Here is a 226,171-nt window from a genome sequence, read left to right on the forward strand (position 1 = left end):
ATTGTTCGCATATCAACCCCAGACTCGACAATGATGCGAGTCGATTGTTCCAGGCGGTCGCCTTCACTTGGCTATTCTCGATTGACATCAACTTGTTCGCAGTCGTTTCGCCCACGCGATTGACCAAATCGAAGGTCAATTGCTGCATCGGATCGAGCTTGCCGATATGCCGGCAGCGCAGGACCGTGCCGTCTTCCCCGAGGATGCAGGCCATGAGGACGTCGCCCCGCGGATGGAGGAGCTCGACTAACTCGTCGACCACGTCCGAATTGGCGTTCGCCACGGCTGGGTAGAAGTTGGACTTGCGCCCCCGAACGAAGGTGCGAAACGCTAGGACGGATTCCCTGAGATAGCTGGCTGTGGCGACCTGTATCCGGTCGAAATTGAGAAACAGAGGCTCGGGTGCCTCCGTCTCCGCGGGCATTGCCTCGACCAGCTTCGCATAGAGCTGCCGTCCGCTCGGCGCTCCCGAAAGAATGGTCGTCCCAGTCAGATCCGCCACTTCAAGAATCACAATCGTCTCTTCTCATCTAATCCACGTGAGATAGGTGATTCGCCGTCTGCAGTCAACCGGGTGTGCAATCCTCCGATGTCTTGACTGATCGTCTGACCGAAGTCGGGCTTGCCAGCAGCTGGATCGCCGGCGCCTGAGCGAACGTCTTGTTTTAGGCGTGAGATACAGGAAGCCGAATGGCCGAAATGAGGGCACATAGAGGCAATCATTAATGAGAGGGGAGGGAGCTTTGCTCTTCCTGAACCGGGATAATTCCGTCTCGGCGATCAGGAGAACTCCCATGAACAAGTCCCGTCGCGCTGCATCGACTTCGCCAGCCCAGCGCATCACCGCTGCCATCATCGAAAAACTCGAGGAAGGCACAAAGCCCTGGGTCAAGCCGTGGCGCGGTGTGCCTGTCTCGCGGCCCTTGCGCTCCTGCGGGACGCCCTATCGCGGCATGAACACCTTCTGGCTGTGGATGGTGGCCGATGGCTGTGGTTACGCCTCGCCTTACTGGATGACCTACCGCCAGTGCCAGGCGCTTGGCGGACAAGTCCGCAAGGGCGAGAAATCGACCATCGCGATTTTCTACAAGAGCTATACCAAGGAGGTCGAGAACGCCGAAGGCGAAGCCGACACCGAGAACCGGCGCGTGCTCAAGGCCTATGCCGTGTTCAACGCGGACCAATGCGATGGCCTCCCCGCATTCTATCATCCCAAGTCGCTGGTTGCCGCGCTAGAGCCCGAAGGACGCGAAGACCGGCTCGATGCCTTCTTCGGTCAAGTGGGCGCAGACCTGCGCCATCATGGTGCCCAGGCCTACTACGAACCGCTGCGCGACCGCGTCACGATGCCGCCTGCCGAACTGTTCGAAGCTTATGACCACTATTACGCGACGCTCGCGCACGAGCTGTCGCACTGGACGGGTCATTCTTCGCGGCTCGACCGCGATCTCAAGAATCGCTTCGGCAGCGACGCCTATGCTGCCGAGGAACTGATCGCCGAACTTTCCTCAGCCATTCTTGGGGCAGAACTGGGTCTTCCGGTCACCCACCTCGACCATCACGCCAGCTACATCGCGTCCTGGCTCAAGATCCTTAAATCGGACGAGCGCGCGATCCTGACCGCTGCGGCCAAGGCCGAGGAAGCGGCCAGCCTGCTGCTCGAACTGGGCGGACACCAATCCAGCGAAAGCGATCCCGACATTGATCTCGCTGATGCAGCCTGAGGAGCCGTGAAATGGGACGTTCCGTCAGCTATCCGACCGGCTCCGTGGTGGCCTTTCGTCTGCTTGATGACGGCGATGACGATGATGTCGATTGGGCCTACGAGTGCCTAGTCGACGAGATCATCGACACCACGAAGGCGGCCTTTCCTTCCTTCGAGCGCTTCGATGGATGGCGCGACCGCGAGGACCGTATCCTCCTACGCAACGCTTTCGCCGATTGCGGCATATCGACCTACTGTGGGCTCGCCGCGATCTGGCTCGCGGAGCGCGACGATGCCCGGTACTGGGAGGCCGATTTCTACAACCCACGAACGGCGAGAGCACGGCACTGGCTTGGCCAGGTCTCGGGTAGGTTCATCGACCTGTTTGGTGAGTTGCGTCTGGTCGGGCGGTTCTCAAATGGCGAAGCGATCTTCGAGCGCTCCCGATCCGCTTGTGCCACCGGATCCTGATCCTGCCTCGTCCCTGTCCGCCGGGAGAGGCCCTTGGGCCGGTCAGGTCGAGCCGCAACCTGCGGCCCGTCGGCCCGTGTTGCCCGCGCCAGCCTAGGGCCGCGGGTTTCCCGCTGCGCGGTGCGTCACGCCCCTTCTACCGGCCCTGATCGGGCTCCGGCGGACAGGACCGAGGCAGTGGTGCCTCCTCTCCTTGTCCCCGCGATCAGGAGACACCCAATGTACGACAGCTTCATCGACCAGTTGAGCGGCCTCGACCTCTCAGGCCTTAGCATCAGGCCAGCTCCCTTCAACGAAACCGACTTTCCCTGCGAGGACGCGATCGACCAGACGCTTGGCGCCGTATGGTCCGACCTTTTCGCGATGTTTTCCGATACGGCCCTGGAGGCCGATGCCGAGGATATTGCCTGGGGCATGGTCAATCTCTTTCACCGTGCCGCCAGCCGCAAGTCCGCTCAGCTCGACCGGGCCAGCGATGAGATCCGGGTCCTCCTCGCATCTGCCGATGGATCCGAGGTACATTCGAGCAATCTGGAAGAGCAGGTCGAGCGCGCGCAGGCCGCCGAGGCCAGCATGCTGGCCTTCGAGCAGATGCGGGAGGCTGCCGCAGCACTTTACCGTGACGAGACCGGTTCTTCGTGGAAGCCTGTTTCTGGCTCGCGTACGAGCCATTCACGCCACCTTACTTCGGCTGTGATCGATGCCCGCGATTTCCTCCGCGCACGTGCTGAGAACCGGCGTCACGCTCTGATTCCGGAAGGAACTCCGGTCGTTTTCGCCGGTGGTCGCCGGAGCTTCGGGAGCGCCGAGGATGCGCGTGTCTACGCCGACAATATCTGGGCGACGCTCGACAAGGTTCGCGATGTGGTTCCCGATCTCTTCCTGGTCCATGGCGGCGACGGCAAGGGAGCCGATCGCCTGGCCGCAAGTTGGGCTGAACGCCGCGAAGTGCAGCAACTGACCTACTCGCTCGATCGTCGGCTCGGTGCCCGCGCCGGGTTCAAGCGCAACGAGCAAATGCTTTCCCTCAATCCGCGTTATGTCGTCGCATTTCCGGGCAATGGCGTGACCGAACGGCTTGTGATCGATGCCAAGGCGCGCCGGATCACCGTGGTCGATCGTCGCGGCCTCTTGGGCACCTCTCCCGGGTCCTGACGGGCCCATCATCATCTGCATTTGCATTGCGTGGATGTGCATTGGGCGCCGACCCGATTATAGACCGGTCATACAACTTGACGATCTGCTGCAGCGCTACTTTGCCACCACGGACCTCACCGGGGTTGCCCCCGACACCTTTGCAGCCGGTATTGAACATTGCCGGGTCGATCTCGGCCTTGAGGAGGACCGGGGCAAGCGCTCTGCACTGTGGTCGTTCCAGCACATGTTCGGGTCCGCCCCCGATCTCGATGTGGCGTTCGAGAACGAGGAAGATCGGGAAGCAGCCCGCAACTTCATGGATCTCCTGGCGGCATCGGAGGGCGAAGGGGTAAACTGATTGCAGCTGGGTCTTGGCACCGTCAGACCCACACCCGACACCCATCCGGCTTTCTTCGCGAACAGTCCTGAATCAGGTCAGCTGAGGACAGCAACCCGTTCCTTTCCGGCCGTGTTGTCGCGCTTCGCGCGCCTGCCCGCACCACCCGTCATGAACAGGTTTCCCTTCGGCCCTTCAGGCCTCAGGTGCAGTCCTCCCATGCCCTGCTTCTTCTGGATGTTCGCAAGCCGGAGATGGTCTCCGGTTTGAGGAACTGAAGGAATATCATCATGACCAATATCGCAATCCTCACCGGCCGCATCGCCCGCGATCCCGACACCCGCGAGACCAAGGGCGGCACCAATGTCGCCGGGATCACCGTCGTCACCGATCGCCCTGCACGCGACAAGGACGGCAAGACCTACAAGGATGAGAACGGCTACACCGCCAAGGAAAGCGAGTTCCACCGGGTGACCTGCTTCAATGGCCTTGCGAAGACCGTCGGCCAGTACTGCTCAAAGGGCCAGCTGGTCAGCGTCCAGGGCCGCATCCACTACACCCAGTGGGAGGACAAGGACGGGGTCACGCGCTACGGCACCGAGATCCTCGCCGACAAGGTCGACTTCCTCTCCCGCGGCAACGGGTCGAGCGACGACAACGACAACACCGGCGCTCCCGATATCGACTGAGATCGATCCCGGTCGTGCCCCCTACGAAGAGGCTCTGCCGCAAGCGGCAGGGCCTCTTCTTCTGTGCTTACTGGGTTCCCGGCTCTGCATTCGAAGCACGGGTTGAACCGCGCCCCGTCAGTTTCTCGATCGCGGCATCCTCGCCGAGTTTCCCGAGTTCTTCGGCAACCTTCCTCAGGCCCTTCTTCGAGAAGCTTTCAAGGCCGCTTCCCAGGATGATTTCGCCGAGTTCCTTGGCCGCTTGTACTTCGAGCTCGCGCTGTTTGGCGTCGAGCGCCTCGCGGTCCGCTTCGAGCTTTTGCAGGGCTGCAATCGCGCTCCTGTTTCGGGGCATGTTACTTGTCCTTTTATCTCCCTCGGATCTGCTCCCCGGTTGATTCCATGCGCGCGTCACTGGGGTGTAGGAAAGACAATTCGCACCCAGCAGGCGTTCGATACTGTGGCAGAGGTGGAGGGTCCTGGCTCACGGTTCTCCCAGCATGATGGCCTTGCGCCTCCCGCCTCAAGGACGGCGGGGCCCCACCATTTTGCCCGCTACCGGATTGCATCCGGCAGCGAACAAAATCGTTACCCCCACCGCCGCTATCGCGGTCGCCCATTCGGGCGATCCCTGACCCGGGATGCACAAGACCATCGCGCACTCTTCCTGTCGTCTCACGACAGAAATCAGGAGGATTATCATGGCCTATTCAATGCATTGCGCCCTTCCGTCCCGGAGCTATTTCGAGGCTCTGGAAACAGCCGAGAAGAGAGCGTTGCACAGCTTCTTCGATCAGCACGTTATCGAGGATGACGAGCTCGGGTATTTTGCCCTCGACGAGGGTGACTACAACATATTGCCAGCACATCTCGCAGCGCGGGTGGTCCACACGGTCCACGGCGGCTTGCTCGACGAGTTCTGAGACTACCGACAGGGCGGGAACCGGGAACGGTTCCTGCCCTTTTTTCTCGTTCGCCGGCTAGTCCAATCAAGCACAAGAAACCGGTTTGGTCAGTTGCTCTGACGGCCGCCCACCGCAATGCGGCGGCGCCCGATAAATGGAGCGGGGCTGTGGACGCACTCTGTCCCGCGCATCTTTCGATGCGCTCCTGAGGGTGCGGCGTAATTTGTTCTTGGGCCCCGCGTGCACTTGCGAACCGGCATCGGGTCGGGCGGCGGGAAGCTAGGGCACGCGACATGCCCCGCTTGCCTTGCTTCCCACGCACCCTTGGCCGCTGCCTTCTTCGCAGGTGCTGTATTTGGATGGAGGCGTCGAAATGTTTTCTATCTGCATGCGATCAGCTGCCAGGCCTGGATGCTCGCGCTCCAACATGGAGGTCGGGAAAGGTCGTCCTTGATCAATCCCCTTACTGCCTGGACCACCTCGCGCGCCTGGGAACAAGGGAGCACACCCTACCCCGCGATTTCGGGATTTAGCTCTCTGTTATTGCTGAAGAATGTGGTTTTGGGCGAAATCAACCCGTCTGCGAGTAGAGCGGCTTTGCGCTGATCCGCAGACAACTCACATCTCTTTACCACACTGAAATATTGTCTGAATCTTTCGATTGACTGCGAGTTGTTCACGATTTATTCTCATCATAACCTTCCGCAAGGTGAGCCAGGTTCCGTCGGCCCGACAAGGAACCTGCTTCATGACCCGACAAGATCGGCTTCAGACATTCGTATCTCTCTCCGTTGGTAACTGGGTTCGCCAGTGTGCCGCGGACCAGGGCGTCAGTGTCAGCGTCTTTATTCGTGACCTCATCGTCGCAGCGTGGCAGCGCGATAACGAGGCGAAGGACCGGCCCGCAGGGCTCGATCCCGCGCGCCAGGCTATCTTCATTTCGGTAGCGCTCGATGCGCTTCTTGCCAGCCATTCCGACGCGAGTCTGCGCGACCGTACTCACGAGGCATACCGGCGACGCCTCGAGCGTCTTGGCCTCCCCGTCAACGCAAACATGGGAGGCCAGTCCCATGAAGCATAATCTCCTGAACTTCACCCGCGGGAGCCAGCTGCTCGGCCACTTCGGTTTCATGTTTGCAGCCGGCCTGAAGGGCCCTTTGATTATCACCGGCCTGGTTGCCGTCGGCACCTGCTATTGGGAAGTGCGGTCGGCTCTGAGTGATCACCAGATCTACCTGGTCTGGATGCATATCTACGCCAGTCTCTATGCCTTCATGGAGTTCGATCCGGCCAAACTGGTCAACCTTGAATTGCTTGACGGCGAAAGGGTCGGCCTCCCCTTTGCCATCGTTCGCGAGTTCCCGCCGATGCGCGAGGCGGTCGAGGCGTTTCGATCGGCAGTGAAGCAGGGATTGCTCGTCTCGGCGGTGCTGCTGATCCCGGCCTTCGTGTTCTTCTGGTGGTTTGCCGAGCGCTTTGGCGGTCGGTCGAAGGAGCGCAAGCACGAGCGCGGCGCAATGCTTGTTTCGCTCGACGAACTCGAAGAAGAAATCGAGCGTCACAACAAGGCATTCCGGGCCGAGGAACTTGGACGCAAATTCGGCTGGAAGTGGCGGCTTGCGAGCTCGTCAGCGCTTGCGGAAGCGGGCCACTACCAACCCGCACATCTCGCCGGTGTAAGCTGGCCGTGGCGGCTCGAGCAGAGCCACGCCATGCTCATCGGTACGACCGGAACCGGCAAGACCGTGGCGCTCACCGAACTTGTTGCCGAAGCGCGTGAACGCGGCCAGCGCGCGGTCATTTTCGACCTCACAGGGGCATTCATTGAAGCCTTCTACGATCCCGCGCGCGACATCATTCTCAATCCTGTCGATGTTCGGTGTCCGCTATGGAGCGTGTTCAACGACTGCACGACGGAAGCCGAGTTTCACGCCGCTGCCGAGGCGCTCGTGCCCCATGACGGGGGTGGTTCAGAACAATTCTGGGTGCTTGCGGCGCGCATGCTGTTTGTCGAGATGTGTCTCCATCTTGCCCGTGCCGGCATGGCAACCAACGAGGCTTTGGCTCGGCGGCTGATGACCGCTGACCTGTCCGAAGTGCATAAGCTGATGCGCGGTACCATGGCCGATCCGCTGACCGCTCCGGAGGCGGCCCGCATGGCGGAATCGATCCGCGCGGTGTTCAATGCGAATGCGAAAGTGCTCAAGCTCTTGCCCTCATCCGGACCGCGCTTTTCGGTCCGCGACTGGGTCAAAGGCGACTGCCAGGCGGGCTCGATCCTGTTCCTCTCTGCCCGCTATGTCGACATGAGCATCTCCTCGCAGTTGCTGACGCTGTGGCTCGACACGGCGATGAATACGCTGATGACGCTCGAGCGCACACAGAACCTGCGGATGTGGTTTCTGATCGACGAACTCGGCGCCCTTCACCGACTACCGGCCCTCGAGAAGGGCCTGCAAACCGCGCGCAACTTCGGCGGTGCGATCGTCACCGGGGTGCATGCGTTTGCCAAGCTCAAGGAAGTCTACGGCGAGAACATGGCCATGACACTGTCCTCGCTTGCGCGAACCAAGCTTATCCTGGCGACGGCTGATCGAGAGACAGCGACCTGGTGCTCTGATTTCATCGGCCACCGCCAGGTGCGCGACATGGAAGAAGGTTACAGCTACGGGTACAACAATGCGCGCGACGCAGTCAGCCTGACACCCCGGCGGCAGATCGAGCCGTTGCTCCTGCCCGACCAGTTCATGAACCTTCCGCGATTGTCGGCCTACATCAAGTTTCCTGACGGATTCCCCGCTGCGCCGGTTTCGCTCATTCCGCGTACGCGTGGCCGTATTGCCGAAGGTTTCATCGGCCGCGAGAAACCACTCATAAAGCCTGGCCAGGGTCCTGCGGCAACGACTCTCCGAGCAAAACCGGGTTCCAAACCGAATGACGAGCATCCCGCTTCGAACGATGACGGTGCTGGTAAGCCTGTCGATTCAAAGCAGCTCAAACTCGACCTGGAGGGGCAGCGCCGTGTCGCCGATGAACCGCAGGATCGACAGGAGCCTGTGCCGCTTGAAAAGCTGAACGCAGGGCGCGCTGCTGGTGATCTTGGTGCCGAAACCCGCTCCGATGCTCATCGGGATGCGGGGCCATCGCTACCTCTCGCCGCTGTGCAAACCGGCGAGGATGCACCAGCAATGGGCGCGGAAAAGCATCCGTCCGAACCAGGGGCCGCCGGCGATGAGGCGGGTGGAAAGGGCGGTTCGACGCCCCAAGCTCGCGCGGTGACCAGTGGGCACCAATCTCTCACGCCGGTCGAGAAAGACCTGCGTGAAGGTGCGGTCGCAGATCCTCCGGAAAAGGATTTCGGCGAGTTCGAGCCCGACATGTGAAGAACAAATGGGAAGGGATTACCCGGCCGCGAGGGGAGCCGTGACAAGGACCAGGCAGAATGCTTTCCGTCGCCAATGTGCGCTCCCCTTCGGCTGCTGCGAGCTATTTCGCGGCAGACAATTACTACACCGGCGCCGATGCCGATCGTTCCGGAACCTGGGTCGGGAAGGGAGCGGAACGACTTGGCCTTGAGGGGCGGGTCAGCGCTGAGCAGTTCGATGCCTTGCTGCGGGGAGAACTTCCCGGTGGTATCCGGGTCGGCAACGCGGGCCAGGCCCACAGGCCGGGAACCGACCTTACATTCTCACTCCCGAAAAGCTGGTCGCTGCTCGCGCTGGTGGGCGGCGACCAGCGGATTATCGATGCCTATCGCGAGGCCGCCATCGAGACCTTGCGCTGGGCAGAAAAGAACGCGGCGCAGACCCGGATGGGCAGTCAGGCTGGTTACGGGAAGGTCGCGACAGATAACCTGACGATTGGTCTTTTCCAGCACGACACCAACCGCAACCAGGAGCCGAACCTGCATTTTCACGCGGTCGTGGCGAATGTCACGCAAGGCAGCGACGGAAAGTGGCGCGCGCTTCGCAATGACAAACTTTGGTCGTTCAACACGCTGCTCAACTCGATGACCATGGCTCGCTTTCGTCTGGCGGTCGAGAAAATGGGCTACGAGGCCGGGCCGGTTGGAAAGCATGGCAACTTCGAAGCAGCGGGCATTGCCCGCCAGCAGGTGATGGCCTTTTCGACGCGGCGCGAAGAAGTCCTCGACGCGGTACGCCAGCTGGGGGAGAACACTCCGAAAACCCGCGACATTGCTGTCCTCGATACAAGGAAAAGCAAGGCGCCCGTCAGGGACCGGGAAGGCCTTCTCGATGGGTGGCGGCAGAAAGCCCGGGAAGTCGGAATTGACCTTGCCGGTCTGATCGATGCGTCGCAGATGCGGGCTGCAACGAAGGACATTCCCAGCTCGAAAGAAGGGAGCCTTCTGCAGCGCGGAATTGCGAAGCTGAGAGAGTTCGCGCAGCGGATCAAAGGCGATCCGGCCGATCCACTGATCCCTGCCCATGTCCTCAAGCAGGATGCACCGACCATCGCGGCCGCACAGGCCGTGGCCTCTGCGGTACGCCATCTCTCGCAGCGCGAGGCAGCCTTCCCGCGTGAGGGATTGCTGAAGGCTGCGCTCGATTTTGGGCTTCCGACGACGGTCGACCACATCGAAACCCGTGTGAACGCACTCGTCAGAAGCGGTGCACTCGAGCCCGGCAAAGGCGAGCACAAAGGCTGGCTGGCGAGCCGGGAGGCGCTAGACCTTGAAAGCACCATTCTCGCGAATGTCGACCAGGGACAAGGTGCGGTGTTGCCCATTCTGGATCGACCGGACGCCGCAGAACGGGTTCAGGCTGTTGCGGCGCTCAACCACGGAATTTCGCTCAACGAAGGGCAGGAGAATGCGGCGAGCCTTGTCCTTTCGTCGCGTGACAGGATCGTAGCGATCCAGGGCATAGCCGGGGCGGGCAAAAGCAGCGTGATGAAGCCGGTCGCCCAGCTGCTCCGCGAGGAAGGCAAGCAGGTGCTGGGGCTCGCCGTGCAGAACACGCTCGTCCAGATGCTCGAGCGCGACACCGGCATCCGTTCGATGACCATCGCCCGCTTTCTCGCCCAATGGGGCAGGCTTCTGCACGAGCCGGGAAATGCCTCCCTGCTTGGCGAGGCTCGGAGCGCGCTCGCAGACCATGTCCTGGTGCTCGACGAGGCGTCGATGGTGTCGAACGACGACAAGGCCAAGCTGGTACGGCTGGCGAACCTTGCCGAAGTCCACCGCCTTGTTCTCGTCGGCGACAAGCGACAGCTAGGCGCCGTCGATGCCGGTAAGCCCTTCGACCTCGTCCAGCAGGCCGGGATCGAGCGCGCCAACATGGATGTGAATTTGCGCGGCCGCGATCCCGTCCTGCGGCGAGCCCAGGCCGCCGCGCAGGAGGGACGCATCGACGATGCGCTCCGGGCTCTTGCTCCTTCAACCATCGAGGCACGCGGCGACAGTGCGATTGTTGCTGCCGAAAACTGGCTTTCGCTCAGCCCGGCGGATCGGGATCGGACGTCGATCTACGCGTCGGGACGGGCCTTACGTTCTGCGGTCAACGAGGCTGTCCAGCGCGGACTCAAGGCCAATGGCGAGCTCGGCCCACGATCGGGCCGGCTGACCGTTCATTCGCGGGTGAATGTGACACACGAGGAGCTACGATATCTTCGCACATACCAGCCGGGCATGGTCCTCAACTTTCGCTCGCGCGACAGCACCCAGAAACTCTCCAAGGGTGACTACACAGTCAAGACCATTGACGAGGCGCGCAGGCAGCTCGTGCTTGAGGACAGCAAGGGGCGGCTTCGCAAGTTCAATCCTGCGCGTTTACGCCCAGGCGCAGACGATAGCCGCCTGTCGCTCTTCGAACGCAAGCCGCTGTCCATCATCGAGGGTGACAAGATCCGTTGGACCGACAACGACCACAAGCGCGGGCTGTTCAACGCCGACCACGCCAGAATCGTGGCTATCGACACAAAGAGCGTCTTGGTGGAGACGTCCGGGGGCCAGGAGCTCCGCCTGGGCCGCGGCGACCCCATGCTCAAGCGCATGGACCTCGCCTATGCCCTCAATGCGCATATGGCGCAGGGACTGACCTCTGATCGCGGGATCGCGGTGATGGACAGCCGCGAACGCAATCTCGCCAATCGGCAGACCTTTCTGGTCACGGTCACACGGCTTAGGGACGGCCTTACGCTGATTGCAGATAATGCCGAGAAACTTGGCCGGGCCATCAAGTCCAACAGCGGCGAAAAAGCGTCGGCCCTTGAAGTAACGCAAAGGCTCGAGGCGGCAGCTGCCAAGGGCCTTTCACAAGACAAGGATGTTGGCAGCGCTTCGCCTGCAAGTGACAAGCCCGAACTCACAAAGGAAAGGGTAAAGCCTTTCGAAATCGGCATTTGATCACCGACAGCCTGGACGATTTCAGCGTTACCAGGCACGATGCCTGTTCGAACGAATTGCGGAGCGTTGCCGGTGAAGGGTGTTTTCGAGATCAGCGGCAATTCGCGCTACGACGACCTCATCACAGAGAGGTATCATTTCCCCTCGCAATATCTTCCTCAAGCCCGCCAGCTTGAAAACGACTGGATCCTTTACCGCGAAACCCGCGTATCGGGCGGCCGGATGGCCTACATCGCGACTGCCTTCGTTGAGCGGATCGATCCAGATGAGGCCGATCCAACCCATTACTACGCACGCGTCAGGGACTATCTACCCTTCGATGATGTGGTCTCCTACCGCGATAAGGACGGACGCTTTGCCGAACGCTTCCTGCGCGAGATGGCCCGTCCTGGCGATGCCGGAAGGACGCTGCGCGGCAATTCGGTGCGCACGCTCGATGACGATGATTTCGTCGCCATCGTCAATCAGGGCCTGAGCGAGACACTCGACCCGGACAACCGGATCAGGCTCGAGCTCGACGAGCGGTACATCGACGATGCAACCGCCGCGCTCCTTGCCGATGATTTTGGCGAACGCCGGATCGAGCAGATCCTGGTGAACAAGAAAATCCGTGCCGCCAGTTTCCGCAATCAGGTTCTCGACGCTTATGACAGCACCTGCGCCGTCACGGGATTGCGGATCATCAATGGTGGCGGGAAAGCGGAGGCACAGGCGGCCCATATCTGGTCTGTCGCCGATGGCGGACCCGACGTCGTACCCAACGGCGTGGCACTCTCGGCTACGGCCCATTGGCTGTTCGACCGACATCTCATCACATTCGACGATAACCTGTGCCTGCTCGTATCGCACAACAAGGTGCCGTCCGACCTGTTGAAGCTCTTCCCGCCTTCAGGACAGAAGATCAGGCTTCCGGTCGATCCGAGGGATCACCCCCGTCCGGACTTCGTTGCCAAGCATCGCGCGCGTTTTGCGGGGTTCTGATCCGGTAGGATCAGACCGCGCGCCCGAACCAGATGACACGGCCGACCACCTGAATCTCGGACCGGTCGACATCGTCCCAGCTGGGATAGGCCGAATTGTCGCTGCTAATCGTGATCTTGCGGCCACCTGGCTTGAGCGTCACGCGCTTGACCACCAGCGCATCGTCGGCGCGCAGGACGTAGATGCCGTCACGTAGCCGCGAACCCTGGTCCGACGCATCGACGAGCACTTCGTCGCCATCGCTGAGTGTCGGCTCCATGGAGTCGCCCAAGACGTGGATGATTGAAAGGCTGGCACTCTTTGCTCTGGTGAGCCGGGCAAGCCAGCGTTCGTCGAAACCAAAGCGGGTATGGGCGGTCTCGCTTTCGGCAATCGCTCCGAAGCCCGCCGATGCATCGACATTAAGTACGGGTATTTCGATCAACCCGTCGCGCATGGGCGCGGGCGGTCCGCCAAGAACTTGCTCATCGACCCCGAAGAAGCTGGCAAGCGTGCGCCGGTCATCATCGTCCAGCTTGCGCGGTGAGCCACGCTTGATGAATTGCTGAATATAGGACGAGTTTCGTCCGATCATCCGCGAGATCGAGGAATATCCGAGCCGACGCTGCTGGATCAGACGATCGAGCTCCTCTCTGACGTGTTCCATCGTGTCGTTCCTTCTGACGGTCTCAGGAGAGAAGGAAATCTCCTAGACTCGATGGAACCTTCCTACTAAGAACATAACAGGAACACAAGTGTTGAGTGAGTCGAGGAAGGCCATGAAATTGCTGGATCGCATTGAGCGTCATCTGAAAGAATCGCACATGTCAGCGACACGGTTCGGCCGCCGTGCTGTTGGCGATCCGCGCTTCGTGCTTGATCTGAGGGCTGGCCGGAGGCCGCGTAGAAGAACCGCCGAAAAGGTGGAACGCTACTTAGCAAATTGCGACAGCGTGCCTTGCCCCGCGCCCAAATTGGAAATAGAACATATCAAGAACATACAGTGATCCGCCGAAAACGTCACGGAAGGGGTTGTTCGAGCGGAACGAGTCAAGCAGAAGATCAGAAAGGGGATGGCGCGTGGACACTCAATCAAATCGGAAGGCACGCGGCGCGTTCTTCACGCCTGCCGAGATTTCCCGCTACCTAGCTCAATGGGCCATCCAGTCCGCCAATGATGTCGTGCTTGAGCCATCGTGCGGCGAAGCGAGCTTTCTGCTTGCCGCTGGCGAGCGGTTGCGCGCACTCGATGCTCGCCCGCTGATCTGGTCGAGCCAGCTTCACGGTGTCGAGATTCACGAGGACTCGGCGATCGCGGCTCAGGCGCTCTTGCGGGATGCTGGATTCGATGCGTCCGTCACGGTGTCCGACTTTTTCGACTTCGACGACCGCCAAAAGTTCGACGCCATAGTCGGCAATCCGCCATTCGTTCGATACCAGCAGTTTTCCGGTGCGGCGCGAACCAAGAGCCTCGAGGCTGCGCTAGCGCAAGGCGTTCGCCTGTCCGGCCTCGCAAGTTCCTGGGCCGGGTTCGTTGTCAAGGCGGCACAGCATCTTTCAGCAGACGGTAGGCTCGCACTCGTCTTGCCTGCTGAGCTGCTGTCGGTCAGCTATGCTGCCGAGGTCCGCAATTTCCTGCTGCGACGCTTCGCGCGCGTTCGGCTGATCATGTTTGAGCAGCGCGTCTTTCCCGAAGTTTTGGAAGAGGTCGTACTGCTGCTTGCTGAAGGCACTGGCGGCGCGCAGTGCTTTGAGGTCTATCAGACGCGCGATGCGCAATCGCTTAAGGCGGTCGATCTCGCGGACTGGACAGAGCATGAGCCAGCGGAAGGCGAGAAGTGGACACCCGCCCTTGTCGCCAAGAGCGCCTTCGCAACGTATCGCGAGGTTGCCGCCCGTTATTTCGAAGAGCTAGGCGTTTGGGGTCGCACCTACCTTGGCGCCGTGACCGGCAACAACAAGTACTTCACCCTCACGGCGGACGACGTGCGTAAGCATGGCCTGACTCAAGCCGACGTGACGGCAATCTCACCGCCGGGATCGCGACACATGCGCGGCCTGACGCTGACAGAGGCGGCATGGAAGAAACTGCTGCGCGACGGTTCGCGGGCGCTCCTGTTCTATCCGGGCGAGAAGCCGTCTGCTGCTGCATTGCGCTACATTCGCGCGGGCGAGAAGGCGAATGTGTCGGACGCATACAAGTGCCGCGTTCGCTCGCCGTGGTGGCGGGTGCCGCTGGTCGAGCAACCTGACCTGTTCCTGACTTACATGAACCATGATCGCCCGCGCCTCGTCACCAACACTGCGAAGGCGCAGATACTCAATTCGATCTATGGGGTGCGGCTCATGGACGGTCGCCGCAGCATCGGTCGCGATCTGCTGCCTGTGGCGAGCCTGAACAGCGTGACACTGCTCGGGGCAGAAATCGTCGGTCGTGCCTATGGCGGTGGCTTGCTCAAGATGGAGCCGCGCGAGGCTGACCTATTGCCAGTGCCGTCGCTCGATCACATCAAGTCGGTCGAGACGGAACTTCGCGCAATCAAGCCGCAACTCGCGAAGCATCTTCGGAATGGTGACGTAGAAGCAGCCGTGCAGTCTGTTGATGCCATACTATTGGCAGAAGTGGCGAACAGTGATCTAAAGGCCCTTCGTGCAGCGCGCGACGTGTTGTTTCAGCGTCGCCGCGCGAGGGGGAAAAATGGCGAGGATAGACGATCTTCTTAAGGCGGCATTGATCGAGGCTGGCGACAAGCCCGCCGACACGGCGAAGTCGGACGAGAAGAAGGCCTACAGCGAGAAGATTTCCGCCAACATCGCCCTCGCCGTGGCAGAAGAATTGCGACAGCGGGGCATGAGCGAGGCCCGTCCCGCACCTCCCGGAGAGCTGGGAGGCTCTGGCGCAGAACGTCGGATGGCTGGTGGTATCGGCGCCAAGAAGGTCGATGTGACGTGGTCGACGGAAGAAAGCGGGTTGATCCTCGGCATCTCGATCAAGTCGATCAACTTCAAGGACAACCGAACAAAGAACTATCAGAAGAATTTGACCAACCGGCGCGGCGATATGCTGATCGAGGCCGTCACGCTGCATCGCCGCTTTCCGTATGCCGTTCTCGGCGGCCTGTTCATCTTCGATGCCGGTGCGGCAACGGACAACACGCCCAAGCGGCGCTCGACGTTCGAGAACGCGCATTCGCGCTTCCGGTTATTCACCGGCCGCGACGATCCGGCTGGCCGAGATGAGCAGTACGAAGCCTTCTATTTCATGCTTCTCGATGCCTCGTCGCGGCATGCCAACTACACACTCTATCGTGTCGGCAAACATGATGAAAAGATCGAATTCCATGATATGATTTGCGAACTTGTTGAACGGGTGGCGGTGAGAAACCCCGATTTTTACGAGTACGACGATGGCAGTTTGAGAAGCGTCAATTCTTAGGAACGCAGCTACCGTTTCACAGTGCTTTACTGCAAAGGGATTAGATTATCTCGAAATCCATTGCGCGCCTTGACTGATATCCCTTGAGGTACTCCAGCCTCCAGCGCAAATTGCTCCCACTTGGATAGCGCCAAGCGGAAGTCGCCGATTATCGATTTTATTTCGCTTGCTTTCAGGTCGGCGAACTTTCCAAATTCCAGCAGATCGTCAAACTCAAAGCCGTCCGTTTTGCCGGCCAGAGACATCTGATGCTCGTTGGTCCAGTCCCCGTCAGGATTGTAGGCGTAGACGACATCGAAAGCGGGCGAGAGGCTCCAGCGACCAGAGCTATCCATGAGGAAGGCGATGTTCTTGGTGTGGTCGTCCTGGTTGCGAATGAAGACATTGAGCAGCGCGCGGCGCACCTGCTCCTTGATCGCTTCGCGTCCGAGGCCGAGCATGCGGATGGTTTCGATCGCCTGCTCGTAGCTATATGCCCGAGCGAGGTTGAAATCGAAATGGCGCATCGCGCAAAGCGACTGCATGTGGAGCTTCTTGCCGTCAGGGGTGCGATCGAAGCGCTGGGTCATGAAATGTGCCCGCCCGCCTTCTTCGTGCAGGCGAGAGCGAGCCATGTTGATGCCAGCCTCTCGGGCTAGCAGGTAGCAAGCGTATTCAAGGCGGCCGAAGCCCATCGGGTCGGCGAGTTCCTTGTCAGCATTGCCCGACACGCCGTCGAACTTGACCAGCCATTGCGTATAGCCGGGCCCTGCAGTCAGCTGCCCTGAATGGAATTCTCCGGTCGCCTCGTCCCAGGCGAGGACGGCCTTGGCCCGGGCACCTCCAGCAGAGGTTCCGACGCGCAGGATCTCCTGGAGTGCGCGGTGGTCATCCTCTCCCTTGAGCACACCGGCCAGTTCTTCGCGCGCGGCAATGACCCTGTTGGCGAGCTCGACAAGCGGCGCGATATCGACCGGCTGGCCCTGTTCGCGGCGCTCGCCGGTGGCAGGTTCGAATTCGAGCGCGCCCATGCCTCTGCGGCCGGTGTAACAAAGGCGCTCGACCGGATCGAAGCTGTCGGCTGTGCGGCCCTGCTCGGCAAGCCAACGGTTGATCAGGGCGTTACCAAACTTGTCGGGCAGGCTATCGGCCAGCATACCCGGAAGCCCTTTGAAGGTCTCGTAATTCAGCGCGGGAAAGTCGTAGACGCCCCTTCGCAGGGGCATTGTGAGCGGGGCGACTTCGATACCGCTGCGGCTGAATTCCGGAGTGTATTCGAAAACCCCGACATCGCGATCCTCGTCCCACAGGACGGCGCCGATCTGACGACCCCAGAGATTGACTACGGCACGCGTCATGGGGCCTCGTCACCCCAGCTCCATTCCTCGCCAGCCTCACCTTCAGAAGACTTGCGCACCCTTTGCCGCGCCTTGCCGGTGTCGGACCGGGGATCGAGCGGGCTCAGCTTGGCGTCCGGCATGACATCCAGCAGGCGGTCTTCAATTTCGAGCGCACGCATTATCCTTGCGAGGCTATCGATGGTCCCGCCATTACCGGCTTCCAGGCGGGCGAGCGTTGAACGCGAGATACCTGCCATTTCCGCAAGCTCGGCCTGCTTGAGATTGCGTGATATGCGATATGCTTCGATCTGCTTCCCGAGGTCGGATAGCAGCACCGAGAGCGGGCGCAGAGCTGGTGAATCATAATGTGGCATTATCGAGACATTATCTCAAATATGGAGCGTTGTGTAGCGATTTTGCGTCTTTACATGAAGTCACTTAATGTGTCAATATCAAGACGTAAATTGGCTTATCACCGATAATGCATCAAATTTGCTACTTTATATAGGTCGGAGTGATGGAAATGGATGACGAGAAGGAGCAAAGCGACCAGACGGACTGGAAGGGCATACGAGAGATCGACCGTGCCATCTCCGAAAATCGGCGCATGGAATACAGCTGGAAGAAGGCTCTAGCAGATCCTTGGGAACGACGTGGACTCTGGCTACTTGGGCTGGTCGTCGTCGCATTTGCGGTGTTCGTCATCCTGCAGGATTTCGTGCTGTAGCTATCTATTGCCCCATTCTTTGACGTCGTCTGCAGCTTCTTCACTTGCTCCCGTGGCGCCTTCCGTTTGGCGATCAAGATAAGTTCGCACGGTTCCGATCCTGCCACGACCCTGTCGGCGCACCTGCTCGACTTCATCCGTGATGCCAGACCTATCAGGAGCATCGGGCATTGAGGGACCACCCGCAGAGCCCACGGCTCCTCTTGCGCGTACCTGCCCAGCACTTCCGATCCCGGGGCGGCTGACAGGAGCGAAGTCCGGCGGCGAAAGGTCGGCTTCGATATCGTCCTGCAGCCGATCGGCATAGCTTTCGACAAACCGCGATTGCAGTTGTTGGCCGCGCGCGCTCATCTGGAACTCGATGTCGTCGAACCGAACCGGCCCGTAATAGTCGCGATTGGCTTCGATCTCGGCCATGCCCCATTCGCGATAAGCCTGGCTCAGGTTCAGCGTGCCTGCGGCACTGTTGGCCTCGTACCAGCTGGCCTGGTTCTCGAGGCGGCTGGCCATCTCTTCGGCCCGACGCGCCTCTCGCGTATAGCTCTCGGCTTCGGTTAGCGATCGGCTGAGACCCGACGAACTGGTTGACACCTGCGATACCGAGCTCGAGCTCGTCTCGCGCAGGAAGCCTTCACGTGTGTTCGACCAGTTGCGGCTATCCGAAAGCTGCCGCAGCGTTCCCATGATCCTGCCGCGATCTTCCGAGGCGATCCCGATATCGCTGTCGGTCCACGACTGATTTCGGCCACCGCGGACACCTGCCTGTGCGTTTAGTACTCCACCTTCGGCCTTTGCTCCGGCTCCAGCTTCGCCGTTGAGGAACCAAGAAATAGTAATGTCGTCAGACGCGCGCCGGGACAGGCCGAACTGCTGCTGGAGCGTCCTTGAGGCATTATCGACTTCGCTGAATGCCGTGCCGATGCTGTCGTTCGTGCCGACGCCGCTGACCGTATCGGAGCTCTGACCCTGGCTGTAGGCGTTGCGGATTTCGCTGAACCGGGTGAGCGCAGAGCTTGTCGATTGCTGGGCGAGATTGGCATAGGTCTCGCTCTGCGTCCGGCTCTGGCTCGCCATCTTTCCGAGGCGGCCAGTGAAGTCCTGCCCCAGTGTCGGCGTAAAGGGATAGCTCGAATTCGGGACAGCAGCGAACTCGCCGTCGGGAAAGCTGGTCGTCTGCGTGCCGCTGTCGCTGAAACCACGCGTCTGTGCCGCGCCATAGGCAATGTTGGGGGCAAGATTGCCCTGCGCAAACTGGCGGGAAAACACTGTCGAATTGTCGATGTTCGAATTGCCAAGCGAGACATTGCCGGTGCTCGCTTCGCGCGAGGCTTCCTCGGCCGCATTCTGACTCGGGTTGAGATAACTCGTTGCCTGGCCCGAAATTGCCAGCGCACCACGCGCCACCCCGCCGGCAAGGAAGGGGATCGAGGCGACAAGATAGCCGGCGAGAATGCCGATATCGCTGTTGACGTCGCTCATGCCGGCAAAGGTCGCGAGGCTGAGGCCCGAGCTGCCGCCAGCGGCGGCGACATCGCCCGCGCCTTTGAACATCAGGATCATGTGCAGGATGACGAAGAGCGGTCCCCACGCCGCAAGGTAGAAGAAGCCGGTGACGTAGCCTCTCAATGCAATGGGTCCGGTCCGCGGCATCAGGAACAGCGGAAACAGGACAGGGAACAGCGCGTAGAACACCACTGTCAGCACGACATTGAGGATCGGGACCCATTTCATCGCGTTGTGCGCGATCGAGGTATAGGTCCGCTCGGTCTGAATATCGGCCCGGGTCTGCGCGAAGACGTCGATACTGCCCGTTCCGCTCGCCCCTGCAAAGCCGTGCATGGCCTGGTTCATGGCATTGATCGTCAGCACCTGGCGGAAGATGTCGCTCGCGCTGCGCGAGATGCCGGTGAGATACTGATAGGCAATCGGGAGGTCGGCCATGAGCTTGGCCCTGGCGAGCGCTTCGGTCTGGCGCGGATAGAGCTGACGCCCCGCAACAAGCGTCATATCGTCAATGAGGCTCCCCCACTGACCCGACAGCGCGGTGTAGGCTTCACGGCAGGTGATGATCGAGGCCGTCACGCTGTCGTCGGCCTGCCGGGTCAGGAATTTCTGCGCGCGCGCCGCGCTGCCCGGTGCGATCGTCGCCCAGATGTCATCGCTCTCGGACAGCTCCTTCATCGAGTAGCGGCCGAGCAGCAGATCGTAGAACACGCACTGCCGGACATGCTCGTCGAAGTTCGCGGCAAACTCCGGATCGGAAATGCGCAAGCTGCGCGTCGATTCGAGCAGCCGCGCGCCATAGATCATGCCGTTCTTTGAGTAGTTGAGGTCGTCCGGCAGGCCGAATACGAGCTCCGCCGAGCGCGTCAGATAGTCCCCCGCCTGGCTGGTGAAGCTTGCCATCAGGGCGAGCCCGAGCGGGACATTGGCCACCGTTGCCGGTGCAAGGCTGGGATTGACCCGGTCGGTCACATGGACGTCCATGCGCGGCACCATCAGGCACATGTAGATGAGCGTCGCGCCGAGGAACCAGTTGAGCCAGGCACGCCAGTCCTGGTTGAACGCGACCACGATGACCGCGAGCACCATGCCCATCACCAGTGCGACCTGAATGAGGCTCTTGTAGCCGCCCGCGCCGGTCCAGGCGGCAACGGCGTTGAGGACATTGACGATGTACTCGCCCCCGCCGACCGTGAAAATCTCGACCATGCTGCCTGACCCTTATGGAACGATGGAGCGGGACTGCATCCCGCGCGACCAGTCGAGCGCGGCAGTCATCGAGGGCGACATCGAGGCAGCGAGCATATTCTCGATCATCGCCGTCTTCTCGATGATCTGCATGATCGCCGAGACCCGCGCCTGTCCGGTCGCTTGCCGCTGGGCGAGGCTCGATCGCACCTCGGCAACCTGAGTGCGCCAGATCGCGAGCTTGGCTTCGTCGGCCGCAATGAAACTCGCCATCGAGCGTCCAGCCTCTGCGGTGATGCGTTCGAGAATGGCATAGAGGAGATCGATGCTGGCGATCTCGGCCAGCGTGTCGCGGTCGTCGGTTGCCATCCCGCGACCATAGGCCGCCTGCACGGTGAGGATCTTGTAGAGCGGCACCGATGCCACCTGGAGCAGCTCCTTCTCCTCGTCGCCGATCGCTGTGTCGCTGCGGATGGCCTCGACCATGCTGCCGATGAGCCGGGCAACGCGCGGCCGGATGGCCTTTGCGCTCGAGAGGCTCATCTGCTGGAAGGTGGGGTTGAGGCACTGGTCGGGCTCGTCGCACTGGAACACCCGCACCGATTGGCCCTGTGTCCCGTCGAGCAGTGCGGTCACCAGCGTCGAGGAGGCGTCGCCTGCGAAAGGCACGAACTTGCCCGGCTCGTCGTCGCGGGGTGGCACGTAGATCACCGTGCCGATGAGGGTCATCGCATACTCGGCAAGATCGCGGTCGAAGGTGCCACCCGGGTTGAAGAAGGCGCTCTGCTTGAGGACGTGCCAGGTGTAATTGCGCGGCACACCGGGATTGACGTCGGCATAGTCGTCGCCGGCGCCCTCGTTGGTCGGGGCGCGCTGACCCCTGGTGCCGCAACCGTGTTTGGCGGCAGCATAGTCGGTGAAGATACCTTCGGAATTGCCGATCGCCTCGCAGATCGCCTTGTCGGCGAGATCGCCCTTTGGCCAGACGCCGCCGACCAGCCCCTGCGCCATCTCGCAGGAGTTGATCGAGAGATTGTTCATGAGCTGCGCCTTCTGGCTAAACTCCTGCATAATCTTCGAGCACTCGGGGCAGACGGTATCGATCGCCAGACTGAAGGCGAACCCCACCGCATTGTTGGCGACGGCCTTCAAGAGCGCGACCATCTCGCTCGCGTTGATGAAGGAGAAGGATCCGGCGAAGATATCGATACCGCCGCAACCAGCGCGTGCGCGGGGCAGCTGGAGGTTCGCGATATTGGTCGTCTTTTGCGGGAAGCGCGTCCAGACATTGCCGAGGCTGTAATAGCCCGCCGACTGTCCTTCGAACGCGCTCGGCCCGGTGACATTGGCCGCCGCGCCCATGTCGTCCATGAAGCGGTCCATGCTGTCGCCGACGTTCGCGGAAAGAGGGGACATGGCCATGCTGGCGGCAGCTATAGTGAGCGCCGCATTGCGGATGCTAGTAATCATGTCCGGCTTCCTTCGAGGTGAGGAGGTAGATGCGATCCTGCAGCTCGTCGGCCGAGAGCACGCCGTATCCGATCGGGATCGGGCGCCTGGCCACGCTGTCCCACAGCACGAGCGCCGGGGTGATGCCGGGCTCGAGCCCCATGCGCGGCCGCTGACCGCTTTCGACCTTGTAGTCGGGGAAGTGCCGGGACGGTCCGCCATCGGTCGAGATCGCCCGGACCGTGATATGCCAGCGGTCTGCCACCGAGCGCACGATCGGGCTCATCACTTCGCAGGCGCCGCAGGTCTGGGCGAAGAAGTAGAACAGGCCATAGCGCTCGGAGAGCCTCGCCATCACCGCGTCGCGGTCGGCAGCGCGCGCGTCCTGCCATTGCTTCTTGGCGAGCGCGCCGACCGGTCTCTCGAGCGTGTAGTCGAGCTCGGGATCCTGCCAGATCGCGCGCTGCCAGACATCGGAGAACAGCGAAGCCCGGTCGAGCTGCGCGCGCTGGAAGCGGATATAGGTGGTCACGTTTTCCGGCGTCGGATAGAGAATCGCGCGCGCCTTGAGCTCGCGCAGTTCTCCCGTGACCGCGTCGAGTTCTTGCGTGGCGGTTACCTGGGCCGGTGGCTGCGCCATCTGCGGCTCCTCTGCCGGCACCGGCTTTACGCAATAGAACCAGTAGCCGAGCCTGCGCTGCTCGCAGTAGAGGCTGTCTGCCGAGGCAGCTGGCTCTGCCTGCCGCGCTTCCTGGGCGACTGCCCGAGCGGGAAGCAGTACAGCGAGACACATAGCCAGTACTGGGAGGGCCAGCATCGGCAGTGATTGGCGGCGCGTCATTGGCCACTCCTTGCGTAATAGTCTTCGATTTTCTGCTGGATAAGGATGCTGGTCTCGAGCTCGTCGGGGAGCCGCGCAGCTTCGGTGAACTCGGCATAGACCTCGCTGAAATCCATCTGGCTGAGGTCGAGCCGGGCGAACTCGTCGAGAGTGAACCCCTCGCACTGCTCTTCCTTGGGCTTGTCCCACGGCTTGGGCAGCTGGCGGCGGCCCTGTTCCTGCAGGATCCGCGAGAGCTTGCTCTCGAAGCAGCAGTAGACCTTCTTCTTGGTCAGGCAGACGCCGAGGAACTTGTCCGAACAATAGGTCCCCACATAAGCGCACAGCCCCTGCGCATCGCGTTCATGGAGCAGCACTTCCTCCCGGCTGCAGCCGAGCGCGACGAGCAGGCTTATGCCGGGGATGAGCGGGAAGCCCTTGCCCTTGCAGCAGTTGAGCACGCCGAAGACCTTGGAGGAGCAGGTGTTACGCGTGCCGCGGAACAACGTCAGCGTCTCGGGATCGAACTGGCCGCGGGCCTCGTCCATCGCGTGCAGCGCGGTGACGGCATCCTTGAACTCGTCGTTCGCAGTGCGCTCGATCGTCTCGCAGCTGCCGTCGATGCAATAGACATCGCCGTCGCAGACATATTGCGTGCCCCCGCTATTGCCTGCCGGAAGCGGGCACTCGTAAACGCGCTCACTGGTCGAGCACGGTGTATCGTCGGTGAGGCAATCCTCGCGCAGGAAGCGGCAGCTCCCGTTCGCTTCGAGTTCGCTGCAGTCGCTCCCGGCTGTCCGACGCGCGCAGCTGTAGCTGCGCTGCCAGGCCCAGCAGCTTTGCGTGACCTCGACACCGTCAATGATACGGGTCTGCGGAGTGCTGTCGGTGCAGGTCTCGGCATCAAGCGTGCATTCGCCATTGTCGAGGAAGGACGAGCACTGGCTCTCGTTGCGCGTCGTGGTGACGACATTCTCGCTGGTCACGGTATATGGGGTGACACCCGGCACCGGCTCGCTGCAGCTGACCAGATCGACGCGCAGCGTTCCGTAGCAGCCCCAGTAATAGCCCGAATAATAGTCGTAGCCGCACGGGATATCCCAGGACTGGACCACGCGGCACTGCGGTCCCTGGTAGTGATCGCAGGCATAGGGGCTCGACGGATCGACCCCGGTTCCGGCGATGCAATAGTAGCCGTAGACATCACGGGCCTCGACCTGGATATCGAGCGTGACCTGGCAGGTGCCTGTCTCGCGCGTTGCGGTAAAGCCGGTGTTGCAGGTGGCTGTATAGGTGCCTGCACTTGCCGATCCCGGCGGCAGCGGCACGCAGGCCCCCTGGCTACCGGTGACCGACATGCCGCTGGTGTAGTCGAGCGGGGTCTCGTTGATGGTCCGGCTCCGCGCGAGCAAGTCCGCGATTTCGTCCGGGTCGAACTGCGCGCGCGAATCCATGCTGTCGCGGATCGTCCGCATCGGCGTGCTAGTCGTGGCGGCGCTGCGGGCGCGGGCCTCGATCTGGTCGGGATCGCGCGCAAGATCCTGCAGGTCGCGCGTCGCTTGCGGATCGAAATTGGGAACGCGCGCCGCGTCGGGATTGGTCGTTGCTGCATCGCGCGCCTCGCCCAGCAGCTCGGTGGCAAAGTCCTTGCCGTCGGCCCTTGCTGCATCGCGGGTCTGTGCGTGAATGGAAGCCGCGCCTGTGAGGGCGAAGATCGCGGCAAGGAGATGGGCGAGGGTTCTGCCGGTCATGGCCGTTCCTCCCTGGAGAGCTGGCGCAGATGGAGGCGGGCAAGCTCGGCGCCCGGACCCTTGCCCGAGGCAAAAGTCTCGAGGACTTCGCCCACGCTGATGTTGCCGGCGATACGGTCGTGTGGCGGCACCTCGCTGGTGCAATCGAACCCGTCGCAGGGACTGAACTCGGTGCTCAGCATGACGAAGCTTGGCGCGGCCTCGATGTTGAAGGCGCGAAACAGCCGCGGATCGATGCCGAGCGAACCGGCCGCGTCGCGGTTGCTCCAGATAGCGGCGAGCCGCTTCTTGAACGCCTCGCTGTTTCCTTGCGGGAAACCGCGCAGCACGGTGACGCCTCCCGCCCTGGTCATGTCATGGACCAGTGCTTTCAGCGCCTCGGGCGGCATCGACAGGCTGGCAAAGGCAATGAAGCGCGGGGTTCCCCCGAGCGATGCCTTCTCGGCGGCGGCTTGCCCCGCGATCATCGCGTCGAAGTCGAGGACGGCGTCGGTCTCGATTGCCTTGATGCTGTCCGCATAGGCTGCGCGATTGGCCTGCGCCTCTCCTTGGATAGCCTGTGCGTCTTCGGTCAGCGCCTCGGCGCGTTGGCGGACATGGTTGCTGAGCGCCTGCGCATCGTCGGCGTGTTCGGCCGCACGCTCGCGGATCGCTTCGAGGTCGATGCCTTCGGGCGCGCTCTGGGCGAGAGCGAGGCCACCGAGGGTGACGGCAAGGCCGACGGGCAAAAGGAGGAGGTGCTTGTTCATAGCGCGCAGCAGTTCCGCTTGCGCCAGACGAGGTATCCCATGTCTTCGCCGATGGCGGGGATGACCTGTCCGGCAGATTGAAAAGTGGTGGAGGCGCCGATGGGCGGGCAGGCGTAACGGCCCGAGGTCGCCGGATTGGGGTTGGTGGCCTGGAAGCGGTATTGCTGCTTGCGCATCACCGGCATCAAATATTTGCCGCACAGGCCCTTGGACCCCATCGTCCCCCACGAGACGAGTTCGCGGTGGAGCTTGTAGGCAAAGCGCGAGAGCACGAGCCGCGAGGCTTGCACATGGCCGATCGAGGCCGAGACATTGCCGTTCATCGGATACATCGAACCCTGGCAGCCCGCGCACCAGAACATCTCGTCGATCGGCAGCTTCGCAGTCGAGGCTACGCAGTCGGCCGCACAGGCAGCGAGCGCCAGCGGGTTGGCGAAGAGCACGGCCTCGGGGTTGATGATCGCGGTGAGCTCGGAATCCTGCCACAGCGGATCGATCTCGGAGATGTAGAGGATGTCGATCGAGCCCGATTCCAGGCACAGGAAATCGGCGACGATCTCCATCCAGTAGATCAGCGGATAGGCATACCAGTGGACGTGCCAGCTCGAATAATACTGGCTTGCACCGCCCACCGCCGACGGACCCGAGATCGAGCGGAAGCCGATATCGAAGCCAGGATCGAGTTTCATGCCGCCGAGGTTCACGAAGCACCACGGCTTCATGCTGACATCGGCAAGGCGCACCGGTTCCCAGAAGCCCATCGCGATCCCGGGCCTCAGACCGCACAGGCACACCGGTAGGTCGGGGTTGTCGGGATCGGGCCGGCTCGACGGCCAGATGTCCAGCCCGCCGATCGAGATCGGGAACAGGCACGACCAGCAGATGTCGGTGATCGGGTTGACGAAGCTGCCGGTGCAGCGACCGGGACCGGCATCAGCCATGGCAGGCGTTGCGGTGGCAAGACCAAGAATGGCGGCCAGAACGAGCGCCAGCTTTCTTAAGTGCGTCATTGGGATGTCCTCCTTCTCGGCCGCAGCGCGATTTCGCTGATTTCGAGCAGGCGGCCCTGCTGGCGCACGCGTGCAGGCACCGACCTGATCCCGAACCTCTCCGTGAGCTTGCCGCCCTGGTCGAAATAGAAGCGGCGCTGGCGAGCCTTCATCAGCTCGAGCGGCGCGCCCTTCACCAGGATCAGCTTGGCATTGGCGTCCTGCTTAAGCGCCCAGGCGAGCTGGTCGGGATCGTCGCCGTCGAGGAACAGGAGATCGGCGCGAAGGCCGACGCTGTCGAGCGGATTGACCCTCGTGCCCGCCGCATGGATCAGCTCGCCTTTTGCCCCGCGGATATCGGCAGCGAGCGTAATCGTCGGATCGAATTGCCAGCGCCGGGCTTCGCTGGCCCGGACGATCCCCGCGACGGGGGCGGGGCGGTTGACCCGCGCAATCGTACGGCGCTTCAGGTCTTCGTTGAGCCGTGCGGTCTCGCCCGAACGTTCCATCTGCGTCAGGCGCGAATGGATCTGTTCGAGGAGGTCGCGCTCGATCACGGGAAACACCGTGCCGCGCTGGCCATAGTCGCGCGCCAGCACCTCGGCAGGGCAGAGCAGGACTGCAAGCAGGGCCGCAGGGAGGATGAGCTTGCTCACAGGATCGCCCTCCCGCTGCCAAGAATCTGGCCGCGGCAGACGAAGCCGATCTCGGCGTAGCGGCTGTCGAGGCCGCGGGGATGGCGGGTCCCGGTATAGAAGCAGCCGTCGGGGATCGGTCCTTCGGGGCCTTTGTGAAGCGCAATGCCGAGACGGGTCTCATCGAGCCGCGCGGCGATCTTGCGACCGTTGATGAAGACCTCGTGACCGCGGTGGCTCACGACATCGCCCGGCACGCCCAGCACCCGCTTGCCGAAGAGCTGCGCGCCTTTTCCGAAATGCACTTCGACGAGCCTGCTTGCCCGCGGCTCGAAGAAGATCAGGCTGCCGCGCTCAATCCGCGCATGCTTGTCGAGCCAGAAGGCCCAGTTGGGAAGGCTCGGGCTGGCGTTGATGAGGAAGGCATGGTCTTTCGCGAAGGCATCGACCGCGCCCCATCCGATTGGCAGCAGCACCAGTCCGGTCAGGACGAGCGGGCGTTTGATCGTGCGAACAAGGCGAGAGGCAAAGTGCGTCACTGACCGCCTCCCTGCCCAAGCTGGCGGGCGATCCGCATGCGCAGTTCATCGGTAGCATCGGGGGCATCGCCTGCGAGCACCGCTTCGCCGACCAGCACCACACGGCCATCGGTTCCCATTTCCGCGACGGCACGCTCGGACGCCTGGAGGAAGGCGAGCACGCGCGCCTGGCTGGCTTCGGGATCCTGCTGCCCGCGCGCTTCGGCATCGACGAAAGCCGCGATGGTCTCGGCAAGCCGGACCGTGACGATCTGCTGGCGCGGCTCGGACAGCTCGCGGCTGACCCAGACGGCCCAGAGCAGTGCGGCCACGAGCGCGAGCACGCCGAGAATTCTGAGCAAGAGCGGGCGATTGAAGGATGGTAGTCTGCGCGCGTCAGTCACGGTTCGCCTCCTGCGCCGGATAGTTTTCGAGATCGGCCGCGAGGCGCTTCAGGAAGCGCGGCATGCGAAACAGCGTCACCGCGCCAGCGAGGGCGAGGAAGCAGCCCTTGAGGTCCTGGCTGAACAGGCTGCGGCGCAGCCCGTCGGCTTCGAGGTAGCGGTCCGACAGATTGGCGAGCTGGGTGAAGAGGCCGCCAAGGTCCCAGCCCGCAACGAACAGGAACAGCGCAAGCGGCAATCCCAGCACGATCAGCAGCGAGGTCGCGGCAAAGCGCGCGGTTTCGATGAGGACGAAGCAGCTCCCTTGCAGGAGCGGCAGCAGGCTGCGGAGGTTGGCCGGAGGGGTCCGGTCTGCAAGATGCGAGACCATCATTGTCCGCCTCCCGCCACGATGCGGATGGCATCGGCGAGGCTGTGCCCGCGCCGCTCGCAGTCCTGGATCGCGGCATAGGTGTCGGGATCGGAGGAGTAGATCGTCGCCGAGAAGGGATCGAGCACGAGCCGGCCGACCGCCTCAGTCTCGGGACCCTTGATGAAGACCTCGCTGTACTCGGTCCCCGAACGCTTGAGGCTGCGGATCAGCGTCTCGGTGCGGTCGTCCATGTCGAGCCGCGCGTTCGCCCTGAAATCGGCGATCGTCTCGGCCTTCTGCTGGAGCACCAGCATCCAGTCGCTGTTCTCGAGCGCGGCGCGCGCGCCATCGGACTTGTAATAATCATTGAGGGACTGGGTCGCGGTGGCGAGCGCGCCGCCATATTTGCGCGCCGTGCGGGCATAGGTCTCGACGAACTCGCCCATCGAACCACCCTTGAGCATGGCCCAGGCCTCGTCGATCAGCAGCAGCTTCTTGGTTGCTCGCGACGAGCGCGTCATCGCCTGGCTGGTCATGAACATGATCGCCGAGAGGACGACGCTGCGCAGTTCCTCGCGGCTTGCAAGGTCGCTCATCTCGAAGACGGTGAAATCATCGTCGAGCGCGAAGCTCGCCTTGCCTGCAAAGAACCCGCCGTAGCTACCACCGCGGCAGAAGGGCGCGATCGCGGTGGCGAGATCGCGGCCCGCCTCGCTCTCCGAGCCATGGAGCGCATGGGCGACATCGTCGACCGATGCGCCGCTTCCGAGTGCCTCCCAGGTTGCGGTTACGGCCCGGTCGATAAGCCCGCGCTCGGTGTCGCTCGGCGCGGTGCCGGGACGCGCCATCTGGCCGACAATCGCTTTGATCATGGCAAAGCAGTCGAGGCGGTAGTCCTCGTCTTCGTGCGCACGGGCATCATCGACTATCGAGAAGGGGTTCAGCGAGAAGCCCGAGGCGAGCGTGAACTCGACGAAGCGTCCGCCCTGCAGTTTGACCGAATGCTCGAAGCTGCGCCCGTCGTCGATCACCACGACCTTGGCGCCCGCACCGCGCAGGGCGGCGCAGAGCTCCTGCAGCAGCACCGACTTACCCGAACCCGACTTGCCGCAGATCGCGATATTGTGATTGCCGGCAGTGTTTTCGAACGGCGACCACCAGAAGGGCTGGCCGCGGCGGCCAACGAGCAGGAGGTGCGGGATCACGCCGCCGAGATATTCCCCCTGCATTGGCGCGATATGTGCCGCTGTCGTCGAGAGCATGGTCTTGAGGCGCTTCAACCGCGCCATGTCGTCGGCGAGGCCATCGGCGAGGCTCAGGGGAAATGCGGCGACGAGGCCCTGCAGCTGGAGGAAGCGCTCGTCTGCCAAATCCCAGCCCGCTGCCTTGTAGATCGCCTTGATGATGCGTTCGTGCGTGTCGCCCTGGCCGAGCGGCGAGATGCTGGTGAGCCCGTAGAACAGCTTGACGAGCTTCTTGCCGGCCTGGAGTTCGGCCTGGACATGGCGCCATTCGGCCGACTGTTCGGCGAGCTTCGGGAGAAAGCGCGCGCTCTTGGTCTGGCTGAGGCTGGTCGTGCGCATGAACTTGAAGCCAGCGCGCGCCGAGGCGGCTTCCTGGTCGGGGTAGACGAGGCACAGCATGGTCGCCGTTGGACAGGGGAAGCGCAGCTTGTCGGTAAACATGTCGCCGATGAGCCGCGCGCATTCCCAGGGCGCCCAGCGCTCAGGGGTAGAACGCACGGCATAATGCCGTACGTCGAAATGGTCGGGATAGCATTCGCCGACTTCGGGATTGCCCTCCTCGTCTCGGCCGGTCTCGCGAAAGCGCTCGGTCCTGAGGATCAGGCGATCGTCGCCGACCTCAAGCTCGATGTCGCGGCGGATGGCCTGGACATCGAGCGTATCGTGCGGGTTCCACGCATGGATGTCGGTCTCGTGCGCGGTGGTAGGCGAGGTGAGTTCGTCGATCAGCGCCAGCAGTCCGCCCGGACGCAGCTCTTGCGCGTGCAGTCCGAGCGAATGGAGCATGCCCATCAGCCCTTCGCGGCATTCGGAGAGTTCTGCGTCGGTTACGCTGCCGGGCACGGGCACGCCAAGCGAGACGATCAGCCGGACGTTGCGCGCGTGGAAGGGCGCATGCGCTGAGCCCGAATTCCAGACGAGATCGTAAAGGCGCCTGGTGCGCGCCCTGGCGATCGCCTCGTAGATACCGCCCTGCTCGTAGCGCGGAGCGAACCAGGGGCCGACCACGCTGCCGATCCGCGGCGATGCGAAGTTCAGGACCTGGAGGCAGGCGCCCTGCGGCAGACCTTCGGAGAAGAACTGGCCAAGGATCTCGCCAGTCCGTTCGTCGGCCCCGATCAGCGGGGTGACTTCGAGCACGAAGCCCTTCGAGCGGGCGTTGCGGTAGAGCTTCGCCCCCTCGTCATAAACCCGGTAGGGCAGCCAGTCCGAAAGCATGTCGAGCCCGAAATGCGCCTGGGGTTTCTCAGGCCTAGCCGTGTCGGCAAACAGGCCCCGCGAGAGTGCGTCGCGCGCGGCAGCAAGGGATAGCGTCACCGGCTCTCTCCTTCGGTCATGTCAGGGTGGGGGACCGGCTCGCGGGGAGGGGAAAACGAGCCTGGTCCCCCGGGTTCCGGCGCGTCAGCGCCGGGCATCGCCGGAACGGGCTGCGAGGGGATGAACAGCTGTTCCGGCAATGTGTCTGTTGGTTGGAAATCGGGTGCGGGGTTGCCATCGCGCGTCGCGGCAATGGTCGATGCCAGCGAGCGCAGGACTTCGCGGCGGCCCTGCGGCGCGCGCCAGCCTGTCCCTGCCTGTTCGGGCAGCGTCAGGTGAACGACGCGCGCCTCATGGTCGCGGCCCGCCGCGTCGCGGTATCCCGTTAGCACGACCTGCAGGCGGCGAACCGCTTCGCCGGTCGGGGTCATCGTCCGATACGCCTCAGACGTGTCAGCCTTTTCAATGCCGGTCGCTCCGGCATCGATCGCGGAGGTGGGCACGCAGGTCCCTTCGGGAGCGCGGCAGGCAAAACTGCCTTTCACATTGCCGCCAAGGCTGGCGCAGCCACTGGCCAAAAGGAGCGGGGCAGCGAGCACCACGGCGCGAAGGATCGGAAGCCGGCTCATTGCGCCTCTCCCTTGCCCTCGGCCACGAAGCGGCGGATCGCCGCGGCATCGCGGTAGCCATGAAGCACCGCCCCATCGCGGGCGCGCACGATAACCGGAGTTCCGGCAAACCCGTTGGCCTTCGCGAAGGCTTCGTTGGCATCGAGTGCCTTGGCGTCCTTGCAGGTCTTGCCGGTCGCCGGAGCCTGGCCGGCGTAAGCTGCATGGAGTGCCTTTGCTGGATCCTTGGCGCACAGCACCGCCTCGGAAATCTTGCGGCTTGCCGCGCCAAAGATCGAGATCGGTCGCTCTTCGATCATAACCTTGGCCTTGGCGAGTTCGGCGGTCAGGCGCTGGCAGTATCCGCACTTGAAGTCCGAGAAGACGACGAGGCGTTCGCCCTTGTGGTTGCCCCAGTGGATTGCGCCCGCAGCCGGAAGCGACGAGAGGTCGACATGGCTGGCAGCCGCCTGGACCGGCGCTTCGTCGCGTCCCGCGGGCGCGTCGCTGGCTACGCGCGCCGCACCAGCCGCGAGCAGGTCGGGATTGAGTTCGAGCAGGCGGGCGGCAGTGACGTCGCGCCGCTCTTCCATGTCGTAGAGTCGGCCCACGAACAGGTAGCGGGCGGTCTCGTCGATGTAGAACAGCGTGTCGCCTGAGACGACTTCGCACCAGGGGCCGAGCGTGTCGCAGCTGATCGCATCGATCGGGGTCTTGGGCAGCCGCAGTTTCAGTGCCTGCGCGACATCGCTCGCCATGCCGGCAGCGCTCGCAGGCATCGCGGTGACGGCAGAGACGCCGAGCGTCAGCACGGCGGCGGCGCTCGAAAGGGCAAGGGCAAGGTGGGCGGCGCGGGCCTTCAGGCCCGGCCGTTGGTCATTGTAGTTCATTTGGAGGGACTCCTGACGTGGACGCCGTCGAGAAAGACGATCTCGACCTCGATGCCGGTCGGCATCTCGACGACGGGTTGGTATTGTTCGGCGCGTTCGATGAGGTATCGGCTGACGGTGTCGGCGGCTTCGCCGGCACCCTGCCCTAAGCCACCGGCGAGGATGTCGGTCGGCGACAGCGCCTCGCGCTGACCGTTGGCGCCGACCTGACCGGTGAAGATGCCGTTGGCGTTGGCGGAAAATCCGCGCCCGAACCCGCCGACGATCCCGGCCAGCAGTGCCTGGCTGACAAGGCTGCCCTCGCGGCTGACAACGCGGCCGCGCACACCCGACTTTCCGGCAAAGGAGATGAACCCCTTGACCTCGCTGACCGCGAAGCGGCCACCGGGCTGCGCGCAGGTCATGCGCACCAGCTTGACGTAGACCTTCTCGGCCGAAAGATCGCCGCGCGCAGCGCCATTGACGAGGCAGCCGGTGATGTCGGTGGTGAGCAGCTTGTTGCCGCGCATCACCGAGCGGGCCGGCCCGGTGATCCGGAGCACCACGGGAAGCGGATCGCTCTGGCTGGCAACGCCGGTCGAGGCATCGACACCCACGATGACCGTTGCCGGTGCATAGCTGTTGGGCGGAAGGTAATCGCGGCTCGCTTCGAGCAGCAGTGCGGGCGCAGTCTCTGCCGCACGCGGCTTGCCGTCCTTGCCCGTCTCCGTGCTGAAACTCATCAGGCTGAGCTGTCCGCCCTGCGTTTCCGGCGCTCCTTGCGGTGGCTGGACAACTCCGCCGGTGCCGACGCCGGGGCCATAGGCAGGTGGCGGCGGCAAAGGCGGTGCGGCTGTAGGTGCCTTCGCGGCTTCGCTCAGTTGTGAACGCAGATTGGCATTCTCGGCCGAGATCGCGTCGATCGCTGCCTGGCCGTCGGAGCGCATCTGCGCGTTCTCGCTGCGCAGGGCTTCGAGCTCCTGCTCGATCTCGGGGCGCGGCAGCTGGGCCTGCTGCAGATCCTTGATCGCGCGGCCCTGTGCATCGAGCCGGTTACCGTAGCTCGCGACGAACTCGCGCTGCGAGAGGTTGCGATTGACGAGGCCGCCGGTGTCGATCGTCGCCGCACCATTGGCATCGGTGCTGCCCTCGTCGCCATCGCCGCCGAAAATGAACATCCCGCCGCCGATGAGCGCGATTGCCCCGATCCCGGCGAGCAGCATCTTCTGGCGCTGCGCGATCTGCGAATTGAGGTTGCGCCGTCCGCTTTCGCGCGCTTCCGGCGAGCCCGGCCGCGGCCTCCTTTCGGCCTCCTTCTGTGTTGCCTCGGCCATCAGTCGAGCCCTCCCTTGGCAAAGACAAGGAAGGCACTGGTCGCTTCACCGGGCGCGAGTGCATCACGGCCATAGGCAAAGGCGAGCGCGCCTGCGGGACCTTCGCGCTCGGAGCCAAGCGTAAGGCTCTCCTTGCCGAGGTTGCGTACGAGAAAGCGCTGTCCGGTAAGTTCATCGCCCTGGTATTCGGCGACCAGCTGGACCTCGATCCCGCCGGTACGGCGCGGAGCAGACAGTTCGGCGCGGGCAGTGAACCCGGGCAGGACGGCATCGCTCGCCATCGCCTCGATCAGGCGGATCGCCGCGTCCGCGGGCCCGGTCTCGGTCTCCCATTCGGTAGCCTCGGCTTTAGCGAGCGCGGGATTGGTGATGAAGAGCTGGGTCGCTTCCTCGCCGCCGAGGCGGCAGGCGAACTTGTAGACGTAGCCCGCCTTGCTGGTCGCAAAGAAGCTGACCCGGGCAGCGGCAAATTGCGGGGGCACGGAGATATAAATGTCTCCGCGCACCGGCTCGTGCGTCACCTGGAAGTCGTTGTAGGGAAAGCCGCTCGCGATCTTCGAGACATTGGCAAAGCCGTCATCGATGAGCGCAATCCGGGTGAGTTCGCCGCGGGCGAGTTCGCAGTCGATGGTCGCGTTGTCGGCCGCTTCGACGAACTGGTCGGCATGCGCCGGGACCGGCGCGAGTGCGAAGGCGATTACGGCGAGGCCGGTCAGCTTGAGCCCGGGATCGGGGCGCCTTGTCGCGCCGATCGCGAAACAGGCAAGGCCGGTTCCGGCAAGCGCAGCAGCGAGGGGAGATGGGAGAAGGCTCATTGGCCGGGTTCCTCCTTGTCGGTGGGAAGTTGCTCGAAGCCGGCGAGCGCGAGGCTGAGGCCACGCTTCGACCAGCGGAAACGGAAGGAGCGGCGCTGGCTCGCGATCACCTGCGCGCCGACAAAGGTCTTGAGCGTGCCGGTGGCGGTCGAGGTCAGAGCCTTGGGATCAACGTGCATTTCCGCGATCACGAAGGCCTGGCTGATGTCCGAGCCGCGCTGTTCCTCGACGATTCTGACGAGCTCGGCCTTGAGGCGGCCGTGCGCGGCGGGATCGGCGAGCTTCAGGATGTTCGCCATCCAGTAGTCGAGGCTTTCGGGCGCCCGGTTGAGGAGCATCAGCGCCGTGTCGCGGGTGACGAGCTCGAGATAAGGCGCGTCGATCCCGCCGCTCGAGACGGTGATCCGCTCGGCGGTGATCGGCACCAGCACCACCTGTTCGTCGCGGGTGACCGCGGCGCCGAGGCTGACCAGCGTGGTCAGGCTCAGGACACCTGCCAGCACGGCAAAGCGATTGCGTTGCCGCAGGTAAGTCTGCGCCTGTTCGTGCGCGAATTCTGCTCGCATGGGTCGCCTCCCTCAGCCCGCCAACAGGCGGCAGTGGGAGGGCGGCGTGGCTTTCAGACCGAGAAAGCTCCCGGGCAGGTACCAGTACGCAGCATGCACCAGTGCCGAACCGGCGCCGCGTGCCTTTGCCTTCCGCAAGGCAAGCCAGGCCCCCGCGGCCAGGCCGATACCGATGAAGATATGCTGCGCAAGAATGCCCCAGGCGAAGGGAATGAGAATCCCTGCAAACTCGTCGATGGTCCAGAAGCCGATGAGCTCCGGGTCGTCGAGCCGCCGTGGAACAAGGTACCTGTCGGCCATGCCGCCCTCCTGTCGTGACCGGATCCGCTGATCAGATGACCGCGGTCACGACCGAGGTGACGATCGGCACGCCGGTGCCGACACCGATCCCGACGCCGACCGGCACCGCGACCTGGCCGAGCGAAAAGCGCCCTGAGGCGAGACCGATCAGACCGCCCGCGAGGCTGAGCACGGTGATGATCTTGCCGCCCGAGCCTTCGAGAAAGTCGGTGAACTTGGTCAGCGCGGGATCGAAGGTGGTGTCCGCGCCGGCAAAGGCGGCACCGGCGCAGGCCAGCGCCACGCAGGCGGGAAGAATGTAGTCGCGGCCACGAACGCGGTTGAGCGTGCGCTGCTGGACCGGAAGGGCAGTCTTGGTGGTCATGGATGGAAACTCCGAGGGATTGAACATCAGCCAGCGATACGTTCGCTGTATGTTCCTTCCTCTCCCCGGAGCCGGGCTGTAGGAAATCGGGAACTGGATTTTGGGGCTGCCAACCAAGCAAAAAGCGACATCGGGAGGTGCGCTGGCCGGGATTCGCGCAGGCTGATCGCGGAGCAGCGCCGACTGTACCGGCTTCTGAGCGATGCGAGCCGCGATCTGCGCTGGTGCGGACGGAATTCGCGCGAATCGTCGAAGGAAGCTGATTCGTTCCTTCCTCTATGTTCTCTTAATGTTCTTTTCGTTTTCCTACAGGCTTCCTTCGCGGTTAGCCGGTGAGTCCATCACTTCTAGAGATAAGGATTCGTCGATGACCAACATGGCGCTCTTTGCCGAACAACAGGTTCGCGCCGACCTCGCCCGGCTGCTTTTGGCCGCTGTCGAAGGCAGCGGTCGTGCCCGCTGCGACATCGCGCGCGATACGCAGATCCATAAGGACGCTTTGCGCCGCATCCTTGCCGGCGAGCGCTCGGCCAGCCTCGGAGAAGCCTTGCGCATTCTCGCCGCGTGCGGCGTCGCTCCTAATGCGCACCTGCTGCTGTTCCTCGTCAGCGGCGGCGATCACGCGATTGCGTGGTTGCAATCGGACCTCGCGCAGTTCTTCGAGGACTTTTCCGGAGAGCTGCCTTCCGCGCTTGAGCGTGTCTTGGGCAACCAGGTGCATCACGTGAAGCCGCGTTGGGCCAAGGGCACCGCGCACCGGGTTGCGCGCCTGCTCTCCGACCACATCGATGAGCTTGAACGAAAGGATGCGCTGCTTGGCGATGTCTTCGCCGGTGCTGAGGGAGGCCATCGTGGGTGAAGAGATCGACAAAGGCGCGACGGAGTCTCGCCGGGTGACGCGGCTCATTCGCTTGCCCGAGGTTCAGCACCGTGTCGGGCTCGGCCGTTCGACGATCTATCGCTGGATGGCTGAGGGCAAGTTTCCGAAGCCGGTGCAGCTGGGTGGATACTCGGTGGCGTGGGCGGAAGATGAGGTAGAGGCCTGGATCACCACCCGCCTAAAGTAGACATTTAAACCGATACGTCGGGCAATACTCTACCCTTAGGCCTAACCGGCTGCGAAGCTTCTCCGAGTTCGGTTCGCAATCGCAACCAGAGACAACATTAACCGGCACCTCGACGAGCACGCCGACGACTGTCGCTAGCGCCGCGCCACTACCCAGCCCGAACAGGCCAATTGCCACCGCCACGGCGAGTTCAAAGAAATTCGACGTGCCGATCAGCGCGTGCCCACCACGGCGATCACCGTCCATCCTTCAATCGGTTGGGGCCTGGCAAACCGATTGATGGCCTCCACCAGCAGGTAGAACCCGACAATCAGTAGCGTGGTCAGGTTGATGAGCGCTGCGACAACCTCGCCCTGCGCGTAGCCGAAGGTCATCAGCTTGTCTGCGGGGCGCCGTCCTATCCGGCGCGCGAACCACGCGAGACCGCATCGCTGAAATTGTGCAGCGCTTCGGCTATGAGCGCGAGCGAACCCGACACGATCCCGCCAACGATCTGCGCCAGAGTAAGCAGAACGTCGATCGCCACAGCGAAGATCAGCTGCCGATCGCTGAGGTTTTCCTCGCCGTGGCTATGCCCGGCGTGGCCCCCACCATGATCGTGATTCGCGCTCATCGCTGGAACTGGTCGCCCTTCTGATGCTCGCTGCCTTCCTCGTCATGAATATCCATGTGAGCGTCGCGCAGGATCTGAACACTGCCGTAAAGCGCAATACACGCGACCGCGATGCCCACGACCAAATCGGGCCAGTTGGCACCCGTCAGCATGACGACGATGCCGGCGACGATGATCCCGCCATTGGCAATGAAGTCGTTGAAGCTGAACGTCGTTGCAGCGCGCATGCTGACGTCCTTCTCTTTGGTCTTCTGAAGCAACCGCAGGCAGATCAGGTTTACGACGGCCGCCACTGCAGCCATCGCCAGCATCATGACGCCCCCCGGATCCGACCCTTCGAGGAACCGGCGCACGGCATCTGCAATGACGCCCACGCCGAATATAAACAGCATGATACCGGAGAAGCGTGCGGCCCCGCGTTTCCAGACGCGCGAGCGGGTCAACGCCAGCAGGCTCAGTGCGTAAACGATTGCATCCGAAGAATTGTCGAGCCCGTTCGCCAACAGCGCGTTAGAATCCGCGAAGTAGCCGACGACGAAGAACCCGATCGCGATCGCGACGTTCAGCCAGAGCACGATCCACAGCGTCCGGCGCTTCCCCGCCGAACCGAGATCGATATCATGGTCACCACTCATGCCGTGTCCTCCCCGGATCGGGCCCAGTTCTCGGCAACCTGGTGCTGGGAGGCCTCGAAGAACTTCATTTCGGCGCGGATGAGAGGATCGGAGAGCCTGGTGCCCCATTCCTCCCATTTCGCATCGCCGACGATGGCGATCCTGCCAAAGCTGTCCTTATGATGCGCGTCGAACTTGAGGTCGCGCCAGAGTCCGCCGAGATCCCAGCCCGCGAAATCGGACGCGAGTTCGATTACCATCGGCAGCTTGCCGGGCTTTCGCCCGACAAGCTGTTCGAACCGAGGCACGAAGTCATCGTAGTCCGAGCTTTCGAGTTTGCCACTGGCACGTATCCGCAGCAGCCCGTTCTCTTCGTCTATCTTCAACATCGTTTTCTCCTTTCCCGGACCGTCATGCGATGTCCGTCAGCTCGCGCTGCTCGTCACTGGTCACATTCCGACGCAGGCGATCCCACCACTTCTCGCGCCAGCTGCGCTCATCGTCCGATCGATTGAGCACGAGCCGCGCGATCGCGGGCAGAACGAAGAGCGTAAGCGCGGTCGCGGTAATCAATCCGCCGATCACCACCGTAGCCAATGGACGCTGCACTTCGGCGCCGGTTCCGGTCGCGATGGCCATCGGCACGAAGCCGAGCGAGGCCACCAGCGCGGTCATCAGCACCGGCCGCAGCCTGGCCAACGCCCCACCACATATCGCATCCTCGAGAAGGAGGCCTTTCTCCAGGCGCTGGCGTATCGCTGTCATCATCACGAGGCCGTTCAGCACCGCGACACCCGAAAGAGCTATGAAGCCCACCGCGGCGGAAACCGAGAAAGGCATCCCCCTCAGTGCGAGGGCGAACACACCGCCTGCCAGCGCCATCGGGATCGCGCTGAACACCGCGAGTGCTGGAACCCAGCCGCCGAGCGCCATGAACAGAAGCAGCAACACCAGCGCAAAGCATACCGGAACGACGAGGGCGAGCCTTGCCTGCGCAGCCTGGAGGTTCTGGTATTGCCCGCCCCATTCGATGAAGGAGGCAGCCGGTAGTTCGACGTTATCGGAGACGCCTGCGCGCGCCTCCTCGACAAACGAGCCGAGATCACGCTCGCGCACGTTCGCCGACACGATCACCAGTCGGCGCCCCTGCTCACGCCGCACCTCGGCGAGACCATCGACCACCTGGAAATTCGCCAGCGTGCGAAGGGGAACGGTGACCCCGTTTTCGAGGACTATGGGAAGAGCGCCGAGCTGATCGAAATCGTCCCGGGTCGCATCCTCGAGCCGCACGACGACATCGAACCGGCGGTCACCCTCGAACACCAGCCCGGCGGGGCGGCCGCCCAGCGCGATGGCCACGGACTGCGCGACCTCCTCCACGGTCAGACCATAGCGGGCAATCGTCGGGCGATCGAAGGCGATATCGAGCGTGGGAAAGCCCGTAACCTGCTGGACTTTGACGTCCGCAACACCCTCGACGCCGCGCAGCACCTCGGCCACTTCTCCGGCTGACCGGGTCAGCGCGGTCAGGTCGTCGCCATAAAGCTTCACCGCAACGTCGCCGCGAACACCCGCGATCAGCTCGTTGAAACGCAGCTCGATGGGTTGGCTGAACTCGTAGAGGTTACCGACCAGGCCGCTCAGCGATTCCTCCATTTGTGCGACGAGTTCGTCCTTCGACAGGTCGGGATCGGGCCATTCCTCGCGCGGCTTCAGGATGACGTAGGCGTCGGACGCGTTCGGCGGCATCGGATCACTCGCGACCTCGGCCGTGCCGGTGCGCGAGAAAACAAGCTCGACTTGCGGGAAGGTCTCGAGCCTGTCCTCCACCTGTCTCTGCATGGCGAGCGAGCGCTCGAGCGAGGTTGACGGTATCCGCAGCGACTGCACCGCGATGTCCCGCTCCTCGAGCTGCGGTGTGAACTCGCTGCCGAGAAAGGAGAACACAAATGCCGCCACTGCGAAGAGCCCGGCGCCTGCCCCGATCACCGGCCATGGACGTGCGATGGCGCGGCGCAGGGTCGGGCCATATCGTTCCTTCGCGATCCGAACAGGCTTGACCTCCTTCTCGGTCAGCTTGCGGTTGAGGAGCACCGCGATCATCGCGGGGACGAAGGTCAGCGACAGCACGAAGGCGGAGGCGAGCGCCAGCATGACCGTGATGGCCATGGGCGAGAATGTCTTGCCCTCGACACCGGTGAAAGTGAGCAGCGGCGCGTAGACCAACAGGATGATCGCCTGACCGTAGACGGTCGGCTTGATCATCTCCTGTGCAGCCAGCCGTGTCTCGGTCAGCCGCTCGCCGAGGCTGAGCAGTCTGCCTTCGCGGTGCTGCCTGGCGGCGAGCCGTGCAACGCTGTTCTCGACGATGATGACCGCGCCATCGACGATCAGTCCGAAGTCCAGTGCCCCGAGGCTCATCAGGTTGCCTGAGACTCCGAGCCTGTTCATTCCTACGGCGGCCATCAGCATGGATATGGGGATGACCAGTGCGGCGATGATCGCTGCCCGGATATTGCCGAGCATGAGGAACAGGACTGCGATAACAAGCAGCGCGCCCTCGACGAGATTCTTTTCAACCGTCGCGATAGTCGCATCGACGAGCGACGAGCGGTTGTAGACGATCTCGGCGACCACTCCGGCAGGGAGCGAGGCGCGGACCTCGTCTAGCCGCTCGGCCGAGGCGGCAGCCACGGTGCGACTGTTCTCGCCGCTGCGCATGAGGACCGTGCCCACGACCGCCTCCTCGCCATTGAGCGAGGCAGCACCGGTTCGCAGATCGCCGCCGATGCGAACCGAGGCGACATCTCCGATCCGGATCGGAACGCCCTCGCGGGTTGCGACCACCGCCTGTTCGATGTCCTGTGTGCCCCCAAGCCGCGCATCGACGCGGACGAGCAGAGCCTCTCCGGCGCGATCGACGAAGTTGGCGCCCTCGGCGAGATTCGCCGCTTCCAGAGCATCGATCAGGGAGTCGAACGACAGGCCATAGCCTGTGAGACGGGCAGGATCGGGCTGGACCAGGAACTGCTTCTCATAGCCACCGATCGAATCCACCCCTGCAACGCCATCGATGGAGCGCATGAGCGGAGCAACGACCCAGTCTTGCACCGTGCGAAGATAGGCTGCCTTGGCGACCTCGGTGTCGAGGCGCTCGCCGCGTTCGGTGATGAAGCTCCCGTCCGACTGCCAGCCGGTTCGACCACCCTTCGGCGCATCGCGACCTCCCGGATACTCGTATTCGATCGTATACATGAGCACTTCGCCCAGGCCCGTCGAGATCGGTCCCATCGTGGGCTCCGCTCCTTCCGGCAGCGAGGCACCGATCGGGGCGAGCCGTTCGTTCACCTGCTGGCGCGCGAAGTAGATGTCAGTGCCTTCTTCGAAGATCGCGGTGACCTGGCTGAAGCCGTTGCGCGAAATCGAGCGGGTCATCTCCAGCCCTTCGATTCCTGCAAGCCCGGTCTCGATGGGGAAAGTCACTTGCGTCTCTACCTGCGAGGGGGAGAGCGCGGGCGCGCTGGTGTTGATCTGCACCTGCGTGTTGGTGATGTCCGGCACCGCATCGATCGGCAGGCGCAAAAGGTTCATGGCGCCGTAGATCGCGGCAAAGACGGTGAGGACGATGACTACCCAGCGGAACCGCACGGCGATGTCGAGGATGGCCCCGATCAAGCCGTGGCGATGGCTGGCCGAACCGGTGTGGCTTCCCACGTCGGGTGTGGGCTCTGTTTCAGTGACCATGTTCGGCGCCCTCCTTCCCGAGTTCGGCCTTGAGCAGGAAGGCGTTGGCGACAGCGATCCGCCATCCCTCCTGGAGGCCGGAGAGAATCGTCACCATGCCTGCAGACCGAGTTCCGACTTGGACCTCGCGGGCCTGGAACCCGGTCTTCGTCCGGACGAAAACAACATCGCGCCCCTCGACCACTTGTATAGCGTCCTCCGGCACCGCGATGCGGTCGCGGTCGATCTCACCCGAAGGTCTGATCCGCGCCTGGAGAAACGCGCCCGGCTGAAGGCCAGGAACACCGCGCGACAACGACAGGACCGCAGTGGCACTGCGGCTTTCCGGATCGAGAGAAGGCGTGACCGAACGCACCCGGGCTCCGATTTCACGGCCATCGCCCACGACCAGCACGGCCTCGTCCCCCGGCTGGATGCGAGAAGCTTCGGCTGAAGGCAGCGCCACTTCGATCTGAAGCCCGTTCGGATCGACGACGCGGTAAAGTTCCTCGCCGGCATCCACGAAGGACCCGAGCACGATCGGTGCGGCGGTGATCCTGCCAGCTAGCGGAGAGGTGACGGCCAGCGACCTTCCGTCACCGCTGACGCCGGCAGCCGCGACCGCGGCCTCCGCCCGCTGGAGTTCCGAGCGTGCCACGCTGAGATTGGCCTGCGCGGCTTCCAGGTCCTGGCGAGCCGTGACGTTTGCTTCGAACAACCGCCGTTCGCGTTCGTAGGCGGCCGACAGCTCGCTCACCCGCGCGCGCGCCGCACTGAGCTGAGAGGCGAGAGCTGCAGCGTCCGCGCTTTCGATCCGGGCGACGGTTTCTCCGCGCGACACGTAGTCGCCGAGCGTCTTGCCAACGGAGCGGACGACCCCCGAGGCGCGGGCGTCGATCCGCGCGGAAGCGGTGGGGCTTGCAGCGACCGTTGCCGGGAAGACGAGCTCGACAGCGGCACCAGACCGAACGGCGGCCAGCTGTATCCCGGCCTCGCTGATCTGCTCGTCGCTCAGCGTGACCACCCCCTCGGGTGTCTCCGCCTCCGCTTCCTCCTGCGCATGGTCGTCCACCTCAGCGGTCGGCCAGAATATCAGCGCCATAGCGCCAATCGCGATCACGATACCGACGATGATCGCCAGCTTTCTGCGTGTCATGGATGTATCCTTCATTGTGCGGCCAGCCCGATCAGTTCGGCTGCGGCCAGGCCCCTCTGTTCGCGGGCGGCGATGAGCGCCTCGCGGATCGTGTCGCGTGCCTCGGCGGCAGCGAGAACTTCGATCAGGGGGAAACGTCCGTTGCGATATCCGATGCGCACGAGGCGCAGCGCCTCCTCCGCCTGTGGGAGCGATGTCTGCGACAGGGTCTCGACGCGGGCTTCGGCACCAAGATACCTCGCCCGGGCGGTGGCAACCGCCTGCTCGTAGTCCGCGAGGGCTACAGCTTCGCGAGCGTTCGCTGCACGCAACCGAGCCTCGGCAGCCGCAACGTTACCCTGGTTGCGATCCCGGAAGGGAAGCGGGATCGAAACGCCGACGAGGAAGGCATTATCACCGCTTTCCCCGAAGCGCCGCACGCCCGCGGAGACTGTGGGATCGGGAATTCGCAGACTTCGCTGCCGCTCGATCTCCGCCGCTGCAACCGTGCTCTCGGCACGCGCGACCCTGTAGGTCAGGCTTTCCGTCGCCCCGGCCATTAGGGAAGCGGGCGGGAGGATATCCGGAAATTCCGCCGGAACGAGCGGCGCTTCACCGCCCGCCCATAGAGCGGTGAGCGCTGTTCGAGCCGACAGGCTCTCCGCCTCAGCTTCGACCAGACGCGCGCGCGCTTCGGCGAGGGCTGCATGCGCTCTCAGCGCACGCAGAGGCGGCTCGCGGCCGACCTCCACGAGGACACCGGCGATGCGCGCCAGTTCTTCGTTGCGCGCGACCACATCCTGCGCAAGTTCGACCCGGGCGGCTGCGGCTGCAGCCGTGAGGTATCGCTCGCGCACCAACTGGCCCAGTTCCACCGTGGTCAGATCGGCCCTGAGGGAAGCGAGTTCGGCCTGGGCTTCAGCCGCACCGACACGGGCGGAACGTTTGCCGCCGAGTTCGAGACGCTGGCCTACCGAGAGCGTATACTCGGTCGACTGAAGGCCGGAAAAAGCCCCGCTGCCAGCGACGTTCTCGACCTCGAAGGACACCTCGGGATTGGGCCGGAGGCGAGCCTGATCGACAAGCGCCGCTGCCGCCTCGGATTCCGCGCGGGGACCCACGAGGCGAGGGTTGGTGGCGGGGGCATCGGTCTCAATGGCGACCCCGCTGAGCTCGAGGGCGTCGTCGAGCGTGACGACACGCTGGGCCTGCGCGCTGGCAGATCCCGTGAACAGGGCGAGTACCAGTCCCCAGACGGGGGCCGCTCGCCACGATATGGCGGACATGAATGGCTATTCCTCTGCTGACGTTCAGTTGGGCGTCGGATCACTGGTCTGACGCGCGGCGAACTTCAGGCTCGAGGAGGAGGTGTGGCCAGTTCCGCCAGGACAGAGGCGGACCAGGGTTGATCGGTCGAACGAAGCACCGTTACGACCTTGCCCAGCACAGCGGGTTTCGACGACTGGCCGACGGCCTGCGACGCGTGATGGCAATGGCCATGCGCACAGGTGCCGTGCTTCTCCGGGCGAGTGTCGTCATTGCCCGGCTCGTCATGCTGTTCGAGCTGAGATGCGACCGGGGGCTCTCCCGCGCATTCGACCGCTTCCGCCACCGGTGCCCATAGGACACCGAGCGCGGTGCACAGCGTGACGAGCTGCAGCAAGAGGGAGCGGGCAAAGAGCCGGGTCATCGGGTGTCCGCTAGCAGCGCGAGCTTCACCACGGAAGAACAATCATGGGTGACGAGATGTGATGCCATGACAATACGATCGTTCTACCAAGCGTTTTTCTTTGATGAGCAATCATCTCGAGTTGGCGATAGACCTAGCACGCGTCTGATCTCCGGCTCTATTTCCATCTCGGCGAAAGCACTGACATTGGAACGGCCGCTGTTTCCGACCGGTAGCTTTCCTATAGCGTTACCCAGGGGAGCGAGCGCAAGCCTGAACATCTGACCGCGGACCTCCCGCCAATCTCTTACTCTCCAGGCAAGACGCAGCATGCGCCAATGCGCGACGCAGTGCGGTCCGAAACGGTCTTGAGCGACCACGTGGGCGCGCTCGAGATGGTGCCAGGCCTCCTCGAAACTTTGCTCCTCCGCGGCCTTCGCTACACTTAGGTATTCTTCTGTGAGGAACGCATCTTTTCTAAAAACGGCATCGCTATCCATGAGCCAGCTCCCGGCGTGCCTGCCCGAACACCTCGATGCTGCCCCAGAACGCCAGTCCGGCCATGATCGAGGCGACCAGCAGGTCGGGCCATGCCTGGCCCGTTCCGAAGACGCCGAGAGCGGCTCCGAGAACCGCGATATTCCCGATCGCGTCGTTGCGCGAGCAAATCCAGACCGACCGCATGTTCGCATCGCCCTCGCGGAAGCGGAAAAGCATGAGTGCGACGATTACGTTGGTCGCCAGCGCCAGAGTGCCGACTATACCCATCGTTGCGGGCTCCGGATCGGCACCCGCTATGAGGCCATAGATGGCGTAACCAATCACCCAAATACCGAAGGCGAGCATGGTTGCTCCCTTTATCAGAGCAGCTTTCGCCCGCCATGCGAGCGCCATCCCGGCAACGCCCAGGCTGATCGCATAGTTCGCTGCATCGCCGAAGAAATCGAGCGCGTCGGCCTGAAGCGAACGGGAATCGGCGGCGATACCCGTTACCATTTCGACTATGAACATGGCTGCGTTCGCGACGAGCGCGATCCAAAGGGCGCGGCGCCAGCGCGGATCATTGTGCGCAGCGGTATCGGGTTCCGGTGTCTGGCAGCAGGACTTCGCCATGCCGCTCTCCTTGCAACGTTCGAGTCGCAAGCACATATGCACCTTGTAGCAACTACAAGGTCAAGCGATGCGTATCGGAGAACTTGCGAAAGCCACCGGCACCAAGGCGGAAACTATCCGCTATTATGAGCGTGAAGGTATTCTGCCTGCCGCCGACAGGACAACTGGAAATTACCGCGATTATTCGAACGAGCATCTGGCGACATTGTCTTTCGTGCGGCGTGCGCGTGGACTGGGCTTCAGTATGTCGCAGGTGAAGGAACTGCTAACCCTTTCAGATAACGACGACAAATCCTGTAGCGATGTCGATCAACTGGTTCGTCAGCAGTTGAAAGAGGTGAACCGAAAGATCGAGAACCTTATTCTACTTCGAGACGAACTAAGCCAGATGCTTCAATCTTGTGAGGCCAGTCGTATTGGTGATTGCCAGATAGTCGAACATCTAGCGCAGCCACCACAAGTTTAGCGATAATTACCTTAAAATCATTCTCGCATCATAAATCTTTCTGCACAACCAACATGTAGATGATTTGAGGGATAAAATGCAGGCAGCTTTTCTAAAAGAGTCCTCTTTACGACCTACTGCCCGACAAGCGTACTTTTCACGTAAGTTCGCTGGGAAATACGCGCCTTAGATTGCGCGGTGCAGAGACCTGTGTACCTGCATCGGCTTGATCGCACTACCAACGGGGGGTATTGGAGTGGCGTGACCATCCTGCGCGCCTTTGCCTTATTATGCATAAGCTTCGGCCTGTTCGTGCAGGTTGCCGCCCATGCAGCGGCGGCCCCGGAAGTCCCGATGGCCAAAATGGATTGCGCAGAAATGCATCGATCGGCTCCTGGCCAGATGAGCATGCAAGATCAGGCTCCCGATGACAGCGGGCCGTGCAAGACCATGTCGCTTGACTGCCTGGTTACGATGAACTGCATACCACCGCTGTTCCTGTTGGAGATGGCATCCGGGGCGACCGCCCTTCAGCCCTATCGGCCTCTCTACCAGGCACCGGGTAAGGACTGGCTCCGGGGTTCGGCCTCTGCACCCGAACCACCCCCTCCAGAAACAATTTCCTGATCTTCGTCAGTGCGGGCTCTGCCCGTGCTCCCCGACTCCGGTAAAGCTTCGTGCTGGCCTGGAGTGCGAATCCGTGGCGGCAAAGCCGCTAACGGCGAGTCAGGAATTGAGACATGAGGTATTTCCTCGCATTCTGCGGGGCGTGGGTGTCGGCCATGTCGCCGGTAATGGCCCAGCCAGTCAGTTACGAAGAAGCCTTGCGCAGCGCTGTTGTGGAACAGCCGCAGGTAAGATCGCGCGAACTGCAACTCGATGCGCGTCGCAGCGCCGCCGATGCTGCCGACGAATTACCCGATCCGACACTGCGCGCGGGCATTCGCAACCTTCCCGTTACGGGACCAGACCTCCTCGATCCGACCATGATGACCATGCTCGAGGTCGGGGTGGAGCAACAAATTCCCAACCTTGCCGAGAGGCGCGCAAGGGCAAGCATTGCGGGTGCGGACATCGAAACGGCCGGTGCCGAACTTGCCCGGACCCGATATCTGGCGCGATTGGGGGCAGGCGAAGCCTGGGTTCAGCTGGCCTTTGCCCAACGTCGGCTGATGGTCGCGGATACCGCGCTCGACCAGGTTACCGATCTGGTGCCTGTCTCGCGCAGCGCGGTCTCTTCGGGCTCCGCACGCCCCGCTGAAACTCTCGAGGTTCGCCGTGCCGTGCTCGAAATTGAGGACGCACGAACTGCCATCGAAGCCGACGAGGCAGCGGCGCAAGCTCAGCTTGCCCGCTTTATCGGCGAGGCCGATGCTGTCGCGGTCGGCGAACCTCCCTCCGCCGATATCGATCCCGAAGACATACGGCGACGTCTTGCAAACCACCCGGAGATCCTGCTTGCGGGCGCTCAGTTGCGAGAGATGCAGGCGAGGGTCGATCTCGCCCGATCCGACAACCGGCCCGACTTTGGAGTGAGTGCCAGTTACGGTGTTCGGGAACGTCAGTACGGCGACGTGTTCACGGTCATGGGAAGCATAACGCTTCCCCTCTTCGGCAAGCATCGCCAGCAGCCGCTGATTGCTGCCGCCGAAGCAGAGGCCCAGGCCGCAATCGCCAGTCGGGAAGACCAGGTGCGCGCTGTTGCCGCCCGGTTCGAAGCCGATCTGGCCGCCTGGCGAAGCGCATATCGCCAATGGCAGCGCGCGCGCGAGGAACTGCTGCCACTCGCCCGGGACAGAGCGACCCTTGAAACTGCCAGCTATGCTGCCGGACGCGCTGAACTGCTCGACGTGATCGCGGCAATCAGGGACTTGGCACTTCTCGACATCGAAATCTTGGAGCGTGAAGAGGCAACTGTGGCAGCTGCCACGCGGCTCCGCCTCGCCTACACGGAGGATGTTCAATGACAACTGCGTGGAACAGGCTGACCCCGCGCCACAAGTCCTGGGTTGTTACAGGTGTGGTCGCGCTGACGACGCTTGCTGCCGGATATGGCCTTGCGCGACTGGGGACCCAGGACGGCGCCATGGATGGCGCAAGCGCCGATTGCGAGGACGTGCTGTACTGGTACGATCCGATGGTGCCAGGGCAGCATTTCGACGAGCCGGGCAAATCACCATTCATGGACATGCAGCTGGTGCCGAAATGCGCCGGTGAAGAGGCGTCGGCCGGTGTGCGCATCGATCCGGGACTGGTCCAGAACTTTGGCATTCGCACTTCGGCTGCCGAATATGGCGTCCTTGAACCGGAAATCACGGTCACCGGGGTGCTGGCCTATAACGGCCGTGATGTCGCCATCGTCCAGCCACGTGCCGGGGGATATATTCAACGCACTTATGGCCGCGCTCCTGACGATGTCGTGGCCCGCGGTGCCCCTATCGCCGACATTCTCGTTCCCGAATGGGGCGGAGCCCAGGAGGAATACCTCGCAGTGGCCCGCACCGGAAACAGCGAACTTGCTGCGGCAGCGCGTGAACGGATGCGGTTGCAGGGCATGTCCGAATCCCTGATTTCATCGGTGGCTCGGAGCGGACGCCCTCATTCCACTATTACGGTTACAGCTCCTATCAGCGGTGCGATCACTGCGCTCGGAGTGCGCCCGGGAATGACGGTCGCCTCGGGCCAGACGCTGGCCGAGATCAGCGGGTTCTCACCCATCTGGCTCGAGGCCGCTGTTCCGGAAGCGCAGGCTAGTGCCGTGAGGGTTGGCCAGCCAATCGGAGTGAGCCTGACCGCTTTTCCTGAGAGGCGTTTCAGCGGCCGTGTCATCGCCATCCTGCCTACGGCGCAAGATGCAAGCCGGACGATCACCGTTCGCGCGGAACTCTCCAACCCCGGCGGGCGGCTGAAACCGGGAATGTTTGCGCAGGTCTCGCTCCTACCCGAACGGCGCGAAGCGCTGCTGATCCCGTCGGAAGCCGTAATCCGCACCGGCCGGCGCGCTATCGTCATGCTGAAGCAGGATGCCGGAGGTTTCGCGCCGGCAGAGGTACGGATCGGCCGGGAGGCGAACGGACGCACCGAGATTCTGGCCGGGCTCGCCCCCGGCGAGGAAGTGGTCACCTCGGGACAATTCCTGCTCGATTCCGAAGCCAGTCTGACAGGTCTCGAGATACGGCCGATCGATGCGGTTTCAGGAGAGGCTCGCGGCAACGGCGGCGCGCGTTCTCACGGTGTTGACCGTTCGACCTTCAGCGCCACCGGAACGATCGAAAAGATCGGTGAGCGCTCGGTCACGCTGAGGCACGGTCCGGTACCGCAGCTCGACTGGCCCGCGATGACCATGGCATTCGGCGTCGAGGACGGTGCCCAGCTCCGCGGACTCGAACGCGGCGACCGCGTTCGCTTCACCTTCACGCAGAGCGGGACCGGACCGCGCATCGCGTCAATCGCGAAGGTGGATCAATGATCGGCCGGCTTATCGACTGGTCGATAGCGAACCGGCTGTTCATAGTCCTCGCAGCAATTGCCGTTACGTTTGGCGGGCTTTGGGCCGTCCGGACTACCCCGGTGGATGCCATTCCAGACCTGTCAGATGTGCAGGTGGTGGTTCGATCCAGTTATCCCGGCCAGGCACCGCGGATCGTCGAGGACCAGGTTACCTATCCGCTTGCCACGACAATGCTGTCGGTACCCGGCGCCAAGACCGTGCGTGGCTATTCGATGTTCGGCGACAGCTATGTCTACATCATCTTCGAGGACGGCACCGACCTCTACTGGGCGCGTTCGCGCGTCCTTGAATATCTCAACCAGGTGCAGAACCGGCTTCCCGACGGTGTGACCAGCACATTGGGACCGGATGCCACCGGCGTGGGTTGGATTTACGAATACGCGCTTGTCGACCGGTCCGGCGGCCATGACCTTGCAGGCCTGAGATCGCTTCAAGACTGGTTCCTGCGATACGAACTCAAGACCATTCCGGGCATTGCCGAAGTTGCCAGTGTCGGGGGCATGGTCAGGCAGTACCAGATTGTGCTCGATCCCTATCGCATGGCCTCCTTCGGGGTGACCCATGCCGAGATTGTGCGGGCGATCCAGGCCTCCAACCAGGAAACCGGCGGGTCGGTGGTCGAGATGGGCGAGGCCGAATACATGGTCCGGGCATCAGGATATCTCACCTCACTCGACGACTTCAGGCAGATCCCCCTCAGGACCGTCGGGGCTGGCGTTCCGGTCACGCTCGGCGATGTCGCGACGATCCAGGTCGGGCCGGAGATGCGGCGCGGCATCGCCGAACTCGACGGCCAGGGCGAAGTTGCCGGTGGGATCGTGGTTCTGCGCCAGGGCGCCGATGCGCGTAGCGCGATCGCGGCAGTCGAGCAGAAGCTTGCTGACCTCCAGGCCAGCCTGCCGCCGGGTGTCGAAATCGTCACGACCTACGACCGGTCACGGCTGATCGATGCCTCCGTCGAAAACCTGACCCATAAGCTGATCGAGGAGTTCATCGTCGTTGCGCTGGTGTGCGCCCTGTTCCTGTGGCACGCGCGCTCGGCTCTTGTCGCCATTGTGACCCTGCCGCTTGGCGTCCTCGCCGCCTTCGTGGTCATGCGGTTTCAGGGCGTGAACGCGAACATCATGTCGCTCGGCGGCATTGCCATTGCCATCGGGGCAATGGTCGATGCGGCGGTGGTGATGATCGAGAACGCTCACAAGCATCTGGAACGCTGGGAGCAGGAAAACCCTGATGTCGTTCTGTCGGTCAAGGAGCGCTGGCGCATCATCGCAGATGCCTCCAAGGAGGTAGGTCCTGCACTGTTTTTCAGCCTGCTGATCATCACGCTGTCATTCCTTCCGGTCTTCACCCTGCAGGCGCAGGAAGGACGGCTATTCGCACCACTCGCCTTCACCAAGACTTATGCGATGGCGGCGGCTGCGATCCTCTCGGTCACGCTGGTGCCGGTGCTCATGGGCTGGCTGGTCCGGGGCAAGATTCCCTCGGAAGACAGCAACTTTCTCAATCGCGGGCTGACCCGCGCTTACCGACCCGGCCTCGACTGGGTCATGCGACGCCCGAAGCTGACACTCGCCATCGCGGGGCTCATATTTCTCACCACGGCCATACCTTTCACCCGGCTTGGCGGCGAATTTCTGCCCCCGCTCGACGAAGGGGACCTGCTTTACATGCCGAGTGCCCTGCCTGGCATTTCTCCGGCGGAAGCCTCTGCGCTCCTCCAGCGCACGGACCGGCTGATCAAGTCGGTGCCGGAAGTCGAGACGGTGTTCGGAAAGGCGGGCCGGGCGGATACGGCTACTGACCCTGCTCCCCTAACGATGTTCGAGACCACTATCCGCTTCAAGCCTCGCGACGAGTGGCGTGCCGGCATGACGCCCGACAAGCTCGTCGAGGAGCTCGACAGGGTGGTTCGGGTTCCAGGCCTGGCCAACGTCTGGGTCCCTCCGATCCGTAACCGGATCGATATGCTGGCCACCGGCATCAAGAGTCCGATAGGCGTGAAGGTGTCTGGCGAAGATCTGGGCGAGATCGAACGGGTAGCGCTGAGAGTAGAAGAAATTGCCCAGGACATACCAGGTGTCTCCTCTGCGCTCGCCGAGCGGTTGTCGGGCGGACGCTATGTCGATGTCGACATCGACCGGGCAGCGGCCGCACGCTATGGCCTCAACATTGCCGACGTTCAGCAGATCGTCTCGGGCGCAATCGGTGGCGCCAATGTTGCCCGGACCGTCGAGGGGCTGGCGCGCTATCCGATCAATGTTCGTTACCCGCGCGAAATCCGCGACAGCGTCGACGAATTACGGGCGCTGCCGGTGCTTACGCCGTCGGGGCAGCAGGTTACGCTTGGAACCGTTGCGACCCTGAGCGTGAGCGACGGGCCGCCGATGCTCAAAAGCGAACAGGGCCGTCTGACCAGCTATGTCTACGTCGATGTTCGCGGCCGCGATCTCGCTGCCGTGGTTTCGGATCTCCAGCAGGCTGTGACGAACGAACTCGAACTGCCACCGGGCGTCAGCCTGTCCTACGCGGGGCAATTCGAATACCTTACGCGCGCCTACGAGCGGCTGCAGGTCGTGGTGCCGGCGACGCTCGCGATCATCTTCCTGCTGCTATATCTCATCTTCCGGCGGGTCGACGAGGCACTGCTGATAATGGGAACGCTGCCTTTCGCGCTAACAGGTGGGTTCTGGCTACTTTACCTGATGGGCTACAACCAGTCGGTTGCAACCGCGGTCGGCTTTATCGCGCTCGCCGGGGTCTCGGCGGAATTTGGCGTGGTCATGCTGATCTATCTGAAAGCGGCCCTGCAACGGCGTGGCGAAGGCCCCGCCGGGAACGAAGTCGCAGAAGCGATCCGTGAGGGCGCGCTCTTGCGCGTGCGGCCCAAGGCGATGACCGTTGCGGTCATCCTTGCCGGCCTTTTCCCGATCCTCATCGGGAGCGGCGCGGGCGCAGAAGTCATGAGCCGCATTGCTGCGCCCATGGTGGGCGGGATGATCACCGCGCCGCTATTGTCGATGTTTCTGCTGCCTGCAGCCTACCTGCTGATGCGGCGGCCGAAAAGGAATTCTACCGAAGACCAAGGAGATGAAGAATGCATACCCCAACCAGGTTGATGATTGCCATTATTACATTCGCACTTGCTGCCTGCAGCGAACAAAGCGAGCCGGAGCAAAGCGAGAATATGCCAATGGCGTCCCAGGATATGCCTATGAACGGCGCCATGCCGATGGGCGGGCAGATGGGCGAGGCCATGGGGCAGATGGCTAATGCGCAAGGCACCGTTACAGCTATCGACAATGAGGCCGGAACGATCACGATTGATCACGGCCCGGTCGAAGCAGTCGACTGGCCTGCCATGACGATGGCCTTTGACGCGGACGAAAGCGAACGGATGAAGGTCAAGGTGGGCGATGAGGTCACCTTCGGCTTTCGCATGGCCGACTCAGGAAGCGAGATAACCTCGATAGAAAAGAAGTGATGCTGGTGGGGAACGGCCAAGCATCCAACGCCGCCGTTCCCTGCAACTCCTGCTTTCACTTTTCAGCGGGCGATAGGAGCCGACAGGAGCAACTCGGCTCACAGCCGATCGATTGCCGCTTCAAGCTTAATCTTGACCTGGTTCGCCGCCTTTTTCAGTTCTTCGTTGTCGATCGCACTCATCGAGGCGACCGGGTTGATGGCAGCAACTTCGATCTCTCCGGAGGGCAGCTGCTGGACGATCACGTTGCATGGCAACATCGTGCCAACCTTATCCTCAATCTGCAGTGCTTCGTAGGCGAGAGCCGGATTGCAGGCGCCAAGAATGCGGTAGGGACGGAAATCGGCCCCGATCTTTTGCTTCAATGTCTTGGACATATCGATTTCGTTGATGATCCCGAATCCTTCGGTTCCGAGAGCGGAGCGAACACGTTCGAGTGCCGCCTCAATTGGGCCATCGAGTATTTTTGAATAGTAGTAGCTCATATCTAATTTCCATCTCCACGACGCTCCGCCCGTTCGAGAAGCCGGAGCATTTCTGCGCGGGCCAACTCGGTGAGCGGATGATCGACTGCGTCTGGTCTCGGCCGGATCTCGTCCGCCCGCTCTCGTACGCGCCTACGGGTTTCCTGGTCGGATCCGGCGAGGACGGCGAGCAGAAGGTTCTCCATCGCGATCATGCGAATGCGCATCTGGACGAGCTCCGCATGTCCGGGCTCGCTCGCATCCCAGTGACCATCGACGCCCGGTATTTCGTTCCCGTCGCTATCCATCATCATCTCCGCAGTTGTTGCCGGAAACAAAACCGGGCACCCCGGTCGTCCGGTGCCACAAGTCACATTATGCCGGACACTTGACATAGCCGCGGTAGCCGATCTCGTCTTTCGCTTCTGGAGGAACGACGATCACTTCCATCGCTTGCATTCCAGCGTTGCCTGTTTCGTCAACGGCGCGTGTCGCGACGAGAAGATTGTCGCTGGTGAAGCGATCCCTTCCGGCTGCCTGCAAAGGAATGAGCTTGCCGTTGAGTTTGATGAACCCCTCGCCCCCGGCCTCGTAAACGAAACTGGGAAACCCGACCTCGGTGAGCCGGAAAACGCAGCGGCCATCGGTGCCGCCGATCGCCTTGACGTCGGCCTGGGTCATTGTTTCGGGCTTGACGATCGCTGTTGCGACATTGGCGAGCGCGACTGAAGCGGGTTCGATCGCGGCAGGACTGGCTGGAGGTTCGAGTTCGGCTTCCCGGTCGTTGCCCGGGGCGGTGTTCTGGTTGCAGCCCGCAACACCGAGCGCCAGCGCGGAGGCCGCGAAAATGATTCTGTTCACTGGACGCCTCCTTCCTGCGGTGCCGGCGAAGAGGCCGCTGGTGCGGGGGCTTCGAGCCACTCCGGCAGACGCTCAGACGTGCGTTCACCATTCTCGCGTATGTCGGCGATCAGGTATTTCATCTGCGCGATCTCCCGCCGCTGCGCAACGATGATGTCGTGTGCCAATTTACGGGTACGCGGATCGCGGATGTGCGCACGTTCGCTGGTCATGATCGCGATCGAGTGGTGCGGGATCATGGCCGACATGTAGTCCACATCGTCGATCGTGCTCTGACTGCGTACCAGCCACAGAGCGAGCGTAAAGACGAGTGCGCCCACTCCGATGATGATCATGTTCCTCTTCCGGTCCTTGTACATGCCCCACATAAAGAGAAGCATGACCACCATCATCATCGCGCCCATAACAAACATCATCCAGAAGCGTGTTTCGCTCCAGAAGAAATGATCGGCATCATAGGTGTTCGCGTACATGAGGAAAAACATGATGACGGTCGACGTCGCCACCATCGCCATGAAGCGCCAGTAATTGCCGCCGCTCTCGCCCTCCTTTTTGTGTTCCGCGTGTTGCGCGTGATCCATCTCAGGCCTCCTGTTTTTTCATTGTCGAGAACACGAACTGCGCGGTGCAACTGATCAGCAGGAACCCGGTCAGCGACTCGATGCCAGCCAGAGCGCGCAGATGCCCGGTCGGATAGATATCTCCGAGGCCGAGGGTCGTGATGTTGATGAGCGAGAAATAGAACAGGTCCATCGCACTCATGGCAGGCTCCTTGTCGAAACCGCCGAGTCCCATTCCCGCAGCGCCGGCAAAGCCAAGGGCGAAAAGAACGGTCACAGCAAGATGACTTGCCAGCACGACGAGATAGGCGAGGCTCAGTCGCAGAGAATTGACCGAAGCAGGCTGGAGGGTCCGCTTCGCCAGGCGGATCATGCCGAGGTGCAGCCACAAGGCCGCAAGAAACAATACAATACCTATGACTATCGCAACCGATATGGCCCGGGCTCCGCTTAAAATGGGTGTCCGTTCATAACTCTGGCCGATCGCAACTGTTCCCTTCGGGGCAGGATGCCTGACTGCGCAAACCCGCCTGACGCCAATCGTCGCTTGGGATATGACCGCCATTCTCCAGAGATCTGACGTCCGGTCGGGAACGCGACTGGATGGTCGAGTGGAGGCATGGAGGACCGCTCAATATGGCATTCCGGCGACCTTTGGGCTGAGCGGGGCGTCGACGGGTGGGCATGATTGCCAGCGCCAACGTTTCAGTCCGATCAGGGCAAAAAATCCGCATCCGTTTAGAGATATTTTCTCGCAAAAAAGGCTATTAGCCTCTGGAATATATTTGCAATTCCGATGTTTTCCAAGCTGTGTAAATCTATTTCTTTGGAGCGCATAAGGTCTCCTTCGAAATATTTTGATAAACATCCGTTTATATCATCTGAAATTGATACGAAATTTAGCTCATGGTTTTGGAAAAAACTCCGGTAATCGAAATTTGATGTTCCTACAGTGCTCCAGTCGTCGTCAATGACAATAGTCTTGGCGTGCAGGAAGCGCGGTGCATATTCATAAATTCTCACTCCCGATCTCGCCAGCCGGGCGTAACTCATTCGCGCGGCCCACTGAGTGACGGGTATGTCGCTCTTGCCGGGCAGCAGAATCCGAACATCTATGCCGCGTCCGGCAGCTTTCATCAGCAGGCGCTCGGTACGGCTGTCGGGCACGAAATATGGCGTGGTCAGCCAGATTTTCGAGCGTGCGTTGCCAAAACGCCCGTTGAACAGGCACCTCAATCTGTAGCGGCATCGACGACTGTAATTTGACATCAACAGGCTGTGGCCGAACCACCGCTCTTCCCCGCAGGCATTGGTGTTGCGATAGGATCTGAACAGCACCGCTGCCTGCTTTGCGACTGGTCCCATCAGTCTGACGTGGGTGTCCCGCCAACGTGCGGCGCCGCTGAACCGGAAGGAGCTTTCTTCGCCGATGTTGAAGCCTCCGACATAGGCAATCCGCTCATCGATCACGAGAAGCTTGCGGTGGTTGCGGCGCTGATACCGCAAGGGGTGCCACCAGTTCCACTGGTTGTCCCAGGAAAATGCAACTCCGCACTCGCGGAGCTTACTGGCTGTTGCTTGGGTAAAAACGCGCCCAGATCCAAGCGCATCCAGGCGGATCTGAATACTTACGCCGCGAGCGGCTGCCTGCAGCAGGGCAGTCACAAATTGTCTGCCGACCCCGTCCTCTTTGAAGATGTACATCTCGAGCAGAATTTCGCTCTGAGAGATTGCGATATCAGCCAGCATCGCATCGACCAGATCATCTCCTTCGGTGAACAGATGAAAATCCTCGTTCCCGCGTTGCTGAGGTATTCGGTCAGTCATCCCCAACTCTGAGCCAAATGGAGTGCGTCCCGCTCCGGACTTGAAGGATTGATGACCATGCCCGTCCCCAGTTCAAACCCTCCGGGATTGGTTAGATGCGGAACCACTCGCAGGCTCCAATGAGCGGCGGGTGCAAACTCGCTGTCCAGCGAGCCGGGTTCCAGGACCAGATTGTACGATAGCTCTCCCTTTGCATTTCTGAGCCGCGCGAGCGCATTCTGCAGAGTGTCGGAAAGCGCTGCCAGATCATCAGCATTTGCCATGGCAAATGATGGCGTATGCCGACGCGGTACGATCCACTGTTCATATGGCCTCTGGGCTGCAAAGGGTGTCAGTATCGCGTAACGCTCGGTGCATTCAATCACGCGCTTGCCGGATTCTAGCTCACGTTCAGTCTCCTCGCAGACCACGCATTTGCCGCTCGTCTGGAAGTGGGCATATTCCCAATCGAGCGTCGACCTGAGGCGCGGAGGAACGAAGGGTAGAGCGACAATCTGCGAATGCGCATGCCCAAGTGATGCACCCGCCAGATTGCCACGATTTCGGAAGAGCATGACCGCTTCAATGCCAGGTATCGCCAACGCGGCACCAAAACGATGATGCCAGGTTCTGACCACGGCCTCTGAGCAATCTGCGGACATATCAGCAAAGTCGATGTCGTGGCGGGGCGTCTCAATGATGACTTCGTGATTGCCATAGCCACTCTGCAGCCTGTCGGACGGAACTTGCCTAGCGGTTGAGAGGACGGGAAACTTGTTGGGGATCACACGCGTGTGCCAACCCGGAGCCTCAGGGCTGGAGTACTCATCGATGATTGCGGGAAGCTGGTCTTCATTACCCGGACAAAATGGGCAAAGCGGATCTATGGCAAGGCGAGGTGTCTTCGCGTCAGCGAGGACGCGTGCATGTGGTCGCTCGCCTCGCGAGGGAGCGATGATAACCCATTCGCCGTTCGTGCGATCCTGTCTGATTTCGCTCATGGATTGACCTTGCTACCTTCCCGTTTCCCTTACCTCCTGAGAAGGAACTGCGGTTCAAAAGAAGCGATAAGGTCGAGCCAATCCTCCATCAAACGAGTCATTAGAAACCGCGAACGCACGGTTTCACGGGCCTTGCTGCCCATTGTCTCGCGAAGGCCGGGCTTCTTGACGGCATGAATGATACGCTCTGCCGCGCTTTCGATGCTGTCGACCAGAAAGCCGTTCACACCATCCTCGATCTGGTGCCTGATGCCACCGACGTTCCCACCGATCACGACAGCGCCTTTCCACATCGCTTCAGTAACTGTCAGGCCGAAACCTTCCCTGATTGACTTCTGCAGCACTACCGCAGCTCGCCGTTGCAGCGCATTCACAAGCGCAGAATCCTGTACCGACAGAATTCGGATTCGTTCTTCGCCACATTTGCACAGTGAGCCGAAGATTTCCTGCCCCTCCGGATCGTCTGTCGCGACATTGCCGACAAGAACCAGCGTCGCGTCGACTTCCTTGCGGGCGATGCGGAAGGCATCGATCACACCTTGAGGATCTTTCCACTTGTCGAAGCGCGATATCTGCACAACCAGCGGCAAATCCGTGGGAATGTCATAGTGGTTCAGGCGTTCATCGATTTCATCGTCTGCAAGGTCCTTGTTGGTACTCGAGAAAGGATTGATTGCCGGCATGATGAAACGCTGAGGCGCCGTCAGCTTTTGCGCATATTCGGGAAGCGAAAGCACCACTGCGTCGTAGTGTTCAATGAAGCTGGAGAGATATGACCAGAGCTCCGGGTCCGGCCGAGAAAGATCGACATGGCAACGCCAGACCCATGGGGCCTTTTTTCGAAAGTGCCGGATCAGCGGTAGCGGCTGAGGATCGTGAACGATGACCAGATCATGGTCGAGATGCATGCGCGCCGCATTCTCGTAGACAACCTCTTCGTAGATGTCCCGTTTGAGTTCGCTCAGGTTGATCTCACCACCCTGCAACGCATTGTGCATCTTTTTGGTGATGCTGAAAAAATCCGGGCGTCCCTGCAGGACGCGCCAGCCTGTCCGGATCCCGGCTTGGTTGAGGAGCAATGTTAGTGAGGACAGAATCTCGGCAACGCCACCACCATAATGGGTCGAATTGACATTGATAACGTGCAGGTCGCTGAGCTTGTGCGCCTTATCGAGTATTCGGTCGGTCGTTTCGCACCCAACAAGCGGCTCGTAGGCTTCGACCCTTGGCAAGGATAGATTGGCTGGTTCGCCTGATCGCTTTTCCATTCGCGTATTCCTCCAGCTGGAATTTATGCATCGCGCGGTGGCACAATCCGACCGCTCAGGTGCCTTTCGTTTGAGGCGGTGACGCAGTGTTACCGCCGCTGTGCCCCATAAGACCGAGCAAATGCGATGCGAGCATTGCTTCCTGCGCTTCGCGGCACACCTTGAAATTTTTCCGGAGAGAAGCGACGAAGGCGGCGGCCCCATTTGATTTGGTATTAACACATCATGTGCTTTTCCGCAGAAGCGAGTTTCGGCGCCTCAGCCATTCTGATACCCAGCGGCACCGTCAGCCTTTACATTGCGATGAAGACTGACCGCCGCTATGCGCCACTGTGCGCGCTGCCGCTTCTGTTTGGTATCCAGCAGTTTTTCGACGGCATGGTCTGGGTTTCGGGCGCAAACGGCGATTTCGATGCTACGCGCCACTTTTCGATCGCCTACATGTTTTTCGCCTGGCTAGCCTGGCCGGTGTGGATACCTTTCGCGACCTATTTCGTTGAGCCCTGCCGATGGAGACCGTTCTACCTTCTTGGATCAATCGTTGGTGGGATGCTGGGTGCGAGCCTTTATTTCCCCTATTTCGCCCATGAAGGCTGGCTGACTGTCGAATTCCTGCCAAAAGCAATCGTTTACGATGGCATTGAAACATTCGACTTTCTTTGGCCGCGCAGCGTCACTTACGGAATCTATATCGCGTCGATCGTTCTGCCGCCTCTTCTGTCCACACGCCGGGAGGTGCAGATTTTCGGGCTGCTCGTGTTTCTCGCATTTGCGACGACGTATCTCTTCTTCCGATATGCCTATGTTTCGGTGTTTTGTTTCCTAGGAGGACTAATCTCGATCTATCTGGTCGCAATGATCATTAACCTGGCACGAAAGAAGGCCCAGCCGGAGCCGACATGCTGAAACCTTCTCTAGCCGTAATTCCGTGCTTGCCTGCCGACCTGTACCTCTACCCGAACCACTTCACACCATAGTGGATCGCAACCCCGAGAGCTGCCAGGAGAAGGAGCGAAACTACTATAGTCTTCACCTTCTCGGACCTTCGTTGGGTCATTACTTTTCTCCTCTCCCGTCAGCTTCGGCAAATTGTCCCTTTATTTCCGTGCGATCCCATCTTTCCGACAGCGCCGAGACTGCCAGGATTGTGTGATCCGGCGCCACATCAGCTGTTATCGGCCTTCGGCTTATCTCTGAGGACAGAAAGATAGAAGCGCTCGAAGATGAACACAGAAGAAATACCGAGCGCGGCATAATAGACGACTGACGGATCGGTTTGATATTTGATGGCGGTGAACGCTGCCAGGACCACCGCATCAAGTCCTAGAGCCGTCAGAAGTATCCAGGCCTTGGCCTCGATCTCATGGCGCAGGTTACGCAACACGCCCCAGTGCACCATCATGTCCATTACCAGGTAGAAGAAGGCGCCGAGCGATGCGATCCGGCTCAGGTCGAAGAGCACTGTCAGGGCTCCTGAACCTACAACCGTATAGACAAGTAGGTGCCTGCGCAGCGATCCCGACATGCCGAAGTGGCTGTGCGGGATCATGTTCATCTCGGTCAGCATGGTCAGCATTCGCGAGACGGCGAAGACGCTGGCAATCACACCCGATGAAGTTGCGACGATCGCCAGCGCAATCGTGAAATAGAAGCCGTACTGACCAAGTGCTGGCTCCGCAGCTGCTGCGAGCGAATAATCACGCGCGGCGATGATCTCTTCAATGCTGAGACTTGACCCGACGGCAACAGCGACAAGCAGATAGACGACGACACAGATCGCAATCGAAATCATGATCGTGCGTCCCACATTGCGATGTGGATCGACGATCTCGCCGCCGCTGTTTGTGATGGTGGTAAAGCCTTTGAAAGCAAGGATCGACAGGGCGGCTGAAGCGACAAAATCGATAGCGCCAACCTGTCCTGCGTCTTCACCCAGAGCGGCACCGCCAAACCCTGCGGCCACCAGTGCGGCGATTGCGAACAGAGCAATGCCGCCAATCTTGAGGCCAGACATGAGCAAGGAAAAGAAACTGACCGACCTGTTGCCCGAGACATTGACCAGATAGGCGAAGACAATCAGCCCGACACCGAGCAGGGGCACGAACAGGGGGTCACCTTCCAGATTGAATGGGCGCAGCGCATAGGTGGCGAATGTTCGGGCAACGAGGCTCTCGTTGATGACCATCGAGAACGCCATCAACAGCGATGCGGCGGCGGCAATCGATCCGGGGCCGTAGGCTTTCTGCAAGATCATGGCGATGCCGCCCGAGGACGGCCAGGCATTGGACATCTTGATGTAACTGTAGGCGCTAAAGGCCGTGACGATCGCACCGACAATGAATGATAGCGGGAATAGCGATCCGGCGAGTTCGGCAATCTGGCCCGTCAGCGCAAAGATTCCGGCACCGATCATGACCCCGGTGCCCATCGCCACCGCACCGCTCAGGCTTATAGAACCCTCTCGGTAGCCGGCTCCACCATCGCCATGGTTATGGTTGTGCCCATTCTGCAATTTCAACTCCCGAGTGTCTTAGACGGTGGCCACTGAGATCCGTGGAAGGAAAGCCGGAACTTTCGAGCGGTACTCTTCAAATTCCACAGGAAACCGTTCACGGGTCTCGGCCTCCTCTGTCCGGGCCAGGCGCACATACATCCAGACAAGAACCGGAAACATAGCCAGGGTCAGCAGTGTCGGCCACTGGAACAGAAATCCCAGCATGACGAGTATGAACCCAAGATATTGCGGATGCCTGACGCGAGCGTAGGGACCGGAAACGGCCATTTGTCCTTCCTTCTGTGCCTTCCACAGCACGTGCCAGGACACAGAGATCAGCCAGAAGCCGCCACCGATCAATGCAAAACTGAGCAGGTGGAAAGGCCCCCAGTGTGGATTGGTTTTCCAACCGAACATCATTTCGAGAAGATGTCCGGCATCATGCGTGAACCAGTCGACGCCGGGGTAATGAGACTGGAGCCAGCCGGAGAGAAAATAGATCGTTAGGGGGAAACCATACATCTCCGCAAAAAGCGCAACGATGAAGGCGCTGAAGGCGCCAAAACTGCGCCAGTCCCGCTTGGTACGAGGCTTGAAAAAGCTGAATGCGAAGAAGATGAATATCGCGGAATTTACAATGGCCAACAACCACAAGCCATAGGCGGGTGCGTCGCTATGGTTCATTTTTTGTCTCCGCAAGTTTGAGGTTCTGTCTGACTGATAGTCAGTTCAACTTTTTCCGGATCTCTTCGCGCGCTGGCCCAGGTGAGATGCTCATAGACGCTGGCCCAGTAGAGCCCGAAAGCGCCGCCGAAGAGGAACTCCTCGAGTGGTATGCCGGCGATGAGCCAGCCAGAGAGATCCCGGAGATTCCACACCTGCTCTATGTAGCCTGGCGCACCGATCCTCAGGGTGATCATGAAAATGGCATAGAGGCCCAGGAACAGTGCGCCGCCAGCAAGAGTCTTGGACAGAAGATCGGGCCGGCAAAGCGCCGCAGCGACTGCGCCGGCGGCCATCGCTATCACTGCAGGATAAATCGGGTTCCACCCTGTCGCCATCAGCGGAAGAAACACGAACGCCGGCGTAGCGACCGCCAGCCAGTGAAACCGGTGATGGCCGGACATTTTGCCCGGATACGACACCCTGCCAGTGACAAGGTTATACAAGACGGAGCCGATCCCTCCGATGCTGAATGAAAAGATCAGGCTCTCGATGTCGAATCCGGTCGTCCGGGCGAGATCGAAGAGGCTGGGTGGACTCCAGTACACCGGAACGAACAGCGGCTCTGTCAAACCGAAGGGCGTCGTTCCGATGGCTGCACGCAGCATTTCGGTTCGCAGACGTGGGTAGAAGAGATAGATCACAACAAACACGGACAGAAACGCGAGGGACCAGATCAGCCAGACATGTTGGAAGTTGCTCATGATGGCTGTCCTGCGGCAGCCTTGCGCGGCGTTTCCGGGGCATCCTCGTACTCAGCGATGTAATCCCGCGTCAGGGGCACTGCGTCCTTGCGGTGGGATAGCTGGAGCTGGAAGACCATGAGCGGACCGTTGCGAAAGAGCATTTCGCAGGCAGCCAGGTAGAATTCCCACATCCGGCAGAAGCGCTCGTCGTAAAGCGCAACTGCTTCTTCGCGTCTGGCCTGAAAACGGTCATGCCACTGCCGCAGCGTGTCGGCGTAATGGACGCGCAGGATTTCGATATCGGTCACCCAGAGACCGGATTTTTCCACCGCCGCCAGAACCTCGGACAGGGCCGGTATATATCCTCCCGGGAAAATGTACTTGCTGATCCAGGGATCGGATCCGCCAGGCGGTTCCATGCGCCCGATCGAATGGATCAGTGCAATCCCATCGGCCCTCAAAGACCGGGCGACGGTATCAAAAAATGCTGGATAGTCAGCATTGCCCACATGCTCAAACATCCCGACAGAAACGATGCGGTCATAAGTTTCCCGGATGTCCCTGAAGTCGAGCAAGTCGAACCGGACCTGGCCAGACAGACCTGACGATTTCGCGCGCGATCGAGCATGTTCGAGCTGCTCGACTGACAATGTGATACCAGTGACCTGGGCACCTTCATCTTTCGCAAGATTGAGGGCGAGACCGCCCCAGCCCGACCCGATATCGAGTACGGTGCTGCCGGGCTCAAGCATCAGCTTGGCGGCGACGTGTCGCTTCTTGGCCATTTGCGCTTCTTCGAGCGTTTCATTGCCAGTTCGAAAGTAGCCGCAGGAATACTGGCGGTCTGCGTCGAGGAACAGGTCATAAAGCGCGCCGGACAAATCGTAGTGATGCTCCGCGTTTGCCTGTGCTTGCTGACGATGATTGCGGCGGATCCGCCTGCGGCCGAGTGCGGCATTCAACTTCTGGATCGGACGACTCTCGATTGTGGGGAGATCCTCGGTCAGGAGATCGAGAAGATCGCGTAGAGAGCCATGCTCCAATACGAGGTTTCCGTCCATGTAGGCCTCCCCCAGGGCAAGCGAGGGATTGAAGAGCAGGCGTAGCGGAAGCCTGCGGCCGTGAAGCCGGACAGTAATCTCGGGGCCGGGCAGCTGCCCTCTGAACAGGCGTCTTCGGCCAGCAGCATCGATGACGGTCAGTTGTCCCTTTCGGATCACCGAGCGTATAACTCGCTCGATGCGAGCCATCGGGCGCAAATCAAGGACAGAACTGTTTTGCGATGGCTCGTCCAATATTGCGCCGAAGTGCGTCATTTCCCGTGCCCGCCATGGCCATGATGCATGAACAGATGCATGGCCGGGCAGAGCAGGAGCAGCACAATCAGGAAACCATTGCCGGTGAAGATGTGTGCACGATGCTCGTAGGCCAGCAGGAACCCGATCACGCCCAGGAAGACGAGGAACACCGTTCCCGCGCGTGATTTCCAAAAGCTTGTGCCTGAATGTCCTGGCGGTGTTTCACGATATCCGTGTTCATCATGTTGGTGCATTGCATTCACCTTTCAGTTGAGTGTGCGTCTTTCCTGCCTTCAGATCTTTGCACCCCTCAGACGCAGCGAGTTGGTAACGACCGAGATTGACGACGCGCTCATGGCAAAAGCGGCGAACATCGGGCTGATCAGGATGCCGAAAAACGGGAACAGCAGGCCTGCCGCGACCGGCACACCGGCAGCATTGTAGATGAGTGCGAAGAACAGGTTCTGGCGAATGTTTCGCATGGTCGCTCGCGCGAGGCGGCGCGCCCGGACAATCCCGTCGAGATTGCCCTTCACCAGTGTGATGCCTGCGCTTTCGATGGCGACGTCCGCGCCTGTGCCCATGGCTATACCAACGTCGGCCTGCGCGAGCGCAGGAGCATCATTGACGCCGTCGCCGGCCATCGCGACCTTGCGCCCTTCGGCTTGAAGCTCCTGGATGATGCGCGCCTTGTCTTCGGGAAGCACGTCGGCGCGGATTTCGTCGATGCCGAGCCGCGCGGCCACTGCCCTGGCGGTGCGCTCATTGTCGCCCGTCGCCATGATGATACGAAAGCCCAGTTCATGGAGCGCCTTCAAGGCGTCGGGCGTGGTTTCCTTGACCGGATCGGCAACGCTGACAAGCCCGGCAACAGCGCCGTCCAGCATCACGAACATCACCGTTTCGCCCTGATCGCGGTGGCTATTGGCCTTCTCCGTCAGTTCGGCCGCTTCGAGACCGAGGTCGGTTACGAGCTTGAGATTGCCGAGAGCAACGCTCTTGCCATCGACGACGCCTTTCACGCCCTTGCCGGTGACCGCCTCGAAGTCGCTGGCTTCACCGAGTGCCACGCCGCGCTCTTCGGCGCCCGCGACGATCGCTTCGGCCAGCGGATGTTCGGAGCCCCGTTCCAATGTTGCGGCTAGGCGCAGAACTTCGGCTTCGTCGTGACCCGGCTCGGGCAGGACGGACACCAGCCGCGGCTTGCCTTCGGTCAGCGTGCCGGTCTTGTCGACCATCAGCGTGTCGATCTTCTCGAAGCGTTCGAGTGCTTCCGCGTTCTTGATCAGAACGCCTGCCTGCGCGCCGCGCCCGGTCGCCGTCATGATCGACATCGGCGTGGCGAGGCCAAGCGCACAGGGGCAGGCAATGATGAGGACAGCGACGGCCGCGATCAGCGCATAGGACAGCGCCGGAGCCGGACCCCAAAAGGCCCAGCCAATGAAGGCGAGGATAGCAATGCCGATGACAACCGGCACGAACCATCCCGAAACCTTGTCGGCATATTTCTGGATCGGCGCGCGCGAGCGCTGCGCATTGGCAACCATCTCGACGATCTGGGAAAGCATCGTATCGGCACCCACACGGGTTGCTTCGATGACCAGACTGCCGGTTCCGTTGATGGTGGCGCCGGTCACGGGGTCGCCCGCGACCTTCTCCACCGGAACGGGTTCGCCGGTGATCATGCTCTCGTCGACCGAGGAACGACCGTCTGTCACGACGCCATCGACCGGCACCTTGTCGCCGGGTCGCACCCGCACCCGGTCCCCGACCAGCACGTCTTCGAGCGGGATTTCCTCTTCGCTGCCATCCTCGCGGATCACTCGCGCGGTCTTGGCCGCAAGATCGAGCAGCGCGCGGATAGCCTTGCCCGTGCCTTCACGAGCACGCAGCTCCATCACCTGGCCCAGCAGCACAAGCGTGACGATGACCGCCGCCGCCTCGAAATAGACCCCGACATGGCCCTCGGCATCGCGGAAGCCATCGGGGAATATGCCCGGCGCGAGGACAGCCACGACACTGAAGGCCCAGGCCGCCATCACCCCCATGCCGATCAGAGAGAACATGTTGAGGTTCATCGTGCGGAAGGAATTCCAGCCGCGCACAAGGAATGGCCAGCCACACCACAGGACGACGGGTGTGCCGAGTACCAGTTCGATCCAGAGCGTGTTGCGCTCCCCGAAGATATCCCTGACGCCGCCAAGGCCAAGGTACGGCCCCATGGTGAAGACCAGCAACGGGAGGGTGAGGACGGCGCCTATCCAGAAGCGTCGGGTGAAGTCGACCAGTTCGGGGTTGGGTCCCTCTTCGGCCATAGTAGCAGACTCGAGTTCCAGCCCCATGCCGCAGATCGGGCAGGAACCGGGCTTGGTCTGCCGCACCTGCGGATGCATCGGGCAGGTGTAGATCGTCCCCGAATAACCAGCCGGAACCTTGTCGTAGCGCTTGTCGTCGGCTCCATCCCCGGCATCTGCGGAATGGGCATGGTGGCCATGACAGCATGCGTGGCCGTCCTTCGCCTGCTCGCTGCCTTCAGGCACGAGATGCATCCCGCACTTGGGGCAGTCTCCCGGCCCATCCTGCCGCACTTCGGGGTGCATCGGGCAAGTGTAGATCGTGTGATCGCTTGCCTCATGGTGCTGGTGATGGGTGTGGTCGTTCATGCAAGTCACCTTGTCGTTTGTTCAGCGGACCGCCTGATCGGTGGATCGGCGGCTTGCAGGTCGCGGGCGGCGTCAGCCAATACCTGCGCAAGTGATACCGCATTGCTGGCATGCGGAATGGAGTTCGTCGTCACGACCCGTGCTGCGCCCGCCGCAAGAATATCGTCATGGGCATTGCCGGCAAAGACCGCATGGATCACGACGCAGATGGGCGGCCTCGCTCCTGCTGCGAGCAGTCGCTCGATCGCCTCGATCAGCGTCCGTCCCGAGGAGACAATATCATCGAGAATTACGGGCGTTCCGGCCAGCAAGACCTCACTATGCGGTACGCTGACCTCGACACTGCGATCGCCGCTGCGGCGCTTTTCGAGCACTTCATAGGGCCGGTCCGCCAGCCGGGCGACTTCAGCGACCCATTGCCGGCTCTCGCTGTCGGGGCCGAGGAGCATAGCATCGGGTACGTTTGCGGCAATCCAGCCGGCCAGCAAGGGGGCAGTTTCGATCCGGCGTACCGGAATGTCGAACAGGTCTTCGAGCGAATGGATCCGGTGCAGATGCGGATCTGCCGTCACCACCCAGTCGAAGCTCTCCTCCAGGAAGCGGGCAAACAAGGGGGCGCTGACCGCCTGGCCTCCGGCAAATCGCTGGTCCTGCCGCATGTAAGCGAGATAGGGCGTGATCAGCCCAACGCGGCGGGCACCCATTTCCTTGGCTGTCTCTGCTGCAAATCGCAGCGGCAGGGCCAGCGGATCGGGATCGCGCAGGGTGGCGAGAACGGCGACATCCTTGCCGGCAAGGTCGCCAGGCAAGGTCACCAGGCTCTCGCCATCCGGAAAGCGGTGGAGATCGACTTCTCCCACCTGCGCTCCGGATAGCTTGGCGATGGCGTCACCCAGGGGCATCAAGCCTGGAAATGCCAGGATATGGGTCATGGCACCTCTCCGATCTGGAAGGGAGAAGCGCCCGCGCGGGCATAGTCCTGCGCCCAGCCAAGCTCGCCCCGCGTTTCCGCGTGTATCTCGTAGAGCGGTTGGCCTGCCTCGATCACATCGCCCGGCCTTGCGAGCAGACGTACTCCGGCGTGCTTACGGCCCGGAGCCCCGGCCAATTTCGCGATCTTGGCGATGCGGCGGTTATCGATCTCCCTGATCGCGCCGCCAACATCAGCTGTTTCAATGGCTTGGTGAGGCGCGCTGCCCGGTTCGCGAAATCCGCCCTGCGCTTTGCAGATGGACAGGAATTTTGCTTCGGCCGCACCGCTACCAAGCAGGGTCCTTGCCAAGTCACGGCCCTTTCCGCCGTTCGCTTCCGCCAGGTCGAGCAGGGCGCCTGCCAGGTCCAGCGCTCTTTCGCGCAAGTCTATCGGGCCATCAGGATCACGCCTCAGGACCGCAAGCAGGTCGTGGGCCTCAAGCGCCGGGCCGATACCGCGTCCCACCGGGGCCGATCCGTCACTAACATGGATCCGCAGCGTGAGGCCGATCGCCTGGCCGACGGCATGCAGACGCTCGGACAGGGTTCGCGCAGCCGCCTCCGTTCGGACCTTGGCCGTGGGTCCGACCGGCATGTCGATCAGCACATGGGTTGAACCCGCTGCCGCCTTCTTGGAGAGCACGCTGGCGACGAGCTGGCCGTCGCTGTCGAAATCGAGCGGCCGCTCGATCCGGATCAGCAAATCGTCGGCGGGGCTGAGATCGAGGCCACCACCCCAGACGACACATCCACCCTCACTTTCGACCACGCGGCGCATGGCGGCGATGTCGAGCGCGACCGGCGCCAGGACTTCCATCGTGTCGGCGGTGCCCGCTGGCGAGGTAATCGCGCGGCTCGAGGTTTTGGGTATGCGAAATCCCGCGGCAGCAAGGATGGCCACGACAATGGGAGTGGTCCGGTTGCCCGGCAGTCCGCCTACGCAATGCTTGTCGAGAACCAGCCCCGCACCCCAGTCAAGCGTCTTGCCCGCGCCGTGCATCGCCCGCGTGAGGGCGATCGTTTCGGCAATATCGAGCCGATCACCGGCGCATGCCGTGATGAAGGCGGCAAGATCGAGATCGGACAGGCGGTGCGCCACCGTATCGTTAATGATGGCCTGACAACCAGCCGCATCGAGGCGCTGGCCGTAGACCTTGGAACGGATCGCGGAAGCCGAGGCCGGCGGCTCCGGATGCGAGAAGGTGACGAGCTCGCCGTCGTCGGCCTTGAGCGCGGTCCAGGCGGCTTCACTGAGGGCAGCTGTATCGGGCGGCAGCCAGTCAGCATCGGTAACCACATTGAGCGCGGCAACGATTGACTGCTGGTCGTGCGTTATCTCGACCTGCGTCAGAACCGAGAAGCCCTCTGCCCGGCACAGGTGGCAATCTTCGCGCATATAAACGACAGGCTGCCGGTAGGTGTCGATGCCGGCTCGCATGACGGGTATCGAGTGAATATCACCCGTCATTTCGGACGCTCCAGGCTGATCCGTTCGAGGTGTTCCGGAACGCGAACCCTCCAGCCAAGCTCGTGGTCGATCCGGTAGCGCAGGGCATCTGCGCTATCGGGTTCGCCGTGGGTGACATATGTCATTTCCGGCGGCTTGGCCTGTCCCATCCAGGCCAGCAGTTCGTTAGCGTCCGCGTGGCCGGACATGCCTTCGAGTTGGATCACTTCGGCGCGGATGTCGATCTCGCGCCCGAAGAGCCGCAGATGCCGCTCGCCTCGGGCGAGAACGGCCCCCCTCGTGCCTCCTGCCTGGAAGCCGCTCAGCACGATCGCGTTCTTGGGATCGGGGCCAAAACTGACCAGGTGGTGCAGGACGCGGCCGCCAGCGAGCATGCCGCTTGCGGAAATGATGATCATAGGTCCGACACGACGGTTGAGCTCTTTCGATTCCTCGACCGTGCGCACGCGTTCGGCGAGATCGAACATGGCCTTGCAGTCGTCCCAGCTGACGTGGTGTTCATCGTGGTGGTTGTGGTAGATTGCGGTCGCGTCCACGCCCATCGGGCTGTTGAGATAGACCGGCACGTAGGGAATGGCGCCCCGCTCCCGCAGTTGCGCGATCTGCAGCATCACGCCCTGGATCCGGCCAACGGCAAAAGCCGGAATGACAATCGCGCCACCGCGCCGTGCGACTCGGTTGATGACGTCGGCGAGCTCCTGTTCAGGATCGACATGCCCGTGCGTACGATTGCCGTAGGTGGATTCGGTCACGAGAATGTCGGCACTCTCGAACGGGCGAGGGCCTCGCATCAACGGGTCGGCCTCACGACCGACATCGCCGCTGAAATGGACCGTCCGCCCGTCGACGGTCACCTGGATCTGAGCCGCGCCGAGCAGATGCCCCGCCGGAATGAAGCGGGCTGTAATGCCGTCTCCGAGGTCAAGTGTCTTTTCGAAAGGCGTCTGCCGGAAATGTTCCAGCGCCGCGCGGGCATCTTCAAGCGTGTAGAGCGGCTTTGGGTTCGCATGCCTGGAATAGCCCTTGCGCTTTGCATAGCGGGCCTCTTCCTCCTGCAGATGCCCGCTGTCTGGGAGCAGCAGGCCGCAGAGTTCGGCCGTAGCCGGCGTGCAATGGATATGGCCCTGAAAGCCGTTTCGGACCAGCGCGGGCAGATAGCCGGAATGGTCTAGGTGAGCATGTGTAAGCAGCACGCAGTCGATGGATTTCGGCGGCACCGGGAACGGCTTCCAGTTTCGTTCGCGAAGCTGTTTATACCCCTGGAAGAGCCCGCAATCGATTAGGATCCGACGACCCTTGGCCTCGATCAGGTAACGCGAACCCGTTACGGTTCCCGTCGCGCCAAGGAATCTGAGCGAAGGCTTCTCCGAGATGCTCATTTTGTCTGCCCTTTCCTAGGCACTGGCCGATCAGAGTTGAGGTTGCCGCGCGTTCGCACTCACTTCGAGCTGAAGAAGCGATGCAGTGGCAACAGCAAAACCGCCGCGTACCAGCCGTAAAGGAAGCTTCCGACCGCGCCCGCGATAAAGCCTGGCCACGTCAGCCATTCAAAGCCCGGCAGGAGCGGTGCCCACGCATCGAGCATATGAAATTTGGCCGGGACGAGCAGGCCATAGCCCACGCACAGGAGATACGTGATGAGCAGGAACAGACTGAGCGTCCAGCCCCAGATGCGAATCCCTTGCTTCAAGGTTGTATCGGTCATTACAGGCCTCCTGTTGCTCATGATACATAAGGGGAGTATAGTATATACGGTTTCCTGTTTCAAGAGTTGCTGATTTGGCGAATGATTGGCTCAACCTCGAAAAGCTGGCATGGGAGAGACGATGAGCGATAAATTCTCACGAGAAATCGCGCGCATGCGCAGGATCGAAGGCCAGGCGCGCGGCATTGCCAAAATGATGGAAGAGGACCGGTATTGCATCGATATTCTCCAGCAGTTCGCGGCAATGGAGGCTGCCTTGCGTTCGGCGCGCATGGAGGTGCTCAAGATCCATGCGAGCCATTGTCTCGAAGAGGCTATCGAACTGGGGTCGAAGGGCGACCAGCGAGCTAAAATCGCTGAACTTATCGCCCTTCTGGAAAAGCAGGCGCGCTGATCCCGTCGCCCACCGGGGCGATCATTCATTGCCAAGTTTGGCGACCTAACCGGGGCCATGGCCAGGATGCGCCGCGTGATCCTGTGCGGCGGGATCGGCAGGCGGAGCTTCGCTATCCGGTGCGCTATTGGATTCCGGCTTGCCCATTTGTCCGTGGCCCATTTGCGAGTGGTCCTTCGTTCCGTGATCTATCTGAGACTGATCCATCATGGCGTGGTCCATTTGTGAGTGGTCCATCATCCGGCGCATCATCTTGCCGTCTTCACCTTTGGCCATCATGCCCTGCATCATTTTGCCATTGTGCATCATTTCGCACTTCTGCGGCATTTCAGCTGGAGGCGCGGCCTGATCTGGCGCGGCCTGTTCAGACTGTGCCATCACCGGACTGGCAAGTAGTAGGCCTGCCAGGAAAATTGTCTGCTTTTTCATGTTGGTTCTCCTCGTCTTGTTCAGTTGTAGCTATTGAACACCGTGCGCCCCGTCTTGCCGAAGGCAATGACCTGGTAAGGCTGGGTGCGCCCGTCCATTTCCATACCCGGTGATCCGAGCGGCATTCCGGCGACTGCCAACCCCTCGACGCCTGCGGGGCGCTCGCGCAGCAGGCGCGCAATATCGGCGGCTGGCACATGGCCTTCGATGACATAGCCATCGACGATCATCGTGTGGCACGAACGAAGCTCGTCGGGGACGCCTTCGCGGTCCTTAATCGCGCCCATGTCGGCGCTGTCCTGCACCGCCACGTCGGCGTGCAGGCCCTCGCGGATATGTGCGGCCCAGGCCTCGCAGCAACCGCAGTTCGGATCGCGGAACATGGTATAGTTCGCCGCCTGTGCGGCACCGCTGCATGCGGCAAGGAACATCGTTCCAAGCAGCGCAATTAGTCTCGTACGAGACGTTCCCGAATCAAGTCTCTTCATTTGTGTTCCATCCCTTCCATCGCGTGATTGGACATGGTCGACATGTCGTGGCCTGCGTGCGGGTCGACTGGCAGTGCCTCCTGCGGCGCAGCTGGTTGGGTGGCTTTTGGCACTGAGCCTACCTCGTTTTCCGGCGCACCGCTGTTTCGGCCAGGTCTGGGCTCAACCGGCGTTCGCAAAGGGACGTCAGTCGCCGCCTTCTCGTACTGTTCAGGTTCGCCGGTCTCCAAACTCGCTGCGATCGTCTCGTTCTCGGGCGCTGCAGATTCCGAGATCGCGGGAACGGGCATGTCCTGCGATGCTTCCTCCGGCTTTCTATCACATCCGGCGAGCAAAAGGGCCGCTGCCGGCATCAGCCCAAAGAGAGCCGCGCGGGTCAGAATGAAACTCCGCATCGTGTTTACTCCAGACCAAGATGATTGGGGCCAAAGACCATCTCGCCGCCGAGATAACCCTGAACGACGAGGGCGACTGCAAGGATCGCGAGCGTGACGCGGAGGCCCGATCGCCGGTTCGAGCGGAATGCGAACCACGCAGCTAGGATTGCCACCCCCGCGACCGCCGAGCCGTTCCAGCGATGAATCCCAAGCGTTTGCGACCTGTCCGAAAGCCGCCAGCCCGCAGCAAACCAGCCAAGCAATGCGGCGACCAAGGCACCTATTGCGCCACCGGCAACGAGGAACCGCACGGTCGTCTCGAGACCAAGCGCAGGCCGCAGCGCCAGAAGGAGCTCGGCAAGGGCGGCCATGAGCAGCAGAGCGACGGGGAAATGCGCCGCGATTGGATGAAGCCGTCCAAGAAAGTCGCCTGTCGACGTCACCCGGTTTTCTGCAATCGCTGCCTCGAGCGCCTGCTCCGGCGTCTGCCGCTCGCCAACACCATCCGCGGATGGGTGCGCCTGCGCCATGAGCTCGGGGTCGTGCATAGCGCCTGCCGCTTCTTCATGCTTGGCGGTTGCCTCGTGCATCTCCATCTGCACCATCTCGGCGTCGCTCATATCGTCCTTGTGCCCTTCGTGCGCATGGACGGCGATTGGCACCGCGAAGGCCGCAACGGCCACCAAGGCCATGACTTGGCGAAAGACAGGAATCTGCTTCATGCTCGTTTTACGCCCTCACTTGCCGCACCCCTCAGAATTATTTTGAGGGGCAATGACACGGGAGGCGTATAGAAGGCGAGCAAACAGGAACGAGACAGGATGCGAAACAAACAACGACTGGACAATGCTCTGGCAAGCCTAGGATCCTCAGCCGATCCGGCGCTGCCGGACGGCTTCATGGACGGCGTCTGGATGCGAGTGGGCCAAATGGAGGCTGTATCCGCGCAGCGCACACGTTTCGTGCTCTTCGCGGCCATGGCTTTCATCGGGCTTGGTGCGGGATTCGGAACAACGCAGGCGCCCGCCCATGCCGAGCCTTCAGGCTATCAGCTGGTGGAAGGCGCGAATATGTCACCTGCCGCCCTGCTTCACGTCGAACCATGAAAATCAGCGGTTTTCAGCTGCTGTTGGCTATTTTGCTGGCGGTGGCAGCGGGGTGTATCGGTGCATTTGCGGCAAACGAATGGCGCCAATCGAGCCACCCGCAAACCCTTCATGATTTTGTCCATGATGAACTCGACCTCGATGCCGAGCAGAACAGCAGGCTCGAGCAACTCGAAACGAGTTTTGCTGTCGAGAGGAAGGAACTCGACCTGTCGCTGCGTGCGGCCAATGTCCGGCTGGCCGCGGCGATGGATGAGGAGCACGACTACGGCCCCAAGGTCGCCGCAGCGATCGACGATGTTCACGCGCGAATGGGGGATCTCCAGAAGGTGACGGTGAGGCATGTCTTTGCCATGCGTGCACTGCTCGATCCGGAGCAGCAGCGGCGCTTCGATCACCAGGTGGCTTTGTCTCTCACCGGCGAACCCGGCGAATGACCGGCAGTGCGGGGGCCGGACGACACGCTTGAGAGGGACCTGGTTGAGAAGGTCAGGGCCGGAAATAGAGCGGCCTTCGATCAACTCGCGGCAATCCACCTGCCGCGCCTGCTGAGCCTGTCCCGCCGTATGCTCGGGTCGGGCGATGAGGCTCAGGACGCCCTGCAAAATGCACTCGCTTCGACCTGGATCGCGCGCGCCAAACTGGACCCATCCAAGCCGATTGCGGCCTACCTGACGACGGTGACTCTCAACAAATGTAGGGACCGGCTGCGGAGACGAAAGGCGGCAATGCTCCTGGGCCTTGGTGCGTTCGATCCGGACCTGCCGGTAGCATCCGACGCGCCGGACGCGGAATCCGAGATTGCCGATCGGCAGGCGCTGCGACAAGTCTCCCGCGAGATTGAGCACCTGCCGATACTGTTGCGCGAAGCGCTCGTCCTGGTTGCCATAGACGGACGCAGTCAGCGAGAGGCCGCCGAACTTCTCGGCGTAACCGAGAAAACAATCGAGACCCGCGTTTATCGTGCGCGGCAGCGGCTGCGCGAAAAACTCGATTTTGTTTGAGGGGTAATCCCGCTCCCGGCGTAAGCGAGAGTATGAGCACTACACCTCTAAGCGACAGGTTCGCGATCGATCGCCGGAAATTTCTTACGCGCAGCGCGGGGGCAGCGAGCCTGCTAGGGCTTGGTCATGCCCTGCCGGCCTGGGCACGCGGGAGCCACGACGGGACGATGGTGCGCAAAGGCAGCGACGTTCTTTCGGGTGAGCATCTGACGATGACCGTTGCGGACTCAAGCTTCGCCACCGCCAGTCGCCACGGTCCGGCAGTGACAGTCAATGGAACGCTGCCCGGTCCCTTGCTGCGTCTTCGTGAGGGCCAGAATCTTGTGGTCGACCTCGAGAATAACAGCTCTATGGGAACCTCGATCCACTGGCACGGTCTGCTCGTCCCATTTCTGATGGACGGCGTCCCAGGCGTGACCATGGCCGCTGTCGAGCCGGGTGAACGGTTCCGCTACGAATTTCCGATCCGGCAGGCCGGGACCTACTGGTGGCACGCGCACACCTTGCAGGAGCCGATGGGTCATTATGGCCCGATCATTATCGACCCGGCGAACGGTGACCCCCACCAGGTCGATCGCGATTATGTCGTGATGCTCTCCGACTGGTCGCCGATGGACCCGCATGTGCTGATGAAGAAGCTGAAGGTCGGAGAAGCACCCTTCAACTTCCAGAAGACCACGGCGACTGACGACTATCCCCTCTCGGGCGCTGAACGCCGGATGTGGGCCCGCATGCGCATGATGCCGACCGATATCTCGGACGTTTCCGCGCCGCTCTACAGCTACCTCCTCAACGGTCATGGACCCGAAGACGGGTTGGAATTTGCTTTCAATCCGGGTGAGCGGGTTCGCCTGCGTTTCATCAATGGCGCGGCGATGACCTTTTTCAACGTGCGTATTCCCGGCCTTCCAATGAAGGTAATTGCGGCTGACGGTCAGGATGTTCGCCCGGTCGAGGTCGACGAGTTCCAGATCGGCAATGCCGAGACCTACGATGTCATCGTCGAGCCGAACGGCGCAGACGCTTTCGCGATCGTCGCCGAGGCGATGGACCGTTCAGGCATGGGTGTCGCCATGCTGGCGAGCCGCCCCGGCGCGCGTGCCGACGTACCTCTGCTGCGCGATCCCCCTCTTCTGACGATGGCCGATATGGGCATGAGTCACGGTTCGTCTGCCGACAGCATGGACCACGGCGGGATGGATCATGGTTCATCCGGCGCCGCTTCGGGCGCCATGGACAGCTCGATGGACATGGGCTCGATGTCGATGCGCGACACGTCACTGCTTCCGCCAAACGTGAAGGTCGGACCCGGCGTCGACATGGTTTCCATGAACCCAGTCGACCGCATGGGCGATCCCGGTATCGGCCTTGCCGGCGTTGGCCACCGCGTCCTCAACTACAGGCAGCTCGTGTCGGCGAATATGAACCCGGACATGCGCCGGCCGACGCGGCTGAAGGAAATCCACCTGACCGGTAATATGGAACGGTACATGTGGTCGTTCGACGGCCAGAAGTTCTCCGCCGTCACCGACGATCCGATCCGTTTCGCCTTCAATGAGCGGGTCCGGGTAAAGCTGGTCAACGACACGATGATGGCCCACCCGATCCACCTGCACGGGCATTTCTTCGAGCTGGTGAACGGTGCGCCGCATGGACATCAGCCATTGAAACACACGGTCATCGTCCAGCCGGGTGGCAGCGCGCAATTCGATCTGACGGCGAACGAGCCAGGCGACTGGGCGTTTCACTGCCATCTCATCTACCACATGCACAACGGGATGTTTCAGGTCGTGACGGTCCGCCCGTTGCAGGGGGGGGAAGGCTGATGCGAGCTGCAACTCTCCTCCTTTTCTCGCTCGCGGTGTTGCCCAGCGCGGCAATCGCGCAAGACCACCAGCATGACGCGCAAGCCACCAAAGAGAGCGAGGTCACAGCTCCTTCGCACACGCCCGCGGAACCTTCCGCCAGAGACGGTAGCGGCATGGATCATGGGACCATGGACCATTCTGCAATGAACCACGGGACGATGGGCCACGGCACGCCAGATAGTGGGATGATGGAACATGGGCCGATGGGGCATTCCGGTATGGAGCACTCCGCGATGCCAGATGATACGCCGATACCTCAGGGGCCGCCTCCGCCGGAAGCCTTCGAAGGCCCGGCCTTCGCCGCCGATGCTTTCGTCGGAGCTGAGAAAATGGCCGCGTCGCGCGCTTCGGTTGTCCGCGAAGTGAGCGGTCTGCCCGTCTTCTGGTTCCAGGCCGACCGCGCCGAATATCGCGCGCGCGAAGGTAAGGACGGATACCTCTGGGATGTTCAGGGCTATTACGGCGGTGATCTCGACAAGTTCTGGTTCAAGAGCGAAGGCGAAGGCAGCTTCGGCGAGAAGCCGGAAGCGGCCGAAGTGCAGGGATTGTGGAGCCATGCGATTGGCCCCTGGTGGGACCTTCAGCTAGGCGCCCGGCAGGATCTGACCGGGCCCGAACGTACCTATGCGGTTGTTGGCGTGCAGGGTCTCGCACCTTACCTGTTTGAAGTCGATGCCGCAGCGTTTCTCTCGTCAAAGGGCGATCTCAACGCGCGCGTTGAAGCGGAGCTTGACCAGCGGATTACCCAACGCCTGATCCTCCAGCCCCGCGTCGAATTGAATCTATCAGCGCAGGATATTCCGGAGCTCGGCATAGGTGCCGGACTCGACACGGCCGAAGCAGGCCTGCGTCTGCGCTACGAATTTGCTCGCGAGTTCGCGCCTTACGTCGGCATCGAGCAGGAGTGGAAGCTGGGCGGAAGTGCGGATTATGCTCGCCAGCTCGGCGAAAGTACATCTGCGACCAATTTAGTCGTTGGCATCAGGTTCTGGTTCTAAGAGATGTTTCCGAGGTTTTACGGTATGCTTTCCTCAAGAGCACATTCCTGACGACGGGCCAATTTAGGCATTTGGAAGTGGATAGCCCGCTTTCTGCCTGTCATCACCAGAGGTCACTAAGGCTGCAGGGCCAGGAGCTCCATTGGTCTTGCCCGACCAATGGCTGAGCCGGAGCAAGAGAAATATGAAAGCGCTTGCGGGCCTCTTGATTGCAATTTTGCACTTCGGACTCCTGTCAGGCTGCGGCCAGCAAGAGCCAAACAGGCCCGGTTCTTCGGACGCGTCCGCCAAGGCTGAGATCATGTCGCACGATCTTGGCCCTTTCTTTTCCGAAGAAACCGCCATGTACGATCGGATGCGGGCGGCCGTCGGCACGAACTCGGCCGATAGTTGGACCAGAATGATGATCGCGCATCACGAAGGAGGAGCGGCAATTTCGCGGATCGCATTGAGCGCGAACTTGCCGATGCAAGAAGCGCAGCTAGTCAGGCGAACCCTCGAAGAACAGGAGGAAGCAGTTGATACGCTACGCAGGTCGTTAGTCGACGGGATCCCAAGCGTTGACGATGCACTCATCTTTGTGGACCCCATTCAATCAACGCATGACGAGACGATGGCGATATTCGGGTCCGATGTATTCGAAGTCTGGCTCCGCAAAATGATCGGACACCACCGCGGCGCGATCGGGATGTGCGACGTATTGTTGCGTCAGAACGGCCTGGACCCAGAGACCGCGCTACTAGTCCGGTCGCTGAGGGCCAAACAGGTCAGCGAGATGGGCGTGCTCGAGAAAGCTCTCGATCAACTCGGAAGATGATCACTTGAAAAGATCGAGCGGAATCACTGGTCTGTTTCAATTTGCAGCGCCTTTCCGGAGAGCTGCGATCCAGCCAGTGATTCGCTTCCCTTCGGCAGGCGACGAGGTCACCCTCGCCCGATGAACCGTGCAGATACCTTTGTCATAGTGGGCTCCCTTCTTGCGCTCGCGTTGCTGTTTACGCCGAGGCTGAAGGCAAGCAGGGTGTGGCGTGCGACGCTGACGCCCCTGGCTTCGATTATTGGCAGCGGCTTTCTCATCATCGGCCCGATCCTCGTCAGCCATTTCAGTCGGATGGCATTGATTCCGATGATAATTCTTTGCCTGACCGGATATGCGTTTGGTTCGGCAGTCCGTTACAACATTGCGTCCATCGCGCGAGAAGAAGGCGCTACCACCTCTTCCCCTCAAAAGCTTGAGGCAGTTGCTTCCTGGTCGCTTGCAATAGCCTACGCAATATCCGTCACATATTATCTCAACCTTTTTGGTTCATTTGCAGCGCGCATCGTCGGAACAGACACCGGTCAACTCGGCAGGGTAATTACTTCTGCCGTATTCCTCGCAATTCTTGTCGCCGGCTTCTTGCGAGGCTTCTCAATGCTCGAACGGATGGAACGCGTTTCCGTCAGCATTAAGCTCGCCGTCATAGCAGGTTTGCTACTGGGACTTTCAGCCTATCTCGCGGGAATGTGGCAATCGGGCGAGCTTCCCGAAATCCGGGCGCACTGGAGTGTATGGCAAGGCCTGCCCCTCGTCCTCGGGCTTCTCATTACGGTTCAGGGCTTCGAAACCTCAAGATACCTGGGCGATTCATATCCGCCCGCAATTCGAATTCGCTCGATGCTGCTTGCCCAGATAATCGCCTTTGCAATCTACCTTATCTATGTTTCCTTGCTCTCAACCGGCTTTCCTATGGCGAGCGTGCCGATCAGCGAAACCGCCATCATCGACCTGATGGCAAGAGTTTCCGAACTGCTCCCCATCCTGCTGATCATCGCGGCGTTGAGCTCACAATTCAGTGCCGCTCTAGCGGTTACGGGCAGTTCTGGCGGGCTCGTTGAAGAGCTGACCCATGGCAGGGTCGTGCCCCGGAATGGTTATGTACTCATTGTTTTCGCGGGCCTGCTCCTGACGTGGCTGTCCGATGTCTTCTCGATCATCAGCTTCGCATCGCGCGCCTTCGCACTCTACTATGCGCTGCAATCTGCAATCGCAGCGAAGAGAGCCTGGAATGGCGAGAGACTTGCCCTGCCTCGCTTTCTGCGCGCGGCCTTCTTCTCAGCGTTATGCCTGTCAGGACTTCTGGTGCTTACTCTTGGCGTGCCCGTCGACGCTTAGTATCCTGGCGTCTTTCGAGGGGACACGCCCGACTATGGCAGGCAAGAGCATCTCGCTCGACGTTGCCCAACTCCCGTTCATTCGTCCGTGTAATCAGATTGTCGTTCGCGCGTCTGTTATTGAGCAGGCGAAAGTCCTGGTTCCAATGGAGGCAAGAATGAACGAGCGTACCAGTCATCAACAAGAGCACGGCAAACGGGCGGCAAGCTGCTGTGGTGCAAGCAAGCCGGCAAAACCGCAATCCGAAGTTGCAGGCTCAAGTCACATGAAACATCCGAAGACTGTCGGGGACGCAAGCCACCGCGGCTGTTGCTGTTCGCATAATTAGGATCCGGGTTGTTGCTGAGTATTTGCTTCAATCAACATCGGAAGAGAGAGATCGGCAGTATCTCACCTCCCGATGCCCGGATTGCGCTCGATAACGCAGCTGAGCAGCGTTAGAATGGTGAAGTCCCGGATTCCTCGGAGCAGTGCCTTGCGAACCGTCACCCTTGAAGTTCATGGCATGTCGCAATGCCTTGACCATCTCGCTATCGAGAAACGGCTTGGCAGGCTGCCGGGCGTGTCGAATGCGCAAGCAAGTCCAGCGTCTGAAAGTGTAACGATCACCTTCGACGATGCCCTGACAAATATCGCCAGCCTCACGGGCGCGATCCGCAATTGCGGCTTTCATTGCCGCGGAAGGCTTGTCCCGCGCCACATCTGCGTTCCGGACTCCGCGGTCTCTCCGAAGGAGGGGGCGGGTGACACCCCCGGTGCCGCACCGGTGCATGTGCATGCCCGAGCCGCAATCGCCGGCCCGCAAGACGCCGCGCGGGAACCATTGCACGACAGCATGGCCCATGAAATGGGCCATGGCGCGGGCATGGACATGGCCGCGATGGCGCGCGACATGCGCAACCGCTTTTTCGTCAGCCTGATCTTCTCCATCCCGATATTTGCCCTCTCGCCCATGGGCATGGATCGGCCCCTGCTGAAACCGCTGTTCGGGCTCAGTCTGGAGATGAACCTGTTCCTGCTTGCGACAGCGGCGATCCTTTATCCGGCCTGGCCGTTCGCCGTCGCGGCCATTCGCGCGCTGAGGAACGGGATCCTCAACATGGCGGTACTGGTTTTGCTCAGCGTCGGGACCGGATATCTCTTCAGCCTCGGTTCGACCTTCTTCTTCGAGGGCGAGCAATTCTACGAAGCTTCGGCCGTGCTGCTGGTCTTTATCCTGCTCGGCCACTGGCTCGAGATGCGTGCGCGTGCCGGCGCCTCCGAGGCTATCCGCAAGCTCATGGATCTCGCCCCACCGATGGCGACCGTATTGCGTGACGGCAAGGAAATCGAGCTGCCGACCGCTGAGGTGCTGGTCGGCGACATCGTTCTTATCCGTCCCGGCAACAAGATCCCGGTCGACGGCGAAATCGTCGAAGGCAAGTCCGAAATAGACGAGTCCATGCTCACCGGTGAGTCGATGCCCGTATCCAAGGGCCCCGGCGACACTGTCATCGGTGCTACCATCAACCGTAGTGGTAGCTTTCGCTACCGCGCGACCAAGGTCGGAGCAGACACGGCACTCGCCCAAATCGTCAAGCTCGTTCAGGAGGCGCAGAATTCCAAGGCTCCGGCACAATTACTAGCTGACCGGGCTTCGCAATGGTTAGTGCTGGCTGCCATCGCGATTGGACTGGCGACCTTCGCATTCTGGTATTTCGTCTTCGGCAGCAGCCTGTTGTTTGCTCTCACGCTGACAATCACGGTGTTCGTCATAGCCTGTCCGGACGCTCTTGGACTGGCGACCCCTATGGCGGTCATGGTGGGAACGGGCCTCGGCGCCACGCATGGCATCCTCTTCAAGAATGCGGGCGCGCTGGAGGACGCAACCAAGCTCGACGCCATCATCTTCGACAAGACTGGCACGCTGACCATGGGCCAGCCGAAGGTGGTCGAAGTCGTCGCCGCCGAAGGAATTTCTCAGGACGAGGTTCTTCGCAATGCCGGTGCGGTTGAGCGCAATTCGGAGCACCCGCTCGCGCTTGCGATCCTCGAACGAGCGGTGAACATTACGCTTCCGACTGCACGTGATTTCACGAACATCGAAGGCAAAGGCGCAACCGCGTATGTCGAAGGCGTAAGCGTAGTGATTGGCAATCGCCGCGTCATGGAAGATGCAGCCATCGTAATGGGCGCACTTGCCGATACCGCTGAGCGGCTGAAGGGCGACGGGCGCACGGTCGTCCACGTTGCGCGCGCGAATGAGCTGCTTGGCCTGATCGCGATTGCTGACGCTCCAAGGCCCTCCGCCAAGAGCACCGTTGCGGCTCTGCGCGGGCGTGGCGTCAAGGTTGCCATGCTCACGGGGGACAACGAGGGTACGGCTAAGCGCATTGCCGGCGAATTGGGCATCGAAATCGTTCTCGCAGACGTGCTGCCCGGCCAGAAGGCCGAAAAGGTCAAGGCGATGCAGGTACAAGGGCTGCGCGTCGGCATGGTTGGTGACGGGGTCAACGACGCTCCTGCCCTGACCCAGGCAGATGTCGGGTTCGCGATAGGTGCGGGCACCGATGTGGCGATGGAGAGCGCCGACGTCGTCCTGATGAAAAGCGACCCCTTCGACGTTGTCGGGGCGATCAGGCTTTCGCATGCGACACTCAGAAAGATGCACCAGAACCTCTGGTGGGCAGTCGCTTACAATGTGATTGCTTTCCCGCTTGCTGCTGGCATCCTCTATCCCGTTCTCTTGAGCCCGGCGATTGCCGCCCTCGCAATGTCGGGCAGTTCGGCGCTCGTGGCAATCAACGCACTTCTGCTCAAGCGCACGAAGCTTGAAGCGGATAACCGCACCTCGATCCTGCTATCGCAAGCTGAAGCGCTGGGCGCGCAGGAGGCCTGAAGTGAGCAGCGGACTTGAACCTAGCGAAGAACCATCGGCCAACCGCGACCCGAAGGACGCAGCGGTTCGACAAGCGCTCGTCGAAAGCCACCAGGATCTTGCCCGATTTCTGCAACGTCGCCTGGGCAACGCCGACGAAGCCGAGGACGTCTTGCAGCGATTTATCCTGAAAGCGATTGAACGCTCGGAAGACCTGAGAGATGTGAAGGCCGTGCGGGGCTGGCTAAGCCGTGTGCTCGCAACAACGATTGTCGACCATCAGCGCGCAGCGGCAAGGCGAAGGAAGCGCGAGCAGCTAGCCGATCCGGCAAAGATCGCCGAAATGGACGAGACCTCCATCGAACCCGATATGGAAATCGACGAGGCAATTTGTCATTGCTTGTACAAGCTGTTGCCAACCTTGAAGCCCGAATATGCCCAGCTCATCTGGCGTGTCGATCTGCTTGGAGAGGCGCGCAAGACTGTTGCGCAGGAAATCGGGGTCTCGGCCAACAATCTGACCGTCCGGCTGCACCGCGCCCGCCAGGCTCTAAAGCAGAGACTCGAAGAGTTGTGCCGTATCTGCGCCATCCACGGCTTCATGGACTGCGGTTGCGAGAATGCCGGGCAGCTGGGACAGCCTTAAGATGAGAGAATTGCGCGGAAAGCCGATTATCACTCTCACTCTCAATCCTTCGATCGATGCATCTTCCCAGGCAAATGAAGTAAGGCCGATCCACAAGATCCGTACCTCCGGCGAACGTTTCGATCCCGGTGGAGGCGGGATAAACGTCGCCCGGATCGTCCGCGAGCTAGGAGCCGAAACCAGGGCAATCTACCTCGCGGGCGGCGCAACTGGCGGGACATTCAACGAACTGCTGGACGCGGCATCGATACCCCGGCTACCCGTCGCGATCGCGGGACACACGCGCATCTGCCATGCAGTCTATGAACATTCGACGCATCTGGAATACCGGTTCGTCTCGACCGGACCAACGGTCGAGGATGCGGAGTGGCGTAGCTTGCTCGGCTGCCTGGAAGAAGTAGACTGCGATTACCTCGTTGCAAGCGGGAGCTTGCCGATGGGTGTGCCGGTCGATTTCTATGCAATGGTTGCAAGGTTGGCCCGGAAGAAGGGCATTCGGCTCGTCCTGGACAGCTCGGGCGAGGCCCTCTCGGCGGGTCTTGAGGAAGACGCGTTCCTTTATGGTATGTCGGCTGGCGCAGCCACGGCAATGACACCTGGAACCGAGCTCTGCGCGCGCGCGGATGTCGAGCGCATCTATTCAGAACTGAGACGACCTTCGCCCAAGCAAGGTCAGCCGTGACGCGCGGCTTGGAAGTGGGGAAGCGGGAACTGACGGAGGACAGGATGGAAAAGGGCAAGGCAATCCGAGTGGCAGTTAACGGCTATGGCGTGATCGGGAAGCGTGTCGCCGACGCGGTAGCAGCGCAAGACGACATGCAGCTTGCAGGTGTGGCCGATGTCACGCTCGATTGGCGGGCCCGCATTGTGACCGGTAAGGGCTTTCGCCTGTTCGGGGCCACGACGGAGCGAGCCGAGGCTATGGCCAAGAGCGGGCTGGAAGTGGCTGGTTCGCTGGAGGATTTGCTAGCCGGAGCCGACATCGTCGTCGACTGCACACCCAAGCACGTCGCGACAGGCAATGTCGAGACTTACCGCCGCAAGGGCATCAAGTTCATCGTCCAGGGTGGCGAGAAGCACTCGGTGACAGGGCACTCGTTTGTCGCGGAAGCCAGTTACGAGACCGCGCTAGGCCGCGACTGCACGCGCGTGGTGTCGTGCAACACGACATCGATAGTCCGCACGCTGTCGGCGCTGAAATTTGCCGGACTGCTGGCAAGAGCCCGGGGAACCCTGCTCAGGCGTGCGACCGATCCCTGGGAGAGCCATTTGGGCGGGATCATGAACACGCTCGTCCCCGAGGCCGAGATTCCAAGCCATCAGGGACCAGACGCCCGAAGCGTCGATCCCGATCTCGATGTGATTACGATGGCGGTGAAAGTCCCCGAGACCCTGGCGCATATGCACTACTGGTCGGTCCAACTTGCGAGGAAGGCCGAGAAGGACGAAATACTCGAGGCATTCTGTTCGTCGCCGCGGATCTCCCTGGTCCGCATGTCAGATGGCCTGACCGCAATCAACGCGATCAAGGAACTGATGGCAGACCTCGGCAGACCACACGACAATCTCTACGAAGTCGCGCTGTGGTCCGACATGCTCAAGGTCGAGGGAGACGAGCTGTTCTACGCCTACATGGTCGATAATCAGGCAATCGTGATTCCCGAGACGATCGACGCGATCAGGGCGCTGACCGGCTTCCAGGCGGATGCGCGAGCTTCGATAGCACAGACGAACGCATCGCTGAAAATCGGACAGCTCAATCTGCGTGCGTGATGTCGACGAGGTTGGTCGGCCTGCCTCGGCCAAAAGCCATGATGTTGTCGACTGTCGTATCGATGATCCGCCCAACGGCGCTGGTGGTGTTGTAGGCATTGTGCGGGGTCACGATGACATTCGGGAAGCGCAGCAGCACGTGATTGGCCACCAGGCCCTTGAGATCATAGCTGTCTGTCGTTGCCTGACGGAATATCTGCGCTTCCTCGCGGATCACCGGCTCGTGCGGAAGCACGTCGAGGCCTGCGGATCTTAGCTTTCCGTCAGCCAGCGCCCGGACCAGTGCCGCCGTGTCCACCACATTGCCCCGTGCGGTATTGATCAGCACGGCTCCCTTTTTCATCAGCCCGAATTCGCGATCGGAGATGAGATTCACCGTTGCTCCTGTTGCGGGCAAGTGAAGCGTCAGGACGTCAGCTTCGCCGAGAACCTCATCGAGGCCGGCATATCGAAAGCCGAGCTGTGCGGCACAATCTTCATCCGGATAAAGGTCATGGGCGACGACCTGCATGCCGAACCCGCCGCCGATCTCGATAGCGCGCCGTCCGATCCGGCCTGTCCCTATTACGCCAAGGACTTTGCCCCGCAGTTCGAATCCCTTCAGGCCATCTTGCGAGAAATTCCCACGCCTCGTGCGTTCGACTGAATCAACCAGATTGCGAGCGACTGCCAGGAGCAGCGCAAAGGCATGCTCGGCGACGGTGGCATCGCCATAGTTCGGCACATTGGCGACGGCGATGTCATGCGCACGGCACCAATCGAGGTCGATGTGATCGTAACCTGTCGAACGGGTGGCGATGAGCCTCAGCTTGGGGAGCTTGGCCAAGACTTCGCCCGTCAGCCTTGAATCGATGAAGGTGCTGATGATTTCCGCATCCGCAACCCGCCCGGCAACATCGCGATCGAGCCGCTCGGCCGTGCAGATCAATTCATGTTCTTCCTGTATACTGAGGCAGGCCCGATGCTCCCATTCCTGCGTTTCGAATATGATGACCTTCAATGTTGCGCTCCCTGTTCCGCGCCGTCGGACCCCGCGTCAATTTTCCTCTCCATCTCCGCGACATGGCGAATAGTGGTGACGAAACTATCGGGATTGAGGGAAATCGAGTCGATGCCTTGTCCGACCAGGAACTCCGCGAATTCGGGATAGTTGCTCGGAGCCTGGCCGCAGATTCCGATCTTTATGCCTGCTTCATGGGCCTTCCCGATCGCCTGGCGGATGGCTCGCTCGACCGCCTCATTGCGTTCGTCGAAGAGGTGGGCGAGATCGCTCGAATCCCGGTCAACTCCCAACACCAGCTGGGTCAGATCGTTTGAACCGATGGAAAAGCCGTCGAAGCGCTTCGCGAATTCCTCCGCCAGAAAGACATTGGAAGGAATCTCGCACATCATATAGACTTCGAGGCCCTCACTTCCGCGCTCAAGTCCGTATTTCGCCATCGTCGCAAGCACCCGATCGGCTTCCTCCAGTGTGCGGCAGAAGGGAACCATTACGATCACGTTCTTCAGGCCGATCTGATTGCGAACTTTCCCGAGCGCGCGGCATTCGAGTTCGAAGCCCTCGCGATAGCGATCGTCGTAATAACGCGACGAACCACGCCAGCCGATCATCGGATTCTCTTCCTTCGGCTCAAAGAAGCTGCCGCCGATCAGGTGGGCGTATTCGTTGGTCTTGAAGTCGCTAAGGCGAACGATGGCCGGGTGGGGATGATATGGAGCAGCGAGCTTGGCGATGCCGAGCGCCAGGGTCTCGACGAAGAATTCCACCGGGTCGGCGAAGCCGCGGACCGCTTCTCTCATTTGACGGCGCGTCTCGACATCCTCCACCCGTTCGGGGTGGATCAGGGCCATGGGATGGATCTTGATCAGATTGTTGATGATGAATTCCATGCGCGCCAGGCCAACCCCTTTCGCGGGCAGGCGCCACCACCTGAATGCGGCCGCGGGGCTTGCAATGTTCACCATCATCGCGGTCCGCGTCTCAGGCAGGCCTGAAAGGTCCACTTCGACCTCCTCGAACGGGAGGATGCCCGAATAGACCTCACCTCGGTCACCGCTGGCACAGGAAAGCGTGATCTCCTGCCCATCATGCAGGACTTGCGTTCCGTTTCCGGTCCCGACAATTGCGGGAACTCCCAGTTCGCGGCTGACAATCGCTGCATGGCTGGTCGTTCCGCCATGGTCGGTGATGATTCCGGCAGCCTTCTTCATCACCGGCACCCAGTCGGGATCGGTCATCTCGGTGACCAGGATCGAACCGTCGCGAAACTGCTCGATGTCGCTTGTGCTTCTGACGATGCAGACCTTGCCGGTAGCTATCGCTTCTCCAATCGCCGACCCGGTCAGGATCGGCTTGCCCGTCTGTTTCAACCGATAGCTCTTGACCGTCGCATCGTGTCGAGAGGACTGGACTGTTTCTGGACGAGCCTGGACGATGAAGAGTTCCCCAGTCTCGCCGTCCTTCGCCCACTCCATGTCCATGGGGCGCCCATAGTGCTCCTCGATAATTGCAGCCCACCGACCAAGCTGGAGGATCTCGTCATCCTCGAGAACGAACGCCTGGCGCTCCGCCAACGTCGTTTTCACAGAGGTCGTTCGAGAACTACCGCCCGTCGCATAGACCATCTTGATTTCCTTGGCGCCCGCCGCCTTCTCGATAATGGGCTTGTACTGCCGTTCGCCAAGAAGCGGCTTGAACACCAGGTATCGGTCGGGATCGACCGCACCCTGCACAACCGTTTCGCCCAGCCCCCAGGCAGCACTCACCACGGCCACATTGGGAAAGCCGCTTTCCGTATCGATCGAGAACATCACGCCCGAACCTGCAAGATCGGAGCGGACCATTTGTTGAACGCCAATCGACAGTGCTACATCAAGGTGGTCGAACCCCTGGACCTCGCGGTAACTGATCGCTCGATCGGTGAACAAGGATGCGTAGCAGCGGCGGCATGCATCGAGCAATGCACGCTCGCCACGAACATTCAGGAATGTCTCCTGCTGCCCGGCAAAGCTCGCCTGGGGGAGGTCCTCTGCAGTGGCGCTCGATCTGACAGCTACGCTAATGTCCTCAGTATGGCTGCGCTTAGAAAGCTCGCGATATGCATGGGTGATTGCATTGGAAATTTCCTGAGGGAACTCGGCGTCGAGGAAGAGGCGGCGAATCGCTTCACCTGTTGCATGAAGCGAAAGTTTACCGCTCTTAAGTGCGTCGATATTGCGCCTGAGATCGGGCTCCAGGCCGTTTGCCGAAACATACTCTCGGAATGCCGCTGCAGTGGTCGCAAACCCACCAGGCACCCGCACGCCCTTTCCCTCCAGCGCCCGGACCATCTCGCCAAGAGATGCATTCTTGCCGCCAACCCTTCCGACATCTCGGATGGACAAGGTTTCAAACCAGGCAATGAGGTTTTGGGTCATTTGGATCTCCAGATCCGGAAACGTGAGAGGGCGCTCCAATTTAAGGACGATCAAGACATATCACGGTTACGCCAGGCTCTGTAGCGCCGGAGCACCGTCCGTCGGGGCCTCGAGATGTCACATTGCCCCCGACCGCTGAACGGCGTGCTTCGCATTATGATTTGTTGTTACTTGGTTGATCAAATGGTAACGGCTTGGGTCATCGCCGCAGCCCGTAACTTTCAGGCCATGAGTCCTGAAAAAGGCATCGAACCAATGCATTAGGCGGATTTTGCGGGCCTTTTGCGGGCCTTTCGGTCAGACCGAATTGCATAAGCATCAGAAAATAATTGAAAAAAGAGCCCGAATGTGATGCCTCTTCTGGTCCCGCTCGATTTCCTGGCGGAACGGTTCGATTTCTCGCCGCCGCGCGAACAGGGCTTCAACACGGTGGACGCCTGCGAAGGAATCATCGACGGCAAGGTCCGGGGTTTCGTCGGACTCGGAGGGAATTTCGTGCGCGCCATTCCCGAGCGAGAGAAGATGGAGGCCGCGTGGCAAAAGATGCGGCTGACCGTGCAGATCGCCACCAAGCTCAACCGCAGCCACCTCATCAACGGCGAAGTGGCCTATCTCCTGCCCTGCCTCGGCCGGTCCGAAGAAGACATGCAGGCAAGCGGCCCGCAGACCGTGACGATGGAGGATTCGCTTTCGTGCATCCACGGCTCGGTGGGCAAGCGCAAGCCGGCCAGCGAGCACCTGCTTTCCGAACTCGCCATCGTCGCCGGCATGGCCAAGGCCACGGTGCCGCCGAACCCGAAGGTGAAATGGGACGAATGGGTAGGCGACTATGCGAAGGTCCGCGACCTGATCGAGGAAACCTATCCGGACAAGTTCGAGAAGTTCAACGAACGCATGTTCACGCCGGGCGGCTTCTACAAGGGCAACAAGGCGCGCGAGCGGATCTGGAAGACCGAAAGCGGCAAGGCCGAATTCACCGTGCCGGAAAAGCTCAACTCGGTGGGCGTGGACGACAAGCCGGGGCGCTACCGCCTTATCACGATGCGGTCGAACGACCAGTTCAACACCACGATCTACGGCTACTCCGACCGCCTGCGCGGCGTGGAGGGCACGCGCGACGTGCTGCTGATGAGCCCGGAGGAGATCCGCAATGCCGGGCTGTCCGAAGGTCAGGTCGTCTCGCTGGTCACCGATGCCGATGACGGCGTGCACCGCCAGGTCGACGGGCTTGTCGTCACCCCCTTCAGCCTGCCGCGGGGATGCGTCGGCGCCTATTACCCGGAGACCAATCCGCTGGTCCCGCTGTGGTATCACGACAAGCTGTCCAAGACCCCGGGCTCAAAGGCGGTGCCGGTCAGGATCGCGACCTGAGATCAGTCTCGCTGCGTAGCGCGCTATTCGGCGAAGAAGTGCGGATAGCGCGCCGCGAACCGCGCAAGCCAGTCCCGCTTGCCGTGATCGCGCGCCTTGCGGATGTACAGCCACCCGCCGCCACTCGCGACAATGGCGCCGGCAGCATCGATGATGAGGTCCCACATCGTGTCGGTCAGCCCTGATGGATCGCCCAGCATCGGTTTCTGCATCTGCGTCCCGAACGCATGGTCGATGGTGAACTCCACGATTTCCCACAGTCCGCCGATGCCGAAAGCGAAAAAGAAGGCGAACAGCGCGAGGAAGGCCGGTCGCATGTAGAGGTTCACCACTTCGGATTCGTTCAGCAGGTAGAGCACGAGGAAGCCCAGCAGCCCCAGCAGGAGCCCGGAGCAGCCGTGAAGGGCAAGGTCCCACCACCAGATCCTGCGGTAAAAATCCCGCACTTCGCCGAGAAACAGCGTCGCGAACACGAACAGCGTCAGGAAGATCAGGATCTCGACGGGAATGAGCGCGCTACCCTGCTTGTGCGGGATCAGCAGGGAAAGCGCGATGATCGCCATCAGCCCCGCCACGAGAAAGACCTGCATCCAGCGCGCATTGGCAACCAGGAAGGTCATTTCTGCCGCCATCGTCACTTCCACGGCGACCACGATCAGGCGGTAGAGGCTGGTCAGCGACTTGATGTGCAAGGCCGAAACCCCTTCCGTCTTACTCGATCCGCCACCCGGCAAGGGAGCGGCCGGGAAAACATAGCATCCACCGCAGCTTAGAAAACCGCCAATCGCGTCCGGTCCAATGCGCACGGCGTTGGAGCCCTGTTCCTTCTCTGATACCCTCCGGCCCGCAGCAGACCCGGAGACTGCCGGTGCGAGTGGCCGTATTCAGCGCAAGGGACTACGACAGGGACTTCCTCGAGAAGGCCAACGAGGCCACAGGCGGCCGGCACCTCATTCAGTTCTTCGAGATCCGGCTGGGCCGCGAATCCGCAAGGCTCGCAGCCGGGTGCGATGCCGTCTGCGCATTCGTGAACGACCAGCTCGGGCGCGAGGTCCTGGAACTGCTTGCCGGCCAGGGCATCCGTCTGGTCGCCCTGCGCAGCGCCGGCTTCAACAACGTCGATCTGGAAGCGGCCCGCGACCTCGGCATCGCCGTCGCGCGGGTGCCGGCCTATTCGCCCGACGCGGTGGCAGAGCATACCGTTGCGATGATGCTGGCGCTCGACCGCAACATTCACAAGGCCTACGTGCGGGTGCGCGAAGGCAACTTCGCGCTGGAGGGGCTGCTGGGCTTCAACTTGCGCGGCCGCACCGTCGGGATCGTCGGTACCGGCGCCATCGGACTGTGCGTCGCGCGGATCATGCGCGGCTTCGGCTGCGAGGTCATCGCTGCGGACCCTGCCCCGAACGACGACTTGGACGCCATGGGCGGCCGCTATGTCGCCATGCCGGAACTGCTCGCTGCCTCGGACATCGTTTCCCTGCACTGCCCCCTGACGCCGCAGACCCACCACCTGATCGATCATGACGCCGTCGCCCGGATGAAGCATGGCGCCATGCTCATCAACACCAGCCGCGGCGGGGTCGTCGACACCAGGGCCCTGATCGCCGGGCTCAAGAGCGGCCGGATCGGCAACCTCGGCCTCGACGTCTACGAGGAAGAAGCCGACCTCTTCTTCGAGAACCTGTCCGACCGGATGATCCAGGACGACGTCTTCGCCCGGCTGCTCACCTTCCCCAACGTGCTGGTGACCGGCCATCAGGCCTTCTTCACGCACGAGGCGATGACCGCGATCGCCGAAACGACGATGCGCAACGTCTCGGCCTTCGAAGAAACCGGTTCGCCGGTGCACCCGGTCTCGGTGGAAAGGCTGGCCTGAATCCCCGCTCGCATTGCGAGTGTTATGCACGGGCGCAAGGAACTGTCGGCTTGCAGACAAAATCGAATACGCCAATACCTGGATTGCCATGTGAACGGGTCCGAAGAATGCGAGGCGATAGATGCGGATCAAATCCTGGGCGAAGCTGGCCGCCATCGCGGCCGCCCTTGTGAGCACGGTCGCAAGCACCGCGGCAGCGGCTGGCGAGGACTGGACTCTCGTCATCCACGGCGGCGCCGGTGTGATCCAGCGCGACAAGATCACGCCAGAGCGCGAAGCCGCGATCCGCGCCGCGCTGCAAGATGCGCTCGCTGCAGGCAGCGAAGTGCTCGACAAGGGCGGCAAGGCCATGGACGCCATCGAGGCGACCATTCGCGTGCTGGAGGACGATCCCAATTTCAACGCCGGGCGCGGCGCCGTCTTCACGTCGGCGGGTACCAACGAACTCGATGCCTCGATCATGGACGGCGCCACCCGGGACGCCGGGGCCGTGGCCGGCGTCACCAGGACGCGTCACCCGATAAGCCTTGCCCGCGCGGTCATGGAACGGAGCCCCCACGTGATGCTGAGCGGCGAAGGCGCTGACGATTTTTCCCGCGACCATGGCCTCGAACAGGCCGATCCCTCGTGGTTCCGCACCGAGGAACGCTGGCAGCAGTTGCAGACGTTCAAGACCAGGCACCAGGCGCTGGGAGATTTCGAGCGCGAGGCAAAGTACGGCACCGTGGGCGCGGTCGCGCGCGATACGCACGGCAACCTCGCCGCCGGGACATCGACCGGGGGACTGACCGGCAAACTCTATGGCCGCGTCGGTGACAGCCCGATCATCGGGGCCGGAACCTATGCGGACAACCGAGCCTGCGCCGTCTCCGCAACCGGCGCCGGCGAGTACTACATCCGCGAAGGCGTAGCGCGCGAGATCTGCGCGCGCATGCAGCTTCTCGGGGAAGGGCCGAAAGAGGCGGCGGATACGGTTCAGAAGGAGACTTTGGCTCTGGGCGGCGACGGGGGCGTGATCGTGGTGGCCAGGGACGGCACCCCGGCCTGGTCGTTCAACACGCCCGGCATGTATCGGGGCATGGCCCGCAAGGGGTCGGAACCGCGCATTGCCCTCTATGGAGATGAATGATCGCGGGGAGATCGGCATGGTCCTGACCTGCGCAGGCGCCACGGAAGCAATTCTCTGATGCTGGTTCTGGCCGGAATCGTCGTGATCGCGGCAGGCTTCATGCTGCGGTTCAACCCGCTCCTGGTGGTGATCGCATCGGCGCTCGTCACCGGTCTTGCCGCCGGGCTCGACCCCGTCACCGTGATCGCCGCATTCGGCAAGGCTTTCAACGACAGCCGCTACATCACGATCATCTACATCGTGCTCCCCGTGATCGGTATTCTCGAACGGCACGGCCTGCAGACGCGCGCGCGCGACCTGATCGGACGGGTGCGCGGCGCGACGATGGGGCGGTTGCTGCTCGTCTATCTCGGCTTCCGCCAGATTTCCGCCGCACTGGGCCTGACATCCATCGCCGGCCCCGCCCAGACGGTCCGGCCGCTTATCGCTCCGATGGCCGAAGCGGCTGCGGACACGCAATCCGAAGGGGAAGGCGATCCCGACCAGGCCAAGGCGCTGGCCGCCGCCACGGACAATGTCGGCCTGTTCTTCGGCGAGGACATCTTCATCGCGATCGGCTCGATCCTGCTGATGAAAGGCGTGCTGGAGAGCGACGGCATCGATCTCGCTCCGCTGGACCTTTCGGTCTGGGCAATCCCGACGGCCATCGCTGCCTTTGTCATCCACGGGACCCGGCTGCTGTTCGCCGATCGTCGCCTCAAGCGACGGCCACGCAAGCCATGATCGGCCTCGGTTTTCTCTATCTGGTGGCCGGGGTGACCTTTGCCTCGTTCTCGTTGCTGAGCGTCACGCAAGTCCCCCGCCGGCCGGGCAATGCCCTGTTCTACGCCCTGATCGCGGTGAGCTTTCTGCTGGGGGACCGGCTCGGCGATTTCGGCAACGGCGTGCTCGTGCTGGCTATCGTTGCCGTCGCCACACTGGGGCGGATGGGCTTTCGCGACCGGACGCAGCAACCCGTCGAACCGCGCGGACCGATGCTGTTCGTGCCCGCGCTGGTCATTCCGGTCACCGCGCTCGCCGGAACTTTCGCGTTCGCGGAGGTGCCGGGTTTCGTCGATCCCAAGCAGGTCACGCTCGTCTCGCTGACCCTGGGCGTCATCCTGTCGCTGCTGATCTGCTTCGCTTGGCTCAGGCCTGCACCGGCAGAACCCTTCCGCCAGGGCACGCGGCTGATGGACCACATCGGCTGGGCCGCGATCCTGCCGCAGATGCTGGCGAGCCTCGGCGCCGTCTTCGCGCTCGCCGGCATGGGCGACATCGTCGGCACGCTGATCGGCCACATCATCCCCTCGGGCAGCATTCTGGGTGCCGTCGTGGTCTATTGCTTGGGCATGGCGCTGTTCACCGTCATCATGGGCAATGCCTTCGCCGCCTTTCCGGTCATGCTCACGGCAATCGGCCTGCCCCTGCTGATCCACACCTATGGCGGCGCCCCGGCCCGCGTCGCCGCCATCGGCATGCTCGCCGGTTTCTGCGGCACGCTGGTCACGCCGATGGCCGCCAACTTCAATCTGGTACCGGCCGCACTGCTGGAACTGCGCGACCGCTACGGCGTGATCCGCGCACAGGTACCGACGGCCATCCCGCTTCTGCTCTTCAATATCGCGCTGCTCTATCTGGTGATGTGATGACTCGACTGGACGCCGAAACCGCGGCCCGCTTCGCCCGGCTGACCCTCAGCCATCTGGACCAGGAATACCCGCACAAGCTCGATCACGTGCTGACCGGGGATGAAGATGCCCTGCCCCCGCGCGCGCTCCACCCCATCTTCCACGGCAGCTTCGACTGGCACAGCTGCGTCCATGGCTGGTGGCAGGTGCTGACGCTGTCGCGCCTCTATCCCGATCTGCCCGAAGCTGCCGACGTGCGCGCCCGCGCCGATGCCATGCTGACACCCGATCTCGTGGCGCAGGAATGCGCCTATCTCGACCGTCCGAGCTCGGCCGGGTTCGAGCGCCCCTATGGCTGGGCCTGGCTACTCGCGCTGCACGGCGAAGCGATGCGCCACAATGCGCCGTGGGGCCCTGCCCTCACCCCGCTGGCCGAAGCCTTCGCCGAGCGCTTCCGCACTTTCCTGCCCAAGCAGACCTATCCCATCCGCACCGGCACCCATTTCAACAGCGCCTTCGCCCTCACCCTCGCGCATGACTGGGCGCAGGCATACGACCCGGCACTGGCCGACCAGATCGCACACACAGCGCAAGGCTGGTTCGCCGAAGATCGCGGGTGTCAGGCCTGGGAACCGGGCGGCGACGAATTCCTGTCGTCCGCGCTGTGCGAAGCGCTGCTGATGAGCCGCCTCCTCGACCGCGAGAGCTTCACCCGCTGGTTCGATGCCTTCCTGCCCGAAGCGGCAGCCGGCGCTCCGGCCACGCTCTTCACGCCCGTCACGGTGTCTGACCGCAGCGACGGCAAGATCGCCCACCTCGATGGCCTCAATCTCAGCCGCGCCTGGTGCTGGCGCGAAATCGTCGCGGCCCTTGGAGACGGCCATCGGGCGGCCGCGCCGGCCCGCGAAACCGCACGTCACCATGTCGCCGCAAGCCTACCCCATATCGACGACGACTACATGGGCACCCACTGGCTCGCGAGTTTCGCGCTGCTGGCTCTCCTCGCGACGGAATAGCGCGAGTGCCGGGCCTAGCCGCAATTCCGCGATTTTTGATCTGCCCAAATGAAACCCTCGGCCTAATACATAAAACGACAATTTATGACTGTCGTGCCGGCAGCTATTGGCGGATGAAACGTGCAATGAAGTCTCGTGTCCTACTGCTGTCGATGGCACTCGGCGTTTCCGGCTGCGCTGTGGGGCCCGATTACCATCCCAAGCCTGCCGCCGAACTGGGCGTTCCGGAGACGTGGTCGGTCCCGGCTTCGCAGACCCGCGAGGACCTGACGCGCTGGTGGTCAAACTTCGACGATCCGATCCTTTCCGAGCTGATCGACCGGGCAGCGGCCGGAAACCTCGATCTCGCGCAGACCGTCGCCCGGCTGCGGCAGGCGCGCGAAGCGCTCGTGATCAGCCGCTCCTCGCTCCTGCCCAGCCTCAGCGGATCGGGCGGGGTGAACCGCACCGAGACTCTGCGCGGCGGCGGCACGACAGTCACTCTTCCCGACGGCACGGTCACGACCACCGGCAACGGCGGCGGCTCGACCAGCTTCTCGCTGGGGCTCGACGCCAGCTATCAGGCGGACCTGTTCGGCGGCGTGCGGCGATCGGTGGAGGCCGGCAAGGCGCAGTACGAAGCCTCCGGTTACGACTATGCGACGACGCTGCTCTCCGTCGAAAGCGAAGTGGCACGCAACTACGTGCTGGCGCGCGCCTATCAGGCCCAACTGGCCAACGCGCGTGCATCGCTCAAGCTCCAGGACGACAACCTGCAGATTGCCGGGTGGCGCGTGCAGGCAGGGCTCGTCTCGTCGGTCGATGCCGAGCAGGCCCGCACGAGCCGCGCCCAGGCTGCCGCCGCGATCCCGCAGATCGAGCAACAGTACAATGCCGCCGTCTCGCGCATCGGCGTGCTGACAGGCCAGCCGCCCGGCGCGCTCAAGCCCCTGCTGGAGGATGTGCAACCGATTCCGACCGGCCCGGAAACGGTGGGCACCGGCATCCCGGCCAATGTCCTGCGCCAGCGGCCGGACGTGCGCGCGGCCGAACGCAACCTTGCGGCGGCCACGGCGCAGATCGGCGTCGCCAGAGCCCAGCTGTTTCCGGCCCTGTCGATCAGCGGCAACATCGATACGAATGCCGCCGCGTTCGGAAGTCTCTTCGAGACGATCACCGGCGGCCTCTTCGCTGGGCTCAGCCAGGCGATCTTCAACGGCGGCAGGCTCAACGCGCAGGTCCGCTCCAGCCGCGCTGCCGCAGACGCGGCCTTCGCGGCTTACAAGCAGTCGGTCCTGACCGCCCTGGAAGACATCGAGAATGCCGTGGTCGCGCTGGACACCGCCCAGCGGCGCGAACGCGAATACGCGATCGCCTATGACGCCGCGAACAATTCGGCGATCCTCGCCCGCAGCCAGTACCGCTCGGGCCTGACCGATTTCACCACGCTCAACACGCAGGAAGCCGCGCTCGTCTCGGCGCGCAACGGTCTGGTTCAGGCCCGCGCGGACAGGGCGACGGCGCTTGTCGCGCTCTATGTCGCCCTCGGCGGCGGGTGGGACAGCGAGGCGCCGCCGACAGATCTTCCGGCGATGACCCCGAATACCGTCGAAGACATCACTGCGGGACAAGGCGAACGATGACTGACGAGACTCTCGACGACTTTCTGGGCGTGAAGCCGAAACCGGCCTGGCGCCGCTATGCCAGGTGGGGCGCGATCGTCGCCACCGTTCTGGTGCTCGTGCTGCTCCTGGCCAAGTGCTTCGGCGGGTCGGGGGAGGCAGGGTACATCACCGCCAAGTCCGAACGCGGCCGGCTGGTCACGACCGTGTCCGCCACCGGCCAGCTTGCCCCGACGAACCAGGTTACCGTCGGCTCCCAGCTCTCCGGCCAGATCGTCAGGGTGCTGGTCGACGTCAACGACCGCGTCGCCGCCGGGCAGCCGCTGGCCGAGATCGACCCCGAGCAGTACGACGACGCGATCCGCCAGAACGAAGCCCAGCTCAAGGCGAACCGGGCCCAGGTCGAACAGGCGCGCGCGACGCTGGCCGAGGCGCAAGCGCAACTGGCCCGGCTGGAGGAAGTCGCGAAACTGTCGGGCGGAAAGGTGCCCTCGAAGACCGAGATGCAGACAGGCCGTGCCGACGTTCAGCGTGCCCGCGCCGCGCTCGATGTCGCCCAGGCCAATGTCGTTGCCAGCCAGGCCACGCTCGCCCAGAGCAAGACGCAGCGCGCCCGCGCGATCATCCGCTCGCCCGTTTCCGGCGTGGTCCTGGCGCGGGAAATCGACCCCGGCCAGACCGTCGCCGCCTCGCTCAATACGCCCACGCTTTTCGTGATTGCCGAGGACCTCTCGCAGATGAAGCTGGAAGTCTCGATCGACGAAGCCGACGTCGGTGCCGTGAAGGAAGGTCAGAAGGCGACCTTCACGGTCGATGCCTTTCCGGGCGCGACGTTCCCGGCGACGATCACGCGCGTGGATATCGGATCCAACCAGTCGGTCTCCTCGGCAAGCTCGTCCTCGAGTTCGACGAGCAGCAGTTCCTCGTCCTCTTCGAACGTCGTGTCCTATGCGGCCGATCTTTCGGTCTCGAACGCGGAGGGGCAACTGCGCCCGGGCATGACCGCGACAGCGGATATCGTGACGTCCGACAAGCGCAATGTCCTGCTCGTGCCCAATGCGGCGCTGCGCTTTACCCCGCAATCGGCCAGCGCGTCAGCCGGCAACGGGCAATCGGGCGGGATCACCGGCGCGCTGTCCTTCCGGCCGCCGCGCCGCCAGTCGTCCGAGCGCAGCGCGACGCTTGCGGCAGGCACGACCCAGACGGTCTGGATCGTCGGCGAGGACGGCAAGCCCAAGGCCCTCCAGATCGTGACGGGCGAAACGAACGGAAGTGAGACCGAAGTCCTGTCGGGCGATCTCAAGGCCGGCATGCAGGTCATCACCGGCGAAAAATCGGCATCCGCTGGCGACAATGGCTGAGACCCCGCTCATCTCCCTGCGCGGCGTCGTGAAGACCTATGGCAGCGGGCCGACCGCGTTCCAGGCGCTGAAGGGCGTCGACCTCGACATCATGGCCGGCGATTTCGTTGCCGTGATGGGCCCATCGGGATCGGGCAAGTCGACGACGATGAACATCCTCGGCTGCCTCGACGTGCCGACTTCGGGCAGCTTCCTGTTCCACGGCCATCATGTCGAACAGCTCGACCGCGACCAGCGCGCCCTGCTGCGGCGCAAGCACTTCGGCTTCGTGTTCCAGGGCTTCAACCTGCTGGCCCGCACCAGCGCGCTGGAGAACGTGGAACTACCGCTGCTCTATCGCGGCGATCCCCGGGCGCAGCGGCGCGAAATGGCGATGGCGGCGCTCGAGAAGGTCGGCCTCAAGGACTGGTGGGACCATACGCCCGGCGAACTGTCGGGCGGGCAGCAACAGCGCGTGGCCATTGCCCGCGCGCTCGTGACCGAACCCACCGTGCTGCTGGCCGACGAGCCCACCGGCAATCTCGACACCGAGCGCTCGATAGAGATCATGGAACTGCTCACCGACCTCAACCAGGCCTCCGGCATAACCGTGCTGATGGTGACTCACGAGGCGGAAATGGCGGCTTTCGCCCACACCATCGTACATTTCCGCGACGGGCTGGTGGACAAGATCGAGGCCGGCCAAAACGGGAAGGCGCCCGCCTGATGCTGGGCACGATCTTCATGCTCGCGCTGCGATCGATCCGGCGGCACCTGCTGCGATCGTTCCTGACCATCCTGGGCATCGTCATCGGTGTCAGCGCCGTCGTTACCATGGTCACGCTCGGCAAGGCGACCACGGCCGCCGTGCAGGAGCAGATCTCGGCGCTGGGCACCAACATCCTGCAGGTCCGACCGGGGCAGGGCTTCGGCCGGGGCGGCGGCGGACCGGCGCCGCAGAACTTCAAGCCCGAGGACGTCACCGCGATCCAGCAGCAGATCGGCGGCGTGGTGGCCGTCGCCCCGCAGGCGCAGACCAGCGCCACCGCGATCTACGAGGGCGCCAACTGGTCCACGACCGTCAACGGCACGACGAATGCCTACTTTAAGGTGCAACCGTGGCCCCTGGAATCGGGCCGCACCTTCACGCCGGCCGAGGAAAAGGCCGGCAAGGCCGTCTGCATCATCGGCTCGACGGTCAAGAAGAACCTGTTTCGCGGCACCGCGGCGCTGGACAAGCGCTTTCGCATCGGCGGCATCAGCTGCGACGTGATCGGCACCCTCACGACACGCGGACAGGCCGGCTTCGGGGGCGACCAGGACGACGTGGTCATCATGCCGATCAAGACGGTGCAGCGCCGTTTCACGGGCTCCACCGACATCCGCATGATCCTGGTCGGCGTCGACCAGAACTATTCGACCGGGCAGGTCCAGACCGCGCTCACCAGCCTTCTGCGCGAGCGGCGCCGTATCACCGCGGACAAGCAGGACGATTTCAACATATTCGATACCAAGCAGATCTCCGATACGCTGACCGGCACCACCACGCTGCTGACCCGCATCGTCGCCGCGGTGGCCGCGATCAGCCTCGTCGTCGGAGGCATCGGCATCATGAACATCATGCTCGTCTCGGTCACCGAGCGCACGCGCGAGATCGGTATTCGCCTTGCCATCGGCGCCGTGGCGAACGAGGTCCTGATGCAGTTCCTCGTCGAAGCAGTCGTGCTCTCCTGCCTGGGCGGCGTAATCGGTCTGCTGCTGGCGCAACTCGTGATCGCGGCGGCAACACCGCTGATGCAGGTGCCATGGACCTTCGATCCCGAGATCAATCTCATCGCCTTCCTGATCTCGGCGGCGATCGGCGTCGTCTTCGGCTATTTCCCCGCGCGCAGGGCAGCAAATCTCAATCCGATCGATGCCCTGAGACACGAGTGACGGCCCCGTCCGGCAGCGCCCGCACGGGCACAGTACCGGCAACCGGTTTCACGCCGATCATGCCCCGGCTGCCTTCAGGTAATCGACGACGCCCTGCAGGGTCGAAAGGTCGCGATAGTCGGCTTCGGGTATTTCGGCACCGGTTGCCTCGTGCAGGCCGGTAACGAAGTTCAGGAAGTCCATTGAGTCAAGATCCAGGACCTCGCGCAATTCGTCTTCGTCGCCCAAGGCCGCGAAGTCGGCTTCGGGCGCGATGCCGGCGAGGATGTCGAGCGCGGTCTTGCGAATTTCGTCCTTGGTCACAGCTTCTCTGGCTCCAGCAGCAGTTGTTCGATGGTCGAGAGCAGACGGCCGCCTGCATGGCCGTCGCTGGCACGGTGATCGGCCGCGAGCGACAGCTGGGTCAACCGGCGCGGGACTACTTGCCCATCCACCACCCAGGGCCGCTCGACGATCCTGCCGAAGCCGAGAATCGCGACCTGAGGCGGATAGATCACACCCATTACGCTGTCGGCGCCCTGCTCGCCCAGGCTGGTGACGGTCATGGTCGGGTCCATGATCTCCGAACCGCGTAACCGGCCCGACCGGGCCCGGGCGACCAGATCGCGCAGCACGTCCATCAGTTCGGGCAGCGACAGTCCGTCCGCATCGTGGATCGCGGGAGAGACGAGGCCGCCACCCCGCAGCGCAATGGCCCAGCCGACATGGATGCCCTTGCCCGGCTGGAACTGCCCGTCCTGCCAGAAGCCGTTGAACTGCCCGTGCTCCCGCAGGGCGAGCGCCGTCGCCTTGAGCGTAAGCACGGCGGCCAGCATCCGTTCGGTGGGCGGCCGGCCCTCGTTATACGCGGCAAGCCAGGCAAGCGCGGGCTCCATGTCGATCGTGCTGGCCAGGTAATAGTGCGGTATTTCGCGCTTCGAGCGCGCCATTGCCGCCGCGATCGCCTTGCGCATCTCTGCAGGGTCGAAGCCGGTTCGGCGAGCGGAGGGCGCGGGCGCGGCCTTCGTCCCCCGGCTCCTCGCGAGTTCGACGTCGGCCAGCGATACCGAGCCGTCCACGCCGGTGCCGATCAATCCTTCCGGATCGATCCCGATTTCGGCAGCGAGCCGGCGCGCGGCGGGCGAAACCTTCACGCGGCCTGTCCGCGCAAACGCGGCAGGAGCGGGTCTCGGGGCCGGAGGCGCGGGCGATGCAGGGGCTGGCGAGGCCTCCACGGGAGCAGGAGCGGCCGTGGCGGGCGCTGCGGCAGGCGTCTTGTCGCCCGCAGTCCGCACATGCGCCAGGACCCCGCCGACCGGAACCGTCTCGCCCTCTTTCGCGACAAGCTCGGAGACCGTGCCATCCTCGAAGATCTCGACCTCGATTGCGCCTTTCTGCGTTTCCACGACGGCCACGGTGTCGCCCTGGTGCACGGTGTCGCCGGGCTTCACCATCCACTCGACCAGCTTGCCGCTCTCCATGTCGGCTCCCAGCGACGGCATGGTGAAGTCGCTCATTGCGGCCTCGCCAGTCCGCTTGCGGCAGCAACGATGTCGGCCGTCCGTGGCAGCGCCGCTTCCTCCATGTGCGCCGCGTACGGCACCGGCACCTCGCGCGAACAGACCCGGCGGATCGGCGCATCGAGTTCGAAGAACAGGTCTTCGGCTATCCGCGCGGCGATTTCGGCGGAAAGCGATCCGCTGCGCCAGCCTTCGTCCACGATCACGCAGCGCCGGGTGCGCGCGACGGACGCGTAGATGGTGGCGGTGTCGACCGGGCGGAGCACGCGCAAGTCGATCACTTCGGCCTCTATGCCCAACCCAACCAGTTCATCCGCTGCCGCCAGCGCCTTGGGCAGGCTGCCGCCGTAGGTGACGATCGTCACGTCCTTGCCGGGACGCCGCACCCTGGCGGAATCGATGTCGACCGAGACCACTTCGGGATCGAGATCGCCCTCGTCGTTGTACAGCACGACATGTTCGAAGATCAGCACCGGGTTGGGATCGTCCAGCGCCGCGGCCAGCATGTACCGGGCATCCTCCACGGTACCGGGCGCCAGGATCCTGATGCCCGGGATATGCGCATACCAGCCTTCGAAGCTGTGCGAGTGCTGCGCGGCCAACTGGCGGCCGCCACCGGTCGCGAGGCGGACCACCAGAGGCACCGCGAACTGGCCGCCCGACATGTGGGGGATGGTCGCGGCATTGTTGATGATCTGGTCGAGCGCGAGCAGGCTGAAATTGCAGGTCATGATCTCCGCGATCGGACGCAGCCCGGCAATCGCCGCCCCGATGGCGGACCCGGCGATGACGCCTTCGGCAAGCGGCATGTCGCGAATGCGCTCGGGGCCGAATTCTTCCAGCAGCCCCTTGGTCACGGCGTAGCAGCCTCCGTAAAGGCCGACGTCCTCACCCATCACCAGACAGCGGGGATCACGATTGAGTGCATCGCGGATCGCCTGCTTGCAGGCTTCACGATAGGTCAAGCGCGTCGGAGTATCGTCGCTCATGACGGCACCTCGTCCATCAGCGTGAACTTTTCTAGCTCTTCGACCGGCTCCCAGGTGCCGGCCTCGGCAAAGGCGACGGCAGCCGCGATCTCGGCCTCGATCTCGGCCTCGATAGCCGAAAGTTCATCAGGTTCGAGCATGTGCCCCTCGCTCAGCCAGGCGCGCATGCGCTCCAGCGGATCGCGCTCGCGCCACTGGGCCACTTCCTCCTTGGTACGATACTGCTGGGCATCGAACATCGAATGCGCGCGGAAGCGGTAGGTGCGGCATTCGAGGAACCGGGGCCCTTCGCCCGCCCGGATCGCTTCGACAGCCTTGCGCGCGGCGACCTCGACGGCGACGGGGTTCATCCCGTCGACCTGCTCGCCGGGAATCTTGTAGCCCTGTGCCTTGTGGAACACCTCGGTATCGGCCTCTTCCAGGTCGAGCGGCACGCCCATGGCGTAGAGGTTGTTCTCGCAGACGAAGAGTACGGGCAGCTTCCACAACGAGGCCAGGTTGAGGCTTTCGTGAAATGCGCCTTCGCTGGCCGCGCCTTCGCCGAAGAAACAGGCGGTGACGGCGCCGGGATTGAGCTGCTTGTCGGCCATGGCCGTACCCACCGCAAGCGGCAGGCCGCCGCCGACGATGGCATTGCCACCCAGGAACCGGGCACTGCGGTCGAACAGGTGCATCGATCCGCCCCTGCCCCGGCTGCATCCCTCGACCTTGCCGAACATCTCGGCCATGACCGGCCCCATGGCGATCCCGCGGGCCAGGGCATGCCCGTGGTCGCGATAGGTGGAAACCACCGCGTCCTGTGGCTCCAGCGCCTGCATGATGCCGACCGCGACGGCTTCCTCGCCATCGTAGAGGTGCAGGAAGCCGCGGATTTTCTGCGCCTGATAAAGCTCGGCGCATTTCGTTTCGAAACGGCGGATGCGCAGCATCTCGCGCAACAGGCGCTGCCCGTGCTCGCGGTCGATCCTCAGCTTGCCGCTCATTTTTCGTCGCTTTCCAGCGTGGAGATGTCGCCCTCCGGCAAACCCAGTTCGCGCGCCTTGAGCAAACGGCGCATGATCTTGCCCGACCGGGTCTTCGGCAGGTTCTCGCGAAAGTCGATTTCCTTGGGCGCCACCGCGGCGCCCAGTCGCTTGCGGGCGTGGCCCAGCAGCTCGCGCCGCATCGCCTCGTCTGCGGTATGGCCCGGCCGCAGCGTGACGAAGGCCTTGACCATCTCGCCCAGCGTCGGGTCCGGCTTGCCGATGACAGCGGCCTCCGCCACGGCCGGATGCTCGATCAGCGCGCTTTCCACCTCGAACGGCCCGATCAGGTGGCCGGCCGACTTGATGACGTCGTCCGCGCGCCCGACGAACCAGAAATAGCCGTCCGCATCGCGCTGGGCGAGGTCGCCGGTAAGATACCATTCGCCCGCGAAGCTCTTGCGATAGCGTTCCTCCTCGTGGAGGTAGCCGCGCATCATCGAGGGCCAGCCCTTGCGCAAGGCGAGTTCGCCTTCGGCCATCGGCTCGTCGATCACCTCGACGCCTCCATCCTCGCCGCGTTCGACGATTGCCGCCTCTATGCCGGGCAGCGGGCGCCCCATGGACCCCGGCTTGATATCGAGCGCCGCGAAATTGGCGATCATGATGCCGCCCGTCTCGGTCTGCCACCAGTTGTCGTGAAAAGGCAGGCCGAAGGCCTCCACGCCCCAGACGACCGCCTCGGGATTGAGCGGTTCCCCCACGCTCGCCATGAAGCGCAAGGCCGACAGGTCCCGGTCTTTCACCACGTCGGTGCCCTGCCGCATCATCATGCGGATCGCGGTGGGGGCGGTGTACCAGACGCTCACCTTTTCGCGTTCGAGGATCTCGTACCAGCTCTCGGCATCGAATTCGGCTTCGGCGACGATGCTGGTCACGCCGTTGGTGAGCGGCGCCAGGATGCCATAGCTGGTCCCGGTCACCCAGCCGGGATCGGCCGTGCACCAGAACACGTCGTCCCGATGCAGGTCCAGCGCGTAGCGGCCCGTGACATGATGGGCGACGACGGCCTGGTGGACATGGATCGCGCCCTTGGGACGGCCGGTCGTACCGCTGGTGAAATGCAGCAGCGCCATGTCCTCGGGATCGGTCGGCGCGATGGTGAAATCGGGCGGCGCATTGCCGACCACGGCATTCCAGCGGTGCAGCCCCGGCCCTTCCGCCTCGCCCTCGCCGACGAGGATCACGTGCTTGAGACCGTCGACCTGGTCGCGGATGCCGGCCACCTTGCGCCGGTATAGGCCCGGCGTGGTCACCAGCACACGGCCATCGCCGATTGCCAGCCGCACCGCGATCGGTTCCGGCCCGAATGCCGAAAACAGCGGAGAGGCGACGCAGCCGGCCTTGAGGGTTCCGAGCATGGCGACGTAGAGTTCCGGCTCTCTTCCCATGAGCACGAACACGCGCTCGCCGGGCGCCACTCCAAGCTTTCGCAGGGCATTGGCGAAGCGGCTCGTTTCCGCGCTCAAGTCGCGGTAGGTGATATCCCGCCGCTCGCCTTTCTTGCCCAGCCAGCGAATGGCCACCTTGTCGGCCAGCAGCCCGTCCGCGTGCCGGTCGACGGCTTCGTGGGCGATATTGAGGCCCTTGCCCTCGGGCAATCCGTCGAGCAGTTCCCTTGCCCGCTCCCAGGAGAAGGTCTCACGCTCCTCGGCATAGTCGAACAGGTTGGGGCTGGGATGCAGGGCGTCCCGGTCCTTCCGGATCGTCGCGTAGGTTTCCCGGCCAGACACGTCGGTGCTTTGTTCGCCCATCCTCGTCCCTCCCGAAACAGTGGATGGCGTATGATGCGATTTTCAGGGCTCTATTTCACCCTCGAACATTTACGATGTTCCCGCGCGCGTTCCAGACATGCGATACCGCTTGGTCAAGGAGGCGGGGGCCTTCGCGCCCGAGGCGCCCTAGACGTCGTCGGCGCTGATCATTTCCGCGCGGTCGATCTCGTTCGTCATCACCGCCACCGTCGTCGCGACGGCAGCATCGCCGCTGACGTTGGTGGTGGTGCGCATCATGTCCATGATCCGGTCGACACCGGCGACGAAGGCGATCGTTTCCAGCGGCACGCCCACCGCGCCGAAGACCAGCGCCATCATGATCAGACCCGCGCCCGGAATGCCCGCCGCCCCGACCGCGCCGAGCGTCGAGAGGATCGAGATCAGGAAGTAGTCGCCCCACGACAGGTCCACGCCGAAGACCTGCGCGCCGAACAGCGTCGCAAGGCCGAGGTACATGGCCGTGCCGTTCATGTTGATCGTCGCGCCCAGCGAGATCACGAAGCTGGCCACCGAGTTGCTCACGCCCAGGTTGCGCTCGGCGCAGCGCAGCGTCACCGGCAGCGTCGCGTTGGACGAGGCGGTGGAATAGCTCACCGCCATGGCATCGATGATGCCGCGGAAGAAGTCATGCACCGGCAGCTTGGCCAGGAAGTGGATCATCGCCGAATAGATGCCGAAGATGATCAGCAGGCAGCCGAGATAATTGAGGCCGACCAGCTTGGCGAGGGCGATCAGCGCGTCCTGCCCCAGCGTGCCCGAAACCCAGGCCATGAGCGCGAAGACACCGAACGGGGTCAGCTCCATCACGATCATCGTGACTTTCTGCATGACCACCGAGCCGCTGTCGAAGATCTTCGCCATCGGCTCGCCGTCCCTGCCCGCCATGAGAATGCCGATGCCGATCAGCATGGCAAAGACGATCAGCGGCAGAACCTGCGCGTCGGCCATGACCTTGACCGGGCTTTCCGGGACCATCGAGAGGATCATGTCGACGGCTGTGGTGTTGTTGGGCGCGGGCGTGGCTCCGCGCTCGATCGCGCTGGCATCGATGCCCAGCCCCGGCTTGAAGAATGTGCCGAGCGCCAGCCCCAGCCACACCGCGATCTGCCCGGTGACGACGAAGAGCAGCAGGGCCCGCCCGCCGACCGCGCCAAGCTTGCGCAAGTCGCCGATGGCGGCGACGCCAGAGACCAGCGAGAAGAAGATGAGCGGGACCACGAGCATCTTCACCGCCTTGATGAAGAAGTCGCCGATCCACTTGATCGATTCCGCGTCCGGTCCCCACAGCAGGCCGGTGATCGTGCCCAGCACCAGCGCGGCGATCACGCGCTGCCAGAGCGGAATGGCAAACCAGAATCGAAGCATGGACTATCCCCAGAATCGGCAGCGAACCCGAACGTCTTGCGGCTGCCCGGAGATGACAGGCCACCCGCTCACCCCCATAAGAAAATCTCAGGCCCGCAAGAAAATTTCAGGCGAGACTAACACCCGAACTCATCGGGTCAACGTCACGTGGCGGCGCTATCCGCCAGCGCCGCTTCCACCACGCGGCGGTAGATGCGCGCCAGCGCGTCGAGATCGTCCATCGCCACGGCCTCGTCGCGCTTGTGCATCGTCGCGTTGCACAGGCCGAACTCGATCACCGGGCACAGGTCCTTGAGGAAGCGCGCATCGGAGGTGCCGCCGCTCGTCGACAGTTCGGGGTCCACGCCGGTCTCTGCACGTATGGCCTCGGCGAGCAGCGTGGAGAAGCGGCCCGGCGCAGTCAGGAAGCTCTCTCCCGAAATCACCGGCCTTGCCTTGCCGCCATGCTTCTCCGCAATCGCGGTCACGCGCGCGCCCAGTTCGGCGCCGGTGTGCAGGTCGTTGAAGCGGATGGAGATGCGCGCGGAAGCCTTGGCCGGGATCACGTTGTGCGCCGGATTGCCCACGGTGATGTCGGTGATCTCGAGGTTGCTGGGCTGGAACCAGTCGGTCCCCTCGTCGAGCGACAGCGCATCGAGTTCGCCAAGCATGGCCACCAGCTTCGTCACCGGGTTGTCGGCCAGGTGCGGATAGGCGACATGGCCCTGCACTCCGTCGACATCGAGGAAGATGTTGACCGATCCGCGCCGGCCGATCTTCATCATGTCGCCCAGCCGGTGGACCGAGGTCGGTTCGCCGACGAGGCACAGGTCCGGAACCTCGCCGCGCTCGCGCATGAGGTCGATCAGCGCGCGGGTGCCGTAAACCGCTGGGCCTTCCTCGTCGCCGGTGATGACGAAGCTGACCGAGCCGGCCTCTGCCGGAATCTCGCGCACGGCCGCGACCATCGCCGCAATCGAACCCTTCATGTCGACCGCGCCGCGTCCGTGAAGCAGGTCGCCACGCCGTTCGGGCAGGAAAGGCGCGGTCGTCCATCCCTCGCCCGGTGGCACCACGTCGAGGTGACCGGCAAAGGCGAAGTGCCGCGAACCTTCCGGGCCGCGCCGGACGGCAAACAGGTTCTCCACCGGGCCATCGGGCGCCTCGCCCGCCACGAACCGGGTAACCTCGAAGCCGAGCGGAGCCAGCTGCTGCTCCAGACAATCGAACACCATGCCGGTGGCCGGCGTCACGCTGGGGCAGGCAATCAGGGCTTCGGCAAGTTCGGTTACGCTTGCGGCGGAGGAGGCAGTCTGGGACATAGCCCGCGCTATTCGCACAAGCCCGCCGCGATAGCCATAGGGAGGAGAAAGCCGCCATGCCCAAGCTCGACATCGAAGCGATCCAGCCATCCAACCGTACCGGTTACCCCGCGCCCTTCGACGAGGCCGTTTCCGGCCGCTGGTGGCGCCGGCTCGCACCCGCAGGCGGACTGACCGAAATGGGCGCCAGCCATGTCGTGCTGAAGCCCGGGGCCTGGTCGAGCCAGCGCCACTGGCACGACGACGAGGACGAACTGCTGATCATGCTCACCGGAGAAGCCGTGCTGGTCGAAGACAACGGACGCACCGTGCTGAAGCCGGGCGACGTGTGCGCCTGGGCCAAGGGCGTGGCGAACGGCCACCACCTGATCAATGAAAGCGATGCGGACTGCAGCTTCATCGCAATCAGCGCGGGCGACAAGGAAGGCACCGGTGCCTATCCGGACATCGACATGAAATTCAACGGCGACGGGTACTTCCACAAGGACGGGACGCCCTATCCCGCCGAGCGGATGCGCTAGCCGGTTCTCGCCTGCAAACACCCGGCAAGCGCAACGCCATGCAGGCACGCAGGGTGTGCGGCATGCCTGCCCATGAACTGAAAGCCGCCGCACCGTGCCGGTATCCGTGTGCACTCCCCAAGATCAGGAACCTCGGGCGTGCCAACTTCAGGCCGGTTGTCCTCTATCGGTGTCTCCCAAGACCCCGGACCCTAATACTTGTCATAGGCTCTATAGTATTTCGCCGCAGGAACGACGCTAATTTATCGAACTACAGATCATTGCATAAATCCATGCATAACAAGCATTACAGCCGAGCGCGTCATGACTGACGTTAGGGAACATTATTGTCGACGATACCATTCAATTACGCAATCTCCCCTATGCGTCCGAAAGTGTAAAACTGCACATAGGAGCTATGTGTCGATGAACATTTTTTAACAGGGCCGGGAGCGATGACGCCTGGCCGGCCAGTTCCGTCGATTGAACCGCGCCATAGGCAGGAGAACGCAAGTCATGCTTGAGTGGTTTGAAAAGAAAGCGCCCATCCGGCAGAAATTCCGAGTCCTGCTGTTCATCCACACGGGGCTCGGTATGGTCGGCTTGGCAACGACCGTTCTGGCGACATTGGGTGCGCTGCCGGATCCCGTGCTGATCGGTACCTCGGTATTGGCGACCATCGCCATCGTCGCCACGGTCCTGATCGCCACAGACCGTATTTGCCGCCCCTATGTCAACACGGTGGTTCGCATGGAAGCGCTGGCCGCAGGCGACACGGCGAGCCATATCCAGTACACCGAGTACGAGGACTGCGTCGGCCGCATGACGACGGCGATGGCCACGTTCCGCGACAATGCCGTGCGCGTGCAGGAAGCCGGCAAGGCCCAGCAAGTGGTCGTGACCGAGCTGGGTCAATCGCTCAAGGCGCTCGCCGGCAACCGCCTCGATTGTCGGATCGACGAGCCGTTCCCCGCTGAATACGAAGCGCTGCGCAACGACTTCAATCGTGCGGTAGCCTCGCTCACCGACACGCTTTCCTCGGTTCGCCAGACGGCCAATGCCGTGCTTACCGGCTCCACCGAGATCCATGCTGCATCCGACGACCTTTCGCGGCGCAACGAGCAACAGGCGGCCAGCCTCGAAGAGACGTCCGCAGCGATGAACCAGGTCACCCAGGGCGTCAACGAATCCGCCAGTTCGGCCGTGGGCGCGCAGCAGACGATCGCGGAGGCAAACCGCGAAGCGACCGAAGGCGGCGTGGTCGTCGAACAGACGGTCAAGGCGATGGCATCCATCGAACAGTCGTCCGAAGAGATCAAACAGATCATCGACGTGATCGACGGCATCGCCTTCCAGACCAACCTGCTTGCGCTCAATGCCGGCGTCGAAGCCGCCCGCGCCGGCGATGCCGGCAAGGGTTTCGCGGTCGTCGCCACCGAAGTGCGCGCCCTCGCGCAGCGTTCTGCCGATGCCGCAAAGGACATCGGCGCGCTGATTACCGCCTCATCGGAACATGTCGGCTCGGGCGTGAAACTGGTCGGCCAGACCGGCGAACTGCTCGCCAAGATCGTTTCGCGCGTGGGTGAGATCAACACGCAGATCTCCGGCATCGCCACCAATGCCCAGAGCCAGGCGGCCAGCCTCAGCCAGGTCAATGCCGCGATGGGCGATCTCGACCGCGTGACCCAGCAGAACGCGGCCATGGTGGAAGAAGCCAGCGCAGCGACGCGCTCGCTTGCCGACGAAGCGCAAGTGCTCGCAAACGTGGTGGGCCGCTTCACCTTCGATGCGAACACGGCGCCCGCAGCCAAGGCCGCACCGGCGAAGATCGCAAGCGTTCGGCCTTCTGCCGCGCCCTCGCCCTCGCCGGCACCGCGGCCGGCCGCCGCCACCGTCGACGGCAATCTCGCTCTCAAACCGGAAGTCATCGACGAGGACTGGTCCGAATTCTGAACTGGGGGGCTCGGGTTTTTCAAAACCGGTACAACCGATGGCGAGGGGCTGAATCCACAGGGTTCGGCCCCTTTCCCGTGGTTCGCCCGACACGGCGGCATGGCCGTTTTCCTACCCGCCGGGCGCCTGTCACACTGCGCGGGGCATCCCCGTGCCCCGCTCTTTGAACCGTAAAGTCGTGCAGCCTGAAAACGCGTCGCAAGGCGTGAAATTACACGCGCCGCAACGATCTGGAAAATAACGATTTTCCAAACTCACAAGCGCTGGGGTGGACAAACTTTGAAGTTAGCCCGCGCTCACCCGAGCGCCTCGTCGAGCATCTTCGCCAGCCGCAACCCGGCTCGTTCGATGCGTTCATCGACGACGGGAATGGCCTGTTCGATCGCTTCGTTGCTCCACACCACATGGTCGGCCTCGTCCCCGGCGCAGGGCAGTGTGCCGAAGGCGGCCGGGTAAAGGAAATCGCGCGAGACCTGCCAGCTTTCCCTCGCCCAGTCCTCGACACTGCCGGTCGCGAAGCGCGCCTTTTCCGCGGCACTGTAGCGGCGCACCAGCGGCGGATTGGCGGAGGAAATGGCCCGCTCGGCCTCAGGCCCGTCCCAGATCCAGTGCAGGTTCAACCCCGGCGCGATGCCGTAGTCGGCCTTGATCCGGTTTCCGCCGAGGTCGTCGTTCTCGCCCACATGCAGCGGCTGATGCAGATCGCCGACGAAGTGGGTGAGAAACATCAACGCTTCCAGCCGCTGTTCGGCGGGCAGACGGCGATCGGCCAGCAGGCGCGCGTTGCGCTCGACCTGTGCGCTGACGCAGTTGCCGTAGGCGCATTTGGCCTTGATGTCGAAAGGCCTGCACACCGAGATGTTCTGGTAGTGCCAGGGGAAGGTATAGGCCCAGCGCGCGCCATCCTGGCGCACGCAATCGGGCCACACGGAAGCATCTTCCAGCGTCTTCACCGGGCAGTCGGGGGTCACCAGCTGCGGCTCGGCATGAAGAATGCGGCGGATCTCGGCGCGGGTGTGCGGCGTGACGTTCTTCATGGCGATCGCCGCCACGGTACGGTGGCCATAGGCACCCCAGGCAAGCGCCGGCGAGGCCACGAAGGAAACCAGCGCCGCGACCAGCAGCCATACTGCGCGCATCTTCAGGTCACCGGCATTTCGTACTGTTCGATCACCCAGTCCTCGGCTTCGGCGGCTGCGACCCACTGCTGCATCCACTCATGCTCCCAGACCGCCTCCATGTAGGCCTGCGCAAATCCGGGAACGCCGATGCCATAAGTGAGGAAGCGGCTGACCACGGGCGCATAGATGACGTCGGCGGCACTGAAGGTGCCGAACAGGAACGGCCCGCCCTTGCCGAAACGCGCGCGCGCCTCGGCCCATAGCGTGAGGATGCGCACGATGTCGGCACGCACGTCCTCGTCGATCTGCGCGCCCTTGACCTTGGCCCGGATATTCATCGGGCAGGAGCGGCGAAGCGGCAGGTAGCTGGAATGCATTTCCGCCACCATCGAGCGTGCCATGGCCCGCGCATCCTCCGCCTTCGGCCAGAAACGATCACGCCCGACCTTGTCGGCAAGGTACTCGATGATTGCCAGACTGTCCCACACCACGGCCTCGCCATCCCACAGGATGGGAACCTTGCCATGGCTCGGCGCAAGGTCATCGGAGCTCTGCTTGCGATGCTCCCAGTCCTCACCGAACAGCGGCACGGTCAGTTCGTCGAAATGCAGGCCGGACTGCTTGCAGGCGAGCCAGGCGCGCAGTGACCAGCTTGAATAGTTCTTGTTGCCGATGATGAGCTTCACGGGCGGGGGTCCCTCTGGCTTTGCTGCGGACCTAGGGTGTCGGACGCCGCCTGTCGAGGTCGAAGCGCAATTTCCATCATGGACTTGCGAGCCATGTTGGATCATAAAAGCGCCATGCGCAGACTCGTTGCTCTTACGGCCTGCCCACTGCTGTTGGGCGCAGCATCGCCCGGCGCGCCGGTGGTGGTGGCGGTGTCCGGTATCACCGGGGCCAAGGGCATAGTCCATGTCGATGTGTGTCCGCCCAGGCAGTTCACCCGGGAGGACTGCCCCTGGTCGGCAGAAGCGCCCGCCAAGGCCGGTACAACGACCGTGACCGTCCCCGGCGTGCCGCCCGGTCGCTATGCCGCGCAGGCCTATTGGGATGCCAACGGCAACGGCAAGGCGGACCGCAACTTCATCGGCATGCCACTCGAACTGGTCGGCTTTTCCAACGACGTGCGGGTAAAGCTGTCCCGCCCGAAATTCGCGGCAGCCGCCTTCGACCACGGCAGCGAGGCAACGCGCATTTCCTTCGCCGTGCACAAGATTCCCTAGCCCGCGCCCAAGCGTCAGGCGTGATCGATCACGAGGCCGTCGATCTCGTTGGCAACGTCCTCGAAGCGGTCGATCACGCGCTCCAGCCGCTTGAACATCTCCTGGCGGACGATGAAATCGAGAGGGGCCTGGGCGCTGCTTTCCTTGAATATGCGTTTCAGGCCCGCGGCATGGATCTCGTCGGCATGCCCCTCCATGCGGACCAGGCGCTCGGTCAGTTCGTGGAGACGGTGACCGTTGGAACCAATGTTCCGCAGCAGCGGCATGGCCTCCGCGGTAAGGCGCGCGGCATCGACGATGATCGCCGCCATGTCGCGCATCTCGGGTTCGAAGTCGGTTACGTCGTAGATGTCTGCCGCATTGGCGGTCTGCTGCATCGCGTCGATGGCATCGTCCATCGTGGAAATCAGGTCGGTGATCGCTGCCCGGTCGAACGGGTGGGCCGTGCTGCGCCTTACAGCCTGCAGGACCTCCCGGGTGATGTCGTCGCCATCATGCTCGCGCTCCTCGATCTCGCGAATGTGCTCCGCGCGGCTGGCACCGATGCCGCCCTGCGCAAGCCGCGCAAGTGCATCGGCGCCGGCGATCAGGATCACCGCCTGCTGCTCGAACAGTTCGAAGAAATCGGTCCGGTTCAGGCGCCTGCGGATCCAGGCGAACATCGTGTTCACTCCCGTCTTGTCCGCGACGGCACCCATCAGCCGAGAGGTGCTGGCAGCCGCGCGAAATTCACTTGCACCGAACGACCTGATAAGGGCCTGCAAGTCCTCCTCGTCGACGGCTTCGGCAGCCTCGGCGAGCGAGAACCAGCGGCGCTCGCGCTCGTGCTGCTCGTCCCACGTGTCGAGTTCCTCGGTAACGGCAAAGGGAAAGACATCGACATCGGCCCAGACCGATGCGCCGGAGCGGCGACGCTTGCGATAACGATAGGATCCGATGGGCGTCGGGCAAACTGCACCGAGGACCCCCGCTTCTTCTTCTGCTTCCACAGCCGCCGCCGCATGCGGCGCCAGCCCCTTCATCAGCCCACCCTTGGGAATGACCCAGCGGCGCGTCTCGCGCGAGGTGATCAGCAGGATCTGAATGGGAGCGTCGACGGCTGAGCCAAGGGTTCTATAGGGAAGCACGGCAATCTGGCGCATCGGCGAGATCTCCTCCTTCCCTGACGCAAACTGGAGCGTGCCCTTACTCGAGACGCCCTTGTCACACAATCGTCACAATGGCGAAAAAGCCGGGTTACCCTCAGAAAACCCCCGGCCCGCGGTCAAAGTTCCGCGTCGCCGAGCACGGCAGCGCGCAGTTCTTCTATGCCCATGCCCTTTTCAGAACTTGTGACATGCACCTCCGGAAATGCCGCCGGGTGCTTGCGTGCTTCGGCAATGGTAGCAGCGCGAACTTTCTCCAGTTCGCTGGCCTTGATCTTGTCCGCCTTGGTAAGGACGATGCGATATCCCACGGCCGCCTCGTCGAGCATCTGCATCATTTCGGCGTCGACCGGCTTCACGCCGTGGCGACTATCGACCAACAGCAGCGTGCGTTTGAGCACTACCCGCCCGCGCAGGAAGTCTCGCACCAGGCGCCGCCACTTCTCGACCACCGCGGGAGGGGCCTTGGCAAAGCCGTAGCCGGGCATGTCGACCAAGCGGAACTGCAGCGGATCGCCCACGTCGAAGAAGTTGAGCTCCTGCGTACGCCCCGGCGTGACCGAGGTTCGGGCAATCGCCTTGCGCCCCGTCAGAGCATTGAGCAGCGAGGACTTCCCGACGTTCGAGCGGCCGCAGAACGCGACTTCCGATACCTCGGGATCGGGCAGGAACTTGAGCGCGGGCGCGCTCTTCAGGAACGTGACCGGCCCCGAGAAAAGCTTGCGCGCGCGCTCCGTCAGATCCTCTGGATTGTCTTCCACCTCAGGCCTTGCTCTTCTCGCGGTCGAGCGCCCGCTGCTTGTCCTGCGCATCCTTGTCCGCCTGCGCCTTTAACTGCGGATGACGGCTGTAGAGATACTTCTGCTGGGCGATGGTGAGCAGGTTGGAGGTGATCCAGTACAGCAGCAGGCCCGAAGCGAAGGGCGCCATCACGAACATCATGAACCACGGCATCAGCGAGAAGATCTGCTGCTGGGTGGGGTCCATCTGCGCCGGGTTCAGCTTGAACTGGAAGTACATCGTCACGCCCAGCAGCAGCGCCAGGATACCGATCCCGAGGAAGCCCGGAGGATCGAACGGGAGCAGGCCGAACAGATTGAGGATATGCAGCGGGTCAGGCGCTGACAGGTCCCTGATCCACAGCACGAAAGGCTGGTGACGCATCTCGATCGAGAGGATCAGCGTCTTGTACAGCGCGAAGAAGACGGGGATCTGCAGGAACATCGGAAGGCAACCGGCAAGCGGATTGACGCCTTCCTTCTTGTACAGCGCCATGACTTCCTGCTGCTGCTTCTGCTTGTCGTCCTTGTAGCGGTCCTGGATCGCCTTCATCTTGGGCTGGATTGCGCGCATTGCCGCCATCGAAGCGAACTGGCGCTGGGCGATCGGGAACATGATGCCGCGAACGATCACCGTCAGCAGGATGATCGCGACGCCGAAGTTGCCGACGAGACCGAACAGCGAGGTCAGCAGCCAGAAGATCGGCTTTTCGAACCAGCGGAACCAGCCCCAGTCGATGGCGAGGCCGAAGTTGGGAATGCCCTGCTTCTCGTAGGCGTCGAGAACTTCATGCTCCTTGGCGCCGGCGAAGAGCTTTGTCTCGCGCGTCAGAGCCTGACCGGGCTGAACGACTTCGCGATCGTAGAGCAGGTCGGCGCGGAAGATATGGTCGCCGAGCGAGCGGAAGGTCCCGTCGGCCGTCGCGCCGACCGGCGCCAGCGTCGACATCCAGTACACGTCGGTAAAGCCGATCCAGTCGGCGTTGCCGCTTTCCTTGACGATCTTCGCGTCCGAGACGTCATCGTAGTTGGTGCCGAACGTCACCGAACCATCGAATGCGCCGATAGGGCCGGAGTGGACGTTCCAGGTGTCGAGGCTGGCCGTCTGGTCGGTGCGATTGACCAAGCCGAAGGGCTGGATGGTGATCGGCGCGGAGCCCTTGTTCACCACCCGCTGGTCGGCTGTGATCATGTAATCGTCGTCGATCTTCAGCGTGATCGTGTATATCTGTCCCTGGCCGTTGTCCCAGGTGAGCGTGACGGGGTTGGACGGCGTGAGCTTCGCACCGGCCGGCGCGTTCCACGCGGTCTGGCCATCGGGCGTGGCCACGCCCTCGCCCACCCAGCCGAACTGCGCAAACTGCTGTGCAGGCGTACCGGCGGGCGAATAGATACGGACCGGCCCGGAATCCTTCTTCACCGTCTCGCGGTGGCGATTGATGACGAGATCGTCGATCAGGGCTCCATTAAGGTTGATGGAGCCCGAAAGCCCGGGCGCCTCGATCGGCAGGCGGCCGCCGCCAGCCAGCGCGGTCTTGAGGTCCTGCTTTTCGAGCGCGACTTCCGCCGCATCGCGCAGGCCGCCTTCGCGGGTCGGCTTGATCTTGGCGGGATTGCTCGGTTCCGCGGCTTCCTCAGCGCCACCTGCCTGCTCGACCTTGGTCGGTGTCTTCGTCTGCGGATAGAAGTAGCCGACGCCGGCCTCCCATCCGAAGAGGACAAGGGCAGTCAGAACGACCGCCAGGATGATGTTGCGCTGATTATCCACGAAGACGTTTCCTGTCGTATTCCCGTAAGCCGCGACATCGTGGGCCGCCCGCTTCTCGTCAGTCTTTCTGCTTCAAGTCCGGTACGGGATCATAACCGTGCCCGCCCCAAGGTTGGCAGCGCAATAGACGCCATATCGCAAGGCTTCCACCCTTAATCGCACCATGCTTTTTCACCGCCTCGATGGCGTATTGTGAGCACGAGGGGCTGTAGCGGCAAGTCGGCGGCATCATGCGCGAAGGGCCCAGTTGCCAGGCGCGGGCAATCGCGATCAGCAGGAGGCCGGGCAGCGACACGATAAAGGACCATACCCGCCTCACTTGCGCCTCCTGCGCGGTGCGCCCTTGCGGCGGGCCGGGTCGCCCTTGCCGGCTCTTGCCCGCCCGAGCGCGGCCACCAGTTCCTCGCGCAGCAGGCCGAAATCCCGCTCGACGCCGCCGTCCCGTCCGATCAGCACGTGGTCGGTATCGGCAAGGCCGTGTTCGGGCAGCACATCGCGAAGCAGGGCGCGGAAACGGCGTTTCATCCGGTTGCGCACAACGGCGTTGCCGATCTTCTTGGTGACGGTGATGCCGGCGCGTTGCCCCTCGCCCTGGTTGGCATTGGCGAGCAACACGAACCCGGGCCGTGCGACTCGCAGGCCGCGATTGGCGGCAAGGAAATCGGACCGGCGGGTCATCGTGGTATAGGAGCAAGCCATCTTCCTAGCGTCTACAGGCATTACCGAGGCAGCGGAACCATGCTCACCGATTCGCGCCTTGCCCGCCCCCAAACGACGGCGGCCCGCACTGCCGCCCGCTTGCCCGACGCCTGAGCGTTGCGGGACTTCGGACGGCGGCGCGGGCCGGTGCCGCATCCAGCCGTGAGGCTGGAGAAGATTAAGCCGAGAGCTTCTTGCGGCCGCGGGCACGGCGGGCGCGAAGCACCTTGCGGCCACCGGCAGTCGCCGTGCGGGCGCGGAAACCGTGGCGACGGGCGCGGACAAGGCGGCTGGGCTGGAAAGTGCGCTTCATGTCAGTCCTCGAAAAATTCCATGGCCCCGAAGGACCGAACAAAAAGGGCCGCCCGCGGCGGACGACCGTTTACAGACGGGGGCCGTTACTGGAGGCCAGCGTGAGAGTCAAGGACGTCCGGGCCTGCATTGCGACGTTGCCGGCCGGTGCGCGATCCAGATTGACCCACAATCCCATCACACCGGTACCGAACCACTTCGCCGATTCGAAAGGAACCGAATTGGTCATGGCATAGAATGCCTCCGCCTCGATCGGACTCATCCCCATCTGCCGATAGTAGTCGAGGTAGCGGCGATTTTCCGGATCGTCCTGCGAGTAGTCGTCGGGCTCAAGGCCGGTATCGTCCTGCCAGGAGTGTACCGCGAATTCGGCACCCGGATCGGCGTATCGGCGCGCGCCTGCAAGGAACAGTTCGACACCGCCGGAGCGGACCGAACCGCCAGCAGGAACATGCGTGGCGATGCCCCTGTCACGAATCATGCGGCCCAGGCGCAGATTGGCCAGGTCGTCCTCTGTTCCGGGGCAATCGACCATCTCGATTTCGGCAATGCCGGGATGGTCGCGCAACATTGCTGCGAACTGCGCTGGAGTGCTCGCGTCGGTGACGTCGACCAGGGCAGCGCGCTGCGCATCGAGAACCCGGAATGGTCCATAGGTTGCAACGCCTGCAGGCAACGCGGCTAAATCTTCGGTGTGCCAGCGGGCAGGCAGGCTGCGCTCGCCGCCGTCGTGAATCCGATCGGCATTCAGATCCACGAACTCATAGTCGATGGTCTGCGCCGACAGGGGGGACGCGGTAAACAGGCCAAGCAACATGAGGAGTGCACGGGACGAGCGCATGGCCGGAAAATGCGGCTCGCGCGCTTACCCAAGTGATGAGGAAGAAGGTTAAAACGTTGTAAGGGATCAATTCCTTGCCTTCGCACCGCCCCCATCTGGCGCCTACACAGAGAAAACACGCATCCAATGCAGGGGGGACTTCGTGGTCGCGCTGGTTTCGACCGTGGCCTATCTCGGACTCGAAGCACGCGCCGTCGAAGTGCAATGCCAGGTCGCGCCGGGCCTGCCGGCATTCGCGGTCGTCGGCCTGCCGGACAAGGCCGTGGGCGAGAGCCGCCAGCGCGTATCGGCGGCGCTGACCGCGATGGGCCTTGCGCTTCCGCCCAAGCGGATCACGGTGAACCTCTCTCCCGCCGACCTGCCCAAGGAGGGCTCGCACTACGACCTGCCGATCGCGCTCGCACTGCTGAGCGCCATGGGTATCGTCGACGCCGAGCAGATGGCGGACTTCGTGGCGGTGGGCGAACTGGCGCTCGACGGAAGGGTTATCCCCTCCCCCGGCGTCCTGCTTGCCGCGCTTCATGCCAGCGAGTGCGACAAGGGGCTGATCTGTCCTGCCGCGCAAGGCAGCGAAGCGGGCTGGGTGGGTGGAGGGGCCGATGGCGTGCCCGTTGTCGCCGCGCCCAATCTCGTCAGCCTGCTCAACCACCTCAAGGGCAACCAGGTCCTGCCGCCCCCCGAACCCGGCAAAGTCGATCCACCGGCGCGGGGCCCCGATCTCAAGCAGGTGAAGGGACAGGAGACCGCCCGGCGCGCGCTGGAGATCGCGGCGGCCGGGGCGCATAACCTGCTGATGGTCGGCCCGCCCGGCGCCGGCAAGTCTCTGCTCGCTTCGTGCCTTCCCGGCATCCTTCCCGAGCTGACCCCGACCGAGGCGCTGGAAGTCTCTATGGTCTCCTCGGTGGCCGGCACACTGGAGAACGGCCGCATCAGCCGCGCCCGCCCCTATCGCGCCCCGCACCACTCGGCCTCTATCGCCGCGCTCACCGGAGGCGGGCTGCGCGTGCGCCCGGGCGAGGTCTCGATGGCACACCTTGGCGTGCTGTTTCTCGACGAGCTGCCCGAGTTCCAGCGACAAGCGCTGGATTCGCTGCGCCAGCCCCTCGAAACGGGCGAAGTGACAGTGGCGCGGGCCAACGCCCACGTCACTTACCCAGCGCGCGTCCAGCTGATCGCCGCGATGAACCCGTGCCGCTGCGGGCATCTGGGCGATCCGGCACTGGCCTGTTCGCGTGCGCCCAAATGCGCTGCCGACTACCAGAGCAAGGTATCCGGTCCGCTGCTTGATCGCATCGACCTGCATGTCGAGGTAGACCCCGTCCGCGCTGCCGACCTCGCGCTACCACCACCGCGAGACGGCAGCGCCGAAGTTGCCGTCCGCGTGGCCCGGGCGCGCCAGATACAGACTGCCCGGCTGGAGGGCACCCCGCTACGCACGAACGCAGACCTCGACGGGGACCTGCTTGAGCAATACGCCACGCCCGACGGGGACGGACGCGCCCTGCTGATGCAGGCGGCCGAGGCCATGCGCCTGTCCGCGCGCGGATATACGAGAATATTGCGCGTGGCCCGCACCATTGCCGATCTCGCAGATGCGCAAAGCGTAAGCCGCATCCATGTCGCCGAAGCGCTCAGCTACCGCAGGCAACCGCCCCGCAATTAGCGACGGCCGCCGGCGGCGTCAGTTGTGCGCCAGGTGGCCGCCGGTCTTGCGCCTCGCCTCATGTCTTTGGGCCTGAGCACGCCGTTTGGCCTGCCGAAACTGAGCCCGACGCTGGTGCGCTTGCCGTTGCTTGGCCTGTTGCTGCGCGTGCCGGCGGTTGACCTGTTGTCTTGCCTGTTGCTGCCGGGCCTGCTGCTTGGCCTTCTGCGCCAAGGCTCGGGACCTGGCCTTGCGGGCCTGGACCTGTCTCGCCTGTTCGGCCTTGCGCGCCAAGGCTCTGGCTTCGGCCTTGCGGGCCTGCGCCTGCCTTGCCTGCTCCGCCTTGCGGGCCATTTGCTGTCGGCGCACCTTTGCCGCGTTGCGAGCCTGTTTCTGGCGATGCGCCTTTTCGCGAGCATGTTGCGCGCGAGCCTGGGCAGCCCGGGCCTTTTGCAGGGCTTGCGCCTTGTGTTCAGCGCGCGCCTTTTGCAGCGCCTGCGCCTTGTGTGCCGCCCTCGCCTTTTGCGCCTGCATGTGCCTTGCGAGTTCGGCCTTCGCCGCCCTCGACTGCCTGCGCTCAGCCACCTTGGCCTTGTGCTTGCGCTGCGCCTGCATGCGCGCCGCCTTGCCCGCCTGCTCCTGGCGTGCAGCCAGGTTGCGGCGAGCGTCCATCCGGCCGCGCACCTCCGCATGGTGCCGCGTCTGCTTCCGACGCTGGACCTGATGCTGGTGCTGGCCTGCAAAATGGCGATTTGACCCGCGCCGGGTATGCTGCTGGACCTCGCGTCGATGCAGAAGATTACGACGAGCATCACGCCTGCGTTCGATCTGCTTCCGGTCGGCGCGGAGTTTTTGCATTTGCGCCTTCCTCTGCAACGCAGCGCGGCGCACTTGCCCGGGATGACGATCCAGATTCCGTCGTGCGTGAGTCTCGGCAAACTTCGGTACCTCGCGGTGGCCGCGCGCCGCGAACCGTGACGCACGGCGCGCCGTTTCCTGGCGGGATACCCTGTAGACCCGCGCGCGTTCCGCACGGACCTTGTGCATCAGTGCCCGATTCTTCCTGGCTTCCCTGTAAAAGCGAGGTGCCGGGCCGCGATAGTCCGCCTTTTGCCAAGAACTGAAACGGTCGCCGGCATAGTTGCGCGCTGCCCGCTCCATCGACCAGCGGGCCGTCAAGGCCGGCTCATGGCGCCGATCCCATGCTCGCCATTCCCTACGGTCACGCCGCTTGCGCTCCCAATCGCGCTGCGCCTCGGCAAAATGGTGGCGATGGCGAGCCCAACGCGGGGCCGACACGCCACGGTGGTGGCTGCGCAGGGCGGCGCGGTGAAGTTCCCTGGAGCGGTCGAAGTAGCGCCGGCCGATCCTGCGCTGGATGCGGGCCCGATGGGGATCCAGCACGCGTCCGGCGCGATCATAGATCACCACCACCCGGTCTTCGCGATAGCCATAGCTGTAATAGGGATCGCGGACGAGAAAGGGATAATCCTGTCCCGGCGCATAGTAGTAAGTGCGATAGGAGCCCCCGCGGATCGGCTCCGCGTAGCGCACGTAATCGTCCCCCGTGCGCCATGCCCACGGCTCCACGTCGCCGTACCGGAAACCATAGTCGGGCGGAGAATCCGCCAACACACTGCCCAACGTCGCTGCCAGCGCGAGCATGGCATAGCTGTCCAGCCCGGTATCCTGTTCATAGTAGGCAGGGTCCGGACGGGCGTAGTCGTCACGATAGCTGTCGTAGTAGGCGGGCGCCTCGCGATAGCTTGCATCGTACCGCGCGGGCGCTGCCGGCGGCTCTTCGATCATCGGCCGGGCCTCCGGCATGGCAGGCATGGCAAGGGCCTCGCCGCCGTTCACGCCGAGCGGATTCGTGGGCCACTGCACATCGGCCGCCGGTCCTAGGGCAGACGCCTCACCGTCGTCGGGCCCGCAAGCGGACAGGGTGGCAACCAGCGCAACGGGTGCGCAGACGGAAAGGCTGGATTTCAGCAGTCTCGCCAAGCGGAATGTGGTCATGGCCGATCTCCTTCCATCCCCCACTTCGATTTCGTTCATATCTTGCCGGTTTTACCTGAACGTATCTGAACATCGTGTGGCCTGCCCGTTCAGCGTTCGGGCAGCAGGGATCGGCTCGTCCTTTCGGTGCCTCCTTCCGTCTTCGTAAATGAACTTGTGAAGGTCAGCCCGCCTTCAGCGCCGGCAAGACCTCCCTGGCAAACAGGCCGGCTGCCTCGCCCCAATCTGCCGGATAGAACCCCGGCCCCACGGCAACGACGCGCTCCAGCCCGAGCGCGAGCAGTTCGCGCAGGCGTTCGAAACAGTGATCGGGCGTGCCCACGACGGCGAAGCGTTTGACAAAATCGGGCGTGAGAGCGCCGCCGACGATGCGCTCCTTGGAAGCCACGTTCCCGTGCTCGGTCATGTCGTAGCCCTTCTGGATCTTGCCGAGGTCCTCGCGGGTGGCGGCATCGACCGGCCCAACCTGCCCCTGCATGGTCTGGAAGCGGGCGAGCGGCGGAGCCATGTGCATGGCGACCTCCATTGCGGTTGCCTCGTCCGGATGACAGACGACGACAATCTGAGCGCCATAGGAGATGCCGCTATCGTTCAGCCCCGCTTCGGCGCGGGCCTTGCGGGCGACGTCCAGCGCCCATTGCATGCGCTCCGGTTCGGCGCCCACGCTGAAGGTGACGCGTTCTGCAACCGGTGCCGACATGGCGATGACCTTGGGTCCGGTGGCGGCCACGTCGAGCGGTACTTTCGGCAATCCCTCGGGCAACCATTTGAGGCGAACGCTTTCGGGTCGCTGGCCCAGCGAAAGCGAATGGACTGATGGGGCATCGCCCGCGGAACCGAAATCCTCGAACGGGACTTCGCCTCCCGAAAGCAGCACCTGCAGGTGCCGGATCGCCTGTTCGAACCGCCTGAGGCCGACCGGTGCATGTCCGAGATAGGCCAGCGCGGAATCGCCGCGGCCGATGCCGAGTACCGCGCGGCCACCACTGATGGCCTGGATCGTCGCGGCGGCGCCAGCCGTGACCGCGAGGTTGCGCGTAAGCGGATTGGTGACGCCGGTCGACAATTTGATCCGCTCGGTAGAGCAGGCCCAGACGCCCATCTGCGCATATGGATCGGCCGAAAGGCACTGCGAATCCATGAACATCTGGCCGTCCCAGCCTTCGGCCTCGACTTCGCGAGCCAGTTCGGGCGTCGCACCCGTGTTCGAGCCACCGGCCCGCCAAAACTCCAGCATGGTCTTCTCTCCCTCGCCTGACAGTCTGCGCGGCGATGCAGGAAGAAATCAATCGCCGAAATCTAGCTGGCGCAGCACTTCGGTTATGACTGGGGGGGCACTCGCGAAATCGAGGTGCGTGCAACGCAGGGATACCGCCCGATCGCGTTCACCCGGCCAGCCGCAGGCAGCCCGCGGGGCGACGACGCCGTCGCGCGGGCTCCACAGGGCGATGGTGGGCACCGGTGGCTTGGTCGCGAAATCGCACTCGATCGGCGGCTGGTCCACCGAGTGGCCGGTAATCACCTGGTAGGCGCGCCAGGCATTGTTCGCGCGCATGTCCCCCGAAAAGGGCGTACCCATGGTGATGACCTTGGCGACCATCTGCGGTTCGCGGCGGGCGATTTCGCGCGCGAACAGGCCTCCCAGGCTCCATCCGACCAGCGCCACGGGCGCCTTGTGCTCATGGGCGATCGCGGCGACCCGACGCATGAGGAAGGTAAAGTTATGCTGGTTGGGCCCCAGATTGAAACCGAGGCCCCACTCGTAGGGATGATGTCCGGCTGCCTTCAGGGCATTGGCCATCGGCTTCATCCTCTTGGGATGGGCACCGAAGCCGGGCAGCAGCATCACGGGCATGGGATGGACGGCAGGCTGGACTGCGGGTTCCTTCACGCGTCCGCGATAAAGCGACCGCAATTCGCCGAGCAGAAGCTGGAGCGGCGGCTTGGCGACCCCGTCCGGATGCCGTTCCCGCACGAAGGCGACGCGGCGCGCCAGGGCCTCGCGCAGTGACCCCATCTGATGCCGCAATGCGCCGTCCACGTCGCTGTCCTGCCTTCCGTTCATCTACCTTTGCGTCATGATGCGCATTCGCCGGTACGCTCCGAAATCATGTGCATCTTCATTTTCATGTTGCCCATGGGCCCTTGGCTGCCCGTCACGTCCATGCCGATCATGATGTCCGAATTGGTTTCACCGACAGTGCCATTCATGGTCATGGTGGCTTGACCGGATTCGGGCGTCGAGCACTGCATCTGAGCATCGAGCCGCCCCCCGGAAACGTCGAATTTGGTGTAGGAGCAATCTCCATCCTGGCCGACGTTCTCGAACATGTCCTTGTAGCTCTGTTCCGCATCTTCCTCGGTGATGCACAAGGTATGCGTTTCCACCTTTTTCATCATGTTCTTCATCTGAGCGGAGGCCGAATCCGGAAGGCCCGGGACCTGCATGTCGACAATCTCGACTGTCTGCTTGTATGCCCCGGGCTCGGGCCGGATAAGCTTGCCGGCTTCGCGCTTGACGTCATCGATCGATTTTTCTTCCCCGGGGGCGACGGCTGCGGGCTCGCTCGAAGCGTCCTCTTTCGAACCGCACCCGGCCAGCGGCAACATCGCCGCAGCCAGACAGGCCCCTAGCGCACCCCTGCGCATCAGTTCGGCCTTCGAAACTTTCTTCATCTCACACTCCCTTTCGCCGCGGATCGGCCAATTGCAAGGGAAGAAGGGCTATCATCGCCCCTTCCGGGTGCCAATGGCCCATCGCCCAACAACGCATTGCGGCGGACCGGCGCATACCCCATATGTTCCGCCATGGCCGAACTGATCATCCGCCGCGGGCTGGAAGAGCCGGACACCTCCGGCAGCTTCGTCCCGCACAAGCCCCAGCGTCCCGAAAAGTCCCTGCCGGGCAAGAAGTTCCGGATCGTTTCGGACTACGAGCCCGCCGGCGACCAGCCCACCGCAATCGCCGAACTGGTACAATCCGCAAGGGATGACGAGAAGACGCAGGTCCTGCTGGGCGTTACCGGGTCGGGCAAGACCTTCACCATGGCCAAGGTTATCGAGGAACTGCAGCGCCCGGCGCTGATCCTCGCGCCGAACAAGATCCTCGCCGCGCAGCTCTATGCCGAGTTCAAGGATTTCTTCCCGGACAATGCGGTCGAGTATTTCGTCTCCTACTACGACTACTACCAGCCCGAAGCCTACGTCCCCCGGTCGGACACCTACATCGAGAAGGAAAGCTCGGTGAACGAGGCGATCGACCGCATGCGCCACTCGGCCACGCGCGCGCTGCTCGAACGCGACGACGTGATCATCGTCGCCTCGGTCTCGTGCCTCTACGGCATCGGCTCGGTCGAGACCTATTCGGCAATGATCTTCGACCTCGAAGCCGGCAAGACGCAGGACCAGCGCGAGATCATCCGCAAGCTCGTCTCGCTGCAGTACAAGCGCAACGATGCCGCCTTTTCGCGCGGCACCTTCCGAGTGCGCGGCGACAATCTCGAGATCTTCCCCAGCCACTACGAGGACATGGCCTGGCGGATCAGCTTCTTCGGCGACGAGATCGAGGAAATTTTCGAATTCGACCCGCTCACCGGCAAGAAGGGATCGAGCCTCGACAAGGTGCGGATCTACGCGAATTCGCACTACGTCACGCCCGGCCCGACGATGAAGCAGGCCGCCGAGGCGATCCGCTTCGAGCTGACCGAACGCCTCAAGGAACTGGAAAGCGAAGGCCGGTTGCTCGAAGCCCAGCGGCTGGAACAGCGCACCAATTTCGACCTCGAGATGATCGCCGCCACCGGATCGTGCGCGGGGATTGAGAACTACTCCCGCTTCCTCACCGGCCGCCTGCCGGGCGAGCCGCCGCCGACGCTGTTCGAATACCTGCCCGATAACGCGCTGCTGTTCGTCGACGAAAGCCACCAGACGGTGCCGCAGATCGGCGCGATGGCGCGCGGCGACCACCGGCGCAAGCTGACGCTCGCCGAATACGGCTTCCGCCTGCCGAGCTGCATCGACAACCGCCCGCTGCGCTTCAACGAGTGGGACGCGATGCGCCCGCAGACAGTCGCCGTTTCCGCCACGCCCGGCGGCTGGGAAATGGAGCAGACCGGCGGCGTCTTCGCCGAACAGGTCATCCGCCCCACCGGCCTGATCGACCCGCCCGTGGAAATCCGCCCGGTCGAGGACCAGGTGCAGGACTGCATCAACGAGTGCAAGGAAACCGCCGCCAAGGGTTACCGCACGCTCGTCACCACCCTCACCAAGCGCATGGCCGAGGATCTGACCGAATTCATGCACGAGGCGGGCGTTCGGGTGCGCTACATGCACTCCGACGTGGAAACGCTGGAGCGCATCGAACTGATCCGCGACCTGCGCATGGGCGTCTATGACGTGCTGGTGGGCATCAACCTGCTGCGCGAGGGGCTCGACATTCCCGAATGCGGCCTCGTGTGCATTCTCGATGCCGACAAGGAAGGCTTCCTGCGCAGCGAGACCTCGCTGATCCAGACCATCGGCCGCGCCGCGCGCAACGTGGATGGCCGCGTGATCCTCTATGCCGACCGCATGACCGGCTCGATGGAACGCGCCATCGCCGAAACCGACCGCCGCCGCGAAAAGCAGCAGGCGTTCAACGAAGAACACGGCATCACCCCGCAAACGATCAAGCGCCGCATCGCCGACATCGTCGCCGACACTGCCAGCAGGGACAGCGTGACAGTGGAGATCGACGAGGACACCAACAACCTCGTCGGCCACAACCTGCGCGTCTACATCGAGGAGCTCGAAGGCAAGATGCGCGCCGCAGCCGCCGATCTCGAATTCGAGGAAGCCGGCCGCCTGCGCGACGAAATCCGGCGGCTGGAAGCAACCGAGCTGGGCCTGCCGGAGGGTGAGCACAAGGCACCGAAGGTGGGGCGCAGCAACGAGGGCAAACCGGGGACGCGGAAGATGCGGTATGGGAAAACGCAGCGGAAGTGGGGCGACAAACGATAACCCCTGTCGATTGGATTAAGCCCCACATCCCTGTGCCGGCCGCATCCATCGGCATCGCGCGCGGAGCCGGAAGGAAGCGCAGTTGGCAATCGCCTGCAATCGCGCCACCCTTTTAGACGCCTCGCATTTCGCACGGCTCAGGCGACCACCGCAGAAATCGACAGCGGCCCGCCAGCCGCCGGCATGCTTAATTTGCGGTTATTTGTCCTTCCGCAAAACTCCGGTAACTTTGTGTGGTAAAGCCCCCGTGTCCTGTCGCGGAGGAGTTGTGGCGCGTCGGCGCCAGCTCTTCCGCGGTTGTTGAGGGAGAGGGCCATGGTCAAGGGGAAGTTCGGTTTCGTTGCCGTGCTCGGTGGCGTTTCGGGGTTGGCGATCTTGGCAGGGAGCGCGCATGCGCAGCTGCGCGTCCTGAAACCAACGGCGCAGCTTGAACTCGAGGCGACCGAGGTCACCCCGCCTGTACCTCCCAAGGCCGATGCGCCGCCGAGTGCCGTCGTCCTGAAGGCCGGACCAACGAGCCAGACCCTGCGCACGCTGTCGGTGAAGCGGCGCTACAATGCCGCGACCTTGAAGCGGCAACCGGTCATCGCGCTCGGAACCGGCAAGGTGGATTTGCGGCCGGTGCTGACCAACCCGGCTTCGCTCACCAGTCTCGGCACGCGCCTGCGCAGGCAGCCGACGCAAGTGCAGGTTGGCACCGATACACTGGAGGCTATGGAGATCGATCGCGGCCTGATCGTCCGGCAGTTCCTCACCTACAGCATCAAGCCCGGCGCCTGCTCCGCGCCGACACGCCGACGCGCACTGGAGCAGGCGGGCGTCGGCTGCTTCACGCAGACCAGTGAAAGCGCCCGCAAGGCCGCCTTTGCCAATCCGCAGGATCCGCGTTACGTGGCCAATCCCAGCCGCCGCGCGCAGGCCGAAGCCGCAGCTGCCAAGGAAGCGGCAGCCGAACAGGCCGATTTCGCCGAGGGCATCGCCAAGTTTCGCGCGATGATGGCCGATCCAGCCGGGCGTGCCGACGTGGTCAGGCAAGTCGGTGCCGCCGAGGCGAACCGCCTCAGCGCGCTCACCGACGCGCAGCTGGAAGGCGAACTGATCAACACCGCCGATGTGCAGATCGAGGATGTGATGTTCATCCCCGCCCGCGACAAGCTGGAGAAGCGCCCCCAGCCGGCGGCCAAACCCAAGCTGAACATTCCGCGACCGCATCTTCCCGAAAAGGTCGATGCGGAACGCACGCTGACGCCGCATATCCTGCTCACCGGCTTCACGCTCGGGCGCGAGAACGAATGGCGCCGCCGCGTCTCGATCACGGTCAAGACCTGCCTGGTGAGCTGCAAGAAGACCTATTACGTGGAGGTCTATGCCGGCTTCGGTTATGGCTTCGGCCTGCGTTTCCCGATCAGCGTGAGCGGGCTCTATGCCTATCACCGCGTGGGCGACACCGAATCCGCCAGCATTGCCCCGGTCTTCCAGCCGGTCGACGGCAGCACGCGCGACTACGAGGAGACGGGCCTTGCCGGCGATCAGGTCTTCAAGGGCCGCGAACTGGTGGCCGAGCTGACGGCCTACGCCGGACTTAACTACAAGGTCCCGTTCCATAGCGACGGCGTTCGGCACAGCGTGGGCGAGGATCTGACAGAGGGACTGCCTGCGCCCTTCACCAATGGCCAGTTCCAGCCTCCCGCGCCGGGACCCGGCGGCGGGCTCGAAAAGGATGTGGTGTTCGACAATCCGGACCTGCTGGGCGGCTTGGCGAACTTCGGCGTGGCCGGCGCCAAGGTTCTGCCCGCTCTGCAGGTTGGGCTGACCTCCGACCGGTTGGAATTGCAGCTCAAGGACAACATCTCCGGTGAAGTCACGCGAATGTCGAGTTCCGGACGAACCTATCCACTCGCGGTCGACGCCAGCGACCATTCGAGCAGCTTCTCGATCGGCCACCCGGAATATGCGCTCGCCTTCAAGATGACGCCCGGCCTCAATGCCCGGCTTTTCGTCGACGTGGCGGTATGGTCGCACAATTGGGACTGGCCGGTCTGGTTCCCGCAAGTCGCCGTGACCCTGCCGCCCGACGGCGTGACCTTTACATGCCATGAGAAGACCGTCTGCTCGCGCGAATACCGCTATTCGCCGACCGTCAGCGAGGACAGCGCGGGCGCACAGCAGCCCCCCGCCGATCCGATGGAAAAGGAAGTGTTCGACTGGCGCAATGCCTTCATCAAGAAGTACTACGACCAGTGCGCCTACCTGCGGCTCAACTTCTGCGGCGTCGCGATCAAGGGCGTCGCGGACATGACCGGCAACCGCATCCTCAATGAGATGCGCGCCGAGCCGAAGTATCCTTCGCCCAAAACCGCACAGATCATGATCCGCAATGCGATCGAAGCCGACAAGAAGGGCAAGGCGATCGTGCTCGAAAGCAAGGTCGCGGCCATCGACATCTACGGCAAGGATCTGTTCAAGACCTACGAACCCATCTGGGCCCACGACTGCGCCGATCAACTCTGCCGCACCCGCATCCACGCGCTGGGTGATGCCTATGTGAAGGCGCTGATGGCGCGGCAACAGGCGCATCCGTCCCATGAACGTAACCAGATCGTCTTCGAGGAGAACACGCAAGGCAAGTGGGCGGACAAAGCCAGGCAGGAAGTGCAGGCCTCCCTGCAGCGCACGCGTGGAAACTACAGACTGCTTCCCAAAAACGTCCTGCGCAAAAAACCTTGAGATGGCGATCCGGCCACCGCCGCGGCGTCAGGACCAAGGCTAGACATGGCTGCCAGTCATGGAAAAGAACCCGGATGCCCGTTTCAGGCGTCCGGGTTCAGTGTCAGGATCCGCTCGCGCTGATCCTTCGGGTCGCAGATACATTGTGGGCTTGTCCGACTGCAATTCCATACCACGATCGTGGGGTGAATCCGATAAACACCACCCATTTCCATGGACTTGCGCAAAATTGAAAGCGGGTTCACATTGGATTTAGGGTTAACGGGAGGGGCAGGCCAGTGCGACTCGCGGAGTTGAAGGCGCTGTTCGAAAGCGCCCCGTTTGAACCGAATGGCTGGGACACCGCTTTGAAGGCGCTGGCGAGCGCGACCGGCTCAGCGCGCGCGCAGCTGATCGCGATCGGCGAAGACCAGACGTTATTCAATTGGGCAACCGACATGGCCCAGGACTATGTCGATGATTTCATCGCCATCGAAGGCCACCGCGCCGACGTCAACTACCGTGTCGCCGCTTGTGCGAGACCGTTCGAGGTGACCTGGGAGCACCATTACGACGCCGTGCGCGCGGTTAACGCCAACGACGCGTACCTCGATCACGTGCGGCGCTGGGACGCCGAACACGGCGCGCAGATGGTTCTAGCAAATGAACCGAACAGCTTTTTCGGCCTTGCCGCTCTCCACTCCCGCAACGACGGCAGGACGACGGAGGAACAGCGCCGCGTGCTTGAGCAGGTAGGTCCCAGTGCCCTCTCCGCCATTCGCCTGCAAAGGGCACTCGAGCATCGCGGGGCGGAAATGCTGCGCAACTCGCTCGAGGCGATGCGCAACGCCGCGATCCTGCTCGACAGTACCGGCCGGGTTTGCGCCGTGACGCCGGCGGCCGAAGCCCTGCTCGGGTCGGAGACTGTGCAAGTACGGAGCGGCACATTGCGCGCCATGCGTCCGGATGTCGACGCCTCCCTTCAGAACATCATCGGTTCCGCTCTCGACAACCGGAAGCCGACCTCGGAACTCTGGCTCCGCACGGTTCGAGGTCCGACCCTGTTGGAAGCATTCACGCTGCCGCGGCAGGACTGGGCCTTCGGGTTTGCGCCGCGGGTCATCGTAACGATGAAGTCTCCGCTGGGCCTGTCCGGAGCGCACCCGGACCGCCTCGGCGCGGCCTTCGGTCTTACCCGCGCGGAAGGAGAAATCGTCTCCCTGCTGGTCCAGGGACATTCGCGGCAGCAGATCGCGACCATACGCGGCGTCAGCGTCCAGACCGTCGCCAGTCAGTTACGTACCATTTTCGTCAAATGCGACGTCAACCGCGAGGCGGAACTCGTCTCCATCGCCCGCGCCGTTATCGAAATGGCCGCAGGCTAGCCGCGGGTGCAGCATCACCCTTGCAGGCCGCGGCAAAGCGTTTCACTGTAGCGACATAATCTTACTCGAACAGGATCTTCCCCACCATGCGCCTCATGACGCTTTCGCTCGCTGCTGTGCTTCTCGCTTCAAGCGCTTCGGTATCTTTCGCCGACGACGAAAAGCAGACCGAACAGACAGACGCGAAGGAAGAGGACCAACTTGCCCCCTTTCCGGCACCCAAATCGATCCAGCAATCCACGATGATCGCAGGCAGGACGGTCAAGTATACCGCCACGGTCGGCTCGATTCCTGTCAGGGACGAGAAGGGCAAGCTGATCGGCGAAGTGGTCTACACCGCCTATACGGTGCCGGGCGCGCCCGCCTCGCGTCCGGTCACCTTCGCGTTCAACGGGGGGCCAGGCGCAGCTTCGGTCTACCTCAACCTCGGCGCCATCGGACCGAAGAAGGTTGCATTCGGGGCGCGGGGCGATGCGCCCAGCGATCCGGCGGTACTGCGCGACAACCCGAATTCGTGGCTCGATTTCACCGATCTCGTCTTTATCGATCCCATCGGCACCGGCTTCTCGCGCTCGCGCGAAGACAAGGAACGGACGAAGAAGGATTTCTACGAGGCCGACGCGGACATCCACTACCTAAGCCGCGTGGTCTATGACTGGCTGGTCGCCAACAACCGGTTGACCAGTCGCAAGTACCTGGTCGGGGAAAGCTACGGCGGCTATCGCGTGCCCCGCCTTGCCTATTACATGCAGACGCAGATGGGCGTCGGGATCTCGGGCATGACGCTCGTTTCGCCGTATCTCGATCCGCCGGCGATCGGCGAGGACGACGCGCTCTCGCCGCTGCCGTGGATGATCAACCTGCCCTCGATGGCAGCCGGACACTTCGAGCGACAGGGCAAGCACCTCGACGAAACCACCATGGGACCGGTCGAACACTATGCCCGTACCCAGTTCGTGCAGGACTTCCTCGCCGGCCCCGGCGACAAGGCCGCTACCGACCGCCTGGCCGCCAGGGTCTCGGAGATCACTGGACTGGACGCCACTCTCGTGCGACGCATGAACGGGCGCGTCGATATCGAGACATACCTGCGCGAAATCCGCCGCGATCAGGGTCTGATCGGATCCGTCTACGATTCGAACTTCACCGCGCACGATCCTTTCCCGGCCAGTGCGAGACCGAAGTACAGCGATCCTCTGCTGACCACGCTGATCGCGCCGACCACGTCGGCCATGGTGGACTTCATCACACGGCAGGTCGGCTGGAAAGTAAACGCCCGGTACAATGCCTTGTCGTATGACGTGAACGAAGAATGGTCGCGGGACGACAGCGACAGTCCGGTCACCGATCTTCGCAAGGCGATCGCCACCGATCCCAGGATGACGGTGGACATCGTCCATGGCTGGGACGACCTGTCATGCCCCTACTACGGCTCGAGCCTGATCCTGCGGCAGATGCCCGATTTCGCCCGCGCGGGCCGGATCAAGCTGCACATGTATCCCGGCGGACACATGTTCTACGCCCGGCAGGACAGCGGCGCTGCGATGCGGCGCGACGTAATCGGGAGCTACAGGGGGAGCTAGCAGGCGCGCGCTTGCGAGCCCCCCGCAATTGCTCAAAGCTTGCCGAATTTCGCCTCGTAGGCGCCGGTGTCGCCGCCGGCGAGCAGCTTGGCCTGCTCCACCCAATTGTCGCGGCGAGGGCGGCCGGCGAAGGCTCCGAGCTTGGCGTCCAACTCATCGAGATCGGCGTCCGTCCAGGCAGCGATCTGTTCGAAACGGGTGACGCCGAGTGAGTTGAGCAGGGAATGCATCTTGGGGCCGAGTCCCTTGATCTTGCGCAGGTCATCGGGTTCGCCGGAGGATTGCGGAGCTTGCGCATCCGCCGCCGGGGGCGTCGGCGCGGGCGTCTGCACAGGCTCGAGTGGCGGCGCAGCGGCCGGTTTCTCGGCTTCCGGAACGGGTTTTTCCGGCGTATCCGGCTTGGTTTCCGGTTCGAGATTATCGACTTCCTCCTGCGCAGCAACGGCTATCACCTCGCCGATGCCGGCCATGGTTCCAGCCATGGCGGGAGGGTCGATATGTTGGGATATGTCGAACTGCGAAGCCGGGGGCGCATCGTCTATCAGCGCCTGGTTGCGCTGCGCAGGCGCCGCGCCTTCGTCGAGCACGTCGGGACGACGCTCGCGTTTCGGCGGCTTGGAACTGTGGACGAACAGCCAGTAGGCGACCACGATGCCGATCAGCAGCGCGGCGATGAAGATCAGCCAGTTGGCTTCGATCATTTGCAGCACGAATTTACCCCTTCCGGTTCCACAGCAGCCAGCCGATGCCGAAGCCGATCCCGTAGGTCAGCAGCACCGAGACAGCCAGTTCAAGCCATAGCGGCAAGGCAGTGTCCTTTCATAGCCTTATCCTGGACCCGGCGTGTCGATCGGCGTCGGTTTGATCGGCGCGGGAGAGATGACCGAGAATTCGATACGGCGATTTGCAGGGTCCAGCGGATCCAGCCCGGGGACCGGCTGTTTCGAGCCGACGCCGGCCGCGCGCAAGCCGTCGGCAGGAATTCCCCGTCCGATCAGTGCCCAGCGCACGGCATCTGCCCGCGCCTTCGACAGTGCAAGATTGGCCTGCGCAAAGCCGCCGGCATCGGTATGGCCGATCACCGCGATAATGCTGCCGACACAGGGCCGCAGCGCGCGGGCCACTTCGTCAAGCAGCTTCTCGCTGGCAGGGTCGAGGCGCGCACTCGCTTCGTTAAACCGGATAGTGCGCGTTTCCAGAATGCGTTCGACATCGTCCTGGCAATGCAGCGTCGCCACACGCCCGCTCTCGCCTTCGCGCGCCCAGGTGATCCCGCCGATGCCAGGAACATTGGCGATCCTGGCGGCAACGCGGGTGCGCGTTGCATTGTCGAGCCCCTTGCCGCCAGAGAGGATCGGATGGCGGGTCAGCCAGCCGTAGCGGTCCTCGAACGCGACCTTTACGCCTTGGCCCCCGGCTTCATCGCGCGCGGCCACGGCCTTCTGCTTCAGTCCTGCGATGAAGGCCGGTCCCTGCAGGTTGGAGGCCGCAAAGGACAGGACCAGGCACAGGCCGGCACCGGCAGCGACAATGGAGGCTCGGCGAGGGTTCATGCGCCGAGCCTAGAGTCATCTCGAGGCCCTGTCAGCCTCCCTTGAGCGAATCCGCCATATCGACGAGCTTGAGGAACTCCTGCCGCCAGTAATCGGTCTGCTCGCCGGCGAGGGATTCGATCTGACCCGCGGAATAGCCGTTCATCAGCGCGTCGCCGCGCAGCGTCTGGCCGAAGGCCGCAACGGCGGTGGCGAAGGCGAAGTCTCCTGACGGAGCCGACGCATTGGCCAGCAGCTTCGCTGAAAGAGGACGTTCGATCAGCCTGGACGTGCTGCCCCCCGGCAACTTGTAGCGCAGCTTGATGTAGGCCATCTCCCTGGCCGCCGGGTTCGGCTTTGGCGCTTCCTTGCCATAGCGGCGCGGTCCGATCCAGCCTTTCACCCCGGCGGGGACGATCTCGTAGATCGCGGTGACCTGATGGCCGGCACCGATATCGCCCGCATCGACCTTGTCGTTATCGAAATCCTCTTCGCGCAAGGCCCGGTTCTCGTACCCGAGCAGGCGGTACTGGCTGACGACAGCGGGGTTGAACTCGACCTGGATCTTCGCGTCCTTGGCGATGGTGAAAAGCGTCGAGCTCATCTCGTCGCCCAGCACCTTCTTCGCTTCCAGCGCAGTATCGATATAGGAATAGTTACCGTTCCCGTGATCGGCGATCTGCTCCATCATCGCTTCGTTGTAGTTGCCCTGCCCGAAGCCGAGCGTGGTGAGCGTAATGCCGGAATCGCGCTTCTTCTCGATCATCGCGATCAGATCGTCGCGGTCGGAGACACCGACGTTGAAATCGCCGTCGGTGCCGATCAGCACGCGGTTCACGCCGCCTTCGATGAAGTTGTCCTCGGCGATGTTGTAGGCGAGCTTGAGGCCCGCCGCGCCGGCTGTGGAGCCGCCCGCCTGAAGCTGGTCGAGCGCGGCGCGGATCTTGCGCGGATCGTTGGTGGGCGGCAGCACCAAGCCTGCCGCACCGGCATAGACGACGATGGCGACGGTGTCCTTCGGCCCCAGTTCCCCTGCCAGCCCCGAGAGCGCGGTCTTGAGCAGCGGAAGCTTGTCGGGCGAATTCATCGATCCCGAAACGTCGAGCAGGAACACGAGATTCGCCGGCGGCCGGGCTGCGCGCGGCAGGTCGTAGCCGCGCAGGCCCACCCGCAGCAGGCGCGTGTCGGGGTTCCACGGCGTCGTCGCCACGTCGGTGGTCACCGAGAACGGCGCCTCGCGGCTGTCGGGCCGGGCGTAGGCATAGCGGAAATAGTTGATCATCTCCTCGGTACGCACTGCATCCGCCGGCGGCAGCATGCCCTGCGTCAGGAACCGGCGCGTGTTGGCATAGGCGCCGGTATCGACGTCGACCGAGAAGGTGGAAACCGGTTCGGACTGAACGAGATGGACAGGCGAGACTTCCTTGCCGTCATAGCGCTCCCGACCGGGGTTCACTGCCGGCATCACCGGGGGCACGAAGGCCGGCGCCGGCGGGGCATAAAGCCCATCGGCGGCACGCGTGGCGCCCGTAACCACGACAGAGTTGGCAGGAGGCGGAGGCGGAGGCGGAGCCGCGCCCTGTTCCCTGACGTCGACGGTCGTCACCTTCTCGGGCGCGGCATAGTTGCCCGAGCTGCTGCAGCCAGCCAGCAGCCCCATCCCGGTGGTGGACAAGATTGCAAGCACCGTAGCGCAAGTCTTCGCACGCGAAATCGCCATGTTCTTCCCTCCACGACGCGCCTTCCGCGTGAAGAACGCCTCACTTGGCCTTAATCGCGACTGAACGTGTCGTTTCAGAGATGAAATGGGTGATCCGTTATATTTGATCGACCGGAAGCGGGGCTGCCGTTTTTGTTTTCTGGAACAGCTTGCGGTCTTCCGGACCAAAGGCCTTCTTCCAGATAACCCACATGTACGAGCCGAGGATCGCGGGAATGCCGAAGGCCAGCTCGGCCCATTCGGGCAGGAACTGGGTGGCGAGATACCCCAGCACGACGGCTGGCGCAGCCGCCCATACCAGCGCCCATCGCCAGTTGTTGATGGGCTGCGCGAGAATACGTGACAACATCCGTGACTTGACGACGGAAGCCAATCCGAGCGCGATCATCAGCGCCGCGGCGGCCGTGGCCGCCTGGTAGAGAGAATTGTAGCCGAGGTGCTGCATCAGCAGGATACCGCCCACCGTCAGGACGGCCTGCAACCCGATCGTCGACATCGACACGACGAGATTCTTGAACCGCGCCACATAGATGAGCGCGGCCTCGCTCACGACCGCCGTTGCCGCCACGACTTCTGCGGCGAGCAGAAATGCCAGCGAGCCGGTGCCGCCGACGAATTCTCGTCCGACCAGGCCCATCACGCCCTCGCCGGGAATGGCCAGCGCAAGTGCGATCCCCGCCTGTGCCGCGGTGATCCAGAAGCCGACCTGGCAGACCTGCCGGGCAATCGCGGCGTAGTCTTTCTTCTTCAAATTGCGGGTTATGACAGGGCCCAGCACCGGCTCGAAGCTGGTCTTGAGCTTCTGCGGCAGGCTCGCAACCTGCTGCGCGGCGTAATAGACACCGACCGCCGACGGCGGCGCAAGGAAGCCGAGCAGGAAGATATCCACGCGACGCGTGCCCCACTCGATCGCGTCGGCCAATGCGATAGGCATGGAACGCGCGGCCAGCCGGTGCATCTCGCCCGCTTTCGGTCGCCACCCCCTCGGCACGCCGTATTCGCGGAAGAAAGGAATGAACGCTGTCAATGCGGCCGCGAATATCGAGGCGATGTAGGCCAGCGTCAGGCCGCTTTCCGGCGCAATCCAGATCATCGCGCCGGCCATGATCGAGATCGTCCACGGCTCGACGATGGCGCGCGACCAGACCGTCGGGCTGATGCGCAGGCGATAGGCGAGCGCGGCCAGCCAGATCTCGGTCAAAGTCAGCGGCGGAATGGCGATGACGATCAGCCGGTCGATCTCGGAATACCTGCCGCCCGGAAACATCGGTTCGGGCACCAGGTAGAAGAACAAGGCCGCCGCACACGAGGCGATAACCGCCAGGATCGTGCCGTCGGCGATCACGTTGGCCGGATGGACCTGCCCCTCGGTGTCGGACAGACGCTGCGCGAGCCCGCGTTTTTCTCCCATCGTGCAGAGCATCGAGGTAAGTTCGATCACGACCAGTGCCGAGGCGAAGCGGCCAAGGGCGGCAGGACCGTAAGCCGCCGCGCGGCCGGCAATGAAGAGGAACGGAATACGCGCGGCGAGGCGCAGGAAGAACCCGAAGAAATTGGTGCGCCCACCCTTGGCCAGCGCGGCAATATCGTCGTGCTCCTGCGAGGCAGGCGTGGGCCGGGGGGTATCGGGCGGCACATCGCCGCTCTTGGTCGGATCGCTCAAAGAGCGGGCTCCTGCTCTGCCTTCAACGGGCGCGAAAGGAGGTCCCGCACCACGGCGCCAGCCGGTGCCTCGCCATCAAGGAGGCGGCACACGGCATCGACAATCGGCATCTGGATACCCGCGCGGCTGGCCAGTTCCGCCAGAACCGGCGCCGTTGCAGCGCCTTCCGCGACACTGGTCTTGCCCGAAAGCGCATCGGCGGCGGACAGTCCCTGACCGAGCGATAGCCCCAACGAGAAATTGCGGCTGGACGTGGACGAGCAGGTGAGCACCAGGTCGCCCAGCCCGCAAAGGCCGGAAAGCGTTTCCGCCCGCGCCCCGCGTGCAAGACCGAAACGAAGCATCTCGGCATATCCGCGCGCGATCAATGCAGCGCGGGCATTCTGCCCGAGGTTGAGCCCCTCGACCACGCCGCAAGCGATGGCGAGCACGTTCTTGACAGCACCACCGATCTCGGCGCCGATCACGTCGTCCGAATAGTAGGGCCGCAGCGCGGGACGCGCGATGAGAGGGGCCAACCGCTCCCACTGCGTCTCTCCACCGGAACAGGCCAGCGTCACCGCCGTCGGAAGCCCGGCCGCCACTTCGTGCGCGAACGTCGGGCCGGAAAGGACGGCAAGACGAGCTTGCGGCGCAGCTTCCGCGGCCACGTCGGCCATCAGGCGTCCGGTTCCGGCCTCGATGCCCTTGGCACACAGCACCAGATCACGATCGCCCTGCGGCAGATCGGCGATCACTGCGGCCAGGAACTGAGCCGGCACGACCGCCAGCAGCACCGGCACGTCTGCCAGGTCACCGATATTGCCCGTCGCGCGCACGGATTCCGCCAGGTTTGCGCTCGGCAGGTAGAGGCCGTTGCGATGTTCACTGTTGATCTGCGCGACCAGTTCCGGCTCGCGTGCCCAGAGCAGCACGTCCGTGCCGTCGCGCGCCAGCGACTGCGCCAGTGCCGTGCCCCAGGCCCCGGCTCCGATCACCCCCACCTTGCTCATGCCTTCACTCCTGCGCCCCGTACGGCCTCGGCGTCCGGATCGAGCGGCCAGCGCGGCCGCGCCGCCACGTCGAGCGGATCGGACTGCCCCTGCTCGAGCCGTTCCAGCCCGGCCCATGCGATCATTGCCGCGTTGTCCGTACACAGCGCCAATGGCGGGGCGATGAACGGCAGATCGTGATCCGCTGCCAACCCCTCCAGCGCGGTACGGATTGCGGTATTGGCCGCAACGCCGCCCGCCACCACCAGCGCATTGACCGGCCCCACGGCGGAAAGCGCCCGGCGCGTGCGGTCCAGCAGGCAGGCGATCGCGGACTGCTGGAACGAGGCGGCAATATCGGCATCGGTATAGGCTGGTTCGATCACGCTGCCCGCCACGCATCCCTGTACGCGCTGCGGCATGGCCTGCTTGGCGCGAAGCACCGCGCTCTTGAGGCCTGCAAAGGAGAAATGCGGCTCCCCGCTGCCTACCAGCGGGCGCGGCAGCGGGATCTTCTTCGGATCGCCCTGCAAGGCCAGCCGCTCGAGCGCGGGACCGCCGGGATAGCCAAGCCCCAGAACCTTGGCCGACTTGTCGAACGCCTCACCCAGCGCATCGTCGATCGTCGTGGCCAGCCGGCGGAACTTGCCCACACCCTCGACCAGCAGGATCTGGCAGTGCCCGCCCGAAACCAGCAGCAGCAGGTAGGGATATGCAAGATTCTCATCGGCCAGCCGCGGCGAGAGCGCGTGGCCTTCGAGGTGATTGATGGCGATCAGCGGCTTGTCAGAGGCCATCGCCAGCGCCTTGGCCGTCACCAGACCGACCATCACGCCGCCGATCAGGCCGGGCCCCGCCGTCGCGGCAATCGCGTCGACCTGATCGAGCGTCATGCCGGCATCGGCCAGTGTTGCCTCGATCATCGGCGCCAATCGCTCGGCGTGCGCGCGTGCGGCAATCTCGGGCACGACGCCGCCATAGGGGCGGTGCACGTCGTCCTGCGAGGCGATGCGCTGGGCGAGAATGACGCGTTCGCTGGTCACGAGCGCGGCGGCCGTCTCGTCGCACGACGATTCTATGCCGAGAACTATTCTCATCCCGGCTTTCCCTGAACGACATTGACGGGTAGCACAAGCCGCCCATGGATACGCAAAAACATACTCAGAACCAGACTTTCCGCCTCGGCACCCGCCGCTCGCCTCTCGCCATGGCGCAGGCGGAGGAAACGCGCGACCGGCTGGCCAGGGCGCATGGAATCGATCCGGCGCATATAGAGATCGTGGCCGTCACTGCCAGCGGCGATCGCATCCAGGACCGGCCACTCGCGGAAATCGGCGGCAAGGCGCTGTGGACCAAGGAACTCGACGCCTGGCTGGATGCGGGCGAGATCGACTTTGCGGCACACTCCGCCAAGGACGTGGAGACGCTGCGCCCCGACCGCTTTGCGATTGCCGCCGTGCTGGAACGCGCCGATGTGCGCGACGTCCTGATCGGCGCAGAAAGCATCGCCGCGATCCCGCAAGGCGCGGTCGTCGGCACCAGCGCCCCGCGCCGCGCCGCGCAGCTCTTGCACGCGCGGCCGGACTGCAAGGTCGTGACTTTCCGCGGCAATGTCGCCACGCGGCTCTCGAAGCTCGCGGCGGGCGAGGCCGATGCGACGTTCCTTGCCGCCGCCGGCCTGCAACGGCTGGGGAAGACCGGCACCGGCCATGCGCTCGACGAGGAGGAATGGCTCCCCGCCCCGGGACAGGCTGCGATCCTGCTCGAATGCCGGTCCGACGATGCGCGCACCCGCGACTTCCTGGCTGCCGTCGACCATGCGCCCAGCCGCGCCACGGTCATGGCCGAACGCGCGCTGCTGGCGGGGCTCGGCGGAAGCTGCCACAGCCCGATCGCCGTGCTCACCCGCCCGGAAGGCGACGGCCTGCTGATGCGCGCGGCCATCTTCAGCCCCGATGGCGCCGAGCATATCGCGGGAGAGGCGCGGTTTGCGACCGACGATCTCGCAGCGCCCACGCAGCTCGCCAGGGACATGCTCGGCCGCGCACCGGAAGCCATCACCGTCCATTTCGAGGGCGCCGGCGCCTGACGTGACGCTGCCGGTCCTCGTCCTGCGGCCCGAACCGGGCGCCACGGCAACGCTCGCGAAGGCGCGGGCCATGGGACTGGACGCAAAGACCATCCCTCTCTTCGAAGTACGCCCGCTTCCGTGGGAACCCGTACCACGCGGCAATGTCGACGCCGTGCTGCTGGGCAGTGCCAATGCGCTGCGTCATGGCGGCGAAGGCTTGAGCCTCTATCGCGGCCTGCCCACCTATGCCGTCGGCGCTAAGACGGCAAAGGCCGCGCGCGCTGCTGGGCTCGACGTGGTGGAAACCGGCAAGGGCGGCCTGCAGCCCATGCTGCGGTTGTTGCAGCCCGGACACCGCCGGCTTCTACGCCTGGCGGGACGCGAACGCGTGACGCTGGAGGTTCCGGACAGTGTCACCCTGACGACACGCGAAGTCTATGCCAGCGAGCCTCTTCCATTTCCCCGCGAGTTGGTCGAAATGCTGGCTGCTCCGGCGCTGATCCTGCTTCATTCGGGCGAAGCGGCCGCGCACTTCGCCGCGCTCTGCGACGAGGCCGGCATTCGCCGCGAACGGCTCCGACTGGCTGCCATCGGCCCCCGCGTCGCGGCGCGCGCCGGCGGCGGCTGGGCCATGTTGAAGAGCGCTTCCCAGCCCAGCGACACCGCATTGCTGGCTTTGGCCGCCCAGATGTGCGAAGAGGCAGCTTCGGGATCACAACTGCCAGAACAAGGCTAAATGCAGGACTATTCCTCTACCGCCACTTCAACCTCCGGTCGTCAGCGTTCGCGCAGCATCACGGTTTTCGTCGCTCTTATTGCCTTCATACTGGGAGCAGCGCTTGTCGCGTGGGCAAGTTCGACGGGCTACCTGTCGAGCGTGGTAAAGAGCCCCGACGCCGAGGAAACGACCACTGCCGAGCTGGCCGGGCCGGTCGAAGAAGCCGACCCCCAGGAGCAGGCTGCCAAGGAACCTGCGCCGAAACCGAATGCCGCGCAGATGGCGGCGATCGGATCGGTCGAAGGCCGGCTGGCGCTGCTCGAAGACCGGATTTCCCGTCTGGATTTCCAGACCGATGCCGCATCCGGCAATGCCGCGCGCGCCGAAGGCCTGCTCATCGCCTTTGCCGCGCGCCGGATGATCGACCGGGGTGAGCCGCTCAGCTACGTCGCCGACCAGCTCAAGCTGCGCTTCATGAACGCTCAGCCCCGCGCCGTGGAAACGATCATCGCTTTCAGCAAGAACCCCGTGACAATCGATGAACTCTCAGCCCGGCTCGAAGCCCTCTCCCCGGAACTGACCGGGAAGGGAGACCAAACCAAGCGGAGCCTGTGGGAACGGGCCCGGCGCGAGTTTAGCTCGATGTTCACGGTACGGCGCGATTCCTCGGCGTTGGTGTCGCCCTCCGCCCGTATCGATCGTGCCAAGGTCATGCTGACGGCGCGCCGAATCGGCAATGCCATCAAGGAAGTGGAACGCGTGCCCGGTGCGGAGGCGGCCGAGACCTGGATTGCCGACGCCCGCCGCTATGAGCAGGCCCAGCACGCCCTCGACCTGCTCGAGACGACCGCCATGCTGGAACCGAGCCGCCTCAAGGATGCCGAAGGGCACAAGGTCGATCAGCCAAGTCCGCTAGCCACGCCGGCCGCCACTGCATCGCCCGGCGCAGCAGCCGAGCCGGGAAACTGAGGCCGGCGAACGACTTCGTCCGCTAGCCCTGCAGCAACTCCGGCAGCTTGCCCGACATCCCGCGCGCTTCGTCCATGAAGAAGCGCTTGAGGGTGGGCATGCGCTGGACGGCACCCATGCCGAGGCGGCGCACGGCGCTCGGCAGCTTGCCGGGGACGCCGAACAGGCGGGTAAGGCCGTCGGTCACCGACATGACCATGAAGCTGTCGAGGCTGCGCCACTTCTCGTAGCGCGCCAGCAGTTGCGCATCGCCCGGCTCGAGCCCGAGGCGCATGCCTTCGGTGAGCACTTCGACGAGCGCGCCCACATCGCGCAGGCCGAGGTTCAACCCCTGCCCGGCAATCGGGTGCATGCCATGCGCGGCATCGCCGATCACGGCGAGGCGCTCGTCGATGACCCTGGCGGCATGGTGGAAGCGTAGCGGATAGCTCATGCGCGGGGCCGCAAGTTCGATCTTGCCGAGCACGCCGTGCATGCGCTCGGAGACCTCGTTCACGAACATCGCATCGTTCATGGCGATGACGCCGCCGGCATCCTTTTCCGCGACGGTCCATACGAGCGCGCTGCGATGGCGCCCCTCTTCATCGTCGAGCAACGGCAGCAGCGCGAAGGGACCTGCCGGATAGAAGATTTCCCACGCGGTGCCGTCGTGCGGCTTGGAGTGGTAGAGTGCGGTGACCATCGCGCGGTGCTTGTAGTCCCACTTCGCCATCGAGAAGCCAGCCTCGTCGCGTGTCGGCGACTGCCGGCCTTCCGCCGCGACCAGCAGCGAGGCACGCAGCACGCGCCCGTCGGTCAGTTCGACCTCGACACCGTGCGGACCGCGGTCGCGGCGCACCGCTTCGGTCTTCACATGCCAGGCGATGTTGGGTTCGTCCTTCGCCGCATCGAACAGCGCGAGGCGCAAGTCGCGGTTGAAGAACATCTTGCCCAGCGAGCCCTCCTCGGGCTTGGGCGTGAAGTCGATACGGCCCGGCTTCATCCCGTCGGTGACGGCGATGGAATCGATCGCGCAACCGAGCGGGGCGAGCCTTTCGCCCAGCCCGATATTGTCGAATAGATTCCAGCTCGCGGTCGAGATCGCCGAAGCGCGGCCATCCGCACCCTCGGCGACGAGATCGGCCGGGTCCGCCCGGTCGATCACATGGCTGGTAATCCCGGCCTTGGCGGCCGCCAGCGCCAGCGTCATGCCGACGAGGCCACCGCCCAGGATGATCAGGTCGCGGGTCTCCCCCGCAGGCTTCGCAGTCGTATCCGAGTCGCTCATCGAGCGCAGGTATCGGCCTCCGAGCCGTCGATGTCGAGACACCTTCCGTCCCAGGTACCTGCCGGCTCCTTGAGGCCGACCAGCGAAGCGAGAGTCGGCGCGATATCGACCGTCTCGACCGGTGCCGGCTGTTCCTCGTGCGTCATACCCTTGCGCCAGAAGACGATCGGCACGCGGCGGTCATAGTCCCACGGGCTGCCGTGCGTGGCGACATAGCCCGGCCCCGGATGGGCAATGCCGACGACGCCGCGCTTGGTCATCATCAGCACGTCGCCCGAGCGCTCGGGATCGAAGGAAGCACGCACCCTCTGGATCATCGTCCAATCCTGCGGATGGCCGTGCGGCAGCGGCACGGACTTCAGCTCGTCTGCGGTATAGACCGCGTCTACCTCGGGATTGGCCTTGAGCATCGCCACGAGAGCGTCGGTCACGGTCTTGCGCTGATCGTCGGTGAGGCCGGCGCCGAGGTAGATGTCGCCCGAGCTGCCGCCGCCGTAGAGCAGCTTGCCCTGCGGCGCGACGATGCCGGTTTCCTTGGAAACGGCAGCCGCCAGTGCATCGCCGGTAAGCGTTGGGCTGATGTACTTCGCGGCTGGATAGCCCTGCTGGTCGAGCCGGTCGGGCGCATCGAAACCGCCATGGTCGGCCGTGAGCACCACGGCATAGTCGATCCCGCGCGCATCGAGCGCGTCGAACAGCGTTCCGAGCGTCGCATCGAGTTGCGCCAGCTGGATGCACATTTCGACGCCCTCGTGGCCGAAGGCGTGGCCGACGCGGTCGGTCTGCGAGAAGCTGACCGAAAGCACGTCGGGCACGGCGTCCTTGCCCATGCCGAGTTCGTCGACCATGCGGATGGCGAGGTCGCCGGTTGCCGCATCGAGGCGCGGCCCCTTGGCATAGGCCTTGTAGTCGCCTGCCGTCTGCGGGAAGCGGTAGGTGCCGACGGTGAAATCGCCGACCTTTACCGGGCGGTCGGCTGCACTGCAGTAGCCAGGCACCGGCAGAGGTCCGGCACCGGCATCGACCAGCTTCGAAAGTGCGGCGTTCTCGGCTTCGACGGCCGGCGTGATCTTGCGATCCTCGAACGTGGTGAAGCCCTTGTCGTCAAACCAGTAGACGGCATCGGTGTCGTGCCCGCTCATCATCACCGCCGCGCGGTCCTTGGCGGAGACGGCAGCGTTGATGATGGCCGGATTGGCCTTCTTCATCAGGTCGCCCAGCGTCGGCGCCTTGAGGTGCTTGGGCGAAACGACCGGTTCGTCCGAAGTGCTCTTCGGGTTGCTCTCGTCCTCGACGCAGTAGACTTCCTTGTCCGGGCGGGAGATGCCGGGGACGTACCAGTCGTTGGCGATGATCCCGGTGCGCGCGGGATGGACGCCGGTCAGCAGCGTCGAGTGCCCGGGGCAGGTCTCTGTCGCGGCATGCGACTGATAGCCCGAGGGGAAGACCGCCCCGTCTAGCAGCCGGGCAAAACCCTTGGAGAAGTGCTCGCGGTACTGCGCGAAGAGATCGGCGGAGAACTGGTCGACCGAAATGGCGAGGATCAGTTGGGGCGCTTCGGCGGGCGCAGCCGCCTCGGCAGGCGCGGCCGTATCTGCGGCGGGCGCAGCGCCATTGTCTGCAAACGCCGGCGTGCTGACGAGAAGAGCGGTGGCCAGGGCCAGCGAGCTGAATGAAAGGCGCATCGGGGGGAGGTTCCTTGAAATGTCGGCGCAACAGAGGCAGATGCGTCGATGACCAGATTGCGCCGCAAGCGCAAGGCCAACCCAACGCATGGAAGCCTCATGATCTCGCGCCGCTACCGCCACTTCGTGGCACTCATGTGTCAGTTGCTGGCGATGGTTCTGTTTGCAGCCCCCGCTGCGGCCGCGCCCAACCACATCGCTGCCGATCTGATCGCCGGTCCGACGGCCGCACCGGGCGAGGAAACCACGCTGGCGATCCGCATGACGCCCGAAAAGGGCTGGCACGGATACTGGGTGAATCCCGGCGATGCCGGGCTCGGCATGCAACTCGACTGGACGCTGCCCAAAGGCGCAAAGGCTGGCAAACCGGACTATCCGGTGCCGCATACCCTGCTTGTCGAAGGGCTGATGAACCATGTCTACGAAAAGCGCTATGCGGTTCTCGTTCCCTTCACCCTGCCGGCCGACGCCAAGCCCGGAAGCCGTCTGCCTGTAAGGGTGAGCGCGCAGTGGCTGGCCTGCACCGAACAGATCTGCGTTCCCGAAAGTGCCGAGCTTGCGACTGAAATCACGGTTGGTTCGGCACAAGGCACCACGCAGGACACGGACCTCGCGGCGCAATTCGACACGTGGCGCCAGCGACTTCCCGCTCCTCTCGATGCCCCGGCCACGATGGTTCTGTCGGACAAGTCGCTGCGGCTGGCGATTCCGCTGCCGGCATCGGTGGAGCTGGCCGCCCCCCATGTCTTCATTCGCGAGGACAAGATCGTCGACTACGCCGCGCCGCAAGTCTTCAGGCGCAAGGGCGATACCCTGCTGGTGACCATTCCGCGCGCCAGGTTCGCAGCCCGCCCTGCCGATGGCTTGAGCGGCGTGCTCAAGCTCGACGAGGCTGGTAACGGCGTTGCCTTCACCGCCAAGCCCGGCGCAGTCCCGACCGGGGGCGAGCCCGTCGCGGGCAGCGAACCGCGCGAACTGCCCGCCCTGCCCTGGCTGCTGCTCGCGGCGCTGGCAGGGGGACTGCTGCTCAACGTGATGCCCTGCGTGTTCCCGATCCTCAGCCTCAAGGCGCTGAGCCTCGCACGCGCGGGCGAAAGCGAGGCGCACGCGCGGATCGAGGGGCTGGCCTACACCGCCGGCGTCGTGGTCGCCTGCCTGGCCCTCGGCGGCATTCTGCTGGCGCTGCGCGCGGGCGGTGAGCAGGTCGGCTGGGCCTTCCAGTTGCAGGAGCCGCTCGTCGTGGTTGCCCTGTTCCTGTTGGCAAGCGCCATCACGGCCAACCTGCTCGGCCTGTTCGAGTTCACGGTGCCGGGTTTTGCCGCCTCCGGATCGCCGCGCAGTTACACCCAGGGCGCTTTTGCCACCGGCCTGCTTGCGGCCTTCGTTGCCACCCCCTGCACAGGACCGTTCATGGCCTCGGCGATGGGCGCGGCGCTGCTGCTGCCGGTAGCACAAGCGCTGGCTCTGTTTGCGACGCTGGGCCTGGGCATCGCGCTGCCCTTCCTCGCCATCGCCTTCGTCCCCGCGCTGCGCACGCGGCTCCCCAAGCCCGGAGCGTGGATGGTGAAGTTCCGCCGCTGGATGGCCATTCCCATGGGCCTCACCGCGCTGGCGCTGGCATGGCTCGTTTGGAAAGTCGGCGGAGCCGGTTTTGCCGCGCTAACCTTCGTCGTCGCCTTGCTCGTCCTTGATGTTCTCGCATGGATGGGCCGCCGCCAACGTCGGGGCCAGGGCGCGACGATGCACGCTCTTGCCGCAGCAGCCATAGCCATCGTGGGGATCGTACTGCTGCCGAAGCCCGCTCCGCAATCCGCCGAACTCGATTCAATCCTCGACACCAAGCCCTTCAGCGAGAAAGCGCTCGCCGAGGCGCGCGCAAGCGGCAAACCGGTTTTCGTCTACATGACCGCAGACTGGTGCCTCACTTGCAAAGTCAACGAGGAAGTCGCCATCGAACGCGCGGAGACCAAGGCCGCCTTCGAAAAGGCCGGCGTCGTGGTGCTGCGCGGCGACTGGACGCGGCGCGATCCGCAAATTACCCGCTATCTCACCGATCAGGGCGCCGCCGGTGTGCCGCTTTATGTCTGGTACGCTGGTAACGGAAAGGCCGAGCAGTTGCCGCAAGTCCTGTCTGCGGACCTGCTGGCCAGCAAGGCGGGTGCCTGACCAAAATGGTGCAATCGCCGCTTGTAATGGATCGCCCCCACGACCACTGAAAAGCTCGGGTCGCACCGGCACGCGAGTCAATCAGACCGGCCGGTAATAACGATATGGGTCGAGGCTATTACATGCAGCCGTACATGCACATTGAACGCCGCCAGAGCATTGAATTCCGCATTTCCTGGCCAGCGCCAAAGTCGGTGCCAAGATGGCTCGCCGTTCCTGCCCCGGCAGACGAACCGAAGGAACAGACCCCCAATGTCGCCCTGGGATTGGCGATTTCGGTCGTTACCTCGCTAGTCTTCTGGAGCGGCATCGCCGCGCTGCTGATCTACACGCCGTTTTGACGGGGCCGGGCCGGCTTGCGGCCCGACCATCCTTTACTCCGGCAGCTCTTCGGCGATTTCCGGTACCCGCTCCAGTTGGGGCCGCACGCTCTCGAGCGGACCGACCACGACGACGCTCATCCGATCTGTGGGAAGCTCCTGCTTTGCCACGTTCTGAAGATCCGAAGCGGTCAGCGCGCTGACTTTGCCGACATAGGAATTCATGTAGTCGGCGCCGAGTCCAAGCAGGTCGTAGGTCGCCAGCGAACCTGCCATGCCGCCGCGCGAGGCGAGACCGATCACGAATGTGCCGTTCATGTAGTTCTTGATGCCCTGCACTTCGCCCGCTGTCGGCGGCTCGTCTCGCATGCGGCGGACTTCCTTGTAGATCTCGGTAATTGCAGGCCCGGTCGATTCCGCGGTTACCGCCGCTTCCTCGAGCCAGTGCGCGCCCTCGACCCGGTCGGATAGCACGCCGTGCGGAGAATAGGTGTACCCCTTGTCTTCACGGATGTTGCGGGTGATGCGCGAGGAGAAATAGCCGCCCAGTAGCGTATTCATCGCCTTGAAGGCGACATCGCCGCCCGGCTTGTCGACACGCTTGCCGATTATGACCTGCGATTGCGGTGCGCCCGGCCGGTCGATCAGCACCACCTTGGGCGCGGCATTGACCGGTGCCGGAAGGGACGTGGCGGCCGCGCCGGATTTCCAGTCACCAAAAGCCTTGGCAATCGCCTCACGCACGCCGGCTTCGTCGTATTGGCCGACAACATAGATATGCGTACGCGCCGCGCCAAAGTTCTGCGCGTGGAAAGCCTTCACCTGATCGAGCGTGTAACCGGCGAGTTGCTCCTGCGTGGGAAAGACCCGGCCATAGGGATGATCGGGATAGATAGCGCCCTGAAACGCTTCGCTGGCGATGGATTCGGGCGTGGACTTTGCTACCGCGACATTGCGCAGCAGGTCGGCGCGCACTTTCTCGAGCTGGTCCACCTCGAGATCGGGGCGCTGCAGCAGGTCAGCGATCAGTCCGATGGCCTGCGGCGCATCCTCGCTCAGCACGTCCATGTTGGCTGTCGTCAGGTTCAGGCCGGTAGACAGCGACAGGTTGCCGCCCATGCCGGCAGCGGCTTCGGCCATCTGCGAGGCATCCATGCCGGCTGCGCCCTTCTGCATCAGCGCACCGGTAAGATCGGCCAGCCAGACATTGCCGTCGTCATCGATGTTGCCGGTCTGCACGGCCGCAAGAATGTTCACCTTGGGCACGTTGCCATAGGGAATGAGAGTAACCTTCATTCCGTTGTCGAGCGTGTAGGTGGTCATCTGCGGCAGCGTGAAAGGGCGCGGCGCCGACGGTGCCGGCGGCACTTCCTTGGCAATCACGGCTCCAGGAACGGAGGCGATGCCCAGCGCGAGTGCTGCGGTCGTCGCGGCGAAAGTCAGGATCATTCTCATCGTCTCGCCTCCCTTACTGGCCGTCCTGCGCCGCGGCCTTGCCGGGCTTCAGGTCTATGATCGAACGGTTGGTGGGGCGAAGGTATTCACGCGCGGTCTTGCGGATCATCTCGGGCGTCACGGCCTCGATCTCCTTTTCCAGGCGGTTGACGCGGTTCGGATCATCATCGAACAGCGCGAACGTCGCCAGCATGTTGACCAGACCCACGCGATTGCCGTTGCCGATCGTGTCGTAGAGACGCGAAAGCGCCTTGGTCTTGGCGCGTTCCAGCTCGTCGGGGCTGACAAGGTTGGCCTGCAGATCCTTCACGATTCCGTCGATGTCGGACAGGATCTGGTCGTCTGTCACATCGCCGCTATGCACCAGCATGCCCGACCACAGCATCGGGCCGTTGTAGTCGTAGGCATCGCCGAGCGGCCAGTTGATGCCGCCGTCCACGCTGTCGGAATAGCCCTTCTGGTTAACCAGCACGCGGTTGAAGCGGCTGTCATCACCCTGGATCAGCAAGAGGTCGATCAACCGGAAGGCCGCAGCTTCGGGCGTGCCCTTGGGCGGAACGTGATAGGCCCAGGCGAGCGCCGGCTGCGGGGCGAGCGGATCGACTTTCTCGATGCGCTTCTGCTCGGTCTGGCGCGGCTCGGAAATGTCGGGGCGCGGGATTGCGGCAGCAGCGGGGATCGGGCCGAAATACTGCTTCGCCCAGTCCATGACCTGCGTCGGGTCGACGTCGCCCGCCACCACCAGAACGGCATTGTTGGGCGCATAGTACTGGTCGAAGAACTTCTGCACGTCCTCCAGCGTCGCCGCATCGATTTCCTTGAGGTCGCCGTAGAAGTTATGCGCGTTGTACCAGTTGGTGTTGGCGAGCTGCGGCAGGTCGAGCCACGGGAAACCGCCATAAGGCTGGTTGAGGACGTTCACCTTGACCTCGTTCTTCACCACGCCCTGCTGGTTGGTGAGATTGGCCTGGGTGATGTCCAGTCCCTTCATCCGGTCCGCTTCGGCCCAGAGGAAGGTTTCGGTCGTGTTGCTGGGCACGACTTCGTAATAGTTGGTGAAGTCGAACCGGGTCGAGCCGTTGAGCACGCCGCCGTTCTTGTTGACCAGACCGATGAATTCCGCCTTGCCGAGGTTTTCCGATCCCTGGAACATCATGTGCTCGAACAGGTGGGCAAAGCCGGTGCGGTTCTTCGGTTCGAGGCGGAAGCCGATGCCGTAATAGACGCCGATGGTCGTGGTGGGCACCGAATGGTCGGGCGAGATCACGACCTTCAGGCCGTTTTCCAGCTTGTGATACGCGATCGGCACATGGACCGAGGCTTCCGGCGCGCTGGCCGGTGCCGGATCGGCGGCCATGGCCGGATGGGCTGCAGTGGCGAAGGCGAGAAGCGGCGCAGCCAGTAGGGCGGCACGCTTCAGTCTGCCGTGCTTGATCATGGTGGTAAGGCTCCCGGACAGTCCCGATGTGGACGAGAAGCGCACCTCCCGCCGCGGATCGGTTATGGGTAAAGACTGCCGGAAGTGAGCCGAAGCCTAATCGACGAATAGCCCTGCGTCGTCGATGAACTGCAAGGGCACTGTTTCGATGGCGGGAGCGGGTTCAAGCGGGAACGATAGTCCGGTTTATGGGATGGTCGTTCAGGCTACCGAATGTCTGGAAAGTCGGGGGGAGCGGTCATTTCAAAAGGCTGAAATGAGATCAACGACGCCCGCTCCTCGCCCTTATCGCTGGCCGCAATTCCATCATTACGCTGACCCAATAGCAAAACGTCATAACCATGACGAAGCCCTGATAGTTAGGGTCGAAAAATCCCATAATGTCAGCAAGAACGATCACGGTTCCAAAGGTCGCGAAGACCGCCAGTATAATCGTTGGGAGCGGACTGGCGAGTGTACGGATAAGTCGTTCCATGCCGCGAAATTAGCTGACCGCGCCTACATTGTTAAGCCCGAACGCGCTTCCGCAATGTCGGCGTGTCCGGAAAGGCAGGTTCCGGATTAAAATCCTGAAAAGCGGCTGCAGCCCTCACAAGATCTCGGCAACGCCCTCCAGGCTCTCGCGCAGCTTGCTCAGCGCCTGGGCCTTGAGCTGGTGCACGCGCGGCACCGAAACCTGCAGCACTTCGGCAATCTCGGCGAGGTTCAGTTCCTCGACGAAGTAGAGCTGCACCACCATCTTGAGCCGGTCGGGCAGATCGGAAATCGCCTCGATCACCGATCCGCGCAGTTCTTCGTCCGCCAGCAGGGAGAAACTGTCGGGATTGTCGTCGGCAAAGGCGGTGTTCTGGTCGGAATAGACCTCGTCGATGGAATCGAAGCGTAAGGGGCGGCTCGCGTCCTGCAACGTGGCGAGGTCCGCCTCGGCAATGCCCATGGCTTCTGCCAGTTCGCCCGGATGCGGATCGCGTCCGAGCTGGGCGCGCAATTCGGTTTCCTTAGCGGTGAGCTGCCTGCGCCGTTCGGTCGCCCCGCGCGACATCGGCACGTTGCGGCGGATGAGATCGACCATCGCCCCGCGCACGCGCATCTTGGCATAGGCGGCAAAGCCGTCCTCGGTCGGCCCCGAATGCTTCTGCGCGCATTCGGTCAGCGCGACGAGCCCCGCCTGGACGAGATCCTCCAGTTCTATGCCCGGGCGGCCGGATCCGTGGACGTGCCAGGCGAGACGCCTGACCATCGGCAGGAACCGTCGGACGCGGTCCGCGACATCGCCTTGGTAGGCGCCGGCGACGCGACCCGCCTTGCCTCCGGTGGGTGGTGCATACGTCACTGGCGCTACGGACTGCGACGTGAAAGCCTGCTGGTCTTGTTTCATGCTGCCATGCTCTCAGCTTCGTGGGTGTGATTTGCGTGTGAATCGGGGTTCGGAAGGCCCGGGTTCTGGTTGACCGGCGGCGGCGCTCCGACGACATCGATGACCTCGATCGGCTGCGTCGAGGGCAGTTCCGCGATCGAGATGACGAGACACGAGGGCGCGCGCATGCGCAGCAGCGCGGCCAAGGCCCGGCGTGCCCGCGGCTGGACGACGAGCGTGAGCGGGATGGCTCCCGGCCCACGCGCCTCGGACAGCGCAGAGATGGTTTCGCCGATCATCCGGGCGAGATCGGGCTCGATCACCGGCTGGCCGGTGACGGGATCCTGCATACCCTGAACAATCGAGCCTTCGAGACCGGCATCCAGCGTCACGACGGGCAAGCGCTCGTTGGGCGGACAGATACGGCCGACGATCAGCGCGCCAAGGTCTGCGCGGACCAGTTCGACGAGGCGGTCGTGCTCGACCGTCTGCTGCACGGCGCGCGAAAGGCTCGCGAGGATCGGCAGCGGGTGCGAGATCGGGATGTGGTCTTCCAGAAGGGCGCGCAGCAGGCGAGTGACCGCGGCAAGCGAAAGCGGCTGCGGGTGGATCGTCTCGATTAGACCGGAGGCCGTGTCCTTGAGCGATTCCAGCAGATCCTTGACCTGATCGGGACCCAGCATGTCCTGCGGACGCTCGACCAGAAGCTGGTTGAGGTGCGTGGCGATGACCGTGCCGGGATCGACAGTAAGAAAGCCTTCCGCCGTCGCCTGGTCGCGCTCCGCCGTATCGATCCAGATGGCCGGGCAGCCGAAGCTGGGATCCTGCGTGGACTCGCCGCGCAGGCTCTGCCCCTGGCGCACTTCGCCGGTATCGATGGCCAGCACCTTGTCCGGACGGATCATTGCGCCGCCCAGGTTCACGCCGCCCAACAGAATGCGGTAATCGTAGGGCGACATGTCGAGGGCATCGCGCACCCGGAACTGCGGAACGATGAAACCGAAGCTCTGGCTGAGCTGCTTGCGCACCCCGGTAACGCGGGTGACCAGCGGAGATCCGCGCCGTTCGTCGACCAGTTGCACGAGGCCGTAACCCAGCTCGATGGTGACGAGCGTGTGGTCGGAAACGTCCTCCAGCACGATCTTGGCCGGATCGACTTCGGGCTCGGGCTCGACCACCGGCACGGCGGCAAGGGCGGCGCGTTTGCGCAGCGCATGCCACAGCCACAGTGCCAGGCCGGCCGCGGGCAGGAAGATGGTCTGCGGCATCGCCGGGATCATGCCAATAGCACCCAGCACGACGGCCACCGGCAACCAGGTGCCGGGGGCGGCAAACTGGCCGCCGATCTGGCCGGCAAGGTCGCGGCTGTCGGAAACGCGGGTAACGATGACAGCAGCGGCAATCGAGAGCAGCAGCGAGGGAACCTGCGCGACCAGCGCGTCGCCGATGGCGAGCGTGATATAGGTCTGCGCAGCATCGCCGGCCGACATCTGGTGGCTGATCATGCCGAGGCAGAAGCCGGCAATGATGTTCACGCCCAGGATCAGCAAGGCGGCGATCGCATCGCCCTTCACGAACTTGGACGAACCGTCCATCGAGCCGTAGAAATCCGCCTCGGTCGAAACCTCGCGGCGGCGGGCCTTGGCCTCTTCAGCGGTCATCAGGCCGGCGGCAAGGTCGGCATCGATCGCCATCTGCTTGCCGGGCAAGGCATCGAGGGTGAAGCGCGCGGACACTTCGGACACGCGGCCCGCACCCTTGGTGACAACGACCAGGTTGATGATCACCAGGATCAGGAAGACGAAGATGCCGACGGCGAAGTTGCCTCCAATGAGGAACTCGCCGAAGGATTCGATGACCTTGCCGGCCGCTTCGCCGCCTTCATGGCCATGCACCAGCACGACGCGGGTCGAGGCGACGTTGAGCGCGAGGCGCAGCAGCGTGGCAAAGAGCAGCACCGACGGGAACGAGGAGAAGTCCAGCGGCTTTTCCGCGTTCATCGCCGCCATCAGCACCGCAACGGACAGTGCGATGTTCATGACGAACGAGACGTCGAGGATGAAGGCCGGAACCGGCACGATCATCAGGACGATGAGGATCAGGATGCCGGCCGGCAGCGCCATCGCGCCGGGGTCGTTTATGCGTTTGAACACATTCACAGGTTGAATCTCGCGAGCTTGGCGTAGGCGTCACGCACCTGTGCGGGCGCGGCGGAGGAAGAAGCGCCGAAGGTGCCGCGCAGCGTTTCGGCCATCGAACGCGTCGAGACCTGCGGCGCCTGCGGCGCACTGCCGAGACCGGCATGGAATTCGCGCGCGATCGGACCCATCGACGGTTGCCAGCCGTTGGCCTGCGCGCTGTTCTGCTGTGCGGATTGGGGAGCGGAGACGCCCTGCGCGGAAGCAGCGCTGGCCCAGAGCGATGGGTCGCCGCCTTCCATGGCATTGGCGACCTTGCCGCGCATCAGGTCCATGACCGAACCGACGCTGCGCGGGCTCCCGCCCGAATAGAAAATGGAACGGTTGGCCGCAGCTGCCTTGGGCAGGATCGACGCCGCGCTCTGCGACGGATCGGAAGCCAGTGCGGAAAGGAATTTGCTGGCGCCGGCACTGCCGAGGAAGTGCGCCATGTAGAGTTCGGCGGCATCGGGCTCGCGGCCCAGCTGCGCAGTCAGTTCCGCGCGGTTGTCGTTGGCGAGTTCGGCCGCCATCATCGCCGAGAGATCGGCGTTGTAGCGCAGGCCCATGACTTGCGCACGCGTACCGGCATCCGAGATGCGTCCTCCGCGGATCGCATCGTTGACCCAGCTCATGCCATGGTTCGCGCCATGGCGCTCCAGGGTCTCGGCCCAGGTGCTCTTGGTGAACTGATAGAGTCCCGCCGCGCTGGAGGTCGTAGCGCGGGCATTGGGATCAAGGCTCGATTCCAGCTTTGCCTGGGCAAGCAGGTAATTGAAGTCGACCCCGGTCGCCTGGGAGGCACGGGCGATGGCGGCACGCGACTGCGTGCCCCCGGGCGCAACCGCGCCGCCGATCCCCATACTGACGTGTGCTTCGCTCAATTCCAGCTCCCGGCACAAAAGTTACCGGAAACTGTTTAAGCAAGGGGCGTGCCAAACCCTCTCAGGTCAGGCGCGGCTGGCAGCGACAGAGTAGGTCGCGCCGGCGCGATAGAGCTGCGGGCCGCCGGTCAGGGCGTCGAGCCGCCGGGACACGTTGGCCGCGATAATGTTGCGAACCTGGCGGTTTACCTCGTTCAGGCGGCGAGCACTCTCGAGCATGCCGCGGCATTCCTCGTCGAGTTCGAGCGCTTCCGCGGAATCGAGCGTGCCGCACAAGCGGTTCTTGTCATTGGTAGCGCCCACGATCGCATCGAGGTCCAATCCGGCAAGGGCCTGCCGCTCCTCCTCGAGGACGGCAAGCATCTGCCGCAAGGTATCGCGAAGGTGGACACTGCTCATTGCTTCGGGCTCCTCAGCAGCACACCGGCTGCGATAATGGCGTCGGCGATCTTGGCGGGGACCACCGGGTATTTTCCTTGCTCGACAGCCTTGCGGATTTCCTTCACGCGGTCGGCATCGACCGGGGCCGAGCCCGGGTCGAGCGCCGCGGAGGTTTCCACGCTCGTGCTGTTCAGTCCGCTCGAGGTCTTTTCGCTGTTGCGCTTCGCCGCTACCCCGTTGGCACCGGGCAACGCCTCGGCGCCGGCCTTGCGGGCCAGCCTGGCTTCGATGGCGCTAATTGCGCGTGCAGGTCCGACTTCGATAGGTGGCATGATGCCGCTCCTTGAAAGTTCCTGTACTCAAGAACGGTGCGGCACGAGAATTTTTAATGGGGGCGGCAAAAAACTGCCATTTGCCGGCAAAACAAGAATAATTTTGCCGCTTCAGGGCATCGGCAGTGTCACCAGGCCGGGACGTTCGATCCGCGCACGCATGGGCTCTGCACGGGCACTTCCCGGAGCTGTAGGCCGCACTCGAATCCAGTCGCCGACCGCTCCCGCCTCCATGGCTTCTCCCGGTTGAGAAACCGTAAAACCCTCACCCGTAATCGCGATGGCAACGGCATCGCCGCGGTGGATGGCGTCGGCCACGGGAGCCGCGGCCGCTACAGGCGCGGCGCGCTTCACGGGCACGAACAGGCGCCAGCCATTGGCGTCTCCGCATTGCACGACAACGCTCATTTGCTGCGTGGTGCGCCAGGACAGGGCAATGCCGCTTCGGCAAGGCTGCAAGCGCAAGCGCCGATCCACCGGCGTCAGCGCACCGCCGACTGCACCGACGGGCGCTCCGGTAAAGGCTGCCACCTGGCGATCGATCGCGTCGAGATCGGCATAGGCTCCGGAGACCGCAGCGGCTGCAAAAAGGATTAGACTGGGGGTCATGACATGGTTCCCGTCAATTGGAATTTGTCATTTCCAATGCAAGCCTCATGCCATCCTATCGGGTAGTGCCGTTCGCAGCGGCATCCTCGCCCGTGGGAGAATCATACGCCAGCACGGCGCGCGCGGGCCCGTCGCCCGGTTCGACGACGATACGCGCCTCGCGGCCTTCGGACCCTGCCTGCTCGAGCAATCGGGTCGCCTCCGACAAGGCCTTCGCCTGCGCCCGCGCATCCGCATTGCGACCGTAGCGCGCGGTAATAGTAAGCTGCTGTCGGGGATCTTCCGCCTGCTGGTGCAGCCACAGCGAGAGCGGCGGCGCATCGGGCGCGGCGACATAGACCGAAAGCGGTTCGGTCCGGGCCGACGGCGCCACCGAGGCATTCTCGCCAGGCGGCGCGTCCGGCTGTTGGCTGACGGCTGCGGCCGTGGCCATGAACAGGATCAGGGACAAGTCGGCCAGCGAAGTCTGCCAACTCTGCCCGACGCGAACGCTCATCTGCCGCGCCCGCCGGCGGCTGCGCGGTGGCGGACGACGGTCGGCCCCGGATTGTCCGGCAAGGCGTCCGCGACCTGCTTTTCGAGCCAGTCGAGCACGGCCTGCCGTTCCTTCTCCTCGTCCGAAGCCCGCCGTGCCACCGCGCGCGCCAGCGGCGCGAAGAAGAGATTGCCCAGCAGCAGACCATAAAGAGTCGTGAGCACGGCCATGGATATGGCATCGGTGAAACTGCCACCCGGACCGGCACCGGTCGGCAACTGGCTTAGCGACACGAGCGTACCGGCAAGGCCGAATACCGGCGCAAGGTCGGCAGCCTGGTTGAGGGTGCGCACGGCACGCATGGCGCCGTGATTGCGGCGTCGCTTGTGGGCAGTGTGCGAACGGTGCAGCGCCGAGACGGAGCGGGTACCGATCAAGGCATCGGTCGCCTCGTCGAACTCGACGTCGCCCAGTTGGGGCGGTTCAGTTCGGATCACGCCATTGCGTTGCATTTCACGGACCTGCACGGCCAGTTCCGCCCGCACGCGGGCGGCATCGAATTCCTTTCGCCCTAGTCTGACAAGCGCGCCAAGGGCGGCACGCGTGTCGGTCAGGCCGCTGCGCAGGACTGTGGCAAGACAGGTCCCGCCAACGACGATCAGGGCGCTGGTGGCATCGAACAGGTTTTCGGGCTGCATCGGTGCAGGTCTCCTTCCCCCTGCAGAACGACAGGCTGGCAGCGATTTGAAGTGCCGTCAGGCGAACAATTGCCGCTTTCCGGCAAACTCTTGCCGCAACTGCAGGGTCCCCGCTGCCACCTGGCGCCAAAGACCGCACAAATGCGTCGACCCCAAAATTGGCACGACCTTTGCTTAACATACGGGCAAGCAATTATTGGGACGCGAAGACATGCCCGATCTGTTTGGTATCAATGGTACGGCCCTGCAGCTGCGCTCGCAGCGCATGGGGGTTCTTGCCTCAAACATCGCCAATGCCGGAACGCCCGGATACAAGGCGAAAGACATCGACTTCACCGCCGCACTCAGGGCGGCGGAAGGTGGCACCGATGTGTCTTCCGCAATCGACAAGGCGACGCTCTACCGCGTGCCCGTGATGCCCTCGCTCGATGGCAACACCGTGGAGCTGCAAAACGAGCAGCTCGCCTTCTCGGAAAATGCCGTGGGCTATGCCGCCACGCTCGAGTTCATTCGCGGGCGCGTCGACACCGTGACCCGGGCCTTGAAGGGAGACTGATCGTGCCGAACCAGCCGATGACCCTGTTCAGCCTCGCGCAGCGCGGCATGTCCGCCCAACTGGTACGGATGAACGCTGCCGCATCGAACCTTGCCAACGCCGGCACCGTCTCGGGCAGCGAGGAAGAAGCCTACAAGCCGATCCGCGCCGTCTTTTCCGAAGATCTCGACCGCGCCAGCGGCCTGGCCAGCGTCGATGTGCAAGGCGTCGTGCGTGAAGACGCCGCCGCTGTGCGCCAGCACAGTCCAGACCACCCGCTGGCCGATGCCAATGGCGATGTCTGGGTCGCTCCCGTCGATGAGAACGCGGAGATGGTCGAGATGCTCGAAGCCTCGCGCCAGTACCAGAACATGGTCGAGGCCCTTTCCACCGCCAAGCAGCTCATGCTCGACACGATGAGGATGAAATGACCGTCAATTCCGTAACCTCGACCGGCGCGGCGACGACACTCTCGTCGACGGGCAAGACCTCGCTCTCCGATCTCGACCAGAGCGATTTCCTGAAACTGATGATGACACAGATGCAGCAACAGGATCCGTTCAATCCGACCGACCAGACCGAGATGCTGGCGCAGATGGCGCAGTTCTCCTCGCTGGCAGGGACGACCGAGATGGCAGACACGCTCAAGTCCATTTCGGCGAAACTCGATTCCGTCGTTTCGGCGCAGACCTCCACCCAGGAGGCCGTCGCCGCACTCGCCGGCAAGATCGCCGCCGGCGACACCGCCGCCTCTACCGATACCCAGGCCGCAGCCTGACCCCCATCCGCAGGAGTAATGCAAGATGTCATTCTACACCTCGCTTAGCGGCCTCAAGGCTGCGCAGACCGACCTCAACGTCGTTTCCAACAACATCGCCAACGCCGAGACCGGCGCTTTCAAGAAGAGCACCACCGCCTTCTCCGATATCGTCGCCAGCTCGGTGATGTCGAACCCGGCGACCACCACCGGCGTCGGCTCCAGCGTCGCCGCGATCACCCAGGATTTCTCGATCGGCGCGCTCGAGCAGACCGGCAATGCCCTGGACGTCGCCATCAACGGCGAAGGCTTCTTCACCATGGTCTCGCCGCTTTCCGGCGACACCCAGTACACCCGTAACGGCTCGTTCTCGATCGACGGCAACGGCTACATCAAGAACGCCCAGAACGCGCGTCTCCAGATCTACCCGGTCGATGCCGCAGGCAACATTTCCAGCACCACGCTGCAATCGGCCCAGATCCCCGCAACCAATGCCGCCGGCGCCGACTTCGCGGGTGTGACGATCGGCCAGGACGGCAAGGTCGTGGCAACCTATGCGGACGGCACCAACTCGACGCTCGGCATTGTCGGCCTCGCCAACTTCATTGCGCCGACCGGCCTCAAGCAGCTCGGCAACTCCTCGTGGGCCGCTACCGGCATCTCGGGTAGCGCCACTTACGGCCAGCCTGGTTCGAACAGCTACGGAAGCCTGCTCTCTGGCGCTCTCGAACGCTCGAACGTGGACATTGCCGAAGAACTCGTCTCGCTGATCACCGCGCAGCGCAATTTCCAGGCGAATGCCAAGGCGATCGACACTGCGACCCAGATTTCGCAGGCGATCATGAACCTGCGCAGCTGATCGGAATAACGCTGGGGAGCTGACCGATGGACCGTCTGATCTATACCGCCGTTTCGGGCATGAACGCTTCGCTAAACCGCGAACGCGTCATCGCCAGCAACATGGCCAATGCGCAGACCGTCGGCTTCAAGGCCGAAATCCTGCAGGCGACGCCCATGACGCTGGAAGGCCCGCAACTGGAAGTTCGGGCCATGACGAGCACCGAAGTCACCGGGGCCTCGATGAAGGACGGCGAGATTGCCCAAACCGGCAATCCGCTCGACATCGCGCTGCAGGGCGACGCCATGCTCGCGGTTCAGGCCACCGACGGGCAGGAAAGCTACACTCGTCGCGGCGACCTGTCGGTAACCGTCACGGGTGTGCTGCAGAACGGCGAAGGCCTTCCGGTGATCGGCAACAATGGCCCGATCACCGTGCCGCCCGGCTCGAAGGTGTCCATTGCCCCCGATGGCAATGTCCTGCTCGCCGATCCCAACGCGCCCGACCTGCCTCCGCAGGCGATCGACCGGTTGAAGCTGGTCAGCACCACCGGCACCCGCATCGCCAAGGACCTTGCCGGTCAGTTCCGCGTGCAGGGCGGCGGCGTCCTCCCCGTCGACGAGAATGCCCGGGTGATCCCCGGTTCGCTCGAACACTCCAATGTCAACGCATCCGAAGTGCTGGTCGAGATGATCTCGGCCCAGCGCCTTTTCGATATGCGCACCAAGCTCGTGCAGACGGCCAGCCAGCTCGATGAAGCCGGCGCCCGCCTCATGCGCCTCAACAGCTGAGGAAGATCCTAGACCATGCCAAGTTCAGCACTCCAGGTCGCCCGCACCGGGCTCGAGGCCCAGGACACGCGCATGCGCGTGATCGCGAATAACCTCGCCAACGTTTCGACCACCGCGTTCAAGCGCGACCGCGCCAACTTCGCGACGCTCGCCTATCAGGATGCCCGCGTTGCCGGCGCCCAGTCCTCGAACGAGACGGCTTATGCCACCGGGCTCAATCTCGGCACCGGCGTCGGCGTGCAGTCGACCACGCGCATGGAAACGCAGGGCTCGCTGCAATCCACCGGCAATTCGCTCGACGTGGCGCTGGACGGCGACGGCTACTTCCAGGTGTCGCTGCCCGGCGGCCAGCTCGGCTACACCCGCGCTGGCAACTTCACGCGCTCGTCGGAAGGCCAGCTCGTGACCGCGCAGGGCTATATTGTCCAGCCGCCGATCTCCATTCCCGAAGGCGCCACCTCGATCACCATCTCCGAGGACGGCACCGTGTCGGCACAGCTCGCTGGGCAGACCGATCCCTCGCAGCTCGGGCAACTCACTGTCGCCACCTTCACCAATCCGGCGGCGCTCCAGGCCGCTTCGGACAACTTCATGATGGAAACTGCCGCCAGTGGTCCGGCCCAGCTCGGCATCGCCGGGGAACAGGGTCGCGGCCACATCAAGCAGGGAATGCTGGAAAGCTCCAACGTCAACATCGTCGAAGAACTCGTCGACATGATCGAGACCCAGCGGGCCTACGAGATCAATTCGAAGATGATCTCCGCGGTCGACGAAATGCTCAAGAACGCGAACCAGACGCTGTAATGGCCATGACCCGCACGTTCACCCCGTTCGTCGCCGGACTGCTCGCAGTGAGTGTCCTGGGCGCCTCGGCCAGCCCCGCGCTAGCGCGCAAGAAGCACGAACCTTCCGGGTTCGAACCGACGCTTCCCCTCGCCCAGCCCGTCCAGTCGCAGGCCGCGACCGGCGGGATCTTCAATGTTTCGGCCGGCTATGCTCCGCTCTATACCGGCACCCGCGCCGCCCGCGTCGGCGATCCGGTAACGATTCTGCTGATCGAAAGCACCACTGCCGCCAAGTCGGTGAATTCCAAGAATTCCAAGAGCGGCGGCGCCTCGATCCTGCCACCGACCGCCGGCCCACTGTCCTTCCTGAACCCGGACGCGCTTAAAGCCAGCTCGAATTCGTCGTTCAATGGAGGGGGAAATGCCGCCCAGACGAGTACGCTCGCCTCGACGCTTTCCGTCACCATTGCGGAGGTTCGTCCCAACGGCACCGCGCTTGTCAGAGGGGAAAAGCAGATGATGCTCAGCCAGGGAGATGAATGGGTCCGGTTCTCCGGCATCATTCGCCTGGCCGACATTGATCAGGAAAACACCATTCCCTCCACCCGCGTTGCCGATGCCCACATCGAATACAGCGGCAAGGGAGCGCTGATGCGTTCGAGCAAGCAAGGCTGGCTCGGCCGCTTCTTCAACCTGATCTCGCCGTTCTGATGGTGACCGACATGATCCGCCGCATTCTCCTCTCCCTCGCCGCCCTCGCGGTCCTCCTGCCCGGAGCCGCCATGGCCGAGCGCGTACGCGACCTGGGCCAGTTCCAGGGCGTGCGTTCGAACCAGCTCACCGGCTACGGCATCGTCGTCGGCCTGCCGGGCACGGGCGACGACAACCTCGAATACCTGACCCAGGCGATGAAGGGCGTTTCGGGCCGCATGGGCCTGAACCTGCCCGCCGGTGTCGCGCCGGGGCTCAAGAACGCCGCGGCCGTCATGGTCACTGCCGATCTTCCCGCCTTCGCCAAGCCGGGACAGCGCATCGACGTCACCGTCTCGACGATCGGCAAGGCCAAGTCGCTGCGCGGCGGCGCGCTGATCCTGACCCCGCTCTACGGCGCGGACGGCCAGATCTATGCGATGGCCCAGGGCAATCTTGCCGTGGGCGGTCTCGGCATTTCGGGCAAGGACGGCTCCAACCTCACCGTCAACATTCCGACCGTCGGCCGCATCGCCGATGGTGCGAGCGTGGAACGCGCGGTCGCCACCGGTTTCGACAACAACCCGGTGCTGCGCTGGAACCTGTTCGACGCCGACTTCCTTACCGCCGCGCGTGTGCGCGATGCGGTCAACCGCCGCCTGCCGGGCACTGCCTCGGTCGAGGACGGCGTGACCCTGGCGCTGCACCTGCCGCTCGATCCCAATACCCGCGCCAGCGTGATGGCTGCGATCGAGATGATCGAGGTCGAACCGGCCGAAACCGCCGCACGCGTCATCGTCAACAGCCGCACCGGCACCGTGGTGATCAACTCGGCCGTGCGCCTTTCGCCCGCCGCGATCAGCCACGGCAAGCTGACTGTGCGGGTCGACGAGGATCCGACAGTCGTCCAGCCCGCCCCCTTCAGCCGTGGCCGCACGGCCGTAGAGCAGGACTCCACCCTGTCGGCCGACGAGGAAAAGCGCTCGGTCGCCATGTTCAAGGGCGGTGCCTCGCTGTCCAAGGTAGTCGATGCCCTTAATATGCTGGGCGTAACTCCTTCAGACCTCGTCGCCATTCTCGAGGCGCTCAAGCAGGCCGGTGCCCTGAAAGCGGAGATGGTGGTGATATGAGCACGATCGCGTCTTCCGTTGCCGGCCTGACCACGGCCCCGACCGCGACCGACCGCGAAAAGCTGTCGGCCGTCGCCAAGCAGTTCGAGGCGCTGTTCATGCGTCAGATGCTCGCCGCCGCGCGCAAAAGCGACTTCGGCGGCGACAAGCTGTTCAGCAGTCAAGCGCTCGACACGTTCAACCAGATGCAGGACGAACATTTCGCCGATGTCACCGCGCAGTCCGGGGCGCTCGGCTTTGCCACCATCATCGAGGCGCAGATGGCGCGCTTCCTGCCGTCCGGGGACACCCGAGGCGGCAGCGACACGACTGCGGACGGGAGCAAGTAAGCCATGGCCGCCGACCTTCTCACGATTGCCAGTTCCGGGGCCCGCGCCGCCAAGGCGGCGCTGGACGTAACCGCGAACAACATCTCGAACGCGTCGTCGGAAGGGTATGTCCGGCGCAGCGTGAGCGTGGCCGAACTGGCATCCAATTCGGTCGGCTCGGCACCTACGGCAATCAACCTGGCCGGCGTGCGCGTGACCGGTGTCGTGCGCAATGCCGACTTGTTCCGCCAATCCGAAGTGCGCCGTACCGGCGCCGATGCCGCACGCGCGGATGCCGAAGTGCAGGGTCTGGAAAACATCGAGAGCGCGGTCGAACAGACCGGCGCCTACGAATCGATCGTCAACTTCGAAGGCGCGCTGCAGCAGCTGCTATCCGATCCCACAGATACCAGCCTGCGTGCCTCCGTGATGGAACAGGGGCGCAACCTCGCCGAAACCCTGAATGTTTCCTCGTCCAGCCTCGACGCGGTCCGCGACGGCCTGCAGTTCGAGGCGCAAGACGGTGTCGACAATGTCAACCTCCTCTCGGCGGAACTCGCCAAGGTGAACCTGCGACTGACGCGCGCCTCGGACGCCTCCAGCGATCAGACCACGCTGCTGGACAGGCGCGATTCGCTGCTGGAGCAGCTCAGCCAGAAGGTCGGCATCTCCACCAGCTTCGGCACCAACGGGGTGGTGTCCGTCAAACTCGGTAACAGCGCGGGTCCCGCGCTCGTAACCGGCGGCAGCTCTGGCACGCTGTCCATGACAGCAGCCGCCGATGGCACCGTCTCGTTCGCTCTGGACGGCACTGCCGCGACGCTTTCCTCCGGCTCACTTGCCGGTAAGACCCAGGCGCTGACCGAACTGGCAACCACTCGCGGCAAGCTCGACCAGATCGCCGCCAGCGTGATCGACGCAGTCAATACCGCGCAGGCGAGCGGCGTCGATCTCCAAGGCAATCCCGGCCAGCCCCTGTTCTCGGGCACCAGCGCGGCAGACATCGCGATGGTCGCCTCCAGTTCCAGCGCCATTGCAACCGCGCCAGCGGGCAGCGGCGCCAACAGCCGCGACGCTTCGAACATCACGGCCATGCAGAACGCGCTTGCCAACGCCGACCCTGCCGGCGCCATGAACACGCTTCTGTTCGACATCTCCAGCGCCGTCGCCGGTCGTAGCGTGACCCGCGATGCTCTGGATTCGGTGGCCAGCACGGCCAAGATCGCCCTGCAGGCCCAAGCCGGCGTCGATCTCGATCACGAGGCCGTCAATCTCGTCCGATACCAGCAGGCATTCCAGGCTTCAGGCCGGGTGATGCAGGTGGCTTCCGACATCTTCGACTCCATCCTCTCCATCAGGTAGACCGACCATGGCGATCGTCTCGACCAGCACCAGCGCATTCTACGAACGGGCCCGCGCCGGCATGAAGGACCTGCGTTCGCAGGCCGAAACGCTGCAGGCGCAGCTCGGCAGCGGCCAGAAGCTCACCCGCTCTTCGGACGACCCCGTCGCCGCGGCTCGCCTGCGCACGCTCTCGCGGCTCGAATCGCTGTCCACCATCGACAAGACCAACGCCAACCGCGCCAACGCGGACCTGACACTGGCCGACTCGGCCATGTCCAACATGTCCAACTCGATCATCCGGGCCCAGGAACTCGCCACGCAGGCGGCCAGCACGACGCTGACCCACAGCCAGCGCGCGGGCATCGCCGAAGAACTCGCACAGATCCACGACGATCTCTACGCGCTCGCCAATTCTCGGGATTCCAGCGGTCACGCGCTGTTCGGCGGAAACAACACAGGCAATGCCTATACGCTCGATGCAGGCGGCAATGCCCAGTATATCGGCAGCAACACCTCGGCGGAGCTTCCGATCGGGGACGGGCAGAGCGTGACGCGATCGATGACCGGCCGCCAGCTTTTCAACTTTACCGATGCCAACGGCAACGACACCGACGTGATGGCGACCATCAAGACGCTTGCCGCCGCGCTCACGAGCGGAACCGCCGATCCGGCGGCCGCAGCCAATGATGCGCTCGGCTCGCTGAAGACCGGCCTGGATACGCTCAGCACAGCGCAGACCGTGGTCGGCACTCGGCTCGCCTGGCTGGATGTCGTCAGCGAACGGCGCACGTCACTTTCCGAATTGCGGTCCACCGAGGAAGCCGACCTGGGCGGAACCGACATTGCTTCCACCGTGGCGCAGCTTCAGCAGACGCTGACGGTGCTCGAGGCCAGCCAGGCCAGTTTTACCAAGCTGTCCGGCCTGAGCCTGTTCGACAATCTGAGATAACGTGACCACCCGGCCCATCGGCAGGGTCGGGTGGTTTTTTGACGGGGGTAGTTAACCATGTTTGCAATCATCGGCGTCGTCATATTGCTGGTGATGGTGTTCGGCGGCTTCGCCCTCACCGGCGGTGCGCTCGGCCCTGTCATGCACGCCATTCCGCACGAGATGCTGATCATCGGCGGCGCCGCCGTCGGCGCCATCGTTACCGGCAACTCGATGCACGAACTCAAGGCGCTAGGTGCCGGATTCGCGCGCGTGTTCAAGGGGCCCAAGCACAACAAGCAGGACCATATCGATGCGATCATCCTCACCACCCGGCTGATGCGGATCCTGCGGTCCGAAGGACCGGTGGCTCTCGAAAGTCACGTCAACGAACCGAAGTCTTCCTCGCTTTTCGCGGAATTTCCGCGCGTTCTGGCCAACGAACCGCTCGTCCACCTGATCTGCGACACGCTGACCCTGATCGTCGTGTCTTCGGGCACGCTGGAAGTCCATGCTGTCGAGGACGTGATGGACAATGCGATGAAGACCCACTTCCACGAACTGCATGAACCGCAGCACGCCTTGCAGAACCTCGCGGACTCGCTTCCCGCCCTCGGCATCGTCGCGGCCGTTCTCGGCGTGGTGAAGACCATGGGCTCGATCGACGAGCCGCCATCGATCCTCGGCGGCATGATCGGTTCGGCCCTGGTCGGTACCTTCATGGGCGTTCTGCTGGCCTACGGCATCGTTGCCCCCATGGCCGGCCGCCTGAAGCAGGTGAACGAGCAGGACGAACAGATCTTCCATGCCGTCAAGCAGGTGATCATCGCCTCGCTCCATGGCTGGCCGCAACCGCTGGTCGTCGAATCCGCCCGTTCGGGTCTCGGCCACGCCTTCCGCCCGGGCCTCTCCGAACTGCTCGACGCGATGAGGGGCCGCTGACATGGCAGGCAGGAAGGGCAAGAACGAACCGCCCAGACCGATCATCGTCAAGAAGATCACCGTCGTAGAGGGCGGTCATCACGGCGGCGCGTGGAAAGTGGCCTATGCCGACTTCGTGACCGCCATGATGGCGTTCTTCCTGCTGCTCTGGATCCTGGGCGCCACGACGGAAAAGCAGCGCAAGGGCATTGCCGACTACTTCACGCCCACGCTGGTCAAGAACAAGGAAATGTCCGCCGGCTCCGGCGCAGGCCTGTTGGGCGGCTCGTCGCTCACCGATGCGGACGACTATCCGCACCGGGCCGGTCAGACCGGTACCAAGACGCTTACCATTCCGCGCGACGCCACCGGTGGTCCCAAGGAAGGCGGTTCCAAGGTCAAGCGCACGACGCGGGCAAAGCAGGCTCTGATGCAGAAGCTGCAGGCGACGGCGCGGCTGCGCCAGCTCGCCAAGCAGGTGCGCCTCGTGGACACGTCGCTCGGCGTCCGCATCGACCTGGTCGACGACGCCGACTTCTCGATGTTCCGACTGGGCACCACTGTCCTCACCCCGGAAGCATCCGAACTGATCGGCGTGATTGCCGAGGCGGTAGGCCCGGATCAGGGTCAGCTCACCATTCGCGGCCACACCGACGCCCTGCCCTACAAGGAGGACGCCTACGGCAACAACTGGTCGCTTTCGGCGGGCCGCGCCGAATCGACGCGCCAGGCGCTCATGCGCGACGGTATCGCCGAGGACCGGTTCAAGCGGATCGAGGGCGTGGCGGACCGCGAACTCCTGATCCCCTCCGATCCGCAGGATCCGCGCAACCGGCGCATCTCCATCACCTTGCTCGACTGACGGAGGCACGAAAAGCACGGTGAGCGGGGCCGGAAACGGTCCCGCTTCCCGGCCCTGCACCCCGGCCCATCGCGGCAGCGATCCGGTCACGCTTGCCCACTGCTCGCTGCCGACGCACCATGCCGCGGAGCAGAGGGAGAGCACAACATGGCATTCACCGGGCCGATCGAGGATCGCCTCGCGATCCGCGAATTATACGGCACCTATGGCGACGCGAGCTGGCGCGGCGACAGGGACGAGTGGATTTCCTGCTTCACCGACGACGGCCGCTGGACCAGCCACCTGTTCGATGCCGCCGGCAAGGAAGCACTGCTTCAGACATGGGACGGTCTGTGGAAGGACTGGGAAGCGGTCGCCTTCCTAGGCGAGATCGGCGCAATGGAGATCGAGGGTGATACGGCCAGGGTGCGCTCCTATGCCCGTGAAGTGGTGCTGATGAAGAACGGCGGGCAATTCAAGCTTTGCGGCCATTATGCGGACAGCCTGCGCAAGGTGGACGGGGCGTGGAAATTCGTCCGGCGAGACTACACGCAGACCATCGGCGAATTCGACAAGCTCGTCGCGGACTGATCCGGTGCCTTTCACCGGCCCCGAATCCGATCGCCTCTCGATCCGCGAACTTTACGAGGGCTATGCCGACGGCGCAGCGCGAATCGACCGCCAGGCCTGGCTCGCCGCCTATGCCGATGACGCCCGCTGGCGTTCCCCTTACTTCGACATCGAAGGGATCGCCGCGATCGGCGCCATGTTCGACGATATCATGGCCGACGTCGTCGATGTCACCATCGACATCCGGCTCGGCGCCCTGCAGATCGAAGGCGACGAAGCGACCGCGCGGCTCTACCAGAGCGAAAGCCTGCTCTACGCGGACGGATCGACCTGGGATCTGGTCGGCTGGTACGAGGATCTGCTGGAACGGCGCGGCGGGCGCTGGTGGTTCGTCGACCGCACCTATTCGCTCAAGCGCGAGGTCCGTCCCGATCTGCCCGGCGCGGCTTTTACCGGAGGTGCGCGCGACCGCATGGCCATACGCGAACTGATGGAATGCTACGCCGACGCATCGTCGCGTATGGACAAGCAGCAGTGGCTCGATTGCTGGACCGAGAATTGCGTCTGGCACACCACCGCAGGCGAGGTGGTCGGCAAGGAGGCCTTGTCCGAGCGTTGGGATCAGCTGTTTGCAGTGATGGACGCCATGGCCTTCTTCGCCGTGCCCGGCGCCATCCACGTGGCCGGGAACACTGCAACCGCACGATGCCACGTACGCGAGATTGCGCGCATCGAGGGGACGGTCCGCAAATTTTCGGCCTGGTATGACGATACACTGGTGAAGCAGGACGGGCGCTGGCGGTTCGCGCGCCGCACCTATGCGATGAATATCGCCGAATAAGGCAGATCTGGCAATGTCCTGCCGGCAGTGCGCACAAAAATGGGCCCGGCAGTCTGGGGAAACCCGCCGGGCCCGAGGACCTGCTTGGTTAGGGCAGGCCGGTTAGGTTTGTTTTTATTAACGCAGCAGCGACAGCACGTTCTGCTGGCTCTGGTTGGCCTGGGCCAGCATCGCGGTCGAAGCCTGCGAGAGGATCTGTGCCTTCGCCATCGCCGTCGTTTCCGAAGAATAATCGGCGTCTTCGATACGCGAACGTGCATCGGACAGGTTCGTCACGTTGTTGGTCAGCGTGTTGATCGCCGATTCGAGACGGTTCTGGCCGGCACCCAGCGAAGCGCGGGTGGCGTTGACGTCCTTGAGCGCCAGGTCGACGTTGTCGATCGTGGTGGAAGCCGCCGTGTTCGTCGACACGTCGAGCGCCGAAGCCGAGATGTTGGTGCCGTCGATCGCGGTGGAGGTCAGGGCGATCGTCTCGCCCGAGTTCGCACCGGTCTGGATGTCGAAGGTGACGTCGGTGCCCGAAGTGGTCGAGAACAGCGCGTTGCCGTTGAACTTGGTCTGCGACAGCACGTCGCCGATCTGGCTGGTAAGTGCGGACACTTCCGACTGCATCGCGGCGCGGTCGGAGTCCTGGTAGGTGCCCGACGACGACTGGACGGCCAGTTCGCGAACGCGCTGCATCATGTTGGTGACTTCCGACAGAGCGCCGTCGGCGGTCTGAGCCAGCGAGATGCCGTCGTTGGCGTTACGGATGCCCTGGCTCATGCCCTTGATCGACGAAGTCATCGAGGTGGCAATGGCAAGACCCGCGGCGTCGTCCTTCGAACCGTTGATGCGCTTGCCGGTGGAGAGACGCTCCATGACCGTGCTCTGCATCTTGCTGGCCGAATTCGAGGCGTTCATCGCCTTGATGGCGCCGATGTTGGTATTGATAACTGACATGTAAAAGCTCCCGTTAGGTGTCCCGAAACTCGGGCAACCTGGCCGGCCCATCCGGCACGGCTGCCACAGCATAGACCGGCAACGAACCGGCAAAGTTAAGCCGCTTTCTTGCCGGTTGTTTGCCGGATGCCCTGCAGAGCGTTGCCGCGTAACGGCAAAAATAGGTGTTAATACGGGGCCTTAAATTTCCAATCTCTTGGCCGTTAGGGCCCGATAAGCACCCTCGGAACTGGTTAATTCCACTGGGGGAAATCGAGACATGGCCGCTCTGGCTCTTAACGATAAATTTGTGCGCCAGCATGGGTCGCTGGTCAATCGCGCGGGGGCAATCGCGACGTCGCTGTTCGACTGCAGCGCCATCGACTTGCGCGACACCGCCGACGCTTCACCGCTACATTCGGGGGCACGCACCGTGCGCCTGACCCGGGGCCAGGTCCCCGCGCTGCGTCGTCATGGCGCCGAGGAGATCGCCCTGACTTACGGCGATCCGGTCAGCGAAGCATCGCTCGCCATGCTTCTCGCGGCCATGGCCGGCCCGGAAGATCCGATCGCCGCCGATCCGGAGAGCCTGTCGATCTTCGCGCTGGCCGAACGTCTGGCGACGAGCGACATCCCGGTCCTCATCAATGGGCCGACCGGGACCGGCAAGGAAGTGCTCAGCCGCTTCATCCACACCCGCAGCGATCGCAGCGACGGACCGTTTATTGCCGTCAACTGCGCGGCAATGCCCGAAGCCATGCTCGAGGCGATGCTGTTCGGCCATCAGAAAGGTGCCTTCACCGGCGCGACCCAGGCAAGCGAAGGCTTCATGCGCGCTGCCGACGGCGGCACCCTGCTGCTCGACGAAATCGCGGAAATGCCGCTTCAGCTTCAGGCCAAGCTGCTGCGCGCGCTGCAGGAACAGGAAGTCGTTCCCATCGGCGCGACTCACCCGATCAAGGTTGACGTGCGGGTAATCGCTTGCGCCAACCGCGATCTGCCGGCCGAAGTCGCCGAAGGCCGTTTCCGCGCTGACCTCTACTATCGTCTCAACGTCTTCCCGCTGACGCTTCGCCCGCTGCGCGAACGTCCCGACGACATCGCCCCCCTCGCCTTTGCGATGGCCCTGCGCCACGCTCCCGATCCGGCCCGCGTCCCGGTTCTTGGCGAAGGCGCGCTGGCCATGCTCAAGCTGCACCAGTGGCCGGGCAACGTTCGCGAGCTGGAAAACGTGATGCGCCGCGCCCTGCTTCTGGCTCACGGCAGCGAAACGATCCTGCCCGAGCACATCGTTTTCGACAGCCCGGCCCGCCTCGTCACCGCACCCGCGCCGACCAGCATGGAAGCCCTGGCCGCCGAAGCGCCGCGTCGTCTTTCGAGCGTCGTGCAGATCTCCGAAGCCCGCGCGATCATGGAAACGCTCGAGGCTTGTGGTGGCAACCGTGGCCGCGCCGCCCGCGAACTGGGCATTTCGGAGCGTACCCTGCGCTATCGCCTCGCCTCGCTGCGTGAGGCCGGCATTGAGATCAGCCGCACTGCGGTCGGTGGCCGGCGATGAGCGGGGTCTCAGGCATCGGCGGTGGCGCCGGTGGCATCCAGCAGATCATGCAGATGCGCCAGCAGATCATTCAGCGCAACGATCTGCTCAAGAACCTGCATTCCACGCAGGGCGCGGATGCTGCTGCCGCCGCTAACGGCCCTGCCGAGGCGCAAGGCCCGGCCCAGGGCTTCGCCGACACGCTCAAGAATGCTCTCGACGGCGTGAATTCGGTCCAGTCCAAGGCCGCCGACATCACCGACGCATACCAGCGCGGCGAAGTTACCGACGTCGCCAAGGTCATGCTCGCCCGTCAGGAAGCCGGCGTCGCTTTCGAAGCGACCCTGCAAGTACGCAACAAACTGCTGTCCGCCTATCAGGACATCATGAGAATGGGGGTCTGATAGACCATGTCCGATCTCGTTCCCGCTACACCGGACGGCGCGCCGGGATCTGCCCTTCCCGCGCCGACCTCGATGTTCGCTCCGTTCACTGATCCGGACGGCGGCACCATCCTCACGCGCCTTTCCGCGTTCACGGCACAGCCCGCCGTGAAAAAGATGCTGCCCGCCTTCATCGGTCTGTCGGCAGTCGGCAGCGCCCTGCTGGTCTGGAGCGCCATGTCGCCCGATCCGCAACGCACACTCTATTCCCAACTCGATGACAGCGACCGCGCCGGCGTGGCCGCTGCGCTCGACCAGGCGTCGATCGACTATTCCATCGACAACACCACCGGCGCCCTGACCGTCGCGGAGAGTGACTATTACAAGGCTCGCATGCTGGTGGCGTCGAACGGCACGCTGGCAACCCCGGCAAGCGGCGACGACGTGCTCGACAAGCTGCCGATGGGCGCAAGCCGAACGTTGGAAGGCGAGCGGTTGCGTTCGGCGCGCGAACACGACCTTCAGCTTACCATCGGCGAGATCGACGGCGTCGCCTCGGTTCGCGTCCACCTTGCCGAAGGCGAGAAGTCGGTTTTCGTGCGCGAGAATGTACCGCCGTCCGCCTCGGTCATGGTGCGCATGAAGGCAGGGCGCCAGCTTAGCGAGAGCCAGGTTTCCGCCATCGTCAATCTCGTCGCCGGCTCGGTGCCGGGCCTCTCCCCCGATGCCGTACGCGTGGTCAACCAGCATGGTAGATTGCTGTCCGAAGCGGGCGGGGTCGATTCCGACCGGCTGGACCTGCAGGCGCGGATGGAAAGCAAGCTGCGCGAACAGGTTTCCCAGCTGCTGCGCCCGGTCCTGGGTGAAGGCAATTTCACGTCCGAAATCCAGGTCGAGCTCAACATGGACGAGGTCACCTCGGCCCGCGAGAGCTACGACAAGGACGGCGTCGTCCGGTCCGAGACGGAACAGCAGTCGCAGACCACCGGCGCCTCGCAGGCTGCTACCGGCATTCCCGGCGTGCTTGCGAACACGCCGCCGACGAAGACCCAGGCCGCGCCCGGTGCGCCGCAGGGGACGCAGCCGGCATCGCCTGCCGCCACCCCGCCAACCAGCGGAGAATCGTCCTCCAGCCGGACCTACGAGCTGGGCCGCGAAGTCTCCGTGTCTAGCAGCGGACCCGGCTCGGTGAAGCGCCTGTCGGTGGCCGTCGCGATCAGCGCCGATGCGATGGAGGGTTCGAAACCGCAGGATCTCAAGGACCTTGAGGCGCTGGTCAGCGCCGCCGTGGGGGCCAATCCGCAACGCGGCGACCAGATCAAGGTCGTGACCCGGAGCTTCGAGCCGAATGCAATGAGCCCCGTCGCCTTCTACGAGACCGCATGGTTCGCCATGTTGGTACGCAACGGCGCGGCCGTGCTGGCGGTTCTGCTGGTCCTGATGCTCGGCGTTCGTCCGATGGTGAAAGCTCTGCGCGGTGACAAGCCGGCCAAGGCGAAGAAGGCCAAGAAGGGCAAGGACGACGCCGAGGATGAAGACGGCGTGACGGAAGCATCGGACGAAGTCCCTGCGCTCGGTGCGGATGGCGTGCCCGTTCGCGGCGCGTTGCCCAACCGCGGCAATGGCGACGTCGATGTCGAGATCAACCGCGCCGATCTGCTGACCCGTCAGCTCGACCTCGCCCAGCGCCTCGTTTCCGAACAACCGGCCAGTGCCGTCGCCGCGTTGCGCCAGATGCTCAATGAGCCGCCCGTAGAGGACGAGCCCAAGCAGGAAGCCGCCTGATGACCGAAGTCGTACCTCTGCGCGCTGCAGACAGCGCAGCCGTGATGATGATGCTGCTTGGCGAAGACCAGACGGCAACCATCCTCTCGGAGCTCGAGCCCGAAGAACTGCGGATGCTTGGCGAAAAGATGTGCGCACTGGGCGAGATAAGCCCGGAAGTCATCGCTCAGGCCATTACCGGCTTCGTCGAGAAGACCGAAAAACTCGGACTCGTCGCGCATGATCGTGTCGGCCAGGTGCGGACGATGATGAGCCGCGCCATCGGCGAGGTGAAGACCGAGAACATGATGCGCCGCATCGTGCCGGAGGAACCGACAAAGAACTCGACGCTCGAACTTGCACGCTGGCTTACGCCGGAAGCGCTTGTGCCGCTGGTCAAGGACGAGCACCCACAGGCGATCGCCGTGCTGCTGGTCCAGCTCGACCCCGAAGTCGCCGCCGAAGTGCTCCACTCCCTCCCGCCGGAAACGCAGCCGGCCGTCATTCACCGCATCGCCACGCTGGGCCCGGTTTCGCCTTCGGCACTCGAAATGCTGGACGAACTGCTCAACCAGCGCATCGCCGAGGCCCATGGCCAGCGGCCGCTGCAGATCGGCGGCGCGCGCGAAGCGGCGGACATCATCAACGGCACCGGCAAGGCGACCGAGAAGCGGATCATGAGCGAACTCAACAAGCTCGACAAACCGCTGGCCAAGAAGATCGAGGAGGAGATGTTCAAGTTCGAGCACCTCTTCGTGCTCGAACCGATGGCGATGGGCGCCCTGCTGCGAGACGTTCCCAGCGATACCCTGATCGACGCCCTCAAGGGCATCGGCGAAGACGAACGCGAATTCTTCTTCCGGGCGATGTCGAGCCGCGCCGCCGACGGCGTGAAGGACGAAATCGCCGCGCGTGGCCGCACCAAGCTGGCCGACGTGGTCTCGGCGCAGAAGGAAATCGTGGCCATCGCCCGCAAGCTGGCGGCAGACGGCACGATCGTGTTCGGATCGGGCGACGACGATTATGTCTGACCTGGGATTTTCCGTCTCGGGACAGGGCTTCAGTCTGGTCGAGGCGCTATCGCGCCCGCGCGGCTTCACGCCCGACCGGCGCTTCGGCGGCGAATTGCCGGCCTCCGAACCCGAGCCCGAACCGGAACCCGAGCCCGCCGAGACCGAACCCGAAGCGCCCGACCCCCTCGCCGAGGCCTATACCGAAGGCTTTGCAGCGGGATATGAGCAGGCACGGGCCGAAGCCGAGGCCAAGGCAGCCGAAGATGCGGCCGCCTTCGAAGGGCTCAAGCTGGCCTTCGCCCGGCTCGATTCCACGCTTGAAGCAGAACTGCGGCTGCGCCTGCGCGACACCGTGTCCGCGCTTTGCGAAGCCGCGATCGCGCCGCTTGCGATCGACGAGGACGCACTCATGCGCCGCGTGACCTGCGCGGTATCGATGCTTGCCCGCGCCGACGACGAGCGCGTGATCCGCATCCACCCCGAGGACCTCCAGTTGATCTCGAAGCGCCTGTCCGACGAATGGCAGGTGCAGCCCGACGCGACGCTCGAACGTGGCACGATCCGCATCGAAAGCGAGAACGGCGGCGTTGAAGATGGGCCCGCAACCTGGCGTCTCGCCATTGCCGAGGCCATGCACCAATGCTGAAGCTGTGGGATTCCATTCTCGGCGATCTTGGCCAGGAGCAGATCGATCTTGCCCCGCGCCGGTTCGGACGCGTGTCTGCCTGCGACGGCGGCCTGCTCGAAGTGAGCGGTCTGTCGGTGCCGGTGGGCGCCATCTGCCGCATCGCCCAGGGCCGCGATCTTTCGCTTTCCGCCGAAGTCATCGGCTTCCGCAACGGCAAGACCATGATGATGCTCCTGGGCGATACCATCATGCTGCGCCCCGGAGCGCGCGTATGCCCCGAAGGACGACCCGGGATGCTTCCGGTTGGCGAAGCCTTCCTGGGGCGTGCCGTCGACGGGGAAGGTTTGCCGATCGACGGCGGCCCGGCCATTCATTCGCACATGGAATGGCCCGCCGGCGGCGTTCGTACCTCTGCGCTCGACAGAAGCCCGGTGCGCGAAACGTTCGATACCGGCGTGCGCGCGCTCAATGCACTGACCACGTTCGGCATCGGCCAGCGCATTGGCGTGATGGCCGGGTCGGGTGTCGGCAAATCGGTACTGATCGACATGATCGCGCGCGGTTCGAGCGCCGACATCGTCATTGTCGGTCTGATCGGCGAGCGCGCGCGCGAAGTCTCCGATTTCGTCGAGCGGCACATGAACGCCGAGAAGAAGGACAAGACGGTCGTCGTCGCGGTCCCGGCCGACCATGCGCCCAACCTTCGCCTGCGCGGCGCGATGCTGGCCACCTCGATGGCCGAACACTTTCGCGCGCGGGGCAAGAAGGTCCTCCTCATCATGGACAGCCTCACCCGCGTGGCCCACGCGGCGCGCGAGATCGGGCTGCTGCTGGGGGAACCCGGCGCTGCGCGCGGCTATCCGCCAAGCGCGCTGGCCACGATAACCAAGCTCGTCGAGCGCGCAGGCAATTCCGCGGCGACAGGCGGTTCGGTAACCGGCCTCTACACCGTGCTCGCCGACGGCGACAACCAGGATGACCCCGTGGTCGACACGGCGCGATCCATTCTCGACGGCCACATCGTTCTCTCCCGCGATCTGGCCCAGCGTGGCCAGTATCCCGCGGTGGACATCGCGGCATCGCTCAGCCGCGTGATGAACGACATCGTACCACCCGATCACCAGAAGCTCGCTCGCGAGTTCCGTGCACTCACCGCCAGCTACGAAGCCAACAGGGATCTCGTACTGATGGGGGCCTATCGATCGGGCGCCGACCACCAGCTTGACCGCGCCATTGCCATGCACGACCTGCTCACGGCCTTCCTGTGCCAGGCTGCCGGCGAGACGATCAACCTGGATGACAGCGCCGCACAGCTCCACGCGCTGCTGGGGTAGGCGATGCCAGGCCCCGGCATTCCGATTTCCTGCCGTAAGGCAGACCGATGAAGGAAGAGCGCAAGCGCCTTGGCCGCTTGAAGCGGCTGGAGAAAATCCGCTCGATCGCCAAGCAGACGGCGGCAGTGGAAGCCGCGCAGGCCGAAAGCACGCTGACCCAGCTGCGCGCCCTTTCGGACCGCACGCGGCGCATGGCCGCCGATTACGCCAACCGCCGCGAGGCCGACGACGGTGCTGCGCTGCGCCAGGTCGGCCGTTTCGTAAGCGGCCTTCAAGCCATAAGCCGCACCACTGACGGCGATGCCTTGCGCGCGCAGTCGATCGCGGATGCCAAGCAGCGTGAACTGGCCGAGGCCGAACGCCGCCGTGCAGCCATCGAGGAACGTGCCGAACTGCAGGCCCGGCTCATTGCAAAAGCGTCCGAGCAGCCCGTTTTAACCAGCAGAAAGGGATCTGGCACGGGTCTTGAATAGAGTTCTGCAAATCAGAACCAAGGACTCGTTAAGCATGATCCACTCCTCTGTCCCGATGCCTTCCGCCGGCTCTGCACACGCCGCGGGAAAGACGCACGGCACTTCCGCGAATGCCGCGGAAGCGGGCAGTTTTCTGGCAATTCTGGGCAACGCCGGCAACGCCGATGGTGCAGGGGAAGCATCAGCCCCATCCCTTGAAGGCACATTGGCCTCCATCATGTTTCCGGTTGCCGCCGGCAATTCCGGCAAGGCAACCGGCAAGATCTTGCCGGATGCTGCCGGCAAGGTCGCTGCCGATCCCGATATCGACGCCGACGAGCCCTCTTCGGAAGGGTTGGAAGACCAGGCTGGCGCCTCGCTAGCATTCGCGGTCATGCTGCCGCTGCCCGCTCCCGCGCATGCTGCGGCCCAGCACGTGACGACGGGCACTGCCAAGACGTCGCCGCCCGAGGTCCCGTCTGGCATCACTCGCAAGGCGCTCGACGGCCAGCCGCTCTTGGCCAGATCGCTTGCCGAACTGAAGGCGGGCCATGAAGTGGCGGTTGCCGCTTTGCACGTGCAAGTCGCAAAGCCCATCACCATCACCGCAGGCAAGCAGAATACGCCAGCCGCGACTGCCACTGTTCCGGCCGAACTGCCAATCTCGACCGCTAAGACGCCGGGCACGCCGGGTGCCCCGGCCGCGCTTGCAGCACAGCTCGCTACATCGGGCGACGCTGCAAAGGGCCCGCAGGCCCCATCGGCCACACCCGCCGTGCCGGCGGTGAAGCTGGCTCCCATCGAGATCCTTCCGCAGGATGCGGCGCCGGAAGTCGCAGCCGCTACGACCGAGACCATGAAAACCGTCTCGACCACGGCTGCGCAGTTGGCGACGCGCACGCAGCAGCCGCTTTCGAAGCAGGACGGTCAGATCCAGCCGGCGGCAACGCCCGCTAACAAGTCACGCGCACCGGGGCAGGCCGAGGCACCGGCTTCCGCCCTTGTCGGCTCCGACGCCCGGTCCGAGGCCGCTCAGCCCACCGCCACCGCCCCGCTTCCGCTGGTCGCCCAACCGTCCCAGCCGCATGCCGCGCCGGTCGCGAATGTCGCCTCCGCCGCCGCGCCGCAGCCCGTCGAAGGGCCGCAGGACTTTTCCACGCTCGTCTCACGCCTTAACGAAGCGCGCGAGGCGGCCAATCCGCAGGTCGTGCGCACGGCTCTCTCGCATGCCGAGTTCGGCCAGATCTCACTTCAATTCAAGCATGAGCACAACGCCCTGTCCGTTACCATGGCGAACAGCGATCCGGCCTTCACCGGTGCCGTTCATGCCGCCGTGCAAGCCTCGCAGGCAGCCAGCAACCAGAGCCAGGGCGACAACTCGTCGCAACAGCAGCAACAACAGAACCAGGGGTCTTCGGCCAATCAGCACGCAGCCGCCAATGGTGCCGGCGCGGGCATGGGCCAGGGCTCCGGCCAGAATCAACAGGCCCGCGCCGACCAGGCCGGCCAATCCATGAACCGCGGGCAGGCATCGGCAGCCTTTCCGAACGATCAGGAAGCATCCGCTCCGCAACAGTCCCGGGACACGACCCGGCGCAGCGGCGGCGGCATCTTCGCCTGATTGCACGCATACCAGGGGGTATTTCTAGATGAGTGACAAACACGCCAAGGAAGGCAAGGCCAAGAACGGCAAGGGCAAGCTGATGATCATCCTTGTCGCCGTGGGCATGCTCGTGCTCGGTGGCGGCGGCGTCTTCGGCCTCGTGGCTGCAGGCGTGATCGGAGGCGGCCATGCCGCCGAAGTGAAGGAACGCGGCCCGCAGCTCATCCGCAAGGGCGAGGATGATCCCTACATGCCCAAGCCCAGCGGCAAGGACGACGATGGCGAAGCCCTGATGGATGTCGAGGGCGTGGGCGGCGACGAATACCGGACCGCCTATTTCACCTTTTCGGACGACTTCACCTCGAACCTCAGGGATTCCGCAGCGCTGATTCAGACCAGCCTCGCCTGCTCCACCCGGCGCGATGGCCGCGTGCTGATCTGGATGAAGAAGCACGAACTGGCAATTCGCTCGAAGCTGCTGCAGATCCTCGCCGATACGCCCGAAGACGATGTCTACACCATTCCGGGCAAGGAAAAGCTGCAGAAGCGCATGACCGACGCGATCAACAAGGTGTTGATCGAGAAGGAAGGCTTCGGCGGCGTCGACGCCGTCTACTTCCGCACCTTCATCATCCAGTGATCGTTGACGGCTGACCTGCCATGACCCTGCACACCGCCAAATCCGGCCAAGCCCGCAAGGCCAAGCACTGCGCCGAACTGCTCGGCACCGGGCCTTCGCTGGACGAGCTGGTCCCGGCCCTCTCGCTGCTCGGCGAAAAGCTGGCCCGCGTGCTTCCCGGCCACCTGGCCCGTTTCTCGGGCGGTGAACCGCCGCTGGTCCGCATCGGCATGCCGATGGACTGCAACCTGGCCTCGATCCAGGCCGACATCGAAAACCTCGCCTCGCATACGCTCATGGCGGTGGGGGCAGAAGGCCGCCCGATGCTCGCGACTTTCGAGGCCGCCCCGGTCCTGCGCCTGATCGATCGCGCCTTCGGCGGTCGCGGCATCGTGCCCGATCCACTGCCGGAAACCTTTCCGCTTTCGGCGGAACTGCTGCTGACCCGGCTCGAACAGGCGATTGCCGGTGCCCTCACCACGGTATTCGGAGGCGAGCAGGATCACACCGTCCGCCCGCTGCGGCGCGACACGAGCCTGCGCTATCTCAACCCCTTCGACAAGCGCGAGGACCTGCTGCAGCTCTCGCTGGAAGTGGAAGAACCCGGCTTCGATCCCTGGTCTTTCTCGATCGCGTTTCCGCAGGCCACGCTGGCCGCCGCGATCGCGGTGCCGCGCCACCCGGTAAAGCGTCGCGATCCGCAGGCCGCGCCGAACCCGGCCGCCGAGCCGTTCGGTTCGATGCCGGTGCCGGTCACCGCCGTGCTGGTCGACATGACCATCGGCTTCTCGCGCCTCTCGTCTCTCAAGCCCGGCGATGTCCTGCCGGTCGCCGTAGCCCGTTCGGTCCCCTTGCAGGTCGACGGGCGCACCATCGCCACCGGCACCATCGGTGAAGTCGAGGACCGCGTCGCGGTCCAGATCCTCCAAGCATTCTGATACACGGAAAGAGCCAAACCATGACCATGCATCCCCGTGGCCTCGATTTCCTCCGCGACGTCGACGTCCGCCTCTCGGTCGAACTGGGCCGTACCCAGATGAAGCTGAAGGAAGTCCTCGCCCTCGGCCCCGAAAGCCTCGTCGTGCTCGATCGCATGACCGACGAGTTGCTCGACGTTCTCGTCAACGGCAAGCCCATCGCCAAGGGCGAAGTTGTCTCGCACAACGGCCGCTTCGGCCTGCGTATCGTCGAGATGGTCGGTGTGGACGAAACCGCTCCCGAAGAAGCGCCCGTGGCTCTGCCCGAAGGCGACAACGGCGCTCTGGAGGCCTGATCCTTCCATGCTCTGGTACATCCTCAAGCTAATTGTCCTGCTGCCGATGATCGGCCTGCTGGCATGGGGCTGCCTCAAGCTGGCAAAGAAAATGCAGGACAAGGCCGGCATCGGTGCCGGTACGAAGTCGGTACAGGTCGTCGAGACGACGATGCTTTCGCCGACCCTGAAGCTGGCGGTCATCGAGTTCCACGGCCGCGAGATCCTCGTCTCGGTCTCGCGCCAGGGGCTCACGCGTCTGGCCGAAGCGCCGGCACGCGCCCGTGCGGAGGGTGTGAGCAAGTGAAGCGTATCCTTGCCCTGATCGCGGCGCTGCCTGCGCTTCTGCTGCCTGCAGTCGTCTATGCGCAGGTGCAGGCCCCGGCGGCCGGCGACGGCTCGGCCATTCCCGGCGCGCTCGACCGCGCCTTCGGCTCGCTCGGCGGCACCGACGGCCCCGGCATGAGCCTGTCTCTGCAGCTCCTCCTCATCATGGGGCTGCTGACGATCCTGCCCAGCCTCATCCTGATGATGACCAGCTTTACCCGTATCCTGGTGGTACTGGCGATCCTGCGCCAGGCGATCGGCCTGCAGCAGTCGCCGCCGAACCAGGTGCTGATCGGCCTGTCATTGTTCCTCTCGCTGTTCGTCATGTCGCCCACGCTCGAAGCCGTGAACGCGAATGCCATTGCGCCCTACTCCGCCGACCAGATCAATGCCGAACAGGCGATCGACAACGCCGGCAAGGAATTCCACAAGTTCATGATCCGCCAGACCCGCGAACGCGACCTCATGATGTTCGCCAACATGGCCAAGGCCCCCAAATTCCAGACCAGCGCCGACGTGCCGTTCTCGATCCTGCTGCCGGCCTTCGTCACCAGTGAACTCAAGACCGCGTTCCAGATTGGCTTCATGCTGTTCCTGCCGTTCCTGGTGATCGACATCGTCGTCTCCTCCGTCCTCATGTCGCTGGGCATGATGATGATGAGCCCGATGATCGTCTCCCTGCCGTTCAAGCTGCTGCTGTTCGTCATGGTCGACGGCTGGTCGCTGCTGATGGGCTCGCTGGCCTCGAGCTTCGGGTAGGGCGCCATGGACGACATCTCCCCCTTTCTCGCCCTTGCCGACAAGATGCTGTGGGTGGCCGCGCTAGTCGCCGCCCCGGTCCTGCTGGCAGCGCTGGCGGTGGGCCTGGTGGTAGGCATCATCCAGGCCGCGACCTCGGTGAACGAACAGACCCTCACGTTCGTGCCAAAGCTGGCGGCGATTGCGCTCATCCTGGTTCTGTTGGGCGGTTCGATGATGACGCTGGTGGGCGAATTCACCCAGGAGATCTTTGCCGAGATCGCCCGCACGGGCCAGGCCGAGCAGGTCGCGCCATGATCAATCTGGACTTCGGTTTCGGCCCTGTCGAGGCCGAGTTCTGGCGGTTGCTCTTCGTAATGACGCGCATCGGTGCTGCCCTCGTCGCGGCTCCCCTGTTCGGCACGCCTTCGGTCCCGGCGCAAGTGCGCGTGGTCGGCGCCGGCGCGGTTGCCGTGATGATCTGCGCCTGGACCGACGTCCAGGCTCCCGAGGCGCTGTTCTCGGTCGCGGGCATACTTGCCGTTGCCGGCGAAGTGCTCGTCGGCCTGTCGCTCGGCTTCGTGCTGCAGCTTTCCTTCGCCGCCCCCGTGATCGCGGCGGAAGTCATCGGCGGCGGCATGGGCATGAACATGGCCATGGCGGTCGATCCGACCTCCGGCACGCAGTCGCCGGCGCTCGGCCAGTACTTCATGGTCGTGCTGACCCTGATCTTCCTGGCGCTGGGCGCCCACCTGCAGTGGTTCCGCCTGCTGGTAGATAGCTACACCGTCTTCCCGCCGGGCCACACCTGGCTCGGGGCCGACCGCTTCGCCCTGATCGCAGGGTTCGCCTCCAAGACCTTCGTGACCGCAGTCACCATCGCCCTGCCGGTCAGCCTGGTGCTGCTGGTTGTCCAGCTCGTGACCGGCGTGCTCAGCCGCTCCGCGCCCGCACTCAACCTGTTCTCGCTCGGCCTGCCTGCCGGCGTGCTGGCGGGCATTGCCGCCTTGGTACTGTCCGCTCCGGTCCTCACCGACCTTGTCGTGCGCCTGTCCGCAGATGCCATCACCGCTTCCAACGAGGTCATGAGCAAATGAGCGAGCAAAGCGGCGAAAAGAGTTTTGAACCAACCGCCAAGCGCAAACGCGACGCCGCCAAAAAAGGCGACGTCGTCCGCTCGCGCGAGATGGCCACGGCTGCTGCCATTGGTATCGGCGCCGTCTGGTTCCTCGTTGCCGGCCCCTGGCTCCTCGACCTGCTCACCGACACCCTGCGTGTCGGCTTCACCTGGGACCGCGCCACGCTCGAAGACTTCACGCCCGGCCGCATGATGATGAGCATGATGGTCGCGGTCATGCCACCGATCGCCATTCTCGGCCTGGCAGTGATCGGCAGCTCGATAATTTCCCAGCTCGGCTTCGGCGAAGGGCGCTGGAACATCGGCAATCTCGCCCCCAAGGGCTCGCGCATCAACCCGGCCTCGGGCCTGAAGCGCATGTTCGGACCGACCGGCTGGATCGAAATGGCCAAGGGCCTCGCCAAGATCGGTCTGCTCGGCACGATCGCCTGGGTCTGGGCAAGCGACCGCATCGCCACTTTCGCCCGCCTCGGTCGGGGAGACCTGTTCGACCAGCTTTCCTGGGCCTGGCACGGCATCATCACGCTGCTGTTCTGGCTCGCCGCCGGGCTGTTCCTCATCGCCATGATTGATCTGCCGGTACAGCTCTTCCGCCGCAACAAGCGCCTCAAGATGACGCTTCAGGAAGTTCGCGACGAGAACAAGGAACAGGAAGGCGCCCCCGAGAAAAAGGCCGCGATCAAGGATCGCCAGCGCAAGATCGCGATGGGCGGCCTGGTCCCGGCGATGAAGGAAGCCCAGTTCGTCATCACCAACCCGACGCATTTCTCGGTCGCGCTCGCCTACGACCCGGAAAAGGCCGGTGCCCCTATCGTTGTCGCCAAGGGCCGCGGCGAAAAGGCTCTCGCCATCCGCGAACTCGCCGCCGAGTATGAAGTGCCCACGCTCGAATATCCGGCGCTTGCCCGTTCGGTCTACTACACTACGCGCGAAAATCAGGTCATCCGCGAGGAACACTACGTCGCCGTCGCGGCCATCCTTGCATTCGTCTTCGCGCTCAAGCGCGGCGAGAAGCGAACCGCGCCGCAGGTGTCCGTCCCGATCACCCTGCGTTTCGATGCCGAGGGGCATCTCGAACCGGCCAGCGCATGAAGGAGTCCGCGATGACCGTGTTCCGCCAGACCTCCGTAGGAGCCCTTAACCTTTCATGCGAGGGGTCGTCCTAGAAGCCATGGCTATAGACGGAACCAGCTCAACCTCGGCCGCGTCGTCGCTGAAGACGACCTCGATCGCGACACTGCTCGGTGCCGGCAGCGGCATCGACATGATGGCCCTGGCCAACAACCTGGCGACGGCCCAGTTCGAGGCGCGAACCGCGCGTCTCAACGACAAGACGGACTCGATCAACACCAAGATCTCGACCGCCTCGGACATCAAGTCGATGTTGCTCGGTCTCGATACATCGCTGGGTACGCTGGTTCGTTCGGGCGACCTTTCGCGCTCGCCGAGCATCGCCAACAGTTCCGTTGCCGCCGCGAGCCTTTCCGGCACGAGCACGCCATCGGGCACCTATTCGCTCGAGGTCTCGCAAATTGCCAAGGGCCAGCAGCTTGCCAGCAGTGCCTATTCCGCATCGACGGATACGGTCGGGGCGGGCACCCTCACCCTGCGCTTCGGCACGGTCTCGGGCACTGCCTTCACCGAGGACACCGCCCATGCCGCCGTGAACATCACGGTGAACACGGGCGACACCCTGGCCGACGTCGCCGCGTCCATCAACTCTTCAGGCGCGGGCGTTACCGCCTACATCGCGAACACGGCCAGCGGCGCGCAACTCGTTCTCAAGGGAGCGGAAGGAGCGGCCAACGGCTTCGTTCTGGAAGCGACAGAGGACGCGGCCGATCCGGGTCTGTCAAACCTTGCCTGGTCGCCCACTGCAGGCGCCGGCACCCTTATGGCGAACGCACAGGATGCCGCCTACACCATCGATGGGCTGAGCTATACGTCCAAGTCGAACACGATCACCGACCCGGTCCCCGGCCTCAAGCTGCAGCTCACCGGCACCAACGTCGGCGCACCGACCACGATCAGCTTCAGCGATCCCTCGGATGCGATTTCCAGTTCAATGCGCGATCTCACCGACGCGCTGAACGAGGTCATGTCGGGGCTCAATGCCGCGACATCGATTGGCGGCGAGCTGGCCACCGACCCTGGTGCCCGTGCACTCAAACAGTCGATGTCAAAGCTTTCGGGCACGATCATCATGCCCAATGCAACCGGTGCGGCAAGAACGCTGGCCGATCTTGGGCTGTCGATCCAGCGCGACGGCACTTTCGCCCTGGACAGCAAGCGTCTGTCGGCAACGCTCGAGGCCGACCCCGAAGGCGTCGCCGCCATGTTCACCAACGGTCTTTACGGCGTCTATTCGACGATCGACAAGATCTACCGCTCGGCAACGTCGACCACGAATACCAACTCGCTGGCCGGCTCGATCACCAAATACAACAAGGAGCTGACCAAGATCAGCGACAACATCAGCGACCTTGCCGACCAGCAGGAAAGGCTGCGCGCCCGCCTCGCGTCGCAGTTCGCGGCGTCGGAAGGCCGTATCGGCGTACTGAAATCGACGCAGACGATGCTGCAAAACCAGATCGATGCTTGGAACAACTCGGGCAAATAACCAATGCTGCTTCAACAATCCCCCCACGAAGCCTATCGCCGCGTCGACTTCGACGCCCGCGTAAACGGCGCCAAGCCGGCGGAACTGGTGCATGTGTGCTACGAACACCTGGTCGGCGCCCTCGGTACCGCGATCCATGCCCACCGCAACGGCGACAACGGCCTGAAAAGCCGTTCGATCACCCGCGCACTGACCGCGATCACCGCGCTGCAGATGGGCGTTTCGGAAGACCACGAAATGGGTTCGGCGCTCAACCAGTTCTATGCAGCTGCCCGCCGCACCATCCTGGATAGCGCGGTCTCCTTCGACACCGGCCAGATCGAAAGCATGCGCAACGACTTCACCGAAATCGGCCAGGCCATGAAAGGCAACTGACGGGTCGGAGCGGGATGCTGGGCCCATTTCGGCGAGAGGCAGTTGCGGATTTCTGCTGCCTTGCGCTCGGACTGGCGGGTAATCGCTCGAATCCGGAGCAGGTCCGACGCGCTTTCGGTCTACGATGCGAATATCTCCCTAGGCACAAGTCGCAGGGAGCAGGCCGGTGGAACGCATTTCGAACCTCATCCTCATCGACAGCGATACGCGGCGACGGGCCACGATCAGCCACGTGCTTTCCACCGACAACATCCATGTAGAGCCCTTCGAGAACATCTCCGAGCTTGCCGGCGCATGGCCGCGCTCGGGCGTCGTCCTGATCCACGATCAACCGGGTGCCATTCACGATCTGGTTGAAGCCATGGCCCACCATGGAGAATGGTTTCCAATCGTCGCATTCGACGAGCAGCCGGGGACAACGAAGATCGTTCAGGCCGTCCTCGATGGCGCGATAGACTATCTCGTCTGGCCCGTGAGCGGCGATGAATTGTCCGCTACATTGCGCTGCTCGATCGAGCGCGCAGCCGAAGTCGGCAACGCCAAGCTGCGGGAAGTCATGGCCCGCACCCGCATAGATCGGCTGACGCGGCGGGAACGCGAAGTGCTCAGCGGCGTAGCCAGCGGCCTTTCGAACCGGCTGATCGGAGAAAAGCTTTCGATCAGCCCGCGCACAGTGGAAATTCACCGCGCCAACATGCTCAACAAGTTGGGAGCCAACCACACATCGGACGCCATCAGGATCGCAATCGAGGCGTCCATCGTCAGCTAGGCGTTCGACCGCTACGGTTCTGACAGCTTCGGCAAGGTCAGCTTGCGTGGCGACAAGGTGCCGATCTTAGCTTATTGGGGGCCGCTGCCGCTCCCGGGCGAAAACTTGCCCATGATGGAATGAGCCCGGTCGACGATTGCCATGAGACCTTGAAGGTAGGCCGCCAAAAGGGCCAGCGCCAGGGTGGGACCAACGGATGTCACTTCCTCGGCACCGAGACCCACGATTACCGTCGCCAGGCAGCAATTGCCTTCGCCCCGCGATAGCATGAACACGGTATCTGGACCCAACAAGGCAATCACCGCACTGACGGCGCCGCCGCAGACAAGTTTCGCTTGAATATCGGCAGGACTGACCGATCGTACCGGAAGAGCGGAAAAGGGTCCGCCGTGGAGCAGAAGCATCGCTTCTCGAATGCGGTCGGCCTCTTCGTCGGCTGACCCGTTCACGCAGGCGTCGACCAATTCGCGCAATCGCGACTTCCAAACTTCAGGTTCCGATTCTGTGACGCTCGTCGCCCCCGTAATTCTGCCAGAAGCCTGCATATGCAAATGCTCCATCCCAAGCAGTTTCTACCCTCCGCCTGCATGTCAAAGCCGCAAGCTATTCCCGTGCAATTAAGAGCAATCGATTATTAGAAGCAAATGCAAGGACCAAGCCATGAATAGACTCACAGTTGCGACAGGCGGAGTTTTGTAGGCATGATTGCCATTTATTTTCAAATACCGGCGATGACATTCAGGCGCTCGGCAACCCATTCTGGTTCGGTAAGCATGAGATCATCCCCAGTATCGATGTCCCGGACCCGCCCGTGCTAGCGTTCGCGCACCAAATTCATGTCGCGCCCGCAGTGCGTTGATGTGCACGCCAAGTGGTTTTCCGAAACCCCCGCATCACCGCCTCGCCGGCAAAGGAGTCCAGGATCAGGCGCGCGTACCGGTGGTGAAAACGGGTTGTCCGCGCTCCAAGCGCACCTTGATGCCGTGTGGCCAGGGAAGGTGAGCGGCGACGATCAGGGCATCGCGCAGGGCCGCCAACTCGATCAGCTGCCGCCGGCTTGCGATTGCAAGCCGGAGATCGTCCCCGCCCCCGAACTGCATAGTCGGGTCGACAAGCTGCAGGGGATGATGAAAGGTGTCGCCGCTAAACAGGGCGCTAGCTTCGCCAGCCGTCACCTGCAGCCAGCAATGGCCCAGCGTGTGACCGGGCGCAGGCAGCACTTCAAGGCAGTCACCGACACGCAGGCTCCCATCGTGAACATGGACCAGGCCCGCCTCGATCACGGGCAACACGCTGCGCGCAAAAACGTCGACGTTGTAAGACACCGGATGGTGACCGGGCCGCCTCGGATCCCAGCGCTCGATTTCCGTGCGCGACATCAGGTAGCGGGCATTCGGAAAAGTCGGGACCCAGCGCCCGTCACGCAGCATTGTATTCCAGCCGCAATGGTCGTGGTGCAGGTGCGTGCACATCACGATATCGACGTCCTCCCGCCGATAGCCTGCTGCATCCAGACGTTCGAGCCAGGGCACGTCGAGGCGGTCGAATTGCGGTACCGGGTGCGGTTTGCCGTTTCCGGTGCACGGATCGATCAGGACGACCTTGCCATCGACTTCCATCACGAAGCTCTGGAAGACGAGGTCAAAGCAATTCTGTGCGTCGAGAAAGTGCGGCGCAAGCCAATGACGATTGCTCTCGATCAGCGCCTCTTCGGAGGTGAAATACGCGATGGTGTTCGGGATGCGCAGTTCTTCCACGCTCGACACTTTCACTTGTCCGATCCTGAGGACCGTCATAGCCGATCTTCCTTGTTATCACCTGTTTACATTGATTTCACTTGCGTCGCTGTCAATAGCGGCGCAAAATTGCAATCGATGACAATGGAGCCGCCACAAAAGCGCAACTCCGAAGCAACGCGCGCCCGGATTCTTGCTGCGGCCAAGCAGGCCTTTTCGAATACTGGCTATTCCCATACCGGCATTCGCGAGATTGCAGCGGTCGCGGGTACGAGCTCTACGCTGGTGTTGCGTTACTACGGTTCGAAACTCGGTCTGTTCGAAGCCGCCCTTCGTGATGCAATGCCGACGGACGGATCGATACGCCTCCGTCTCGACGAATTCGCAAGAGAGCTTGCCGATGTGCCCGGCAAGACGTCGGACGCAGCCGATCCGATGCTGATGATCGCCATGGCTTCGGGCGAACGGGAAGCCGCCGAGCTTGCAGCACAGGTCTTCACCGAACTCAATATCGTACCCATTGGAGATCATCTGGGAGAACCCGATGGAAAGGTCCGCGCGCTGGAAATGGCCATTCTTGCGATTGGCTTCACTTTCTTCATGAAGCATCTTCCGCTTGCCATTTTCGACGAGCGAGAGAGAGCCAGCATCTGCGACTGGTTCACCCGGTTGGTGAACGAGGTGATCGAGCCCGAACGCCGAACTCGCTGATTGTCGGCGCGAGCCGGGGCGGTCAGCGCCGCGCCGCGAACCAGGGCACCATGCGCTCGATGGCAGCCTCGATTTCGGCCGGCGAAACCGCGAAGCTGAAGCGGATGTAGCGCCCGCCGTCAACCGGATCGAAGTCGATCCCCGGCGCTGTCGCCACCCCGGTGTCTTCCAACAGCTTCCGGCAGAACGAGAGGCTGTCGTTGGTCATGTGGCCGATCTCAGCCCAGATGTAGAAAGCTCCGTCCGGCGGGGCAATTTGCTGCAAGCCCAGCCGCGGCAATGCTGCAAGCAACATTTCACGGTTGCGGGTGTAGTTCGCAAGGTGGCCTTCCAGTTCCTCGCGGCAGTCGAACGCCACAAGTCCGGCATGCTGTGCCAGGACCGGCGGCGTCAGAAACAGATTGCCCATGCGCGCCCTTGCGGCCTCGATCAGATCACTTGGAACCAGCAGCCAGCCGAGGCGCCACCCCGCCATCGAGAAGTATTTCGAGAAGCTGTTGACCACGAGCGCCTCTGGACAATGCTGCAGCATGGAATGTGCAGCATTTTCGTAAGTCAGGCCGTGATAGATCTCGTCCGACACGACGCAAATGCCCTTGCGGCGGCACACCTCGGCAATCGCCGCCATTTCATCCGGCGCAATGACCGTCCCGGTGGGATTGGCAGGACTGGCGAGGATCAGTCCATCGGGCGCAGGGGTGAGCGCATTAAGCGCGGCCGCCGTCATTTGATAGCGCTCGGCCGGGCCGCAGGCGACTTCCACCGGTTCGAGATACATCGCCTTGAGCGTGTTGCGGTAAGCGACGTAGCCGGGCCGGGCCATTGCCACCCGCGCCCCCGGCCGGAACAGGCATGACAGCGCCAGCACCAGGGCAGGCGAGGCACCACAGGTCAGGATTACCTGCTCCTCGTCCACCGCGACGCCGTAAGCTTCACCGTAATGGCGGGCGATACGCTGTTTCAGCGCATTGCTTTCCCAGTAGCCGCCCGGATCGCTGTCGAGAGCCTTGTGTGCGGCGGCGATCGCCTCGGCCGGCGCCCCTGTCGAAGGCTGGCCGTATTCCATGTGAATGATATCGCGGCCCTGCTCGGCCAGATCGTAGGCGAGGCGTCCGATGGTGATGGCGTGGAAGGGCTCGACTTCGGCGATATCGGGGGAGGAGGTCATGCCCGCTTGCTAGGCGCAGCATGACCTCCCCGCAAGGCCGGACACTGGACGTTCAGGCGACGACCTTGATGTCTTCCTTGTCCGCCTCCCAGAACCCCTTGCGGCCCTCGGAGGGCTCTTCGGAAATGATCCATTTCACGATGCGGCGCATCGGCTCGATGCCGTCCTGCGGACCGACCAGGCCGGGGCCGTTGAACACATAGCCCAACTGGACGAAGCGCTGTCCGCCATGCAGTGCCCCCTTGTGCCGCACGACCTCGCGCAGGCTCTCCGGCCAGATGCCCACTGTCTGGGTATAGGCGTCGACCACGTCGAGCACTTCCTCCAGTGTATCGACCGGGATCAGGTTGACGGTGCGATCGGCCAGGTATTCCCAGAAGTCGACGCGGTCCGAGGTGTGGCTAACGATAATCGCGCCTTCACCCTCTTCCCCACCGATGACGGTGTAGAAGTCTTCCGAGAAGCGCAGCGAGTCGACGCTGGTCTTGAGGTCCGGGTCGTATCGCTTGGGCTTGGTAGTGAGCACTTCGGGCAGGTCGAACATCGCCGCGTATGCCTTCTGTCCGAGCCTCTTCAGCTTCTCGATATCCTCGTCCTCGGTCCCGCACATCACGTAGACCATGCGCGCGGAGGCGCAGGCGGTCTGGTTGCCGACCGAGAAGTCGCAGGCGAGACGCTTGGCCGTTTCCTCGATCGCGTCGTCGTCCTCTAGGGCTTCGGGTCCGATGATCGAGGCCGAACGCTTCGGATCGAGGCTGATAAGTTCGATGCCCGGCTGGATGTACTTGGTGACATGCTTGACCGAGGCGAAGCCGCCCCAGGCGCAGATCTTCTCGATGTTGTGCGGCTGGTAGATCTGCGATTCCAGCGCCTCGTCACCGCCACGCCAGTAGGCCACGGCGAGATGCTTGGTGATCGGATGATCGGGCGCCATGTCGACCATGGTGCGGGCGATGGCGCCGGTGGTGAAGGGATCGTTCGAAGGGACCTTGATGATCGTATCGCCGCGCGTCACCGCCCCGCGCAGCACGGTCAGCGCGCCCAGCACCGGGCCATTTCCTGCAACGATGTGCAGCGTGCGCGCACCATAGGCGCGGATGCCCACCTTGGAGCCGTTGATCTCCTGTTCCACCCAGCGTTCGAGGTAGTCCACGCCGATGTTGAAATCGACCATGCCGCGAATGCGCTCCTTGTCGAACATGAAGGGCATGTCGTGGAAGAAGTGGTCCATTATCGGCTTGGTTGTCGGCGCCGTGGCATAGGAGTACTCGCGCGCCTCGCGCAGGTAGTCGTTGCTGTTCACGTCCAGCTGCGCGCCGAGTTCGGCGAGGTAGTCGAGAATGTCCTCGAAGCTCAGGTCGTAGAGGTCCTCCATCAGCCGCGGCGAGGCGAGCGGGATGCGGCTCGCGATCTTGTGCGGATCGGGAGCGAGAAACGAGATGTCCCCGCCGCGCCCGCCGAATTCGATCAAGTCGCTCTCGATCACCTGGCCGCGCAGCACGGCATAGGAAATGGGTCGTGTCGCCATCATCGTCTCAGCCTCCCAGCCCGGTCAGGAAGTCCATCGCCTCGGACTGGGCCTGCGGCGTGGCGGCGCAGGAGATCTTGTCGTCCCCGCCCTGCAGCTCGCTCACGCGGTTGATCTTCTTTTCGAGCGCCACCGAAGTACGACCGCACTTGCAGGTATTGTCCCAGTCGATGGTGACGAGGTCGCCGGTGACCAGCCCACCCCAGGTGGAATCCTGCGTCATGTCGAAGAATGCGGCCCGACCGGTCTGCTTGCCCTTGCGCGGCAGCGGCTGGCCGGTGTCGAGATCGAGCTGGAACACCGTCACCCATGGCAGGACGTGGTAGTGATCGTGCTCGCACAGGATCGAGAACGAGTTCATCTCGGTCATGCCATAGCCCGAGGTCATCCGCTCGAACCCGAAGAAGCCGCAGATCACTTCCTCGAGATCGTCGGGCAGAGGAACGCCCTTGGCCCCGCCGCCGCCCATCAGCACCGAGTCCGGCGAGAAGCTGGCACGAATGCCTTCCTCGAGCCCCTTCTTGGCCACGGCATAGAACATGTTCGACGTGCCCATGGCGAAGACTCGCTCGCCCTCGAGTTGCGTCACCATGCGGTTGATGAATTCCATCTGCCGCGCTGGCGCCTCGGCCTGCGACTTCTCCCATTCCTCGCGGCGGGCCAGCAGCGCGGGCGGAACGTCGACCTTGCTGGCATCGCCCTTGGCCGCGGCCGCGCGCAAGCGGGCGGCCAGCCACATCAGGTCGGAGCTGATCTTGAAGTCGAAGGCCGTATGCAGCTTGCTGTCGTCGCCCTTGCAGAACACCTCGCGGATGTACTTGCCGAATGCGCCGGTCGAGGCATGACCGTCGCGGTAGAGCGGCACCACCGCATGCATGGCATCCTCGATATCGCCGGGCCGGGGCTCCTCGCCGAACTTCTGGGCAAGCTGCACGCGCAGCCCCATGACCGAGACATGATAGTCATTCTTCGACTTCGGGAAGAACGAGCAGGTGCCGGTCGATCCCGAAGACGTCGCGACGTCGAGCGGCGTTTCCTCGCGCAGCTTGACCAGCCAGGAGTCGATGGAATCGCAGTCGGAAACGTCCACCTCGTTCGGCGCGTGCCGCGTCAGGCGCGACAGCCAGGTATTGAGCTTGCCGTATTGGCCCTTGGCCAGCAGCGAGACCGGATAGGACTTGTAGATGTCGTGCGGCATCAGCAGCGGCGCCATGTCGTCGAGCGAGGCGAGGCTGTCGATCCCCTGCCCGTCGGCAAGCTTCTGCAGGACCTGGATTTGATCGCGCCGTTCTGCCAGCCGGCGATTCATCGCGGCAAGCTGCACCGCTTCCACATGGTCTCGCTCCAGCGAATGGATGCGCGTGTTGTGGTGGCCGAAGTGCCCGTAGGGGTCTTCCATCCAGGCTTCGGCTTCGCGTTCGACGGTCGCATCCTGCGGAGCTGCAGTGGTTGCCATGGTCCTTCTCCCGAATAATCCGATGCCCGTTTCCCGAGCTTTCGATTCGGCACCATGCGCGCACGGTCAATTCAAATCAACCAATTGGTTGGTTGTTTCTTGTTCCGTCAATTGCTAGCTCGACGAAGACAAGCCCGAAGCACCGGGCCCGAAAGGACGCAAAGACTTGCCACCGCCCGCAAATGCCGCATCAGCCAAAGACGCCACGACCCGCCGGCGGCGCACCTACATGCCGGCCGCCGAGCGACGGAAGCAGATCATTGCGGCAGCGCAGGAAGTCTTCGCCCGCTCCAACCTCAAGGGCGCCCGCACGCGCGACATCGCCCGCGCGGCAGAGGTCAACCAGGCGACGATCTTCGAGCACTTCCCCAGCAAGGAAGCGCTGTTCGAGGAAGCCGTGGTCAAGCCGCTGATCGAGGCGATGCGTGGCATGCACGCGCGGCGGGAAGTGTACGAAAGCGCCACTGGCCCCGACGAGATCGCCGCACTCGCCCGCTCATCGGGCGAACGCCATCTTGCTGACATGGACCGGGTGTTTCCGCTGCTCGCCGCCGCCCTGTTCAGCGATCCGGACCAGGGTCGCGACCTCTACCGCGAGCACATCGTGCCCCTGGTCCGCGCCCGGGGGGATGTCCTCGATGGGCTCACCCGCGACGGGCTCGATCTAGACTTCGTGGGCCTCGCCATCTTCGGCATCCAGATGGCCGTAGCGCTCGACCGGCACTTCGATGGCGGCATTGCCGGCGAGAGGAACGGCGATTTGACCGAGGTGGCAGAGCAGTTCACGCGCATGGCCACAGGCGGCTTTGCACGGCAAAAAGGCGAAACGAACATCAACCAAGCAATCGACAAGGCGGACTGAACGCCCGCCGGGGAGAGAAAACATATGGCTACGCAACTCGATCACTATCGCCTGCTTGGGCGCTCCGGCCTGCGCGTCTCGCCGCTGGCGCTGGGCACGATGACCTTCGGCCTTTCGGAAGGGTCCTGGGGCAGCACCGAGGATGAGGCCAAGGCGATGGTGGACCACTTCATCGACCGCGGCGGCAACTTCATCGACACGGCCGACTTCTACGGCGCGATGGGAGGCTCGGAGGAGTGGCTGGGCCGTATCGTCAAGGGCCGGCGCGATCCCCTGGTGATCTCGACCAAGTATTCGCTGACCACACAGCCGGGCAACCCGAACGCAGCGGGCAATCACCGCAAGAACATGGTGCAATCGGTCGAGGACAGCCTGCGGCGGATGCAGACCGACTACATCGACCTGCTCTATTTGCACATGTGGGATTTCCGCACGCCGGTGGACGAGATCCTGCGCGCCTTCGACGATCTCGTGCGCGCCGGCAAGGTGCTCTATATCGGCTTGTCCGACACACCCGCATGGCAGGCAAGCCGGATGCAGGCAATCGCCGAACTGCGCGGCTGGACGCAATTCTGCGCGCTGCAGATCCAGTACAGCCTCGTCGAGCGGACGGTGGAGCGCGAGATGATCCCGATGGCCAAGGAAATGGGCATGGGCGTTTCGCCGTGGGCCCCGCTTGGCCAGGGCGTGCTTACCGGAAAGTACAAGCGCAGCGACCTCGGCGAAGGGAGCATGGACGACATCGGCTCGCGCAAGGCCATCAACGCGATGACCGGCAAGCTCAACGAACGCAATCTCGACATCGCCGACGTCGTGGTGGAAGTGGCGAAGGACATCGGCTGCACACCGGCACAAGTCGCGCTCGCCTGGACGCTGGCAAATCCGGCCACCTGTTCGCCGGTCGTTGGCGTGCGCACGCCGGCTCAACTGGAGGATAATCTCGGCGCGCTCGATGTGACATTGTCGGACGAACATCTCGAGCGCCTCGATGCGGTCAGTGCCGTCCCCAAGGTCTTCCCGATGGATGTCCTGACCGGCCCCGCCGAAGGAATGATGTTCGGCAACGTGAAGGTCGAGACACGCTCCTGATTCGCCGCCGCCACGTTCTAATCGCCGCCGGCCGAACATGAGGACGCGGGACTTCGGTCCCCGCGTCCTTGTCCGATACGGTCAGATCAGCCGGGAAAGACGGTGTATATCCGCGCGCTGAACAGCCAGCGGCCGTCGCGGCGTTCGAAGCTGTCGTGGTATTCGCCGAAAACTTCCTTGTCGGTTCCCCAAATCGGCGCGGCCATCATCGAATTGGCCGTGGCTCGGTCGCCATCTACCTCGATCATCAGGTTGTGAATCAGCGGCACCGGGTGCGGACCGCCCTTCTGGCCGACGAGGAAGGCGACCAGCGCCTCGGGCGTCTCGTAGCGGCTGCGCACCTCGTATTCGGCCTTGTCGGGCTGGCCGGAGCGGACTTCGAACGTCCCTTCCGGCACGAACATTGCGCCGACTTTCTCGGGCTCGTCGCGGCGCACCGCGCGTGCATAGGCATGGACGAGATCGGCAATCGCCGCCTGTGCCTCCAGCCGGTCGAGGCGGGTTTCCGTGCTCATGCCATGCTGTCCCGCAGGTCGCAGGCCGCGCGGATCGCGGCAAGGCGCGGCTCCATGCTTTGCCAGACGTGCTTATGCGTGACAATTACGGCGTCATCGTTCCCTATGGCGACGGCGACCATTTCACCCACGTCGCGCGGTGTGATGTCGGATTCGGGCATCGTCGCGGAATATTGCCGGACCTCGCCGCCGACCTTGACCGTGTTCGCGGCAAGGTTCGTCGAGACATAGCCCGGGCACAGCACGGACACGCCGACGCCGTGGGGAGCCATTTCCTGCCGCAGGCCCTCGCTCAGCGCGGTCACGCCGAACTTGGCGACGGCGTAGGCGCCCACGCCCGGCACACTGGCGGTAAGGCCTGCCTGCGACGAGGTGTTGATGATATGCCCGCGTCCGCGCTCGCGCATGTCGGCTGCGAAGGCGAACACCCCGTTGGCGATGCCGGTGAGGTTGATAGCGACGATGCGATCGAAGCTTTCCGGGTCCATGTCAGCGAATTCGCGACCATTGGGCGCGATACCGGCATTGTTGACGAGAATATCGACCGGCCCGAATTCGGCTTCGGCCTCCGTCTTCGCCTTCTGCCATCCCTTTCGGTCGCGCGTGTCGAGAACGGCACCTCGCACGGCATCTCCGCGCTCGCCGACGACCTGCGCCAAAGTGTCCGCGTCGATATCCGCGATCGTGACGCGCAGGCCGCGCCGGAGCATCGCATCAACGATACCCAGACCGAGACCACTCGCGCCTCCGGTCACAAATGCATGGCGAGCTTCGCTTAAGTCCATGATTTTCCTCTCTCCCTGCCGAACGGAGCGGCATCCGGCAGGCAGATTGAAGAAGCAGCCACTATCTTGCAATCGCTCCGACGCGCTTTCATGACCGGAAGGACGATAGAGCAGACAAGCAGGACGCCGGAACATGACCGTAGAGGAAGTGATCGAAGCAGCGCGGGCACAGACGGGGCTGACGGAAATCGGCGATCCGGCCATTCTCGAAGGCTTGGAAATCCTCCTCAAATCCTATGCCGACGAGGCGAAGTACACCGAACGCGGTTCGCAGATGGCCCATGCCGATCTGGTCAAGTGGATGGCGATCCGCATGAAGATCGAGGACTGGCTCAAGCAGCACCCGGACCTGCTCGACCAACCCATCGAGAAGCCGCTGTTCGTTTTCGGCCTGCCCCGGACCGGCACGACGCTCGTCATCAACCTGCTCGCCTCCGGCCCGGCGCGCCGTTCCTTCCTGCGTTGGGAATCGCACGATCCCGTGCCGCCGCCCCGCCCTGACGAACTCCATGCCGGACCGCGCTGGCAGAAGATGGACGAGCAGACCAACATTGCGCTGCAATACATGCCGCAGATCGCCGCGATCCACTTCGAAGAGGCCGACAGCCCGACCGAGTGCCAGTTCCTGATGACTCCCTCGTTCTGCTCGCAGGTCTATGAATCGCAGGCGGACATTCCGGAGTACCGCGAGTGGTTCCTGCAGAAGGCCGACTACCTGCCAGCCTTCCGCTTCCACAAACGCTACCTGCAGATGCTGCAGGCCAATGCCGGCGGGCGCTGGACGCTCAAGAACCCCTGGCACCCGCTCTACCTGCCCGCGCTCAAGGAGGTCTATCCCGATGCGCAACTGGTGATGACGCACCGCGACCCGGCCGACGTGCTCGGCTCGATCGGCAGCCTGATCGAAAACGTGCGCAAGATCTACTCGGACGACGTCGATCTGGAAACCATCGGCCAGCAGTTCGTCGAGACGTTCCAGATCATGATCGAGCGGCAGGACGCCTTCCGCGCACAGCACGGGCAGGATGCGATCTACGACATGCAGTACGCCGATGTGATGAAAGACCCGATCGGTCAGGTGCGCAGCATCTACGACCACTTCGGCGAGCCGTTCACGGCGGAGGCGGAGGCTGCGATGCATGCCTATATGGACGCCAATCCCAAGGGCAAGCACGGAAAGCACGAATACTCGCTCGAACGGTACGGCCTCACCCGCGAAGGCGTGCACAAGACCTTCGGCGACTACATCGAACGCTACCGGATCCCGGTAAAGGCGGCGACATGAACCCCATCGGCGACCGCTACGGCCAGCTCGTACAGATGAGCTACATCACGCGCGACATGGACGCAGCGGTCGCCCATGCAGAAACCGAACTCGGCATCACCGGCCTGTCGCGCGGCGAGGCTGAGATCGAAGTCCTCTCCTATGGCGAGAAGCGCCCGCTCGCGGTGAAATCCGCTATCGCCAATTTCGGCGCGCGCCAGTTCGAGATCATCCAGCCCGTTTCGGGTGCGATCGAGGTCTATACCGAGGCGGTGAACCTGTCCGGGCATATCCTCAACTTCCACCACGTGGGCATTGCCGTGACCGGTCCCTGGACTGAATGGCAGCGTTTGCTTGAGGATGTGAAGGCAAGCGGCGATGCCTTTACCTACCTGTTCCCCGCGGATCCCTCGCCCGAAGACAAGCTGTGCTTCTGCTATGTCGATACGCGGCATCGTATCGGCCACTATACGGAATACCTCTGGGCCGATCCGTCGCTGGCCGGCATTCCCGCCGCGCCCTGGCTCGAAGCCTGATCAAAACGCGCGCGACACCATCAGCGAGAGCTTCAGCGGCCGCTGCGGCGTGAACTGCTCCATCGCGCGGTAGCGGAAGGGGTTGCCGTAAGCGAAGGTATTGCCCCTGCGCGAGAGCAGGTTCTCGGCCTGCAGATCAAGCTGCCAGTCATCCAGCGTTGCATGCAGTTCTACACCGCTTTGCACCAGCCTGCCCATCGGGCGGTCCAGCGTAGGATCGAAGCTCATCCGGGCCGGACCGACATAGCGGATACGCGCCCGCGCCCAGAGGTCTGCCCGGCCGATCGTGAAGTCGTGCCGCAAGGCGGCGCGCAGCGTATATTCGGGCACGACCGGCAAGTGGCGGTCTTCGAGTTCGAAGCCCAGCGCACTGCGCGTCAGCAAGGCGCTGGTGTAGTTTCCACCCGCTTCCATGTGCCAGCCGGGGACCAGCCCCAATTCGATGGCCCCCTCCACGCCGATAATGCGCGCATTGCCGACATTGGCCGTCTCGATAAGGCCGTCCTCACCCAGCAGGTCCGACTGGACTTCATCCCAGCGCGTGTACCAGACGTTCAGTTCGGCGCGCCCGTCGCCGGCAAGCCGTTCGCGCCAGCCCGCCTCGATCGAGGCAAGCTCATCGCCCTTGAGCGGCTCTATCGTGCCGCTGGCGGAAATGTCCGAGCCGCCCTGGCGGAAGGCGGAACCATAGCGCACGTAGACCAGTCGGTCGGGATCGGGCTGCCATGACAGCGCCAGACTAGGCGTCATGCCCGACTTGCTGCGCTCCCTCGTGACGGGTTCCAAGGCAATGACGCGCGTTTCGCGGATCGACGAGTGGAAGAGTCGCGCGCCGCCGTCGACCGACAGCGTGGACGTGAGCGGCAGGGAAAGATCGAAATAGGCTGCGGCATCGTCGCTGACGCGGCGGTCGTTGTCGGCGATGATCGATGCGCCCGAGGCCCCGTCGAGCCGCGCCACGAGTGTCTGCCGCGCGTTGAGGTAGGAAAGACCGGCAAGCCAGCGCAGCGATCCGAAGCGGCCGCGCAGGCGCAGGTCGTTGTCCCACACGCGAAAGGTGCGCTTGTCGACCAGCACCTGAGGATCGGAGAGGCCGAAACTGTCCGCGCCGATGGTGGCGTCGAGCGTGTCGTTCACGTCGTGCCAGGTCATCGCGCTGGCCAGCAGGATATCGACGGCGCCGATCCCACCGGAGAGCCGCCCGGCGGCATGGATCAGATCATTGTCGTGGGGTTCGGCAATCTGGTCCGGCCTGGAAAAGCTCCCCGGCTCGTAGACGTAGTTGCTGTCATGGGTCTGCAGCCACTGCGCAAAGCCGGTCAGATCGATCCGCCAGCCCTGTGCGGGGACCACTCCGAGTATCGCGCGCGCACCGGTAACGTGCGTGGAATTGGTATCTTCGTGCGTGCCGGTATCGATCCAGCCCGGCTCCTCGGCCGCATAGCCGACCAACCGCAAGGCCGCGACATCGCGGCGGATCGGCAGATTGGCAACAACCGAGCCGGAATAACCCGGCTCGCCATGCGTCGCGACGCTGGCCCCGCCGGAAACCACCAGTCCGGCGCGATCCAGATCGGGTTGATGCGCCACCAGCCGGTAGATCCCGCCCAGCGCGCCGGTTCCGTAGAGCGAGCCCTGCGGCCCCTTGAGCACTTCCACGCGATCGATGTCGATCAGGCGAATGTCGGGATCGGGTGCCGCGTAAGTGAGGCGCGCTTCATCGAGTACCACGGCAACCGTCGACTGGCTCTCCCCACTGAAGGCACTGTCGGCAATCCCGCGCAGGAACATGCGATTACGGCCCGGCCCCAGCGAGGTCAGGGCGAGCCCCTCCAGTTGCGCGGATACCGTAGCGCTGTCACTGCCGGGATTCCGACCTTGCGCAGCACTGAGTGCGGCGACCGATACGGCAGCCGGCAGCGACAGCAGATCGAGCGGCTGCTTGGTAGCGGTAACCACGATGGGGACAGGCGGCGCTTCGGGTGGCGGCGCGCTGGGCTCCGGTCCCCGGACAGCCCGCACGGGCGCGCGTTCAATACGCCAGGCGGTCGTACCCACTTTCTTGGCTACATAGCCGGTCCCGGCCAGCAAGCGCCGCAGCGCCTCGGCGACTTCCATGGAACCATGCACGCCGGGCGTGCGAATGCGGGGAAGCGGGCCTTCGGCCCCGATCGAGACCCGAGCCTCACGTGCCAGTTCGGCCAGCGCATCGGGCAGTGTTCCCGCCGCGACGTCGATCTCCGCCCGCGGCCCCTCGCGGGCTTCAGCTGGCGGGCTGCTCCAGACGCCAAGCGCCAGCGCTACCGCCGAGGCGCAGGCCCATGACCTGCGCAAGATCGCGGAGTGCCGCATCGCCATCGCCGATTACCAGAGTCCCCGAAAACCGCCGGTCGCGCAGGGCATCCGGCATATCCACCTTCACGCCCGCATAGCGGCGCAGATCGGCAACGACCAGAGCCAAAGGCGCATCGTCATAGGACAGGCGACCATTCTGCCAGTCCCCCACGTCCTGCGTGCGAACTGCTGCAACGCTCGCCGTACCGGCGGCGGCATCGTAGAGCAGGCCCTTGCCGGCCGCGAGATGCACCGGCGCGGACAGCGTCTCGGAACTGACCTCCACCTTGCCTTCGGTCACGGCGACGCGCACGCGCTCATCCTGCGCCTGAATATCGAAGCGGGTACCGATGTCGCTGATCTGCAATCGGCCCGCGGTGATCGTGAGCGGCCGGTCCGGATCGTGGCGGATATCGAAAAGCGCGCCGCCGGACAGGGCCATGTGGTCCTGATCGCGGCCTTCCACGGTCAGGCTGCTGCGCGGAGCGAGTATGATGGTCGACCCGTCGTCGAGCGCGATCTTCTGAGTGCCGGCCGCGGTCTGATAGACCTCCGGTGCCGGCGAAATGAACTGCGGTACCACAAGGACGGCGGCGAGCGTTGCGGCGATCGCCATGCCGGCCCAGCGCAGGCGCCGTCCGAATGCCGGGCGCACGATCTCGGCCCCTTCGACCGAGGTATCTCCGGTCGCAGGAGCGGCGACGGGCCGGGTTTGCTCGACTTCCGCCTCGGTCCCTACGTCTTCCAGAACAGAGCTGTGCTGCTGCAGCAGATCGTCGCTGAGCGCGATCTCGTCATAGGCCGCGCTGTGGCGGGGATCGGCCTCCAGCCACAGGGTGAAGGCGTCCCAGTCCATGGCATCGTCCTCGCTGGCGAGGTGCCAGCGAGCCGCTTCTGCCAGAATCTGATCGTCGTGCCGGTTCATTGTCCCTGTTCCATGCGCGGTTTCCTTCCGCTTTGCCCCCCATGCCCCTGAGACGCCGCGGTGTCGAACATTCCGCAGTCGGCAAGAGCCTGTCGCAACTTCTTCATCGCCAGCGCCAGGTGTTTTTCCACGCCGCTTCGGCTGATGCCCATGACATCGGCGATCTCGCGCTGCCCCAGCCCTTCGAACCGATAGAGCCGCAAGGCACGCTGGGCACCTTCGGGCAGATCGGCAATGGCATCGCGCAGCACCTGCGCCTCCTGCTCGCGGGCGATCACTTCGTCCGCCGGCTCGCCGGGGTCCTTGCGGTCCTCGGGCGGTTCGGCAACGCCACCGCCTTCGGCCTCGATCCAGGCCCGTTCGCGCTTCATCGACCGGCGCCGGCCGCGCGCGCGGTCCAGCACCAAATTATTGGCCATGCGGAACAGATAGGCGCGTCCATTGGTGATCGGGCCGGTGGCAAGGCCCGAGACCTTGATCCACATGTCCTGCACCACGTCCTCCGCCTCTTCGGCCGAGCCGCACCGCACCGTCAGAAAACGCAGCAGTTCGGCCCGGTGCATCTCAAACAGAAGCACCAGCCCATCCGCATCCGCGTGTTCCTGAGATTCCATCTCCCAGTTCGCTCCCACCACTTCAACGCACGGCATGGACGAACAATCCCTTTACCGAGCGTGTGACGGCAACGTCATGCACGTCATGCGGCGTACAGGCAAACCCTGAGGTGAGCAGAGCCTCGCGAAGCGCCACGGCGTCGTAGAGCCGGTGCAGCCCTTCGTTGGCGAACGGCCAGTCCTGCATCGTGTCGCGATGGGTCACATAGGCGATAAGACGCCCGCCCGGCCGCAACACGCGATGCAGCGCGCGCAGCATGCCATTCGCATCATCGTTGAAGTAGAGCACGTTGAGCGCCAGCACGGCATCGAAGCTGACCGGCGCGAAAGGCAGATCCTCCAGCGAGGCACGGACGCACTCGGCGCGCGTGCCCAGCCGGCGCCGTGCCGCCGCAACCATCGTCTCCGACGCATCGGCACCGGTCACATGACACGGCGCACGGCCCAGCATTTCCGCCATCGCCGCGCCCGTGCCGCAACCGGCATCAAGGATCGATTCCCCCGCGAGGGGCGCCAGCATGTCAACCGCAAGGCGGAGCGGCCTGCGGTTGACGATGTCCATGGCATTTCCCAGCAGGCGCCCCGCGGTTCCGCTCGGGCGCGCGAGCTGACTGGCCAGCCGGCGGGCGAATGTCATCGGCGCGCCGGGATCAGCTTGCCTTGGCCAGCAGCGCGCGAACCTCGCGGCGACGGCCTGCGTCCCATACCGGCCGGTTCGGATCGCGCGGCGCCCGCAGCGCCTTCTGAAGATGCGTGCGCGCACCGGCCTTGTCGCCCTGATCGAGCAGGTAGTCGCCATAGAAATAATTGGCATCGAGCCCGTCAGGATCGAGCGCCAGCGCCTGCTTGAGCAGGCGCCCGGCCTTGTCGTCGTCACCCCAGGCCAGCGGAGAACCCGGGACCTTGTAGTAGAGCACGCCAAGGCTCATCGCCGCGCCGCCCTGCGCTGCCTTTGGATCGATGGAATAGGCCTTCTGCAGAATATCCCGCGCCTTGGTGGCGAGGCCCAGCTTGTGAAAGAAGTTGGCACGGTTCGCCTGTTCGCTGACGATGATGCCCTGCCACAGCAACGGCTCGGCCTGGCCGGGATAGCGCGCTACGATCGTGGCGGCCTCGTCGGCCAGTTTGTCGAGCGCCTTGGTCTGGGTGCTCGAGCCTTTCACTTCATAGGTGATATGCGCCCAGCCATGGTTCACGGCGGAAACGTCGCTCGCCATGTCGGCAAGGGCGGCAGTGGGGACGGCGATGGCAAGGGCCGGCGCCAGAAGGCTAACCAACACGATACGCTTGATCATGGACTTGCTCTCCTCTCGTTAGGGCCGGTTCAACAGAACTCGGCCCGGGCCTTGCGGATCTGTCCGGCAAGGCCGTTGTCAATAAGCTTGGGGGAAATGGCGTTGAGCGCGGCATAGATTCGCTCCATCACGCCGATGCTGACGGTTTCGCGCCGCGCGAGAATGGCCGCGACGATCCGCCCGGCGACCCAGTCGGGCGCATCGGCCTTCATACCGGTCACTTCCAGGAAGCGGTTGACCTCGCTGTTGTTGAACGCCGTACGCGCGGCCCGCGGATTGATGTGGGTGACGGCAACGCCCGCTCCCATCATCTCGCGGCGCAGGCTCTGGCTGAGCGCGGCCAGGCCGGCCTTGCTGCTCGAATAGGCCGCGAACCACGGATAGGGAATCGCGCCGAGGACGGAGCCGATGTTGACGATCTGCCCGCTCCCGCGCGCGCGCATCGGTGCCGCGACCGCGCGGGCCAGCACGGCAGGGACCAGCAGATTGACCCGGTAGCACAGCGCCAGCGCCTCGATCGGCTGGCTTTCGTGCAGGCCGAAGCGCATGACCCCGGCAACATTGACCAGGACATCCGGACAATCGCCTGCGAGCCGTTCGGCCAGCGCTGCAAGCTGCGTGTCATCGGACAGGTCGGTGACGATGCTGGCATCGCAGGCACTGCATTCCATCCGGTCGATGCCGGTGACATGCGCGCCGGCCTCGCGCAGCATCCGCGCAACCGGCGTGCCGATCCCGCCGGCCGCGCCGGTGATCGCCACGCGCTTTCCTTCAAGCCGCGACACGGGTCTTCTCCACGGGGCCATCCTCCATTTCGATCGATGCGAATACGGCACCGAACAGGCAGAACATCTCGCGCGCCATCTCCAGGATCGCGGCCCGGTCTTCCTCGCGTTCGAGCCCGTTCACCAGATCGGCGAAGAAGGCCATGTGATCCTGATCGAGCGCGCCGTGCGACGTGAGATAGGTGAAGGCTTCCGGCGGCAGGCCAAGGTTCTCCGCCACCGCACTCGCGCCACGCTGGGCCAACGCCACGCTGACGCTTTCCAGCACATAGACCATGCCGAAGAACGCCGCCGGGTTGCCCTCCTCGTTCATGCGATAGGCATGGTCCACCATGGCCCGGGTCGCGGGAGCCGGCTCGCTGACGCGGGCCGCATCGGCGTCTCCGCCAGCCGCAGCAATATCGGCGAGGATCCATTCCTCGTGCCCGGTTTCCTCGGCGATATATTCGTCCAGCGCGGCGAGAAGATCCGGCCGGTCGAGCAGGCGCGCACGGGCGGCCTGCATCAGCGGCACGGTGTGACGCACGTGGTGCCAGGCCTGCCGCAGGTAGTCGATGTAGGTTCGGCGCGAGATCGTCCCGGCCAGGCCGGCGCGAACCTGCGGAATACCCAGGAAGCGCAGCCTCTCGCGGAAGGTCCCTGCTTCCAATTCGGCGAAGAAGCAGGGACCTTCCGCAAGCCACGTCGCCGCGATCTGCTTGCGGCGCAGCCGGCCATTACCGGTCAGCATGCCGTTCGCGGGCGTGAAGGGAGCGACCTCGCGACAGCCCGCAAGGCGGGCATAAGCGGGGAGCGCGGCGTTGGCGGCCGCAACGGCAGCAACCAGATCGGCATCGGGGCGGGACGGCACCAGCAGCGCCTCGGGCGCGGGCAGACCATCGCCATGCACCATGGCCTGCGCGATATCGGGCTGGGCGACAAGCTGCGCCTCGATCCATTCGGGCGAGATGTTGCGCCCGAAGCTGGTCACGATCAGCGCGGACTTGCGCCCTTCGACCCAGAGCCGCCCGTGCTCGTCGATCCGGCCGATGTCGCCCGTAGCCAGCGGCCCCGGGTCGCGCGGCTCGCCGATGGTGCCGAGGAACATCTCGCCTTCGAGCTGGATTTCCCCGCCCGGCGCGATGCGCGCCTTCATGTGGCCGAGCGGACGTCCTGCGGAACCTGGTTCTTCCTCGTCGCCGCTTTCCAGCGAGACCACCGAGGCGCACTCGGTCAGGCCGTACCCCTGCCGCACCGGCAGACCCAGGGCGCGGGCCCGTTCCAGTAGGTCGACCGGCACGCGCGCACCGCCGACCGCCACCAGCGTCAGGTCCGGCAGAGGCAGCCCCATCCGTTCCATGACGGTGACGAGACCGGCAAGGTACTCAGGCACGAGGATCAGCGACGTGATCTTCCACTCGGCCAGACGATTGGCCATCACGGCAAAGTCGGGGCGAAAAGGATCGGCCAGCCCGACTTCGGCCTGCGGCGGACAGACGTAGGTCCCGCCCGCGAGCATCGTCGCGAAGAAGCCGGCAACCGTTTCCAGCAGAATGCCCGGCGGCAGCAGCGCGCAATGGCGCCCGGCATGCTCCGCCCCCACTGCCTCGACCACTGAGGCTGCCACCGACAGCATGTGCGCGGCGGACAGGCACACACCCTTGGGCGTGCCGGTCGAACCGGACGTGAAAGTAACCCGCGCCGTCCCTAGGGGTAGGGAGGACGGCGCGGGGCGTGGAGCCGACGGGAATGCGGTGTCGGCTCCACAGGCGGTTCTGGCGTGCCGCGCCTGTTCCTCGGTGAAGAACGAAGGCAGCGACAGCACCGGTATCTTGGCTTCGAGCAAGGCCAGCTCGGCAAGGGAAGCCTCGACCCCATGGTCGAGACAAAGCACGTGGGGCTGGCCTGCCTGCTCGCCAGTGCTCAGTTCGTAGGCCATAGCCTCGACACGGTCGGCGAGGTCTTCCCACGTTATCGGTTCGGAAACGACCGGGTCGAGCGCGATCGCGAGCGGATGCGTCAGCGCGTGTTCGCGGATGGTATCCAGCAGCCCCATCAGGCGGCTATCCTCCGGCGACGGGCGAGAAACGCGGCGATTGCCTTCTGTCCATCGGCTATGACGCCGGCACAGACTTGCGGATCGCTTGCGTAATAACGCCCCCACCGGCCCGGCTCGTCCGCGCGGTCGGCGGTAGCCGGGGCCAGCACATACAGCGGCACGCCAATGCGGCCAAACATCGCGCGCAGCGGCGCAGTGAGGGTGGCGACCGCGATCTCGCAGTCTTCCCCCAAGTCATTGGAGACGCTGCCCCACAGTTCGATCATGGCGAAGGCATCGTCAGCAGCGAGGTTTCCGATCTCGATGATGCTTTCGCGCGTCACGCGCCTGCCCATCGCCGCAGATACCGCCGCATCCACCGGCCCATCGAGATAGCGTTCGAGATAAAGCGGCGCTTCGCCGGCGCGGTGGAAGCCAAGAGCCGCGCGCGGCGTCTCGGCCCGCTCGACATGCCGATATTTGCAGAACGTCGGCATTAGGCAGGCACCATGAATTTCGCTGTAGCGCCTGCGCACAAGCTCGAATTCCGAACTGTCAGCCATGTACGTCTCCTCGGGTTTCCCCCAGACGACGACACAGGTGCCGGCATTCCTCAGTAAGGGCCAAAATCAATCCGCCGACGATGCCGCGCATTTTGCCGCTAAAGAGAAATTAACCCGTTTCGGCGACAATTGCCGGGACATTGCAAAAGCGGACACGCGTCATGGCTTTCATAAAGGCCCTGCTTCCGGGCTTCCTTCTGACCTGGATCGTTTCGGGCGTCATCGGATCTACCGGCTCGAGCGGCGGCATGCTCGCTATTCAGCACAGCTTTATCGAAGGGCACAGCTTCTACTGGTCCTGGTCGCTGTTCCTTGCTGCCACCGGCCTGGCCTGGGCCCTGTTCTGGATGATGGATTCCTGACCTCCGCGCGCGCTGTGGCTCCGGTGCACTGACGGGTTGCGGTCCGGTGCTGAGAGGCCCAAACCCCGGCCATGACAGACATGACCTATGCGCGCTATCTCGCGCTCGATGACATTCTTGCCGCACAGCATCCCGTGTCCGACGAACACGACGAACTGCTTTTCATCATCATCCACCAGACCAAGGAACTGTGGCTCAAGCAGGCGCTGTCCGAGGTCGAACTGGCGCTGGAACTGATCCGCACCGACAAGCTGATCGAAGCCTACAAGAGCCTTGCCCGGGTGAGTCGGATCCAGGCCGTGATGACGCTCGCCTGGGATGTGCTGGCGACCATGACGCCGGCCGACTACACGACGTTCCGGCCGGTACTCGGATCGAGTTCGGGTTTCCAGTCGGACCAGTTCCGGACGATGGAGTTCCGCCTGGGGCTCAAGCAGGCCGACCATCTGAAATATCAGGCGGACCGGCCGCACGCCCGCGAAGCGATGGAGCGCGCGCTCGAACAACCGAGCCTGTGGGACGAGGCCAACCGCGCCCTGGCCCGCGCCGGGTTCACGCTGCCCGCCGAAGCGCTCGAACGCGACTGGGCCGCACCGTACGAACCCTCACCGGAAGTCGAAGCGGCCTGGCTGGAAGTCTATCGCGATACGCACCGCTACTGGGAACTCTACCAGCTTGCCGAAAAGCTGGTCGATATCGACGATGCGCTGGCGACCTGGCGGCACAAGCATGTGCTGACGGTGAGCCGGATCATCGGCGGCAAGCGCGGCACCGGCGGCACCACCGGGGTGCCCTATCTGCAATCCACACTGTCCAAGCGCGCCTTTCCCGAACTCTGGTCGCTCCGGACCTGCCTGTGAGGTGCCTGTGACGTCCTACAAGCACCTGTTCCGCCGCACCCTGGAAGCCGATCCCGAACGGCTCCACTTCGCCGCCCACTCTCATCATCTCTGGCCCGATGCCTCGCGCGAAGGGCAGCTTGCCTGCTGGGACGACGCCGCGCGCCTGGCCGACCGCAAATGGGGCCGGGTGATGGACCAAGTCTGGCCGGCCGCGCAGCGCCATGTGGCCGCCGAACTGAACCTGCCCGATCCGGCCACCGTCGCCTTCGCCGGGAACACGCACGACTTTCTGGTGCGCATTGTTTCCGCCCTCCCCCGCCGCCCGCTTCGCGTTCTGGCCAGCGACGGCGAGTTCCACAGCTTCCGCCGTCAGGCCGAGCGCTGGCTGGAGGACGGCACAATCGTTCTGGAAACCGTAGCCACGGCTGGCCCGGACTTCACCGCCCATTTTCTCGACCGGGCCCGCACCGGCGACCATGACCTCATCTGGCTGAGCCACGTGATGTTCGGCACCGGTCAGGTCTTCCCGGAACTCGAAGCGCTCGCCGAAGTCGCTACGCCGGAAGGCCCATGGGTCGTGATCGACGGCTACCATGGCTTCATGGCGATCGAGACCGACCTGTCGCGCATCGCCGACCGCGTGTTCTATGTCGCCGGCGGCTACAAGTATGCGATGTCGGGCGAAGGCGTGGGCATCCTGCACGCCCCGCCCGGCTTCGGCGAGCGCCCCGCCGTGACCGGCTGGTACGCCGAAATCGAAGACCTGGCAGCGCCTCCGGGGCAAGTGACCTACGCCGCAGATGCCCGCCGGTTCCTCGGGGCGACATTCGATCCTTCCGGCCTCTACCGCTTCGTGACCGTACGCGACATGCTGGCCGCCGAAGGGCTGGATACGCGCGCCATCAGCACAAAGGTATCAGGCCTCAAGAGCCGCCTGCTGGCCCGCCTGCACGAAACGCCGCTGGCAGAGGCCACCCTGCTCAATCCGCCGGACGAGGGCCCGCAGGCCCGCTTTCTCGCCTTCTCCCATCCCAAAGCCGCCGACTGGCAGAAAGCGCTGCAGGACGCCGGCGTCGTCACCGACGTGCGCGGCGACGTCTTGCGGATCGGCTTCGGCCTCTATCAGGACCAGGAAGATGTCGACCGGCTGATCGAAGTACTCAAACGGCTTTCCTGACGCCGCCCCTTCAGTAGTCATCCAGATTGTAGAGGCTGACCAGCACCTCCCGGTTCTGCCGGTTGGCCTCGAACTGCGCCAGTTCGGGGTCCTGCTGCAGGATGGCCTCGATGATCCGGTGGCGGCTGCGTTTCCACTGCTCCAGTTCGAAAACACCCGAAAGGCTCTGCGCGGCATCGTCGGCCTGCGCGAAGCCCAGCGCGACGCGGGTGAGCAGTTCGAACAGCGGACGGTCGACCATGTGGAACAAGGCATCCTGTAGCTCGGTTTCGAGCGGGCCTATCATCTTCCCATCGTCGCTCGCTGCGATGCGCTCGGCGACCTGGCGCAAGTCCTCCCGCCGGGCTTCATCGGTGCAGCGCGCAGCTGATGCGCAAAGCCGGTTGAAGAGCAACGAGGTGATGTCGAGCACCTCGCGCCGCGAAGCCGGTTCCTCGCGCATGAAGGCGAACATCAGCCGCTCAAGGTCGGCACGGTCGGGCCTTCGCCCGTAGTAGCCGCCGCCCGGCCCGCGGCGCACTTCGAGCACACCTTCGTGTTCGAGAATGCGCGCCGCCTGCTGCACCGTGACGATGCCCACTTCGAAATCGCGGGCGAGATCGGGCAGCGACCCGATCTGCGTGCCCGGCGGGCTGGCGAAAATGCGCTCGCGCATGCGCTGCGCTGTCTGCGCCACAAGCTGGCGTTTGCCGCCCCTACGTTCCAACTGCGATGCCATGACCAATAATATGCATATTATTTGCCAATAATCTAATCATACCGCGCGAGATTCACGCTTGATCGGTGGATAATACGCGGATTATATGCCTGAAGAATCGAAAGCAGGAAAGGCCTGCGGGTCTGAGGAGTGGACGCAGATGGCATTCAAGAATCCGGAAACGGATACCCTGCCGCGCTATGCAAACATCATCGGCGGCAAGTTCGAGGAAGCGGGCAGCGGCGAAACGCTGGCCCACGTCTATCCGGGCACCGGCGCGGTCACACGCGAATTCAAGATGGCGAGCGCCGACGACGTCGACCGCGCGGTGAATGCGGCCCAGGCTGCCTTCCCAGCCTGGCGCGCCATGCCCGGCGACAAGCGCCGCGACCTGATGATGAAGCTCGCAGCGCTGTTCGAGGCCAAGTCGGCCGAGTTCGCCCCCAGCCTGATCGCCGAAAACGGCTCGGTGGCGATGACCGCCCCCTACATGGGCTACGACGCCGCGCAGAAGTTCCGCTATTTCGGCGGCTGGTGCGACAAGATTCACGGCCGCACGATCCCGATGTGGGGCGCCCCGGCGCACGACTATGTCGCCTACGAGCCCTATGGCGTCGTCGGCATCATCGTGCCCTGGAACGGCCCGCTCTTCGCCGCGACCATGGTCATGGCGCCTGCCCTTGCCGCAGGTAATTGCATCGTCCTCAAGTCGCCCGACCTTGCGCCCTACAGCGCCGTGAAGCTGGTCGAACTGATCCACGAAGCGGGCATTCCCCAGGGCGTGGTCAACGTCGTGACCGGCGGCGCGGACGTCGGCGAAGCGATGGTCGGCCATCCGGGCGTGGGCAAGATCGAATTCATCGGTTCGGGCCCGACGGCGAAGAAGGTGCTGACCAACGCGGCGCAGACGCTGAAACCGGTGGGGCTGGAACTCGGCGGCAAGTCCGCGGTGATCGTATTCGACGATGCCGACCTGATGAACGCCGCCAAGCGGGGCCTGACCGGCGCGGTCTCGGCCAATGGCCAGGGCTGCGTCAACGGCACCCGCCTGCTGGTCCAGCGCGGCATCTACGACCAGTACCTGCAGACTCTCGCCGGCATGGCGAACCACGTGCAGCCCGGCGATCCCTACGATCCGCAGACGGTGCTGGGCCCGGTCATCTCCGAGACCGCGCTCAACCGCATCACCGGCATGGTCGAACGCGGCGTGTCCGACGGCGGCCGCATCGTCGCGGGCGGCGAGCGCATGGGCGGCGATCACTCGGACGGGTTCTTCCTGCCAGTTACTGTGCTCGCCGATGTCGCCAATGACTGCGAGATCGCGCAGAACGAGGTCTTCGGCCCGGTTCTGGTGGTGACGCCTTTCGACACGGAAGAAGAGGCGATCGCGCTGGCCAACGGCACCGACTACGGCCTTGGCGCCTATGTCCATACGCAGAACCTGCGCCGCGCCCACCATGTCGCCGGCCAGCTTCAGGCGGGCATGATCCACGTGAACGGCTCGGGCGAGGCGATGCAGCCCAACTGCCCGTTCGGCGGCTTCAAGAAGAGCGGCCATGGCCGCCTCGGCGGCATCGAAGGTCTGCAGGAATTCATGCAGCCCAAGAACGTCTGGATGAGCCTCGCGGCCCCGGAGGGTGGACAATGACCCTGCTCGATCCCGCAGAACGCAAAGCCCGCGGCCTTGCCACGCAGGCCGAAGCCACTGGCCTCCCCGGCACCGAGCCCGAAACCCTGATCGAAGAGTCCTGGCGCGATTTCATCTTCGCCGAAGTCTGGACCCGCCCCGGCCTGCCGCGCCGCCCGCGCTTCCTCGTCGCCATGGCCTCCGCCGTTACCTGCGGCCTGCAGGACAGCCAGATCGACGGCTACGTGCGCGGCGCGCTCAAGGGCGAGTACCTGACGCTGCCCGAACTGCGCGAAGCCGCGCTGCACCTCGGCGTCTATTCGGGCTGGGGCAACGGCGACAAGCTGGACCGCGCCGTCACCCGCGTCGCCGAGGAACTGGGCCTGCCGCCGGCGGATGTCCCGCCGATCTGCCCGGAGCCGTGGGATCCGCAAGTGCGCAACGACCGCGGCCATGCCGAGTTCGACAAGGTCATGACCTTCCCGCCGGGGCCACCCAAGACCCCCTATCTGGAGGGCATCAACAACTTCGTCTTCGGCGAAATGTGGTGCCGCCGCGGCCTCGACGAACCCTCGCGCCGCTGGATCACGCTCGTGGGCGTGTGCGAATCCGGCGCAGAAATCCCGATCCGCAGCCACATCCACGCGGCGATGGCGAGCGGCAACTGCAAGCCCGACGAAATGCTCGAATTCGTGCTGCAGTACGGCACCCACGCCGGCTGGCCGAAAGCCTCGCGGATGCAGGGCGTAATCCTCGAAATGATCGACAAGGTGGCCGAGGGCCTGCCCTGGCACGGATAGGAAAGAACGCGACATGAGCATAGCAACCGACATGAGCGGCAAGGTCGCGCTGGTGACCGGCGCCGCTTCCGGCCTCGGCCGCGAAACCGCGCTCGCCCTCTCCCGAGCGGGCGCCAAGGTTTACCTCGTCGATGTCAACGCGGAAGGCCTAGCCGAAACTGCCGGCATGATCGAAGGATCTGCCAGCGAGACTGCCGACCTTTCCGATGCCCAGGCCTGCGGCAAGGTCGTCGCGGCTGCTGTCGAAAAGTTCGGCCGCCTCGATGCCCTCTGCAATGTGGCGGGGCTGATCTACCTCGCCAATACGCCCGACATGCCGTTCGAACGACTGCAGCGCACGCTGGACGTGAACCTTTCGGCGCCCTTCGTGCTCTCGCAGGCGGCAATCCCGCATCTGCTGGAAACCGACGGCGCCATCGTCAACGTCGCCTCCTCGGCTTCGTTCATCGGCGAGGCTTATGCAGCAGCCTATTGCGCCAGCAAGTGGGGCATCATCGGCATGACCAAGGCCATGGCGATGGAGTTCCAGAAGAAGCCCATCCGCATCAACGCGGTCGCGCCCGGCGGCATGGTCACCAACATCGCCGCCAATTTCGTGCCGCCCGAAGGCTGCGACTTCGAACTGATCAAGCGCTTCTCCGGCATGCGCGGCACGGTCGAAGTCGAAGACGTGGCGAACATGATCTTGCTTCTCGCATCCGACGCGGGCCGCGGCTTCCACGGCGCCTGCATCAACATCGACAAGGGCATCACGGCGGGCTGAGCCTTCAGCAGTCCCCGAACAATGCCAGACCCATCAATCGGAGTTTCCCGAAAATGAGCTTCACTCTCGACCAGTTCCGCCTCGACGGCAAAGTCGCCATCGTTACCGGCGCCGGCGGGCGCGGCAATTCGATCGGCCGTGCCTATGCCGTCGGCCTCGCAAACGCAGGCGCCTCCGTCGTCGTTGCCGACCTCAACGAGGATGGCGCCAAGGCCGTTGCCGACGAGATCGTCGCGGCCGGCGGCAAGGCCGTTGCCGTCAAGGTCGACGTTGCCGACGAGGAATCGACGCTGGCCATGGCCGCCGCCGCCAAAGAGGCTTTCGGCGGTGTCGATATCCTCATCAACAACGCCGCGCTGATGGTCGATGTCAGCTACGACAATTGCGAGACGATCAGCCTCGAAAACTGGAACCGGGCTTTCTCGGTCAACCTCAACGGCGCACTGCTGTGCTCGCGCGCGGTGCTGCCCTCGATGCGCGAACGCGGTGGCGGCCGGATCATCAACCAGACCTCAGGCGGCGCCTTCCCCGCCATCGGCCTCTACGGCATCAGCAAGCTCGCGCTCGTCGGCCTGACGACGACGCTCGCCAAGCAGTTCGGCAAGGAAAACATCACCTGCAATGCCATCGCTCCGGGCAACGTCACCTCGGATGCGGGCAAGATGCTGGTTCCCGACGATTCCCCGTTCATCAAGTTCCTCGAAGCGACCTGCGCAACCCGTCCGCGCGGCGAACCCGATGAACTGGTCGGCACCGCGCTGCTGCTCTGCTCGGAAGCCGGTCAGTGGATCACTGGGCAGACCATCCACGTGGACGGCGGCTGGATCATGCGCCCCTGAGGCGAAGTGGCACGGCGAGACGCAGGCATGGCTTGACGCCAGCGCCAATGTGATGCTTTGTATTGCAAAGCACAGCGGTCCAGCGAAGATCGCCCGCATTGGAGAGACGCCCATGGCAAGCACTGCAGATACCTCGTTCGCCCCGCCCCACGTGCCGGCAGAGCTGGCCTGGGATCATTCGCTGGCCGAGTACAATTCGCAGCTGGACGATCCGTTCATAGCTGCCAGCAGGCTGATCGATGGTCCGCCCGTCTTCTGGGCCCGCGATGCCGTGCAGGGGCGGCCGGGCTGGGTGATCGCCCGCCATGCGCTGCTCAAGGAAGCCTTCATCGACTGGGAGCATTTCTCCAGCGAAGGCGGCATGGACCTGACGATGATGCTCGGCGTCGACTGGAAGCTCAATCCGGTGAACGTCGATCCGCCGATGCACACCATCTACCGCAAGGTGCTCACTCCGTTCTTCACGCCCAAGGCGGTGGGCCACATGGAAGAGGCGGTCAGGGCGACGTGCGACGAGCTCATCGCCAAGTTCGAGGACAAGGACGGCTGCGATTTCGTTCAGGACTTCGCCATTCCCTATCCCAGCCTGATCTTCCTGCGACTAATGGGCATGCCGCTCGAGATGGTGAACCAGTTCTTCACCTGGGAACAGAACCTGCTGCGGGGAACCACGATGGAGGCGCGGCTCAAGGCCGCACAGGAAATCCTCGAATATCTCAAGTACCATCTCGAACAGCAGAAGCAGCAGCCGGCCACGCCGCTGATGGAAAACATCATGAACGCCCGGATCGAGGACGGCCGTCCGCTCAACGACGGCGAGATCCTCGGGATGTTCTACACCTTTTACGTCGGCGGGCTCGACACGGTCTACGCCACGGTCAGCTGGTCGATGCGCTACATCGCGACCCGCCCGCAGTTCCAGCAGTTCCTGCGCGACAATCCGGACAAGCTGAACAAGACGGTCGATGAAATGCTGCGCATGTTCAGCGTCGTCTCGACCCAGCGGCGGGTGACCAAGGACTTCACGTTCCATGGCGTCGAGATGAAGGAGAACGACCTCGTCGTCATGCCGATCTTCATCGCCTGCCGCGACCCGGAGGCCTATCCCAACCCGCATGAGGCGGACCTCGAGCGCAAGGAGAACATGCTCGCCTTCGCCAGCGGGCCGCACCTGTGCCTTGGCATGCATCTGGCGCGGCGCGAGATCCGCATCGCGATCGAAAGCTTCCTCAACCGTTTCGACGACATCCACATTCCGGAGGGCAAGTCCTATACCTACCACGCGGGCTCGACATTCAATGTCGACAGCCTGCCGCTGGAGTGGACCAGAAAGGCCTGAACCGCCACGTTCGCGGGCAATGTGCGGCTTTGCGGATGGACCGGAAAATCGAAAATCGGTCCCGCCCGCAATTGCGGACATAATCTCCGCCGCCCGGCTTGCTGCAACGGTGGAGAATGAACCATGGCTACCGGTAAGCCGTCCCGGATGACGCCATGAAGGCCGATACCTGCAATGATCAAGCACCCCGCACAGCCCTTTGCACCTGGCATGCTTTGCAAGGAGCATTCCCACTCGGCCTGGGTGACCAATGACCTCGACCGCGCGCTCGATGTGTTCCGCGGGCGCTACGGCGTAAAGGCGTTTTCTTTCATAGAGGGCCCCAGCCCGGAAGGCGGGCATATCAAGGTGGCCTTTGCATGGGCTGGCGGCCAGATCCTGGAAATCATCTGCGCCAGCGGACCGGGCTTCGATTTCTACAACGACATGCTGCCGGACGGCGAATTCGCCATCCGCTTCCACCACCTCGGCTTCCTGATCGAGGATGAGGCCGGCTGGAAACAGCTGGAACGGGAACTGGCCGATGGTGCGTGGCCGATCGCCTATTCGACGCTGACGGGCGAATTCATCGACGCCTACTACATCGAGGCCCCCGAACTCGGTCACTATCTGGAATATGTTCGCCCGTTCCAGGCCGGCGAAGCCTTCTATTCCGCCGTGCCGGTCAGTTGAGCCCTGTTGTTCTGAAAGGATAGGCCCCGTGGCAAGCCTGCAGAGCCCCGCAGAAATCCCGCCCCATGTCCCACCCGAGCTGGTCTGGGACCACGACTTCGTCGCGTATCTTGCCGAACTGGACGACCCCTACCGCGCCGGCGCCCGCCTTCATGACGGACCGCCCGTGATCTGGACCACCAATGCTTCGTTCGGGATGCCCTCGTGGATCTTTGTCAGCAACGATGCGGTGCAGGAAGGCTTTGCCAATGCCCGCAAGTTCTCGAGCCTGCGCGGGCCGTTGACGGCGGCCGTGATGAACCCCGCCTGGAAACTGCTGCCGGTGGAGGCGGATGCGCCCCAACACCAGCAATATCGTCAGGTTCTGCGCCCTTTCTTCACGCCCGAGGCAATGGAGCGGCGCTTCGGCCAGGTACAGCAACTGACGGATTCGCTGATCGACGGATTCATCGAGCGCGGCAGCTGCGAGTTCATCGGTGAATTTGCCGCCATCCTGCCCAATGCCATCGTCGTTGCCATGCTGGGCATGCCCCGGGAGATGCTCGGCCAGTTCCTGGAATGGGAAGACACCGCGATCCACGGCACTTCGCATGCCGAGCAACTGGCCGCCGGCATCGCCATCCACGACTATCTGGCCGGCTACATAGACCAGCAGACGCGCAAGCCCACCAACGACCTGATGCAGGCGATCATCAAGGGGCGGATCAACGACCGTGCGCTGACCGAGGCGGAAAAGCTCGGTCTGGTCTATCTGCTGTTCGTCGCCGGATTGGACACGGTCTTCGCGTCGATGGGGTGGATCATGAAGCATCTCGCGACCGATCGGGAGCTGCAGGACCGTTTGCGCAACAACCCGCAGGACATCCCGGCCGCGGTGGAGGAATTCACCAGGGCGTTCGGCGTCAGCGCCCCTTCGCGCATCGTCGCAGAGGATATCACCTTCCAGGGCGCACCGATGAAGAAGGGTGAGCACATCCTGCTCCCGACCTATCTTGCCGGCCGCGATCCCCGCGCTTTCCCCGATCCGCACGTGATCGACATCGACCGCAAGCCGCGCCACGTGACCTTCGGGCTGGGTCCCCACGTCTGCCTGGGAATTCATCTCGCCAAACGCGAACTGCGGATCATGATCGAGACGTTCCTGGCGCGCATGAACGCCATCCGGATCGCGCCCGGTGGCCGCTGCGCCTTCCACACCAGCAACACGATTGGTCTCGATTGCCTGGACCTCGCATGGGATCCGGCCTGAGCGCCCGCGCCGGAACGACCGAAAAGGGAGGATATTCATGAAAGTGCTCATTGTCGGTGGTGCCGGCTTCATCGGCAGCCATGTATCGCTGTTCTTCCATGATCTGGGGCACGACGTGACGATCATGTCGCGCTCGCGTCCGGGAAACAGCTCCAGACTGCGCGAACTGTCCTTCATCGCAACCGACTACGTCAACGACGACTGCGGCGACGGACGGCTCGAAGGATTCGACTGGCTGGTTTTCTGTGCCGGCAACGATCTGGGCAACTTCCCGCGCGACGGCTCGATCTCGCAGGCCGACTACTTCGCAAAGGCCAACATCGAGGCGCTACCCCGATTTTTCGAACATGCCCAGCGCGCCGGCATCGGGCGGAGCGTCTACATGGGCAGCTTCTATTCCTTCGTTGCGCCGGAAAGCATAGAGACGATCCCCTACGTGCGTTCACGGCATCTTTCCGATGCAGCCGTCCGCGCGCTTTCTTCCCCCGACTTCAACGTCTGCAGCTGCGCGCTGCCCTGGATCGTGGGCTATACGCCGGGGCTGACGAACCCGCACTGGGAAGCTCTCGCCAAGGCCGCCGCAGGTATGATCGAATGGCCCGACTTCGTCCCCCCGGGCGGCGGCAACTTCATGACCTGCCGTTCCGTCGCCCAGGCGATGCTGGGCGGACTCGAACGCGGGGAGTCCGGCAAGTCCTACCTTATCGGCGACGTGAACCTGACCTGGCAGGACTTCTATGGGCTGTGGTACGAAGCCGCCGGCAATCCGCGCAAGCTTGAGGTGCGCGACGAGGACCACCCGATTTTGTCGCGTGAGATCATCGCCTACATCGGCGGCAGGACTCCCGACTACGAGCCTCCAGCGGAGGAAACCGCCCTGCTCGGATACGAGCGCGGCGTCCTGTTCGACGAAGTCAGGGCCAGCTACACCTATTACAGCCAGCTTTAGTCGCTTGCCCGGAGCCGACCGCTCTTGCCATGCGACGGGTTGTAGTGGCACCTTGCAGCGAACGATAATCATGCAGGAGAGGCGGCGTGGCCCGCCTCCCCGGGAGCGGCTTGCCAATGGGTGCAGAAGGGCTGGATTTTTCCTCGCCGGCAAACGCGCACCTGGCCGGCACGCCCATCCATTACGAAGCCGGCAGGCAACTCCGGCTCGGCTCGGCTATCGTTGAGCTGGGAACATTCGACTGGAAGCATCCTGTCGAGCTGATGATCGATCACACCGACGACGTCTTCGCCTTCAATCTCGCTCTTTCTCCCAGGCCGCCGCGCGCACGCATATCCACGCCGGGGTGCCCACAACGCAGAGCCATGGAGACGATCGGTCGTGTCCTCCTGATCTATCCCGCGTCGACATTCCGCCTGAGCGTGCCGGCCGGACACGTGCGTTCCCTCTATTGCGGCATTGATCGCGCAAGTCTCATCCGAATGGTTGGCAATTCGACGTATCTCGACAGCGCGCACGAGGGCCTCCAGACAAAACTCGATGCACTGGCGGTCGAGTTGCTGCTCAACCGCATCTATGACGAACTGCGCGATGCCCGCTTCGGTTTCGAAAAGGCGGTGGACGCTTACGCAACCGCCCTGTGCGTGGAACTTGCCCGCGGGATCAGGGCGCTGGCCGCAGAACCGGAGGGGCGTCGCAAGGGTGGACTCGCTCCCGGGCGCCTGCGCCTGATAGAAGAGCGTATCCGTGCAGATGGCCCCGCCCCTCGCTTGCCGGAACTCGCAGAAATCTGCGGCCTGACGGTCCGCCAGCTGAGCCGCGCCTTCAAACAGGAGACCGGGCGAACGCTCGGCAAGTACATCGACGAAGTCGTCGTGGACCGCGGGTCCCGGTTGCTTCTCGAAACCGACTGTCCCGTCGCCGAAATCGCGGCCATGCTGGGATTTTCGACGACAGCGAGCTTCTCTTTCGCTTTTCGCCGAGCAACCGGCATGCGCCCGAGCGAACTGAGGCGGCGCACCGGTTAGGCAAGAAAATCCGCCCGGTTCACAATTTCGGACAAAATCAGCGCTCTTCCCTTGCTTTGGCACGGGCCCGGTCGCCCTATCGGCAATTCCTGTAATGCTTCCTGATGCTTCGACAAAACCTGCTTGACACAGGGACTTTGCAAGACAAAGTGTCTGTGTCAGCTATCCATTGATAAGTGGGAGTGAGGGGAGGTCATGAAAAGCACACACCTTTGCGCCGCCACGGCGCTTTCGACGATTATGCTGTCTGCCGTAACCACGCCGGCATTGGCGCAGGACAGCCAGGACTCCACAGCCACCGTGGCCTCCGCGCCGGGTGAGATCATAGTCACCGCGCGGCGTTCCGAAGAACGCCTGCAGGATGTGCCGATCTCGATCACCGTCCTAGACCAGGAGACGCTGACCAAGCGAAATGTCGTGAGTACGGCAGACCTTGGCAACTACGTGCCCTCGCTGAGCGTCAACCAGCAGTTCGGTCCGGAAAAGGCGAGCTTCGTCATCCGCGGTTTCACGCAGTCCTATCACACCGCTCCGACCGTCGGCGTCTATTTTGCCGACGTCATCGCGCCCAGGGCGAACGGTCCCACCACGTCGGGCAACGGCGCCGGTGTCGGCAGCATGTTCGACCTCGAAAACGTGCAGGTTCTCAAGGGGCCGCAGGGCACGCTGTTCGGACGCAACACCACGGGTGGCGCAATCCTGCTCGTGCCGACCAAGCCGCGCGACCGGCTCGAGGGATACGTCCAGACATCGCTCGGCAAGTATGACCTGCGCCGGGTCGAAGCCGTTCTGAACGTGCCGCTCAGCGACACCTTCCGGGTGCGACTGGGCGTCGATCGCAACAAGCGCGACGGCTATATCACCAATCACAGCGGCGTCGGTCCCGATCATTATCGCGACACCGACTATATCGCCGCACGCCTGAGCGTCGTGGCCGATCTTACGCCCGATCTCGAGAACTACACGATCTTCAGCTACAGCCGCTCCAACACCAATGGCGACGTTCCCAAGATCACGGTCTGCAACGAGGCCGGCGCGGGAGCCTTCCTGCAGGGAGACCAGACTCAGATACTCGCCTTCCTGGGATGTGCCCAGGTCGCCCGGCAGGAAGCGCGCGGGGACGGCTACTGGGACGTCGAGAGCAACTTCGCCTATCCTCGCCAGCGCATCAAGCAATGGCAGGTCATCAACACCACGACCTGGCAGGCCAGCGATACGCTGACCGTGAAGAACATCGCCTCCTACGCGGAATACCAGGAAGACGCCGCCTTTCACCTGTGGGGCGACAACTTCATCTTTCCCCAAGGTTTCCCGGGCGCGGGAATGCTGTTCACCAATGCCATCACGCTGGTGGGGGGAAGACTGGGCCACACCACGGATCAATCGACCTTTACCGAAGAATTCCAGCTGCAGGGCCGGACGCTCGATGGCCGCCTGAACTGGCAGGCCGGTGCCTACCTTGAAATCAGCAAGCCGCTGGGCTGGAACAGCCAGCTCATCGACATTTTCGCAACCTGCTCGGACATCGCCAATGTCGTGTGCACCAATCCACTCGGCATCGGTCAGATTTCCGATGACAGCACCAAGGACTACTTCAACAACAAGGGCCTCTACGCGCAGGCTACCTACAAGCTGACGGACCAGCTCAGCTTCACCGGCGGCTTCCGTTACACGATGGACCGTCAACGCGACCTGGCCGAGCGTCTCAGCATCATCGAAGCGGTGCCCGGCAGCGGATACTGGGTCTCGGTCTGCCAGCCGACAGTCGACCCCGCCACCGGCGACCTTACCAATTCGGGCGTCGTGACCGATCCCACCGTTTGCGACGTTACCCGGAAGATCAAGTCGAACCGGCCCACCTGGACCATGGATCTCGAGTACCGCCCGAACAACGACATGATGCTCTATGCCAAATGGTCGCGCGGCTACCGCATGGGGTCCATTACCTCGAACAGCATCGGATTTGAAACCGTCGGACCGGAAAAGGTCGATACGTACGAAATCGGCGCCAAGACCAGTTTCCGTGGTGCAATGCCCGGCTATTTCAACGTGACGGCGTTCTACAACGATTTCCGCGACCAGCAGTTGACCACCAACACCGTGGTCGCCCAGGAATACCTCAACAGGATTCCTCCGGCCTCTCCGAACGTCAATGCCGGCAAGTCGCGAATGTGGGGCATCGAGGCCGATGCGTCGATCCGGCCTTTCGAAGGCCTGCAGCTCAACGTGGCCTATACCTACCTCAACACCAAGTTGCAGGAATTCACGCCGCCGCCGGTACCGGTCTATTATTCGGCGGTCTATTCGGCCACCGACGTGGGAGGTCCCCTTCCGCTGTCGCCCAAGAACCGCGTGACGGTATCGGGAAATTATACGCTCCCGCTTGACGACAGCATCGGCAGGATTTCGTTTGGCGCGACTTACGTCCACACGGACAAGAATCAGGCAACGTCGCCTGAGGCCACGCCGGTGTACATGATCAAGGCATCGGATCTGCTCAATCTAAACGCCAGCTGGGATTCCGTCATGAACTCGAACTTCGATCTGTCCTTCTTCATGACCAATGTCACGAACGAAGCCCGGATCGTCTTTCCGTCACAGGCCTATCACCAGATCGGAATAGACGGCGGACACGTGAACGAACCGCGCATGTGGGGCGTGCGGCTCAAATACCACTTCGGCGACTGAGCCCCGTCAGAGGCGAGAAAAGCGAAGATCTCTTGCGCAGGCCGGGCTCTTGCAGTCCGGCCTGCAGTCTTCGTGAGGGTATCGACCTCTGGCCGCCCCAAGTTCAGCAGATGCGCGGAAGCTGTTCGCCCGCGATCCTGTCTAGCGCGTAGCTGCCGCCCATCGTCTTCAGGGCGACGCTTCCGGTTGTCCCGCCCGACCGGACCGAGCCGATGACAGTGGCGGCGCCGTCGAACTCACCCAGAATGGAAAGGGCATGCCCTGCATCGCCTTCGGGCACGATGGCAGCGAACCGCCCTTCGTTCGCGACGTAGAGCGGATCGATCCCCAGGATCTCGCAGGCGCCGCGAACGGGGGCTGAAACGGGAATGGCCGAGGCTTCCAGTTCCATCCCGACGCCCGCGCTTTCGACAATCTCGATAAGGGCCGTCGCCAGCCCGCCACGGGTCAGGTCGCGAAGGCAATGGAGGTTCACGCCTTCCTCCAGCAGCCGCAGGACCGGTGCCGCAACCGGAGCGCAATCGCTGACGATCGGCGGCTCGAAACCGAGGTTCTCGCGCGCCGCCATTACCGCCATCCCGTGCCTGCCAAGGTCTCCGCTGACGATCACGACGTCGTCCGGCTGCACCTGTCGGGGGGAAATCGGCTGCAAGGCAACCACTGCGCCGATGCCCGAGGTGTTGATGTAGAGCCCGTCGCCATGACCGCGCTCGACCACTTTGGTATCGCCGGTGACGAGGCGCACACCCGCAGCCTGCGCAGCATCGCGCATCGACCCGACGATGCGGCGCAGGTCTTCGACAGGAAACCCCTCCTCGATCACGAACCCGGCACTCAGCCAAAGCGGTCGCGCACCGCACATCGCGAGATCGTTGACCGTACCGTTCACGGCCAGCGAGCCGATGTCGCCGCCGGGAAAGACCAGCGGCCGGACGACATAGCTGTCCGTCGTAAAAGCGATCTGCGCACCGGGAACGTCGATCAGTGCGCCGTCGTGCGTGAAGTCCTCGGGCGACTGTGCGAAGGCGGGCCGGAAGACCTCTTCGATCAGGCGATGGGTCAGCAGTCCCCCGCTGCCGTGGGCAAGCTCGATCCGTTCATTGCCGTGGTCGGGCACCGGACATTGCAGCGTGAACCCCAGGGTCTCGGTCATGCCACTGCTTCCCGAACCCTCGCCTGACGACGGTAGCGGTAGTAGGCCGCGCAGGCGCCTTCGGAGGAGACCATCGTCGCGCCGAGCGGATGCTCGGGTGTGCAGGCCGCGCCGAAGGCCGGGCAGTCGCATGGCTTGCGGACGCCGCGCAGAACTTCGCCGCTGATGCAGGCGCTTTCGCTCTCAGCGCCAACCGCGATCGCGGGAAAGCGCTCTAACGCATCGAAATGGGCATAGGGCGGCCGCAAGCCCAGACCGCTCGCCGCGATCCGCCCCATGCCGCGCCACTCCTGCGACTGGACCGCAAAGACCCGCTCCACCGCCGCGCGCGCAGCAGGGTTGCCGGCAGGACGGACCGAGCGGCTGTACTGGTTCTCGACCTCGCAGCGCCCCTCTTCGAGCTGCCGGAGGCACATGTAGAGGCCCTGCATCAGGTCGAGCGGTTCGAACCCGGTGACGACAATGGGAATGCGATAGCGCTGCGCGATGGGTGGATAGTCCTCGTATCCGACCACCGTGCAGACATGACCGGCCGCAAGAAAGCCGTCCACGTCGGAGGCGGGATCGCCCAGCAGCGCTTCCATGGCTGGCGGCACCAGAACATGGCTGACCAATAGCGAGAAGTTCGTCAGCCCCTTCTGCTCCGCTTGCAACACAGCCATCGCCGTGGCCGGAGCCGTCGTCTCGAACCCGATGGCGAAGAACACCACCTCGCGCTCGGGATTGTTCCGCGCGATGTCGAGCGCATCGAGCGGCGAATAGACCATGTGCACATCCGCGCCCCGGGCCTTGGCAGCAAGCAGACTGCCTTCGTTGCCCGGCACCCGCAGCATGTCGCCGAACGAGCACAGGATCGCCTCGGGACGACTGGAGATGGCAATCGCCGCATCGATCATGCCCGGCAGAGTCACGCAGACCGGGCAGCCGGGGCCGTGGAGCAGGGTTACGCCCTCGGGGAGCAGGCGATCGATCCCGTGACGGACGATGGAATGGGTCTGCCCGCCGCAGATCTCCATGATCGACCACGGCCGCGTCACGGTCCGGGCAATCGCCTCGGCATAGCGATGCGCGTCGGCGGCATCGCGGTATTCGTCGACATGCTTCACCGGGCGCTCTCCGACGGGATCTCATCGAGCAGCGCCAGGGTACGCTGCGCTTCGGCCTCGTCGATCACGGCAATGGCGAAACCGGCGTGGACCAGCACATAGGCGCCGGGCTCTGCTTCCGGGACATAGGCCAGGTTCACCCGCCGCACGACACCGGCAAAGGCAACGCGTCCCTTGCGGGTGAGCGGATCGTCGCCCTCGATTTCCAACAGCTCGCCGGGAACTGCAAGGCACATCAGCCGGTCACCTTATCCAGAAGGCGCGCCGCCCAGGCCGCCTGTCCTACCGCCAGCCCACCATCATTGGGGGGCACGCGGATGGCACGGTAAACGCGAAAGCCCGCCTCCTGCAAACGCGTCATCGCCAGTTCGGTGAGAAGCGCGTTCTGGAAGCATCCTCCAGACAATACGACCTGCGAGATACCCTCGTGCCGGGCGAGGGCGACGATGGTCTCGGCCAGCCAGTGGTGGAACCCGGCGGCCAGATCTGCAGCCTCCACACCGGCAAACGCGGCATCCGCCAACGCGGACACCATCGGCCGCCAGTCGATAGCCATCACGTCGCCTTCCGGCACGATCACCGGGCGCGGCAAGGCATGTACCGTCCTCGCCGCCTGCGCCGCGAATTCGACCGCCATGGCCGCTTCGCCATCGAACGAGGCACGCTGGCAGAGGTTCAGAAGGCTTGCCACCGCATCGAACAGCCGCCCGGCGCTGGAGGTGAGAGGGGCATTGAGCCCTCGTTCCGACATCGCGCGGAGCATCCCCCGTTCTTCCGCGGAAAAGGCCGCGAGAGGCGTATGACCCCTATCCCACAAAGCATCGCCGTGGAGGGCATGAAGCACGCCAACGGCGGTTCGGCGCGGCTCGCGAATGGCTGCCTCGCCGCCCGGCAAGCGGAACGGCAACAGATGCGCGACGCGGCGATGCGCGGTGCCATCGACGGTGAGGAATTCGCCGCCCCACAGCGTTCCATCCTCGCCGCAGCCGGTGCCGTCCCAGGCTACGCCCAGAACCGGGCCGGTGAGCGCGTGCTCGGTCATGACAGCCAGAACATGCGCCAAGTGGTGGGGAACGCGGGAGACTGGATGCCCCATGCCATCCGCCACGCGGGAGGTGTGATAGTCCGGATGCGCGTCGCAGGCGACCGCTGCAGGTTCAACGGCATAGAGCGAACGCATGGTCGTGACCGACCGTGCAAAGGCTTCGCGTGTCTCACTGTGGGCGAGGTCGCCGATGTGTGGGCCCAGCACGATCTGCCCGCTCCGTCCGAGTGCCAAGGCACTCTTCATATGCCCGCCCAACGCCACCAACGGTTGTGTCTGCTTTGGATCGGGCAACACCAGCGGCGCCAAACCGCGTGCGCAGCGCAAGACGGTCGGCTGGCCGGCAATCACCCGCAGCACTGAGTCATCGACCGGATGCAGGATCGGGCGGTCATGGGTCAGGAAGAAATCGGCAATATCGGCAAGCCGGGCGAAAGCCTCGTCATCATCGGCCGCAATAGGCTCGCCGCTGCGGTTGCCGCTGGTCGCTACGATGGGAAAGCCCAGCGCGTCCATCAGCAGGCCATGCAGCGGCGTAATGAGCAGCAACAGGCCGATGTTCGGATTGCCCGGCGCGACATTCGGCGCAAGAGGACGGACGGCATCCTTGCGCGCCTGGAGCAGCACGATCGGTGCCGCAGCGCTTTCCAGCGTGTCGCGCTCCAACGGGGAAAGATGCGCGATGGCCTCTGCTTCCGCCGACGAGCCAACCATCACGGCAAAAGGCTTGGCAGGACGATGCTTGCGCTCTCGCAGCCGCGCGACCGCTTCCTCATTCCGGGCATCGACGAGAAGTTGAAAACCGCCAAGCCCTTTAAGCGCTACGATACGGCCTTCGCGCAGGGCTTCTATCCCGCCCTGCAGCGCATCGTCCGACTTGGCCAGCAGCGTTCCATCGACAGCA

The 226,171-nt window shown here is 63.6% G+C and carries 223 protein-coding genes and 3 pseudogenes (2 of these 226 cut by a window edge); 110 read left to right on the forward strand and 116 right to left on the reverse strand.

All coding sequences use genetic code 11. The features are described 5' to 3' along the window. On the reverse strand, nucleotides 1–514 hold the 5' portion of the coding sequence (locus tag LK12_RS03460; protein ID WP_052223120.1) for a hypothetical protein. It extends 59 nt beyond the left edge of the window; 514 of the gene's 573 nt are visible here — the first part of the coding sequence; the start codon lies at nucleotides 512–514; its stop codon lies beyond the left edge, outside the window. 280 nt (nucleotides 515–794) lie between these two features. Here LK12_RS03460 and LK12_RS03465 point away from each other — a divergent pair, with 280 nt between their 5' ends. The 5 genes from LK12_RS03465 (at nucleotide 795) to LK12_RS03485 (ending at nucleotide 4,339) form a co-directional block, all read left to right on the forward strand. Beyond that, a complete protein-coding gene (locus LK12_RS03465) occupies nucleotides 795–1,724 on the forward strand; it encodes an ArdC family protein (protein ID WP_039279318.1) in 930 nt (309 codons plus the stop codon). Between the two features lie 11 nt (nucleotides 1,725–1,735). Further along, entirely contained in the window at nucleotides 1,736–2,176 is a 441-nt protein-coding gene (locus LK12_RS03470) for a hypothetical protein (protein WP_039279320.1), read from the forward strand. A 219-nt stretch (nucleotides 2,177–2,395) separates the two neighbouring features. Further along, entirely contained in the window at nucleotides 2,396–3,331 is a 936-nt protein-coding gene (locus LK12_RS03475) for a DUF2493 domain-containing protein (RefSeq protein WP_039279323.1), read from the forward strand. 70 nt (nucleotides 3,332–3,401) lie between these two features. Next, a complete protein-coding gene (locus LK12_RS03480) occupies nucleotides 3,402–3,671 on the forward strand; it encodes a hypothetical protein (RefSeq protein ID WP_039280243.1) in 270 nt (89 codons plus the stop codon). A 269-nt stretch (nucleotides 3,672–3,940) separates the two neighbouring features. Then, nucleotides 3,941–4,339, forward strand: coding sequence for a single-stranded DNA-binding protein (locus LK12_RS03485; RefSeq protein WP_039279324.1), 399 nt, complete (start codon nucleotides 3,941–3,943; stop codon nucleotides 4,337–4,339). A gap of 67 nt (nucleotides 4,340–4,406) precedes the next feature. Here LK12_RS03485 and LK12_RS03490 read toward each other — a convergent pair whose 3' ends face one another. Next, nucleotides 4,407–4,673: a DUF6437 family protein gene (locus tag LK12_RS03490; RefSeq protein ID WP_039279327.1), complete on the reverse strand. Its 267-nt coding sequence runs from the start codon at nucleotides 4,671–4,673 to the stop codon at nucleotides 4,407–4,409. Nucleotides 4,674–5,019: 346 nt separating this feature from the next. Here LK12_RS03490 and LK12_RS03495 point away from each other — a divergent pair, with 346 nt between their 5' ends. From LK12_RS03495 to LK12_RS03515, 5 genes are all read left to right on the forward strand, one after another. Beyond that, nucleotides 5,020–5,241, forward strand: coding sequence for a hypothetical protein (locus LK12_RS03495; RefSeq protein WP_039280245.1), 222 nt, complete (start codon nucleotides 5,020–5,022; stop codon nucleotides 5,239–5,241). A gap of 730 nt (nucleotides 5,242–5,971) precedes the next feature. Continuing rightward, entirely contained in the window at nucleotides 5,972–6,304 is a 333-nt protein-coding gene (locus LK12_RS24100; protein WP_082010325.1) for a hypothetical protein, read from the forward strand. Next, complete coding sequence (locus LK12_RS03505; protein WP_039279331.1) at nucleotides 6,294–8,606, forward strand: type IV secretion system DNA-binding domain-containing protein; 2,313 nt, start codon at nucleotides 6,294–6,296, stop codon at nucleotides 8,604–8,606. The genes LK12_RS24100 and LK12_RS03505 overlap by 11 nt, the downstream gene beginning before the upstream one ends. A gap of 59 nt (nucleotides 8,607–8,665) precedes the next feature. Continuing rightward, complete coding sequence (gene mobF / locus LK12_RS03510; RefSeq protein WP_039279334.1) at nucleotides 8,666–11,590, forward strand: MobF family relaxase; 2,925 nt, start codon at nucleotides 8,666–8,668, stop codon at nucleotides 11,588–11,590. Between the two features lie 72 nt (nucleotides 11,591–11,662). Continuing rightward, a complete protein-coding gene (locus LK12_RS03515) occupies nucleotides 11,663–12,571 on the forward strand; it encodes an HNH endonuclease (protein WP_039279337.1) in 909 nt (302 codons plus the stop codon). A gap of 10 nt (nucleotides 12,572–12,581) precedes the next feature. On the opposite strand, the gene LK12_RS03520 is transcribed toward LK12_RS03515, so the two are convergent. Then, nucleotides 12,582–13,217 (reverse strand): S24 family peptidase, encoded by a 636-nt coding sequence (locus LK12_RS03520; protein ID WP_006832465.1) that lies wholly within the window; start codon nucleotides 13,215–13,217, stop codon nucleotides 12,582–12,584. 112 nt (nucleotides 13,218–13,329) lie between these two features. Between LK12_RS03520 and LK12_RS24105 the strand changes: the two genes are divergently transcribed. From LK12_RS24105 to LK12_RS03530, 3 genes are read left to right on the forward strand one after another with little or no spacing between them, the layout of a single operon-like run. After that, on the forward strand, nucleotides 13,330–13,557 hold the full coding sequence (locus LK12_RS24105) for a hypothetical protein (protein WP_082010362.1): 228 nt from the start codon (nucleotides 13,330–13,332) through the stop codon (nucleotides 13,555–13,557). A gap of 25 nt (nucleotides 13,558–13,582) precedes the next feature. Then, the gene (locus LK12_RS03525) at nucleotides 13,583–15,274 is read left to right on the forward strand and encodes an HsdM family class I SAM-dependent methyltransferase (protein WP_197063449.1); all 1,692 of its coding nucleotides are present in this window, start codon (nucleotides 13,583–13,585) and stop codon (nucleotides 15,272–15,274) included. Beyond that, nucleotides 15,201–15,986 carry a hypothetical protein gene (locus LK12_RS03530; RefSeq protein ID WP_197063450.1) on the forward strand — a complete coding sequence of 262 codons (786 nt, stop codon included), beginning with the start codon at nucleotides 15,201–15,203 and terminating at the stop codon, nucleotides 15,984–15,986. Before LK12_RS03525 ends, LK12_RS03530 begins: the two co-directional genes overlap by 74 nt. 26 nt (nucleotides 15,987–16,012) lie before the next feature. On the opposite strand, the gene LK12_RS03535 is transcribed toward LK12_RS03530, so the two are convergent. After that, nucleotides 16,013–17,323, reverse strand: a complete 1,311-nt coding sequence (locus LK12_RS03535; RefSeq protein ID WP_039279348.1) for a type II toxin-antitoxin system HipA family toxin — start codon at nucleotides 17,321–17,323, stop codon at nucleotides 16,013–16,015. Next, nucleotides 17,320–17,679, reverse strand: a complete 360-nt coding sequence (locus LK12_RS03540; protein ID WP_052223122.1) for a helix-turn-helix domain-containing protein — start codon at nucleotides 17,677–17,679, stop codon at nucleotides 17,320–17,322. Before LK12_RS03540 ends, LK12_RS03535 begins: the two co-directional genes overlap by 4 nt. Before the next feature lie 149 nt (nucleotides 17,680–17,828). Here LK12_RS03540 and LK12_RS03545 point away from each other — a divergent pair, with 149 nt between their 5' ends. After that, nucleotides 17,829–18,032, forward strand: coding sequence for a hypothetical protein (locus LK12_RS03545; RefSeq protein WP_231568223.1), 204 nt, complete (start codon nucleotides 17,829–17,831; stop codon nucleotides 18,030–18,032). Here LK12_RS03545 and LK12_RS03550 read toward each other — a convergent pair whose 3' ends face one another. Genes LK12_RS03550 through LK12_RS03635 form a run of 18 tightly spaced genes read right to left on the reverse strand, consistent with a single transcriptional unit; the run spans nucleotide 18,033 to nucleotide 35,747 of the window. Continuing rightward, on the reverse strand, nucleotides 18,033–20,744 hold the full coding sequence (locus LK12_RS03550; RefSeq protein WP_039279353.1) for a conjugal transfer protein TraG N-terminal domain-containing protein: 2,712 nt from the start codon (nucleotides 20,742–20,744) through the stop codon (nucleotides 18,033–18,035). A 12-nt stretch (nucleotides 20,745–20,756) separates the two neighbouring features. Continuing rightward, nucleotides 20,757–22,193 carry a conjugal transfer protein TraH gene (locus tag LK12_RS03555; RefSeq protein ID WP_039279356.1) on the reverse strand — a complete coding sequence of 479 codons (1,437 nt, stop codon included), beginning with the start codon at nucleotides 22,191–22,193 and terminating at the stop codon, nucleotides 20,757–20,759. After that, entirely contained in the window at nucleotides 22,183–22,989 is an 807-nt protein-coding gene (locus tag LK12_RS03560; RefSeq protein ID WP_156135404.1) for a conjugal transfer protein TraF, read from the reverse strand. Before LK12_RS03560 ends, LK12_RS03555 begins: the two co-directional genes overlap by 11 nt. 20 nt (nucleotides 22,990–23,009) lie before the next feature. Beyond that, complete coding sequence (locus LK12_RS03565; protein WP_052223123.1) at nucleotides 23,010–24,743, reverse strand: conjugal transfer protein TraN; 1,734 nt, start codon at nucleotides 24,741–24,743, stop codon at nucleotides 23,010–23,012. Then, a complete protein-coding gene (gene trbC / locus LK12_RS03570) occupies nucleotides 24,740–25,492 on the reverse strand; it encodes a type-F conjugative transfer system pilin assembly protein TrbC (protein ID WP_039279361.1) in 753 nt (250 codons plus the stop codon). The genes LK12_RS03565 and trbC overlap by 4 nt, the downstream gene beginning before the upstream one ends. Next, the gene (traU, locus tag LK12_RS03575) at nucleotides 25,489–26,502 is read right to left on the reverse strand and encodes a conjugal transfer pilus assembly protein TraU (RefSeq protein ID WP_039279362.1); all 1,014 of its coding nucleotides are present in this window, start codon (nucleotides 26,500–26,502) and stop codon (nucleotides 25,489–25,491) included. The genes trbC and traU overlap by 4 nt, the downstream gene beginning before the upstream one ends. Continuing rightward, nucleotides 26,499–27,137, reverse strand: coding sequence for a type-F conjugative transfer system protein TraW (traW, locus tag LK12_RS03580; protein WP_082010326.1), 639 nt, complete (start codon nucleotides 27,135–27,137; stop codon nucleotides 26,499–26,501). Before traW ends, traU begins: the two co-directional genes overlap by 4 nt. Further along, entirely contained in the window at nucleotides 27,134–27,655 is a 522-nt protein-coding gene (locus tag LK12_RS03585) for a S26 family signal peptidase (RefSeq protein WP_039279364.1), read from the reverse strand. The genes traW and LK12_RS03585 overlap by 4 nt, the downstream gene beginning before the upstream one ends. Next, nucleotides 27,652–28,038: a TrbI F-type domain-containing protein gene (locus LK12_RS03590; RefSeq protein ID WP_231568224.1), complete on the reverse strand. Its 387-nt coding sequence runs from the start codon at nucleotides 28,036–28,038 to the stop codon at nucleotides 27,652–27,654. The genes LK12_RS03585 and LK12_RS03590 overlap by 4 nt, the downstream gene beginning before the upstream one ends. Then, nucleotides 28,031–28,411: a hypothetical protein gene (locus LK12_RS03595; RefSeq protein WP_039279368.1), complete on the reverse strand. Its 381-nt coding sequence runs from the start codon at nucleotides 28,409–28,411 to the stop codon at nucleotides 28,031–28,033. The genes LK12_RS03590 and LK12_RS03595 overlap by 8 nt, the downstream gene beginning before the upstream one ends. Then, entirely contained in the window at nucleotides 28,408–30,951 is a 2,544-nt protein-coding gene (gene traC, locus LK12_RS03600) for a type IV secretion system protein TraC (RefSeq protein WP_039279369.1), read from the reverse strand. Before traC ends, LK12_RS03595 begins: the two co-directional genes overlap by 4 nt. Further along, nucleotides 30,948–31,520, reverse strand: coding sequence for a hypothetical protein (locus tag LK12_RS03605; protein ID WP_052223124.1), 573 nt, complete (start codon nucleotides 31,518–31,520; stop codon nucleotides 30,948–30,950). Before LK12_RS03605 ends, traC begins: the two co-directional genes overlap by 4 nt. Next, nucleotides 31,517–32,389, reverse strand: a complete 873-nt coding sequence (locus tag LK12_RS03610) for a DsbC family protein (protein ID WP_039279372.1) — start codon at nucleotides 32,387–32,389, stop codon at nucleotides 31,517–31,519. The genes LK12_RS03605 and LK12_RS03610 overlap by 4 nt, the downstream gene beginning before the upstream one ends. After that, on the reverse strand, nucleotides 32,386–33,702 hold the full coding sequence (locus LK12_RS03615) for a TraB/VirB10 family protein (protein WP_039279375.1): 1,317 nt from the start codon (nucleotides 33,700–33,702) through the stop codon (nucleotides 32,386–32,388). The genes LK12_RS03610 and LK12_RS03615 overlap by 4 nt, the downstream gene beginning before the upstream one ends. After that, on the reverse strand, nucleotides 33,702–34,517 hold the full coding sequence (locus LK12_RS03620; protein ID WP_039279377.1) for a type-F conjugative transfer system secretin TraK: 816 nt from the start codon (nucleotides 34,515–34,517) through the stop codon (nucleotides 33,702–33,704). Before LK12_RS03620 ends, LK12_RS03615 begins: the two co-directional genes overlap by 1 nt. Further along, a complete protein-coding gene (locus LK12_RS03625) occupies nucleotides 34,514–35,083 on the reverse strand; it encodes a type IV conjugative transfer system protein TraE (RefSeq protein WP_039279380.1) in 570 nt (189 codons plus the stop codon). The genes LK12_RS03620 and LK12_RS03625 overlap by 4 nt, the downstream gene beginning before the upstream one ends. A 12-nt stretch (nucleotides 35,084–35,095) precedes the next feature. After that, nucleotides 35,096–35,383, reverse strand: a complete 288-nt coding sequence (gene traL, locus LK12_RS03630) for a type IV conjugative transfer system protein TraL (RefSeq protein WP_011415885.1) — start codon at nucleotides 35,381–35,383, stop codon at nucleotides 35,096–35,098. Between the two features lie 31 nt (nucleotides 35,384–35,414). Continuing rightward, nucleotides 35,415–35,747: a hypothetical protein gene (locus LK12_RS03635; RefSeq protein ID WP_039280257.1), complete on the reverse strand. Its 333-nt coding sequence runs from the start codon at nucleotides 35,745–35,747 to the stop codon at nucleotides 35,415–35,417. 202 nt (nucleotides 35,748–35,949) lie between these two features. Here LK12_RS03635 and LK12_RS03640 point away from each other — a divergent pair, with 202 nt between their 5' ends. Together LK12_RS03640 and LK12_RS03645 are read left to right on the forward strand one after the other, a co-directional pair. Beyond that, a complete protein-coding gene (locus LK12_RS03640; RefSeq protein ID WP_231568225.1) occupies nucleotides 35,950–36,606 on the forward strand; it encodes a hypothetical protein in 657 nt (218 codons plus the stop codon). Next, nucleotides 36,599–36,814 (forward strand): helix-turn-helix transcriptional regulator, encoded by a 216-nt coding sequence (locus LK12_RS03645; protein WP_039280259.1) that lies wholly within the window; start codon nucleotides 36,599–36,601, stop codon nucleotides 36,812–36,814. Before LK12_RS03640 ends, LK12_RS03645 begins: the two co-directional genes overlap by 8 nt. A 41-nt stretch (nucleotides 36,815–36,855) precedes the next feature. Here the strand turns inward: LK12_RS03645 and LK12_RS24535 are convergent. The 10 genes and pseudogenes from LK12_RS24535 to LK12_RS03690 all read right to left on the reverse strand — a co-directional run. After that, a pseudogene (locus LK12_RS24535) lies at nucleotides 36,856–37,033 on the reverse strand (arsenical-resistance protein); the annotation flags it as partial. After that, nucleotides 37,027–37,427 (reverse strand): annotated as a pseudogene (locus tag LK12_RS03650) (cation diffusion facilitator family transporter). The pseudogenes LK12_RS03650 and LK12_RS24535, both read right to left, overlap by 7 nt. After that, nucleotides 37,424–38,062: a cation diffusion facilitator family transporter gene (locus LK12_RS03655; RefSeq protein ID WP_039279387.1), complete on the reverse strand. Its 639-nt coding sequence runs from the start codon at nucleotides 38,060–38,062 to the stop codon at nucleotides 37,424–37,426. The pseudogene LK12_RS03650 and the gene LK12_RS03655 overlap by 4 nt, the downstream one beginning before the upstream one ends. Then, on the reverse strand, nucleotides 38,059–38,430 hold the full coding sequence (locus LK12_RS03660; protein ID WP_039279390.1) for a SpoIIAA family protein: 372 nt from the start codon (nucleotides 38,428–38,430) through the stop codon (nucleotides 38,059–38,061). The genes LK12_RS03655 and LK12_RS03660 overlap by 4 nt, the downstream gene beginning before the upstream one ends. Before the next feature lie 22 nt (nucleotides 38,431–38,452). Next, nucleotides 38,453–41,716, reverse strand: coding sequence for an efflux RND transporter permease subunit (locus LK12_RS03665; protein ID WP_156135405.1), 3,264 nt, complete (start codon nucleotides 41,714–41,716; stop codon nucleotides 38,453–38,455). Between the two features lie 58 nt (nucleotides 41,717–41,774). Continuing rightward, nucleotides 41,775–42,920, reverse strand: coding sequence for an efflux RND transporter periplasmic adaptor subunit (locus tag LK12_RS03670; RefSeq protein WP_039279391.1), 1,146 nt, complete (start codon nucleotides 42,918–42,920; stop codon nucleotides 41,775–41,777). Nucleotides 42,921–42,931: 11 nt separating this feature from the next. After that, nucleotides 42,932–44,185, reverse strand: a complete 1,254-nt coding sequence (locus LK12_RS03675) for a TolC family protein (protein ID WP_039279393.1) — start codon at nucleotides 44,183–44,185, stop codon at nucleotides 42,932–42,934. A gap of 65 nt (nucleotides 44,186–44,250) precedes the next feature. Continuing rightward, the gene (locus LK12_RS24540) at nucleotides 44,251–44,589 is read right to left on the reverse strand and encodes a hypothetical protein (RefSeq protein WP_156135370.1); all 339 of its coding nucleotides are present in this window, start codon (nucleotides 44,587–44,589) and stop codon (nucleotides 44,251–44,253) included. Nucleotides 44,590–44,672: 83 nt separating this feature from the next. Further along, entirely contained in the window at nucleotides 44,673–45,068 is a 396-nt protein-coding gene (locus tag LK12_RS03685) for a DUF3703 domain-containing protein (protein ID WP_039279398.1), read from the reverse strand. Then, nucleotides 45,061–45,681 (reverse strand): cation transporter, encoded by a 621-nt coding sequence (locus tag LK12_RS03690; protein ID WP_039279400.1) that lies wholly within the window; start codon nucleotides 45,679–45,681, stop codon nucleotides 45,061–45,063. The genes LK12_RS03685 and LK12_RS03690 overlap by 8 nt, the downstream gene beginning before the upstream one ends. Nucleotides 45,682–45,748: 67 nt before the next feature. On the opposite strand from LK12_RS03690, the gene LK12_RS03695 reads away from it, so the two are divergent. The 6 genes from LK12_RS03695 (at nucleotide 45,749) to LK12_RS03725 (ending at nucleotide 53,121) form a co-directional block, all read left to right on the forward strand. Further along, on the forward strand, nucleotides 45,749–46,147 hold the full coding sequence (locus tag LK12_RS03695; RefSeq protein WP_039279402.1) for a MerR family transcriptional regulator: 399 nt from the start codon (nucleotides 45,749–45,751) through the stop codon (nucleotides 46,145–46,147). 240 nt (nucleotides 46,148–46,387) lie between these two features. Further along, nucleotides 46,388–46,753, forward strand: a complete 366-nt coding sequence (locus tag LK12_RS23690; RefSeq protein WP_156135371.1) for a hypothetical protein — start codon at nucleotides 46,388–46,390, stop codon at nucleotides 46,751–46,753. A gap of 113 nt (nucleotides 46,754–46,866) precedes the next feature. Beyond that, nucleotides 46,867–48,093: a TolC family protein gene (locus tag LK12_RS03710; protein WP_039279405.1), complete on the forward strand. Its 1,227-nt coding sequence runs from the start codon at nucleotides 46,867–46,869 to the stop codon at nucleotides 48,091–48,093. Beyond that, on the forward strand, nucleotides 48,090–49,595 hold the full coding sequence (locus tag LK12_RS03715; protein WP_039279407.1) for an efflux RND transporter periplasmic adaptor subunit: 1,506 nt from the start codon (nucleotides 48,090–48,092) through the stop codon (nucleotides 49,593–49,595). The genes LK12_RS03710 and LK12_RS03715 overlap by 4 nt, the downstream gene beginning before the upstream one ends. Further along, entirely contained in the window at nucleotides 49,592–52,756 is a 3,165-nt protein-coding gene (locus LK12_RS03720) for an efflux RND transporter permease subunit (RefSeq protein ID WP_039279409.1), read from the forward strand. The genes LK12_RS03715 and LK12_RS03720 overlap by 4 nt, the downstream gene beginning before the upstream one ends. Next, complete coding sequence (locus LK12_RS03725; RefSeq protein ID WP_231568226.1) at nucleotides 52,735–53,121, forward strand: copper-binding protein; 387 nt, start codon at nucleotides 52,735–52,737, stop codon at nucleotides 53,119–53,121. Before LK12_RS03720 ends, LK12_RS03725 begins: the two co-directional genes overlap by 22 nt. Before the next feature lie 98 nt (nucleotides 53,122–53,219). Here the strand turns inward: LK12_RS03725 and LK12_RS03730 are convergent, their stop codons facing one another. From LK12_RS03730 to LK12_RS03765, 8 genes are all read right to left on the reverse strand, one after another. Further along, entirely contained in the window at nucleotides 53,220–53,606 is a 387-nt protein-coding gene (locus tag LK12_RS03730; protein WP_039279414.1) for a DUF302 domain-containing protein, read from the reverse strand. 2 nt (nucleotides 53,607–53,608) lie between these two features. After that, nucleotides 53,609–53,893, reverse strand: coding sequence for a hypothetical protein (locus LK12_RS03735; protein ID WP_039279416.1), 285 nt, complete (start codon nucleotides 53,891–53,893; stop codon nucleotides 53,609–53,611). A gap of 67 nt (nucleotides 53,894–53,960) precedes the next feature. Further along, nucleotides 53,961–54,446, reverse strand: a complete 486-nt coding sequence (locus LK12_RS03740) for a DUF6692 family protein (RefSeq protein WP_039279419.1) — start codon at nucleotides 54,444–54,446, stop codon at nucleotides 53,961–53,963. Beyond that, complete coding sequence (locus LK12_RS03745) at nucleotides 54,443–54,955, reverse strand: DUF305 domain-containing protein (protein ID WP_052223179.1); 513 nt, start codon at nucleotides 54,953–54,955, stop codon at nucleotides 54,443–54,445. Before LK12_RS03745 ends, LK12_RS03740 begins: the two co-directional genes overlap by 4 nt. 73 nt (nucleotides 54,956–55,028) lie before the next feature. After that, the gene (locus LK12_RS25075; protein ID WP_231568228.1) at nucleotides 55,029–55,571 is read right to left on the reverse strand and encodes a potassium channel family protein; all 543 of its coding nucleotides are present in this window, start codon (nucleotides 55,569–55,571) and stop codon (nucleotides 55,029–55,031) included. Nucleotides 55,572–55,744: 173 nt separating this feature from the next. Next, entirely contained in the window at nucleotides 55,745–56,833 is a 1,089-nt protein-coding gene (locus LK12_RS03755) for a phospholipase D-like domain-containing protein (protein ID WP_052223127.1), read from the reverse strand. After that, the gene (locus LK12_RS03760; protein WP_082010327.1) at nucleotides 56,830–57,813 is read right to left on the reverse strand and encodes a galactose-1-phosphate uridylyltransferase; all 984 of its coding nucleotides are present in this window, start codon (nucleotides 57,811–57,813) and stop codon (nucleotides 56,830–56,832) included. The genes LK12_RS03755 and LK12_RS03760 overlap by 4 nt, the downstream gene beginning before the upstream one ends. A 29-nt stretch (nucleotides 57,814–57,842) precedes the next feature. Beyond that, nucleotides 57,843–59,081, reverse strand: a complete 1,239-nt coding sequence (locus LK12_RS03765) for a glycosyltransferase (RefSeq protein WP_039279423.1) — start codon at nucleotides 59,079–59,081, stop codon at nucleotides 57,843–57,845. A 225-nt stretch (nucleotides 59,082–59,306) separates the two neighbouring features. Here LK12_RS03765 and LK12_RS03770 point away from each other — a divergent pair, with 225 nt between their 5' ends. Further along, nucleotides 59,307–59,987 carry a DUF6629 family protein gene (locus tag LK12_RS03770; protein ID WP_039279425.1) on the forward strand — a complete coding sequence of 227 codons (681 nt, stop codon included), beginning with the start codon at nucleotides 59,307–59,309 and terminating at the stop codon, nucleotides 59,985–59,987. A gap of 259 nt (nucleotides 59,988–60,246) precedes the next feature. On the opposite strand, the gene LK12_RS03775 is transcribed toward LK12_RS03770, so the two are convergent. The 10 genes from LK12_RS03775 to LK12_RS03820 are packed head-to-tail and all read right to left on the reverse strand — an operon-like array spanning nucleotide 60,247 to nucleotide 71,090. Beyond that, complete coding sequence (locus LK12_RS03775; protein ID WP_052223128.1) at nucleotides 60,247–61,593, reverse strand: APC family permease; 1,347 nt, start codon at nucleotides 61,591–61,593, stop codon at nucleotides 60,247–60,249. 18 nt (nucleotides 61,594–61,611) lie between these two features. Further along, complete coding sequence (locus LK12_RS03780) at nucleotides 61,612–62,259, reverse strand: methyltransferase family protein (protein ID WP_039279428.1); 648 nt, start codon at nucleotides 62,257–62,259, stop codon at nucleotides 61,612–61,614. Beyond that, nucleotides 62,256–63,002 (reverse strand): lycopene cyclase domain-containing protein, encoded by a 747-nt coding sequence (locus LK12_RS03785; RefSeq protein ID WP_052223129.1) that lies wholly within the window; start codon nucleotides 63,000–63,002, stop codon nucleotides 62,256–62,258. The genes LK12_RS03780 and LK12_RS03785 overlap by 4 nt, the downstream gene beginning before the upstream one ends. Next, nucleotides 62,999–64,300: an SAM-dependent methyltransferase gene (locus tag LK12_RS03790; RefSeq protein ID WP_231568229.1), complete on the reverse strand. Its 1,302-nt coding sequence runs from the start codon at nucleotides 64,298–64,300 to the stop codon at nucleotides 62,999–63,001. The genes LK12_RS03785 and LK12_RS03790 overlap by 4 nt, the downstream gene beginning before the upstream one ends. Continuing rightward, nucleotides 64,297–64,536 carry a DUF2933 domain-containing protein gene (locus LK12_RS03795; RefSeq protein ID WP_039279433.1) on the reverse strand — a complete coding sequence of 80 codons (240 nt, stop codon included), beginning with the start codon at nucleotides 64,534–64,536 and terminating at the stop codon, nucleotides 64,297–64,299. The genes LK12_RS03790 and LK12_RS03795 overlap by 4 nt, the downstream gene beginning before the upstream one ends. 39 nt (nucleotides 64,537–64,575) lie before the next feature. Next, nucleotides 64,576–66,945 (reverse strand): copper-transporting P-type ATPase, encoded by a 2,370-nt coding sequence (locus LK12_RS03800; RefSeq protein ID WP_197063451.1) that lies wholly within the window; start codon nucleotides 66,943–66,945, stop codon nucleotides 64,576–64,578. Between the two features lie 5 nt (nucleotides 66,946–66,950). Then, nucleotides 66,951–67,877 carry a ribose-phosphate diphosphokinase gene (locus LK12_RS03805; protein WP_052223130.1) on the reverse strand — a complete coding sequence of 309 codons (927 nt, stop codon included), beginning with the start codon at nucleotides 67,875–67,877 and terminating at the stop codon, nucleotides 66,951–66,953. Further along, nucleotides 67,874–69,385, reverse strand: coding sequence for a thymidine phosphorylase family protein (locus tag LK12_RS03810; RefSeq protein ID WP_039279436.1), 1,512 nt, complete (start codon nucleotides 69,383–69,385; stop codon nucleotides 67,874–67,876). The genes LK12_RS03805 and LK12_RS03810 overlap by 4 nt, the downstream gene beginning before the upstream one ends. Further along, a complete protein-coding gene (locus LK12_RS03815) occupies nucleotides 69,382–70,764 on the reverse strand; it encodes an MBL fold metallo-hydrolase RNA specificity domain-containing protein (RefSeq protein WP_039279439.1) in 1,383 nt (460 codons plus the stop codon). Before LK12_RS03815 ends, LK12_RS03810 begins: the two co-directional genes overlap by 4 nt. Nucleotides 70,765–70,823: 59 nt before the next feature. Continuing rightward, nucleotides 70,824–71,090 (reverse strand): hypothetical protein, encoded by a 267-nt coding sequence (locus LK12_RS03820; RefSeq protein ID WP_039279442.1) that lies wholly within the window; start codon nucleotides 71,088–71,090, stop codon nucleotides 70,824–70,826. A 121-nt stretch (nucleotides 71,091–71,211) separates the two neighbouring features. Between LK12_RS03820 and LK12_RS03825 the strand changes: the two genes are divergently transcribed. After that, nucleotides 71,212–71,484: a metal-sensitive transcriptional regulator gene (locus tag LK12_RS03825; protein ID WP_039280293.1), complete on the forward strand. Its 273-nt coding sequence runs from the start codon at nucleotides 71,212–71,214 to the stop codon at nucleotides 71,482–71,484. Between the two features lie 45 nt (nucleotides 71,485–71,529). Here LK12_RS03825 and LK12_RS03830 read toward each other — a convergent pair whose 3' ends face one another. The 3 genes from LK12_RS03830 to LK12_RS03845 form a co-directional block, all read right to left on the reverse strand. After that, the gene (locus LK12_RS03830; RefSeq protein ID WP_039279445.1) at nucleotides 71,530–71,913 is read right to left on the reverse strand and encodes a hypothetical protein; all 384 of its coding nucleotides are present in this window, start codon (nucleotides 71,911–71,913) and stop codon (nucleotides 71,530–71,532) included. Between the two features lie 20 nt (nucleotides 71,914–71,933). Continuing rightward, complete coding sequence (locus LK12_RS03835) at nucleotides 71,934–72,401, reverse strand: DUF411 domain-containing protein (protein ID WP_052223131.1); 468 nt, start codon at nucleotides 72,399–72,401, stop codon at nucleotides 71,934–71,936. Between the two features lie 400 nt (nucleotides 72,402–72,801). Beyond that, nucleotides 72,802–73,500, reverse strand: coding sequence for a DUF2231 domain-containing protein (locus tag LK12_RS03845; protein WP_052223132.1), 699 nt, complete (start codon nucleotides 73,498–73,500; stop codon nucleotides 72,802–72,804). Between the two features lie 99 nt (nucleotides 73,501–73,599). On the opposite strand from LK12_RS03845, the gene LK12_RS03850 reads away from it, so the two are divergent. From LK12_RS03850 to LK12_RS03900, 11 genes are all read left to right on the forward strand, one after another. Then, the gene (locus LK12_RS03850; RefSeq protein WP_039279452.1) at nucleotides 73,600–73,884 is read left to right on the forward strand and encodes a hypothetical protein; all 285 of its coding nucleotides are present in this window, start codon (nucleotides 73,600–73,602) and stop codon (nucleotides 73,882–73,884) included. Then, a complete protein-coding gene (locus LK12_RS03855; RefSeq protein WP_039279454.1) occupies nucleotides 73,881–74,321 on the forward strand; it encodes a periplasmic heavy metal sensor in 441 nt (146 codons plus the stop codon). Before LK12_RS03850 ends, LK12_RS03855 begins: the two co-directional genes overlap by 4 nt. A gap of 6 nt (nucleotides 74,322–74,327) precedes the next feature. Then, complete coding sequence (locus tag LK12_RS03860) at nucleotides 74,328–74,888, forward strand: RNA polymerase sigma factor (RefSeq protein WP_039279457.1); 561 nt, start codon at nucleotides 74,328–74,330, stop codon at nucleotides 74,886–74,888. Nucleotides 74,889–74,920: 32 nt separating this feature from the next. After that, on the forward strand, nucleotides 74,921–76,714 hold the full coding sequence (locus tag LK12_RS03865) for a copper resistance system multicopper oxidase (protein ID WP_039279459.1): 1,794 nt from the start codon (nucleotides 74,921–74,923) through the stop codon (nucleotides 76,712–76,714). A 170-nt stretch (nucleotides 76,715–76,884) separates the two neighbouring features. Continuing rightward, nucleotides 76,885–77,754, forward strand: a complete 870-nt coding sequence (locus tag LK12_RS03870) for a copper resistance protein B (protein WP_407938119.1) — start codon at nucleotides 76,885–76,887, stop codon at nucleotides 77,752–77,754. Between the two features lie 184 nt (nucleotides 77,755–77,938). Continuing rightward, complete coding sequence (locus LK12_RS03875) at nucleotides 77,939–78,571, forward strand: DUF305 domain-containing protein (RefSeq protein WP_039279461.1); 633 nt, start codon at nucleotides 77,939–77,941, stop codon at nucleotides 78,569–78,571. Between the two features lie 120 nt (nucleotides 78,572–78,691). Continuing rightward, nucleotides 78,692–79,909, forward strand: a complete 1,218-nt coding sequence (locus LK12_RS03880; RefSeq protein ID WP_039279464.1) for an APC family permease — start codon at nucleotides 78,692–78,694, stop codon at nucleotides 79,907–79,909. Between the two features lie 505 nt (nucleotides 79,910–80,414). Further along, on the forward strand, nucleotides 80,415–82,787 hold the full coding sequence (locus LK12_RS03885) for a heavy metal translocating P-type ATPase (protein ID WP_156135372.1): 2,373 nt from the start codon (nucleotides 80,415–80,417) through the stop codon (nucleotides 82,785–82,787). Nucleotide 82,788: 1 nt separating this feature from the next. Continuing rightward, nucleotides 82,789–83,412, forward strand: coding sequence for an RNA polymerase sigma factor (locus tag LK12_RS03890; RefSeq protein WP_039279465.1), 624 nt, complete (start codon nucleotides 82,789–82,791; stop codon nucleotides 83,410–83,412). Between the two features lies 1 nt (nucleotide 83,413). Further along, entirely contained in the window at nucleotides 83,414–84,094 is a 681-nt protein-coding gene (locus LK12_RS03895) for a 1-phosphofructokinase family hexose kinase (RefSeq protein ID WP_039279468.1), read from the forward strand. After that, nucleotides 84,091–85,185: a type II glyceraldehyde-3-phosphate dehydrogenase gene (locus LK12_RS03900; RefSeq protein ID WP_231568232.1), complete on the forward strand. Its 1,095-nt coding sequence runs from the start codon at nucleotides 84,091–84,093 to the stop codon at nucleotides 85,183–85,185. The genes LK12_RS03895 and LK12_RS03900 overlap by 4 nt, the downstream gene beginning before the upstream one ends. Here LK12_RS03900 and LK12_RS03905 read toward each other — a convergent pair. Together LK12_RS03905 and ppsA are read right to left on the reverse strand one after the other, a co-directional pair. Next, on the reverse strand, nucleotides 85,169–86,185 hold the full coding sequence (locus tag LK12_RS03905) for a hydroxyacid dehydrogenase (RefSeq protein WP_039279472.1): 1,017 nt from the start codon (nucleotides 86,183–86,185) through the stop codon (nucleotides 85,169–85,171). The two genes, LK12_RS03900 and LK12_RS03905, sit on opposite strands and share 17 nt — an antisense overlap. Continuing rightward, on the reverse strand, nucleotides 86,182–88,602 hold the full coding sequence (gene ppsA, locus LK12_RS03910; RefSeq protein WP_039279473.1) for a phosphoenolpyruvate synthase: 2,421 nt from the start codon (nucleotides 88,600–88,602) through the stop codon (nucleotides 86,182–86,184). Before ppsA ends, LK12_RS03905 begins: the two co-directional genes overlap by 4 nt. A 354-nt stretch (nucleotides 88,603–88,956) precedes the next feature. Here ppsA and LK12_RS03915 point away from each other — a divergent pair. Next, nucleotides 88,957–89,973 (forward strand): annotated as a pseudogene (locus tag LK12_RS03915) (molybdopterin dinucleotide binding domain-containing protein); the annotation flags it as partial. 23 nt (nucleotides 89,974–89,996) lie between these two features. On the opposite strand, the gene LK12_RS03920 reads toward LK12_RS03915, so the two are convergent. Further along, nucleotides 89,997–90,665, reverse strand: a complete 669-nt coding sequence (locus LK12_RS03920) for a hypothetical protein (RefSeq protein WP_052223134.1) — start codon at nucleotides 90,663–90,665, stop codon at nucleotides 89,997–89,999. A gap of 176 nt (nucleotides 90,666–90,841) precedes the next feature. Between LK12_RS03920 and LK12_RS03925 the strand changes: the two genes are divergently transcribed. The 9 genes from LK12_RS03925 (at nucleotide 90,842) to LK12_RS03965 (ending at nucleotide 100,483) form a co-directional block, all read left to right on the forward strand. Then, nucleotides 90,842–91,852, forward strand: a complete 1,011-nt coding sequence (locus LK12_RS03925) for a 2-hydroxyacid dehydrogenase (RefSeq protein ID WP_039279476.1) — start codon at nucleotides 90,842–90,844, stop codon at nucleotides 91,850–91,852. Between the two features lie 121 nt (nucleotides 91,853–91,973). Further along, a complete protein-coding gene (locus LK12_RS03930; RefSeq protein ID WP_082010331.1) occupies nucleotides 91,974–92,981 on the forward strand; it encodes an isoaspartyl peptidase/L-asparaginase family protein in 1,008 nt (335 codons plus the stop codon). A gap of 57 nt (nucleotides 92,982–93,038) precedes the next feature. Then, complete coding sequence (locus tag LK12_RS03935) at nucleotides 93,039–93,704, forward strand: DUF969 domain-containing protein (RefSeq protein ID WP_039279479.1); 666 nt, start codon at nucleotides 93,039–93,041, stop codon at nucleotides 93,702–93,704. Beyond that, nucleotides 93,701–94,609 (forward strand): DUF979 domain-containing protein, encoded by a 909-nt coding sequence (locus tag LK12_RS03940; protein WP_039279481.1) that lies wholly within the window; start codon nucleotides 93,701–93,703, stop codon nucleotides 94,607–94,609. Before LK12_RS03935 ends, LK12_RS03940 begins: the two co-directional genes overlap by 4 nt. After that, nucleotides 94,609–95,607, forward strand: a complete 999-nt coding sequence (locus tag LK12_RS03945) for a DUF2891 domain-containing protein (protein WP_039279483.1) — start codon at nucleotides 94,609–94,611, stop codon at nucleotides 95,605–95,607. The genes LK12_RS03940 and LK12_RS03945 overlap by 1 nt, the downstream gene beginning before the upstream one ends. Nucleotides 95,608–95,732: 125 nt before the next feature. Continuing rightward, nucleotides 95,733–97,229, forward strand: coding sequence for an efflux transporter outer membrane subunit (locus tag LK12_RS03950; RefSeq protein WP_052223135.1), 1,497 nt, complete (start codon nucleotides 95,733–95,735; stop codon nucleotides 97,227–97,229). Then, nucleotides 97,226–98,569, forward strand: coding sequence for an efflux RND transporter periplasmic adaptor subunit (locus LK12_RS03955; protein ID WP_039279485.1), 1,344 nt, complete (start codon nucleotides 97,226–97,228; stop codon nucleotides 98,567–98,569). The genes LK12_RS03950 and LK12_RS03955 overlap by 4 nt, the downstream gene beginning before the upstream one ends. Beyond that, complete coding sequence (locus tag LK12_RS03960) at nucleotides 98,562–99,275, forward strand: ABC transporter ATP-binding protein (protein WP_039279488.1); 714 nt, start codon at nucleotides 98,562–98,564, stop codon at nucleotides 99,273–99,275. Before LK12_RS03955 ends, LK12_RS03960 begins: the two co-directional genes overlap by 8 nt. Beyond that, nucleotides 99,275–100,483 carry an ABC transporter permease gene (locus LK12_RS03965; protein WP_039279490.1) on the forward strand — a complete coding sequence of 403 codons (1,209 nt, stop codon included), beginning with the start codon at nucleotides 99,275–99,277 and terminating at the stop codon, nucleotides 100,481–100,483. Before LK12_RS03960 ends, LK12_RS03965 begins: the two co-directional genes overlap by 1 nt. A gap of 57 nt (nucleotides 100,484–100,540) precedes the next feature. Here LK12_RS03965 and LK12_RS03970 read toward each other — a convergent pair whose 3' ends face one another. The 7 genes from LK12_RS03970 to dapE all read right to left on the reverse strand — a co-directional run bounded on the left by LK12_RS03970 (nucleotide 100,541) and on the right by dapE (nucleotide 108,434). Next, on the reverse strand, nucleotides 100,541–100,786 hold the full coding sequence (locus tag LK12_RS03970) for an acyl carrier protein (protein WP_039279492.1): 246 nt from the start codon (nucleotides 100,784–100,786) through the stop codon (nucleotides 100,541–100,543). After that, nucleotides 100,783–101,979, reverse strand: a complete 1,197-nt coding sequence (locus tag LK12_RS03975) for a dihydrolipoamide acetyltransferase family protein (RefSeq protein ID WP_039279493.1) — start codon at nucleotides 101,977–101,979, stop codon at nucleotides 100,783–100,785. Before LK12_RS03975 ends, LK12_RS03970 begins: the two co-directional genes overlap by 4 nt. Continuing rightward, complete coding sequence (locus tag LK12_RS03980) at nucleotides 101,976–102,971, reverse strand: alpha-ketoacid dehydrogenase subunit beta (protein WP_039279494.1); 996 nt, start codon at nucleotides 102,969–102,971, stop codon at nucleotides 101,976–101,978. Before LK12_RS03980 ends, LK12_RS03975 begins: the two co-directional genes overlap by 4 nt. Beyond that, nucleotides 102,968–103,954 (reverse strand): pyruvate dehydrogenase (acetyl-transferring) E1 component subunit alpha, encoded by a 987-nt coding sequence (gene pdhA, locus LK12_RS03985; RefSeq protein ID WP_039279496.1) that lies wholly within the window; start codon nucleotides 103,952–103,954, stop codon nucleotides 102,968–102,970. The genes LK12_RS03980 and pdhA overlap by 4 nt, the downstream gene beginning before the upstream one ends. Next, nucleotides 103,951–105,747 (reverse strand): acetate--CoA ligase, encoded by a 1,797-nt coding sequence (gene acsA / locus LK12_RS03990; protein WP_082010332.1) that lies wholly within the window; start codon nucleotides 105,745–105,747, stop codon nucleotides 103,951–103,953. The genes pdhA and acsA overlap by 4 nt, the downstream gene beginning before the upstream one ends. A 147-nt stretch (nucleotides 105,748–105,894) precedes the next feature. After that, nucleotides 105,895–107,133, reverse strand: a complete 1,239-nt coding sequence (locus LK12_RS03995) for a dicarboxylate/amino acid:cation symporter (protein ID WP_039279498.1) — start codon at nucleotides 107,131–107,133, stop codon at nucleotides 105,895–105,897. Between the two features lie 143 nt (nucleotides 107,134–107,276). Then, nucleotides 107,277–108,434, reverse strand: coding sequence for a succinyl-diaminopimelate desuccinylase (gene dapE / locus LK12_RS04000; protein ID WP_039279499.1), 1,158 nt, complete (start codon nucleotides 108,432–108,434; stop codon nucleotides 107,277–107,279). A 56-nt stretch (nucleotides 108,435–108,490) separates the two neighbouring features. Between dapE and LK12_RS04005 the strand changes: the two genes are divergently transcribed. Both LK12_RS04005 and LK12_RS04010 read left to right on the forward strand, forming a co-directional pair. Then, a complete protein-coding gene (locus tag LK12_RS04005) occupies nucleotides 108,491–108,955 on the forward strand; it encodes a cupin domain-containing protein (protein WP_039279501.1) in 465 nt (154 codons plus the stop codon). 495 nt (nucleotides 108,956–109,450) lie between these two features. Further along, nucleotides 109,451–110,887, forward strand: a complete 1,437-nt coding sequence (locus tag LK12_RS04010; RefSeq protein ID WP_039279502.1) for a methyl-accepting chemotaxis protein — start codon at nucleotides 109,451–109,453, stop codon at nucleotides 110,885–110,887. Nucleotides 110,888–111,183: 296 nt separating this feature from the next. On the opposite strand, the gene LK12_RS04015 is transcribed toward LK12_RS04010, so the two are convergent. Both LK12_RS04015 and LK12_RS04020 read right to left on the reverse strand, forming a co-directional pair. After that, nucleotides 111,184–112,026 carry a S1/P1 nuclease gene (locus LK12_RS04015; protein WP_039279505.1) on the reverse strand — a complete coding sequence of 281 codons (843 nt, stop codon included), beginning with the start codon at nucleotides 112,024–112,026 and terminating at the stop codon, nucleotides 111,184–111,186. A gap of 2 nt (nucleotides 112,027–112,028) precedes the next feature. Then, nucleotides 112,029–112,694: a glutathione S-transferase family protein gene (locus LK12_RS04020; protein WP_039279507.1), complete on the reverse strand. Its 666-nt coding sequence runs from the start codon at nucleotides 112,692–112,694 to the stop codon at nucleotides 112,029–112,031. Between the two features lie 114 nt (nucleotides 112,695–112,808). Here LK12_RS04020 and LK12_RS04025 point away from each other — a divergent pair, with 114 nt between their 5' ends. Next, the gene (locus tag LK12_RS04025; RefSeq protein ID WP_156135373.1) at nucleotides 112,809–113,231 is read left to right on the forward strand and encodes a DUF2141 domain-containing protein; all 423 of its coding nucleotides are present in this window, start codon (nucleotides 112,809–112,811) and stop codon (nucleotides 113,229–113,231) included. 14 nt (nucleotides 113,232–113,245) lie between these two features. Here the strand turns inward: LK12_RS04025 and LK12_RS04030 are convergent, their stop codons facing one another. The 7 genes from LK12_RS04030 to LK12_RS23695 all read right to left on the reverse strand — a co-directional run bounded on the left by LK12_RS04030 (nucleotide 113,246) and on the right by LK12_RS23695 (nucleotide 118,775). Beyond that, on the reverse strand, nucleotides 113,246–114,373 hold the full coding sequence (locus tag LK12_RS04030; RefSeq protein ID WP_082010333.1) for a DUF47 family protein: 1,128 nt from the start codon (nucleotides 114,371–114,373) through the stop codon (nucleotides 113,246–113,248). 122 nt (nucleotides 114,374–114,495) lie between these two features. Beyond that, nucleotides 114,496–115,137, reverse strand: a complete 642-nt coding sequence (yihA, locus tag LK12_RS04035; RefSeq protein WP_039279511.1) for a ribosome biogenesis GTP-binding protein YihA/YsxC — start codon at nucleotides 115,135–115,137, stop codon at nucleotides 114,496–114,498. A 1-nt stretch (nucleotide 115,138) separates the two neighbouring features. Beyond that, on the reverse strand, nucleotides 115,139–116,923 hold the full coding sequence (yidC, locus tag LK12_RS04040; RefSeq protein ID WP_039279513.1) for a membrane protein insertase YidC: 1,785 nt from the start codon (nucleotides 116,921–116,923) through the stop codon (nucleotides 115,139–115,141). A 58-nt stretch (nucleotides 116,924–116,981) separates the two neighbouring features. Next, the gene (yidD, locus tag LK12_RS24110; RefSeq protein ID WP_231568248.1) at nucleotides 116,982–117,212 is read right to left on the reverse strand and encodes a membrane protein insertion efficiency factor YidD; all 231 of its coding nucleotides are present in this window, start codon (nucleotides 117,210–117,212) and stop codon (nucleotides 116,982–116,984) included. Between the two features lie 26 nt (nucleotides 117,213–117,238). Next, nucleotides 117,239–117,622 carry a ribonuclease P protein component gene (rnpA, locus tag LK12_RS04045; RefSeq protein ID WP_039279515.1) on the reverse strand — a complete coding sequence of 128 codons (384 nt, stop codon included), beginning with the start codon at nucleotides 117,620–117,622 and terminating at the stop codon, nucleotides 117,239–117,241. A 178-nt stretch (nucleotides 117,623–117,800) separates the two neighbouring features. Further along, the gene (gene rpmH / locus LK12_RS04050) at nucleotides 117,801–117,935 is read right to left on the reverse strand and encodes a 50S ribosomal protein L34 (protein ID WP_039279517.1); all 135 of its coding nucleotides are present in this window, start codon (nucleotides 117,933–117,935) and stop codon (nucleotides 117,801–117,803) included. Between the two features lie 69 nt (nucleotides 117,936–118,004). Further along, nucleotides 118,005–118,775: an alpha/beta hydrolase gene (locus LK12_RS23695; RefSeq protein WP_052223136.1), complete on the reverse strand. Its 771-nt coding sequence runs from the start codon at nucleotides 118,773–118,775 to the stop codon at nucleotides 118,005–118,007. A gap of 142 nt (nucleotides 118,776–118,917) precedes the next feature. Here LK12_RS23695 and LK12_RS04060 point away from each other — a divergent pair, with 142 nt between their 5' ends. Further along, the gene (locus LK12_RS04060) at nucleotides 118,918–120,438 is read left to right on the forward strand and encodes a YifB family Mg chelatase-like AAA ATPase (RefSeq protein ID WP_039279519.1); all 1,521 of its coding nucleotides are present in this window, start codon (nucleotides 118,918–118,920) and stop codon (nucleotides 120,436–120,438) included. A gap of 18 nt (nucleotides 120,439–120,456) precedes the next feature. On the opposite strand, the gene LK12_RS04065 is transcribed toward LK12_RS04060, so the two are convergent. From LK12_RS04065 to LK12_RS04080, 4 genes are all read right to left on the reverse strand, one after another. Continuing rightward, nucleotides 120,457–122,436, reverse strand: a complete 1,980-nt coding sequence (locus LK12_RS04065) for a hypothetical protein (protein ID WP_039279521.1) — start codon at nucleotides 122,434–122,436, stop codon at nucleotides 120,457–120,459. A gap of 163 nt (nucleotides 122,437–122,599) precedes the next feature. Then, nucleotides 122,600–123,673 (reverse strand): LLM class flavin-dependent oxidoreductase, encoded by a 1,074-nt coding sequence (locus tag LK12_RS04070; protein ID WP_039279528.1) that lies wholly within the window; start codon nucleotides 123,671–123,673, stop codon nucleotides 122,600–122,602. Nucleotides 123,674–123,721: 48 nt separating this feature from the next. Next, complete coding sequence (locus LK12_RS04075) at nucleotides 123,722–124,501, reverse strand: esterase/lipase family protein (protein WP_039279529.1); 780 nt, start codon at nucleotides 124,499–124,501, stop codon at nucleotides 123,722–123,724. A gap of 11 nt (nucleotides 124,502–124,512) precedes the next feature. Then, a complete protein-coding gene (locus LK12_RS04080) occupies nucleotides 124,513–125,112 on the reverse strand; it encodes a DUF3617 domain-containing protein (protein WP_231568233.1) in 600 nt (199 codons plus the stop codon). 132 nt (nucleotides 125,113–125,244) lie between these two features. Here LK12_RS04080 and uvrB point away from each other — a divergent pair, with 132 nt between their 5' ends. The 4 genes from uvrB to LK12_RS04100 all read left to right on the forward strand — a co-directional run bounded on the left by uvrB (nucleotide 125,245) and on the right by LK12_RS04100 (nucleotide 133,108). Continuing rightward, nucleotides 125,245–127,434: an excinuclease ABC subunit UvrB gene (uvrB, locus tag LK12_RS04085; protein ID WP_039279530.1), complete on the forward strand. Its 2,190-nt coding sequence runs from the start codon at nucleotides 125,245–125,247 to the stop codon at nucleotides 127,432–127,434. Between the two features lie 315 nt (nucleotides 127,435–127,749). Continuing rightward, a complete protein-coding gene (locus LK12_RS04090; RefSeq protein WP_039279531.1) occupies nucleotides 127,750–130,161 on the forward strand; it encodes a hypothetical protein in 2,412 nt (803 codons plus the stop codon). A 293-nt stretch (nucleotides 130,162–130,454) separates the two neighbouring features. Then, complete coding sequence (locus tag LK12_RS04095; RefSeq protein ID WP_231568234.1) at nucleotides 130,455–131,525, forward strand: LuxR C-terminal-related transcriptional regulator; 1,071 nt, start codon at nucleotides 130,455–130,457, stop codon at nucleotides 131,523–131,525. 86 nt (nucleotides 131,526–131,611) lie between these two features. Further along, entirely contained in the window at nucleotides 131,612–133,108 is a 1,497-nt protein-coding gene (locus tag LK12_RS04100; RefSeq protein WP_039279621.1) for a S10 family peptidase, read from the forward strand. Between the two features lie 32 nt (nucleotides 133,109–133,140). Here the strand turns inward: LK12_RS04100 and LK12_RS04105 are convergent, their stop codons facing one another. The 6 genes from LK12_RS04105 to tsaD form a co-directional block, all read right to left on the reverse strand. Beyond that, nucleotides 133,141–133,809: a hypothetical protein gene (locus LK12_RS04105; protein WP_052223137.1), complete on the reverse strand. Its 669-nt coding sequence runs from the start codon at nucleotides 133,807–133,809 to the stop codon at nucleotides 133,141–133,143. A 126-nt stretch (nucleotides 133,810–133,935) separates the two neighbouring features. After that, nucleotides 133,936–134,661, reverse strand: coding sequence for an OmpA family protein (locus LK12_RS04110; RefSeq protein ID WP_039279624.1), 726 nt, complete (start codon nucleotides 134,659–134,661; stop codon nucleotides 133,936–133,938). Between the two features lie 31 nt (nucleotides 134,662–134,692). Continuing rightward, nucleotides 134,693–136,360: a vWA domain-containing protein gene (locus tag LK12_RS04115; protein ID WP_039279625.1), complete on the reverse strand. Its 1,668-nt coding sequence runs from the start codon at nucleotides 136,358–136,360 to the stop codon at nucleotides 134,693–134,695. Nucleotides 136,361–136,457: 97 nt separating this feature from the next. Next, a complete protein-coding gene (locus LK12_RS04120; RefSeq protein ID WP_039280326.1) occupies nucleotides 136,458–137,996 on the reverse strand; it encodes a lipopolysaccharide biosynthesis protein in 1,539 nt (512 codons plus the stop codon). A 23-nt stretch (nucleotides 137,997–138,019) separates the two neighbouring features. Continuing rightward, nucleotides 138,020–139,015 (reverse strand): NAD(P)H-dependent glycerol-3-phosphate dehydrogenase, encoded by a 996-nt coding sequence (locus LK12_RS04125; RefSeq protein ID WP_039279626.1) that lies wholly within the window; start codon nucleotides 139,013–139,015, stop codon nucleotides 138,020–138,022. Next, on the reverse strand, nucleotides 139,012–140,091 hold the full coding sequence (tsaD, locus tag LK12_RS04130) for a tRNA (adenosine(37)-N6)-threonylcarbamoyltransferase complex transferase subunit TsaD (protein WP_039279627.1): 1,080 nt from the start codon (nucleotides 140,089–140,091) through the stop codon (nucleotides 139,012–139,014). The genes LK12_RS04125 and tsaD overlap by 4 nt, the downstream gene beginning before the upstream one ends. A 44-nt stretch (nucleotides 140,092–140,135) precedes the next feature. Between tsaD and hemC the strand changes: the two genes are divergently transcribed. From hemC to LK12_RS04145, 3 genes are read left to right on the forward strand one after another with little or no spacing between them, the layout of a single operon-like run. Then, nucleotides 140,136–141,083: a hydroxymethylbilane synthase gene (gene hemC / locus LK12_RS04135; RefSeq protein ID WP_039279628.1), complete on the forward strand. Its 948-nt coding sequence runs from the start codon at nucleotides 140,136–140,138 to the stop codon at nucleotides 141,081–141,083. Nucleotide 141,084: 1 nt separating this feature from the next. Continuing rightward, nucleotides 141,085–141,801 (forward strand): uroporphyrinogen-III synthase, encoded by a 717-nt coding sequence (locus LK12_RS04140; RefSeq protein ID WP_331454121.1) that lies wholly within the window; start codon nucleotides 141,085–141,087, stop codon nucleotides 141,799–141,801. Beyond that, a complete protein-coding gene (locus tag LK12_RS04145; RefSeq protein WP_039279629.1) occupies nucleotides 141,802–142,752 on the forward strand; it encodes a hypothetical protein in 951 nt (316 codons plus the stop codon). Nucleotides 142,753–142,774: 22 nt separating this feature from the next. Here LK12_RS04145 and LK12_RS04150 read toward each other — a convergent pair whose 3' ends face one another. Continuing rightward, nucleotides 142,775–144,019, reverse strand: a complete 1,245-nt coding sequence (locus tag LK12_RS04150; RefSeq protein ID WP_039279631.1) for a UbiH/UbiF/VisC/COQ6 family ubiquinone biosynthesis hydroxylase — start codon at nucleotides 144,017–144,019, stop codon at nucleotides 142,775–142,777. Then, entirely contained in the window at nucleotides 144,016–145,704 is a 1,689-nt protein-coding gene (locus tag LK12_RS04155; RefSeq protein WP_039279633.1) for an alkaline phosphatase family protein, read from the reverse strand. The genes LK12_RS04150 and LK12_RS04155 overlap by 4 nt, the downstream gene beginning before the upstream one ends. Nucleotides 145,705–145,803: 99 nt before the next feature. Between LK12_RS04155 and LK12_RS04160 the strand changes: the two genes are divergently transcribed. Next, entirely contained in the window at nucleotides 145,804–147,870 is a 2,067-nt protein-coding gene (locus LK12_RS04160; RefSeq protein WP_039280332.1) for a protein-disulfide reductase DsbD family protein, read from the forward strand. A gap of 194 nt (nucleotides 147,871–148,064) precedes the next feature. Beyond that, the gene (locus tag LK12_RS24545; protein ID WP_156135374.1) at nucleotides 148,065–148,211 is read left to right on the forward strand and encodes a hypothetical protein; all 147 of its coding nucleotides are present in this window, start codon (nucleotides 148,065–148,067) and stop codon (nucleotides 148,209–148,211) included. Between the two features lie 33 nt (nucleotides 148,212–148,244). On the opposite strand, the gene LK12_RS04170 is transcribed toward LK12_RS24545, so the two are convergent. From LK12_RS04170 to LK12_RS04220, 10 genes are all read right to left on the reverse strand, one after another. After that, the gene (locus tag LK12_RS04170; protein WP_039279637.1) at nucleotides 148,245–149,645 is read right to left on the reverse strand and encodes a M16 family metallopeptidase; all 1,401 of its coding nucleotides are present in this window, start codon (nucleotides 149,643–149,645) and stop codon (nucleotides 148,245–148,247) included. Nucleotides 149,646–149,658: 13 nt separating this feature from the next. Continuing rightward, on the reverse strand, nucleotides 149,659–151,083 hold the full coding sequence (locus LK12_RS04175) for a M16 family metallopeptidase (protein ID WP_039279638.1): 1,425 nt from the start codon (nucleotides 151,081–151,083) through the stop codon (nucleotides 149,659–149,661). Between the two features lie 589 nt (nucleotides 151,084–151,672). Next, nucleotides 151,673–152,461, reverse strand: coding sequence for a sigma-70 family RNA polymerase sigma factor (locus LK12_RS04185; RefSeq protein ID WP_039279642.1), 789 nt, complete (start codon nucleotides 152,459–152,461; stop codon nucleotides 151,673–151,675). Next, complete coding sequence (locus tag LK12_RS04190) at nucleotides 152,458–154,563, reverse strand: flagellar biosynthesis protein FlhA (RefSeq protein WP_052223184.1); 2,106 nt, start codon at nucleotides 154,561–154,563, stop codon at nucleotides 152,458–152,460. The genes LK12_RS04185 and LK12_RS04190 overlap by 4 nt, the downstream gene beginning before the upstream one ends. Before the next feature lie 32 nt (nucleotides 154,564–154,595). Continuing rightward, on the reverse strand, nucleotides 154,596–155,501 hold the full coding sequence (locus LK12_RS04195; RefSeq protein ID WP_231568235.1) for a transglycosylase SLT domain-containing protein: 906 nt from the start codon (nucleotides 155,499–155,501) through the stop codon (nucleotides 154,596–154,598). A gap of 66 nt (nucleotides 155,502–155,567) precedes the next feature. Beyond that, nucleotides 155,568–155,900, reverse strand: coding sequence for a flagellar protein FlgN (locus LK12_RS04200; RefSeq protein WP_231568236.1), 333 nt, complete (start codon nucleotides 155,898–155,900; stop codon nucleotides 155,568–155,570). Continuing rightward, nucleotides 155,897–156,214: a flagellar biosynthesis anti-sigma factor FlgM gene (locus LK12_RS04205; RefSeq protein ID WP_039279648.1), complete on the reverse strand. Its 318-nt coding sequence runs from the start codon at nucleotides 156,212–156,214 to the stop codon at nucleotides 155,897–155,899. Before LK12_RS04205 ends, LK12_RS04200 begins: the two co-directional genes overlap by 4 nt. 111 nt (nucleotides 156,215–156,325) lie before the next feature. Further along, nucleotides 156,326–156,823: a flagella basal body P-ring formation protein FlgA gene (locus LK12_RS04210; protein WP_039279650.1), complete on the reverse strand. Its 498-nt coding sequence runs from the start codon at nucleotides 156,821–156,823 to the stop codon at nucleotides 156,326–156,328. A 55-nt stretch (nucleotides 156,824–156,878) separates the two neighbouring features. Next, nucleotides 156,879–157,319: a hypothetical protein gene (locus LK12_RS04215; RefSeq protein WP_039279652.1), complete on the reverse strand. Its 441-nt coding sequence runs from the start codon at nucleotides 157,317–157,319 to the stop codon at nucleotides 156,879–156,881. Beyond that, nucleotides 157,316–157,996, reverse strand: coding sequence for a MotA/TolQ/ExbB proton channel family protein (locus LK12_RS04220; protein WP_052223138.1), 681 nt, complete (start codon nucleotides 157,994–157,996; stop codon nucleotides 157,316–157,318). The genes LK12_RS04215 and LK12_RS04220 overlap by 4 nt, the downstream gene beginning before the upstream one ends. 211 nt (nucleotides 157,997–158,207) lie before the next feature. Here LK12_RS04220 and flgB point away from each other — a divergent pair, with 211 nt between their 5' ends. From flgB to LK12_RS23700, 15 genes are all read left to right on the forward strand, one after another. Further along, on the forward strand, nucleotides 158,208–158,552 hold the full coding sequence (flgB, locus tag LK12_RS04225) for a flagellar basal body rod protein FlgB (protein ID WP_039280339.1): 345 nt from the start codon (nucleotides 158,208–158,210) through the stop codon (nucleotides 158,550–158,552). A 17-nt stretch (nucleotides 158,553–158,569) separates the two neighbouring features. Next, nucleotides 158,570–158,962, forward strand: coding sequence for a flagellar basal body rod protein FlgC (gene flgC, locus LK12_RS04230; RefSeq protein WP_039280341.1), 393 nt, complete (start codon nucleotides 158,570–158,572; stop codon nucleotides 158,960–158,962). Then, entirely contained in the window at nucleotides 158,959–159,309 is a 351-nt protein-coding gene (locus LK12_RS04235; protein ID WP_039279654.1) for a flagellar hook assembly protein FlgD, read from the forward strand. Before flgC ends, LK12_RS04235 begins: the two co-directional genes overlap by 4 nt. Nucleotides 159,310–159,334: 25 nt before the next feature. Then, the gene (locus LK12_RS04240; RefSeq protein ID WP_039279655.1) at nucleotides 159,335–160,147 is read left to right on the forward strand and encodes a flagellar hook-basal body complex protein; all 813 of its coding nucleotides are present in this window, start codon (nucleotides 159,335–159,337) and stop codon (nucleotides 160,145–160,147) included. 26 nt (nucleotides 160,148–160,173) lie between these two features. Further along, nucleotides 160,174–160,917, forward strand: coding sequence for a flagellar basal body rod protein FlgF (locus LK12_RS04245; RefSeq protein WP_039279657.1), 744 nt, complete (start codon nucleotides 160,174–160,176; stop codon nucleotides 160,915–160,917). 15 nt (nucleotides 160,918–160,932) lie between these two features. Further along, nucleotides 160,933–161,721, forward strand: coding sequence for a flagellar basal-body rod protein FlgG (gene flgG / locus LK12_RS04250; RefSeq protein ID WP_039279659.1), 789 nt, complete (start codon nucleotides 160,933–160,935; stop codon nucleotides 161,719–161,721). A gap of 5 nt (nucleotides 161,722–161,726) precedes the next feature. Then, nucleotides 161,727–162,413, forward strand: a complete 687-nt coding sequence (locus LK12_RS04255; protein WP_052223185.1) for a flagellar basal body L-ring protein FlgH — start codon at nucleotides 161,727–161,729, stop codon at nucleotides 162,411–162,413. 11 nt (nucleotides 162,414–162,424) lie between these two features. Beyond that, a complete protein-coding gene (locus LK12_RS04260) occupies nucleotides 162,425–163,522 on the forward strand; it encodes a flagellar basal body P-ring protein FlgI (protein ID WP_052223186.1) in 1,098 nt (365 codons plus the stop codon). Beyond that, nucleotides 163,519–163,851, forward strand: coding sequence for a rod-binding protein (locus tag LK12_RS04265; protein WP_039279663.1), 333 nt, complete (start codon nucleotides 163,519–163,521; stop codon nucleotides 163,849–163,851). Before LK12_RS04260 ends, LK12_RS04265 begins: the two co-directional genes overlap by 4 nt. A 3-nt stretch (nucleotides 163,852–163,854) precedes the next feature. Beyond that, nucleotides 163,855–165,192 (forward strand): flagellar hook-associated protein FlgK, encoded by a 1,338-nt coding sequence (gene flgK / locus LK12_RS04270; protein ID WP_039279665.1) that lies wholly within the window; start codon nucleotides 163,855–163,857, stop codon nucleotides 165,190–165,192. Nucleotides 165,193–165,199: 7 nt separating this feature from the next. Beyond that, on the forward strand, nucleotides 165,200–166,123 hold the full coding sequence (gene flgL / locus LK12_RS04275; protein ID WP_039279667.1) for a flagellar hook-associated protein FlgL: 924 nt from the start codon (nucleotides 165,200–165,202) through the stop codon (nucleotides 166,121–166,123). A 57-nt stretch (nucleotides 166,124–166,180) separates the two neighbouring features. Beyond that, entirely contained in the window at nucleotides 166,181–167,044 is an 864-nt protein-coding gene (motA, locus tag LK12_RS04280; protein ID WP_039279669.1) for a flagellar motor stator protein MotA, read from the forward strand. Nucleotide 167,045: 1 nt separating this feature from the next. Then, nucleotides 167,046–167,885, forward strand: a complete 840-nt coding sequence (locus tag LK12_RS04285) for a flagellar motor protein MotB (protein ID WP_039279671.1) — start codon at nucleotides 167,046–167,048, stop codon at nucleotides 167,883–167,885. A gap of 147 nt (nucleotides 167,886–168,032) precedes the next feature. Continuing rightward, nucleotides 168,033–168,455, forward strand: coding sequence for a nuclear transport factor 2 family protein (locus LK12_RS04290; protein WP_052223139.1), 423 nt, complete (start codon nucleotides 168,033–168,035; stop codon nucleotides 168,453–168,455). Nucleotides 168,456–168,459: 4 nt separating this feature from the next. Beyond that, nucleotides 168,460–169,275, forward strand: a complete 816-nt coding sequence (locus LK12_RS23700) for a nuclear transport factor 2 family protein (protein ID WP_052223140.1) — start codon at nucleotides 168,460–168,462, stop codon at nucleotides 169,273–169,275. A gap of 117 nt (nucleotides 169,276–169,392) precedes the next feature. On the opposite strand, the gene LK12_RS04300 is transcribed toward LK12_RS23700, so the two are convergent. Further along, nucleotides 169,393–170,217, reverse strand: coding sequence for a flagellin N-terminal helical domain-containing protein (locus LK12_RS04300; protein ID WP_039279673.1), 825 nt, complete (start codon nucleotides 170,215–170,217; stop codon nucleotides 169,393–169,395). 259 nt (nucleotides 170,218–170,476) lie between these two features. On the opposite strand from LK12_RS04300, the gene LK12_RS04305 reads away from it, so the two are divergent. From LK12_RS04305 to LK12_RS04395, 19 genes are all read left to right on the forward strand, one after another. After that, on the forward strand, nucleotides 170,477–171,754 hold the full coding sequence (locus LK12_RS04305; protein WP_039279675.1) for a sigma-54 interaction domain-containing protein: 1,278 nt from the start codon (nucleotides 170,477–170,479) through the stop codon (nucleotides 171,752–171,754). Then, nucleotides 171,751–172,137, forward strand: a complete 387-nt coding sequence (gene fliE / locus LK12_RS04310) for a flagellar hook-basal body complex protein FliE (RefSeq protein ID WP_039279676.1) — start codon at nucleotides 171,751–171,753, stop codon at nucleotides 172,135–172,137. Before LK12_RS04305 ends, fliE begins: the two co-directional genes overlap by 4 nt. Nucleotides 172,138–172,143: 6 nt before the next feature. Further along, nucleotides 172,144–173,901 (forward strand): flagellar basal-body MS-ring/collar protein FliF, encoded by a 1,758-nt coding sequence (gene fliF, locus LK12_RS04315; protein WP_039279678.1) that lies wholly within the window; start codon nucleotides 172,144–172,146, stop codon nucleotides 173,899–173,901. Then, a complete protein-coding gene (gene fliG / locus LK12_RS04320) occupies nucleotides 173,901–174,911 on the forward strand; it encodes a flagellar motor switch protein FliG (protein WP_039279680.1) in 1,011 nt (336 codons plus the stop codon). Before fliF ends, fliG begins: the two co-directional genes overlap by 1 nt. Next, entirely contained in the window at nucleotides 174,904–175,539 is a 636-nt protein-coding gene (locus LK12_RS04325) for a FliH/SctL family protein (protein WP_039279682.1), read from the forward strand. Before fliG ends, LK12_RS04325 begins: the two co-directional genes overlap by 8 nt. After that, complete coding sequence (locus LK12_RS04330; RefSeq protein WP_052223141.1) at nucleotides 175,533–176,855, forward strand: FliI/YscN family ATPase; 1,323 nt, start codon at nucleotides 175,533–175,535, stop codon at nucleotides 176,853–176,855. Before LK12_RS04325 ends, LK12_RS04330 begins: the two co-directional genes overlap by 7 nt. Before the next feature lie 47 nt (nucleotides 176,856–176,902). Then, nucleotides 176,903–177,328 (forward strand): hypothetical protein, encoded by a 426-nt coding sequence (locus tag LK12_RS04335; RefSeq protein ID WP_039279684.1) that lies wholly within the window; start codon nucleotides 176,903–176,905, stop codon nucleotides 177,326–177,328. Nucleotides 177,329–177,362: 34 nt separating this feature from the next. Further along, nucleotides 177,363–178,928 carry a hypothetical protein gene (locus tag LK12_RS04340; protein WP_039279686.1) on the forward strand — a complete coding sequence of 522 codons (1,566 nt, stop codon included), beginning with the start codon at nucleotides 177,363–177,365 and terminating at the stop codon, nucleotides 178,926–178,928. 28 nt (nucleotides 178,929–178,956) lie between these two features. After that, nucleotides 178,957–179,550 (forward strand): flagellar basal body-associated FliL family protein, encoded by a 594-nt coding sequence (locus LK12_RS04345; protein WP_039279688.1) that lies wholly within the window; start codon nucleotides 178,957–178,959, stop codon nucleotides 179,548–179,550. A 20-nt stretch (nucleotides 179,551–179,570) separates the two neighbouring features. Beyond that, nucleotides 179,571–180,467 carry a FliM/FliN family flagellar motor switch protein gene (locus LK12_RS04350; protein WP_052223142.1) on the forward strand — a complete coding sequence of 299 codons (897 nt, stop codon included), beginning with the start codon at nucleotides 179,571–179,573 and terminating at the stop codon, nucleotides 180,465–180,467. Nucleotides 180,468–180,487: 20 nt separating this feature from the next. Then, nucleotides 180,488–180,802, forward strand: a complete 315-nt coding sequence (gene fliN, locus LK12_RS04355) for a flagellar motor switch protein FliN (RefSeq protein ID WP_039279690.1) — start codon at nucleotides 180,488–180,490, stop codon at nucleotides 180,800–180,802. Nucleotides 180,803–180,809: 7 nt separating this feature from the next. After that, the gene (locus LK12_RS04360; protein ID WP_039279692.1) at nucleotides 180,810–181,088 is read left to right on the forward strand and encodes a flagellar biosynthetic protein FliO; all 279 of its coding nucleotides are present in this window, start codon (nucleotides 180,810–180,812) and stop codon (nucleotides 181,086–181,088) included. Next, nucleotides 181,085–181,867: a flagellar type III secretion system pore protein FliP gene (gene fliP / locus LK12_RS04365; protein ID WP_039279695.1), complete on the forward strand. Its 783-nt coding sequence runs from the start codon at nucleotides 181,085–181,087 to the stop codon at nucleotides 181,865–181,867. Before LK12_RS04360 ends, fliP begins: the two co-directional genes overlap by 4 nt. A gap of 6 nt (nucleotides 181,868–181,873) precedes the next feature. After that, the gene (locus LK12_RS04370) at nucleotides 181,874–182,164 is read left to right on the forward strand and encodes a flagellar biosynthetic protein FliQ (protein ID WP_039279696.1); all 291 of its coding nucleotides are present in this window, start codon (nucleotides 181,874–181,876) and stop codon (nucleotides 182,162–182,164) included. Then, a complete protein-coding gene (fliR, locus tag LK12_RS04375) occupies nucleotides 182,161–182,943 on the forward strand; it encodes a flagellar biosynthetic protein FliR (RefSeq protein ID WP_039279699.1) in 783 nt (260 codons plus the stop codon). Before LK12_RS04370 ends, fliR begins: the two co-directional genes overlap by 4 nt. Continuing rightward, nucleotides 182,940–184,076, forward strand: coding sequence for an EscU/YscU/HrcU family type III secretion system export apparatus switch protein (locus LK12_RS04380; RefSeq protein ID WP_039279701.1), 1,137 nt, complete (start codon nucleotides 182,940–182,942; stop codon nucleotides 184,074–184,076). Before fliR ends, LK12_RS04380 begins: the two co-directional genes overlap by 4 nt. A 79-nt stretch (nucleotides 184,077–184,155) precedes the next feature. Further along, nucleotides 184,156–185,604: a flagellar filament capping protein FliD gene (gene fliD, locus LK12_RS04385; RefSeq protein ID WP_039279704.1), complete on the forward strand. Its 1,449-nt coding sequence runs from the start codon at nucleotides 184,156–184,158 to the stop codon at nucleotides 185,602–185,604. Nucleotides 185,605–185,607: 3 nt separating this feature from the next. Beyond that, nucleotides 185,608–185,979 carry a flagellar protein FliS gene (locus LK12_RS04390; protein WP_039279706.1) on the forward strand — a complete coding sequence of 124 codons (372 nt, stop codon included), beginning with the start codon at nucleotides 185,608–185,610 and terminating at the stop codon, nucleotides 185,977–185,979. A gap of 166 nt (nucleotides 185,980–186,145) precedes the next feature. Continuing rightward, on the forward strand, nucleotides 186,146–186,748 hold the full coding sequence (locus LK12_RS04395) for a response regulator transcription factor (protein WP_039279708.1): 603 nt from the start codon (nucleotides 186,146–186,148) through the stop codon (nucleotides 186,746–186,748). A 71-nt stretch (nucleotides 186,749–186,819) separates the two neighbouring features. Here the strand turns inward: LK12_RS04395 and LK12_RS04400 are convergent, their stop codons facing one another. Both LK12_RS04400 and LK12_RS04405 read right to left on the reverse strand, forming a co-directional pair. Next, complete coding sequence (locus LK12_RS04400; protein WP_156135376.1) at nucleotides 186,820–187,308, reverse strand: hypothetical protein; 489 nt, start codon at nucleotides 187,306–187,308, stop codon at nucleotides 186,820–186,822. Nucleotides 187,309–187,671: 363 nt separating this feature from the next. After that, nucleotides 187,672–188,544, reverse strand: coding sequence for an MBL fold metallo-hydrolase (locus LK12_RS04405; protein ID WP_052223144.1), 873 nt, complete (start codon nucleotides 188,542–188,544; stop codon nucleotides 187,672–187,674). Between the two features lie 84 nt (nucleotides 188,545–188,628). Between LK12_RS04405 and LK12_RS23705 the strand changes: the two genes are divergently transcribed. Further along, nucleotides 188,629–189,195, forward strand: coding sequence for a TetR/AcrR family transcriptional regulator (locus LK12_RS23705; protein ID WP_052223145.1), 567 nt, complete (start codon nucleotides 188,629–188,631; stop codon nucleotides 189,193–189,195). A gap of 22 nt (nucleotides 189,196–189,217) precedes the next feature. Here LK12_RS23705 and LK12_RS04415 read toward each other — a convergent pair whose 3' ends face one another. From LK12_RS04415 to LK12_RS04425, 3 genes are read right to left on the reverse strand one after another with little or no spacing between them, the layout of a single operon-like run. Beyond that, nucleotides 189,218–190,363, reverse strand: a complete 1,146-nt coding sequence (locus LK12_RS04415) for a pyridoxal phosphate-dependent aminotransferase (RefSeq protein ID WP_039279711.1) — start codon at nucleotides 190,361–190,363, stop codon at nucleotides 189,218–189,220. A gap of 52 nt (nucleotides 190,364–190,415) precedes the next feature. Further along, nucleotides 190,416–191,891: an acyl-CoA reductase gene (locus tag LK12_RS04420; protein ID WP_039280360.1), complete on the reverse strand. Its 1,476-nt coding sequence runs from the start codon at nucleotides 191,889–191,891 to the stop codon at nucleotides 190,416–190,418. Nucleotides 191,892–191,898: 7 nt separating this feature from the next. After that, the gene (locus tag LK12_RS04425; protein WP_039279713.1) at nucleotides 191,899–193,347 is read right to left on the reverse strand and encodes a class I adenylate-forming enzyme family protein; all 1,449 of its coding nucleotides are present in this window, start codon (nucleotides 193,345–193,347) and stop codon (nucleotides 191,899–191,901) included. Nucleotides 193,348–193,513: 166 nt separating this feature from the next. On the opposite strand from LK12_RS04425, the gene LK12_RS23710 reads away from it, so the two are divergent. After that, on the forward strand, nucleotides 193,514–194,209 hold the full coding sequence (locus LK12_RS23710; protein WP_156135377.1) for a TetR/AcrR family transcriptional regulator: 696 nt from the start codon (nucleotides 193,514–193,516) through the stop codon (nucleotides 194,207–194,209). Between the two features lie 24 nt (nucleotides 194,210–194,233). Then, entirely contained in the window at nucleotides 194,234–195,298 is a 1,065-nt protein-coding gene (locus LK12_RS04435; protein ID WP_039279716.1) for an aldo/keto reductase, read from the forward strand. A gap of 86 nt (nucleotides 195,299–195,384) precedes the next feature. On the opposite strand, the gene LK12_RS04440 is transcribed toward LK12_RS04435, so the two are convergent. Together LK12_RS04440 and LK12_RS04445 are read right to left on the reverse strand one after the other, a co-directional pair. Then, nucleotides 195,385–195,813 carry a nuclear transport factor 2 family protein gene (locus LK12_RS04440; protein ID WP_039279718.1) on the reverse strand — a complete coding sequence of 143 codons (429 nt, stop codon included), beginning with the start codon at nucleotides 195,811–195,813 and terminating at the stop codon, nucleotides 195,385–195,387. Then, nucleotides 195,810–196,598, reverse strand: a complete 789-nt coding sequence (locus LK12_RS04445; RefSeq protein ID WP_039279719.1) for an SDR family oxidoreductase — start codon at nucleotides 196,596–196,598, stop codon at nucleotides 195,810–195,812. Before LK12_RS04445 ends, LK12_RS04440 begins: the two co-directional genes overlap by 4 nt. A gap of 133 nt (nucleotides 196,599–196,731) precedes the next feature. Between LK12_RS04445 and LK12_RS04450 the strand changes: the two genes are divergently transcribed. Both LK12_RS04450 and LK12_RS04455 read left to right on the forward strand, forming a co-directional pair. Next, nucleotides 196,732–197,883, forward strand: coding sequence for a sulfotransferase family protein (locus LK12_RS04450; RefSeq protein ID WP_039279721.1), 1,152 nt, complete (start codon nucleotides 196,732–196,734; stop codon nucleotides 197,881–197,883). Beyond that, on the forward strand, nucleotides 197,880–198,398 hold the full coding sequence (locus LK12_RS04455) for a VOC family protein (protein ID WP_039279723.1): 519 nt from the start codon (nucleotides 197,880–197,882) through the stop codon (nucleotides 198,396–198,398). The genes LK12_RS04450 and LK12_RS04455 overlap by 4 nt, the downstream gene beginning before the upstream one ends. Here the strand turns inward: LK12_RS04455 and LK12_RS04460 are convergent, their stop codons facing one another. From LK12_RS04460 to LK12_RS04495, 8 genes are read right to left on the reverse strand one after another with little or no spacing between them, the layout of a single operon-like run. Next, on the reverse strand, nucleotides 198,399–200,756 hold the full coding sequence (locus LK12_RS04460) for a TonB-dependent receptor domain-containing protein (protein ID WP_231568237.1): 2,358 nt from the start codon (nucleotides 200,754–200,756) through the stop codon (nucleotides 198,399–198,401). Further along, complete coding sequence (locus tag LK12_RS25080) at nucleotides 200,662–201,657, reverse strand: FecR family protein (RefSeq protein WP_039279727.1); 996 nt, start codon at nucleotides 201,655–201,657, stop codon at nucleotides 200,662–200,664. Before LK12_RS25080 ends, LK12_RS04460 begins: the two co-directional genes overlap by 95 nt. Further along, entirely contained in the window at nucleotides 201,654–202,307 is a 654-nt protein-coding gene (locus LK12_RS04470; RefSeq protein ID WP_231568238.1) for an RNA polymerase sigma factor, read from the reverse strand. The genes LK12_RS25080 and LK12_RS04470 overlap by 4 nt, the downstream gene beginning before the upstream one ends. Beyond that, complete coding sequence (locus LK12_RS04475; protein ID WP_039279731.1) at nucleotides 202,294–202,908, reverse strand: class I SAM-dependent methyltransferase; 615 nt, start codon at nucleotides 202,906–202,908, stop codon at nucleotides 202,294–202,296. The genes LK12_RS04470 and LK12_RS04475 overlap by 14 nt, the downstream gene beginning before the upstream one ends. 13 nt (nucleotides 202,909–202,921) lie before the next feature. Then, entirely contained in the window at nucleotides 202,922–203,566 is a 645-nt protein-coding gene (locus tag LK12_RS04480; protein WP_052223147.1) for a tetratricopeptide repeat protein, read from the reverse strand. Nucleotides 203,567–203,595: 29 nt separating this feature from the next. Beyond that, the gene (locus LK12_RS04485) at nucleotides 203,596–204,351 is read right to left on the reverse strand and encodes an SDR family NAD(P)-dependent oxidoreductase (RefSeq protein WP_039279732.1); all 756 of its coding nucleotides are present in this window, start codon (nucleotides 204,349–204,351) and stop codon (nucleotides 203,596–203,598) included. Beyond that, nucleotides 204,338–206,386, reverse strand: coding sequence for an AMP-binding protein (locus LK12_RS04490; RefSeq protein WP_039279733.1), 2,049 nt, complete (start codon nucleotides 206,384–206,386; stop codon nucleotides 204,338–204,340). Before LK12_RS04490 ends, LK12_RS04485 begins: the two co-directional genes overlap by 14 nt. Beyond that, on the reverse strand, nucleotides 206,386–206,931 hold the full coding sequence (locus LK12_RS04495) for a thermostable hemolysin (RefSeq protein ID WP_039279734.1): 546 nt from the start codon (nucleotides 206,929–206,931) through the stop codon (nucleotides 206,386–206,388). The genes LK12_RS04490 and LK12_RS04495 overlap by 1 nt, the downstream gene beginning before the upstream one ends. A 161-nt stretch (nucleotides 206,932–207,092) precedes the next feature. On the opposite strand from LK12_RS04495, the gene LK12_RS04500 reads away from it, so the two are divergent. The 3 genes from LK12_RS04500 to LK12_RS04510 all read left to right on the forward strand — a co-directional run bounded on the left by LK12_RS04500 (nucleotide 207,093) and on the right by LK12_RS04510 (nucleotide 209,312). Beyond that, nucleotides 207,093–207,293, forward strand: a complete 201-nt coding sequence (locus tag LK12_RS04500) for a hypothetical protein (protein WP_039279736.1) — start codon at nucleotides 207,093–207,095, stop codon at nucleotides 207,291–207,293. A gap of 71 nt (nucleotides 207,294–207,364) precedes the next feature. Then, nucleotides 207,365–208,153 carry a tryptophan 2,3-dioxygenase gene (locus LK12_RS04505; protein WP_039279737.1) on the forward strand — a complete coding sequence of 263 codons (789 nt, stop codon included), beginning with the start codon at nucleotides 207,365–207,367 and terminating at the stop codon, nucleotides 208,151–208,153. 1 nt (nucleotide 208,154) lies between these two features. Next, nucleotides 208,155–209,312 (forward strand): aminotransferase class V-fold PLP-dependent enzyme, encoded by a 1,158-nt coding sequence (locus tag LK12_RS04510; RefSeq protein ID WP_231568239.1) that lies wholly within the window; start codon nucleotides 208,155–208,157, stop codon nucleotides 209,310–209,312. Nucleotides 209,313–209,322: 10 nt separating this feature from the next. Here LK12_RS04510 and LK12_RS04515 read toward each other — a convergent pair whose 3' ends face one another. After that, complete coding sequence (locus tag LK12_RS04515; RefSeq protein WP_039279742.1) at nucleotides 209,323–210,030, reverse strand: FCD domain-containing protein; 708 nt, start codon at nucleotides 210,028–210,030, stop codon at nucleotides 209,323–209,325. Nucleotides 210,031–210,169: 139 nt separating this feature from the next. On the opposite strand from LK12_RS04515, the gene LK12_RS04520 reads away from it, so the two are divergent. The 10 genes from LK12_RS04520 (at nucleotide 210,170) to LK12_RS04565 (ending at nucleotide 221,963) form a co-directional block, all read left to right on the forward strand. Further along, complete coding sequence (locus LK12_RS04520) at nucleotides 210,170–211,657, forward strand: aldehyde dehydrogenase family protein (RefSeq protein WP_039279745.1); 1,488 nt, start codon at nucleotides 210,170–210,172, stop codon at nucleotides 211,655–211,657. Further along, nucleotides 211,654–212,436, forward strand: coding sequence for a carboxymuconolactone decarboxylase family protein (locus LK12_RS04525; protein ID WP_039279747.1), 783 nt, complete (start codon nucleotides 211,654–211,656; stop codon nucleotides 212,434–212,436). Before LK12_RS04520 ends, LK12_RS04525 begins: the two co-directional genes overlap by 4 nt. Nucleotides 212,437–212,449: 13 nt before the next feature. Beyond that, the gene (locus LK12_RS04530) at nucleotides 212,450–213,199 is read left to right on the forward strand and encodes an SDR family NAD(P)-dependent oxidoreductase (RefSeq protein ID WP_039279748.1); all 750 of its coding nucleotides are present in this window, start codon (nucleotides 212,450–212,452) and stop codon (nucleotides 213,197–213,199) included. A 53-nt stretch (nucleotides 213,200–213,252) separates the two neighbouring features. Next, nucleotides 213,253–214,038 (forward strand): SDR family oxidoreductase, encoded by a 786-nt coding sequence (locus LK12_RS04535; RefSeq protein WP_039279752.1) that lies wholly within the window; start codon nucleotides 213,253–213,255, stop codon nucleotides 214,036–214,038. A 112-nt stretch (nucleotides 214,039–214,150) separates the two neighbouring features. After that, on the forward strand, nucleotides 214,151–215,377 hold the full coding sequence (locus LK12_RS04540; RefSeq protein ID WP_039279754.1) for a cytochrome P450: 1,227 nt from the start codon (nucleotides 214,151–214,153) through the stop codon (nucleotides 215,375–215,377). A 243-nt stretch (nucleotides 215,378–215,620) separates the two neighbouring features. After that, entirely contained in the window at nucleotides 215,621–216,049 is a 429-nt protein-coding gene (locus LK12_RS04545) for a hypothetical protein (RefSeq protein WP_156135378.1), read from the forward strand. Between the two features lie 28 nt (nucleotides 216,050–216,077). Next, on the forward strand, nucleotides 216,078–217,298 hold the full coding sequence (locus LK12_RS04550) for a cytochrome P450 (RefSeq protein WP_052223148.1): 1,221 nt from the start codon (nucleotides 216,078–216,080) through the stop codon (nucleotides 217,296–217,298). 37 nt (nucleotides 217,299–217,335) lie between these two features. Beyond that, the gene (locus tag LK12_RS04555) at nucleotides 217,336–218,247 is read left to right on the forward strand and encodes an NAD-dependent epimerase/dehydratase family protein (RefSeq protein WP_039279758.1); all 912 of its coding nucleotides are present in this window, start codon (nucleotides 217,336–217,338) and stop codon (nucleotides 218,245–218,247) included. A gap of 86 nt (nucleotides 218,248–218,333) precedes the next feature. Continuing rightward, entirely contained in the window at nucleotides 218,334–219,275 is a 942-nt protein-coding gene (locus LK12_RS23715; protein WP_156135379.1) for a helix-turn-helix domain-containing protein, read from the forward strand. Between the two features lie 195 nt (nucleotides 219,276–219,470). Next, the gene (locus tag LK12_RS04565; protein ID WP_039279760.1) at nucleotides 219,471–221,963 is read left to right on the forward strand and encodes a TonB-dependent receptor; all 2,493 of its coding nucleotides are present in this window, start codon (nucleotides 219,471–219,473) and stop codon (nucleotides 221,961–221,963) included. A gap of 103 nt (nucleotides 221,964–222,066) precedes the next feature. On the opposite strand, the gene hypE is transcribed toward LK12_RS04565, so the two are convergent. The 4 genes in view from hypE to hypF are tightly spaced (each overlapping or abutting the next) and all read right to left on the reverse strand, a layout consistent with a single transcriptional unit that may run on beyond the window. Continuing rightward, a complete protein-coding gene (hypE, locus tag LK12_RS04570) occupies nucleotides 222,067–223,116 on the reverse strand; it encodes a hydrogenase expression/formation protein HypE (protein WP_039279762.1) in 1,050 nt (349 codons plus the stop codon). Beyond that, nucleotides 223,113–224,222, reverse strand: a complete 1,110-nt coding sequence (gene hypD / locus LK12_RS04575) for a hydrogenase formation protein HypD (protein ID WP_039279764.1) — start codon at nucleotides 224,220–224,222, stop codon at nucleotides 223,113–223,115. The genes hypE and hypD overlap by 4 nt, the downstream gene beginning before the upstream one ends. Further along, a complete protein-coding gene (locus tag LK12_RS04580; protein WP_039279766.1) occupies nucleotides 224,219–224,458 on the reverse strand; it encodes a HypC/HybG/HupF family hydrogenase formation chaperone in 240 nt (79 codons plus the stop codon). Before LK12_RS04580 ends, hypD begins: the two co-directional genes overlap by 4 nt. Beyond that, nucleotides 224,458–226,171, reverse strand: partial view of a carbamoyltransferase HypF gene (hypF, locus tag LK12_RS04585; RefSeq protein ID WP_082010338.1) — the 3' portion only. It continues 605 nt past the right edge of the window; the window shows 1,714 of its 2,319 coding nt (coding positions 606–2,319); its start codon lies off the right edge, out of view; the stop codon is at nucleotides 224,458–224,460. The genes LK12_RS04580 and hypF overlap by 1 nt, the downstream gene beginning before the upstream one ends.

The sequence above is a fragment of the Novosphingobium malaysiense genome, assembly GCF_000802225.1.
Classification (GTDB): Bacteria; Pseudomonadota; Alphaproteobacteria; order Sphingomonadales; family Sphingomonadaceae; genus Novosphingobium; species Novosphingobium malaysiense.

Bases quoted from the DNA above. Each gene is read 5' to 3' on its own strand.
- LK12_RS03670 (WP_039279391.1), bottom strand. From the start codon at position 42,920: ATGACACGCAGAAAGCTGGCGATCATCGTCGGTATCGTGATCGCGATT.
- LK12_RS04100 (WP_039279621.1), top strand. From the start codon at position 131,612: ATGCGCCTCATGACGCTTTCGCTCGCTGCTGTGCTTCTCGCTTCAAGC.
- LK12_RS04505 (WP_039279737.1), top strand. From the start codon at position 207,365: ATGACAGACATGACCTATGCGCGCTATCTCGCGCTCGATGACATTCTT.
- LK12_RS03710 (WP_039279405.1), top strand. From the start codon at position 46,867: ATGAGGTATTTCCTCGCATTCTGCGGGGCGTGGGTGTCGGCCATGTCG.
- LK12_RS04460 (WP_231568237.1), bottom strand. From the start codon at position 200,756: ATGGCGATGCGGCACTCCGCGATCTTGCGCAGGTCATGGGCCTGCGCC.
- LK12_RS04490 (WP_039279733.1), bottom strand. From the start codon at position 206,386: ATGGGGCTGCTGGATACCATCCGCGAACACGCGCTGACGCATCCGCTC.
- LK12_RS03830 (WP_039279445.1), bottom strand. From the start codon at position 71,913: ATGAAAAAGCAGACAATTTTCCTGGCAGGCCTACTACTTGCCAGTCCG.
- LK12_RS04565 (WP_039279760.1), top strand. From the start codon at position 219,471: ATGAAAAGCACACACCTTTGCGCCGCCACGGCGCTTTCGACGATTATG.
- LK12_RS04580 (WP_039279766.1), bottom strand. From the start codon at position 224,458: ATGTGCCTTGCAGTTCCCGGCGAGCTGTTGGAAATCGAGGGCGACGAT.
- LK12_RS04115 (WP_039279625.1), bottom strand. From the start codon at position 136,360: ATGGCGATTTCGCGTGCGAAGACTTGCGCTACGGTGCTTGCAATCTTG.
- LK12_RS04440 (WP_039279718.1), bottom strand. From the start codon at position 195,813: ATGAGCACGGAAACCCGCCTCGACCGGCTGGAGGCACAGGCGGCGATT.
- mobF (WP_039279334.1), top strand. From the start codon at position 8,666: ATGCTTTCCGTCGCCAATGTGCGCTCCCCTTCGGCTGCTGCGAGCTAT.
- LK12_RS04070 (WP_039279528.1), bottom strand. From the start codon at position 123,673: ATGCTGGAGTTTTGGCGGGCCGGTGGCTCGAACACGGGTGCGACGCCC.
- LK12_RS04515 (WP_039279742.1), bottom strand. From the start codon at position 210,030: ATGGCATCGCAGTTGGAACGTAGGGGCGGCAAACGCCAGCTTGTGGCG.
- LK12_RS03465 (WP_039279318.1), top strand. From the start codon at position 795: ATGAACAAGTCCCGTCGCGCTGCATCGACTTCGCCAGCCCAGCGCATC.
- LK12_RS03505 (WP_039279331.1), top strand. From the start codon at position 6,294: ATGAAGCATAATCTCCTGAACTTCACCCGCGGGAGCCAGCTGCTCGGC.
- LK12_RS04240 (WP_039279655.1), top strand. From the start codon at position 159,335: ATGTCATTCTACACCTCGCTTAGCGGCCTCAAGGCTGCGCAGACCGAC.
- LK12_RS04340 (WP_039279686.1), top strand. From the start codon at position 177,363: ATGATCCACTCCTCTGTCCCGATGCCTTCCGCCGGCTCTGCACACGCC.
- LK12_RS04010 (WP_039279502.1), top strand. From the start codon at position 109,451: ATGCTTGAGTGGTTTGAAAAGAAAGCGCCCATCCGGCAGAAATTCCGA.
- LK12_RS03755 (WP_052223127.1), bottom strand. From the start codon at position 56,833: ATGACTGACCGAATACCTCAGCAACGCGGGAACGAGGATTTTCATCTG.
- LK12_RS04495 (WP_039279734.1), bottom strand. From the start codon at position 206,931: ATGGCTGACAGTTCGGAATTCGAGCTTGTGCGCAGGCGCTACAGCGAA.
- LK12_RS04215 (WP_039279652.1), bottom strand. From the start codon at position 157,319: ATGAGCGTTCGCGTCGGGCAGAGTTGGCAGACTTCGCTGGCCGACTTG.
- LK12_RS03760 (WP_082010327.1), bottom strand. From the start codon at position 57,813: ATGAGCGAAATCAGACAGGATCGCACGAACGGCGAATGGGTTATCATC.
- LK12_RS04380 (WP_039279701.1), top strand. From the start codon at position 182,940: ATGAGCGAGCAAAGCGGCGAAAAGAGTTTTGAACCAACCGCCAAGCGC.
- LK12_RS03685 (WP_039279398.1), bottom strand. From the start codon at position 45,068: ATGGATAGCGATGCCGTTTTTAGAAAAGATGCGTTCCTCACAGAAGAA.
- LK12_RS04210 (WP_039279650.1), bottom strand. From the start codon at position 156,823: ATGACCCCCAGTCTAATCCTTTTTGCAGCCGCTGCGGTCTCCGGAGCC.
- LK12_RS03850 (WP_039279452.1), top strand. From the start codon at position 73,600: ATGCGAAACAAACAACGACTGGACAATGCTCTGGCAAGCCTAGGATCC.
- flgC (WP_039280341.1), top strand. From the start codon at position 158,570: ATGACCCTGTTCAGCCTCGCGCAGCGCGGCATGTCCGCCCAACTGGTA.
- LK12_RS03805 (WP_052223130.1), bottom strand. From the start codon at position 67,877: ATGACCCATATCCTGGCATTTCCAGGCTTGATGCCCCTGGGTGACGCC.
- LK12_RS03735 (WP_039279416.1), bottom strand. From the start codon at position 53,893: ATGGATAGCGACGGGAACGAAATACCGGGCGTCGATGGTCACTGGGAT.
- hemC (WP_039279628.1), top strand. From the start codon at position 140,136: ATGGATACGCAAAAACATACTCAGAACCAGACTTTCCGCCTCGGCACC.
- LK12_RS03895 (WP_039279468.1), top strand. From the start codon at position 83,414: ATGAGAGAATTGCGCGGAAAGCCGATTATCACTCTCACTCTCAATCCT.
- LK12_RS03745 (WP_052223179.1), bottom strand. From the start codon at position 54,955: ATGGTGGCGACGTCGACCGTCATCATGTTTTTCCTCATGTACGCGAAC.
- LK12_RS03560 (WP_156135404.1), bottom strand. From the start codon at position 22,989: ATGCTGGCCCTCCCAGTACTGGCTATGTGTCTCGCTGTACTGCTTCCC.
- LK12_RS03960 (WP_039279488.1), top strand. From the start codon at position 98,562: ATGGCTGAGACCCCGCTCATCTCCCTGCGCGGCGTCGTGAAGACCTAT.
- LK12_RS04500 (WP_039279736.1), top strand. From the start codon at position 207,093: ATGGCTTTCATAAAGGCCCTGCTTCCGGGCTTCCTTCTGACCTGGATC.
- LK12_RS03555 (WP_039279356.1), bottom strand. From the start codon at position 22,193: ATGATTACTAGCATCCGCAATGCGGCGCTCACTATAGCTGCCGCCAGC.
- LK12_RS04475 (WP_039279731.1), bottom strand. From the start codon at position 202,908: ATGACATTCGCCCGCCGGCTGGCCAGTCAGCTCGCGCGCCCGAGCGGA.
- LK12_RS03945 (WP_039279483.1), top strand. From the start codon at position 94,609: ATGACTCGACTGGACGCCGAAACCGCGGCCCGCTTCGCCCGGCTGACC.
- LK12_RS04145 (WP_039279629.1), top strand. From the start codon at position 141,802: ATGCAGGACTATTCCTCTACCGCCACTTCAACCTCCGGTCGTCAGCGT.
- LK12_RS04555 (WP_039279758.1), top strand. From the start codon at position 217,336: ATGAAAGTGCTCATTGTCGGTGGTGCCGGCTTCATCGGCAGCCATGTA.
- hypE (WP_039279762.1), bottom strand. From the start codon at position 223,116: ATGACCGAGACCCTGGGGTTCACGCTGCAATGTCCGGTGCCCGACCAC.
- LK12_RS03770 (WP_039279425.1), top strand. From the start codon at position 59,307: ATGTGCTTTTCCGCAGAAGCGAGTTTCGGCGCCTCAGCCATTCTGATA.
- LK12_RS03855 (WP_039279454.1), top strand. From the start codon at position 73,881: ATGAAAATCAGCGGTTTTCAGCTGCTGTTGGCTATTTTGCTGGCGGTG.
- LK12_RS04220 (WP_052223138.1), bottom strand. From the start codon at position 157,996: ATGCAGCCCGAAAACCTGTTCGATGCCACCAGCGCCCTGATCGTCGTT.
- LK12_RS04305 (WP_039279675.1), top strand. From the start codon at position 170,477: ATGGCCGCTCTGGCTCTTAACGATAAATTTGTGCGCCAGCATGGGTCG.
- LK12_RS04235 (WP_039279654.1), top strand. From the start codon at position 158,959: ATGACCGTCAATTCCGTAACCTCGACCGGCGCGGCGACGACACTCTCG.
- LK12_RS03475 (WP_039279323.1), top strand. From the start codon at position 2,396: ATGTACGACAGCTTCATCGACCAGTTGAGCGGCCTCGACCTCTCAGGC.
- motA (WP_039279669.1), top strand. From the start codon at position 166,181: ATGTTTGCAATCATCGGCGTCGTCATATTGCTGGTGATGGTGTTCGGC.
- fliE (WP_039279676.1), top strand. From the start codon at position 171,751: ATGAGCGGGGTCTCAGGCATCGGCGGTGGCGCCGGTGGCATCCAGCAG.
- LK12_RS03975 (WP_039279493.1), bottom strand. From the start codon at position 101,979: ATGAGCGACTTCACCATGCCGTCGCTGGGAGCCGACATGGAGAGCGGC.
- LK12_RS04535 (WP_039279752.1), top strand. From the start codon at position 213,253: ATGAGCTTCACTCTCGACCAGTTCCGCCTCGACGGCAAAGTCGCCATC.
- LK12_RS03610 (WP_039279372.1), bottom strand. From the start codon at position 32,389: ATGAACTACAATGACCAACGGCCGGGCCTGAAGGCCCGCGCCGCCCAC.
- LK12_RS04445 (WP_039279719.1), bottom strand. From the start codon at position 196,598: ATGGACTTAAGCGAAGCTCGCCATGCATTTGTGACCGGAGGCGCGAGT.
- LK12_RS03675 (WP_039279393.1), bottom strand. From the start codon at position 44,185: ATGTCCGCCATATCGTGGCGAGCGGCCCCCGTCTGGGGACTGGTACTC.
- LK12_RS03930 (WP_082010331.1), top strand. From the start codon at position 91,974: ATGCGGATCAAATCCTGGGCGAAGCTGGCCGCCATCGCGGCCGCCCTT.
- LK12_RS24105 (WP_082010362.1), top strand. From the start codon at position 13,330: ATGAAATTGCTGGATCGCATTGAGCGTCATCTGAAAGAATCGCACATG.
- LK12_RS03625 (WP_039279380.1), bottom strand. From the start codon at position 35,083: ATGCGAGCAGAATTCGCGCACGAACAGGCGCAGACTTACCTGCGGCAA.
- LK12_RS03765 (WP_039279423.1), bottom strand. From the start codon at position 59,081: ATGGAAAAGCGATCAGGCGAACCAGCCAATCTATCCTTGCCAAGGGTC.
- LK12_RS04170 (WP_039279637.1), bottom strand. From the start codon at position 149,645: ATGAGAATGATCCTGACTTTCGCCGCGACGACCGCAGCACTCGCGCTG.
- LK12_RS03485 (WP_039279324.1), top strand. From the start codon at position 3,941: ATGACCAATATCGCAATCCTCACCGGCCGCATCGCCCGCGATCCCGAC.
- LK12_RS03810 (WP_039279436.1), bottom strand. From the start codon at position 69,385: ATGACGGGTGATATTCACTCGATACCCGTCATGCGAGCCGGCATCGAC.
- LK12_RS03470 (WP_039279320.1), top strand. From the start codon at position 1,736: ATGGGACGTTCCGTCAGCTATCCGACCGGCTCCGTGGTGGCCTTTCGT.
- fliR (WP_039279699.1), top strand. From the start codon at position 182,161: ATGATCAATCTGGACTTCGGTTTCGGCCCTGTCGAGGCCGAGTTCTGG.
- LK12_RS03935 (WP_039279479.1), top strand. From the start codon at position 93,039: ATGCTGGTTCTGGCCGGAATCGTCGTGATCGCGGCAGGCTTCATGCTG.
- LK12_RS03795 (WP_039279433.1), bottom strand. From the start codon at position 64,536: ATGCACCAACATGATGAACACGGATATCGTGAAACACCGCCAGGACAT.
- flgB (WP_039280339.1), top strand. From the start codon at position 158,208: ATGCCCGATCTGTTTGGTATCAATGGTACGGCCCTGCAGCTGCGCTCG.
- LK12_RS03995 (WP_039279498.1), bottom strand. From the start codon at position 107,133: ATGCTTCGATTCTGGTTTGCCATTCCGCTCTGGCAGCGCGTGATCGCC.
- LK12_RS03540 (WP_052223122.1), bottom strand. From the start codon at position 17,679: ATGCCACATTATGATTCACCAGCTCTGCGCCCGCTCTCGGTGCTGCTA.
- LK12_RS03780 (WP_039279428.1), bottom strand. From the start codon at position 62,259: ATGAACCATAGCGACGCACCCGCCTATGGCTTGTGGTTGTTGGCCATT.
- LK12_RS03865 (WP_039279459.1), top strand. From the start codon at position 74,921: ATGAGCACTACACCTCTAAGCGACAGGTTCGCGATCGATCGCCGGAAA.
- LK12_RS04455 (WP_039279723.1), top strand. From the start codon at position 197,880: ATGAACCCCATCGGCGACCGCTACGGCCAGCTCGTACAGATGAGCTAC.
- LK12_RS04185 (WP_039279642.1), bottom strand. From the start codon at position 152,461: ATGAAACAAGACCAGCAGGCTTTCACGTCGCAGTCCGTAGCGCCAGTG.
- LK12_RS03550 (WP_039279353.1), bottom strand. From the start codon at position 20,744: ATGGTCGAGATTTTCACGGTCGGCGGGGGCGAGTACATCGTCAATGTC.
- LK12_RS04090 (WP_039279531.1), top strand. From the start codon at position 127,750: ATGGTCAAGGGGAAGTTCGGTTTCGTTGCCGTGCTCGGTGGCGTTTCG.
- LK12_RS04405 (WP_052223144.1), bottom strand. From the start codon at position 188,544: ATGACGGTCCTCAGGATCGGACAAGTGAAAGTGTCGAGCGTGGAAGAA.
- LK12_RS03800 (WP_197063451.1), bottom strand. From the start codon at position 66,945: ATGAACGACCACACCCATCACCAGCACCATGAGGCAAGCGATCACACG.
- LK12_RS04330 (WP_052223141.1), top strand. From the start codon at position 175,533: ATGCTGAAGCTGTGGGATTCCATTCTCGGCGATCTTGGCCAGGAGCAG.
- LK12_RS04530 (WP_039279748.1), top strand. From the start codon at position 212,450: ATGAGCATAGCAACCGACATGAGCGGCAAGGTCGCGCTGGTGACCGGC.
- LK12_RS03535 (WP_039279348.1), bottom strand. From the start codon at position 17,323: ATGACGCGTGCCGTAGTCAATCTCTGGGGTCGTCAGATCGGCGCCGTC.
- LK12_RS03565 (WP_052223123.1), bottom strand. From the start codon at position 24,743: ATGACCGGCAGAACCCTCGCCCATCTCCTTGCCGCGATCTTCGCCCTC.
- LK12_RS04370 (WP_039279696.1), top strand. From the start codon at position 181,874: ATGGACGACATCTCCCCCTTTCTCGCCCTTGCCGACAAGATGCTGTGG.
- LK12_RS03615 (WP_039279375.1), bottom strand. From the start codon at position 33,702: ATGGCCGAGGCAACACAGAAGGAGGCCGAAAGGAGGCCGCGGCCGGGC.
- traL (WP_011415885.1), bottom strand. From the start codon at position 35,383: ATGGCCGACAGGTACCTTGTTCCACGGCGGCTCGACGACCCGGAGCTC.
- LK12_RS04260 (WP_052223186.1), top strand. From the start codon at position 162,425: ATGATCCGCCGCATTCTCCTCTCCCTCGCCGCCCTCGCGGTCCTCCTG.
- LK12_RS03790 (WP_231568229.1), bottom strand. From the start codon at position 64,300: ATGACGCACTTCGGCGCAATATTGGACGAGCCATCGCAAAACAGTTCT.
- LK12_RS04080 (WP_231568233.1), bottom strand. From the start codon at position 125,112: ATGAAGAAAGTTTCGAAGGCCGAACTGATGCGCAGGGGTGCGCTAGGG.
- LK12_RS03545 (WP_231568223.1), top strand. From the start codon at position 17,829: ATGGATGACGAGAAGGAGCAAAGCGACCAGACGGACTGGAAGGGCATA.
- LK12_RS03715 (WP_039279407.1), top strand. From the start codon at position 48,090: ATGACAACTGCGTGGAACAGGCTGACCCCGCGCCACAAGTCCTGGGTT.
- LK12_RS04030 (WP_082010333.1), bottom strand. From the start codon at position 114,373: ATGCGCCAGATTGCCGTGCTTCCCTATAGAACCCTTGGCTCAGCCGTC.
- rnpA (WP_039279515.1), bottom strand. From the start codon at position 117,622: ATGGCTTGCTCCTATACCACGATGACCCGCCGGTCCGATTTCCTTGCC.
- fliN (WP_039279690.1), top strand. From the start codon at position 180,488: ATGACCATGCATCCCCGTGGCCTCGATTTCCTCCGCGACGTCGACGTC.
- LK12_RS04110 (WP_039279624.1), bottom strand. From the start codon at position 134,661: ATGAACCCTCGCCGAGCCTCCATTGTCGCTGCCGGTGCCGGCCTGTGC.
- tsaD (WP_039279627.1), bottom strand. From the start codon at position 140,091: ATGAGAATAGTTCTCGGCATAGAATCGTCGTGCGACGAGACGGCCGCC.
- LK12_RS03495 (WP_039280245.1), top strand. From the start codon at position 5,020: ATGGCCTATTCAATGCATTGCGCCCTTCCGTCCCGGAGCTATTTCGAG.
- LK12_RS04005 (WP_039279501.1), top strand. From the start codon at position 108,491: ATGCCCAAGCTCGACATCGAAGCGATCCAGCCATCCAACCGTACCGGT.
- LK12_RS04350 (WP_052223142.1), top strand. From the start codon at position 179,571: ATGACCCTGCACACCGCCAAATCCGGCCAAGCCCGCAAGGCCAAGCAC.
- LK12_RS23705 (WP_052223145.1), top strand. From the start codon at position 188,629: ATGGAGCCGCCACAAAAGCGCAACTCCGAAGCAACGCGCGCCCGGATT.
- LK12_RS04420 (WP_039280360.1), bottom strand. From the start codon at position 191,891: ATGGCGACACGACCCATTTCCTATGCCGTGCTGCGCGGCCAGGTGATC.
- LK12_RS03845 (WP_052223132.1), bottom strand. From the start codon at position 73,500: ATGAAGCAGATTCCTGTCTTTCGCCAAGTCATGGCCTTGGTGGCCGTT.
- LK12_RS03870 (WP_407938119.1), top strand. From the start codon at position 76,885: ATGGACCATTCTGCAATGAACCACGGGACGATGGGCCACGGCACGCCA.
- LK12_RS03620 (WP_039279377.1), bottom strand. From the start codon at position 34,517: ATGAGCCTTCTCCCATCTCCCCTCGCTGCTGCGCTTGCCGGAACCGGC.
- LK12_RS04265 (WP_039279663.1), top strand. From the start codon at position 163,519: ATGAGCACGATCGCGTCTTCCGTTGCCGGCCTGACCACGGCCCCGACC.
- fliF (WP_039279678.1), top strand. From the start codon at position 172,144: ATGTCCGATCTCGTTCCCGCTACACCGGACGGCGCGCCGGGATCTGCC.
- uvrB (WP_039279530.1), top strand. From the start codon at position 125,245: ATGGCCGAACTGATCATCCGCCGCGGGCTGGAAGAGCCGGACACCTCC.
- LK12_RS04065 (WP_039279521.1), bottom strand. From the start codon at position 122,436: ATGACCACATTCCGCTTGGCGAGACTGCTGAAATCCAGCCTTTCCGTC.
- LK12_RS03885 (WP_156135372.1), top strand. From the start codon at position 80,415: ATGTCGCAATGCCTTGACCATCTCGCTATCGAGAAACGGCTTGGCAGG.
- flgL (WP_039279667.1), top strand. From the start codon at position 165,200: ATGGCGATCGTCTCGACCAGCACCAGCGCATTCTACGAACGGGCCCGC.
- flgK (WP_039279665.1), top strand. From the start codon at position 163,855: ATGGCCGCCGACCTTCTCACGATTGCCAGTTCCGGGGCCCGCGCCGCC.
- LK12_RS04175 (WP_039279638.1), bottom strand. From the start codon at position 151,083: ATGATCAAGCACGGCAGACTGAAGCGTGCCGCCCTACTGGCTGCGCCG.
- LK12_RS04470 (WP_231568238.1), bottom strand. From the start codon at position 202,307: ATGCCGTGCGTTGAAGTGGTGGGAGCGAACTGGGAGATGGAATCTCAG.
- LK12_RS03730 (WP_039279414.1), bottom strand. From the start codon at position 53,606: ATGAGCTACTACTATTCAAAAATACTCGATGGCCCAATTGAGGCGGCA.
- LK12_RS04205 (WP_039279648.1), bottom strand. From the start codon at position 156,214: ATGCCACCTATCGAAGTCGGACCTGCACGCGCAATTAGCGCCATCGAA.
- LK12_RS04160 (WP_039280332.1), top strand. From the start codon at position 145,804: ATGATCTCGCGCCGCTACCGCCACTTCGTGGCACTCATGTGTCAGTTG.
- dapE (WP_039279499.1), bottom strand. From the start codon at position 108,434: ATGTCCCAGACTGCCTCCTCCGCCGCAAGCGTAACCGAACTTGCCGAA.
- ppsA (WP_039279473.1), bottom strand. From the start codon at position 88,602: ATGACCCAAAACCTCATTGCCTGGTTTGAAACCTTGTCCATCCGAGAT.
- LK12_RS25075 (WP_231568228.1), bottom strand. From the start codon at position 55,571: ATGGCGGTCATATCCCAAGCGACGATTGGCGTCAGGCGGGTTTGCGCA.
- fliD (WP_039279704.1), top strand. From the start codon at position 184,156: ATGGCTATAGACGGAACCAGCTCAACCTCGGCCGCGTCGTCGCTGAAG.
- LK12_RS04360 (WP_039279692.1), top strand. From the start codon at position 180,810: ATGCTCTGGTACATCCTCAAGCTAATTGTCCTGCTGCCGATGATCGGC.
- LK12_RS04520 (WP_039279745.1), top strand. From the start codon at position 210,170: ATGGCATTCAAGAATCCGGAAACGGATACCCTGCCGCGCTATGCAAAC.
- LK12_RS04335 (WP_039279684.1), top strand. From the start codon at position 176,903: ATGAAGGAAGAGCGCAAGCGCCTTGGCCGCTTGAAGCGGCTGGAGAAA.
- LK12_RS04025 (WP_156135373.1), top strand. From the start codon at position 112,809: ATGCGCAGACTCGTTGCTCTTACGGCCTGCCCACTGCTGTTGGGCGCA.
- LK12_RS03950 (WP_052223135.1), top strand. From the start codon at position 95,733: ATGAAGTCTCGTGTCCTACTGCTGTCGATGGCACTCGGCGTTTCCGGC.
- LK12_RS24100 (WP_082010325.1), top strand. From the start codon at position 5,972: ATGACCCGACAAGATCGGCTTCAGACATTCGTATCTCTCTCCGTTGGT.
- LK12_RS03875 (WP_039279461.1), top strand. From the start codon at position 77,939: ATGAAAGCGCTTGCGGGCCTCTTGATTGCAATTTTGCACTTCGGACTC.
- LK12_RS04255 (WP_052223185.1), top strand. From the start codon at position 161,727: ATGACCCGCACGTTCACCCCGTTCGTCGCCGGACTGCTCGCAGTGAGT.
- LK12_RS03940 (WP_039279481.1), top strand. From the start codon at position 93,701: ATGATCGGCCTCGGTTTTCTCTATCTGGTGGCCGGGGTGACCTTTGCC.
- LK12_RS04075 (WP_039279529.1), bottom strand. From the start codon at position 124,501: ATGAACGGAAGGCAGGACAGCGACGTGGACGGCGCATTGCGGCATCAG.
- LK12_RS04105 (WP_052223137.1), bottom strand. From the start codon at position 133,809: ATGATCGAAGCCAACTGGCTGATCTTCATCGCCGCGCTGCTGATCGGC.
- LK12_RS03595 (WP_039279368.1), bottom strand. From the start codon at position 28,411: ATGATGGTCTCGCATCTTGCAGACCGGACCCCTCCGGCCAACCTCCGC.
- LK12_RS24540 (WP_156135370.1), bottom strand. From the start codon at position 44,589: ATGACCCGGCTCTTTGCCCGCTCCCTCTTGCTGCAGCTCGTCACGCTG.
- LK12_RS04435 (WP_039279716.1), top strand. From the start codon at position 194,234: ATGGCTACGCAACTCGATCACTATCGCCTGCTTGGGCGCTCCGGCCTG.
- LK12_RS04300 (WP_039279673.1), bottom strand. From the start codon at position 170,217: ATGTCAGTTATCAATACCAACATCGGCGCCATCAAGGCGATGAACGCC.
- LK12_RS04200 (WP_231568236.1), bottom strand. From the start codon at position 155,900: ATGAGCAGTGTCCACCTTCGCGATACCTTGCGGCAGATGCTTGCCGTC.
- LK12_RS04325 (WP_039279682.1), top strand. From the start codon at position 174,904: ATGTCTGACCTGGGATTTTCCGTCTCGGGACAGGGCTTCAGTCTGGTC.
- LK12_RS03690 (WP_039279400.1), bottom strand. From the start codon at position 45,681: ATGGCGAAGTCCTGCTGCCAGACACCGGAACCCGATACCGCTGCGCAC.
- LK12_RS04190 (WP_052223184.1), bottom strand. From the start codon at position 154,563: ATGGCGCTGCCGGCCGGCATCCTGATCCTCATCGTCCTGATGATCGTG.
- LK12_RS03835 (WP_052223131.1), bottom strand. From the start codon at position 72,401: ATGAAGAGACTTGATTCGGGAACGTCTCGTACGAGACTAATTGCGCTG.
- LK12_RS03820 (WP_039279442.1), bottom strand. From the start codon at position 71,090: ATGACCGATACAACCTTGAAGCAAGGGATTCGCATCTGGGGCTGGACG.
- LK12_RS04390 (WP_039279706.1), top strand. From the start codon at position 185,608: ATGCTGCTTCAACAATCCCCCCACGAAGCCTATCGCCGCGTCGACTTC.
- LK12_RS03725 (WP_231568226.1), top strand. From the start codon at position 52,735: ATGCATACCCCAACCAGGTTGATGATTGCCATTATTACATTCGCACTT.
- LK12_RS03815 (WP_039279439.1), bottom strand. From the start codon at position 70,764: ATGAGCATCTCGGAGAAGCCTTCGCTCAGATTCCTTGGCGCGACGGGA.
- LK12_RS04400 (WP_156135376.1), bottom strand. From the start codon at position 187,308: ATGGAGCATTTGCATATGCAGGCTTCTGGCAGAATTACGGGGGCGACG.
- LK12_RS04285 (WP_039279671.1), top strand. From the start codon at position 167,046: ATGGCAGGCAGGAAGGGCAAGAACGAACCGCCCAGACCGATCATCGTC.
- LK12_RS03965 (WP_039279490.1), top strand. From the start codon at position 99,275: ATGCTGGGCACGATCTTCATGCTCGCGCTGCGATCGATCCGGCGGCAC.
- LK12_RS23695 (WP_052223136.1), bottom strand. From the start codon at position 118,775: ATGCGCTCGTCCCGTGCACTCCTCATGTTGCTTGGCCTGTTTACCGCG.
- LK12_RS04525 (WP_039279747.1), top strand. From the start codon at position 211,654: ATGACCCTGCTCGATCCCGCAGAACGCAAAGCCCGCGGCCTTGCCACG.
- rpmH (WP_039279517.1), bottom strand. From the start codon at position 117,935: ATGAAGCGCACTTTCCAGCCCAGCCGCCTTGTCCGCGCCCGTCGCCAC.
- LK12_RS04015 (WP_039279505.1), bottom strand. From the start codon at position 112,026: ATGCGCGCAGTATGGCTGCTGGTCGCGGCGCTGGTTTCCTTCGTGGCC.
- LK12_RS03980 (WP_039279494.1), bottom strand. From the start codon at position 102,971: ATGAGCGACGATACTCCGACGCGCTTGACCTATCGTGAAGCCTGCAAG.
- LK12_RS04450 (WP_039279721.1), top strand. From the start codon at position 196,732: ATGACCGTAGAGGAAGTGATCGAAGCAGCGCGGGCACAGACGGGGCTG.
- LK12_RS04125 (WP_039279626.1), bottom strand. From the start codon at position 139,015: ATGAGCAAGGTGGGGGTGATCGGAGCCGGGGCCTGGGGCACGGCACTG.
- LK12_RS03825 (WP_039280293.1), top strand. From the start codon at position 71,212: ATGAGCGATAAATTCTCACGAGAAATCGCGCGCATGCGCAGGATCGAA.
- LK12_RS03520 (WP_006832465.1), bottom strand. From the start codon at position 13,217: ATGGAACACGTCAGAGAGGAGCTCGATCGTCTGATCCAGCAGCGTCGG.
- LK12_RS03695 (WP_039279402.1), top strand. From the start codon at position 45,749: ATGCGTATCGGAGAACTTGCGAAAGCCACCGGCACCAAGGCGGAAACT.
- LK12_RS03880 (WP_039279464.1), top strand. From the start codon at position 78,692: ATGAACCGTGCAGATACCTTTGTCATAGTGGGCTCCCTTCTTGCGCTC.
- LK12_RS04345 (WP_039279688.1), top strand. From the start codon at position 178,957: ATGAGTGACAAACACGCCAAGGAAGGCAAGGCCAAGAACGGCAAGGGC.
- acsA (WP_082010332.1), bottom strand. From the start codon at position 105,747: ATGGGCGAACAAAGCACCGACGTGTCTGGCCGGGAAACCTACGCGACG.
- LK12_RS04155 (WP_039279633.1), bottom strand. From the start codon at position 145,704: ATGCGCCTTTCATTCAGCTCGCTGGCCCTGGCCACCGCTCTTCTCGTC.
- trbC (WP_039279361.1), bottom strand. From the start codon at position 25,492: ATGAACAAGCACCTCCTCCTTTTGCCCGTCGGCCTTGCCGTCACCCTC.
- LK12_RS04540 (WP_039279754.1), top strand. From the start codon at position 214,151: ATGGCAAGCACTGCAGATACCTCGTTCGCCCCGCCCCACGTGCCGGCA.
- LK12_RS03720 (WP_039279409.1), top strand. From the start codon at position 49,592: ATGATCGGCCGGCTTATCGACTGGTCGATAGCGAACCGGCTGTTCATA.
- LK12_RS04245 (WP_039279657.1), top strand. From the start codon at position 160,174: ATGGACCGTCTGATCTATACCGCCGTTTCGGGCATGAACGCTTCGCTA.
- flgG (WP_039279659.1), top strand. From the start codon at position 160,933: ATGCCAAGTTCAGCACTCCAGGTCGCCCGCACCGGGCTCGAGGCCCAG.
- LK12_RS03635 (WP_039280257.1), bottom strand. From the start codon at position 35,747: ATGACCACCAAGACTGCCCTTCCGGTCCAGCAGCGCACGCTCAACCGC.
- LK12_RS04290 (WP_052223139.1), top strand. From the start codon at position 168,033: ATGGCATTCACCGGGCCGATCGAGGATCGCCTCGCGATCCGCGAATTA.
- LK12_RS03955 (WP_039279485.1), top strand. From the start codon at position 97,226: ATGACTGACGAGACTCTCGACGACTTTCTGGGCGTGAAGCCGAAACCG.
- LK12_RS04425 (WP_039279713.1), bottom strand. From the start codon at position 193,347: ATGGCAACCACTGCAGCTCCGCAGGATGCGACCGTCGAACGCGAAGCC.
- LK12_RS03490 (WP_039279327.1), bottom strand. From the start codon at position 4,673: ATGCCCCGAAACAGGAGCGCGATTGCAGCCCTGCAAAAGCTCGAAGCG.
- fliG (WP_039279680.1), top strand. From the start codon at position 173,901: ATGACCGAAGTCGTACCTCTGCGCGCTGCAGACAGCGCAGCCGTGATG.
- LK12_RS03785 (WP_052223129.1), bottom strand. From the start codon at position 63,002: ATGAGCAACTTCCAACATGTCTGGCTGATCTGGTCCCTCGCGTTTCTG.
- pdhA (WP_039279496.1), bottom strand. From the start codon at position 103,954: ATGAGCGGCAAGCTGAGGATCGACCGCGAGCACGGGCAGCGCCTGTTG.
- LK12_RS25080 (WP_039279727.1), bottom strand. From the start codon at position 201,657: ATGAACCGGCACGACGATCAGATTCTGGCAGAAGCGGCTCGCTGGCAC.
- traU (WP_039279362.1), bottom strand. From the start codon at position 26,502: ATGACGCACTTAAGAAAGCTGGCGCTCGTTCTGGCCGCCATTCTTGGT.
- LK12_RS03640 (WP_231568225.1), top strand. From the start codon at position 35,950: ATGCGAGCCGCGATCTGCGCTGGTGCGGACGGAATTCGCGCGAATCGT.
- LK12_RS04415 (WP_039279711.1), bottom strand. From the start codon at position 190,363: ATGACCTCCTCCCCCGATATCGCCGAAGTCGAGCCCTTCCACGCCATC.
- LK12_RS04480 (WP_052223147.1), bottom strand. From the start codon at position 203,566: ATGATCAAGCGTATCGTGTTGGTTAGCCTTCTGGCGCCGGCCCTTGCC.
- LK12_RS03660 (WP_039279390.1), bottom strand. From the start codon at position 38,430: ATGTTGAAGATAGACGAAGAGAACGGGCTGCTGCGGATACGTGCCAGT.
- LK12_RS03655 (WP_039279387.1), bottom strand. From the start codon at position 38,062: ATGAGTGGTGACCATGATATCGATCTCGGTTCGGCGGGGAAGCGCCGG.
- LK12_RS04150 (WP_039279631.1), bottom strand. From the start codon at position 144,019: ATGAGCGACTCGGATACGACTGCGAAGCCTGCGGGGGAGACCCGCGAC.
- LK12_RS03605 (WP_052223124.1), bottom strand. From the start codon at position 31,520: ATGAGCCGGCTTCCGATCCTTCGCGCCGTGGTGCTCGCTGCCCCGCTC.